The 227,447-nt window shown below is 70.8% G+C and carries 209 protein-coding genes, 1 pseudogene and 2 riboswitches (1 of these 212 cut by a window edge); of the genes and pseudogenes, 78 read left to right on the forward strand and 132 right to left on the reverse strand.

The annotated features are described in order from the left end of the window. Positions 1–14: 14 nt before the first annotated feature. Positions 15–1,079 carry an SGNH/GDSL hydrolase family protein gene (locus ACIBHX_RS10810; protein WP_397066325.1) on the forward strand — a complete coding sequence of 355 codons (1,065 nt, stop codon included), beginning with the start codon at positions 15–17 and terminating at the stop codon, positions 1,077–1,079. Here the strand turns inward: ACIBHX_RS10810 and ACIBHX_RS10815 are convergent. Next, positions 1,076–1,984 (reverse strand): chorismate mutase, encoded by a 909-nt coding sequence (locus tag ACIBHX_RS10815; RefSeq protein ID WP_397066327.1) that lies wholly within the window; start codon positions 1,982–1,984, stop codon positions 1,076–1,078. The genes ACIBHX_RS10810 and ACIBHX_RS10815 overlap by 4 nt on opposite strands. Positions 1,985–2,267: 283 nt before the next feature. On the opposite strand from ACIBHX_RS10815, the gene ACIBHX_RS10820 reads away from it, so the two are divergent. From ACIBHX_RS10820 to ACIBHX_RS10845, 6 genes are all read left to right on the forward strand, one after another. Then, positions 2,268–4,103 carry a serine/threonine-protein kinase gene (locus tag ACIBHX_RS10820; RefSeq protein WP_397066329.1) on the forward strand — a complete coding sequence of 612 codons (1,836 nt, stop codon included), beginning with the start codon at positions 2,268–2,270 and terminating at the stop codon, positions 4,101–4,103. Between the two features lie 11 nt (positions 4,104–4,114). After that, positions 4,115–5,629, forward strand: coding sequence for a serine/threonine-protein kinase (locus tag ACIBHX_RS10825; RefSeq protein WP_397066330.1), 1,515 nt, complete (start codon positions 4,115–4,117; stop codon positions 5,627–5,629). Further along, the gene (locus ACIBHX_RS10830; protein WP_397066332.1) at positions 5,626–6,468 is read left to right on the forward strand and encodes an AraC family ligand binding domain-containing protein; all 843 of its coding nucleotides are present in this window, start codon (positions 5,626–5,628) and stop codon (positions 6,466–6,468) included. The genes ACIBHX_RS10825 and ACIBHX_RS10830 overlap by 4 nt, the downstream gene beginning before the upstream one ends. Before the next feature lie 11 nt (positions 6,469–6,479). After that, positions 6,480–7,142 carry an AzlC family ABC transporter permease gene (locus tag ACIBHX_RS10835; protein ID WP_397066333.1) on the forward strand — a complete coding sequence of 221 codons (663 nt, stop codon included), beginning with the start codon at positions 6,480–6,482 and terminating at the stop codon, positions 7,140–7,142. Further along, positions 7,139–7,450, forward strand: coding sequence for an AzlD domain-containing protein (locus tag ACIBHX_RS10840; protein WP_397066334.1), 312 nt, complete (start codon positions 7,139–7,141; stop codon positions 7,448–7,450). The genes ACIBHX_RS10835 and ACIBHX_RS10840 overlap by 4 nt, the downstream gene beginning before the upstream one ends. A 61-nt stretch (positions 7,451–7,511) precedes the next feature. Further along, positions 7,512–8,699, forward strand: a complete 1,188-nt coding sequence (locus tag ACIBHX_RS10845; RefSeq protein WP_397066335.1) for a serine/threonine-protein kinase — start codon at positions 7,512–7,514, stop codon at positions 8,697–8,699. Between the two features lie 2 nt (positions 8,700–8,701). Here ACIBHX_RS10845 and ACIBHX_RS10850 read toward each other — a convergent pair whose 3' ends face one another. Genes ACIBHX_RS10850 through ACIBHX_RS10860 form a run of 3 tightly spaced genes read right to left on the reverse strand, consistent with a single transcriptional unit; the run spans position 8,702 to position 10,553 of the window. After that, positions 8,702–9,631 (reverse strand): RluA family pseudouridine synthase, encoded by a 930-nt coding sequence (locus tag ACIBHX_RS10850; RefSeq protein WP_397066337.1) that lies wholly within the window; start codon positions 9,629–9,631, stop codon positions 8,702–8,704. Then, entirely contained in the window at positions 9,628–10,200 is a 573-nt protein-coding gene (lspA, locus tag ACIBHX_RS10855) for a signal peptidase II (RefSeq protein WP_397066339.1), read from the reverse strand. Before lspA ends, ACIBHX_RS10850 begins: the two co-directional genes overlap by 4 nt. Further along, positions 10,164–10,553, reverse strand: a complete 390-nt coding sequence (locus ACIBHX_RS10860) for a TraR/DksA family transcriptional regulator (RefSeq protein WP_397066340.1) — start codon at positions 10,551–10,553, stop codon at positions 10,164–10,166. The genes lspA and ACIBHX_RS10860 overlap by 37 nt, the downstream gene beginning before the upstream one ends. Before the next feature lie 438 nt (positions 10,554–10,991). Between ACIBHX_RS10860 and ileS the strand changes: the two genes are divergently transcribed. Beyond that, a complete protein-coding gene (gene ileS, locus ACIBHX_RS10865; protein WP_397067056.1) occupies positions 10,992–14,135 on the forward strand; it encodes an isoleucine--tRNA ligase in 3,144 nt (1,047 codons plus the stop codon). An 80-nt stretch (positions 14,136–14,215) separates the two neighbouring features. Continuing rightward, complete coding sequence (locus tag ACIBHX_RS10870) at positions 14,216–15,109, forward strand: LysR family transcriptional regulator (protein WP_397066342.1); 894 nt, start codon at positions 14,216–14,218, stop codon at positions 15,107–15,109. 12 nt (positions 15,110–15,121) lie between these two features. Here the strand turns inward: ACIBHX_RS10870 and ACIBHX_RS10875 are convergent, their stop codons facing one another. The 18 genes from ACIBHX_RS10875 to mraZ form a co-directional block, all read right to left on the reverse strand. Then, the gene (locus ACIBHX_RS10875) at positions 15,122–16,996 is read right to left on the reverse strand and encodes a hypothetical protein (RefSeq protein ID WP_397066344.1); all 1,875 of its coding nucleotides are present in this window, start codon (positions 16,994–16,996) and stop codon (positions 15,122–15,124) included. A gap of 40 nt (positions 16,997–17,036) precedes the next feature. After that, positions 17,037–17,918 carry a DivIVA domain-containing protein gene (locus ACIBHX_RS10880; protein WP_397066346.1) on the reverse strand — a complete coding sequence of 294 codons (882 nt, stop codon included), beginning with the start codon at positions 17,916–17,918 and terminating at the stop codon, positions 17,037–17,039. Positions 17,919–18,028: 110 nt separating this feature from the next. Further along, entirely contained in the window at positions 18,029–18,316 is a 288-nt protein-coding gene (locus tag ACIBHX_RS10885) for a YggT family protein (RefSeq protein WP_397066348.1), read from the reverse strand. Positions 18,317–18,396: 80 nt separating this feature from the next. Then, positions 18,397–18,897 (reverse strand): cell division protein SepF, encoded by a 501-nt coding sequence (locus tag ACIBHX_RS10890; RefSeq protein WP_397066350.1) that lies wholly within the window; start codon positions 18,895–18,897, stop codon positions 18,397–18,399. 120 nt (positions 18,898–19,017) lie between these two features. Further along, a complete protein-coding gene (locus ACIBHX_RS10895; protein ID WP_397066352.1) occupies positions 19,018–19,719 on the reverse strand; it encodes a YggS family pyridoxal phosphate-dependent enzyme in 702 nt (233 codons plus the stop codon). A gap of 319 nt (positions 19,720–20,038) precedes the next feature. Continuing rightward, positions 20,039–21,520 carry a cell division protein FtsZ gene (gene ftsZ / locus ACIBHX_RS10900; RefSeq protein WP_397066354.1) on the reverse strand — a complete coding sequence of 494 codons (1,482 nt, stop codon included), beginning with the start codon at positions 21,518–21,520 and terminating at the stop codon, positions 20,039–20,041. A gap of 373 nt (positions 21,521–21,893) precedes the next feature. Beyond that, positions 21,894–22,559 carry a cell division protein FtsQ/DivIB gene (locus ACIBHX_RS10905; protein WP_397066355.1) on the reverse strand — a complete coding sequence of 222 codons (666 nt, stop codon included), beginning with the start codon at positions 22,557–22,559 and terminating at the stop codon, positions 21,894–21,896. A 220-nt stretch (positions 22,560–22,779) separates the two neighbouring features. Beyond that, positions 22,780–24,180: a UDP-N-acetylmuramate--L-alanine ligase gene (murC, locus tag ACIBHX_RS10910; protein ID WP_397066357.1), complete on the reverse strand. Its 1,401-nt coding sequence runs from the start codon at positions 24,178–24,180 to the stop codon at positions 22,780–22,782. After that, positions 24,177–25,253 carry an undecaprenyldiphospho-muramoylpentapeptide beta-N-acetylglucosaminyltransferase gene (gene murG, locus ACIBHX_RS10915; protein WP_397066359.1) on the reverse strand — a complete coding sequence of 359 codons (1,077 nt, stop codon included), beginning with the start codon at positions 25,251–25,253 and terminating at the stop codon, positions 24,177–24,179. The genes murC and murG overlap by 4 nt, the downstream gene beginning before the upstream one ends. A 12-nt stretch (positions 25,254–25,265) precedes the next feature. Beyond that, the gene (gene ftsW, locus ACIBHX_RS10920; RefSeq protein ID WP_397066360.1) at positions 25,266–26,546 is read right to left on the reverse strand and encodes a putative lipid II flippase FtsW; all 1,281 of its coding nucleotides are present in this window, start codon (positions 26,544–26,546) and stop codon (positions 25,266–25,268) included. Next, positions 26,543–27,901, reverse strand: a complete 1,359-nt coding sequence (murD, locus tag ACIBHX_RS10925) for a UDP-N-acetylmuramoyl-L-alanine--D-glutamate ligase (protein WP_397066362.1) — start codon at positions 27,899–27,901, stop codon at positions 26,543–26,545. The genes ftsW and murD overlap by 4 nt, the downstream gene beginning before the upstream one ends. Further along, the gene (gene mraY, locus ACIBHX_RS10930) at positions 27,898–28,953 is read right to left on the reverse strand and encodes a phospho-N-acetylmuramoyl-pentapeptide-transferase (protein ID WP_397066364.1); all 1,056 of its coding nucleotides are present in this window, start codon (positions 28,951–28,953) and stop codon (positions 27,898–27,900) included. The genes murD and mraY overlap by 4 nt, the downstream gene beginning before the upstream one ends. Beyond that, a complete protein-coding gene (gene murF, locus ACIBHX_RS10935) occupies positions 28,950–30,392 on the reverse strand; it encodes a UDP-N-acetylmuramoyl-tripeptide--D-alanyl-D-alanine ligase (RefSeq protein ID WP_397066366.1) in 1,443 nt (480 codons plus the stop codon). Before murF ends, mraY begins: the two co-directional genes overlap by 4 nt. After that, positions 30,389–31,906, reverse strand: coding sequence for a UDP-N-acetylmuramoyl-L-alanyl-D-glutamate--2,6-diaminopimelate ligase (locus ACIBHX_RS10940; RefSeq protein WP_397066368.1), 1,518 nt, complete (start codon positions 31,904–31,906; stop codon positions 30,389–30,391). The genes murF and ACIBHX_RS10940 overlap by 4 nt, the downstream gene beginning before the upstream one ends. A gap of 94 nt (positions 31,907–32,000) precedes the next feature. Beyond that, entirely contained in the window at positions 32,001–34,550 is a 2,550-nt protein-coding gene (locus ACIBHX_RS10945; RefSeq protein WP_397066370.1) for a penicillin-binding transpeptidase domain-containing protein, read from the reverse strand. Beyond that, entirely contained in the window at positions 34,547–35,152 is a 606-nt protein-coding gene (locus tag ACIBHX_RS10950) for a hypothetical protein (protein WP_397066371.1), read from the reverse strand. Before ACIBHX_RS10950 ends, ACIBHX_RS10945 begins: the two co-directional genes overlap by 4 nt. After that, positions 35,136–36,134, reverse strand: coding sequence for a 16S rRNA (cytosine(1402)-N(4))-methyltransferase RsmH (gene rsmH / locus ACIBHX_RS10955; RefSeq protein WP_397066373.1), 999 nt, complete (start codon positions 36,132–36,134; stop codon positions 35,136–35,138). Before rsmH ends, ACIBHX_RS10950 begins: the two co-directional genes overlap by 17 nt. Positions 36,135–36,336: 202 nt before the next feature. Next, positions 36,337–36,768 (reverse strand): division/cell wall cluster transcriptional repressor MraZ, encoded by a 432-nt coding sequence (mraZ, locus tag ACIBHX_RS10960; protein ID WP_214327645.1) that lies wholly within the window; start codon positions 36,766–36,768, stop codon positions 36,337–36,339. Between the two features lie 391 nt (positions 36,769–37,159). On the opposite strand from mraZ, the gene ACIBHX_RS10965 reads away from it, so the two are divergent. The 3 genes from ACIBHX_RS10965 to ACIBHX_RS10975 are packed head-to-tail and all read left to right on the forward strand — an operon-like array spanning position 37,160 to position 41,858. After that, the gene (locus ACIBHX_RS10965) at positions 37,160–38,212 is read left to right on the forward strand and encodes an AAA family ATPase (protein ID WP_397066375.1); all 1,053 of its coding nucleotides are present in this window, start codon (positions 37,160–37,162) and stop codon (positions 38,210–38,212) included. Continuing rightward, positions 38,209–39,456 (forward strand): DUF58 domain-containing protein, encoded by a 1,248-nt coding sequence (locus ACIBHX_RS10970; protein ID WP_397066377.1) that lies wholly within the window; start codon positions 38,209–38,211, stop codon positions 39,454–39,456. The genes ACIBHX_RS10965 and ACIBHX_RS10970 overlap by 4 nt, the downstream gene beginning before the upstream one ends. After that, positions 39,453–41,858: a transglutaminaseTgpA domain-containing protein gene (locus ACIBHX_RS10975; protein ID WP_397066379.1), complete on the forward strand. Its 2,406-nt coding sequence runs from the start codon at positions 39,453–39,455 to the stop codon at positions 41,856–41,858. The genes ACIBHX_RS10970 and ACIBHX_RS10975 overlap by 4 nt, the downstream gene beginning before the upstream one ends. Before the next feature lie 314 nt (positions 41,859–42,172). Here the strand turns inward: ACIBHX_RS10975 and ACIBHX_RS10980 are convergent, their stop codons facing one another. The 3 genes from ACIBHX_RS10980 to ACIBHX_RS10990 all read right to left on the reverse strand — a co-directional run bounded on the left by ACIBHX_RS10980 (position 42,173) and on the right by ACIBHX_RS10990 (position 45,060). Further along, complete coding sequence (locus ACIBHX_RS10980; protein WP_397066381.1) at positions 42,173–42,577, reverse strand: DUF3040 domain-containing protein; 405 nt, start codon at positions 42,575–42,577, stop codon at positions 42,173–42,175. 347 nt (positions 42,578–42,924) lie between these two features. Further along, entirely contained in the window at positions 42,925–44,169 is a 1,245-nt protein-coding gene (gene dinB, locus ACIBHX_RS10985) for a DNA polymerase IV (RefSeq protein WP_397066383.1), read from the reverse strand. 138 nt (positions 44,170–44,307) lie between these two features. After that, positions 44,308–45,060: a methyltransferase domain-containing protein gene (locus ACIBHX_RS10990; protein WP_397067058.1), complete on the reverse strand. Its 753-nt coding sequence runs from the start codon at positions 45,058–45,060 to the stop codon at positions 44,308–44,310. 221 nt (positions 45,061–45,281) lie between these two features. On the opposite strand from ACIBHX_RS10990, the gene ACIBHX_RS10995 reads away from it, so the two are divergent. Next, on the forward strand, positions 45,282–46,181 hold the full coding sequence (locus tag ACIBHX_RS10995) for a cation diffusion facilitator family transporter (RefSeq protein ID WP_397066385.1): 900 nt from the start codon (positions 45,282–45,284) through the stop codon (positions 46,179–46,181). On the opposite strand, the gene ACIBHX_RS11000 is transcribed toward ACIBHX_RS10995, so the two are convergent. Genes ACIBHX_RS11000 through ACIBHX_RS11020 form a run of 5 tightly spaced genes read right to left on the reverse strand, consistent with a single transcriptional unit; the run spans position 46,178 to position 49,302 of the window. Beyond that, the gene (locus tag ACIBHX_RS11000; protein ID WP_397066387.1) at positions 46,178–46,516 is read right to left on the reverse strand and encodes an MmcQ/YjbR family DNA-binding protein; all 339 of its coding nucleotides are present in this window, start codon (positions 46,514–46,516) and stop codon (positions 46,178–46,180) included. The two genes, ACIBHX_RS10995 and ACIBHX_RS11000, sit on opposite strands and share 4 nt — an antisense overlap. After that, positions 46,506–47,270, reverse strand: coding sequence for an alpha/beta fold hydrolase (locus ACIBHX_RS11005; RefSeq protein ID WP_397066388.1), 765 nt, complete (start codon positions 47,268–47,270; stop codon positions 46,506–46,508). The genes ACIBHX_RS11000 and ACIBHX_RS11005 overlap by 11 nt, the downstream gene beginning before the upstream one ends. Further along, positions 47,267–47,677, reverse strand: a complete 411-nt coding sequence (nusB, locus tag ACIBHX_RS11010) for a transcription antitermination factor NusB (RefSeq protein WP_397066390.1) — start codon at positions 47,675–47,677, stop codon at positions 47,267–47,269. The genes ACIBHX_RS11005 and nusB overlap by 4 nt, the downstream gene beginning before the upstream one ends. A 1-nt stretch (position 47,678) precedes the next feature. Next, a complete protein-coding gene (gene efp / locus ACIBHX_RS11015; RefSeq protein ID WP_397066392.1) occupies positions 47,679–48,239 on the reverse strand; it encodes an elongation factor P in 561 nt (186 codons plus the stop codon). Positions 48,240–48,273: 34 nt separating this feature from the next. Then, positions 48,274–49,302 (reverse strand): M24 family metallopeptidase, encoded by a 1,029-nt coding sequence (locus ACIBHX_RS11020; RefSeq protein ID WP_397066394.1) that lies wholly within the window; start codon positions 49,300–49,302, stop codon positions 48,274–48,276. A gap of 80 nt (positions 49,303–49,382) precedes the next feature. Between ACIBHX_RS11020 and ACIBHX_RS11025 the strand changes: the two genes are divergently transcribed. Next, positions 49,383–51,227, forward strand: a complete 1,845-nt coding sequence (locus ACIBHX_RS11025) for a glycoside hydrolase family 9 protein (protein ID WP_397066395.1) — start codon at positions 49,383–49,385, stop codon at positions 51,225–51,227. Positions 51,228–51,236: 9 nt separating this feature from the next. Here the strand turns inward: ACIBHX_RS11025 and ACIBHX_RS11030 are convergent, their stop codons facing one another. From ACIBHX_RS11030 to ACIBHX_RS11045, 4 genes are all read right to left on the reverse strand, one after another. Beyond that, positions 51,237–52,646 carry a serine/threonine protein kinase gene (locus tag ACIBHX_RS11030; protein WP_397066397.1) on the reverse strand — a complete coding sequence of 470 codons (1,410 nt, stop codon included), beginning with the start codon at positions 52,644–52,646 and terminating at the stop codon, positions 51,237–51,239. Positions 52,647–52,819: 173 nt separating this feature from the next. Next, entirely contained in the window at positions 52,820–54,115 is a 1,296-nt protein-coding gene (locus ACIBHX_RS11035) for a dicarboxylate/amino acid:cation symporter (RefSeq protein WP_397066399.1), read from the reverse strand. A gap of 53 nt (positions 54,116–54,168) precedes the next feature. Next, positions 54,169–54,267, reverse strand: a complete 99-nt coding sequence (locus ACIBHX_RS11040; RefSeq protein WP_397066401.1) for a putative leader peptide — start codon at positions 54,265–54,267, stop codon at positions 54,169–54,171. A 56-nt stretch (positions 54,268–54,323) separates the two neighbouring features. Then, a complete protein-coding gene (locus ACIBHX_RS11045) occupies positions 54,324–55,364 on the reverse strand; it encodes an LLM class F420-dependent oxidoreductase (protein ID WP_397066403.1) in 1,041 nt (346 codons plus the stop codon). A gap of 133 nt (positions 55,365–55,497) precedes the next feature. Between ACIBHX_RS11045 and ACIBHX_RS11050 the strand changes: the two genes are divergently transcribed. Continuing rightward, positions 55,498–56,385 carry an endonuclease/exonuclease/phosphatase family protein gene (locus ACIBHX_RS11050; protein ID WP_397066405.1) on the forward strand — a complete coding sequence of 296 codons (888 nt, stop codon included), beginning with the start codon at positions 55,498–55,500 and terminating at the stop codon, positions 56,383–56,385. A 10-nt stretch (positions 56,386–56,395) separates the two neighbouring features. On the opposite strand, the gene ACIBHX_RS11055 is transcribed toward ACIBHX_RS11050, so the two are convergent. The 12 genes from ACIBHX_RS11055 to ACIBHX_RS11110 all read right to left on the reverse strand — a co-directional run bounded on the left by ACIBHX_RS11055 (position 56,396) and on the right by ACIBHX_RS11110 (position 66,292). Then, positions 56,396–56,956, reverse strand: coding sequence for an NTP transferase domain-containing protein (locus ACIBHX_RS11055; protein WP_397066407.1), 561 nt, complete (start codon positions 56,954–56,956; stop codon positions 56,396–56,398). A gap of 9 nt (positions 56,957–56,965) precedes the next feature. Further along, positions 56,966–58,060, reverse strand: coding sequence for an XdhC family protein (locus ACIBHX_RS11060; RefSeq protein ID WP_397066409.1), 1,095 nt, complete (start codon positions 58,058–58,060; stop codon positions 56,966–56,968). Then, positions 58,053–59,141, reverse strand: a complete 1,089-nt coding sequence (locus tag ACIBHX_RS11065) for a VWA domain-containing protein (protein ID WP_397066411.1) — start codon at positions 59,139–59,141, stop codon at positions 58,053–58,055. Before ACIBHX_RS11065 ends, ACIBHX_RS11060 begins: the two co-directional genes overlap by 8 nt. Next, positions 59,134–60,024, reverse strand: a complete 891-nt coding sequence (locus ACIBHX_RS11070; RefSeq protein WP_397066413.1) for an AAA family ATPase — start codon at positions 60,022–60,024, stop codon at positions 59,134–59,136. Before ACIBHX_RS11070 ends, ACIBHX_RS11065 begins: the two co-directional genes overlap by 8 nt. Before the next feature lie 9 nt (positions 60,025–60,033). Further along, positions 60,034–60,477 (reverse strand): PH domain-containing protein, encoded by a 444-nt coding sequence (locus tag ACIBHX_RS11075; RefSeq protein ID WP_397066415.1) that lies wholly within the window; start codon positions 60,475–60,477, stop codon positions 60,034–60,036. 11 nt (positions 60,478–60,488) lie between these two features. Beyond that, positions 60,489–60,956: a 6,7-dimethyl-8-ribityllumazine synthase gene (gene ribH / locus ACIBHX_RS11080; RefSeq protein WP_397066416.1), complete on the reverse strand. Its 468-nt coding sequence runs from the start codon at positions 60,954–60,956 to the stop codon at positions 60,489–60,491. After that, entirely contained in the window at positions 60,953–62,158 is a 1,206-nt protein-coding gene (locus ACIBHX_RS11085) for a bifunctional 3,4-dihydroxy-2-butanone-4-phosphate synthase/GTP cyclohydrolase II (RefSeq protein ID WP_397066418.1), read from the reverse strand. The genes ribH and ACIBHX_RS11085 overlap by 4 nt, the downstream gene beginning before the upstream one ends. Then, entirely contained in the window at positions 62,151–62,801 is a 651-nt protein-coding gene (gene pnuC / locus ACIBHX_RS11090; RefSeq protein WP_397066420.1) for a nicotinamide riboside transporter PnuC, read from the reverse strand. The genes ACIBHX_RS11085 and pnuC overlap by 8 nt, the downstream gene beginning before the upstream one ends. Continuing rightward, positions 62,798–63,388: a riboflavin synthase gene (locus ACIBHX_RS11095; protein WP_397066422.1), complete on the reverse strand. Its 591-nt coding sequence runs from the start codon at positions 63,386–63,388 to the stop codon at positions 62,798–62,800. The genes pnuC and ACIBHX_RS11095 overlap by 4 nt, the downstream gene beginning before the upstream one ends. Beyond that, positions 63,388–64,509, reverse strand: a complete 1,122-nt coding sequence (gene ribD / locus ACIBHX_RS11100; protein ID WP_397066424.1) for a bifunctional diaminohydroxyphosphoribosylaminopyrimidine deaminase/5-amino-6-(5-phosphoribosylamino)uracil reductase RibD — start codon at positions 64,507–64,509, stop codon at positions 63,388–63,390. Before ribD ends, ACIBHX_RS11095 begins: the two co-directional genes overlap by 1 nt. A 105-nt stretch (positions 64,510–64,614) precedes the next feature. After that, positions 64,615–64,745, reverse strand: a riboswitch (FMN riboswitch). Positions 64,746–64,852: 107 nt separating this feature from the next. Next, on the reverse strand, positions 64,853–65,416 hold the full coding sequence (locus ACIBHX_RS11105) for a hypothetical protein (protein WP_397066426.1): 564 nt from the start codon (positions 65,414–65,416) through the stop codon (positions 64,853–64,855). Positions 65,417–65,497: 81 nt separating this feature from the next. Beyond that, the gene (locus ACIBHX_RS11110) at positions 65,498–66,292 is read right to left on the reverse strand and encodes an oxygenase MpaB family protein (RefSeq protein WP_397066428.1); all 795 of its coding nucleotides are present in this window, start codon (positions 66,290–66,292) and stop codon (positions 65,498–65,500) included. 256 nt (positions 66,293–66,548) lie between these two features. Here ACIBHX_RS11110 and ACIBHX_RS11115 point away from each other — a divergent pair, with 256 nt between their 5' ends. The 5 genes from ACIBHX_RS11115 to ACIBHX_RS11135 are packed head-to-tail and all read left to right on the forward strand — an operon-like array spanning position 66,549 to position 72,418. Then, positions 66,549–67,550, forward strand: coding sequence for an ABC transporter permease (locus tag ACIBHX_RS11115; protein ID WP_397066430.1), 1,002 nt, complete (start codon positions 66,549–66,551; stop codon positions 67,548–67,550). A 9-nt stretch (positions 67,551–67,559) separates the two neighbouring features. Beyond that, positions 67,560–69,347 carry an ABC transporter substrate-binding protein gene (locus ACIBHX_RS11120; RefSeq protein WP_397066432.1) on the forward strand — a complete coding sequence of 596 codons (1,788 nt, stop codon included), beginning with the start codon at positions 67,560–67,562 and terminating at the stop codon, positions 69,345–69,347. 52 nt (positions 69,348–69,399) lie between these two features. Next, positions 69,400–70,380, forward strand: coding sequence for an ABC transporter permease (locus ACIBHX_RS11125; RefSeq protein WP_397066434.1), 981 nt, complete (start codon positions 69,400–69,402; stop codon positions 70,378–70,380). Beyond that, positions 70,380–71,387 (forward strand): ABC transporter ATP-binding protein, encoded by a 1,008-nt coding sequence (locus tag ACIBHX_RS11130; RefSeq protein WP_397066436.1) that lies wholly within the window; start codon positions 70,380–70,382, stop codon positions 71,385–71,387. The genes ACIBHX_RS11125 and ACIBHX_RS11130 overlap by 1 nt, the downstream gene beginning before the upstream one ends. After that, entirely contained in the window at positions 71,384–72,418 is a 1,035-nt protein-coding gene (locus ACIBHX_RS11135; RefSeq protein WP_397066438.1) for an ABC transporter ATP-binding protein, read from the forward strand. Before ACIBHX_RS11130 ends, ACIBHX_RS11135 begins: the two co-directional genes overlap by 4 nt. Before the next feature lie 675 nt (positions 72,419–73,093). Here the strand turns inward: ACIBHX_RS11135 and rpe are convergent. From rpe to mihF, 15 genes are all read right to left on the reverse strand, one after another. Beyond that, positions 73,094–73,747: a ribulose-phosphate 3-epimerase gene (rpe, locus tag ACIBHX_RS11140; protein ID WP_397066440.1), complete on the reverse strand. Its 654-nt coding sequence runs from the start codon at positions 73,745–73,747 to the stop codon at positions 73,094–73,096. A 12-nt stretch (positions 73,748–73,759) separates the two neighbouring features. After that, positions 73,760–74,668, reverse strand: coding sequence for a phosphatase PAP2 family protein (locus ACIBHX_RS11145; RefSeq protein WP_397066441.1), 909 nt, complete (start codon positions 74,666–74,668; stop codon positions 73,760–73,762). A 56-nt stretch (positions 74,669–74,724) separates the two neighbouring features. Further along, entirely contained in the window at positions 74,725–76,155 is a 1,431-nt protein-coding gene (locus tag ACIBHX_RS11150) for an RsmB/NOP family class I SAM-dependent RNA methyltransferase (protein ID WP_397066443.1), read from the reverse strand. Then, entirely contained in the window at positions 76,152–77,078 is a 927-nt protein-coding gene (gene fmt / locus ACIBHX_RS11155; protein ID WP_397066445.1) for a methionyl-tRNA formyltransferase, read from the reverse strand. The genes ACIBHX_RS11150 and fmt overlap by 4 nt, the downstream gene beginning before the upstream one ends. A gap of 2 nt (positions 77,079–77,080) precedes the next feature. Continuing rightward, a complete protein-coding gene (def, locus tag ACIBHX_RS11160) occupies positions 77,081–77,629 on the reverse strand; it encodes a peptide deformylase (RefSeq protein WP_397066447.1) in 549 nt (182 codons plus the stop codon). A gap of 29 nt (positions 77,630–77,658) precedes the next feature. Next, on the reverse strand, positions 77,659–79,014 hold the full coding sequence (locus ACIBHX_RS11165; RefSeq protein ID WP_397066449.1) for a hypothetical protein: 1,356 nt from the start codon (positions 79,012–79,014) through the stop codon (positions 77,659–77,661). Between the two features lie 38 nt (positions 79,015–79,052). Further along, positions 79,053–80,531: a hypothetical protein gene (locus tag ACIBHX_RS11170; RefSeq protein WP_397066451.1), complete on the reverse strand. Its 1,479-nt coding sequence runs from the start codon at positions 80,529–80,531 to the stop codon at positions 79,053–79,055. A gap of 49 nt (positions 80,532–80,580) precedes the next feature. Further along, complete coding sequence (locus ACIBHX_RS11175; protein ID WP_397066453.1) at positions 80,581–83,046, reverse strand: primosomal protein N'; 2,466 nt, start codon at positions 83,044–83,046, stop codon at positions 80,581–80,583. 175 nt (positions 83,047–83,221) lie between these two features. Further along, complete coding sequence (locus ACIBHX_RS11180; protein ID WP_397066454.1) at positions 83,222–84,253, reverse strand: ATP-binding protein; 1,032 nt, start codon at positions 84,251–84,253, stop codon at positions 83,222–83,224. A 121-nt stretch (positions 84,254–84,374) separates the two neighbouring features. Continuing rightward, the gene (gene metK, locus ACIBHX_RS11185; protein WP_397066456.1) at positions 84,375–85,562 is read right to left on the reverse strand and encodes a methionine adenosyltransferase; all 1,188 of its coding nucleotides are present in this window, start codon (positions 85,560–85,562) and stop codon (positions 84,375–84,377) included. A 109-nt stretch (positions 85,563–85,671) separates the two neighbouring features. After that, positions 85,672–86,040, reverse strand: coding sequence for a hypothetical protein (locus tag ACIBHX_RS11190; RefSeq protein ID WP_397066458.1), 369 nt, complete (start codon positions 86,038–86,040; stop codon positions 85,672–85,674). A gap of 143 nt (positions 86,041–86,183) precedes the next feature. After that, positions 86,184–87,380 (reverse strand): bifunctional phosphopantothenoylcysteine decarboxylase/phosphopantothenate--cysteine ligase CoaBC, encoded by a 1,197-nt coding sequence (gene coaBC / locus ACIBHX_RS11195; RefSeq protein WP_397066460.1) that lies wholly within the window; start codon positions 87,378–87,380, stop codon positions 86,184–86,186. Positions 87,381–87,388: 8 nt separating this feature from the next. Beyond that, positions 87,389–87,658: a DNA-directed RNA polymerase subunit omega gene (gene rpoZ / locus ACIBHX_RS11200; protein ID WP_397066462.1), complete on the reverse strand. Its 270-nt coding sequence runs from the start codon at positions 87,656–87,658 to the stop codon at positions 87,389–87,391. Between the two features lie 5 nt (positions 87,659–87,663). Continuing rightward, positions 87,664–88,272 (reverse strand): guanylate kinase, encoded by a 609-nt coding sequence (gene gmk, locus ACIBHX_RS11205; protein WP_397066464.1) that lies wholly within the window; start codon positions 88,270–88,272, stop codon positions 87,664–87,666. Between the two features lie 100 nt (positions 88,273–88,372). Then, a complete protein-coding gene (gene mihF / locus ACIBHX_RS11210) occupies positions 88,373–88,696 on the reverse strand; it encodes an integration host factor, actinobacterial type (protein WP_358051980.1) in 324 nt (107 codons plus the stop codon). A 1,026-nt stretch (positions 88,697–89,722) separates the two neighbouring features. Between mihF and ACIBHX_RS11215 the strand changes: the two genes are divergently transcribed. Next, positions 89,723–90,565: an alpha/beta fold hydrolase gene (locus tag ACIBHX_RS11215; RefSeq protein ID WP_397067060.1), complete on the forward strand. Its 843-nt coding sequence runs from the start codon at positions 89,723–89,725 to the stop codon at positions 90,563–90,565. 548 nt (positions 90,566–91,113) lie between these two features. On the opposite strand, the gene pyrF is transcribed toward ACIBHX_RS11215, so the two are convergent. The 8 genes from pyrF to pyrR form a co-directional block, all read right to left on the reverse strand. Then, positions 91,114–91,809 (reverse strand): orotidine-5'-phosphate decarboxylase, encoded by a 696-nt coding sequence (pyrF, locus tag ACIBHX_RS11220; RefSeq protein WP_397066466.1) that lies wholly within the window; start codon positions 91,807–91,809, stop codon positions 91,114–91,116. Beyond that, complete coding sequence (locus ACIBHX_RS11225; RefSeq protein ID WP_397066467.1) at positions 91,806–92,774, reverse strand: dihydroorotate dehydrogenase; 969 nt, start codon at positions 92,772–92,774, stop codon at positions 91,806–91,808. The genes pyrF and ACIBHX_RS11225 overlap by 4 nt, the downstream gene beginning before the upstream one ends. A 21-nt stretch (positions 92,775–92,795) precedes the next feature. Beyond that, complete coding sequence (locus ACIBHX_RS11230) at positions 92,796–93,626, reverse strand: dihydroorotate dehydrogenase electron transfer subunit (protein ID WP_397066469.1); 831 nt, start codon at positions 93,624–93,626, stop codon at positions 92,796–92,798. 39 nt (positions 93,627–93,665) lie between these two features. Beyond that, positions 93,666–96,953, reverse strand: a complete 3,288-nt coding sequence (gene carB, locus ACIBHX_RS11235) for a carbamoyl-phosphate synthase large subunit (RefSeq protein WP_397066471.1) — start codon at positions 96,951–96,953, stop codon at positions 93,666–93,668. 63 nt (positions 96,954–97,016) lie between these two features. Beyond that, entirely contained in the window at positions 97,017–98,114 is a 1,098-nt protein-coding gene (gene carA / locus ACIBHX_RS11240) for a glutamine-hydrolyzing carbamoyl-phosphate synthase small subunit (RefSeq protein ID WP_397066473.1), read from the reverse strand. Next, on the reverse strand, positions 98,111–99,409 hold the full coding sequence (locus ACIBHX_RS11245; RefSeq protein ID WP_397066475.1) for a dihydroorotase: 1,299 nt from the start codon (positions 99,407–99,409) through the stop codon (positions 98,111–98,113). Before ACIBHX_RS11245 ends, carA begins: the two co-directional genes overlap by 4 nt. Next, entirely contained in the window at positions 99,406–100,323 is a 918-nt protein-coding gene (locus ACIBHX_RS11250) for an aspartate carbamoyltransferase catalytic subunit (RefSeq protein WP_397066477.1), read from the reverse strand. Before ACIBHX_RS11250 ends, ACIBHX_RS11245 begins: the two co-directional genes overlap by 4 nt. Further along, on the reverse strand, positions 100,320–100,853 hold the full coding sequence (pyrR, locus tag ACIBHX_RS11255; protein ID WP_397066478.1) for a bifunctional pyr operon transcriptional regulator/uracil phosphoribosyltransferase PyrR: 534 nt from the start codon (positions 100,851–100,853) through the stop codon (positions 100,320–100,322). The genes ACIBHX_RS11250 and pyrR overlap by 4 nt, the downstream gene beginning before the upstream one ends. Positions 100,854–101,000: 147 nt before the next feature. On the opposite strand from pyrR, the gene ACIBHX_RS11260 reads away from it, so the two are divergent. From ACIBHX_RS11260 to ACIBHX_RS11300, 9 genes are all read left to right on the forward strand, one after another. Then, the gene (locus ACIBHX_RS11260) at positions 101,001–101,915 is read left to right on the forward strand and encodes a F0F1 ATP synthase subunit gamma (RefSeq protein WP_397066480.1); all 915 of its coding nucleotides are present in this window, start codon (positions 101,001–101,003) and stop codon (positions 101,913–101,915) included. 64 nt (positions 101,916–101,979) lie between these two features. After that, a complete protein-coding gene (locus tag ACIBHX_RS11265) occupies positions 101,980–102,222 on the forward strand; it encodes a DUF3040 domain-containing protein (protein ID WP_397066482.1) in 243 nt (80 codons plus the stop codon). A gap of 83 nt (positions 102,223–102,305) precedes the next feature. Next, positions 102,306–103,703, forward strand: a complete 1,398-nt coding sequence (locus ACIBHX_RS11270) for an amino acid permease (protein WP_397066484.1) — start codon at positions 102,306–102,308, stop codon at positions 103,701–103,703. Positions 103,704–103,709: 6 nt separating this feature from the next. Next, positions 103,710–104,954, forward strand: a complete 1,245-nt coding sequence (locus ACIBHX_RS11275) for an arginine deiminase (protein WP_397066485.1) — start codon at positions 103,710–103,712, stop codon at positions 104,952–104,954. A 36-nt stretch (positions 104,955–104,990) separates the two neighbouring features. Further along, positions 104,991–105,995: an ornithine carbamoyltransferase gene (gene argF, locus ACIBHX_RS11280; RefSeq protein WP_397066487.1), complete on the forward strand. Its 1,005-nt coding sequence runs from the start codon at positions 104,991–104,993 to the stop codon at positions 105,993–105,995. A gap of 78 nt (positions 105,996–106,073) precedes the next feature. Then, positions 106,074–107,009, forward strand: a complete 936-nt coding sequence (gene arcC / locus ACIBHX_RS11285; protein WP_397066489.1) for a carbamate kinase — start codon at positions 106,074–106,076, stop codon at positions 107,007–107,009. A gap of 10 nt (positions 107,010–107,019) precedes the next feature. Then, positions 107,020–108,444: an amino acid permease gene (locus ACIBHX_RS11290; protein WP_397066490.1), complete on the forward strand. Its 1,425-nt coding sequence runs from the start codon at positions 107,020–107,022 to the stop codon at positions 108,442–108,444. Next, positions 108,441–109,316, forward strand: a complete 876-nt coding sequence (locus ACIBHX_RS11295) for a universal stress protein (RefSeq protein WP_397066491.1) — start codon at positions 108,441–108,443, stop codon at positions 109,314–109,316. Before ACIBHX_RS11290 ends, ACIBHX_RS11295 begins: the two co-directional genes overlap by 4 nt. A gap of 302 nt (positions 109,317–109,618) precedes the next feature. After that, positions 109,619–110,113 carry a transcriptional regulator gene (locus ACIBHX_RS11300; RefSeq protein ID WP_026214021.1) on the forward strand — a complete coding sequence of 165 codons (495 nt, stop codon included), beginning with the start codon at positions 109,619–109,621 and terminating at the stop codon, positions 110,111–110,113. Between the two features lie 2 nt (positions 110,114–110,115). Here ACIBHX_RS11300 and ACIBHX_RS11305 read toward each other — a convergent pair whose 3' ends face one another. The 5 genes from ACIBHX_RS11305 to ACIBHX_RS11325 form a co-directional block, all read right to left on the reverse strand. After that, a complete protein-coding gene (locus tag ACIBHX_RS11305) occupies positions 110,116–110,565 on the reverse strand; it encodes an SRPBCC family protein (RefSeq protein WP_397066493.1) in 450 nt (149 codons plus the stop codon). Beyond that, complete coding sequence (locus ACIBHX_RS11310; RefSeq protein ID WP_397066495.1) at positions 110,562–110,804, reverse strand: hypothetical protein; 243 nt, start codon at positions 110,802–110,804, stop codon at positions 110,562–110,564. The genes ACIBHX_RS11305 and ACIBHX_RS11310 overlap by 4 nt, the downstream gene beginning before the upstream one ends. After that, positions 110,798–111,694, reverse strand: coding sequence for a GNAT family N-acetyltransferase (locus tag ACIBHX_RS11315; protein ID WP_397066496.1), 897 nt, complete (start codon positions 111,692–111,694; stop codon positions 110,798–110,800). The genes ACIBHX_RS11310 and ACIBHX_RS11315 overlap by 7 nt, the downstream gene beginning before the upstream one ends. A 679-nt stretch (positions 111,695–112,373) precedes the next feature. Next, entirely contained in the window at positions 112,374–112,697 is a 324-nt protein-coding gene (locus ACIBHX_RS11320) for an SAV_6107 family HEPN domain-containing protein (protein ID WP_397066497.1), read from the reverse strand. Between the two features lie 1,392 nt (positions 112,698–114,089). Further along, positions 114,090–115,232 (reverse strand): ROK family protein, encoded by a 1,143-nt coding sequence (locus tag ACIBHX_RS11325; RefSeq protein ID WP_397067061.1) that lies wholly within the window; start codon positions 115,230–115,232, stop codon positions 114,090–114,092. Between the two features lie 77 nt (positions 115,233–115,309). On the opposite strand from ACIBHX_RS11325, the gene ACIBHX_RS11330 reads away from it, so the two are divergent. Continuing rightward, positions 115,310–117,361, forward strand: coding sequence for an alpha-galactosidase (locus ACIBHX_RS11330; protein WP_397066498.1), 2,052 nt, complete (start codon positions 115,310–115,312; stop codon positions 117,359–117,361). Positions 117,362–117,389: 28 nt separating this feature from the next. Here the strand turns inward: ACIBHX_RS11330 and ACIBHX_RS11335 are convergent, their stop codons facing one another. Then, positions 117,390–117,995 (reverse strand): TetR/AcrR family transcriptional regulator, encoded by a 606-nt coding sequence (locus ACIBHX_RS11335; protein ID WP_397066500.1) that lies wholly within the window; start codon positions 117,993–117,995, stop codon positions 117,390–117,392. Positions 117,996–118,093: 98 nt separating this feature from the next. Between ACIBHX_RS11335 and ACIBHX_RS11340 the strand changes: the two genes are divergently transcribed. The 3 genes from ACIBHX_RS11340 to ACIBHX_RS11350 are packed head-to-tail and all read left to right on the forward strand — an operon-like array spanning position 118,094 to position 120,038. Beyond that, a complete protein-coding gene (locus ACIBHX_RS11340) occupies positions 118,094–119,293 on the forward strand; it encodes a cytochrome P450 (RefSeq protein ID WP_397066501.1) in 1,200 nt (399 codons plus the stop codon). Positions 119,294–119,300: 7 nt separating this feature from the next. Then, positions 119,301–119,492: a ferredoxin gene (locus tag ACIBHX_RS11345; protein ID WP_397066502.1), complete on the forward strand. Its 192-nt coding sequence runs from the start codon at positions 119,301–119,303 to the stop codon at positions 119,490–119,492. A 30-nt stretch (positions 119,493–119,522) separates the two neighbouring features. Beyond that, the gene (locus tag ACIBHX_RS11350) at positions 119,523–120,038 is read left to right on the forward strand and encodes a GNAT family N-acetyltransferase (RefSeq protein ID WP_397066504.1); all 516 of its coding nucleotides are present in this window, start codon (positions 119,523–119,525) and stop codon (positions 120,036–120,038) included. 4 nt (positions 120,039–120,042) lie between these two features. Here the strand turns inward: ACIBHX_RS11350 and ACIBHX_RS11355 are convergent, their stop codons facing one another. Then, complete coding sequence (locus ACIBHX_RS11355; RefSeq protein ID WP_397066506.1) at positions 120,043–120,849, reverse strand: peptidoglycan-binding protein; 807 nt, start codon at positions 120,847–120,849, stop codon at positions 120,043–120,045. A 97-nt stretch (positions 120,850–120,946) separates the two neighbouring features. Between ACIBHX_RS11355 and ACIBHX_RS11360 the strand changes: the two genes are divergently transcribed. Together ACIBHX_RS11360 and ACIBHX_RS11365 are read left to right on the forward strand one after the other, a co-directional pair. Then, positions 120,947–121,423, forward strand: a complete 477-nt coding sequence (locus ACIBHX_RS11360; protein ID WP_397066508.1) for a YbaK/EbsC family protein — start codon at positions 120,947–120,949, stop codon at positions 121,421–121,423. A 253-nt stretch (positions 121,424–121,676) separates the two neighbouring features. Further along, a complete protein-coding gene (locus ACIBHX_RS11365; protein WP_397066510.1) occupies positions 121,677–122,036 on the forward strand; it encodes a GNAT family N-acetyltransferase in 360 nt (119 codons plus the stop codon). Positions 122,037–122,153: 117 nt separating this feature from the next. On the opposite strand, the gene ACIBHX_RS11370 is transcribed toward ACIBHX_RS11365, so the two are convergent. Continuing rightward, positions 122,154–124,751, reverse strand: coding sequence for an AAA family ATPase (locus ACIBHX_RS11370; RefSeq protein WP_397066512.1), 2,598 nt, complete (start codon positions 124,749–124,751; stop codon positions 122,154–122,156). Positions 124,752–124,829: 78 nt separating this feature from the next. Here ACIBHX_RS11370 and ACIBHX_RS11375 point away from each other — a divergent pair, with 78 nt between their 5' ends. The 3 genes from ACIBHX_RS11375 to ACIBHX_RS11385 are packed head-to-tail and all read left to right on the forward strand — an operon-like array spanning position 124,830 to position 127,884. Then, positions 124,830–126,119: an MFS transporter gene (locus tag ACIBHX_RS11375; RefSeq protein WP_397066513.1), complete on the forward strand. Its 1,290-nt coding sequence runs from the start codon at positions 124,830–124,832 to the stop codon at positions 126,117–126,119. Then, on the forward strand, positions 126,116–127,444 hold the full coding sequence (locus tag ACIBHX_RS11380) for a carotenoid oxygenase family protein (RefSeq protein WP_397066515.1): 1,329 nt from the start codon (positions 126,116–126,118) through the stop codon (positions 127,442–127,444). The genes ACIBHX_RS11375 and ACIBHX_RS11380 overlap by 4 nt, the downstream gene beginning before the upstream one ends. After that, the gene (locus tag ACIBHX_RS11385) at positions 127,441–127,884 is read left to right on the forward strand and encodes an SRPBCC family protein (RefSeq protein WP_397066517.1); all 444 of its coding nucleotides are present in this window, start codon (positions 127,441–127,443) and stop codon (positions 127,882–127,884) included. The genes ACIBHX_RS11380 and ACIBHX_RS11385 overlap by 4 nt, the downstream gene beginning before the upstream one ends. A gap of 68 nt (positions 127,885–127,952) precedes the next feature. On the opposite strand, the gene ACIBHX_RS11390 is transcribed toward ACIBHX_RS11385, so the two are convergent. Continuing rightward, entirely contained in the window at positions 127,953–128,078 is a 126-nt protein-coding gene (locus ACIBHX_RS11390; RefSeq protein ID WP_397066518.1) for a hypothetical protein, read from the reverse strand. Between the two features lie 63 nt (positions 128,079–128,141). Then, positions 128,142–129,065 carry a methylenetetrahydrofolate reductase [NAD(P)H] gene (gene metF, locus ACIBHX_RS11395; protein ID WP_397066520.1) on the reverse strand — a complete coding sequence of 308 codons (924 nt, stop codon included), beginning with the start codon at positions 129,063–129,065 and terminating at the stop codon, positions 128,142–128,144. Between the two features lie 89 nt (positions 129,066–129,154). Between metF and ACIBHX_RS11400 the strand changes: the two genes are divergently transcribed. Then, positions 129,155–130,201, forward strand: a complete 1,047-nt coding sequence (locus ACIBHX_RS11400) for a polyprenyl synthetase family protein (RefSeq protein WP_397067063.1) — start codon at positions 129,155–129,157, stop codon at positions 130,199–130,201. Here ACIBHX_RS11400 and thiE read toward each other — a convergent pair. The 3 genes from thiE to ACIBHX_RS11415 are packed head-to-tail and all read right to left on the reverse strand — an operon-like array spanning position 130,188 to position 132,372. Further along, positions 130,188–130,826 (reverse strand): thiamine phosphate synthase, encoded by a 639-nt coding sequence (thiE, locus tag ACIBHX_RS11405; RefSeq protein ID WP_397066522.1) that lies wholly within the window; start codon positions 130,824–130,826, stop codon positions 130,188–130,190. The genes ACIBHX_RS11400 and thiE overlap by 14 nt on opposite strands. Beyond that, complete coding sequence (locus ACIBHX_RS11410; RefSeq protein WP_397066524.1) at positions 130,804–131,178, reverse strand: Rv2175c family DNA-binding protein; 375 nt, start codon at positions 131,176–131,178, stop codon at positions 130,804–130,806. Before ACIBHX_RS11410 ends, thiE begins: the two co-directional genes overlap by 23 nt. 30 nt (positions 131,179–131,208) lie before the next feature. After that, positions 131,209–132,372 (reverse strand): NAD(P)/FAD-dependent oxidoreductase, encoded by a 1,164-nt coding sequence (locus tag ACIBHX_RS11415; RefSeq protein WP_397066525.1) that lies wholly within the window; start codon positions 132,370–132,372, stop codon positions 131,209–131,211. Between the two features lie 58 nt (positions 132,373–132,430). Then, positions 132,431–132,549, forward strand: a riboswitch (TPP riboswitch). Between ACIBHX_RS11415 and thiO the strand changes: the two genes are divergently transcribed. The 5 genes from thiO to ACIBHX_RS11440 all read left to right on the forward strand — a co-directional run bounded on the left by thiO (position 132,539) and on the right by ACIBHX_RS11440 (position 137,731). Further along, on the forward strand, positions 132,539–133,636 hold the full coding sequence (gene thiO, locus ACIBHX_RS11420) for a glycine oxidase ThiO (RefSeq protein WP_397066526.1): 1,098 nt from the start codon (positions 132,539–132,541) through the stop codon (positions 133,634–133,636). Its footprint overlaps the riboswitch before it by 11 nt. Continuing rightward, positions 133,633–133,833 carry a sulfur carrier protein ThiS gene (gene thiS / locus ACIBHX_RS11425; RefSeq protein ID WP_397066528.1) on the forward strand — a complete coding sequence of 67 codons (201 nt, stop codon included), beginning with the start codon at positions 133,633–133,635 and terminating at the stop codon, positions 133,831–133,833. The genes thiO and thiS overlap by 4 nt, the downstream gene beginning before the upstream one ends. Then, the gene (locus ACIBHX_RS11430; RefSeq protein ID WP_397066530.1) at positions 133,826–134,581 is read left to right on the forward strand and encodes a thiazole synthase; all 756 of its coding nucleotides are present in this window, start codon (positions 133,826–133,828) and stop codon (positions 134,579–134,581) included. Before thiS ends, ACIBHX_RS11430 begins: the two co-directional genes overlap by 8 nt. Positions 134,582–134,778: 197 nt before the next feature. After that, on the forward strand, positions 134,779–136,677 hold the full coding sequence (gene pknB, locus ACIBHX_RS11435) for a Stk1 family PASTA domain-containing Ser/Thr kinase (protein ID WP_397066532.1): 1,899 nt from the start codon (positions 134,779–134,781) through the stop codon (positions 136,675–136,677). Positions 136,678–136,711: 34 nt separating this feature from the next. Next, positions 136,712–137,731, forward strand: a complete 1,020-nt coding sequence (locus tag ACIBHX_RS11440) for a hypothetical protein (RefSeq protein WP_397066533.1) — start codon at positions 136,712–136,714, stop codon at positions 137,729–137,731. Here the strand turns inward: ACIBHX_RS11440 and alc are convergent. From alc to ACIBHX_RS11475, 7 genes are all read right to left on the reverse strand, one after another. After that, on the reverse strand, positions 137,718–138,671 hold the full coding sequence (gene alc, locus ACIBHX_RS11445) for an allantoicase (protein ID WP_397066534.1): 954 nt from the start codon (positions 138,669–138,671) through the stop codon (positions 137,718–137,720). The genes ACIBHX_RS11440 and alc overlap by 14 nt on opposite strands. After that, a complete protein-coding gene (gene allB, locus ACIBHX_RS11450; RefSeq protein ID WP_397066536.1) occupies positions 138,672–139,994 on the reverse strand; it encodes an allantoinase AllB in 1,323 nt (440 codons plus the stop codon). A gap of 8 nt (positions 139,995–140,002) precedes the next feature. Further along, positions 140,003–141,142, reverse strand: a complete 1,140-nt coding sequence (locus ACIBHX_RS11455) for a glycerate kinase (RefSeq protein ID WP_397066537.1) — start codon at positions 141,140–141,142, stop codon at positions 140,003–140,005. 80 nt (positions 141,143–141,222) lie between these two features. Beyond that, the gene (gene gcl / locus ACIBHX_RS11460; RefSeq protein ID WP_397067065.1) at positions 141,223–142,908 is read right to left on the reverse strand and encodes a glyoxylate carboligase; all 1,686 of its coding nucleotides are present in this window, start codon (positions 142,906–142,908) and stop codon (positions 141,223–141,225) included. A 2-nt stretch (positions 142,909–142,910) separates the two neighbouring features. After that, the gene (locus ACIBHX_RS11465) at positions 142,911–143,714 is read right to left on the reverse strand and encodes an NAD(P)-dependent oxidoreductase (RefSeq protein ID WP_397067066.1); all 804 of its coding nucleotides are present in this window, start codon (positions 143,712–143,714) and stop codon (positions 142,911–142,913) included. 26 nt (positions 143,715–143,740) lie between these two features. Next, positions 143,741–144,571, reverse strand: coding sequence for a hydroxypyruvate isomerase family protein (locus ACIBHX_RS11470; protein WP_397066539.1), 831 nt, complete (start codon positions 144,569–144,571; stop codon positions 143,741–143,743). Continuing rightward, positions 144,568–144,930 (reverse strand): gamma-glutamylcyclotransferase, encoded by a 363-nt coding sequence (locus ACIBHX_RS11475; protein WP_397066541.1) that lies wholly within the window; start codon positions 144,928–144,930, stop codon positions 144,568–144,570. The genes ACIBHX_RS11470 and ACIBHX_RS11475 overlap by 4 nt, the downstream gene beginning before the upstream one ends. A 157-nt stretch (positions 144,931–145,087) precedes the next feature. Between ACIBHX_RS11475 and ACIBHX_RS11480 the strand changes: the two genes are divergently transcribed. Then, the gene (locus ACIBHX_RS11480) at positions 145,088–146,233 is read left to right on the forward strand and encodes a winged helix DNA-binding domain-containing protein (protein WP_397066543.1); all 1,146 of its coding nucleotides are present in this window, start codon (positions 145,088–145,090) and stop codon (positions 146,231–146,233) included. A gap of 29 nt (positions 146,234–146,262) precedes the next feature. Here the strand turns inward: ACIBHX_RS11480 and ACIBHX_RS11485 are convergent, their stop codons facing one another. From ACIBHX_RS11485 to uraD, 11 genes are all read right to left on the reverse strand, one after another. After that, entirely contained in the window at positions 146,263–146,832 is a 570-nt protein-coding gene (locus tag ACIBHX_RS11485; protein WP_397066544.1) for a Uma2 family endonuclease, read from the reverse strand. Between the two features lie 144 nt (positions 146,833–146,976). Beyond that, positions 146,977–147,183, reverse strand: a complete 207-nt coding sequence (locus tag ACIBHX_RS11490) for a hypothetical protein (protein WP_397066546.1) — start codon at positions 147,181–147,183, stop codon at positions 146,977–146,979. 213 nt (positions 147,184–147,396) lie between these two features. Next, complete coding sequence (locus tag ACIBHX_RS11495; RefSeq protein ID WP_397066547.1) at positions 147,397–148,647, reverse strand: XdhC family protein; 1,251 nt, start codon at positions 148,645–148,647, stop codon at positions 147,397–147,399. Between the two features lie 577 nt (positions 148,648–149,224). After that, a complete protein-coding gene (locus ACIBHX_RS11500) occupies positions 149,225–150,616 on the reverse strand; it encodes an NCS2 family permease (RefSeq protein ID WP_397066548.1) in 1,392 nt (463 codons plus the stop codon). A 127-nt stretch (positions 150,617–150,743) separates the two neighbouring features. Further along, positions 150,744–153,053, reverse strand: coding sequence for a xanthine dehydrogenase family protein molybdopterin-binding subunit (locus ACIBHX_RS11505; protein WP_397066550.1), 2,310 nt, complete (start codon positions 153,051–153,053; stop codon positions 150,744–150,746). Then, a complete protein-coding gene (locus tag ACIBHX_RS11510; protein ID WP_397067068.1) occupies positions 153,050–154,417 on the reverse strand; it encodes an 8-oxoguanine deaminase in 1,368 nt (455 codons plus the stop codon). Before ACIBHX_RS11510 ends, ACIBHX_RS11505 begins: the two co-directional genes overlap by 4 nt. A 71-nt stretch (positions 154,418–154,488) precedes the next feature. Further along, entirely contained in the window at positions 154,489–154,962 is a 474-nt protein-coding gene (locus ACIBHX_RS11515; protein ID WP_397066551.1) for a (2Fe-2S)-binding protein, read from the reverse strand. Next, entirely contained in the window at positions 154,962–155,822 is an 861-nt protein-coding gene (locus ACIBHX_RS11520) for an FAD binding domain-containing protein (RefSeq protein WP_397066553.1), read from the reverse strand. The genes ACIBHX_RS11515 and ACIBHX_RS11520 overlap by 1 nt, the downstream gene beginning before the upstream one ends. Positions 155,823–155,827: 5 nt before the next feature. Continuing rightward, the gene (gene pucL, locus ACIBHX_RS11525) at positions 155,828–156,688 is read right to left on the reverse strand and encodes a factor-independent urate hydroxylase (protein WP_397066554.1); all 861 of its coding nucleotides are present in this window, start codon (positions 156,686–156,688) and stop codon (positions 155,828–155,830) included. A gap of 4 nt (positions 156,689–156,692) precedes the next feature. Continuing rightward, positions 156,693–156,983: a hydroxyisourate hydrolase gene (locus ACIBHX_RS11530; protein WP_397066556.1), complete on the reverse strand. Its 291-nt coding sequence runs from the start codon at positions 156,981–156,983 to the stop codon at positions 156,693–156,695. Positions 156,984–157,047: 64 nt separating this feature from the next. Beyond that, positions 157,048–157,527: a 2-oxo-4-hydroxy-4-carboxy-5-ureidoimidazoline decarboxylase gene (gene uraD / locus ACIBHX_RS11535; protein ID WP_397066557.1), complete on the reverse strand. Its 480-nt coding sequence runs from the start codon at positions 157,525–157,527 to the stop codon at positions 157,048–157,050. Between the two features lie 152 nt (positions 157,528–157,679). Between uraD and ACIBHX_RS11540 the strand changes: the two genes are divergently transcribed. The 7 genes and pseudogenes from ACIBHX_RS11540 (at position 157,680) to ACIBHX_RS11570 (ending at position 170,358) form a co-directional block, all read left to right on the forward strand. Then, positions 157,680–159,182: a PucR family transcriptional regulator gene (locus tag ACIBHX_RS11540; RefSeq protein WP_397066559.1), complete on the forward strand. Its 1,503-nt coding sequence runs from the start codon at positions 157,680–157,682 to the stop codon at positions 159,180–159,182. A 37-nt stretch (positions 159,183–159,219) separates the two neighbouring features. Beyond that, complete coding sequence (locus ACIBHX_RS11545) at positions 159,220–160,062, forward strand: deoxyribonuclease IV (protein ID WP_397067069.1); 843 nt, start codon at positions 159,220–159,222, stop codon at positions 160,060–160,062. Between the two features lie 67 nt (positions 160,063–160,129). Continuing rightward, a pseudogene (locus ACIBHX_RS11550) lies at positions 160,130–160,348 on the forward strand (amidohydrolase family protein); the annotation flags it as partial. 10 nt (positions 160,349–160,358) lie between these two features. After that, positions 160,359–161,063 carry an alpha/beta fold hydrolase gene (locus ACIBHX_RS11555; protein WP_397066560.1) on the forward strand — a complete coding sequence of 235 codons (705 nt, stop codon included), beginning with the start codon at positions 160,359–160,361 and terminating at the stop codon, positions 161,061–161,063. A 400-nt stretch (positions 161,064–161,463) separates the two neighbouring features. Then, entirely contained in the window at positions 161,464–169,305 is a 7,842-nt protein-coding gene (locus ACIBHX_RS11560) for an RHS repeat-associated core domain-containing protein (RefSeq protein ID WP_397066562.1), read from the forward strand. 54 nt (positions 169,306–169,359) lie between these two features. After that, on the forward strand, positions 169,360–169,647 hold the full coding sequence (locus ACIBHX_RS11565) for a hypothetical protein (RefSeq protein WP_397066563.1): 288 nt from the start codon (positions 169,360–169,362) through the stop codon (positions 169,645–169,647). Between the two features lie 585 nt (positions 169,648–170,232). Further along, entirely contained in the window at positions 170,233–170,358 is a 126-nt protein-coding gene (locus ACIBHX_RS11570) for a hypothetical protein (protein ID WP_397066565.1), read from the forward strand. A gap of 6 nt (positions 170,359–170,364) precedes the next feature. On the opposite strand, the gene ACIBHX_RS11575 is transcribed toward ACIBHX_RS11570, so the two are convergent. Continuing rightward, positions 170,365–171,381, reverse strand: a complete 1,017-nt coding sequence (locus ACIBHX_RS11575) for an ROK family transcriptional regulator (RefSeq protein ID WP_397066567.1) — start codon at positions 171,379–171,381, stop codon at positions 170,365–170,367. Positions 171,382–171,454: 73 nt separating this feature from the next. On the opposite strand from ACIBHX_RS11575, the gene ACIBHX_RS11580 reads away from it, so the two are divergent. Beyond that, positions 171,455–172,615, forward strand: coding sequence for an MFS transporter (locus tag ACIBHX_RS11580; RefSeq protein WP_397066568.1), 1,161 nt, complete (start codon positions 171,455–171,457; stop codon positions 172,613–172,615). A gap of 1,181 nt (positions 172,616–173,796) precedes the next feature. Here the strand turns inward: ACIBHX_RS11580 and ACIBHX_RS11585 are convergent. From ACIBHX_RS11585 to ACIBHX_RS11610, 6 genes are all read right to left on the reverse strand, one after another. Beyond that, positions 173,797–173,994, reverse strand: coding sequence for a hypothetical protein (locus ACIBHX_RS11585; protein WP_397066570.1), 198 nt, complete (start codon positions 173,992–173,994; stop codon positions 173,797–173,799). Then, positions 173,991–174,158: a hypothetical protein gene (locus ACIBHX_RS11590; protein ID WP_397066571.1), complete on the reverse strand. Its 168-nt coding sequence runs from the start codon at positions 174,156–174,158 to the stop codon at positions 173,991–173,993. Before ACIBHX_RS11590 ends, ACIBHX_RS11585 begins: the two co-directional genes overlap by 4 nt. Beyond that, positions 174,146–174,316 (reverse strand): hypothetical protein, encoded by a 171-nt coding sequence (locus tag ACIBHX_RS11595; RefSeq protein ID WP_397066572.1) that lies wholly within the window; start codon positions 174,314–174,316, stop codon positions 174,146–174,148. The genes ACIBHX_RS11590 and ACIBHX_RS11595 overlap by 13 nt, the downstream gene beginning before the upstream one ends. Then, positions 174,313–175,053, reverse strand: coding sequence for a LytR/AlgR family response regulator transcription factor (locus ACIBHX_RS11600; protein WP_397066573.1), 741 nt, complete (start codon positions 175,051–175,053; stop codon positions 174,313–174,315). Before ACIBHX_RS11600 ends, ACIBHX_RS11595 begins: the two co-directional genes overlap by 4 nt. 66 nt (positions 175,054–175,119) lie before the next feature. Next, the gene (locus tag ACIBHX_RS11605; protein WP_397066574.1) at positions 175,120–176,259 is read right to left on the reverse strand and encodes a histidine kinase; all 1,140 of its coding nucleotides are present in this window, start codon (positions 176,257–176,259) and stop codon (positions 175,120–175,122) included. Between the two features lie 44 nt (positions 176,260–176,303). Continuing rightward, complete coding sequence (locus ACIBHX_RS11610; protein WP_397066576.1) at positions 176,304–176,900, reverse strand: sulfite oxidase-like oxidoreductase; 597 nt, start codon at positions 176,898–176,900, stop codon at positions 176,304–176,306. A 239-nt stretch (positions 176,901–177,139) separates the two neighbouring features. Between ACIBHX_RS11610 and aroF the strand changes: the two genes are divergently transcribed. Then, a complete protein-coding gene (gene aroF, locus ACIBHX_RS11615; RefSeq protein WP_397066578.1) occupies positions 177,140–178,171 on the forward strand; it encodes a 3-deoxy-7-phosphoheptulonate synthase in 1,032 nt (343 codons plus the stop codon). Between the two features lie 118 nt (positions 178,172–178,289). Further along, entirely contained in the window at positions 178,290–178,580 is a 291-nt protein-coding gene (locus ACIBHX_RS11620) for a YiaA/YiaB family inner membrane protein (protein WP_397066580.1), read from the forward strand. Positions 178,581–178,620: 40 nt separating this feature from the next. Here ACIBHX_RS11620 and ACIBHX_RS11625 read toward each other — a convergent pair whose 3' ends face one another. From ACIBHX_RS11625 to macS, 4 genes are read right to left on the reverse strand one after another with little or no spacing between them, the layout of a single operon-like run. Further along, positions 178,621–179,679, reverse strand: a complete 1,059-nt coding sequence (locus tag ACIBHX_RS11625) for an alpha/beta hydrolase (protein ID WP_397066582.1) — start codon at positions 179,677–179,679, stop codon at positions 178,621–178,623. Positions 179,680–179,730: 51 nt separating this feature from the next. Next, positions 179,731–180,915, reverse strand: coding sequence for a tRNA uracil 4-sulfurtransferase ThiI (gene thiI, locus ACIBHX_RS11630; protein ID WP_397066583.1), 1,185 nt, complete (start codon positions 180,913–180,915; stop codon positions 179,731–179,733). Between the two features lie 41 nt (positions 180,916–180,956). After that, entirely contained in the window at positions 180,957–181,589 is a 633-nt protein-coding gene (locus tag ACIBHX_RS11635; RefSeq protein ID WP_397066585.1) for a response regulator, read from the reverse strand. A gap of 22 nt (positions 181,590–181,611) precedes the next feature. Beyond that, the gene (gene macS / locus ACIBHX_RS11640) at positions 181,612–182,718 is read right to left on the reverse strand and encodes a MacS family sensor histidine kinase (RefSeq protein ID WP_397066587.1); all 1,107 of its coding nucleotides are present in this window, start codon (positions 182,716–182,718) and stop codon (positions 181,612–181,614) included. A 117-nt stretch (positions 182,719–182,835) separates the two neighbouring features. Between macS and ACIBHX_RS11645 the strand changes: the two genes are divergently transcribed. Together ACIBHX_RS11645 and ACIBHX_RS11650 are read left to right on the forward strand one after the other, a co-directional pair. Further along, positions 182,836–183,675 (forward strand): MHYT domain-containing protein, encoded by an 840-nt coding sequence (locus ACIBHX_RS11645; RefSeq protein WP_397066589.1) that lies wholly within the window; start codon positions 182,836–182,838, stop codon positions 183,673–183,675. Positions 183,676–183,748: 73 nt separating this feature from the next. Beyond that, a complete protein-coding gene (locus ACIBHX_RS11650; protein ID WP_397066591.1) occupies positions 183,749–184,552 on the forward strand; it encodes an MHYT domain-containing protein in 804 nt (267 codons plus the stop codon). A gap of 130 nt (positions 184,553–184,682) precedes the next feature. On the opposite strand, the gene ACIBHX_RS11655 is transcribed toward ACIBHX_RS11650, so the two are convergent. Continuing rightward, positions 184,683–185,708 (reverse strand): 6-phosphofructokinase, encoded by a 1,026-nt coding sequence (locus ACIBHX_RS11655; protein ID WP_397066592.1) that lies wholly within the window; start codon positions 185,706–185,708, stop codon positions 184,683–184,685. A gap of 86 nt (positions 185,709–185,794) precedes the next feature. On the opposite strand from ACIBHX_RS11655, the gene ACIBHX_RS11660 reads away from it, so the two are divergent. Next, positions 185,795–187,267: an FGGY family carbohydrate kinase gene (locus tag ACIBHX_RS11660; RefSeq protein WP_397066594.1), complete on the forward strand. Its 1,473-nt coding sequence runs from the start codon at positions 185,795–185,797 to the stop codon at positions 187,265–187,267. A 31-nt stretch (positions 187,268–187,298) separates the two neighbouring features. Next, positions 187,299–188,030 (forward strand): Clp protease N-terminal domain-containing protein, encoded by a 732-nt coding sequence (locus tag ACIBHX_RS11665; RefSeq protein ID WP_397066596.1) that lies wholly within the window; start codon positions 187,299–187,301, stop codon positions 188,028–188,030. Here ACIBHX_RS11665 and ACIBHX_RS11670 read toward each other — a convergent pair. Both ACIBHX_RS11670 and ACIBHX_RS11675 read right to left on the reverse strand, forming a co-directional pair. Next, positions 188,027–189,376, reverse strand: coding sequence for a N,N-dimethylformamidase beta subunit family domain-containing protein (locus ACIBHX_RS11670; protein ID WP_397066598.1), 1,350 nt, complete (start codon positions 189,374–189,376; stop codon positions 188,027–188,029). The two genes, ACIBHX_RS11665 and ACIBHX_RS11670, sit on opposite strands and share 4 nt — an antisense overlap. A gap of 53 nt (positions 189,377–189,429) precedes the next feature. Continuing rightward, positions 189,430–190,332 carry a lactonase family protein gene (locus tag ACIBHX_RS11675; protein WP_397066600.1) on the reverse strand — a complete coding sequence of 301 codons (903 nt, stop codon included), beginning with the start codon at positions 190,330–190,332 and terminating at the stop codon, positions 189,430–189,432. Between the two features lie 31 nt (positions 190,333–190,363). On the opposite strand from ACIBHX_RS11675, the gene ACIBHX_RS11680 reads away from it, so the two are divergent. Next, positions 190,364–191,275, forward strand: coding sequence for a GNAT family N-acetyltransferase (locus tag ACIBHX_RS11680; RefSeq protein WP_397066601.1), 912 nt, complete (start codon positions 190,364–190,366; stop codon positions 191,273–191,275). Between the two features lie 26 nt (positions 191,276–191,301). Here the strand turns inward: ACIBHX_RS11680 and ACIBHX_RS11685 are convergent, their stop codons facing one another. Next, complete coding sequence (locus tag ACIBHX_RS11685) at positions 191,302–192,339, reverse strand: alkaline phosphatase PhoX (protein WP_397066603.1); 1,038 nt, start codon at positions 192,337–192,339, stop codon at positions 191,302–191,304. Between the two features lie 124 nt (positions 192,340–192,463). Between ACIBHX_RS11685 and ACIBHX_RS11690 the strand changes: the two genes are divergently transcribed. Further along, complete coding sequence (locus ACIBHX_RS11690) at positions 192,464–195,169, forward strand: P-loop NTPase fold protein (RefSeq protein ID WP_397066604.1); 2,706 nt, start codon at positions 192,464–192,466, stop codon at positions 195,167–195,169. Here ACIBHX_RS11690 and ACIBHX_RS11695 read toward each other — a convergent pair. From ACIBHX_RS11695 to ACIBHX_RS11710, 4 genes are all read right to left on the reverse strand, one after another. Beyond that, entirely contained in the window at positions 195,089–196,030 is a 942-nt protein-coding gene (locus tag ACIBHX_RS11695) for a hypothetical protein (RefSeq protein ID WP_397066606.1), read from the reverse strand. The genes ACIBHX_RS11690 and ACIBHX_RS11695 overlap by 81 nt on opposite strands. Positions 196,031–196,049: 19 nt before the next feature. Continuing rightward, a complete protein-coding gene (locus ACIBHX_RS11700) occupies positions 196,050–197,438 on the reverse strand; it encodes a phenylacetate--CoA ligase family protein (protein WP_397066607.1) in 1,389 nt (462 codons plus the stop codon). A gap of 247 nt (positions 197,439–197,685) precedes the next feature. Next, positions 197,686–198,087 carry a hypothetical protein gene (locus tag ACIBHX_RS11705; protein ID WP_397066609.1) on the reverse strand — a complete coding sequence of 134 codons (402 nt, stop codon included), beginning with the start codon at positions 198,085–198,087 and terminating at the stop codon, positions 197,686–197,688. A 110-nt stretch (positions 198,088–198,197) separates the two neighbouring features. Next, positions 198,198–199,190 carry a hypothetical protein gene (locus ACIBHX_RS11710; protein ID WP_397066611.1) on the reverse strand — a complete coding sequence of 331 codons (993 nt, stop codon included), beginning with the start codon at positions 199,188–199,190 and terminating at the stop codon, positions 198,198–198,200. A gap of 109 nt (positions 199,191–199,299) precedes the next feature. On the opposite strand from ACIBHX_RS11710, the gene ACIBHX_RS11715 reads away from it, so the two are divergent. Next, complete coding sequence (locus ACIBHX_RS11715; protein ID WP_397066612.1) at positions 199,300–200,403, forward strand: sensor histidine kinase; 1,104 nt, start codon at positions 199,300–199,302, stop codon at positions 200,401–200,403. Positions 200,404–200,408: 5 nt separating this feature from the next. Then, the gene (locus ACIBHX_RS11720) at positions 200,409–201,047 is read left to right on the forward strand and encodes a response regulator (RefSeq protein WP_397066614.1); all 639 of its coding nucleotides are present in this window, start codon (positions 200,409–200,411) and stop codon (positions 201,045–201,047) included. A 37-nt stretch (positions 201,048–201,084) separates the two neighbouring features. Here the strand turns inward: ACIBHX_RS11720 and ACIBHX_RS11725 are convergent, their stop codons facing one another. Then, positions 201,085–203,370, reverse strand: a complete 2,286-nt coding sequence (locus ACIBHX_RS11725; protein ID WP_397066616.1) for a VIT domain-containing protein — start codon at positions 203,368–203,370, stop codon at positions 201,085–201,087. Beyond that, on the reverse strand, positions 203,367–203,990 hold the full coding sequence (locus ACIBHX_RS11730) for a helix-turn-helix domain-containing protein (protein ID WP_397066618.1): 624 nt from the start codon (positions 203,988–203,990) through the stop codon (positions 203,367–203,369). Before ACIBHX_RS11730 ends, ACIBHX_RS11725 begins: the two co-directional genes overlap by 4 nt. A gap of 102 nt (positions 203,991–204,092) precedes the next feature. Between ACIBHX_RS11730 and ACIBHX_RS11735 the strand changes: the two genes are divergently transcribed. The 4 genes from ACIBHX_RS11735 (at position 204,093) to ACIBHX_RS11750 (ending at position 208,439) form a co-directional block, all read left to right on the forward strand. Beyond that, positions 204,093–204,560: a Dps family protein gene (locus ACIBHX_RS11735; RefSeq protein ID WP_397066620.1), complete on the forward strand. Its 468-nt coding sequence runs from the start codon at positions 204,093–204,095 to the stop codon at positions 204,558–204,560. A 116-nt stretch (positions 204,561–204,676) separates the two neighbouring features. After that, a complete protein-coding gene (locus tag ACIBHX_RS11740) occupies positions 204,677–206,902 on the forward strand; it encodes an arylsulfatase (RefSeq protein WP_397066622.1) in 2,226 nt (741 codons plus the stop codon). A gap of 75 nt (positions 206,903–206,977) precedes the next feature. After that, positions 206,978–207,844 (forward strand): homocysteine S-methyltransferase, encoded by an 867-nt coding sequence (gene mmuM / locus ACIBHX_RS11745; protein ID WP_397066624.1) that lies wholly within the window; start codon positions 206,978–206,980, stop codon positions 207,842–207,844. Positions 207,845–207,980: 136 nt separating this feature from the next. Continuing rightward, positions 207,981–208,439 (forward strand): MarR family winged helix-turn-helix transcriptional regulator, encoded by a 459-nt coding sequence (locus ACIBHX_RS11750; RefSeq protein WP_397066625.1) that lies wholly within the window; start codon positions 207,981–207,983, stop codon positions 208,437–208,439. Here the strand turns inward: ACIBHX_RS11750 and ACIBHX_RS11755 are convergent. After that, on the reverse strand, positions 208,436–209,158 hold the full coding sequence (locus tag ACIBHX_RS11755; protein ID WP_397066627.1) for a lysophospholipid acyltransferase family protein: 723 nt from the start codon (positions 209,156–209,158) through the stop codon (positions 208,436–208,438). The two genes, ACIBHX_RS11750 and ACIBHX_RS11755, sit on opposite strands and share 4 nt — an antisense overlap. A 134-nt stretch (positions 209,159–209,292) precedes the next feature. Between ACIBHX_RS11755 and ACIBHX_RS11760 the strand changes: the two genes are divergently transcribed. Both ACIBHX_RS11760 and ACIBHX_RS11765 read left to right on the forward strand, forming a co-directional pair. After that, a complete protein-coding gene (locus ACIBHX_RS11760) occupies positions 209,293–210,051 on the forward strand; it encodes an alpha/beta hydrolase (protein ID WP_397066628.1) in 759 nt (252 codons plus the stop codon). A 26-nt stretch (positions 210,052–210,077) separates the two neighbouring features. Then, positions 210,078–210,530 (forward strand): hypothetical protein, encoded by a 453-nt coding sequence (locus ACIBHX_RS11765; protein ID WP_397066630.1) that lies wholly within the window; start codon positions 210,078–210,080, stop codon positions 210,528–210,530. A 12-nt stretch (positions 210,531–210,542) separates the two neighbouring features. On the opposite strand, the gene ACIBHX_RS11770 is transcribed toward ACIBHX_RS11765, so the two are convergent. The 7 genes from ACIBHX_RS11770 to ACIBHX_RS11800 are packed head-to-tail and all read right to left on the reverse strand — an operon-like array spanning position 210,543 to position 216,111. Further along, complete coding sequence (locus ACIBHX_RS11770) at positions 210,543–211,652, reverse strand: hypothetical protein (RefSeq protein WP_397066632.1); 1,110 nt, start codon at positions 211,650–211,652, stop codon at positions 210,543–210,545. A 37-nt stretch (positions 211,653–211,689) separates the two neighbouring features. Further along, complete coding sequence (locus ACIBHX_RS11775) at positions 211,690–212,388, reverse strand: endonuclease/exonuclease/phosphatase family protein (protein ID WP_397066634.1); 699 nt, start codon at positions 212,386–212,388, stop codon at positions 211,690–211,692. A gap of 18 nt (positions 212,389–212,406) precedes the next feature. Then, positions 212,407–213,339 (reverse strand): ROK family glucokinase, encoded by a 933-nt coding sequence (locus ACIBHX_RS11780; protein ID WP_397066636.1) that lies wholly within the window; start codon positions 213,337–213,339, stop codon positions 212,407–212,409. A 15-nt stretch (positions 213,340–213,354) separates the two neighbouring features. Then, a complete protein-coding gene (locus ACIBHX_RS11785; protein ID WP_397066637.1) occupies positions 213,355–213,753 on the reverse strand; it encodes a DUF5304 family protein in 399 nt (132 codons plus the stop codon). Next, positions 213,746–214,897, reverse strand: coding sequence for an ArsA family ATPase (locus tag ACIBHX_RS11790; protein WP_397066639.1), 1,152 nt, complete (start codon positions 214,895–214,897; stop codon positions 213,746–213,748). Before ACIBHX_RS11790 ends, ACIBHX_RS11785 begins: the two co-directional genes overlap by 8 nt. After that, complete coding sequence (locus ACIBHX_RS11795; RefSeq protein ID WP_397066641.1) at positions 214,894–215,322, reverse strand: SRPBCC family protein; 429 nt, start codon at positions 215,320–215,322, stop codon at positions 214,894–214,896. The genes ACIBHX_RS11790 and ACIBHX_RS11795 overlap by 4 nt, the downstream gene beginning before the upstream one ends. 21 nt (positions 215,323–215,343) lie before the next feature. After that, a complete protein-coding gene (locus ACIBHX_RS11800; protein WP_397066643.1) occupies positions 215,344–216,111 on the reverse strand; it encodes a metallophosphoesterase in 768 nt (255 codons plus the stop codon). Between the two features lie 73 nt (positions 216,112–216,184). Between ACIBHX_RS11800 and ACIBHX_RS11805 the strand changes: the two genes are divergently transcribed. The 4 genes from ACIBHX_RS11805 (at position 216,185) to ACIBHX_RS11820 (ending at position 221,165) form a co-directional block, all read left to right on the forward strand. Further along, the gene (locus ACIBHX_RS11805) at positions 216,185–217,945 is read left to right on the forward strand and encodes an AMP-dependent synthetase/ligase (RefSeq protein WP_397066645.1); all 1,761 of its coding nucleotides are present in this window, start codon (positions 216,185–216,187) and stop codon (positions 217,943–217,945) included. Between the two features lie 179 nt (positions 217,946–218,124). Next, a complete protein-coding gene (locus tag ACIBHX_RS11810; RefSeq protein ID WP_397066647.1) occupies positions 218,125–219,420 on the forward strand; it encodes an ABC transporter substrate-binding protein in 1,296 nt (431 codons plus the stop codon). 3 nt (positions 219,421–219,423) lie between these two features. After that, entirely contained in the window at positions 219,424–220,359 is a 936-nt protein-coding gene (locus ACIBHX_RS11815) for a carbohydrate ABC transporter permease (RefSeq protein WP_397066649.1), read from the forward strand. After that, positions 220,356–221,165 carry a carbohydrate ABC transporter permease gene (locus ACIBHX_RS11820; protein WP_397066651.1) on the forward strand — a complete coding sequence of 270 codons (810 nt, stop codon included), beginning with the start codon at positions 220,356–220,358 and terminating at the stop codon, positions 221,163–221,165. Before ACIBHX_RS11815 ends, ACIBHX_RS11820 begins: the two co-directional genes overlap by 4 nt. Here the strand turns inward: ACIBHX_RS11820 and ACIBHX_RS11825 are convergent. Beyond that, on the reverse strand, positions 221,162–221,929 hold the full coding sequence (locus tag ACIBHX_RS11825) for a DeoR/GlpR family DNA-binding transcription regulator (RefSeq protein WP_397066653.1): 768 nt from the start codon (positions 221,927–221,929) through the stop codon (positions 221,162–221,164). The genes ACIBHX_RS11820 and ACIBHX_RS11825 overlap by 4 nt on opposite strands. A gap of 278 nt (positions 221,930–222,207) precedes the next feature. Between ACIBHX_RS11825 and ACIBHX_RS11830 the strand changes: the two genes are divergently transcribed. The 3 genes from ACIBHX_RS11830 to ACIBHX_RS11840 are packed head-to-tail and all read left to right on the forward strand — an operon-like array spanning position 222,208 to position 225,271. Beyond that, positions 222,208–223,491, forward strand: a complete 1,284-nt coding sequence (locus ACIBHX_RS11830; RefSeq protein ID WP_397066655.1) for an ABC transporter substrate-binding protein — start codon at positions 222,208–222,210, stop codon at positions 223,489–223,491. Continuing rightward, positions 223,491–224,357 carry a carbohydrate ABC transporter permease gene (locus ACIBHX_RS11835; protein ID WP_397066656.1) on the forward strand — a complete coding sequence of 289 codons (867 nt, stop codon included), beginning with the start codon at positions 223,491–223,493 and terminating at the stop codon, positions 224,355–224,357. The genes ACIBHX_RS11830 and ACIBHX_RS11835 overlap by 1 nt, the downstream gene beginning before the upstream one ends. Then, positions 224,354–225,271 (forward strand): carbohydrate ABC transporter permease, encoded by a 918-nt coding sequence (locus ACIBHX_RS11840; RefSeq protein ID WP_397066658.1) that lies wholly within the window; start codon positions 224,354–224,356, stop codon positions 225,269–225,271. The genes ACIBHX_RS11835 and ACIBHX_RS11840 overlap by 4 nt, the downstream gene beginning before the upstream one ends. 57 nt (positions 225,272–225,328) lie before the next feature. On the opposite strand, the gene ACIBHX_RS11845 is transcribed toward ACIBHX_RS11840, so the two are convergent. Next, positions 225,329–226,189: an SDR family oxidoreductase gene (locus ACIBHX_RS11845; protein ID WP_397066660.1), complete on the reverse strand. Its 861-nt coding sequence runs from the start codon at positions 226,187–226,189 to the stop codon at positions 225,329–225,331. Next, entirely contained in the window at positions 226,153–227,007 is an 855-nt protein-coding gene (locus tag ACIBHX_RS11850) for an NmrA/HSCARG family protein (protein WP_397066662.1), read from the reverse strand. The genes ACIBHX_RS11845 and ACIBHX_RS11850 overlap by 37 nt, the downstream gene beginning before the upstream one ends. Before the next feature lie 96 nt (positions 227,008–227,103). Here ACIBHX_RS11850 and ACIBHX_RS11855 point away from each other — a divergent pair, with 96 nt between their 5' ends. Then, positions 227,104–227,447, forward strand: the 5' portion of a protein-coding gene (locus tag ACIBHX_RS11855; protein WP_397066663.1) for a MarR family winged helix-turn-helix transcriptional regulator. It continues 100 nt past the right edge of the window; 344 of the gene's 444 nt are visible here — the first part of the coding sequence; the start codon lies at positions 227,104–227,106; its stop codon lies off the right edge, out of view.

Consider the following 227,447-nt stretch of genomic DNA (forward strand, 5'->3'; position numbering starts at 1 on the left):
GGCCGGGGGAGGGCGTGCTGGACGGGGCAATCGGAGCCGCGCTGGTCCGGCACCGGCGGCACATCGTGCGGACGGCGGTCGCGGCGACGCTCGGTGTGCTGCTCGCCGTGGGCGTGGTCGCGCTGGACGTCCCGCGCCTCGTCGCGTGCGCGGCGTTACGCGCGGGCTGCCCGGCCGACGGGCCGCCACGCGGCCGGCTGCCCTCGCTGACCCGGCTGACGCCCACCCAGGTGGCGCTGAGCGGGACCTATGTGGCTCTCGGCGACTCCTACTCCTCCGGGGAGGGCGTCTACCAGGCGGGCGAGCGCCCGCTCAACGGCGGCGCCGACCGCTGCCACCGCGCCCAGGGCTCCTACGCGCCGCAGATCGCCGGAGCTTTCAGCTTCGGCAGCGGGATCTCCTTCTGGGCCTGCAGCGGCGCCACCACCACGCAACTGCTGCACGGCCAGTACGGCATGCAGCCCCAGATCGACCGGGTCACGAGCACGGCGAGCCTGGTGACGCTCAGCATCGGCGGCAACGACGCCGGCTTCACCAGCGTGCTGCGGGCGTGCATCGTCAAGGTGCCGTGGTCGAGCGCCTGCACCGACCAGGACGCAGAGGTGGGCCGGCGGATCGACCAGCTGCGCTCCAGCGTGCGCACGGTGCTGCGGGAGGTCAGGGTCCGCGCGCCGTACGCCAGGATCGTCGTCGTCGGCTACCCGCGGCCGTTCCCCGCCGAGCCCACGGCCGGGGTCAACAACCTGAGCGCCGACGACCAGCGCTGGCTCAACGGCGTCAGCAGGAAACTGGACGACGTGCTCGGCACGGCGGCCAAGGAGTTCGACCGGGCGATCGCGGCCTTCGGCGGCCCAGGCAGCGTGGAGTTCATCGACGCCTACGACGCCTTCGCCGGGCACGAGGTGGGCACGCCGGACCCCTACCTCAACGGGCTGGACGTGAATTTGGACGACCTGACGGTGGAGAGCCGCAGCTTCCACCCCGCGGCGGGCGGCTACAAGCGCTACGCCGAACTGGTCGACGAGCAGATCGCCACCGGGCCCGGCCGCCCGCTGAACAACTTCGGGCCGCTCACCTAGCCCTCCTCGGCGAGGTGGAGGCCGGCCTCGATCACCGCGTTCATGATCGCAGCGAGGCGCTCCTCTCCCAGCCTGGGCGCCCGCCGGGCCATCCTGGCGACCAGTGCCTGCTCCCGCTCGGGGTCGCGGCCCGCGAACCCGCCGACGGGCTTGAGCGTCTGCACGATCCCGGCGATCTCGACGCGCCGCTCGAGCAGCGTGGCCAGCGCGGCGTCGACCCGGTCGATGGCCTGGCGGCACTCGCCGAGCGTGGCCGGCGTCTCCGCCCTGACCAGCGTGCCGATGAGCGCCGCCGCTTCCAGCGCCGCGGAGGCCTCGACGGGCGACCCGTCGTGCGCCCCGTCGCCGGCCCCGACATCCGATCCGTCCTGCGCGGCGCTCTCCGCGCCGACGATCAGGCCGTCGGCCCCGGCAGCGACCGCGGCCCCGGCGAGTGCCACATTCTCCGACAAATCCACGATCACCGGCCGGCCCGAAGCCGCCCTGGCCCGCTGGAGCAGCGCCAGGTCCAACCCGGTCTCGCACAGGATGACCCGGTCGTTGCCCTGCGCCGCGCAATAGTCGGCCACGCCGAGCCACTCCTCGAGCGACGCCCCCGGCCTGCGCTCCACCACGATCGGCAACCCGGTGGCCGCGGCCTCGCGCACCAGCGGGAAGTCGCGCGTCCATGAGGCGCCCACGATCACGCCCGCGGCACGGGCGGCGATGGCGGGCAGGTCGGCCGCGGACGCGGGCTCGACCAGAGCCCCCTCCGCGAAACGGTGGCCCGCCTCGCCCTCGCCGAGGCGGCGCTGCGGCACACCGGAAGAGCGCAGGCTCACCCGGTTACGGATCACGACGGCTGGTCCATCACCCACGCGCAGCCCGCCCAGGGTGACCACGCGGCGTTCCAAGGTCGACGACATCTTCGGCTCCCGACTCGGGCCGGCTCTCCCGGAGCCGGCTGACAATCAAAAAGGCAGAGACGGGGTCTCTGCCTTCGTGCCGACTCCAGGTGGTCGCTACCTTACGACCGGCCCTCCCGGAGCCGGCTCGGTAAACGTGTAGCGACAAGTCATGTCAAGAACACTACACCCCCCGTCCACCTGCCGAAGCACCCTTCCCACATGCCGGACTGACCTTCAGGCGAGTCGCCGTAGATCCCTGCCTATGGGAGTATTTCTTGGCCTAGAGGAGGGTTTGAGGCCGTTGACGTCGGATCGTAAGCGGGGCGAGCGCCGCATCGCCGGTCGGTACCAACTGCAGGAACCCATCGGCAAGGGCGGCATGGGGATCGTGTGGCGGGCCCACGACGAGCTCCTTGACCGCACGGTCGCCGTCAAGGAGGTCAGGTACGCCGCGGCCTTGGGCGACGAGGTCCAGCTGCTGAACCGGCGGACCATGCGCGAGGCGCGGGCGGCGGCCAGGTTCGAGCACCCGAACGCCATCATCGTGCACGACGTGATCGAGGAGGACGGCCGCCCCTGGATCGTCATGCAGCTGGTGCCCTCCCGCTCCCTGGGAGCGGTCATCAAGCAGGACGGCCCTCTGCCGCCCAAGCGGGTGGCCGAGATCGGCCTGGCCGTGCTCGACGCGCTGCACAGGGCGCACGAGGCAGGCGTGATGCACCGCGACGTCAAACCCGAGAACGTGCTGCTGGCCGACGACGGCCGGGTGGTGCTGACCGACTTCGGCATCGCCACGCTGGAGACCGAGACCCAGCTCACGGTCACAGGCCTGGCGGGCACGCCGGCGTTCATCGCGCCCGAGCGGCTCAAGGGGCTGCCCGCGCGGCGCGAGTCGGACCTGTGGTCGCTGGGCGCCACGCTCTACACCGCGCTGGAAGGCCGCTCTCCGCACGAACGCGGGATGGCGCTGGCGACGATGCACGCCGTACTCACCGACCCGCCGGACCCGGCCGAGCAGGAAGGGCCGCTGGGAGAGGTCATCCAGGGACTGCTGGTCAAGGAGCCTGTGCAGCGCCTGACCTATGAGGAGACGGCGCGGCTGCTGCGGCGGGCCATCGCGCGGGCCAGGATGGCGCGGACCCGGGTCGAGCCCGAGTCCGACGAGGACGACATGCCCACCGACCCCACGCTGCGCGCGATCCGGTTGCCGGAGACGGGCACCCGCCTCGCCCCCGCCGTGGAGCCGGACGAGCCCGACGCCACCCGCCGGGCGCCCCGCGACCGGTCCCTCGGCTCGCCCGGCGAGGGGGCGCTGGGTTCGCTCAGGGAGGCGCCGCGCGATCTGGCCCGCGAGGACGCCTGGCGCAGCGCCCGCCAGCCCGAGCAGCGCGAGGCGTTCCACGCCCATGACGCCGAGTCCATCGACCTGCCCCCGGCCGAGCCGACGGTCCGCTCGCGCGGTGGCGACGGCCGCAGGTTCGGCCCGATCGCGGCCGCCGGCGCGGCCGTCGTGCTGGTCGCCGGCGTGGGCGGCTACCTGGGCCTGCACTCCGTCTCCTCGACGCCCCCGTCGCCCAAGAAGGAGCACGCCTCCCTGGCGCCGTCCACGCCCCCCACCAAGCGGGGCTCGCCGAGCACGTCCCCCACCACGTCCCCGCAGACGCCCTCGCCGACGGCCTCCGCGGACGCGCTGCCGGACGGCTGGAAGATGTACAAGGACAAGCAGATGGGCTTCTCGGTGGCCCTGCCGAAGGGCTGGGACGAGTACAACCGCAACGGCAACCAGGTCTTCTTCCGCGGCCCTGGCGCGGCCTCCAACGCCTTCCTCATGATCGAGGAGGCGGACAAGCCCGGCGACGACCCGTACAAGGACTGGAAGCAGCAGGAGAAGGGCGCGGACAGCAGGTTCGGCGGCTACCAGCTGATCGGCATCAAGCGGGTGGACTACATGAAGTCCGCCGCCGATTGGGACTTCACCTGGAACACCAACACGGGCAAGACCCATGTCCGCAACCGCGGCTTCCTGACCGGCAACGGCCGCGGCTACGCGCTGTACTGGCACAACCTGGCCAGCAGGTGGAAGAAGGATCTGCACTTCTTCGAGACCTTCGCCGCCACCTTCAAACCGGCCAAGTAGGCTTTCCATCCGTGGAAAGGCAGGTCAGCAACCGTTACCGCCTCATCGAGCCCCTCGGCGAGGGCGGGATGGGGATCGTCTGGCGCGCCTACGACGAGCTCCTTGACCGCACCGTCGCCATCAAGGAGGTCCGCTACAGCGGGATCGGCGACGCCAAGCGCTCCGAGCTCAACTCCCGCACGATCAGGGAGGCCAGGGCCGCGGGCCGGCTGGACCATCCGTCGGTGGTGATCATCCACGACGTGATCGAGGAGGACGGCCGGCCCTGGATCGTCATGCAGCTGGTGCGCTCGCGCTCGCTGGCCGAGGTCATCCGCGAGCAGGGGCCGCTGCCGGTCGGGCAGGCGGCGCTGATCGGCTCGCGGGTGCTCGACGCGCTGCGCGCCGCGCACGCGACCGGGGTGCTGCACCGCGACGTCAAGCCGGAGAACGTGCTGCTGGCCGACGACGGCCGGGTGGTGCTGACCGACTTCGGCATCGCCGCGCTCGAGGCCGAGGCGGGGCTGACGGCCACCGGCGGGCTGGTCGGCACGCCCGCGTACATGCCGCCCGAGCGGCTCAACGGCGAGCCCGCGCGGCCCGAGTCCGACCTGTGGTCGCTGGGCGCGACGCTGTACACCGCGGTCGAGGGCGAGCCGCCGTTCCGCCGCGACAGCTGGGCGGCGACGGTGGCCGCGGTGCTGCGCGACGAGCCCAGGCCGCCGGCGCGGGCCGGCGCGCTCACCCCGCTGATCATGGGTCTGCTGCGCCGCGACCCGGCCGCCAGGATCTCCGCCGAGCAGGCCGCCGAGATGCTGCGGGCCGCGGCGGCCGAGCCGTACCGCACGATGCCGCTCCAGGCGCCGCGGCGCGCCAGGAGGCGTTCGGTCAGGTGGCCGGCGATCGGCGGCGGCCTGGCCCTGGTGGCCGCGCTCGGCGCGGGCGGGGTCGTCCTGGTCAACCAGCAGCAGCACACCACGCCGCCGCCCACTCCGGCTCCCACTCAGACGCCCCCTCAGACTCCCACTCGGACTCAGACGACCTCCCCGACCGCGACACCCACGAAGTCGCCCAAGCCGACGGTCAACCCGCTGCCCGCGGGCTGGCGGCTGCTCACCAACGCCGAGGGCCGCTTTTCGATCGGCATCCCGCAGGGCTGGCAGGCCAAGAAGAACCCCAAACGCGCCAGCATCTCCGCGAGCGGCCCCGACTCGTCAGGGACGCTGATCGTGGAGTGGACTGCTCCTGAGAACGGGTGGACCAGCGCCGTCGCCCACTGGCGCGACGTCGAGCAGCAGATCAAGGACCAGGGCGCGGTCGACTACACCCGGCTCGGGATCATGCCTGTCCGATACCTGGGAATGCAGGCCGCCGACTGGGAGTTCACCAGGAAGAACGGCCAGGGCACGTTGATCCACGTGCTCAACCGGGGCTTCCGCACCGCCGACGGCCGCACGTACGCGGTGTACTGGGAGACCCCCGACGCCGACTGGGACACCAACCGGCACTACTTCGACACCTTCACGGAGACGTTCAGACCGCGATGAAAGAGCAGGCCCACTTCTGGCGGCGCCCGGCGGTGCCGGAGGTCGACCTGCTCAAGGCCCGCTACGTGACCCACCGCTTCGCCCGGCACGTGCACGACTCCTACGCGATCGGGGTCATCCTGACCGGCGTGGAGGAGTTCCACCACCGCGGCAGCCTGCTGCGGGCGGGCGAGGGCGAGATCGTGCTGGTCAACCCCGACACCCCGCACACCGGCCAGGCGGGCGTGCCCGGCGGCTGGGCCTACCGCATGCTCTACCCGTCCACGGACTCGATCGCCGCGCTGGCGGAGGAGCTGGGCCTGCCGTACGGCACGCCGTACTTCCCCGAGCAGGTGGTCCGCGACCCGGCGGTGGCGGCGCTGCTCGGCCAGGCGCACCTGGCGGCCGAGCTCGGCGACGACCTGGCCGCCTCCACGCTGGTGCGCACGTCGTTCGCCCGGCTGCTGTCGGCGCACGGCGCGCCCAGGCCGACGGCTCCGCAGGCCGCGGCGGGCGCGCAGGCGGTGCGTGAGGCGCTGGACGTGCTGCGCGGGCGCCTGGTCGACCCGCCGACGCTGGAGGACCTGGCGGCGGAGGTGCGGGCCAGGCCGTTCCCGCTGCTGCGCGCGTTCAAGGCCGCCACGGGCCTGCCGCCGCACGCCTACCTCACCCAGCTGCGGGTACGCCAGGCCCGCCGCCTGCTCGATTCGGGCGTACGGCCGGCCGAGGTGGCCGCCGAGGTGGGCTTCACCGACCAGGCCCACCTGAACCGGCACTTCAAGCGCATCGTGGGCGTCCCTCCCGCGGCCTACCAGCGGGCCGCAGGAACGTACAAGACTGGACAATCCCCCACCGCCTAGCCTCGGGCGTCATGGAACAGACGACATACCGTTCCTCGGCCATCCGGGACGGTTTGGGAGTTGGCCTGGCGGTCGGACTCTCGGGGATGGCCTTCGGAGCGGCCGCGATAACCTCGGGGCTGAGCGTGGCGCAGGCGTGCGCGATGAGCCTGCTGGCCTTCACCGGCGCTTCGCAGTTCGCCTTCGCCGGCGCCGTGGGCGCGGGCGGCGACCTGGTGGCGGCCGCCGCGAGCGCGCTGCTGCTCGGCGGCAGGAACACGCTGTACGGCCTGCGGATGGCCGACACCCTGGGCTTCCGCGGCCCGCGCAGGCTGCTGGCGGCGCACGGCGTGATCGACGAGACGACCGCGGTGAGCCTGGCCCAGCCGACCCCGGAGGCGTCCAGGGTGGGCTTCGTGACCACGTTCGCCTCGCTGTACGTGGTGTGGAACCTGACCACGCTGGCCGGCGCGCTGGGCACCTCGGCCCTGGGCGATCCGGGCGTGCTCGGGCTGGACGCGGTGGGTCCCGCGACGTTCCTGGCGATCCTGTGGCCGCGCCTGGCCGGCGACAGGCGGCTGCGGGTGCTGGCCGCGACCGGAGCGGCGATCGCGCTGTGCGCGACCCCGTTCTTCCCGCCCGGCGTGCCCGTGCTGCTGTCGGCCGTGGCCGTGCTGGTGGTGCTGTTCCGATGAGCCTGTGGTGGGCCCTGATGGCCGTGTGCCTGGGCTGTTACGCGCTGAAGCTGGCGGGGCTCGCCGCGCCGCGCCGGGTGCTCGACCACCCGGTGGTGCGCCGCTTCGCCGAACTGGTGCCGGTGGCGCTGCTGTCGGCGCTGATCGCGGTGCAGATGTTCGCCCAGCAGGGCAGCCTGCACGTGGACGCCGCCAGGACCGCCGGGCTGGGCGCCGCGGTGGTCGCGCTGCTGCTGCGCGCCCCCTTCCTGGTGGTGCTGGCCGCCGCGGCGGTGGTCACCGCGCTCGTCCGGATGGCTTTCGGCTAGCCCCTGCGCGCGCGGGCCGGCCGGCGGGATTGTCCCCACGACCCGGGGGTAGCTGCCGGGCATGATTGTCGGCGGACGGTACCGCCTGCTGCGCACCATCGGCCATGGCGGCATGGGCACGGTCTGGCAGGCACACGACGAAGTGCTCGGGCGCGACGTAGCGGTCAAGGAGATCCTGCCGCCGCCGGACCTGACGGGACCCGAGCGGGAGGTGTTCTCGGTCCGCACGTTACGCGAGGCCAGGGCCGCCGGGCGGGTGGCGCACCCCGGCGTGGCCACGGTCTACGACGTGCTGGAGGAGGGCGGGCACCCGTGGATCGTGATGCAGCTGGTCCGCTCGACGACGCTGGGCGAGCGGGTGCGCGACCACGGGCCGCTGCCGGTGGTGCAGGTGGCCGCGATCGGGCTGCAGGTGCTTGAGGCGCTGCGCGCCGCGCACGCCGCGGGGGTCATGCACCGTGACGTCAAGCCCGACAACGTGCTGCTCGCCGAGGACGGCCGGGCGGTGCTGACCGACTTCGGCATCGCGACCGCCGAGGGCGAGGTGCAGGTCACCCGGACGGGCGAGGTCGTCGGCACTCCCGCCTACATGGCCCCCGAGCGGGCGGTCGGCGGCAAGGCGTATCCCGCCTCCGACCTGTGGTCGCTGGGCGCCACGCTCTACCTGGCCGTGGAGGGCCAGTCGCCCTTCCGCCGCGAGACGGCGCTGACCACGCTGGGCGCGGTCATGCACGCCGACTTGCCACCGATGGTCCGCGCGGGCGCGCTCGGCCCCGTGCTCGAGGGGCTGCTGTGCAAGGACCCGGCCGAGCGGATGCCGCTGGATGAGGCCGAGCGGCGGCTGCACACGATCGTCGCGGGCACCGGTCCCGAGCCGACCGCGCCGGTCACCGTACCGCCGTGGCGGCGCAGGGGCCCGCTGGCGGCGCTCGCCGTGGGCACGCTCGTGGTCGCCCTGGGCGCGGGCGGCGCCGCGTGGCTGTCGCGGCGCGCCGATCCCGCCCGCCTGCCGCCGTCCGAGCCGGCGGTGGTCACCGACTCCTTCACCTCACAGCAGCCCGTACGGCAGGGCCCCGCGCAAGCCACGCCCACATACGCGCCGAGCCGTACGACCCAGCCGACCCAGCCCACACCGACCCGGGCACGCACGCCCACCTCGACGCCGACCAGGACCCACACCAAGACAGGCAAGCCGACAGCGAAGGCGAGCAGGACCGCCGACCGGGTCGAGCCGTCGGACGGCGGGTGAACTCAGGACTCGGCGGTGACGATGTCGAGCGCCTTGCGCAGGTCGTCCGGGTAGTCGGAGGTGAAGGTCACCCACTCGCCCGTCGTGGGGTGCTCGAAGCCCAGCGACACCGCGTGCAGCCACTGCCGGGTCAGGCCCAGGCGGGCGGACAGCGTGGGGTCGGCGCCGTACAGCATGTCGCCCACGCAGGGGTGACGCAGCGCGGCCATGTGCACCCTGATCTGGTGGGTGCGGCCGGTCTCCAGCTTGATGTCCAGCAGGGAGGCCGCGCGGAACGCCTCGATCGTGTCGTAGTGGGTGACAGACGGCTTGCCGCCCGCGACCACGGCGAACCGGCCGTCGCCGGACGGGTGGCGGTCGATGGGCGCGTCCACCGTGCCCCTGAACGGGTCGGGGTGGCCCTGGACCAGCGCGTGGTAGCGCTTGTCGACCGTGCGCTCCTTGAAGGCCCGCTTGAGGACGGAGTAGGCGTGCTCGCTCTTGGCCACCACCATCGCGCCGGTGGTGTTGGCGTCCAGGCGGTGCACGATGCCCTGCCGCTCGGCGGCTCCGCTGGTGGCGATCGTGTGGCCGGCGCCGAGCAGGCCGCCGATCACCGTCGGGCCCGTCCAGCCGACCGTGGGGTGCGCGGCCACCCCGATGGGCTTGTTGACGACCACGATGTCGTCGTCCTCGTAGACGACGCTCATCCCGGGAACCGGCTCGGCCACCGGCATCGGCGTGGCGACCGGCGGCGGGATGACGACCTCGAGCCAGGCGCCGGCGTGCACCCGGTCGGACTTGGCGGGAGCCCTGCCGTCGACCGTGACGTCGCCCTCGGCGATCAGCTCGGCGGCCCTGGTACGGGAGAATCCGAACAGCCGCGACAGGGCAGCGTCCAGGCGCTCGCCCTCGAGCCCGTCGGGCACCGGGAGGCTGCGTTGCTCGCTCATTTCGTGTCCCTGGAGCCGTCGATCTGGTAGCCCCGCCAGGCCAGGAACACCGCCAGGATGCCCCCGCACACGATCGCCGAGTCGGCGACGTTGAACACCGGGAAGTAGTCGATCACCGGGAAGTGGCCAGGCAGCACTTCGATGAAGTCGACCACGTGTCCCTGGAACTGCGTGGACCTGCCGAATCCGGACGGGTAGCGCAGCAACCTGTCGGTGAGGTTGCCCAGCGCCCCGCCGAGCAGCAGGCCCAGCGTGATCGCCCAGGGCAGGCTACGCAGCTTGCGCGCCGTCCGCACGATCGCGACCACGACGCCGACGGCGATGAAGGTGAAGACGATCGTCATCCCGGTGCCGATGCTGAACGCCGCGCCGGAGTTGAAGATCACCCGGAACTGCAGCACGTCCTGGATGACGACCAGGGGCGCCTTGCCTTCCAGCGTCTTCAGCACCGCCGTCTTGGTGATCAGGTCGGCCGCGTAGACGACGATCGCCAGAGCGATGAGGACGGCGAGAACCCGCCCGCGCCTCCTGCCTACCGGCGCTCCTCCTTCTGCTTGCAGGCCACGCACAGCGTCGCCCTCGGGAACGCCTGAAGACGTTCCTTGCCGATCGGCTTGTGGCACGATTCGCACACTCCATAGGTCCCTGCGTCGATCCTGGCGATCGCACGTTCGTTCTGCGCGACCAGGTCGCGCGCATTCAGGGTAAGGGCGATCTCGCGTTCCCGCTCGTAGGTCTTCGCGCCCGCGTCCGCCTGGTCGTCACCCGCGCCCTGGGTGACGTCGCCCGAGGCGATCTCCGACTCGTGGCGCAGGATGTCCACGGTGAGTTCGTCGATCTCCTTCTGCAGGGCACCGCGTACCTCGGCCAGCTCCTCTTCCGACCACGTCGACTCTGTAGCGGTCTGCGTGACTGCCGCCATGGCTGCCTCCATGCTGATCAAGGCCGTAAATGGTGCGGGCAGCTTAGGTGCCCGATAACGGATCGGCAAACGACCCGCCGATGGGTTTACCCCTCCCGTACTATCCCGCCCCGCTGATTGAACCCCTCCCCCGGGGCGTCCATTCCCACAGCTTTGTAGGGATGTGCGGCGTACCCGACCACGCGGCGGGGAAACCTGGAAGCCTTTCGCTCCACTCTGCGTTATCGTTTGAACCTGCAAGGCGTTGATGGGGCCCGACTGTGAGGGATATCACCCCGGAGCCGCCGGAAGAACGGCCCCACGGGGCTCACTAGAACCGGCAGCAACACAAACGAAGTGGGCCTCCACGAGGAGGCCAAGAAGGGTGGTACCGCGGAGCCGTACGGCTTCGTCCCTTCACGCCAGTTGCCGGCAACCGTCGTGGAGGTCCCGCCCGAGATGTCTTCCCCATATTTCCGCTCTCTTCCCGCGCAGGTGGACCTGCCCGCGCTCGAGCGCGAGGTCCTTGACCGCTGGCGGGACGGGAAGATCTTCGAGCGCTCGATCGAGCAGAACGCGGGCAACCCCTCCTGGGTGTTCTACGAGGGCCCGCCCACGGCCAACGGGCTGCCAGGCGTCCACCATGTCGAGGCGCGCGTCTTCAAGGACCTGTTCCCCCGCTACAAGACCATGCAGGGCTTCACCGTCCCGCGCAAGGCCGGCTGGGACTGCCACGGTCTGCCGGTCGAGGTCGGCATCGAGAAGGAACTCGGCCTGACCGGTAAGAAGGACATCGAGGAATACGGCATCGCCGAATTCAACGCCAAGTGCCGCGAATCGGTCCTGCGCCACGTCGACGCCTTCGAAGAGCTCACCGAGCGGATGGGCTACTGGATAAACCTGTCCGACGCCTACCGCACGATGGACCCCGACTACGTGCAGTCGGTGTGGTGGTCGCTGAAGGTCATCTTCGACAAGGGGCTGCTCTTCCGCGACTTCCGGATCACGCCGTACTGCCCGCGCTGCGGCACCGGCCTGTCCGACCACGAGCTGGGCCAGCCCGGCGGGTACGAGACCGTGTCCTCGCCGTCGGTCTACGTGCGCATGCCCGCCGCCTCAGGCCCGCTGGCCGAGCTCGGCGCCAACCTGCTCATCTGGACCACGACCCCGTGGACCCTGGTGTCCAACACCGCGGTGGCCGTGCACCCCGACGTCACCTATGTCGCGGCCCGTACGGCCGGCGGCGAGGTCCTCGTGGTCGCCGAGCCGCTGGTGACCCAGGTCCTCGGCGAGGACGTGACCGAGGTGGCCCGCTTCACCGGGCGGGACCTGGAGCACACCGCCTACACCCGCCCCTTCGAGCTGGTCGACATCCCCGGCGCGCACTACGTAGTGCTCGGCGACTACGTCACCGTCGAGGACGGCACGGGTCTGGTCCACCAGGCGCCCGCGTTCGGCGCCGACGACCTGAGCGTGATCCGCCAGTACGACATGCCGGTCGTCAACCCGATCGGCCCCGACGGGCGCTTCCTCGACGACGTGCCGATGGTGGGCGGCAAGTTCTTCAAGGACGCTGACGAGCCGCTGACGGAGGACCTGCGGGCGCGCGGGCTGCTGTTCCGCGGCGGTCACTTCGAGCACAGCTACCCGCACTGCTGGCGCTGCCACACGCCGCTGCTGTACTACGCGCTGCCGTCCTGGTACATCAGGACCACCGCGGTCAAGGACCAGCTGCTGGCGGAGAACGCCAAGACCGACTGGTTCCCCGAGACGATCAAGTGGGGCCGCTACGGCGAGTGGCTGCGCAACAACGTCGACTGGTCGCTGTCGCGCTCGCGCTACTGGGGCACGCCGCTGCCGCTGTGGGTCTGCTCCGAGGACGACGCGCACGTGACCTGCGTGGGGTCGCTGGAGGAGCTCGGCACCCTGGCGGGCACCGACCTGTCGGCGCTCGACCCGCACCGCCCCTACGTGGACGACATCGCCTTCCCCTGCCCCGAGTGCTCCGCCGAGGCGCGGCGCGTACCCGACGTCATCGACGCCTGGTACGACTCCGGGTCGATGCCGTTCGCCCAGTGGGGCGCCCGCGGCAAGCCCGAGGGCGTCTACCCGGCCGACTTCATCTGCGAGGCCACCGACCAGACGCGCGGCTGGTTCTACTCGCTGATGGCCATCGGCACGCTGGTGTTCGGCCAGTCGTCCTACGAGAACGTGCTGTGCCTGGGGCTCATCCTGGCCGAGGACGGCCGCAAGATGAGCAAGCACCTGGGCAACGTGCTCGAGCCCATCCCGCTGATGGAACAGCACGGCGCCGACGCGCTGCGCTGGTTCATGGCCTGCTCCGGCTCACCGTGGGCGGCCAGGCGCGTGGGACACGGCGCGCTGGAGGAGATCGTCAGGAAGGTCCTGCTGACCTACTGGAACACGGCCTCGTTCTTCACGCTGTACGCCAACGCCGAGTCGTGGACCCCCGGGTCCGCCGCCTCGCCGGCCTCCGAGCGGCCGCTGCTCGACCGTTGGGCGCTGGCCGAGCTGAACCGCACGGTGGCCGACGTCACCGCGGCGCTGGACGCCTACGACACCCAGCGAGCCGGGCGGCTGCTGGCCGACTTCCTCGACGACCTGTCCAACTGGTACGTCCGGCGGTCGCGGCGGCGGTTCTGGCAGGGCTCCACCGACGCCTTCGCCACGCTGTACGAGTGCCTGGAGACCGTCACGCGGCTCATGGCGCCCATCACGCCGTTCGTCACCGACCACCTGTGGGACGTGCTGCGCGGGGCCGACGCGCCCGCCTCGGTCCACCTGGCCTCCTGGCCGGCCGTACGGGAGGACCTGCTCGACCCGGCGCTGTCGGCGCAGATGGCGCTGGTGCGGCGGCTGGTGGAGCTCGGACGGTCGGCGCGGGCCTCCTCGGGGGTCAAGACGCGGCAGCCGCTCGGACGGGCGCTCGTAGGTGCGCATGACTGGCCGTCGGTGCCGCAGGAGCTGCGTGACCTCATCGCCGACGAGCTCAACGTGCAGGCGCTGGAGGACATGTCCGGATTCAGCGCGGACCTGGTCTCGTACACGGTCAAGCCGAACTTCCGGGCCCTGGGCAAGCGGTTCGGGTCGCAGACCAAGCTCGTGGCCGAGGCCGTGGGCGCGGCCGAGGCCACCTCGCTGGCGCGCACGCTGCGCTCGGGCGGCACGGTGACGGTCTCGGCGGGTTCGCTCGGCGAGGTGTCGCTCGGGCCCGACGAGGTGATCGTCACCGAGCAGCCCCGGTCGGGCTGGGCCGTCGAGACGGGCGCGGTCGACACGGGCACGGGCGAGACGGTCGCGCTCGACCTCACGCTCACCGACTCGCTGCGCCAGGCCGGGCTGCTGCGTGAGGTCATCCGGCTCGTGCAGGAGGCCCGCAAGTCGACAGGCCTGTCGATCACGGACAGGATCTCCCTGTGGTGGTCGGCCACCTCGCCCGACCTCGCCACGGCCCTTCGCACGTCGGGCCAGGTCGTCGCGGACGAGGTCCTGGCCACCACCCTCACGGAGGGCACGGCCGACGACGTCCCCGCCCACACGGACGACGACCTCGGCCTCACCTTCCAGCTGCGCCGCGCCTGACCCTCACGGCGGGCCGCCCTCCCGGGTGGCCCGCCCCGCTGTGAGAGGATTGTGAACCATGGCTTAACGGTGGGGTGGGCATGCTGGAGCGGTACGAGGTGGAGGCGTTCCTGACCCTGGCCGAGGAGCTGCACTTCGGCCGCACCGCCGAGCGGCTGCACGTCTCCACCGCCCGCATCAGCCAGACCATCGCCAAGCTGGAGCGCCGCGTCGGCGTCCCGCTGTTCAACCGCACCAGCCGCCGCGTCGAGCTGTCTCCCGTGGGCCGGCGGCTCTACGACGAGCTCGCCCCCGCCTGGGCCGAGATCAACGCCGCCTTCACCCGGGCGGTCGAGGCGGGCCAGGGCGTCACCGGCACGCTCCGGGTGGCGTTCACCGATGTGGCGGCGGGGCAGCTGCTGGTGGGCATCACGCAGCTGTTCCGCACCCGGCAGCCGGACTGCGAGGTCCAGATCCGCGAGGCCCAGATCGCCAACGTCGTCCCCTGGCTGCGCGACGGCGAGGTCGACCTGGCGCTCACCGACCTGCCGATGCGCGGCCCCGGGCTCGTCACCGGGCAGGTCGTGGTGCGGGAGGCCCGGATGCTCGCCGTACCGTCGGCGCATCCCTTCGCCCGCCGTACCTCCATCACCCAGGAGGACCTGGCGCGCGTCAAGCTGGTGCGGCTGCCCGGCTCGCTCCCTGCGTCCTACCGCGACGACCGCACGCCCGCGCGCACGCCGTCGGGGCGCCCCATCGAGCCGGGGCCCGCGGCGGAGACGTTCAACGAGATCCTCACGCTGGTGAGCGCCGGCCAGGGCACCTTCCCCGTCGGTGCGCACGCGCGCCGCTACCACGCGCGGCCGGACCTGGCCTTCGTTCCCATCCAGGACGCGCCCGCCGTGGAATGGGGGCTCCTGTGGCGCGCCGACAACGCCACGGCCCGCACGCGGGCCTTCAACCAGGCCGCCCACGACCTCCTCGAGCACCCCTGACGGGGGCGGGTCTCAGCTGACGGTCTCGCGGTCGTGCTGGCAGACCGAGCAGCTGGTCAGGCCCGCGGCCTCGGCCTGGGCGAGCGTCATCGTCTCGACGCCGGTGTCGCCGGCGCCGCGGATCAGCGGGCAGGCGGTGCTGTGATAGCGGCGCGTGCCCACGATGACCTTCACCGTGCCCGGCTTCGCCTTGAGGGTCACGTCCGGGCTCGTCTCCTCCTCGGCGGGCTCGGCCTTCTTGGCCTCCGCCTTGGTCGACTCCGCCTTCGCGGGCTCCGCCTTCTTGGCCTCCGCCTTCTTGGGCTCTGCCTGCGTCGCGGGCCTGCCGCCGGTTTCCTGCTTCTCGGTACGGCCGGCCGCAGGCTTCTCGGGGGTACGGTCCGCCGCCGCGGCGGGCTTGTCCGTAGTGCCGGGCGGCCGCTGGCCGGGGGCCGGGGTACTCGCCGGCGTGGTGGCGCCGGTGGGCAGCGGCCCCTTGGGCTTGGCCGCGGACTCGGCGGACGAGGCGGGCCGCTCGGGCGCACCGGTCTGGGCAGCCGCAGGCCGCTTCGGCGCGTCCCCCTGAGACTGTCCGGGCCGCTCGGGCGCACCGGTCTGGGCAGACGTGGGCCGCTTCGGCGCGTCTCCCTGAGGCTGCGCGGGCCGCTCTTGCGAGGACGGGCGCTGGGTGCCCTGGGAAGGCGCGCCTGGCCCCTGCGAGGACGCAGCGGGGCGCTGAGGGCCGGTTTCCCGGGTGGGTGTGCCAGGACGCTGGGGGCCGCTCTCCTGCGGCCGTACGGGCCGCTGAGGGCCACTGCCCTGTGCCGGGGCGGGGCGCTGGGGGCCGCCGCTCTCCTGGGGTGGGGCGGGGCGCTGGGAGGCCTTCGGTGACGCGGCCGGGGGCGCGCTCTCCTGGGAGGCGGCGGCCGTGGTCACGTACGGGGCGAGGCGCGGGCCCGTCGCCGGGGAATCGCCGGCCGGGTCCGGGCCGGAGGCGCCGGGCTTGGGGCCAGGAGACTTCGGCTCCGTGGAGCCGGGCTTCCGCTCGGAGGCGCCCGGCTTCTGCTCGGAGGAGCCTGGCTTCTGCTCGGAGGCGGCGGGCTTGGGTCCGGAAGCGGGGCCGGGCTTGGAGGTGCCGGGGGCCGGTTGGGAGGCACTGGGGGTCGGCTTGGGCTTCGCCGTACCGGATTTGGCGGGGTCACCGCTCCTGGCGGGGGACTTCGCGGCGTCGAACCAACCGCTGGGCCGCTCTGCCTGGGGAACCTGCTCGCCGGAAAAGATCGGGGGACGGAGGTCCTGGGTCGCCTCGGAGGGGGGCTCCTCGGCAGGGACCGTCTCGGGGGATGCGACCGCGCCTTCTGCGTTCATGGGGACGGCGGGGCCGGACTGGGGGGTGGCGGCCGGCTCGGGGTCGGCGGCAGGTGGCAGCTGCCGTCCGCCGAGCGCTGCGTCAGGCAGGCACGACGTGCAGGGCGTGAAGCCCTCCTCGCGCGCCTCCTCGTAGGTGAGCTCTTCGTGATCACGCCCGGCCAGCTGACGGCAGCCGGGGACGTGGTAGCGCTTGCGGCCGGGTATGACCAGCACGATGGAGTCCGGCGAGATTCCGCGCATCGGGGGGCGGCGCGGGGTGGGAGCCGGGGCGGCCGCGCTCTGAGTACGCGACGCTCCCACCGGACCTGGCTGGACTGCCGGAGGCACGAGACCCGCGGGCGGTGCGGGCGGCACAGCGGCCTGCTCCCCGCTGGGGAACAGCTCGTGTCGCCGCAGGAAGGCCCCGATCACCAGGAACAGCGCGGACAGCACGCTGACCACGATGGACCACATGATCAGGTACGGCGCTCCCAGCACGAAGCCTGCGATCAGCAGGACGACCGCCGTGAGCACCAAACCAGCGCTGATAAAGATCACAGGGGGCTCTCTCGAGAGACGGGTCTAACGACCCGCTACCTTACCGGCGATCGTTGTGCGGGCCGTCTCCGCCGGGGAATGCGCCCTGCGGAGCCTCGCCGCCGAACGGGCTCGGACCACCGGGCAGAGGCTGCTGGCCACCCTGCGGCACGGCGTGCGACATGGCGGGAGCGGCCGCGGGACCACCCGGCATGACCGGGAAACCACCGCTGCCTTCGGCGGACACGTTCAGCTCGGCGAGCTGGTTCTCCAGGTAGAGCTTGAGGCGGCTGCGGTACTCGCGCTCGAAGCTGCGCAGCTCCTCGACCTTGCGCTCGAGCTCGTCGCGGGTCTGGACGAGGGAACCCATGGCCTGGCGGTGGCGCTCCTGCGCGTCGCGCTCGAGCGTCTCGGCGCGGGCACGGGCGTCGCCGATGACCTGCTCGGCCTGGCGGCGGGCCTTGGTGAGGATCTCGTCGGCCTCGCGGCGGGCGCGGGTGACGGTCTCGTCGGCCTCGCGGCGCGCGTCGGCGATCGCCTGGTCGGCGGTCTGCTGCGCGAGGGCGAGCACGCGGGCCGCGGTGTCCATGTTGTCCTCGGCGGGAGGCATGCTCATCGCGACGGGTTGCGGCTGCTGCTGCATCGGCTGCTGCTGCATCGGCTCGGGCGCCCGCATGGGCTCCGGCTGCGGCGGCTGCATCATCTCGGGCTTGGGCTGCTCCTGCACGGGGGCGGAGGCCATGGGCATCTGCATGCCGCCCGGCACCTTCCCACGCAGGCACTCGGCGAGCTTGGCGCGGAGCTCCTCGTTCTCTTGGATCAGGCGGTCAAGCTCAGCCTCCACCTCGTCGAGGAAGGCGTCGACCTCTTCCTCGTCGTAGCCCGGCCGCAGCCGGGTGGTACTGAACTGCTTGTTCCGCACATCAGCGGGCGTCAGCGGCATCTTTTGGTCTCCTTGGCGCGCTTGGAGTCTGTCCGTAGGGGACGGTACCCGAATCACTTCAGCGCGGACACGAGTTGGATCTTGACCGGTATCTCACGGCCCCTCGTCCGCTAGCCCAGAGTCCCCGCGAGTTCGAGCAGGATCAGGACCACGATGAACAGGACCGTGAAGCTGAGGTCAAAGGCAACCGTACCCAACCGGAGCGGAGGAATGAAACGGCGGAGGAACTTGAGAGGTGGGTCGGTTGCGGTGTATGTGGCCTCTGCCAGCACCAGTACAACACCCGACGGCCGCCACTGACGGGCAAACGCCTGTACCACATCAAAGATCATCCTGCCGATGAGCAACACCAGATAAAGAGACAGGACTACGACCAAGATCTGACCTACGATCCCCACGGCCTGGCCGCGCCTCCACTTCCGATGAGCCCTCCCGGTCTCGGCGAGACCTGGCTGGATCCGATAGACATACAGAGACTCTAACTCTGGTTGAAGAACCCGCGTTCCGCGATTCGAGCCTTGTCCTCGGCGGTCACCTCGACATTGGCAGGGGACAACAGGAACACCTTGTTGGTAACACGTTCGATGCTGCCGTGTAGGCCAAAGACCAGACCTGCCGCGAAATCCACCAGTCGCTTGGCGTCGGAGTCGACCATCTCGGTCAGGTTCATGATGACCGGGGTGCCGTCGCGGAAGTGTTCTCCGATGGTGCGCGCCTCGTTGTACGTGCGCGGGTGCAGCGTGGTGATGCGCGCCAGATCGGTCGTACGCCGCTCCAGGACGGTCGTGGCGGGTCTCGGCGCGGGCACACCCGGGTCGGCCTCCTCCTCGCGGTCCTGGACCGCCACGGCTCGTTCCTCGCCGCCTCGGGGTGGCTCGTCGTCGTAGGTGTACTCGTCGGTGTAGGTCTCGTATCGCTCGTAGCGGTCGTCCTCCACGAGACCGAGGTAGACCGCCATCTTGCGCATCGCGCCGGCCATCGCTACGTCGTCCTCCTGCTCATGGTCTCACTTGCCCGCGGCCGCCGTACCCCCCTGGACTCACCGCTGATGATCGACCTCTACTGGATACGCGGGCCTCAAGGCCCACTTGAGGGGACATTACCTGACGAAGGGCTTGCGGCGGCCGAGCAACGCCGTACCGACCCGCACGTGTGTCGCACCGTGTGCGACGGCCTGTGTCAGATCCTCACTCATACCCGCAGAAATCATCACGGCGTCCGGGTGGCGCTCGCGCAACCCCAGCGCAACCTCGCGCAGCCGGGCGAACGCCTTGCCCGGATTCTCGCCGAGCGGTGCCACCGCCATCACGCCGCCCAGCCACAGTCCCTCGGCCGAGGCGATCTCGTCGGCCAGGTCGGGCACGCCCGCCGACACCACGCCGCCACGGCCGGGGTCGTCGTCGAGCGCCACCTGCACCAGGCAGCCGACCCGCCGGCCCGCTTTGACGGCTTCCTTGCTCAGCGCGTGCACCAGGCGGGCGCGGTCCACGGAGTGCACCAGGTCGGCGTAGGCGACCACCGAGTGCGCCTTGTTCGTCTGCAGCTGGCCGACGAAGTGCCAGGTCAGCCCCAGGTCCGCGCACTCGCGGGCCTTGGGCGCGGCCTCCTGGTCCCGGTTCTCCCCCACGTCCGTGACCCCGAGCTCGGCCAGGATCCGCACGTCGGAGGCCGGATACGTCTTGGTCACCGCGATCAGCGTGACCTCCGACCGCGCCCGGCCCGCCGCCTCACACGCCTGCACGATCCTGGTCTCCACTGCGGCCAGGTTTCCCGCGATCTCTTCCTTGCGCACGCCACTCATCGTGTCATTCACCGCATTGGGTACGGCACGCGGTGTCACACCATGTCCGTGGACGACAGACGGTCCGGTGCCGTGACGTGGCGGTTTGTGTGAAATCCCACATTTCCCACCACCGCCAACGACACCACCCATGCACCCCCAGAGGGCGTCGTAACGGCGCCCAGCCACGCATCACCGGAGGAGCGTCTCCCTGGACGGAGCCCGGCCGAAGTACGGCGCCTGGCGGTCCCCACCGCCTGCCGTACAGCAGCACGAAGACCCCCAGACACACCGATGCCCAGCCGGGAGGGACACGGCTGGGCTGCGGGGCGGGGTGTTGCTACTTCAGGAAGTCCGGAACGTCGAGCTCCTCCTCCTGCTCCTCGAACACCACCGGACGGCGCTTGGCGGGCTCCCCCATGCGCGAGGTGATGGGCGTGGGCGGGTTGGTGGGCTCGGGCGTGGGCCGCGGGATCGAGACGGGACCGGGGCCCACGTCCTCGAGGGCCTCGGCTGACTCGACCGGCCGTACCGCCTCGACACGCGGTTCCGGCGCGGGCTCGTGACGCACGGGCTCGGGACGGAACTCGGCCTGCGGCTCGAGACGGGCGGGCTCCGCACGCAGCGGTTCCGGACGTACCGGCTCGGGGCGGACCGGCTCGGGCGCCGGCTCCTCTGGCCGGGGCTCGGAGCGGAAGTCCGTACGGGCGGCCTCCGGACGGAAGGGCTCGGCACGCAGCTCGGCACGCGGCGGCTCGGCCTTGACGCTCGGCGCGGTGACCCCGGAGGGGCGCGCGGGCGCCGAGACCGGCGCGGCGGGCTGCGTCGCGGCGGGACGGCTCTGCGGCCGCGGCACGACCTTCTCCACCGGCGGCGGCACGTCGTCGAAGCCAGCGGCGATCACCGTGACGCGGACCTCGTCGCCGAGCGCGTCGTCGATGACCGTGCCGAAGATGATGTTGGCGTCGACCGCCGCGGCCATCGACACCAGCTGCGCCGCCTCGTTGATCTCGAACAGGCCCAGGTCGGACCCGCCCGCGATGGACAGCAGCACGCCGTGCGCGCCGTCGATCGAGGCCTCGAGTAGCGGGCTGGAGACCGCCATCTCGGCCGCGGCCACGGAACGGTCGTCGCCGCGCGCGTGGCCGATGCCCATCAGCGCGGAACCCGCGCCGGACATGACCGACTTGACGTCGGCGAAGTCCAGGTTGATCAGACCGGGCGTGGTGATCAGATCGGTGATGCCCTGGACACCGGACAGCAGCACCTGGTCGGCCGCCTTGAACGCGTCCAGCACGCTGACCTGCCGGTCGGAGATGGACAGCAGCCGGTCGTTCGGGATCACGATCAGGGTGTCGACCTCGTCGCGCAGGGTCTCGATCCCGGCCTCGGCCTGGGATGCCCTGCGGCGGCCTTCGAAGCTGAACGGCCTGGTCACCACTCCTATCGTGAGCGCGCCCAGCGAGCGGGCGATGTTGGCCACGACCGGCGCGCCGCCGGTGCCCGTGCCACCACCCTCGCCGGCCGTGACGAAGACCATGTCGGCCCCCTTGAGGACCTCCTCGATCTCCTCGCGATGATCCTCGGCCGCCTTGCGCCCCACGTCGGGGTTGGCGCCCGCTCCAAGACCGCGCGTGAGCTCGCGGCCCACGTCCAGTTTGACGTCGGCGTCACTCATCAGCAGCGCCTGGGCGTCGGTGTTGATGGCGATGAATTCGACGCCCTTGAGTCCCTCCTCGATCATCCGGTTGACGGCGTTTACTCCGCCGCCGCCAATGCCGACGACCTTGATGACCGCGAGGTAGTTCTGCGGTGCTGCCACGACGAGGGGCCTTTCCGCTCGTTAGACTTGCCATTTCGGTGCGGATGATCTCCGCGCTTTCACACTTCGGTTTAACTCTCAACCTCAAGTTGAGATTCAGATTTATGTCAACCTGAGATTGATACGGACAGTAGGAGTTACGCTCCGCGCGGGTCAACTAACCGCGCCGCAAGCACGTCCGGCGTGTCGCGGGCCGTCCGTTTCGCTCCGCTGTCACGCCAGGTCGGACCCCCACTGCCCGGAATACAGGTTCTCACGCCGGAACCCCGGGGTCGGCCAGGTACGGCGCCTGCGCCCGCACAGGCTTCGCAAGGACACGGTGACGTGAAGGTCATTCGCGACTGGGAGCCCACCTTCGGTAGACGCGCGAACCTCACTTGAGGGTGACCACGTCGGGCGAGCTCACGTCGTAGACGTCGGCCTTGCGCCGCAGGAGCGTGGTCAGGATGCGCGCTTTGTCGGCCGCTCTGTCCGATCCGCCCCAGACGACCGTCCGCCCGTCGTTCAGGTCGAGCGAGACGCCCTCGGCGGTGGTCGCCCGCACCTGGCGGACCTTGCCCTGCAGCACGTCGGGCAGCGACGCGATCACCTGCAGCGCGGCGCGGGTCGCGGCGTCGTCGGCGCCCGGCCTGTCGACCTTGAGCACGGGCAGCCTGGGCGGCCCGACGTCTCTGATCTCGATGACCACGCCGTCCTTGTCGATCAGTGCGACCTTTCCCGACACGGGGACGACCGCCACGGGCTCCCGCTCGGCCACCTCGATCCGCAGCGTGCCCGGCCAGATCCGGTCGACCTTGGCCGTGGCCAGCTGCCTGATCGCCAGGACCCGACTCTGCACGCCCGCCAGGTCCACGGTGGCCAGCGGGTGCAGTGGCTCGATGGCCGCCTGTTGCTGGATGCGTTCTGTGGGGACTGTGAGATTTCCCACGATCTCCACGTTTCTGACGCCTAGTACCGGCGAGAAGAACACCAACCAGGCCGCCGTGCCCACAACCCCGGCCGCCAGCAGCCCGATAAAGGCCCTCCGCCCCCTACTCACCCCGCGACCCTAGTCTTCTCTCCTCTTGAAAGGTCGCACATACACGCGCTTTTCAGATTCTGTACGGCGGGCGGTCCCACCGGCCGCCCGCCGCACTTCGGCTGAGGGCCCGCGAGCGGCGGGTCCGGCGAGTCGGGGACGGTCGCCCGCCGTCACGGCGCACGGGATCCGTCTGGCGGGCTTTGGTGGCACGCCTGCTTGTTCTGCCGGGTGACTTTTGTCAGTGGGAGAGTTCGGCGACGATCATGGGGCCCAGTTCTGTGACGTCGCCGGCGCCCATGGTCAGGACTATGTCGCCGGGGCGGGCGCGGGAGGCCACCAGGGCGGGGACGGCGTTGCGGTCGGGGGCGTAGGCGACCTGGGTGGCCTCGCGGGGGACGCGGCTGGCCACCATGGCGCCGGACACGCCGGGCTCGGGGTCCTCCCTGGCGCCGTAGACGTCCAGGACGATCGCCTCGTCGGCGAGCGCGAGCGCGGCGCCGAACTCGTCGGCGAAGAAGCGGGTGCGCGAGTACAGGTGCGGCTGGAAGATCGCGATGACCCGGCCGTCGCCCGAGTAGGAGGCCACCACGTCCCGCGCCGCCCGCAGGTCGGCCGCCAGCTCGGTCGGATGGTGGGCGTAGCTGTCGAAGACGGCCACGCCGCCCGCCTCGCCCTTGGCCTCGAAGCGCCGCTTGGCCCCGGTGAAGGTGGCCAGGCCGTCGCGCACGTCCTCGAAGGGCAGCCCAAGCTCCACCGCCGCGGCGATGGCGGACGTGGCGTTGAGCGCGTTGTGCGCCCCGGGTACGGCCAGCCGTACCTCGCCCAGCCCGTCGATGGTGAAGGTGGTGCCGAACCCGTCGGGCCGCACGTCCGCGATCCGGTAGTCACCCTCGGAAACGCCGTAGGTGACCACCCGCAGCCCGCGGGCGCGCGCCGCGGAGGCGACGTCGGCGGCCCCCGGGTCGTCGGCGCAGGCGATCAGCACGGACCCGATCCGGTCGACGAAGCGGGCGAAGCTGTCGTGCACGGCCCGCGGGTCGCCGTAGTTGTCCAGGTGGTCGGCCTCGACGTTGGTGACGACCGCGATGTCGGGCGCCAGCATGAGGAACGAGCCGTCGCTCTCATCGGCCTCGGCCACGAACACCTCGCCGGTGCCCTCGTCGGCGCCCAGGCCCGTGGTGACCAGCTGCCCGCCCACGCAGTAGGAGGGGTCGGCACCGCACTTCTGCAGCGCCACGGTCAGCATCGAGGTCGTGGTGGTCTTGCCGTGGGTGCCCGCCACCGCGACAGCCGTACGGCCGGCCATGACGGAGGCCAGGGCGGCGGCCCGCGGGATGACCCGCAGCCCCTGCCTGAGCGCCTCACCCAGCTCGGGGTTGGAGTCGCGGATCGCGGTGGAGACCACCACGGTGTCGACGTCGCGGATGTTGGAGGCGGCGTGGCCGATGTGGATCGTGGCGCCCAGCTCGCGCAGCTCGGAGACCAGGTCGGAACTGCGGGCGTCGCTGCCGGTCACGCGGACGCCGCGCTTGAGCAAAATGCGGGCGATGCCCGACATTCCGGCGCCGCCTATGCCGATGAAGTGGACCCTGCCCAGCTCCTCGGCGGCCACGGGGTCCACGAGCTTGACGAGACTCATCGGGCGATCTCCAACACTTTCCTGGCCAGTACGAGGTCGGCGTCCTTGCGACCCAGTTTGGCGGCGGCCTCCGACATGGCGGCGACCCGCTCGGGGTCGCGCAGGATGGGCAGCACGTTCTGAATGATCCAATCGGCTGACAGCTGGGAGTCGTCGACCACGAGGCCGCCGCTTCCCGCTGCGATGCGTTCTGCGTTGATCCGCTGTTCGCCGTTGCCGTGCGGCAGCGGCACGTAGGCGGCGGGCAGGCCCACGGCGGTCAGCTCGGCGCAGGTGAGCGCTCCGCTGCGGCACAGGGCCAGGTCGGCGGCGGCGTAGGCGAGGTCCATCCGGTCGACGTAGGGCAGCAGCACGTACTGCGGGTCGCCTGGTGGCGGCTCCGCCTCGACGGTGTTCTTCGGGCCGAGCACGTGCAGCACCTGCACGCCCGCGGCCCGCAGCGCCGGGGCGGCGGACAGCGCGGCCTCGTTGAGCGAGCGGGCACCCTGGGAGCCGCCGAACACGAGCAGCGTGGGCCGCTCGGTCTGCAGGCCGAACCAGGAGCGGGCCTTGTCGCCCATGGAGAAACGCTCCAACGAGACGATCTCGCGGCGCAGCGGCGTGCCGATGTAGTCGGCCTTGGCCAGCGCCGAGTCGGGATGCCCGCTGTAGACGTGGTCGGTGAGCCGGGCGCCGAGCCGGTTGGCCAGCCCGGGCCGCGGGTTGGCCTCGTGCACCACGATCGGCAGCCCGCGCCGCTTGGCCGCCAGGTACGCGGGGGTGGCCACGTAGCCGCCGAAGCCGACCACGACGTCGGCCTTGACCTTGTCGAGGATGCCGACGGCCGCGTTGATCGCCACGGCCAGCCGTCCTGGCACGGTGAGCAGCCTGGTGCTCAGCGCCCTGGGCAGCGGCACGGCGGGGACCAGCTCCAGCTCGTAGCCCCTGGCGGGCACCAGGCGGGTCTCCAGGCCACGCTCCGTGCCCATGCAGGTGATGCCGATGCTCGGATCCAGCTGGCGCAGCGCGTCCGCAAGGGCCAGTGCCGGTTCGATGTGCCCGGCCGTCCCGCCACCGGCGAGGACCACCCTCATGTCGGTCACTCCCTAACGTCTCACTCGGCCTCTGGTCGTTCCCCCCAGGCCAAGCCAGCTTAGGGCCCGGGCGGCCGGTCCGGGGCCACGAGCGGCCAGAGCCTCGCGTGCCCCGGGCTCGCGTTTGGCGAACGACAACAACATGCCAAGCGCCGCCAGTGTGGGCAACAGGGCGGAACCGCCGTAGGAGACCAGGGGCAACGGAATGCCGGTGATGGGCAGGACGCCGAGCACGGCGCCCATGTTGACCACGGCCTGCCCGACGATCCAGGCGGTGATGGCCGCGGCGGCCAGCCGTATGAAGGGATCCTTGACGCGGGCGGCGACGCGCAGACCCGCGTAGCCGAGCAGCCCGAACAGCGCGACGACCACCAGCGTGCCCATCAGGCCGAGCTCCTCGCCGAGGATGGCGAAGATGAAGTCGTTCTCGCCGTGCGGCAGCCAGCTCCACTTGGCGCGGCTGCTGCCGAGCCCCAGGCCGAACCAGCCGCCGGAGCCCATCGCGATCTGCCCCTGCACCGCCTGGTATCCCGCGCCCTGGGCGTCCGCCCACGGGTCGAGGAAGGCGCCGATGCGGGCCATCCGGTAGGGCTCGATCTTGATCATGATGATCGCGGCCAGCATGGCCAGCGCGAGGATCCCGCCGAACAGCTTGATCGGTGCCCCCACCACCCACAGCAGCGACAGGAAGATCATGAACAGGACCAGCGTGGTGCCCAGGTCGCGGCCGAGCATGACCATGACGGCCAGGATCGCGGTGCCGGGCATGAGCGGGAGCAGCATCTGGCGCCACTCGATGCGGCCCTGCCTGGCCCTGCGCGCGAGCAGGTCGGCCCCCCACAGCGCCAGGCCCAGCTTGGCGGGCTCGGACGGCTGGATGGTGAAGGGGCCCACGTAGATCCAGCGCTGCGCGCCCAGCTCTGAGGAGCCGATGAACAGCACCATGACCAGCGCGATGATCGACAGCGCCATCAGCGGGTAGCCGGCCCAGCGGAAGAACTTGTGCGGCAGCCGCGAGCACACCCACATGATCGGCACGCCCACGGCGGCCGACAGCGACTGCTTGACGAACCAGGAGAACGGGCTGCCGGTCTTGAGCAGCGCCTCGATGCTGGAGGCCGACAGCACCATCATCAGCCCGAGCGCCAGCAGCAGCGCGCTGCAGCCGATGATCAGGTAGTAGGTGGTCAGCGGCTTGCCCAGCAGCTCCTTGAGTGTCCCCAGCTGCTCGCTGAACCAGCCCGTCTCGGTCGCGCGGCGTTTGGGGGTGCGCTCCTCGGTGGCGGTGCTCACCGCTTCAGGTTCCGTACGGCGTGCGCGAAGGCCTCCCCCCGCGCCGGGTAGTTGGCGAACATGTCCAGCGAGGCGCCCGCCGGGGACAGAAGCACGGTGTCTCCCGGGGAGGCGAGCCTGGCGGCTTCGGTGACGACACGGTCCATGACCCCAGTGTCTTGGTCGGCGATGTCGACCACGGGGACATTCGGCGCGTGTCGCGCGAGGGCTTCGGCGATCCTGCCCCGGTCGACCCCGATCAGCACCGCCGCCCTGAGCCTGGGCGCAGCGTCGCGCACGAGCTCGTCCACGTCCGCGCCCTTGAGCTGGCCGCCCGCCACCCACACGATCGAGCGGTAGGCCGACAGTCCGGCGGCCGCCGCGTGCGGGTTGGTGGCCTTGGAGTCGTCGACGTAGTCCACCTCGTCCACGCGCGCCACGTGGCTCAGCCGGTGCGGGTCGGGCACGAAGTCCCGCAGCCCCTGCGCGACGGCGCCGGCGGGCACGCCGTACGCCCTGGCCAGGGCCGCGGCGGCGAGCGCGTTGGCCACGTTGTGCGGGGCGAAGGGATGCACGTCGTCGAAGGTCGCCAGCTCCTCGGCCGCCTCGACGGGGTCGTCCACGAACGCCCGGTCGACCAGCAGGTCCTCCACGATGCCGATCTGCCCTGGCTTGGGCACCCGCAGCGTGAACCCGACGCTCCTGGCGTACGGCGCGGCCAGCGCGGCCGAGGTGGGGTCGTCGGCGTTGTAGACCACGACCCCGGCCCGCTCGTAGATCCGCCCCTTGGCCTCGGCGTAGGACTCCAGCGAGCCGTGCCAGTCGAGGTGGTCGGGGGCCACGTTCAGCACGGCGGCGGCGGCCGGGGCCAGCGACGAGGACCAGTGGAGCTGGAAGGACGACAGCTCGACGGCCAGCACGTCGTAGGGCTCGGCGACCGCCTCGACCACGGGCACGCCCACGTTCCCCACCGCCAGGGCCTTGTGGCCGGCGGCCAGCAGGATCGAGGTGAGCATCCGCACGCACGTGGTCTTGCCGTTGGTGCCGGTCAGCGCCAGCCACGCGGCGGCGCCGGAGGGGCGCAGCCGCCAGGCCAGCTCCACCTCCCCCACGACCTCGACGCCCGCGGACACCGCGGCGGCGATGAGCGGGTGGTGCGGGGCCCAGCCGGTGGTGACCAGCCGGGTCGCTTCCGGGGGCAGCTCCATGGCGCCGAAGCGGACCTCGACGCCCAAGCGCTCCAGCTCGGCGGCGACGAGCCGTTTCCGCTCGTCCTCGACGGCCTCCACGACCACGACGCGCTCGCCGCGTCCGGCCAGCGCCCTGGCGGCGGCCGGACCGGAGACCCCGAGTCCCGCCACACAGGTGCAGGTCACCTGGGCATCCACTCGACGTAGAACAGGCCCAGGCCGACCGCGGCGCACAGCCCGGCGATCAGCCAGAAGCGGACCACGATCGTGGTCTCCGCCCAGCCCTTGAGCTCGAAGTGATGTTGCAGGGGCGCCATGCGGAACACCCGTTTACCTGTCATCTTGTAGAACCCGACCTGGATGATCACCGACATCGTGATGATCACGCAGAGCCCGGCCAGGATGATCAGCAGCAGCTGGGTCCTGGTGGCGATGGCCAGCCCGGCCAGCACGCCGCCCAGCGCCAGCGACCCGGTGTCGCCCATGAAGATCTTGGCCGGCGGGGCGTTCCACCACAGGAACCCGATCAGCGCCCCGAGCACCGCGGCGGCCACCACGGCCAGGTCGAGCGGGTCGCGCACCCAGTAGCAGTTGGGGCCGAGCTGGTCGATGCAGTTGTTGCGCAGCTGCCAGTTGCCGATCAGCACGTAGGCGCCGAGCACCACGCCGGTCGCGCCGCTGGCCAGGCCGTCGAGCCCGTCGGTGAGGTTCACCGCGTTGGAGAACCCGACGATCATGATGAGCACCCAGATCGTGAAGCCCACGATCCCGATCGACGGGCCGAAGTCGCGCAGGAACGACAGCCGGGTCTCGGCGGGGGTGATGCCGTAGACGTTGGCCTGGCCGGTCACCAGCACCGCGAAGATGGCGCCGACGACCAGCTGGCCGAGCGCCTTGGCACCGCTGCGCAGGCCCAGGCTGCGCTGCTTGTAGATCTTGATGAAGTCGTCGAGGAAGCCGACCGCGCCCAGCCCTGTCATCAGGAACAACACCAGCAACCCGGAGACCGTCGGCTGTTCCAGCATCGCCAGGTGGGAGCCGCCGTAGGCCAGCAGCGAGGCGAGCACGATCACGGTGCCGCCCATGGTGGGCGTGCCCCGCTTGTCGTAGTGGCCCGACGGACCCTCCTCGCGGATCTCCTGGCCGTAACCGCGCCGGGAGAAGAGCCGGATGGCCAGCGGAGTGCCCAACATCGAGAGGATCAACCCCACCGCAGCGGCGATGATGATGTTGGTCACTGCTTGGCCTCCCCGAGCAGCAGCTCGGCCGTCCGCTCCAGCCCCATCGCACGGGGCCCCTTCACCAGCACGGCGTCGCCCGGGCGCAGCCAGCCGCCCAGCTCGGCCGCCGCCGCCTCGGCGTCGGGCACGTGCACGATCCGCGTCACCCCGCTGTCGTCGTACGGCAGGCCGCCACCGGGCCCGTCCGGCCCCGAGGCGGTGCGTTGCACGGCGGCGAAGGCGCCTTCGAGCACGGGACCCGCCTCGGGGCCCGCGACGACCAGCCCGGTCAGCCCGGCGCTGCCCGCCAGGCGGCCCAGCTCCTCGTTGAGCGCGGCGCTGTCCTCGCCCAGCTCGCGCAGCGCGGCGATGACGGCGAAGCAGCGCCGGCCCGTGCCGAGCCTGCCGAGCGCCGCGAAGGCGGCCCGCATCGAGTCGGGGTTGGCGTTGTAGGCGTCGTTGACCACGATCACGCCGTCGGGCCGCTCGGTGACCTCCATCCGCCAGCGGCTGCGGGGCGTCGCCTCCGACAGCTCCTCGGCGATGGTGGCCACGGGCAGGCCGAGCTCGTATCCGGCCGCGGCGGCGGCCAGCGCGTTCTCCACCGCGTGCTCGCCGTACAGCTTGAGCTTGACGTGCGCGGCGCCCGAGGGAGTGCGCAGCGTGAAGCCGGCGCGGCCGCGCTCGTCGAGCACGACGCCCTCGGCGCGGATCGCCGCGTCGTCGGAGTGGCCGAAGTAGGTGACGCGGGCGCTCGTGCGGGAGGCCATCTCGCGCACCAGCGGGTCGTCGGCGTTGAGCACGGCGACGCCGCCGGCGGGCAGCGCCTCGACCAGCTCGCCCTTGGCCTTGGCGATGCCCTCCTTGCCGCCGAACACGCCCAGGTGGGCGGTGCCGACGTTGAGCACGACGCCGATGGAGGGTGGTGCGATGCGCGCCAGGTAGCCGATGTGGCCGACCTCGCGGGCGCTCAACTCGAGCACCATGAAGCGGGTGTCGTGGTCGGCCTTGAGCACGGTCAGCGGGTGGCCGATCTCGTTGTTGAAGGAGTTCACCGGGGCGATGGTCGGGCCGATCCGGCCGGTGATCCTGGCCAGCAGGTCCTTGGTCGTGGTCTTGCCCGCCGAGCCGGTGATGCCGATCACGGTGGCCTGGGGCAGCGAGGCCGCCGTGGCGGAGGCCAGCGCGGCCAGCGCGGCGGCCGCGTCCGGAACGATCACGGTGGGCGCCTCGAGCGGCCGGGTGGCCAGCACCGCGACGGCGCCGGCCCGGACCGCGTCGGCGGCGTAGTCGTGGCCGTCGACCCGCTCGCCCTTGAAGGCGACGAAGAGGGAGCCCGGCTCCACCTCGCGCGAGTCGATCACGACGGGCCCGCGCACCACGGCGCGGGGATCGGCCATCCCCGACAGGGCGCCCGAGGTTATCTCGGCGATCCTGGCCAGTGGCAACGGGATCATTTGACCTTCCTATCGATCGCTTCGGCGACCACCTCGCGGTCGTCGAAGGGGATCACCTCACCTGCAACGTACTGGCCCTGCTCGTGGCCCTTGCCTGCCACGACGACCACGTCTCCCGGACCGGCCCTGCCGATCGCCAGATCGATGGCGGCCGTCCGGTCAGGCTCAATGATCACATGAGCGCGGTCATGCTGCGGAACGCTGAGCGCTCCCTCCATCATCGCGGCCAGAATGCCCAGGGGGTCTTCAGAGCGCGGGTTGTCGCTGGTGAATATTGCCACATCTGCCAGCCGTGCCGCCGCTTCGCCCATGAGCGGGCGCTTTCCCGCGTCACGGTCACCACCGCAGCCGAGCACGATCGTCAGCTCGCCGGCGGTCACCTGGCGCAGCGCGCGGAGCACCGACTCGACCGCGCCCGGCTTGTGTGAATAGTCCACCACGGCCTGGAAGTCGTGCCCGGGCCCCGTGACGCGCTGCATACGTCCCGGCACGCCAGTGAGCGTGCCCACGCCGTGCACCGCCGTCTGCAGCGGCACGCCGGCCTCGACGAGCGTGACGACGGCGCCGAGCGCGTTGGCGACGTTGAACGGCCCCGGCAGCGAGATCTGCGCGTCGGCCTCGACGCCGCCGGGCCCGACCACGCGGAAGGTGCTGCCGTCGGCGCCCAGCCGGACGTCGGTGGCCCGCCATTCGGCCCCGGGGTCGCCCAGCGCCGAGAACGTGGTCATCGGCACCTTGGCCAGCGTCAGCAGCTCGCGCCCGTAGCGGTCGTCGATGTTGGTGACGCCTGCGCGGCTCAGATCCGGCTGGAACAGGCGGACCTTGGTCGCGAAGTAGTCGTCGAAGTCCTTGTGGAAGTCCAGGTGGTCCTGCGACAGGTTGGTGAACAGGGCCACGTCGTAGAAGAGCCCCTCGACCCTGCCCAGCGCCAGCGCGTGGCTGGAGACCTCCATGGCGGCCGCCGTGACGCCCTGCTCGCGCATCAGCGCGAACAGGCCGTGCAGTTCGGTGGCCTCGGGCGTGGTCAGGCGCGGCTCGAACCGCAGCCCGCCCGCGTGGATCTCCACGCCGCCGACCAGTCCTGTGGTGTGCCCCGCCGCGCGCAGCCCCGCCTCGAGCAGGAACGTGGTGGTGGACTTGCCGCTGGTGCCGGTGACGCCGAGGATCGCCAGCTCCTGGGCCGGCCTGCCGTACACCCAGGCGGCGATCTGCCCGAGCAACTGGCGCGGCTCGGGGACAACCAGCACCGGCAGGCCGGTCGCGGCGGCCTCGGCGCGCCCCTCGGGGTCGGTCAGCACGGCCACCGCTCCGCCGGCCATCGCCTGGGCGGCGAAGCTCGCGCCGTGAGTGGTCTCGCCGCGCAGCGCGACATACAGGTCGCCGCGCTGGACGGCGCGCGAGTCGATGGTGACGCCGGTCAGCGCGGCGTGCGGCGAGCGCGCGGTGCCGGAATCGGCGTCGAGCATGCTCGCCAGCCCGGTCAGCGGGCGGGGCGGATTGGTCGTGGGACGCATTGTCGCGGGCTTGGCGACTATTGGTGTTGTCGCGGACTCGGCGACAGTGGGTTTCGACGACGGGGGACGCACGGCGAGAGCGTACCTTCCCTGGTCACTGTCCGGTGCCCAACCGCACCGGCGGCGCGGTCGAGCCCGTGGGAGGAATCTTCCTGCTCTTGATCGCGAATGTCATCACGTCCTTGAAGACCGGCGCGGCCACCAGACCGCCGAAGTGCCCCTCGGTCGGGTTCTGCACGACCGACAGGACCACTACGCGCGGCGCGTCCGCGGGGGCGAATCCGACGAATGACGCAGTATACCCATCGTAGCGGCCCAGCTTCTGGTCGTAGCGGTTGGCGGTGCCCGTCTTGCCCGCCACCCGGTAGCCGGGAATCGCGGCCAGGTTGCCCGTGCCCTCGGCGCTCACGGCGGCCTCGAGCATGGTGGTGATCTCGCTGGCGGTCTCGGCGCTGACGACCTTGGTCTGCTTGCCCGGGGGCGAGGCCACGTACCTGCCCGACGCGTCGGTGGTGCCGGCCACGATCTGCGGCTGGATCCTGACGCCGCCGTTGGCGATGGTCTGGTAGACGCTGGCCATCTGCAGCGCGGTCACCGACACGCCCTGGCCGTAGGCGACCGTGCAGCTCTGGCTGCCCGACCAGGTCTTGTAGTCGGGCAGCAGGCCCGCCTCCTCGCCCGGCACGCCGCCGCCCGGCACGGAGCCGAAGCCGAAGTCCTTGAGCATCTGGTACAGCCGCGCCGAGCCCACCTTGCGGGCCGCCATGATCGTGGCCACGTTGCTCGACTTGGCGACCGCCTCGCGGTAGGTCATGTTCTCCGGCGGGTGCGGGTGCGCGTCGTGCAGCACCCGGTCGGCGCACCTGATGTTGTCCTTGACCTTGAACACCGTGTCGGGGTTGACCAGCTTGGCTTCCATGGCCGCGGCGGCGGTGATCACCTTGTTGGTGCTGCCGGGCTCGAACACGTCGGCCGCGGCCCGGTTGACGTAGTCGGCGGGCGGCGCCTTGCGCCAGTTGTTCAGGTCCAGCTCGGGCGCGTTGGCCATGGCCAGGATCTGGCCCGTGGGCACGTCCATGACGACGACCGTGCCGCTGGTCGCGCCCGACTTGCGCACCTGGTCGCCGATGGCCTGCTGGGCGGCCCACTGGATGTCGCGGTCGATGGTCAGCCGCACGTCGCGGCCCTCCACAGGGGTCTTCCTGTCGCGGCTGGTCATCGGGATGGCCAGTCCGTCGCGGCCGATCTCGACGCGCTGGGTGCCGTCGCGCCCGGCCAGCAGCGTGTTCCTGGCCTGCTCCATGCCGCCGAGCCCGGTGCCGTCGTCGCCGACGAACCCGACCAGGCTGCCGGCCAGGTCGCCGGCCGGGTAGAGCCGCTTGTAGGTCTTCTTGGCCGTCAGCGCGGGGATGCCCGCCTTGAGCAGCCTGCTGGCGACCAGCGGGTCGACGTCCCTGGCCAGCAGCTGGTACTGGGTGTCGACCCTGGCCAGTTTGGCGGCCATGTCCTGGACCGGCTTGCCCAGCTGGCTCGCCAGCGCCTGCGCGATCTTGTCGCGGGCGGCGGCGGGGACCTTGGACGGGTCGATGGCGATCTCCCGCGCCTCGGCGGTCGCGGCCAGCGAGTGGCCGTTCACGTCGGTGATCTTGCCGCGCTTGGCGGGGATGTTCTCCGTACGGACGCGATAGTGGGCGGCCGCCGCCTCGTAGACCTTGGAGTCCAGGCCCTGCATCTGGATGAGCCGGCCCGCGAAGATCGACAGGACGAACGTCATCCCGATCAGGCCGATGTTGATGCGCCTGCGCGGGTTGCCGAGCCGCAGGATGAGCGGCGGCCTGGGCGGGCGCGGCGGCCCCGGCGGCCTGCGGAAGGGCCGCGGCGGCAGGGTGTCGGCGCCGCGCGCGGGGCCCTGCCGCGGCGCTGCCTGACGCGACGGGGCCCCGCGCTGGTCCGCCGCGCGCGGGCGGGCGCCGCGCGGGTCGGTGTCCTGGCGCGCGCGCCTGACCCCCTCCCCCTCGTCCCTGGGGGTACGGCCGGCCGCGTCCCTGCCATCGGCGTCGCGCCGCGACGTGGGGCCGCCTTCGGGAGCGGCGCGGCGGCGGGCCTCGGGGACGGTGGATCTGCGGGGGTCGTCGGGATCACGGCGGGGGCCGGGAACGTCGTCTCTACGGGGGCGGGCGGGCGGCGGGCCGGCGGGATCGCGGCGCGATCGGCCGTCGGCGGGGTCGCGCCGCGGCCGGGGATCGTCGGCAGGGTCGCGCCGGGAGCGGGCGTCGCCGGCCGGGTCACGGCGCGGGGACCTGCGCGGGCCGCCCGCCGGGTCCTGGGGCGGGCGGCGCCGGGGCTCCTCGGCGGGGTCCTGGGGCGGGCGCCGGCGGGGCTCGCCGGCGGGGTCCTGGGGCGGGCGGTTGCGCGGTCCCTCGTCGTCGCGGCCGAACGGCAGGTCGAAGGGGTCCTGGTCCTTGCGCGGCTCCCGGGACGGGTCGTCCGGCCGGCCCGCCCCCTCCGAGCGCGCCGGACGTCCCGCCCGCCCCGGGCCCCCGCCGTTGCCGGGGGTACGGCGAGCGGCGCCGTGCCCTCCCTGAGAGCCGGCGCCGCCCGAGCCGCGGCCGGGACCTTGTCCCCTGCCGCCCGAATCCCTCACCGGCCCTGGCTCACCTTGGTCGCGTCCTGGCTGGCGCCGCGCAGCTGGTTGACGTTGTTCCAGTCGCGGTGCATGCCCAGCTGCTGCTGAGCCTGGCGGGCCAGCTCTTCTGGCTGGGTGTCCTGCTCGATCTGGTGCTGGGCCGCCTCGTTCTGCTGGCGGGCCGTGGCGATCTGGTCGCGCAGCTGGCCCGCCTTGATCGAGTCCTGCGCCAGCACGGTGTTGAGCAGCAGCAGGCTCACCAGGCCGCCACAGAGCAGGCCCACGATCAGCAGCACGAACGGCGCGCGCTGGCGCCGCCCCGAGGGCTCGCGCCGCACCCTGGCGGCCCCCGCCGGCCGTACACCGGAACGAACCGCGCGGACGCGGCCACCCGCGGGACGCGTGCCGGTACGGCCCGCGTCGGCCGGGCGGGCGCCCTGAGTGCCCGGAGCCTGGCGCAGGCCCGCGGCCGAGGTCTCGGGCGCCGTGCGCGCCGCGTCGTCCGCGGGGCGCGGGCGCGGGATGGGCTTGGACTGGTGCGGCACGCCCGGCCTGCGCTGCCCGGTCTTGGGCGCCACTGGCGCGCCCCGCCTGGTCTCCTGCTCAGTCCTGGTGGTCAACACGTATCCTCTCTGCCGCCCTTAGCCGGGCCGAGGTCGCCCGCGGGTTGCGGGCCACCTCCTCTTCGCTGGGGAGCTCTGCTCCCCTCGTCAGCAGGCGGAACCGCGGCTGGTGTGCCTCGAGCGGGACCGGCAGCCCGGGCGGGCTGGTGTCCCTGGTTCGCGCCGTGAGGGCCTGCTTGGCGAGCCGGTCCTCCAGGGAGTGGTAGGCGAGCACGACGACTCGCCCGCCCAGCGCCAGTGCGTCGAGCGCCGCGGGCAGCGCCACCTCGAAGGCGGCGAGCTCCGCGTTTACTTCGATGCGAAGCGCCTGAAAAGTCCTCTTGGCGGGGTTTCCGCCAGTACGCCGGGTCGCAGCTGGAATCGCCTGGCGAACGATGTCCGCAAGCCGCTTAGTCGACGTTATGGCGTCCTTGGCCCTTTCCTTGATGATTAGGGCCGCGACACGCGGTGCGAACCGTTCCTCTCCGTAATCGCGGAGGATGCGAGTTAGCTCCGCAGCCGAGTAGGTATTGACCACCTTCTCCGCTGTGAGCTCCTGCTCGGTGTCCATGCGCATGTCGAGTGGAGCGTCCTGGGAATAGGCGAAACCGCGCTCGGTCTCGTCCAGCTGGGGCGAGGAGACCCCCAGGTCGAACAGCACCCCGTCGACCGTATCGCGACCCGCTTCCGCGAGCACGGAAGAGAGCTGGTCGGAGGTGGCGTGGACAAGGGTGATCCGCTCGACGTACGGCGCGAGCCTGCGCGCCGAGAAGTCGATCGCGAAAGGGTCGCGGTCGATGCCGATCACGTGCAGTGACGGGTGGGCCGCGAGCAGGGCCTCCGTATGGCCTCCGAGACCGAGGTTGGCGTCGACGACGACCGGATCCGGTCCTGACAGTGCTGGAGCGAGCAGCTCCAGAACGCGGTCGAGCATTACCGGAACGTGACCGCCCATGCCAGCGTTGTCGTGCATCTCCAACCCCCCTCTCGCGCGTCTCATACTCGCGGATGACGCGTCCGGCCGATCGCCGGCCTTGTTTCTGGGTCCCCACCCGGTGCCGTCCGGCCAGGTCCCCATCCGCACCCTCTTCGTGGAAGCCTGCCATCTGACACCGGGGAAGGTGCATCAGCTGGCATGCAGTGGTTGCGGGTGGAGACCTCGCCGAACGACCACACCGAAAGGCCTTGTCGACCGCGGCTCTCTACAGAATCCCTGGCAGCACCTCCTCCGACAGATCGGCGAAAGCCTGCTCCTGTGCGTTGAGATAGGTATCCCAGGCCTGCGCGTCCCAGATCTCCAGGCGGGTGTTGGCCCCGATGACCACGCAGTCACGCTCCAGGCCGGCGTAGGCACGCAGGCTCTGCGGGATCGTGATGCGCCCCTGTTTGTCGGGAGTCTCGTCGGACGCGCTGGCGAAGAACACACGGCTGTAGTCACGCACCGCCTTGGCGGTGACCGGGGCGGTGCTGAGAGCCTCGGTAATGCGCTGGAACTCCTCCACGGGAAAGACGTAGAGGCATCGCTCCTGGCCTTTGGTGATCACAAGACCCTCCGCCAGCTCCTCACGGTACTTAGCCGGCAGGAACAGCCGTCCCTTGTCGTCCAGACGCGGTTGATGGGTGCCGAGGAACAACGGCCCCACCTCCCGTGCCTCGTGAACAGCTCAGTGCTTGGTGTGCACCGGGCTCTCCACTGCGCACCACCATACTCCACTTCTCCCCACCGTCAACTGATTCCAACCCTCTTCATCTGCCGTTTCCCTCGCATTGCCGCAGGTCAGAGCGATGGTGCAGGGTGGAGCGCCGCGGCGGCGCGGCCAACCCTCATGGGCGTGTCGAGGGTTCTAAAGACCCGTGAATTCCGAGGGTCCGGCGCTTCGGGAAGGTGGGGGTGGTGGAAAGTGGAGGACCACTGTCACGGGATTCGCACCCCTATGCGACAAGAACGGGAACACTGGCGCGCTTCCCTGGAATATCCACAAAAGTCGCCCGAGAACCCGCAGCGTCGTAGGGTCGGTACACACAATGGAAAAGGAATGGCATGGCTCCCGCTTTGGCATCCTGTCGCGGGACAGCCGTCGCACTTCTCATGGAGGCCTGGTGGCAGTAACCCATGACGTCCCTCCCCAGCTAGATGAGCTGGTCTCCACCGCGCACCGCATCAGGGAAGCGATCGAGTCGGTGATCGAGGGCAAGAGCGACGCCGTGCGCCTCACTCTGACAGTCCTGCTCGCGGAGGGCCACCTTCTGATCGAGGACGTGCCAGGGGTGGGCAAGACGATGCTGGCCAAGGCGCTGGCGCGGTCCATCGACTGTCCTGTGAGGCGCGTCCAGTTCACCCCTGACCTGTTGCCCAGCGACATCACCGGGGTGAGCGCCTACAACCAGCAGACCAGGGAGTTCGAGTTCAAGCCTGGGCCGGTCTTCGCCAACATCGTGGTGGGCGACGAGATCAACCGGGCCTCCCCGAAGACCCAGTCGGCGTTGCTGGAGTGCATGGAGGAACACCAGGTCACCGTTGATGGCAAGACCTATCAGCTCGACGCCCCGTTCATGGTGATCGCCACCCAGAACCCGATCGAGATGGAGGGCACCTATCCCCTTCCCGAGGCGCAGCGCGACCGTTTCACCGCGCGCGTGGCGATGGGCTACCCCGAGCCGGCGGCCGAACTTGAGATGCTGGACGTGCACGGCGGCACGCCGCCGCTGGACAAGTTGCAGCCGGTGGCCACCACGGCGGAGGTGCGCGCGCTGATCGAGGCCGTCCGCGGCGTGTACGTCTCGCAGGCGGTCAGGAAGTACGCCATCGACCTGGTCGTGGCCACCCGCCACTCCCCCGATTTGCGCCTGGGCGCCTCCCCGCGATCCACGCTGCAGCTGGTGCGGGCCGCCCGCGCGCACGCGGCGCTGACGGGGCGCGACTACGTCATCCCCGACGACCTGCAGGAGCTGGCCGTGCCCGTGCTGGCGCACCGGCTGCTGCCGAGCGTGGAGGCGCAGGGGCAGCGGCGCCTGCCCGAGCAGGTGGTGACCGACCTGGTCAGGCGCGTCCCCGTGCCGGAGACGCGAGCGTCGTGAGAGCGGGACTCCGGGCGCTGACCTCCCGCGGCAGATCGTTCCTCGCCTCGGGGCTGGCGGCGCTGCTGATGGCCCTGCTGCTGGGCGAGAACGACCTGTTCAGGATCGGCGTACTGGTGACCGCGCTGCCGCTGCTGGCCGCGATGGTGGTGGCCAGGACCCGCTACCGGCTGAGCTGTGCCAGGCGGCTCGACCCTTCCAGGGCCGAGGCGGGCGGCGAGTCGACGGTGACGCTTCGCCTGGAGAACGTCACCCGGCTGCCGACGGGCCTGCTGCTCATCGAGGACACGGTTCCATACGCGCTGGGCGTGCGGCCCAGGTTCGTGCTGGACCGGGTCGAGTCGCGCGGCATCAGGGAGATCGACTACCGGGTCCGCTCCGACCTGCGCGGCCGCTACACCATCGGCCCGCTGTCGGTGCGCATCGCCGACCCGTTCGGCTTGGTGGAGCTGACCCGCGGGTTCACGATCAGCGACACGCTGGTGGTGACGCCCCAGGTGGTGGCGCTGCCGCACGTACGGCTGTCCGGTGAGTGGACGGGGGGCGGCGACAGCCGTACCCGGTCGGTGGCGGCGGCGGGAGACGACGACGTCGCGCCGCGCGAGTACCGGCAGGGCGACGACCTGCGGCGCGTGCACTGGCGCTCGACCGCGCGCCACGGCGAGCTGATGGTGCGGCGCGAGGAGCAGCAGTGGCAGAGCCGCGGCGCGCTGCTGCTCGACACGCGCAGGCACGCGCATCGCGGCGAGGGGCCGCGCTCGTCGTTCGAGGTGGCGGTCTCCGCGGCGGCCTCGATCGGGGTGCACCTGGCGCACGAGGGGCTGGGCCTGCGCCTGGTCACCGATCAGGGCGCCGAGCACCTCACCGACATGGGGCTGAGCTGGTCGCTGCTCGACACCCTGGCCGTGGTACGGCACAGCCCCGCGCGTTCCCTGGAGATGGGGATCACGGCGTTGCGCCAGGGCGGCGGCGACGGTCTGATCGTGGCCGTGCTCGGCGCGCTCGATCCCGACGAGGCCAGGGACCTGGCCAGGCTCAGGCACAGCGGCATCACGGGCGTGGCGGTCCTGCTCGACGTGGACAGCTGGGAGGGCGCGGCCCCCGGCACGTCGGCCTCCCAGCTGGCGGTGGAGGCGGTGCTGGCCGGGTACGGCTGGCGGATCGTGCGGCTGCCGGTGGGCACCTCGATCGCCTCGGTGTGGCAGCACGCGGCCAACCGCGGCAGGTACGGGGGCGCCGCATGAGACTCTCGCTGGCCTCCGCGGTGGCCACGTTCTCCGCCGCGATCCTGCTCTACCCGCTGTTCAGGGGCGGCGCCTGGTTCTGGGCCTCGCTGGGCGCGGTGCTGGCCGTCATGGTGGCGAGCCTGCTGAGCGGGCGGCTGGCGCTGCCCGCGTGGGCGGCACCGATCGTAGGGGTGGCGGCGCTGTGGCTCTACCTGACGGCGGCGTTCACCGCGAGCAAGGCGTGGGTGCTGGTCATCCCGACCAAGGGCTCGGTGGTGGCGCTGGCCAAGCTGCTGGTCAGCGGGTGGACCGACATCCAGCGATTCGCCGCGCCCGTGCCGGCCAACTCCGGCATCGCGCTGCTCACGGCGGGCGGCGTCGGGCTGATCGCGATCCTGGTCGACCTGTTCGCCACCAGGCTGCGCAGGGCGGCGCTGGCCGGGCTGCCGATGCTGGCGCTGGCCACGGTCCCGGCGACGATCCTGCCCGACCCGATCAGCTGGCCGGCGTTCATCCTGGCCGCGCTCGGGTTCACCAGCCTGCTGATCGCCGACGGGCGCGAGCGGGTCACTCACTGGGGCAGGGCGGTGCTGGTGCGCCGCACGCGGGCGGCGACGAACCCGAACCCGCACGAGACGGCCGACACCCGCGGGCTGCGCCTGTCGGGCAAGCGCATCGGGTTCGCCGCGATCGTGCTGGCGGTGCTGCTCGGCGCGATGATGCCGGCGATGGAGCCGGTGTCGTTCTTCACCTTCGGCGTGGGCGGCAAGGGCAAGGGCCAGGGCAACTCCATCAGCATCTCCAACCCGATCGCCAGCCTCAGGGGCCAGCTGGAGCTACCCGACCGCCGTGAGGTGCTGTCGTACACCAACAGCGACGACAGGCCTCGGTACCTGCGCATCTACGCGCTCGACACCTTCGACGGCGAGCAGTTCGGCATGTCGGAGCCCAAGGGGACGCCGGAGAACAAGACCGAGAACGGCCCGCTGCCGGCCCCGCCGGGACTGTCGCCGTCGGTCAAGACGCAGAACGTGATCACCAGGATCAAGATCAGCGACGAAGTGTCGAAGCTGTCGTTCCTGCCGCTGCCCTACCCGGCGCACCAGATCAGGGTGGACGGCGACTGGCGGGCCGACGTGGGCACGCTCATGGTCTTCTCCACCAGGGACGAGGCGGCCGGCCTCGACTACGACGTCAGCACCGCCGAGCCGCAGGTCACCCCCGACCTGCTGGAGTCGCTCGCGCAGCCGTCGCCCGGCGCCGACCAGCGCTACCTGAAGCTGCCCGACTCCTTCCCCATGGAGATCAGGGTCCTGGCGCAGAAGGTCACCGAGGGCACCCACAACAACTACGAGGCCGCGGTCAAGCTGCAGGAGTTCTTCTCCAAGACCGGCAACTTCACCTACAGCCTGCGCACCCAGGGGAGCGGCAACTCGGCGCTGAAGGACTTCCTGCTGCACAGCAGGGCCGGCTACTGCGAGCAGTTCGCCGCGTCGATGGCGGTGCTGGCCAGGGCCGTCGGCATCCCCGCCAGGGTCGCCATCGGCTACACCGGCGGCACGAAGGCGGGCGACCGGTGGACGGTCGGCACCAACGACTCTCACTCCTGGCCCGAGCTGTACTTCGAGGGCGTGGGCTGGCTGCCGTTCGAGCCGACGCCCACGGGCTCGCTCGGGCAGGGCAGCGCGCGGGTGCCCGCCTACACCCAGCCGCCGCCGCGCTCGACCGGCCGCTCCACCACGCCGACGCCGGGCGCGACGACCTCCGGCGACGACACCCCGCTGAACCCGGCCAACCGCCGCAACCCGCGCGAGCTCGACCGCGAGGACGGCTTGTTCCTGGGCGGCGGGCTGCCGAAGGACACCTCGATGCCGCTGATCAGCAAGGCCGGCATCGGGGCGGGAATCCTGCTGCTGCTCCTGCTCGTCCCCGCGGTGGTACGCCTGGGGACGCGCAGCCGCCGCATCAGGGCGCTGGGGTGGAAGGTGTCGCAGCCGGCCGACGCGCTCACCGCCAAGGTGGTCGACCACGAACCGTCTGTGGCGGCCGCCTGGGCGGAGCTGGACGACGTGCTGTTCGACTACGGGATGGCGCGCCAGGCCAGCGAGACGCCGCGGGCGCTGGCGCGGCGGCTGACCGAGCAGTACGAGTTCGACTCCGCCTCGGCGGCGGCGATCGCGGCCATCGCCTCGGCGGTCGAGCGGGTGCTGTTCGCCCGCGATCCCGGGACGATCGACCCGCTGCGCAAGGACCTGCGCAAGGTACGGCGGGCCCTGGCGGCCACGGTTCCGCGGGGGCGGCGGATCCGGGCGGTGCTCTTCCCGCCCTCTACGCTGCGCCGGATGCGGCGCGTGGGCGAGGGGCTGCTCGACGGCTTCGACCGCCTGGAGAACATCCGCCTCCGCCGCCGCTCCGCCTGACCCCGCTTCTCCGCCCCGGCCGATCCCCTTCGGCCGGGCGCCCGGTTCCCTTGCTGGGTTCGGGGGCGGAAACGGGGAAGTGCGGTCGTCCGGGTTGGACGGCCGCACTTCGGTGTTCATGGTGGCGAGACCCCGCGTGGGGTCCCGGTTGTCCTGGTCGGGCCGCGCGGGTCACCACGCCACCCGCGCGGCCGACGAAGACGTCGTAACGGCGCTCGGCCACGTGCGGGTCAGCGGGCGTCCGCCTGGAGGCCCTCAGCCCCGGTCGGCGGGTCGCCACTCCCCGGCCTGCCGTACAGCAGCAAGCAGAACTGCTACCGGTCGTCGTGACGACGGCGCCAGCGTTCTTCCATGCGCTCCATGAAGCTGCCGCGGTTGGCCTTGCGGCCCTGCTTGCCGCTCACCGATGAGCCGGAAGAGGGCGCGGAGTCCCCGAATCCGTTCATGCGTTTCCAGCTGGACAAGCCCCACAGACACGCGGCGAGCATGACCACGAAACCGCCGACGCCGAGCGGGATCAGGGCGGCGCCACTCATCACCACGCCGACCATCATGATGACGACGCCCAGGGCAAAGCCTATGGAGGCTTTGATCAGGCGACGCTTGTAATGGCTGCGCGGGTCACTGATCCTTACGGTGTTGGCCCACTTCGGGTCCTCGGCGTAGAGGGCCTGCTCGATCTGGTCGAGCAAGCGCTGCTCGTGGTCAGAGAGCGGCACGGCGCCTCCCAAGGACGGCCCCAGGACGGGGAAGACGGCAACGGACGACACGGGGTGTCCGAACCTCGCGGTCGGTTATCCCCAGAATACGAGGCTGTAGACGTAGGCGAAAGCAAACGTCCAACGCAGACCAAACCGGAGGTGACGTCATAGCTCCATAATGGGGCATTCTTACCGTCCTTGGTCCTAGTCGCGACATGGACGCCATGTTGTCTTTCCTGCCCGAGTGCGCCTCACTTGTGCATCACCTCACCGGTCCAGTTCGGCTACCTCTCGCCTCTGCTGGTCGAGCCCGGCGCACCGTCCGCCACGATCTTCGCACTGGGACCTCCAGATGTCCGGTTCGGCTACTTCTCATCCATTTCATCAAGTCGTCCGCGCACCAGCGACGCCGGGACCACCGCATCGGGGCCGAAACGCCGGATCGCCCGGTCCATCGCCTGCTCGGCCTCACGCCAGCCGGTCTCCCGCTCGCCCAGGCTGAGCTGCCTGGCCGAGTCCTCGGCCGGGCGCAGGTTCTCCATCCGGACGCCGACCAGGCGCAGGCGCACCCGTTCGAGACCGGCGGCGGCGAACAGCTCGCAGGCGGTGGCGTAGATCTCCTGGGCGATGTCGGTGGCCTCCCTCAGCGTCCGTGACCTGGTGATCGTGGTGAAGTCCGCCCGGCGCAGCTTCACGCTCACGGTCCTGCCCACGTAGCCGGCCTTCCGCATCCGCGCGGCCACCTTCTCCGACAGCCGCAGCAGCTCCCGCCGGATCGTCTCCGGGTCGTCGACGTCCGTGGCGAACGTCTCCTCGTTCCCTATGCTCTTGTCGGGCACGTGGGCGCTCACGGGCCGCTCGTCGCGCCCCCAGGCCAGCGCCGCCAGGTGGCCGCCCGCGGCGGCCCCCAGCTCGCGCTGGAGGGTGTTGACGGGCACCCTGGCCAGATCGCCTACCGTTCTGATGCCCAGCCGTACCAGGGACTGCTCGGTGCGCTCCCCCACCCCCCACAGCGCCGACACGGGCAGCGGGTGCAGGAACGCCACCACCTCATCGGCAGGCACCACCAGCAGGCCGTTGGGTTTGCACTGCTTTGACGCCAGCTTTGCCACGAACTTGCTGCCGGCCACGCCCACCGAGCAGGTGATGCCGTACCTTTCCAGAACCTGGGACCTGATCATGGCGGCGATCTCCGCAGGCGATCCCAGCCTGCGCCGCGCGCCGCCCACGTCGAGGAAGGCCTCGTCGGAGGCGATCGGCTCGACCAGCGGCGTGACCGCGTGGAAGATCTCCATGACGCCCTTGGAGACCTCGGAGTACTTCCCGTGGCTTGGCGGGATGATCGCCGCCTGCGGGCACAGCCTGCGCGCCCTGGTCATCGGCATCGCCGAGTGCACCCCGAAGGCACGCGCCTCGTACGTCGCGCTCAGCACGACCCCGCGGCCTGCCGGGGAGCCCACGATCATCGGCTTGCCCCGCAACTCGGGATGTTCGATCAGCTCCACGCTGGCGAAGAAGGCGTCCATGTCGACGTGCAGGATCGGGCAGGCGCTGTCGTCGGCGCCCGTCCGCGGTACGGGGCCGATGCCGGTGATCTGCTTGCGGGCCACGGTATCAATTCTATCCGAACACGCGTTCTATCGCTGGAATGGATCTCTCGGTACGGCGAGCCACCACGGCATCGGCCAATCCGTACGCCTCGCCCGGAGGCGGGCGGGCCGGTTGCGGTCGGAGGGCGGGGGCACGGGCTACCCCTTGTGGCCGATGAGGTGGAGCTGGGTGGCGATGGCGCGGAGCGCGGGGTGGGTGGCGGCGGCCTGCTCGAGGGCGACGAGAGCTTCGGCGGCGCCGGGCTCGCCGTCGACCAGGCGGTTGGGCACGAGGTCGGCGAAGACGCGCACCCCGTGCACGGCGCCCACCATGAAGCCCGTCGCGGCCAGCAGCTCGGACAGCGCCTCGGCGGTGTAGCGGTGCGGCGTCGGGTCGCGGTCGCCCCATCGGCCCTCCGGGTCGTCGAGGACCGCCCTGGCCTCGTCGAAGTGGCCCGCGAGCGCCCGGTGGATGGCGCTGGCCACGGGGTTGGCCGCCAGCACGCTCACCGCGCCGCCCCTGCGCAGCAGCCCGGACACGGCGGTCAGCGCGCTGATCGGGTCGTCGACGTACTCCAGGACGCTGTGGCACAGCACCAGGTCGGCGCTGTCGCGGTCGAGCAGCTCGCCCAGGTCGGCGGCGTCGCCCTGCAGGGCGCGCACGCCCACGCCCTTCTCCTTGGCCCGCCGCTCCAGCGCGGCCAGCGAGTCGGGGCTCGGGTCGACCACGGTGACCGTGTGTCCCAGCACTGCCAGGGGTACGGCGAAGCCGCCCGTACCGCCGCCGGCGTCGACGATGTCGAGCGTCTGCCGCCGGGTGGACGCCGCCCGCTCGGCCAGGACCTCGCGCAGCGCGTCCCAGACGACGGCCGTCCTGGCCGCCGGGGTCCTCGTGGCGCCTTCAGCACGCAACGTCGGCTCGCCTCCCCTGTCGTTCGCCTTCACGAAGTCCCCCTCCGCGAATGCGGCCCAGCCTACGCCGAACCCCCGACAACCCGCTCTCCCATCCCCGGTCACGAGCCCATCCGTATCGGGTCTCCCGGGATCGGGGGCGCCGGGTGGTCACGGGCGGGGCGGCGGCGTGCCGTACCGCAGGAGTGTCGTCACGGAGAGTCGCGGGAATACCCGATCTCGTGGCAGGGGGACGCGGGCAGAGCGCGGCGGCGCGGTACAGGGGCCGCCTGGTCGTGGTCGCCTGCATCACCGCCGTCGTCCTTGTGTCGCAGATAGCCGGCGGGATCATGGCCAACAGCCTGGCCCTCGTCTCCGACGCGCTGCACTCTGCCACCGACGTCACCGGCGTGCTGATGGCGCTGATCGCCGCGCACCTGGCGGTCAGGCCCGCGACCGACCGGCGTACGTTCGGCTACTACCGGCTGGAGATCCTGGCCGCGATGGTCAACGCGGTCCTGATGTTCGGCGTCGCGATCTGGATCTTCACGCAGGCGTGGGAACGCTTCTTCCGGCCGCCCGCGGTGGCGGGCGGGCTGGTGCTGGTGGTGGCGCTGATCGGGCTGGCGGTGAACGCGGTCTCGATGGTGCTGCTGCACCGCGGGCAGCGGGAGTCGGCGGCCGTGCGCGGCGCCTACCTGGAGGTCCTGGGCGATCTGCTGGGCTCGCTGGCCGTGGTGGCGGCGGCGGCCGGGATCAGGCTGACCGGCTGGTACGTCATCGACCCGATCGCCTCGGTCATCGTGGCCGTGATGATCCTGCCGCGGGCGTGGCGGCTGCTGCGGGAGGCCATCGACGTGCTGCTCGAGGCGACGCCGAAGGGGATGGACCTGAGCACGGTGCGCGAGCACCTGCTGGCCCGCCCCGGGGTGGCCGGCGTGCACGACCTGCACGCCTGGACGCTGACCAGCGGCCTGCCCGTGCTGACCGCGCACGTGGTGCTGGAGGACGGGCAGGCCGATGGCGCGCGGCTGCTGGAGGAGTTGCACGAGTGCCTGCGCGGCCACTTCGACGTCGAGCACTCCACGATCCAGCTGGAGCCCCCGGGGCACGCCGCCCACGAGGGCGCCGGGCACGCCTAGCCGTCGAACGCGGCCAGCACGCGCTTGGGCGCCCGCAGCCGCCACGAGTCCGTCAGCAGCTCGCTCAGTTCCTCGACGCCGATCGCCTGGAAGCGCACCAGCACGGTCGGGTGGCCGTCGTAGTGCGGCTCGGTGAAGAACGTGGCGGGCTGGGCGGCGATGAGGGCGTGCTTGTCCTCCTCGGTGGGGCAGAAGACGACGAGCACGTCGCCCTCGTCCCGGATCCTGGCGAACCAGCGGGCTTTGACGTAGAAGCCCGGTGTGCCGTACATGGACTTCTCGCCCGTCTCCGGCAGGGACAGCGCGACCCTGCGGACGTCGTCTTCAGTGACCATGCTCCATGAAGGCACACACGGCGGCCCGAAATCCACCCGGATCCTCGGTCCACGGCAGATGCCCCGCCCCCTCCAGCGTCACCCTCTGGACCCGCGGCAGCGCCTCCTCCAGGGAGTCGACGGACCAGCGCGGCCTGATGTCAAGCGCCCCATCGACGATCAGCACAGGTACGTCCAGCCCCCGGCACCGCTCGCGCAGGTCGGGCAGCGGCTCGGCGTTGATCTGGGCGTTGCACTCCCAGTTGACGTCCAGCCACGGGGTGGCAATGCGCTCGGCGTGGGCGAGGCCGTCGTGCACGAAGTCGGCCGACCACTGCAGGATCGCGCTTTCGCGACCCCTCGGAAGGTCTCCCACGTCAGGGCAGTTGCGCCGGTACTCCTCACGCCAGGGTTTGTCCGGGTCGATGCCCGTGCCCGACACGTAGATCAGCCCGGCGACCCGGTCCGGGTGGTCGAGCGCGTAGCGGAGCGCCAGCGTGGCGCCCCAGGAGAGGCCGAGCAGGACCATCCGGTCCAGGCCGAAGAAGCTGCGGACGTCGTCGAGGTCGGCGACGCACTGCTCGGTGGAGTACGGGCCGACCCGATCGGAGCGGCCGCAGCCGCGCTGGTCCCACAGGCACGCCTCGACGCACCCGAGCAGGCCGACGACGTCGTCGAAGGTGGACCACAGGCCGGGACCGCCGTGGCAGAACACCACCGGCGCGCCCTGGCCCGAACGGACGGACCAGAGACGGGTGCCGTCGCTGGTGATCACAGGGTCAGGCTGGGCTTGAGTTGCTTGAAGCGGGCCAGCAGGCCGTTGATGAACTGGGGTGACTCGTCCGTGGACAGCTCGCCCGCCAGGTGCACCCACTCGCTGATGACCACGCCCTCGGGGACGTCCGGCATCCAGAGCAGCTCGTAGGTGCCGCCGCGCAGCAGGTTGCGGTCGACTGCGGGCATGCGGTCGAGCGTCCAGCCCTCGGCGTAGGTGGTGATGAGCTCGTCGATACGGATGTGGTGGCGTGCCACGCCCTCGACGATGGTCGCGGTGTACTCGTTGACCGGGGGCTCCTGGCGCTCCTGGCGCTCGGAGAGGATCTTCAGCGGGCTCTCGTCGCGGAGCTCGGCCTCGAAGAGGATGTCGAGGGCGCGCCTGCGTGCTTTGCCGCGTGCTGACACCTCAGGCCCGGCCGAGGTAGTCGCCGCTGCGGGTGTCGACCTTGACCTTCTCACCGGGGGTGATGAACAGCGGGACCTTGATCTCGGCGCCGGTCTCCAGGGTGGCGGGCTTGGTGCCGCCGGTGGAGCGGTCGCCCTGCAGGCCGGGCTCGGTCTCGGCGATGAGCAGCTCGACGGCCGCGGGCAGGTCGACGTAGAGCGCGGAGCCCTCGTTGAAGGCCACGGTCGCCAGGGTGTTCTCCAGCATGTAGTTGGCGGCGTCGCCGACCGTCGAGCTGGGCACGTTGACCATGTCGTAGGTCTCGGTGTCCATGAAGACGAAGTCGTCGCCGTCCTTGTAGGAGTACTGCATCTCGCGCTTGTCGACGTTGGCCACGTCGACCTTCACGCCGGCGTTGAAGGTCTTGTCGACGACCTTGCCGGAAAGGACGTTCTTGAGCTTGGTGCGTACGAACGCACCGCCCTTGCCCGGCTTGACGTGCTGGAACTCCACAACGGCCCAGAGCTCCCCACCGTCGAGCTTCAGCACCATGCCGTTCTTGAGGTCGTTGGTCGTCGCCACTCGTTTAATCTCCCGCGTGCGGCCGCCCGTTTTGTCAGAGAACGAGCAGCTCCTTGGTCGTCTTCGTGAGGAGTTCCGGCCCGCCCTCACGTGTCACGAGGGTGTCCTCGATGCGGACCCCGCCCCGGCCGGGGAGGTAGACCCCGGGCTCGACGGTGATCGGAACTCGATCCTCTAGTCTACCGGTCCTGGAGGGGCCCAGGAACGGCTCCTCGTGGATCTCCAGGCCGACTCCGTGTCCGAGGCCGTGCCTGAAGTTCTCGCCCTGTCCCGCCTCGCCGATGACCGTGCGCGCCGCCGCGTCGACCTCGCAGGCCTGCGCTCCCGGTCGCAGTGCCGTACGGCCGGCCGCCTGGGCCGTGGCCACCAGCTCGTACAGGTCGCGCTGCCAGGCGGCGGGCTCGCCCAGGCAGACCGTGCGCGTCATGTCGGCGTGGTAGCCGCGGTAGAGCGCGCCGAAGTCCATCGTGACCAGGTCCCCGGCGCGCAGCTCGCGGTCCGTGGGCGAGTGGTGCGGGATGGAGCCGTTCTCCCCCGCGGCCACGATGGTCTCGAACGCGGGCCGGTCGGCGCCGAGCTCCACCATGCGGGCCTCCAGCAGGTGAGCGACGGCCCGCTCCGTCATCCCCGGCGTGATCTTGCCGGTGACGTCGGCGAAGGCGGCGTCCGTGATGGCGCAGGCCGTGCGGAGCAGTTCGAGCTCGTCCTCGTCCTTGACCGTCCTGAGGCGCTCGACCAGCGGCTCGAGCGGCACGAGGTCGTCGCCGAGACCGTTGTACACGGCGACCGTCATGTGCGCCGCCTCGATGCCGGCGCCGGGTTCTGCGAGCTCGGCGGCCACGTTGCCCGCCTCGACCGTCTCGATGCCCAGGTCGCGCGTCATCTCGATGTAGCGGGAGTCGGTCGCCAGCTTCGCGGTCCCGTCGGCGCGGACCAGGACGGCGGCGTTGGAGCTGTCGAGGCCGGTCAGGTATCGGACGTTGACGGGCGAGGTGACCAGGATCGCCGGTACTTCGAGGAGTTCGGCGAGCCGTGCCCGGCGCTGCTGGTAAATGACGGTCATTTCGTCAATGTACGCGTCTTGACCTTCGTGCCCCGCATCCAGGATGGTAAGGAATCCTTCCTAACTCCGCGGAGCGTTCGATGAGAGCAGTCCTCGCGGTCGCGCTGGCCGTCCTGACGATGGGGAGCCCCGCCGTGGCAGAGCCGTCCGGGTACATCCGTGTCGACCAGGTCGGCTTCGCGCCGGGCGAGTCCAAGCAGGCCTTCCTCATGTCGCGCGGCGGCTCGGCCGGCGCGCGCTTCAGCGTCGTGGCCCGCGACGGCAGCGAGGTGCTGCACGGTACGGCGGGCCGCGACCTGGGCCGGTGGAACGAGGCCTTCCCGCACGTGTACGCGCTGGACCTGACGGGCCTGCGCGAGCCCGGCACGTACCGGGTCAAGTCCGGATCCCTGCTGTCACCGCCCTTCCAGGTGGATCCCGCCTCTCCCGCTCCCGAGATCGTGCGGTTCTTCCACGGGCAGCGCGACGGCGGGCGGCGGCACGGCAACGACCGGGCGGCCACGGTCTACGACTGGCCGGAGTTCACCGGGCCCGACACGGACGAGATCAAGGGCGGATTGCGGCGGATCGGCGGGCCGGTGGACGTCGAGGGCGGCTGGTTCGACGCGGGCGACTACCTCAAGTTCACCCACATCCTGGCCTACGTGGACACGCTGCTGTGGGCGTCGCTGCGGGACGCGGGTCACTCCGCCTCGCTGGCCCGCGAGGCATCCCATGGACTGAAATATCTGGACAAGATGTGGGACGGGAAGACCCTCTACATCCAGGTGGGCATCGGGGCGGGCGACAAGGCGGGCACCTTCGCCGGCGATCACGACGTCTGGCGGCTGCCGGAGGCCGACGACGCCTCGTCGCACCACTACCTGCGCCACCGTCCGGTCTTCCGCGCCGCGCCGCCCGGCCGGCCGATCAGCCCCAACCTGGCGGGCCGTACGGCTGCCGCCTTCGCGGTGGCCGCCCAGGTGGAGCCCAACCCTGAGCGTGCCGCGCAGCTGCTGGAGAAGGCGGCCGCCGTCTACGCCCTGGCCAAGACGTCCCAGGTGGGGCAGCTGGTGACGAGCCTGCCGTACTCCTTCTATCCGGAGAAGGCCTGGCGGGACGACATGGAGCTCGGCGGGGCGGAGCTGGCGCTGGCGGCGCAGCGCCTCGGGGACGAGCGCGCCGGCCAGTGGCTGGAGCAGGCGGCGCACTGGGCAGGCGAGTACCTGCGGCACGAGGCGGGCTCCGACACTTTCAACCTCTACGACGTCAGCGCGCTGGCACACGCGGACCTGATCAAGGCCGTCCGGGCCGCCTCCGGTGCCCAGCCCGCCGCCGTCGCCCCCCTGCCCGGAGGGTCACCGGGTGTGTCGGGCCTGCGGGTGAGCCTTCCCCCGCTGGCCGTCTCCGAGGAGCAGCTCATCGCCGACCTGCGGGCGCAGCTGGAGATCGGGGCCGCGCGGGCGGCCAAGGACCCGTTCCTGGCCGGCGCGGCCTACGACGAGTTCGACGCGGTGCCGCACGCCTTCGGCCTGGTCGCGACGGCCCGCCTCTACCGGGAGGTGAGCGGCGACAGGACCTACGACGCCTTCGCGACGCGCCAGCGCGGCTGGGTGTTCGGCGCGAACGCGTGGGGCGTGTCGTTCGTCGCGGGCGTGGGCCGTGACTCGATCCGCTGCCCGCACTACCAGATCTCGAACCTGACCGGCAGGCCCGCGACCGGCGCGGTGGTCAACGGCCCCAACAAGGCCTCGCTCTTCGACGAGGGCATGGGCGACCACCTCGACGGCATGACGCCCTGCCCTGCGGACGGCGTGGACCGCTACGCCCCCTTCACCGGCCGTGGCAGCCGCTTCGTCGACGACGTCCGGTCGTGGCAGGCCTCGGAACCCGCCGACGACTTCGCCGCCATCGCCCTGTACGCCCTGCGCCCCGCTGACACCTGATGCCATCCGTTAGTTGCCCTCGACGGAGCTGGTGAGCGGCCAGTCGTTGAGGAAGCTGACCAGGGGGCCCGAGGTGGGGATGTCGTGGTTGGACATCGCCTTGGCGATGTCCCGGCCGAGGCTCTCCAGCTGCTTGCGGCCCTGCTCCTCTTGGCCGCGGCGGAACTTCTCGCCGGCCTTCTGGATCTTCTTGTGAACCTCGCGGGCGACCGCGGGGTTGATGTTCTCTCCCTCGGAAGCGACGGCGCTGTCGAGCTGCGACAGGAAGTGCTGCCACCCGCCGGGCGGGGTGTCCTTCAGCGAGCCCTTGGGCGGGCCGCCGGTCTCGACGATGCTGGGCTGCTCGGTGTCGACGCCGAGCGTGGCCGACGGGGTCGGTGTCCGGGTGGGTGTGGGCGTGGGGGACGGCGTGCTGCTGGAGGCGACGGTGGGCGTGGGCAGGGCGACCGGCGGGGTGCTCCCGGAGTTCGCCCAGACGATCATGGCGACGGTGACGACGGCGATCACCGCCACGGCCGCGCCCAGCTGGATGAAGAGCTTCTTGTTCGACGACGGTGGCACGGGCTGGTCGTAGACGGCGGTGTCGCCCGGACGCGGGAAAGGCTCCCCCGGCATGATCTGCGTGTGCCGCATCCCGCCCGTGGCGGTCTGCGCGCCGCCGTCCAGATGCGTGGCCGACCCGGCGGCAGGGGCGGCCATGGAGTCGCCCGTTGACGGGACCGCCGCGGGATGACCCGTGGACGCGGGCTTGGGGCGGGCGATGGCGGCGAGGGCCCGCCGTACCGTCTCGCCGTTGGGATAGTCGGCGGTCTGGCCCGCGATGAGCGCGAGGACCAGGCGGTCCAGCTGCTCGGGGATCTCGGGGCGCAGCTCGCGCAGGGAGGCGGGGGCGTCAGCCGGGGGCCGGGCGGTGAGGGCCTGGTAGGCCACGCGGCCCAGGGCGCGGAGGTCGTCCGCCGCCTCCAGCCCGGGGTCCTCCAGGGCGAAGCCGACGACCTTGAGGACGCCGCTGCCCGCGCGGCGGAAGGTCTCCAGGTCCACCCGGCCGTGCACCACGCCCTCGCGGTGGGCCGCGTCGAGCCCGGCGGCCGCCTGGCCGATGAGGTCGCAGGCCTCCACGATCGGCAACGGGCCGCCCGAGGCGAGTTCCTCCCCCAGGCTCTCACCTGTCAGGAACTCCACCACCAGGAACGGCTTGCCCTCCGCGTCGCCCACGTCCAGCACCATCGCCACGTTGGGATGCACCACCTTGGCCACGGCTCTGACGCGCTCGGCGAGCCCATCGCCGGCGCGCGCCAGCATCGTCACGGCCACTGTCCAGTCGGCGCGCAGGTCGTACCCGCGCCACACCTGACCATCCGCGTCCCCGCCGATCCGCTCGTCCAGCCGATAGCGACCAGCGACCAAGGAGTCCGACATATCCCCGCCATATCTACAGAAACGGCAATTTCCGACCAACCATAGGGCCATCCGTGCCCCACGTGCCCCACAACCACTCCACGCACCCTCGCGTCTGCCGGCTGTTCGTTTCTAAGGGGCCGGACAGCACGAAGGGCGGGGAGACGAAGCTCCCCGCCCTGGTGCGCCGAAGGTCAGGCGGCCGCCGGCTCCGGGGTGGCGACGGCCGGCCGGGCCGGGGCGTCGTCGAGGGACTGCGGCGGGGCGTTGAAGACCGTCTCGTCGAGGCGGCCCTCACCACGTGCCACCAGCACCGGGACGACCAGCTGACCGGCCACGTTGGTGGCGGTGCGGATCATGTCCAGGATCGGGTCGATCGCGATGAGCAGGCCCACGCCCTCCAGCGGCAGGCCAAGCGTGCTCAGCGTGAGGGTGAGCATGACGATCGCGCCGGTCAGCCCCGCCGTGGCGGCCGAGCCGATGACGGAGACGAACGCGATCAGCAGGTACTCGCCGATGCCGAGGTGGATGCCGTACACCTGGGCCACGAAGATCGCGGCCAGCGCCGGGTAGATCGAGGCGCAGCCGTCCATCTTGGTGGTGGCGCCGAACGGCACGGCGAAGGAGGCGTAGTCGCGGTCGACGCCGTTGCGCTCGACGGTGACTCGCTGCGTCAGCGGCAGCGTGCCGACGGACGAGCGGGAGACGAACGCCAGCTCGATCGCGGGCCAGGCGTTGCGGAAGAACTGGATCGGGTTGACCTTGCCGAACACCGCCAGCAGCGTCGGGTAGACGGCCAGCAGCACGACGAAGCAGCCGACGTAGACGCCGAGGCTGAACTTGGCCAGCGGGGCCAGCAGCTCCCAGCCGTAGGTGGACACGGCCTTGCCGATGAGGCCGGCCGTACCGATCGGGGCCAGGCGGATGACCCACCAGAGGGCCTTCTGGACGAGCTCGAGCACCGAGCGGCTCAGCGACAGGAAAGGCTCGGCCTTGGAGCCGAGCGCGAGCGCGGCGGCGCCGAGCACGATGCCGAGGAAGACGATCTGGAGGACGTTCACCTCGGTGAACGCGGTGACGATGTTCGTCGGGATGATGCCGGTGAGGAAGTCGAGCCAGGTGCCCGCGCCCTCGGTGTCGACCTTCTTGGCCCCGCTCAGGTCGAGCGCGACGCCCTGACCGGGGTTGATGATCAGGCCGAGCACGATGCCGATCGCCACGGCGATCGCGGCGGTGGCCAGGAACCAGCCGAGCGTCTTGCTCGCCAGGCGGGCGGCGCCGTTGACGTTGCGCAGGTTGGCGACGCTGACCAGCACGGCGGTGAACACCAGCGGCGGGACGGCGAGCTTGAGCAGGTTGACGAAGATCTTGCCGACCTGGGTGAGGGTGTCGGCCAGCCAGGCGACGTCCCAGATCTTGGCGACGAACCCGAGCGCGATGCCGACGGCGAGGCCCAGCAGCAACTGCAGGGAGAAGTTGAATCTCTTCACGGTGAGGAAGACTCCGAATGAATTTGGGAAGGGGTGACGAGGGGATTCGGAGTTCAGAGACAGCTGGTGCCGGTCACCCGGCAAAGGTCGATGTGCAGCCGCTCGACGAGCAGCACGAACACGACAGAAAACCTCACGAGTCGGTTCAACACCCTGCAAAAAGGTATGTATTCCTCCGTAATTGGTGATCTACCTCACAAGGTCGATCTCAGGAGGCCAGTTCCTTGACCTTCTCCATCAGCTTGACCCGCTCCTCGTGGGTGTGGGCGAGCGGCGCGACGTTGAGCGTGGTGACGCCCGACTCCTTCAGCGCCTGGATCCGATCGCGCACGAAGCCCTCGGACCCGATCAGCGACGTCTTCTCCAGCAGCTCCTGCGGCACCAGCGCGGCGGCCTCGTCCTTCTTGCCCGACAGGTAGAGCTCCTGGATCTGCTCGGCCTCCTTCTCGTAGCCGTAGCGCCTGGCCAGCTCGTTGTAGAAGTTGCGGCCCTTGGCCCCCATGCCGCCGATGTACAGCGCGGCCATCGCCCGGCCGAGCTCGCGCAGCCCGGCCACGTCCTCGCCGATCGCCAGCGCGGCCTGCGCGATGACGTCCAGCTCACCCAACTCCTCGCTACGGCGGGCCTTGCCGGCGGCCAGCGACGATCCCCACACCTCGGCGGCCTTCTCCGGCATGTAGAAGATCGGCTCCCAGCCCTCGGCCAGCTCGGCGGTGAGCTCGACGTTCTTCGGCCCGATCGCGGCGACCACGATGGGGATGCGCGGCCGTACCGGGTGGTTGATGATCTTCAGGGCCTTGCCCAGGCCGGTGCCGCGCTCGGGCGGGAGCGGCAGGGTGTAGTGCTTGCCCTCGTAGGTGAGGCGCTCGCGCTGCCACACCTTGCGGCAGATCTCGATGATCTCCCTGGTACGGCCGAGCGGCGCGTTGTAGGGGACGCCATGGAAGCCCTCGATGACCTGCGGTCCTGAGGCGCCGAGCCCGAGCGTGAAGCGGCCGTCGGAGACGTAGTCCATGCCCGCCGCGGTCATCGCCAGCAGCGTGGGCGTGCGCGAGTACAGCGGCAGGATGCCCGAGGCGATCTCCAGCCGCTCGGTCTTGGCCGCGATGTAGCCCATCTGGCTGACCGCGTCGAAGCTGTAGGCCTCGGGGATGAACACGATGTCGAGCCCCGCCCGCTCGTAGTCGGCCAGCTCGGAGACCGTCTCCTTGAAGCCGCCCGCGTAGTTGAGACCCATACCGATGCGCATCCCGGGCTCCCGTCAAAACCGAATGATGTTCCGTTTGTGCTACAGGTTACCGTGACCGGGATGACCTCGCCACGCAGGATCGCGCCGTCGTAGTGCGCCGCGCGGCGCGGGAAAGCTCGCTAGCCTGGTTCGAGTGCTGAAACGGGTCGTGATCGTCGTGTCCTGCCTGGTGGCCGTCGTGCTCGCCGGTCACCAGCTGATCCCGGCGCTCGGCGGGGTCACGCCGGTCGTGGAGAGCCTGCTGCCATGGATCGGCTGGAGCGTTCCGCTGCTGCTGGCCGGGGCCGTGGCCGCGCGCTCGAAGGCCGCCACCGTGGCGGCGCTGGTGCCCGGCGTGGTGTGGGCGGCCATGTTCGGCTCGACCCTGATCATGTCGCCGCCCGGCGGACCCAGCGATCTCAAGGTCGGCACGGTCAACGTGGGCGTGCGCAACAGTGCCTCGGGCGAGGCGGTCCACGCGATCGCCGACAACCTCGACCTGCTGGCCGCCGAGGAGCTCACACCCGGCGGCCCGGCGGCCAAGCAGCTCAACAAGATGTTCAAGTACCACTACCCGGTCAGCACGGTCGGCCTGTGGAGCCGCTACCCGATCAGCGACACCCAGCCGCTCGACGTCGGCCTCGGCTGGCCCCGCGCCCTGCGCGCCGTGATCACCACGCCCAAGGGCAAGGTCACCGTGTACGTCATGCATCTGGCCTCGGCCAGGCCCGGCATGACCGCCTCCCGCGACGCGTCCCTCGCGCACGCCCGCAAGCTCGTCGACGCGGACCCCAGCAAGCGGCTGCTGCTGCTCGGCGACCTCAACACGGCCACCACCGACCGCGGCATGAACGGCCTGACTCCCCCGCTCACGGACGCCCAGCGCGCCGCCGGCGACGGGTTCGGCTTCACCTGGCCGTCCAGCTTCCCGATCACCCGCCCCGACCACATCCTCTACCGCGGCATGACCGCCACCCGCGCCGGCGTCGCCCCCGCCACCGGCAGCGACCACCGCGCCGCCGTCGCCTCGCTGCGCCTGTGACCGGAGCGCGTCAGCCCAGGAGAGTGAGGTCCTCCGGGGTGTCGATGTCGGTCGGGTCGCCGAGGCCGTCGCAGGGGACGTCCGTGACGAGCTCCCGGTAGGCCTTCAGGAACGGGCGGGCGCCCACGTCGCCGACCGCCATCTCCGCCACCTGGTCGAAGTGCGGGCGGGTGATGAGCACCGGGTTGCGGCGACGCCCGTCGTACGTGGCGACCGCGACCTCCGCCTTCGACTCGATGAGCGCGCGCACCGCGTCGGGCCGGACGAAGGGCTGGTCCACCAGCGCGATCACCACCGCCTCCGCCTCCGGCGGGAGCGCCGACAGGCCGACGCGCAGCGAGGAGCCCATGCCCGTGCGCCAGTCGGGATTGCGTACCGCCACCGCGCGGCGCACTTGCATGGTCGCCGCGCCCAGGACGACGACCACCGGATGGCAGCCGCCCTCCTCGAGCAGCCGGACCCCCCGGTCCACGAGCCGCTCGCCCTCGTACTCCAGCAGCGCCTTGGGCGTGCCGAGCCTGCTCCCGCGCCCGGCGGCCAGCAGCAGCCCGGCCACCCTTGATCCCTTCATCTCCACCTCTTACCCCATGCCTTCGCTGTGGATGCGCCCCGCCGTCTCGGTGAGCGGCCGCCCCGAGCCGCCCCAGCGCAGCTGGATGAGTTCTGCCGCGATCGACACGGCCGTCTCCTCGGGTGTGCGGGCGCCGAGGTCGAGCCCGATGGGCGAGCGCAGCCGTGCCAGCTCCTCCTCCGTCAGCCCGGCCTCCCGCAGCCGGGCCAGGCGGTCGTCGTGGGTGCGGCGCGAGCCCATCGCCCCCACGTACCCGGCCTGGGTGCGCAGCGCCACCTCGAGCAGCGGCACGTCGAACTTGGGATCGTGGGTCAGCACGCAGATCACGGTCCGCTCGTCCACCCGCACCGAGGACAGGTAGTCGTGCGGCCACTTGACGACCACCTCGTCGGCGTCGGGGAAGCGCCTGGCGGTGGCGAAGACGGGCCGGGCGTCGCACACGATCACGTGGTAGCCGAGAAACTTGCCGACCCTGGCCACCGCCGCGGCGAAGTCGATCGCGCCGAAGACCAGCATCCGCGGCGGCGGCGCGAACGACTGGACGAAGACGGACAGGTCGTCCAGGCGGCGCTCGCCCTGCGCGCCGTAGTGCCTGATGCCGGTCAGCCCCTGGGCCAGCATGCCGCGGGCGTCGTCGTCGACGGCCTCGTCCAGGCGTTCCAGCCCGAGGGACCCCGAGGTCCTGGCGGGCCAGATGACGCGCCTGGCCCCGATCTGCCCGGGTCCCGCCACGATCGTGGCGACCGCGACAGGTTCGTGCTCCTTGACGGACTCGGCGATCTCCCCCAGCTCGGGGAACGACTCGCTCGAGATGGGCTCGACGAGGATGTCGATGATGCCGCCGCAGGTCAGACCCACCGCGAAGGCGTCGTCGTCGCTCACGCCGTACCGCTGGAGCAGTGGCGCGCCGGCTTCGGCGGCCAGCTCGAACACCGCCCCCTCCACGCACCCGCCCGACACGCTGCCGACCACCTCGTCGCCGCGCACGGCCATGGCCGCGCCGGGCTGCCGCGGCGCGCTGCTCCACGTGGCCACCACGGTCGCCAGCCCGAACGTCTGTCCCGACCGCCACCAGCGCATGATCTCCGGCAACACGTCACGCATCGGCGAGCCTCTCGCTGAGTTCCTCATAGGCGGCCAGGCTGTGCCCGGCGACCAGGTCGTCGAGGTACGGCAGCGCGGCCCGCATGCCGCCGGTCAGCGGCTGGTAGTCCTCGTACCCCTTGTGCGGGTTCACCCAGATCACCCGGTGGGCCTGCCTGGCCAGCCGGGCCATCTGCTCGCCCAGCAGCGCCGGGTCCCCGCGCTCCCACCCGTCGGAGGCGATCACCACGATGGCGCCGCGGGCGGCGTTGCGCGTCAGGTACTCGCGCAGCTCCTCCCCCAGCCGGGTGCCGCCGCTCCAGTCGGGGATCGCCCTGGACACCTCGTTGAGCGCGGTGCCCGGATCGCGGTGGCGCAGCTCGGCGGTGATGGCGGTGAGCCGGGTGCCGACCGAGTAGACGCGGGTGGCCCGCGGCTCGCTCCTGACCAGGGCGTGGGCGAAGCGCAGCAGCGTCTCGGCGTAGGCCGCCATCGACCCGCTGACGTCCACGAGCAGCTCGACCCTGCGCGGCCTGGTGGTGTGCGCCTTGCGCCGCAGCCGCGCCACCTCGCCCCTGCGCAGCGCCTCGCGGATGGTGCGCCGCTGGTCCAGCACGCCCCGGTGGGCGCTCTGGTAACGCCGCGAGCGCCGCTGTGCCCGCCCGGCCTCCAGCATCGACAGCATCCGGTACACCTCGGCCCGCTCGGCCTCGGTCAGCCGTGCCACGTCCCGGTGCCTGAGCACCTCGCGCCCGCTGGCCACGGCCTGGATCGGCTCGCCGTCGCCCTGCTCGCCGTCGCCCTCGGCGTCGAGGGTCGCGGTGTGGCGGACGACGGTCGTCATGGCGGTGCGGCTCTCGCGGCCGCGGACCCCGCCGAAGTAGGCGGCGAAACAGCGGTCGTAGCGCGGCAGGTCGTCGGGCGTGGCGCAGAGCGTGAGCCGCCCGGCCCAGTAGACCTCGCCGCGGTCGGTGACGTCGAGGTGGTCCAGCGCCCGCAGCAGGTTCTGGGTGCGCTCGTGGTCGGCACCGACTCCCGCGGCCCGCAGCGTCCTGGCGAACCCGGTCATGGTCCCGGTGACGGCCTCCGGCAGCTCATCCATGCGGCAGCAGCCCGTTGCCCAGGACGTTCTGGACGTCCTCGCGGTACTTCAGCGCGGCGCCGAGCGTGGCGGCCGCCTTGCCCGGCTCGAGCTCGGTGGCGCCCAGCGTGAGCAGCGCCTCGGTCCAGTCCAGCGTCTCGGCCACGCCCGGCGGCTTGACCAGGTCGGCCTGGCGCAGCCGTTCGGCGGCCGCGGCGACCTGCCTGGCCAGCGTCTCGGTGCAGGCGGGCAGGCGGCGCAGCAGGATCGCCACCTCGCGGTCGAAGTCGGGGTGCTCGAGCCAGTGGTAGAGGCAGCGGCGCTTGAGCGCGTCGTGCACCTCGCGGGTCCGGTTGGAGGTGACCACGACCACGGGCGGCTCGGCGGCCCGCACGGTGCCGAGCTCGGGGATGGAGATGGTGAAGTCGGACAGCACCTCGAGCAGGAACGCCTCGAACTCGTCGTCGGCCCGGTCGATCTCGTCCACCAGCAGCACGCTGGGCTGGGTCTCGACCGCCTTCAGCAGCGGGCGGGCGATGAGGAAGCGCCGGTCGTAGATCTCGCCCTCCAGCCTGCTCACGTCGGTGATGCCGGCGGCCTCGGCGGCCTTGAGGTGGAGCAGCTGGCGGGCGAAGTCCCAGTCGTAGAGCGCCTGGGCGGCGTCGAGCCCCTCGTAACACTGCAACCGGATCAGCGGCGCGTCGAGCAGCTCGGCCAGCGTCTTGGCCAGCTCGGTCTTGCCGACTCCCGCCTCGCCCTCCAGGAACAGCGGCCTGCCCATGCGCATCGCCAGGAACGCGGCCGTGGCCAGCCCCGGATCGGCAAGGTAGGCGTGCCGGTCGAGCAGCTCGATCAGCTTCTCCGGGGACTCGATGTCCGTTGCCTTGAATGTCCGCGGCAGCACGCCTTCAGGCTACGCGTGAAATTCACCCCGGGCATGGATCAAAGCCGCCAGTTCGGCCGTGGCCTTCCTGGCACGTTCCTTCTCCGAGCCCTGGATGCCCATGGCGCCGATCGTCCTGCCGTCCGAGAAGTCGATCTTCGGCCACGGCTCGCCCTCGATGAGCGTCACGTCGAGGACCTCGGGCCAGGTGTAGCGGTGGGTCCGCAGGGCGTTGACCACCGTGATGCCCTCCGCGTCGGCCTCGACCCGCACCCGCCCGAGCAGGTGCAGGACGAAGGCCACCAGCAGCCCGAACACCACCAGCGCCACCCGGTCGGGCAGGTGGAACGGTTCGTCGATCAACACCGCCATGGCGACGGCTCCGATCACGACGACGGCCGCGAAGCCGTACGGGACGATCCTTCCCCGGCGCGGTCGCCAGGTGACGGGCAGGTCAGGAGGGCTCACGGACACGATCAATCAACCTATCGCAGGCTCCTGAGCAGCAGCGCCGTCTCCATCGCCGCCACGGCCGACTCGTAGCCCTTGTCCTCCTTGCTGCCCGGCAGTCCCGAGCGGTCGAGCGCCTGATCCAGCGTGTCGCAGGTGAGCACGCCGTTGCCGATCGGAGTCTCCTCATCGAGCGAGATCCTGGTCAGCCCGGCCGTCACCGAGTCGCAGACGTAGTCGAAGTGGGCGGTCTCGCCGCGGATGACCGCACCGAGTGCCACGACCGCGTCGCACCGGCGAGCCAGCGCCTGCGCCACCACCGGGATCTCCAGCGACCCCGCGACCCTGACGACGGTCGCCACGGCGCCGCTGTCGTCGCAGGCCTGTACGGCTCGCGCCGTCAGCTGGTCGGTGATCTTGGCGTGCCAGCCGGCCGCCACGATGCCGACCGTGAGACCCGCAGCTTCCAGCGGCACGGCGGCGGGCCGGCCCTCTCCACTCATGACGCCTCCGAGATGTGGTGACCGAGCCGGTCGCGCTTGGCCTTCAGATATCGCTCGTTGTGCGGGTTCACGGCTACCGGCATGGGCTCGCGGCCGAGCACCTTGATGCCGTAGCCGTCCATGCCGCGCAGCTTGGCCGGGTTGTTGGTGAGCACCCGCACCGACCTCACCCCCAGGTCGGCCAGCATCTGCGCGGCGTTGGAGAACTCTCGGGCGTCCACCGGCAGGCCGAGCTCCAGGTTGGCGTCGACGGTGTCGTGGCCGTTGTCCTGCAGGCTGTAGGCCTTGAGCTTGGCCAGCAGCCCGATGCCCCTGCCCTCGTGGCCGCGCAGGTAGACCACCACGCCGCGGCCCTCCGCGGCGATGGCGGCCATCGCGTTGTCCAGCTGGACGCCGCAGTCGCAGCGCAGCGAGCCGAACACGTCGCCGGTCAGGCACTCGGAGTGGGCACGCACCAGGACGCCCTCGCCGTCGCCGAGGTCGCCGAGCACCAGCGCGATGTGCTCGCCGCCGTCCAGGGCGCTGGCGTACCCGTAGACGCGCCACTGGCCGTGGGCGTTGGGCACGCGGGTCTCGGCCACGCGGGTGACCATGGACTCCGTCCTGCGCCGGTGCTCGACCAGCTGCTCGATCGAGATCAGCGCCAGGCCGTGCTCGTCGGCGAAGGCGCGCAGCTGCGGCAGGCGGGCCATCGTGCCGTCCTCGTTGACCACCTCGGCCAGCACGCCCGCCGGGGTGAGCCCGGCCAGGCGCGCCAGGTCCACCGCCGCTTCCGTGTGGCCGCGCCGTACCAGGACACCGCCCTCGTGGTAGCGCAGCGGGAAGATGTGGCCCGGCCGTACCAGCTCGTTGGGCTCGGTGGCGGAGTCGGCCAGCGCGCGGATGGTCTTGGCCCGGTCGGCGGCCGAGATGCCCGTGGTGACGCCGTCGCGGGCGTCGACGCTGATCGTGTAGGCGGTGCGCATGCGCTCGCGGTTCTGGGTGACCATGAGCGGCAGGCCGAGGCGGTCGAGCTCCTTGCCCTCCATGGGCACGCAGATCACGCCGCTGGTGTGCCTGATCGTGAACGTGAGCAGCTCGGGAGTGGCCTTGGAGGCGGCGAAGATGATGTCGCCCTCGTTCTCCCTGTTCTCGTCGTCGACGACCACGACGGCCTTGCCGTCCTTGATGTCGCGTACGGCCCGCTCGATGGGGTCAAACATGGACCACCTCCGGACGTCGGGACTGCTTGAGCCAGTTGGCGAAGCCGACCAGCGCCAGGACGAAGAAGACGACGTAGACCGAGCCGTTGAAGTAGATGCCGCCGCGGAACGCGACCGGCACGCCGACCAGGTCCACGAGGATCCAGATGATCCAGAACTCCACCAGCGCCTTGCTCATCGCCCAGGTCGCCACCGCGCCGCCGACGAAGATGTAGGCGTCGGCCGCGATCAGGAAGTACTTCTCCGGAGGCTGCGAGTACTCGCCCCACGACCAGCCCGTCACGTAGAAGAGGACCCAGAAGACAGCGGTGCCCGCGACGATGGCCGCCAGCATGCCGAGCCGCTCGCGTGGGGTCCCCCGGCGGACGACCAGCCCGCCCTCGTCGCGGATGCCGCGCTTCCACTTCCAGAAGCCGTAGACCGCCAGGAGCGCCATCATCGCGTTCTTCAGCACGCTGCCCGTGGCCGGGATCGTGGCATACGCCAACATCAGCAGCACGGCGGCGATGAACTGGATCGGCCAGTTCCAGATCGACTTGCGCATGGCCAGCACCACTGGGACCAGGGCAGCGATGCTCCCGACCAAGTCGGTCCAGAGCACATGCACGCCGAAGACGTTGAATCCACCCTCTGCCCAGTTCATGCCTTTACCACCAGTCTCTCGACATACTTCGCGATCACGTCGACCTCGATGTTCACCCGGTCGCCGACCCGGCGTTCGGCCATCGTGGTCAGCTTCAGCGTGGTGGGGATGAGGCTCACGCCGAAACTTTCATCGTCAACCGTCGTCACCGTGAGACTGATTCCGTCGATCGCGATCGATCCCTTCTCCGCCACGTACCTGCTCAGCTCGGGGCTCAGGGAGAAGCGGAGGTCGTCCCATTTCTCGCCCGGGTCCCTGGACAGCAGTACGGCGGTGCCGTCCACGTGGCCCTGGACGATGTGACCGCTCAGGCGCTGGTCCACCCTGACCGAGCGCTCCAGGTTGACCCGCGAGCCCTCCTCGAGGTCGCCCAGGGAGCTGCGGTCGAGGCTCTCCTTGATGACGTCGACGGTGAACACGTCGCCGTCCACCTCGACCACGGTGAGACAGACACCGTTGACCGCGATCGAGTCGCCGTGCTTGGCGTCCTCGGTGACGATCGGGCCCCTTAGTCTCAGGAGCGCCGCGCCGCCTCTGGACTCGATGGAGACCACCTCGCCGCGTTCCTCGATGATTCCCGTGAACATCACTGCTCCCTGCTGGGGGTTGGGGGTGCCGCGGGCCTGGCGGTCAGCCGCAGGTCCGGGCCGATCTGTGAGATGTCGTCAAAGGTCAGGCGGTGCGCCTGCGCGATCGTGCGCACGCCCGCGTCGCCGAGCGCCGCGGCGCCGCCGCCGAGCAGCGCCGGAGCCAGGTAGGCCACGACCCGGTCGACCAGGCCCGCGGCCAGGAACGCTCCCGCCAGCGTGGGGCCGCCCTCCAGGAACACGCTCACCACGTCGCGCCTGGCCAGCTCCTTGAGTACGGCGTGCGGGTCGTGCCGCGGCAGCCGTACGATGTCGGCCTCCAGGCCGGTGACGGCGTCGTCGGCGACGATCACCAGCGTCGGGGCCGCGTCGTCGAGCACCTTCGCTCCCTGCGGCGTCCGCCCCTCGGAGTCCACGACCACCCGCAACGGCGCCTTCCTGCCCTGCGGCGCTCCTGTCGGGGGCGTGGTGGCCGGGACGCGGGCGGTGAGCTGGGGGTCGTCGGCGAGGACGGTGCCGATGCCGGCCACGATCGCGTCGGCCCCGGCCCGCAGGCGGTGGACGTCCGCTCTGGCCTCCGGGGAGGTGATCCACTTGCTGGTGCCGTCCTCGGCGGCGGACCTGCCGTCCAGCGTGGCCGCGAACTTCCAGGTCACATGGGGTCTTCCGAGACGGACGAAGGTCAGCCACTCGGCGTTGACCCGTTCGGCCTCCTCGGCCAGCAGCCCCGTCTCGACGGTCACGCCGTGCGCGCGCAACCGGGCGGCTCCCCCGGCGGCCGCCGGGTTGGGATCGGCCACGGCCACCACCACCCGGGCGACGCCGGCCTCCAGGAGCGCGCGGCTGCACGGCCCCGTCCTGCCGGTGTGGTCGCAGGGCTCCAGCGTCACGTACGCGGTGCCGCCACGGGCTCGCTCTCCCGCCTGGGCCAGCGCCACGACCTCGGCGTGCGGGCCGCCGGCGTAGGCGTGGAAGCCCTCGCCCGCCAGGGCGCCGTCCGTGCCGGTGATCACGCAGCCCACGACGGGGTTCGGGCTGGTGGTGCCCCATCCATGGGCGGCCAACCGCACGGCACGGCGCATGTGCGCGACGTCGTCGCCGGGCTGGGTCGGGTGCTCCACCCCGGACCTCCTACTCGCCAGTAGCTCTTAGCCACGGCGGGCCCCGGGGGGATGTTCGCGATGCGTCATGCACCACAATGGCGCCCGGCTTTGGACACCGGACGCCCGCGCGCTGCCTCCCATCCGGACTTTAACCGTCGGTCCCGGAATTTCACCGAGTCAACCGGCCGATGGCATCGGCCGGGTCGCGGACTGTCACCGCCGGTTCGGACTTTCACCGACCCCGGAGCACGCTAGCTCTTTTCTCCCTACAGTCTGCCATGCCCGTTTCGCAAGGCGCGACCGCCCCTCACCATAACAACCAAGCGCTCGCTCAACAACCCTCTTTCCGCAGGCCAGTGGGTCAGGACGCGCACAGGGCGTAGGCGCGGACCTGGATGGGGCTCTTGGCGGGGTTTTCGGCGAAGACGATCCAGCCCTGGAAGGGGCCGCCGTTGCGGTCGGAGTTGTCCAGGCCGGGGAAGGAGGCGCGGACCGAGCCGTTGACGGCGGCGCTGAAGCCGCCCCCGGTGGCCGTTTCGCCGGATTCGCACTTGACCTTGATGGTGGTGGCGTCGTTCGGCTGGAGGCTCGCGTCGACCGTGCGCATCGCGATCTTGCCACCACCCCCCGAGCCCGCGGGACCGGCCGGACCCTGCGCGCCACGGGGACCGCGCTCACCCTGGGATCCGCGCGAGCCCTCGGCGCCCTGGGGCCCCTGAGGGCCTTCACGGTTCCAGTCGAGCCGGCGCTCGCCCTTCTTGCACTTGGTGGAGGCGGAGACCACGCGCACGCTCCCGCCGGACGACACGCACGCGGTGATCACGCTCGAGGAGGACCCGGCCGCGTACGCGGCCGCCCCGGTGGCCGACAGGACGACGACGGCGCCGCTCACAGCGAGCAGGCGCTTGGTGACGATCATTCTCATGCCGCCGATGCTCGACCACGATGATCGCCACCACATGAGTATGGGCCTACTCAACTTCCCGCAGCGCCGCGACGGGCGCCGTCAGGCGGCGCGGCGGCGGATGTTGAGGACCTTGGGGGCGTAGCGGACGGGGGCGAGGCCGGTGTGGAGGGCGCGGAGGGTGGCGGTGGCCCAGAGGTCGCCGACCGGGGTGGCCGGCAGGCCGTAGAGGCGGCGCGCCCAGCGCGGCAGGGACGCGAAGGCGAGCAGCGCGATGGCCGGAACGACCGGTTTGAGGGGCATGAGGTAGAGCGGCAGGGGCACGTTGAGCGACTGCCGCAGCGGGTGCGCCGCCTCGGGGACGAAGCGGAGGCCGGGGCGTTGCGCCTCGATGTAGTCGTGCAGTTCCGCCACGGTGCCGGGGACGTCCGCGGCCTGCAGCCCGACGATCTCGGCCGCGCGCCGCCATTCCAGGACGAACTGGTCGGCCTCCTCATCGGAAAGCCGCAATCCGGCCCGGCGAGCGACCGAAAGGTAGGAGTCCACCTCCCCCACGTGCACCCAGCGCAGCGCGTCGGGATCGTCGAGGCGGAAGGTCTCGCCGGTGTCGGGGTCGTAGCCGGTCAGCATCGAGTGGATCTTGCGGACCCGGCGCCCGGCGCGCTCGACCTCCGCGCGCGTGCCGTAGGTGCGGATCCGGACGAACTCCGTGGTGCGCATGAAGCGGGCCCAGGCCTCGTCGGGGTCCATGAGCGCGGAGTTCTGCAGCACGCCGCGCATCGCGCGCGGGTGCAGCCCCTGCATGAGCAGTGCCCGAAATCCCCCGATGAGGAGGATCGGCTCGCCCATCACCCGCCACGTCACCGATTCGGGGCCGAAGAGGCCATCGTCCCTCATAAGTAATCGGTTACCCCACTTACCGGGAGTTCATGTCACGAGCCCGTCTCGTTTATGCCCCGATTCCGTGATTAACCCGGTCACACCCGACAGCATCGTGACACCGCCCGGTAGATCGGGTCAACGCATGTGAAGGCACAGGCGGATCGATATTCCACAACGAAATAGTGAAAGCGCCCCAGGCCATTGCTTCAGGCGGGAGCAGACTGCGAATGTGCCATCAGGATTTGCGCTCGCTGCTTGGGGGCCCCGTTAGATGACGACACCGACGTCCACAGCACCCGCGATCGACGCGACGTCCGTGACCGAAACCCCGGAAGCGGTCGGCCGCTCTCCGGGGCAGCTCATGTGGCTGCGGTTCCGGCGCGACCGCACCGGCGTCATCTCGGCCATCGTGGTGATCTTCTTCTTCCTGGTCGCGATCTTCGCGCCCGTTATTTCCGCTATTTACGGAAAGAACCCATATACCCTTTACGGACAGGACAATCCCGGTCTGTTGAACGATGCCGGGAACCCGATCCTCCCGAACGGCGGTATCAGCTCGGAGTTCTGGTTCGGCATAGAACCCGGCCTGGGCCGTGATGTGTTCACGCAGCTCGTCTACGGTATCCGGACCTCGCTGACGATCTCCGTGGCGGCCACGATCACCACCACCGCCATCGGCATCGTGGTCGGCATCGTGGCCGGGTACGCCGGCGGCAGGACCGACTACCTGGTCGGCCGCATCATCGACCTCACGCTGTCATTTCCCCAGGTGATCTTCATCATCGCGTTCACCCCGGTCGTGACCAGCTTGTTCGTCAGTCCGGACGAGAACGCCCCGGTGCTGTTCCAGGCGGTGACGCTCACCATCATGCTGACCGTCTTCGGCTGGGCCGGGCTGGCCAGGCTCCTGCGCGGACAGGTGCTGTCCATGCGAGAACGCGAGTTCGTCGAGGCCGCCAGGGTCACCGGCGCCTCCCCTGCACGGATCGTGTTCAAGGAGCTGCTGCCCAACCTGTGGACGCCGATCATCATCCAGTCGAGCCTGCTGCTGCCCGCACTGGTGACGACCGAGACCGCGCTGTCGTTCCTGGGCGTGGGGATGGGCGAGGAGGTCCCGGACTGGGGACGCATGTTCCTCCGGGCGACCGAGATCTACCGGGACGACATCACCTACCTGATCTTCCCGGGCGTCGCCCTACTGGTGTTCGTGATCGCCTTCAACCTGCTCGGCGACTCGATCCGCGACGCCTTCGACCCCAAGATCAAGCGCTAGAGGAGAGAAATGAGACACCGCAAACGGTCGGCATTCGCGGTCCTGGCCGCGGCCTCGCTGGCGTTGGTGGGCGCCTGCGCGCCGGGCAACCAGGGTGCCCAACCGACTGGCCAGGCCAGCACGGGTGCCTCGGCCAAGCCGTCGTCCCAGGCATACACCCCGCCGAAGATCACGCTTGGCACGGCCGACGACTCCAAGGGCCCCGCCATCCCGCCCGAGGGCGTGCAGAAGGGCGGCACGGTCACGATGATCGATCGTGACGACCTCGCGCATCTGGACCCGGCCCAGATCTACGTCAACACCGAGTCCAACTTCGGCTTGCTGATCAACCGCGGCCTGACCGGCTACAAGCGGGTCGCCAAGGGCGACTACAAGCTGGTCGGCGACCTGGCCACGGACGCGGGCACCGTGAGCGACGCAGGCAAGACCTGGAAGTTCACCCTGAAGGACGGGGTGAAGTGGCAGGACGGCTCCCCGATCACCTCCGCCGACGTCAAGTGGACGATGGAGCGGATGTTCGCCCCGTTCATCACCTTCGGCCCCAGCTACGTACAGCAGTGGCTCACTAACGAGAACTACCGCAAGGCGTACCCCGGCCCGTACGGCGGCAAGGAACTCAGCAACATCGAGACCCCGGACGACAAGACCATCGTCTTCAAGTTCAACAGCGCGCACGCCGACGCCAACTACGCCTTCGCCATGGCGGGCTACAGCATCGTGCCCAAGGCCAAGGACACGAAGGAGAAGTACGACAAGGAGCCGGTGGCGTCCGGGCCGTACATCATCAAGTCGCACGTCGTGGACAAGTCGATCGAGCTGGCGCGCAACCCGCAGTGGGACCCCGCGACCGACCCGATCCGCGGCGCCTACCCCGACACGTGGAAGCTGGAGTTCGGCCAGGAGGCCCTCCAGATCACCGACCGGCTCATCGCCGACGCGGGCCCCGACCAGACGGCCTTCTCCTTCTACGCCAGGACGCCTCCCGAGCGCCTGCAGCAGGTGCTCAACGACGACAGCCTGGCCGACCGCAGGATGCAGAGCCCGTCGCCGTACGGTGACTACTACTACTTCAACCTCGACAGGTTGAAGGACCAGAAGGTTCGCCAGGCGATCAACTACGCGTGGCCGTCGAAGCAGATCCAGCAGACCCTGGGCGGCCCGCAGGCCGTCTCGCTCCCGACGACGATCCTCAACGAGAACACCACCGTCGGCTACCAGTCCTACGACCTGTTCGAGAAGGCGTCCAAGCCCGAGGGTGACATCGACAAGGCCAAGCAGCTGCTGGCAGAGTCGGGCAACCCGACGCCGACCATCGTCTACGCCTACAACCAGACGCCGACCCAGGAGAAGGTCACCCTGGTGATCAAGAACGCCCTGGAGAAGACCGGCATCAAGGTCGTAACGAAGCCGCTGGACAGGAAGACGTACTACGACTCGATCAGCCAGACGAAGAACCAGTTCGACCTGTACTGGGGCGGCTGGGGCGCCGACTGGCCGTCGGGCTCGACGGTCATGCCGGTCATCTTCGGCCCGATCTCCGACGGTGGGCAGAACATGTCCCACCTCAATGACCCGGGCATCAAGTCCGAGATGACGAAGATCACCGAGATGCCGGACATCGACGCGGCCAACGCGGCCTGGATGGCCCTGGACAAGAAGATCCAGGAGACCATCACCCCGCTGGTCGTCGCCGAGAACGACATCATGACCCTCCTGCACGGCTCCAAGGTGGGCGGCGCGGAGATCGACCCGCAGCAGTGGATCGTCTCCCCCAACACCATCTTCGTCAAGCAGTAGCACTCCCGCTCCGGGCGCCTGACCGGCGCCCGGAGCATCCCATGGAGACCTTGTGCTTCGATTTCTCATCCGCCGCGTCCTCGGCGCGCTGGTCACCCTGGTGGTCGTCGCCGCGGTGACCTTCTTCCTGTTCTTCGCCATCCCCGCCGACCCCGCCCGGCTGGCCTGCGGCAAGGTCTGCCCACCGGAGACGCTGGAGCTGGCCCGTCACAACCTGGGCATCGACCAGCCGCTGGTGACGCAGTTCGTCTCGTGGCTGGCCGGCATCGTCGTCGGCCGCGACTATCCGGGCCTCGGACACTGTCCGGCCCCCTGCCTCGGGTACTCCTTCGTCAACCGGGCACCGGTGTTCGACACGCTCCTGGACCGGATGCCCGCCACGATCTCGCTGACCGTCGGCGCGGCGGTGATCTTCCTGATCTTCGGCGTGGGAACCGGCATCATCGCCGCCCTGCGGCAGGGCAGGCCGCTGGACAAGATCGCCAGCGTGGCCTCACTGGTCGGCGCCTCGGTGCAGATCTTCTTCGTGGGCACCCTGGCCATGTATTTCTTCGTGTACCAGTACCACGTCTTCGCCCAGCCGAAGTACGTGCCGATCACCGACGATCCCGTCGGCTGGTTCGGCGGGTTGCTGCTGCCCTGGATCGTGCTGGCGATCATCTTCACCGCCAACTACACCAGGATGACCCGCTCCACCATGGTCGAGAACCTCAGCGAGGACTACGTCCGCACCGCCAGAGCCAAGGGCATGTCGGGCCGCACCGTCGTCCTGCGCTTCGCGTTGCGCGGCACCCTCACGCCGATCGTCACCATCTTCGGCGTGGACCTGGGGACGCTCATCGGCGGCGCGATCATCACCGAGACGACGTTCGGCATCCAGGGCATCGGGCGCCTGTCTATTCGCGCGGTCACCTACTCCGACCTGCCGATGCTGATGGCCACCGTGGTCCTGGCGGCTGCCGCGATCGTGCTGATGAACGTCGTCGTCGACGCCCTGTACGCCGTCATCGACCCACGCGTGAGGCTGAGCTGATGTTCCTCGAGGTCAACGATCTCACCGTCGACTTCCACACCGAGGACGGCGTCGTCCACGCGGTGGACGGCCTGTCGTTCGAGGTCGAACGTGGCAGCACGCTCGGCATCGTGGGCGAGTCGGGCTCGGGCAAGTCGGTGACGAACCTGGCCATCCTCGGCCTGCACAACAGGGAGACCGCGCAGATCTCCGGCAGCATCGTGCACGACGGGCAGGAGCTGCTCGGCGCGCCGCGCACCACGATGGAACGGCTGCGCGGCAACCAGATCGCGATGATCTTCCAGGATCCGCTGACGTCGCTGTCGCCGTTCCACACCGTGGGCGCGCAGATCGCCGAGGTCTACCGCAAGCACAAGGGCGTGTCGAAGTCGACCGCCCGCGACCGGGCCATCGAGATGCTGGACCGGGTCGGCATCCCGCAGCCGAAGATCCGCGTGGACGACTACCCGCACCAGTTCTCCGGCGGCATGCGGCAGCGCGCGATGATCGCGATGGCGCTGGTGTGCGACCCGGGCCTGCTGATCGCCGACGAGCCCACCACGGCCCTGGACGTCACCGTACAGGCGCAGATCCTCGACCTGCTGCGCGACCTGCAGGAGCAGACGGGCACGGCGATCATCCTGATCACGCACGACCTGGGCGTGGTGGCCAACACCGCGCACAACGTGCTGGTCATGTACGCCGGGCGGGCGGTGGAGCGCGGCACGATGCGCGAGGTGCTGCGCGAGCCCCGCCACCCCTACACCTGGGGGCTGCTGGCCTCGATGCCGAGCCTGCGCCGCCCGGTCGACCTGCCGCTGGAGCCGGTGCGCGGGACACCGCCCAGCCTGATCAACGTCCCGTCCGGGTGCCCGTTCCACCCGCGCTGCGACTACACGCGCCTGGCGGGACCCGAGCTGTGCACGGGTGAGCGGCCAGAGCTCTCCCCGCACCGCGGTCACGGCGACGCCTGCTACCTGTCGCTGAAGCAGAAGGCGGACAACCGCCCAGGAAAGGAAGGCACGTGACGGAGAAGCTGCTCGAGCTGTCCGGCCTGGTGAAGCACTTCCCGGTCAGAGGTGGCTTCCTGTTCAAGCACGAGGTGGGCGCGGTCCACGCGGTGGACGGCATCGACCTGACCGTGCACCAGGGCGAGACGCTCGGCCTGGTGGGCGAGTCGGGCTGTGGCAAGTCCACCACGGGCCGGGTGGCGGCCCGCCTGCTCGAACCCACCGGCGGCAAGGTCATCTACCAGGGCCAGGACATCAGCCACGCGAGCCGCCGCGGTCTCAAGCCGATCAGGCCCGAGATCCAGATGGTCTTCCAGGACCCGTACTCCTCGCTCAACCCTCGCCAGACGGTCGGCTCGATCATCCGCGGCCCGATGGACATCAACGACATCAACCCGTCCGGCGGCCGCGAGGCCCGCGCCAGGCAGCTGCTGGAGATCGTCGGGCTCAACCCGGAGCACTACAACCGCTTCCCGCACGAGTTCTCCGGCGGCCAGCGCCAGCGCATCGGCGTCGCCCGCGCCCTGGCACTCGAACCCAAGCTGATCATCGCCGACGAGCCTGTCTCGGCGCTCGACGTCTCCATCCAGGCGCAGGTCATCAACCTACTGCAGCGCTTGCAGCGGGAGATGGGCATCGCGTTCCTGTTCATCGCGCACGACCTGGCGGTGGTGCGCCACTTCTCCCAGCGCGTCGCCGTCATGTACCTCGGCAAGATCGTCGAGATCGGCGACAGGGATTCGCTGTACGAGCGCCCGCGCCACCCCTACACGCACGCGCTGCTGTCGGCGGTGCCGGACGCCGACATCGACGCCCCGGCTCGCGAGCGCATCCGCCTGGCGGGCGACGTGCCCTCGCCCATCAACCCGCCCTCGGGCTGCCGCTTCCGCACCCGCTGCTGGAAGGCTCAGGACAAGTGCGCCACGGAGGAGCCGCCGCTCGTCCAGCTCACCGGCAACCACGACGGCCACCTCACGGCCTGCCACTTCCCCGAGGACCCCACCACCCAGGGCACCGACGTCGTCCTGGACCCGGCCCTCCAGGCATGACGTGCCCTTTTGTACGGGCTTTTGCACAGCGAGCCACCGCCGCCCGCCGCACTACGGCTGGACGTGCTCTTTACGGCGAGCCGCCGCCACCGGCCGCCCACCGCACTTCGGCTGACGGCCCGCAGGCGGCGCTTCTGGCGAGTCGGTGAGTGTTAGTCGCCGCCACGACTATGCCCTAGCCCGGCCACCACGGCCCCACCGCCCCACCGTCACGACGCTACGTTCTCGTGGCACCCCGGTCGTGGCTTCCCACCGCACGGGGCGCCGACTTTCGCCGACCAACACCCCACCGACCCGGCGCCTGGAAACCCCACCACCCGACCCGGCTGCGCTGCGCCCCGCATGCCCCGGCGGCATGCGGGTCCGCCCTACCGCGCCGGGGTCGGCGGGAAGCAGGTCGGCGGTCGTCCGGCGCCCAGTACGGCGAACCAGGGGGACCATGGTGCCCGGAGGACGAAGCGCCGTGGCGGTGAGAAAGCGCACCGACTCGCCGGAAGCGCCGGATGCGGGCCCTCGACCGGAGTACGGCGGGCGGCCGGTGGCGGCGGCTCGCCGTACAAGACCTCGCCTTACAACAGCCGTACAAGACGGCCCTGCAAGACACTGGCCGCACAAGACAGCGCGACAGGACAGCCCTGCAAGACCGCTCGCCCTACAGGGACGAAGGAGAGGAGGTTATCGGGTGGCTTTGGTGCGGAGGGTGTTGATGGCGGCGATGGGGTCGGGAGAGTCGTAGACGGCGCTGCCGGCGACGAAGACGTCGGCGCCCGCGTCCGCGCAGCGTTCGATGGTGTCGGCGGTGACGCCGCCGTCGACCTGGAGCCAGATGTCGCCGCCATGCCGGTCGATGAGCTGCCTTGCGCGGCGAAGCTTGGGCAGGACGAGGTCGAGGAACTTCTGCCCGCCGAACCCCGGCTCGACCGTCATCAGCAGCAGCATGTCCACCTCGCCCAGCAGCCCCTCGTAGGGCTCGATGGCCGTGCCGGGGTTGAGGGCGAGCCCGGCCCGGGCGCCGAGCGAGCGGAGCTCGCGCAGCGTCCTGATCGGGGCCTTGGCGGCTTCGGCGTGGATCGTCACGCTGCCCGCACCGGCCTCGGCGTAGGCGGGCGCCCACCGGTCGGGGTCCTCGATCATGAGGTGGCAGTCGAGCGGTATCGACGTCGCCTTGAGCAAGGAGTCGACGACGGGCAACCCGAGCGTGAGATTGGGGACGAAGTGGTTGTCCATGACATCCACGTGCAGCCAGTCGGCGTTCGGCACGGCGGCGGCCTCGTCGGCGAGCCGGGCGAAGTCGGCGGACAGGATGCTGGGCGAGATCTGTACGGCCATGATGCAGCGAGTCTAGTGAACGGCCCGGCGCGCCATGAGACCGAGCCTGATGAACGTCACCGGCGCACCGGCCTGCACCCACAGCGCGATCACGGCGTACCTGGCGAACTGCGTCACCTCGCTGGTGACGTGCCGCGTGACGTACCACAGCAGCCCCGCCACCACCGATCCCACGAACCAGCGCGCCACGCGCAGCCGCAACGGCCCGCCCGCGTCGAACCAGCCGAGCCGGTTCATCACCGACGCCCCGGCCAGCGTGCCGAGCAGCCCGCCCGCCATCGCCACCACGGTGCCCAGACTCTCCTGCGCCGGGTGGCCGATCAGGCCGAGCCCGATCAGCACCGCCGCCGGCACGGCCGACGCCGCGAGCTGCGCCCACAGCGGCCGCCGCAGCCACCACGCCGTCGCGGGTTCCTCCAGCTTGACGGCCAGCAGCAGTACGGCGAGGCCGAGCGCGAACCCGGCGACCACGTCCGAGGCGAAGTGCACGCCCAGGTACACCCGCGACAGCCCGATCAGGAAGGTCAGCACGCCCGCCGCCCACCACGCCCACGGCCGGCCCGCCAGGCGCGCGACCTGGCCCCACGAGGCGGCGGCCACCTGGGCGTGGCCCGATGGCAGGCCGAAGGTGTTCTCCACCGCCAGCGGCCGGATCCCCGGGTCGATCCAGTACGGGCGGGGCTGGTGGAAGGCCAGCTTGAGCAGCGCGTTCGTGCCGGCGGCGGCCAGCACGGTCAGCCCCAGCCTGAGCCCGAGCCTGGGGCTGACGCACCAGTACAGGACGGGCAGCACCAGCAGGAAGAACGTGTCGGTGCCGAACGCGGAAAAGGCCTGCATCACGGGCAGTAATGCGCCGGGCAGCCCCTGGAGCCACCTGATGGGTCCGAGCTCGGCCAGGTGCAGGCCGTCCAGTAAGTCCACCCGGCCATCGTGCCCTATCCGAGCCCGCCTACCAAGCTAGCGCTTGCGTGGGGTGATCAGCGTTTGCGGAGCAGGGCCAGGAACATGGCGTCCGTGCCGTGCCTGTGCGGCCAGAACTGGGCGTGCGGGCCCTCGCCGAGGCCGTCGACCTCCGGCAGGTACTCCCGGGCGTCCAGCTGCTCCACGTCCCCCCGGTGGCGCAGCGCGTCGCCGACCACGACCTGGGTCTCCGCCAGGTGCGGCGAGCAGGTGACGTAGGCCGCCACTCCCCCGGGGCGCAGCGCGTCGAGCGCGGTGCCCAGCAGGCGGCGTTGCAGCGCGCCCAGCTCGGCGACGTTCGCGGGATCCCGCCGCCAGCGCGCCTCGGGTCTGCGCCGCAGCGCCCCCAGCCCGGTGCAGGGCGCGTCGAGCATGACCCGCTCGAACGTGCCTGGCCGCCAGGCCGGCTCGATGCCGTCGGCGGTGATCACCACGGCCTCGCGGGTCGTCTCCCAGACCAGGCGCGCCCGGTGATACTGCAGGTCGGCGGCCAGCAGGTGGTCTCCGCCCGGGAAGCCCTGGTCGGGGTCGCCGTAGGCGGCGATGGCGTCGAGCAGGCCCGCCTTGCCGCCGGGGCCCGCGCACATGTCGAGCCAGGGCGCGCCCGAACCCTTGATCGGCACCCTGGCCAGCGCGAGCGCGACGAGCTGGCTGGCCTCGTCCTGCACCGCGGCCCGGTAGTCGGCCACGGCCCTGATCTGGCCGGGATCGCCCTCGGGCAGGTAGGCGGCGTAGGGCGAGTACCGTCCCGGCTCGGCGCCCGCGTCCGCCAGCTCCTCGACGGTGCTGCGGCCCGGCCGGGCGACCAGCGTCACCAGCGGGCGGGCGTTGTCGGCGTCGAGCAGCTCGGCGGTCTCCCCCTCGTCGCCGCCCAGCGCGTCGCGGAACGCCTCCACGATCCAGCGCGGATGGCTGTAGGTGATCGACAGGCGACCTGTGGGGTCCTCGGGAGCCACGATCGGGATCCACTCGTCGAGCGTGCGGGCGGCGATCTTGCGCAGCACGGCGTTGGCGAACTTGGCCGCCCCGTGCCCGACGCGCAGCCGTACCAGGTCGACCGTGGTGCCGACGGCGGCGTGCGGCGGGACGCGCATCCGCAGCAGCTGGTGCGCGCCCAGCCGCAGCGCGTCGCGCACGTCGGGGTCGGGCGCGCGGTCGGTGCAGACCTCGATGATCGCGTCGTAGGTGCCGAGCCCGCGCAGCGTCCCGTACGCCAGCTCGGTGGCCAGCGCCGCGTCGCGCCCGCGCAGCCGCCGATCGCGCAGCAGCCGCGGCATCAGCAGGTTCGCGTAGGCGTCCCGCTCGTCGACGGCCCGGATGACGTCGAAGGCCGCGTTCCGCGCCTCATCCCGCCTCGGGCCGCGCCCTCGCGCCGCCCCCTGACCGCTACGGTCGTCACGCTCACGGTTTCCGCTACGGCCGGCGCCCGCCGAATGATGGTCGTTCACGCGAATCGGTCTTCGTCGGTGGGCCGCACGCCGCGGGCCCACTCCACGGCACTCATCTGGCGCTTGCCCTGAGGCTGTACGTCACCCAGCTCGACGGGCCCGGTGGCGGTGCCGACGAGAACGGCGGACTTGGTGGCCGCGATCTGCCCGGGATGGAGCGAAGCGTCGGAGGCCGGCCGTACGGGACCGAGCTTGAGCCGCTGACCGCGGAACTCGGTCCACGCGCCGGGGTTGGGGGTGCAGGCCCGGATGAGCCGGTCGACGCGCATCGCGGGCGCGCTCCAGTCGACCCGGGCGGCCTCCACGGTGATCTTGGGGGCGAGGGTGACGCCGTCGCCGGGCTGCGGGCGGGCCTCGAGCGTGCCGTCCTCGATGCCGTCGAGCGTGGCGGCCAGCAGGTCGGCGCCCGACACCGACAGGCGTTCGAGCAGCGTGCCGCTGGTGTCGTCGGGCTTGACCTCCTCGGTGACGACCCCGTAGACGGGACCGGCGTCGAGCTCCTTGACGATCTGGAACGTGGACGCGCCGGTGATCTCGTCGCCGTGCAGGATCGCGTGCTGGACGGGCGCGGCGCCCCGCCAGGCGGGCAGGATCGAGAAGTGCAGGTTGACCCAGCCCACGCGCGGCACGTCGAGCGCCGACTGCGGCAGCAGCGCGCCGTAGGCCACCACCGGGCAGGCGTCGGGCTCCAGCTCCCGCAGCCGGTCGAGGAAGGCGGGGTCGCCCGCCTTGGCCGGGCGCAGGACCTCGATGCCCGCCTCCTCGGCCAGCTCGGCGACCGGCGACGGGTGGACCTTGCGGCCGCGGCCCGACTGCGCGTCGGGGCGGGTGACGACGGCGACCACGTCGTGGCGCGGCGAGTCGATGAGCGCGCGCAGCGACGGCAGCGCGGTGTCGGGCGTGCCCGCGAAGACCAGGCGCATGGCTAGAGGGCCTTCCCGCCGGTGGCGTGCGGAGAGAACTTGACGGTGGGGGCGGCCAGGCCGCTCCACTCCGCCTCGCGGATCGCCTTCATGGCCAGCTTGCGCTGCTTGGGATCCATCCGGTCGATGAACAGGATGCCCTCGAGGTGGTCGGTCTCGTGCTGGAAACAGCGGGCCATCAGGTCGGTGCCCTCGAGCACGACCGGCTCGCCGTACATGTTGAAGCCCTTGGCCACGGCCCTGATCGCGCGCGGCGTGGGGAACGACAGGCCGGGGAAGGACAGGCAGCCCTCCTCGCCCTCCTCGTCCAGGTCGCTGGACAGGTCGAGGTCGGGGTTGATCAGGTGACCGAGCTGGTCGTCCACGTAGTAGGTGAACACGCGCAGGCCAACGCCGATCTGCGGTGCCGCCAGGCCCGCGCCCGGCGCGTCCATCATCGTCTCGGTCAGGTCTTTGACCAGCTTGCGGAGCTCCTTGTCGAAGTCCACGACGGGGGCCGCCGGGGTGCGTAGCACCGGGTCTCCGAACAGCCGGATCGGCTGGATGGCCAAGGGTCACTCCGTTCGTACGCGCATGGGGATCAGCCCAGTTTAGTGGAGCCCCGGGCCTCGTCAGGGCCTGGCGTGAGGTGGACCAGCGAGCGGGCCTTCATCGCGGCCTTGCGCGCCGCCCTGACCACGGCCTCGTCGTCGTGGGCGGTGGCCAGCATGTCGAGCACGGCGATCGTGTCGGGATGGCCGAGGCCCGGCATCTCGGCGACCAGCTTGATCAGGTCCTCGCCGGGCTCGGGCGCGTCGATCCTGGCCGCGCCCTGGCCGGACATGTGCAGCAGCGCCGCCAGCGAGTCGACCGCGATCCAGGTGTGGTCGTCGGAGCTGAGCGCGGGCGCCTCCAGGTCGCGGATGTGCAGCCAGGAGGCGGCGTAGCGGCGCATCAGCGGCAGGTCGAGCGCCTGGCGCAGGGGCGACTCCGCCTCGGGTCCCAGCTCCTCGAGGACGGCGCCCACGGCGCCGCGCTGGCCCGCCGTACCGGAAGCGGCGATCCTGATGAGGTCGGCGGCGGCCTGCTCGGGCGGGCGGCGCTCCAGCCAGCCCGCGACGGCGCTCTGCGTGACCTTGCCCCTGACCAGCTCCTCCACCAGCTGCTCTGCCGTCAGGTCGGCGAACACCTCCACCTCGGCCGCGGTCGGCGCGTCGTGGCCCTCGCGCAGCAGGTCGCGGCGGACGGCCCAGACGCCGAGCGGGGTGAGCGCGGTACGGCCGGCGGCGGTCTGCTCGACCAGGCCGCAGTACGTCAGCAGGGACAGCGCCTCGAGCAGCTCCGACGGGAGCGTGGCCGCCAGGCGGCGCATCGTGGCCTGGCCCGGGTCGCAGGCCACCTCGTGCGACTGGAGCAGGCCACGCGCCAGGTTGGCGATGGCCACCCCGGAACGCACCGAGTAGATCGTGGCCAGCATCTCAGCCAGGTGGCCGTCGACCACGGTGGAACCGGTCAGGCCCGTGTCGGCGCGGTCGAGCACGTCCATGACGACGCCGTCCCAGAACTCGAGCGTGGCCTCGACGGCGAGCTGGAGGGACAGTGGGCCGCGCGAGGCGGTGCCGCGCTGGATGCGCAGCAGCCCGGTGTTGACGGCGACGATCCAGCCCAGGCGCAGCCGGGACGGGATCAGGCCGAGCTCCTTGGCCGCCGCGGCGGCGTCGGGCTCGAGCAGGAATCCCTCGCTCGTCACGGCGCGGGATCCGGTCCACGTGGCGAGCCGGATCGCGTCGGCCACCAGGGGCACCGCGGGCACCTGGCGGGCCAGCTCGGCGTCGGGGGCGAGGAGCACGGGGGGGAACGTCAGCGCCTCCCGGTCCACGGGGACCCTGACAGGCACGTCGGCCTGCTCATCGATCAGCTTGCGCAGCTCGGCGAGGTCGAAGACGTTGTTGGCCACCCACGAAAACTTACTGCACAGCAGTCACAGGAATGTACTCATCCGATGGCACGGGAGCGTGCTTTGAACGCCGCCTTGCGGGCCGCCTTGGCCACCGTACCGTCGGGGAAGGACCGCCCGAGCAGCTCCAGCACCTCGACCACGTCGGGGTGGTCGACCCGCCACATCTCCTCGATCAGGTGGGCGGGCGGGCCGGAGGCGGATATGTTCTCGGCGAACACCTCCGGGGCCTCCGCGGCCGCGGGCATGGCCAGCGCGAGCATGTCCACGCTGACCCACAGCAGCTCCTCCTGGGTCAGCTGCGGAGCGGGCAGGCCCCTGGTGGTCAGCCAGTGGATGGCGTGCGGGCGCAGCTCCTGCTCCTCCAGGCAGGCCCGGACCTGGTCCTCGGCCTCGGAGCCGAGCCGGTCGACGATGGTGACGGCGATGCCGCGCGCCACGGCCGGCGCGCCCGAGGCGGCCGCCAGCAGCTCGGCCGCCGCCTCTCCTGGGTCGCGCCCGGCCAGCCAGCGGGCGATGTCGTCCTCGGCCACCTCGGCGGGCACGCCCTCGAGCAGCCCCTCGATGAGCCCGGTGGCGTCCGCCTCGGCCAGGTCGCCCGCCTCGGGCGCCTCCAACCCGAGCGTCAGATAGTGCTCGCGCATGCCCCAGAGGCCCAGCGGGGTCAGGCCGACCGAGTCCTCGTCGAGGTCGACCAGGCCGCACCAGACCAGCCTGAGCGCCACGGCGGCGCCGTCCACCTCGTCCTCGGCCAGCTGGTCCAGGTAGTCGGCGACGACCGACACGGGGACGCGCACCTGGAGCCGGTAGAGCATGTCGAGCACGTCGTAGAGCTCGTCGTCCAGCTCGGGCGAGCCGGTGATCGCGCCGTCGGTGTCGTGCTCGACCAGGAAGCTCACCGTCCGGGCCCACCTTTCGAGCGGGTCACCGCCCTCGGGCAGGCCGTTCAGCGCTTCGGGTTCCGCCAGGAGCGGAACGGTCCCCAGTGCCGCCACCAACTCTTCTCGCGACGCCAGCCGTACGGCGGGCAGAGGCGTGCAGCCGGGGCAGTCACAGGGCACCTCGCCCAGGTCGGGCACCTCGCCCGAGGGGATGGCGATCGACTGCTCGAGCGATTCGGGGCCGATGGAGCTGAACAGGCTCTTGGCCATGCCGAAATTCGCCTCGTCGGCCAGCGCGGCGGGCAGCCGCGGCTCGATGTCGGCCAGCCGCTCGCGCATCGCCGCCGCGGTCTCCTCGTCCACGCAGGCGGTCTCCTGCAGGAAGTCGACCAGCGTGCGAGCCGCCGCGATGGTCTCGGGCGCGCTCTCCGGCGGCGCGATCACCTTGCGCGGGTAGATGGACAGCAGCAGCTCGTCGAAGGTCTCCGGGGTGAAGTCGCCCAGCTCGTTGACGTTGAGGTAGTCGCTGGCGTAGTCGCAGAGCAGGCGGACCTCGTCCGCGTCGACCTCGACGTCCCGCGCTCTCCCCCAAGCGCGCAGGTCGTCGATGGCCCGGTTCACCCATTCGATCGACACAGGGAGACGCTAACGGCTGACCACCAGATGAGCGAATCGGGGATAACGTCTAAATCAGGTCGAGAGGGTCCACACTGACCTTCACGACATCTGGCGTCTTTCTGGCCGCACGTACCCCAGAAGCCCCCTTGAGCGCGGATGACAGCACCGCCCCGCCGCCGCGCGCGACGCGGATCATGGCACGTTCCTGGCCGGACTCGTCGACGGGCACGGGGCCGAGCACCTGCGCGGCCGGGGGCAGGCGGAGCTCGTCCAGCATCTGCCTGACCGCGCTCGCGGCGCCGGTCAGCGTCGCCATCCTCACCGCAGGCGGGAACCCCAGCTCCGCTCGGTCGGCCAGCTCACGTTCCGCGTGGGTGATCGGATCCCAGCGCAGCAGCGCCTGCACCGCGGGCAGCGTCGCGTCGGCCAGCACCACCAGCTCGGCGGCCGGCCTGAGCAGCGCCGCCGCGTTCATCCAGCGCCGCACGGTCTCCTCGGCCGCGCGCAGGTCGGCCCTGCCGAGCAGCGCCCACCCGTCCAGCAGTACGGCTGCCGCGTAGCCTCCCTCGGCCACCGGCTCGGCCCCCGGCGTGGCCACCACGAGCGCCTTGGCGTCGCTCACGGTGGCCAGCACGCCGTCGCGGCCCGAGGTGCGGACGTTCACCGACGGGAACGCCCTGCCCAGTTCCTCGGCCGTACGGCGGGCCCCCACGACCATCGCACGCAGCCTCGGGCTGCCGCAGTTCTCGCAGCGCCAGTACGCCGCGATCCGGCCGCACCACCGGCAATACGGCACGGCGTGCCCGCTCCGCAGCGCCAGCGGCCCGTGACACAGCCCGTCCTCGGTCTGCAACTGGTCGGGCGGCAACGCCGTACGGGTGGGGGGCTGGATGCAGCGGGTCGGGGCGCGGCAGTGCTGGCAGGCCAGCGCGGGCAGGTAGCCGCGCCGCGGCACCTGGACGAGCACAGGCCCGCTCTCCAGCCCGAGCCGCAACGCCCGCCAGGCCACGCTGGGCAGCCGGGCGGCGCGGGCGGCCTGGTCCTTGGCCAGCTCGGCGTCCTCGCCCGCGGGCTTGACGCGTGGCGCGGCGGCCCTGATCGCCTGCCTGGCGGCCACCAGCGGCCTGGCCCAGCCGGTGGCGATGAGCTGCGTGGCCTCCGCGGTACGGGCGTAGCCGCCGACCAGCATGCCCGCGCCCGCCAGGTGGGCCCGCAGCGCCAGCACCTCGCGGGCGTGCGGGTAGGGAGCCAGCCGTTCGGCGTGCAGGTCGTCGCCGTCATCCCAGATGGCCACCAGCCCCAGGTCCGCGACCGGGGCGAACGCGGCCGCCCGGGTGCCGACCACGGCCCTGGCCTGGCCCCTGAGCACCCGCAGCCACCGCCGGTACCGCTCCGCGGGCCCTAGGTCGGCGGTGAGCGCCACGTGCCTGCCCGGTCCGAGCGCGCGGGCGAACTCGGCGTCGGCCAGCGCCACGTCCTTCCCGTCGGGCACCACGACCACGGCCCCGCGCCCGCCGGCCAGCGTGGCCCTGACGGCCTCCGCCACCGGTGCCGCCCATCCCCGGGCGCCCGGCAGCGCCGACCACACGGCCCGCGGCTGCCGCCCCTGCTCCAGCGCCTCCAGGAACGACCCACCATTCGGATACTCCCCCCACGCCCGCCCCACACCCCCGAGGCCCTCGCCGCCCTCCCTGGCGGACTCACCCCTGGAGGGCTCGGCAGGGCTCTCGGCGGGGGCGACAGTGCCCTTGGCGGGCTCCTCAGCTGTCATGGCAAGGACGGCCACAACGACGGCGCCCGCGGATTGCTCGCCCTCGGTGCGCCCTTCAGAGCTCCCGATGGGCCCCTCATGCGGGACGGCCGACTCCGCGCCGTCCCCAGCCTGCTCGCCGCTGCCCCCTGTGGGTTCGGCGACGCCCTCAGACCGGCCTTCAGAGCTCCCGACGCCCTCACCAGAGCTCCCGATAGGCCCCTCCGACCCCACGGCCAGGTCAGCCGCCACCGCCCCGCCCCCAGCCTGCTCAGCGCTGCCCCCCATGGGCTCGGCGAGATCTGTGGTGAGGCTGGGTGTGTCGGTGGTGGGGGGTGGGGGGGTGGGTTCGGCTTCGGTTTTGGCGTGGCGGGGTGGGATGGCCAGGCGTAGGACGTCGGCGAGTGTGCCGGCGTAGCGATCGGCCACCGCGCGGGCGAGCGTGGCGATCTCCGGCGTCAGGACTCGCTCGGGCGAGACCACCCGCTCGAGCGCGGCCAGCCGCCCCGCGTGCTCGCTCTCCTCGACGCGCTCCAGCAGGAACCCGTCGACGAGCTTCCCCGCGAAGCGAACCCTGACCCGCACCCCCGGCTGCGCCGCCGCGTCCATCGAGGCGGGCACCAGGTAGTCGAAGGCCCGATCGAGGTGAGGCAGCGGATTTTCGACCGCGACCCTGGCCACGGGCCGCTCCTCCGCGGGCACCGGAGCCCCCTTCCCCACCGGCTCCCCAGAGGCGGGACGCACGGCGGACAACGGAAGAAGGGCATCGTCGGACTCGGGCACGCCATAGGTCTACCAGACCCGGCCGCCCCAAAAGCCCCCGCTCCGCCGCACCCCCACCCGCCCGAGACGCCCCAGGCGAGCCCTCCAACGCACGCCGTACACCCATCAACCCGAGATACCGCAGGCGAGCTCTCCGACGTCCCTCTAACGACCCGGGGCGCCGCAGGTGAACCGTCTAGAGGTGGTCGCGGGCGAAGGCGGGCTGGGAGGGGGCGAACTCGCGGACGCTGCGCGGCATCCGGAAGACGGTACGGCCGGCATCGTGCTCCCGCGCGACGATGAAGCGCCGGACCAGCCCGGCGAGCACCGCCCCGACACGTGACGCGGGCAGATCGTGGCCGGAGCAGGCCCGCTCGGCGTCGGCCGGCTCGAAAGGCCCGGGCAGGACCGCCAGCCGTCCCCAGAGGAGCCGCTCCTCAGGCGAGCACATCTCGTGGCTCCAGGCGATCGCGTCCCGCATCGTGGACCGGCTGGTCTGCCCCGCGAAACCCTCCAGACGACCGCCCAGACCATGCCCCTCCATGCGACGGCCCACCTGAGCGCTCAGGTGATGCCGGGCCATGCCGCGCAGCAGGTGCTCGACGGGGTGGTCAGGAACGCGGGCGGCGGCCAGTTCGAGGGCCAGGGGGATGCCTTCCAGGCGGCGGCAGAGCTCGGCGATCCCGGGCGCGTTGGCGTCGGTGAGGGTGAAGTCCGCGGCTGCCCGGTCGAGCAGGAGGGTGACCGATTCGACGGTGGCCATCTCCGTGGGGGCGCAGCCGGTGTGCGGGACCGCGAGCGGTCTGATGACGACCGTGTGCTCGCCGGGGACGCGCAGGGCCTGCCTGCCGGTCACCAGCACGTGCAGGCCGGGCGCGGCGGGCAGCAGCCGCCGCAGCAGCCGGGAGCAGGACTCGGCGACGTAGTCGCTGTCGTCGAGGACGAGCAGGACGCGCCGGTCGGCCAGGAATCCGGTCAGGTCGCCGGGGCAGCCGAGCGCCAGGGCGACGGCCTGCTCGAGCGACGCCGAGTCCGTCACGCCGGACAGGTCCACGACGTGGACGCCGTCGCTGAAGGCGCGCCGCATGAGCTGGGCGGAGCGTACGGCGACCCGCGTCTTGCCGCAGCCCGCCAGGCCGGTGACGGTGACCAGGCGACTGCGCTGGAGCATCCGGCGGACGTCACCGACCTCCTGGCGGCGACCCACGAAGCTGGTCAGCCACGGCATGTTTCCCGCTTTCTCCGACGTTCCCGGAAAACACGCTATAGGGATCTTGCTCCGAAATACACGGATGCCGCACTCCACGAGTGGAATGCGGCATCCGAACGTCCTCGAAGGACGATGGCGACTAGAGGCCCGCGGCGGTGCGGAGGGACTCGGCGCGGTCGGTCGACTCCCAGGAGAAGCCCTCGCGGCCGAAGTGACCGTAGGCGGCCGTCTCGGAGTAGATCGGGCGCAGCAGGTCGAGGTCGCGGATGATGGCGGCCGGGCGCAGGTCGAACACCTGGAGCACGGCCTGCTGGATCTTCTCGACCGCGACCTTCTCGGTGCCGAAGCACTCGACGAACAGGCCGACCGGCTGGGCCTTGCCGATGGCGTAGGCGACCTGGACCTCGCAGCGGTCGGCCAGGCCGGCGGCCACGACGTTCTTGGCCACCCAGCGCATGGCGTAGGCCGCCGAACGGTCCACCTTGGACGGGTCCTTGCCGGAGAAGGCGCCGCCACCGTGGCGGGCCATGCCGCCGTAGGTGTCGATGATGATCTTGCGGCCGGTCAGGCCGGCGTCGCCCATCGGGCCGCCGATCTCGAAGCGGCCGGTCGGGTTGACCAGCAGCCGGTAGCCCTCGGTCTGGATGTCGAGGCCCGCGAGCACGGGGTCGACCACGTGCTCCTTGACGTCGGGCGTCAGCATCTCCTTCAGGTCGATCTCCGCGGCGTGCTGGGTGGAGACGACCACGGTGTCGAGGCGGACGGGCTGGTCGCCGTCGTACTCGATGGTGACCTGGGTCTTGCCGTCGGGGCGCAGGTAGGGCACGGTGCCGTTCTTGCGGACCTCGGACAGGCGCTGGGCCAGGCGGTGGGCCAGCGTGATCGGCAGCGGCATGAGCTCGGGCGTCTCGCGGCAGGCGTAGCCGAACATCAGGCCCTGGTCACCGGCGCCCTGGCGGTCGAGCTCGTCGCCGACGCCTTCCTCGCGGTGCTCGTAGGCGTCGTCGACGCCCTGGGCGATGTCGGGCGACTGCGCGCCGATGGACACCGACACGCCACAGGAGGCGCCGTCGAAGCCCTTGTGGGAGGCGTCGTAGCCGATCTCGAGGATCTTCTCGCGGATGACGCCGGGGATGTCGACGTAGGTCTCGGTCGTCACTTCGCCCGCGACGTGGACCTGGCCGGTGGTGATCAGCGTCTCGACGGCGACCCGGCTCTTGGGGTCGTCCTTGAGCATGGTGTCGAGAATCGCGTCACTGATCTGGTCGGCGATCTTGTCCGGGTGGCCTTCGGTGACCGACTCGGAGGTGAACAGGCGACGTGACAACTCAGTGGCTCCTCATGCAGCGGCTGCTGACGGATGTGCGACCTTGAGATCCCAAGGTCTCGCCGAAGTCTAGCCCTACCAGCCCCCAAGTCGCGAAACCACACGTCGATTACAGCTCAGGTAGTGGATCTGTCGGGAGAGTCTCGGGTGCGAAGACCTCCGCGTCGGCGGCCGAGACGACGGCCGCGTACTCCTCGGCGAATTCGAAGGTCATCGGGCCCAGCTCGATGACGGGCCCGGGGGCCTGCCTGATCGGTCCGAGCCGGGTCTCGCGCGGATACGTGGCGTAGACCGAGATCGGGCGATCGCTCCTCAGCATCCGGGTGGCCAGCACCGAGATGGCCGTGTCGGTGACCACGATGAGGAAGTTGGCCATTCCCGGCGGCCCGGCGGACAGCGCGGGAAAGACGTAACGGATGTCTCCCTGGTGACCGACGAACGTTCTGCAACGTTCCCTGACAGCGGAACTCACCGGCATTCCGTCCCCCTTTGCCGCTAAGTATCCGCAGGTGACGGGAATGCCGCAAGAAGTGATCGCGATTCGCCGCGCGCCGCCAAAGCTTCCGGGGGTGGGAGTACGGCGCGCCGTGCACTCGAGGAGGATCGGTGGGCGGTTCGGCATCACCCGAGGCGGGCGGCCACCAGATCCCACACCGTGTCGGCCAGGTCCTCCTTCGGACCCCGCGGCACCTCGACCGGCTCTCCCCCGGCGACCAGCACGGTCGCGGCGTTGTCCGGCTTGCCGAAGGCCAGGTCGGCACCGACCTGGTTGACGACCAGCAGATCGCATCCCTTGCGGGCGAGCTTGGCCTGGCCGTTGGCCAGCACGTCGTCGGTCTCGGCGGCGAACCCCACGATCACGCGCGGGTTCGTCGCGCCCGCGGTCCGGCGGCGCTCCCCCAGCTCCGCCAGGATGTCCGGATTTTTCACCAGATGAATGGGGTCGGGCTCCGCGTCGGTCTTCTTGATCTTGCGGTCGTGGGTCTCTGCGGGACGGAAGTCCGCCACGGCGGCGGCCATGACGACCGCGTCGGCGTCGGCGGAGGCCGCCAGCACCGCGTCACGCAGCTCCCTGGCGGTCCCCACTCGCACGATCTTCACCCCGGCGGGATCGGGCAGCGAGACGTTCGCGGCGACCAGGACGACCTCGGCTCCCCTGGCGGCAGCCGTACGGGCCAGGGCGTATCCCTGCAGGCCCGAGGAGCGGTTGCCGAGGTAGCGGACCGGGTCGAGGGGCTCGCGGGTGCCGCCGGCGGAGACGACCACCGTGCGGCCGGCCAGGTCGCGAGGGGCGCCGCGCAGCACGCGCAGGCAGATCTGGAAGATCTCCTCAGGCTCGGGCAGCCGGCCGGGACCCGTGTCGGTGCCGGTGAGGCGGCCGACGGCGGGCTCGATGACGAGGGCGCCGCGCTCGCGCAGCGTGGCGACGTTGGCGCGGGTGGCAGGGTGCTCCCACATCTCGGTGTGCATGGCCGGCGCGAACACGACCGGGCACCTGGCGGTGAGCAGGGTGTTGGTCAGCAGGTCTCCGGCCAGCCCGTGGGCGGCCTTGGCCAGCACGTCGGCGGTGGCGGGCGCGACCACGACGAGGTCGGCCTGCTGGCCGATGCGGACGTGCGGGACCTCGTGAACGTTCTCGAAGACCTCGGTGGTGACCGGGTTGTGCGAAAGTGCGGCCCAGGTGGGCTCGCCGACGAAACGCAGGGCGTCGCGGGTGGGAATGACCCGCACCTCGTGACCTGACTCGGTGAGGAGGCGCAGGAGCTCGCAGGCCTTGTAGGCCGCGATTCCCCCGCTGACGCCCAGAACGACGTTCATCTAGCGGGTCAGACCGCGCCTTCGATGGGCTCGGCGTTGAGCAGGCCCTCGGAGACCTCGCGCAGCGCGATGGACAGCGGCTTCTCCTGGGCGTGGGTCTCGACCAGGGGACCGACGTACTCCAGCAGGCCCTCGCCGAGCTGCGAGTAGTAGGCGTTGATCTGGCGGGCCCGCTTGGCGCCCATGATCACCAGGGAGTACTTGCTGTCGACGATGTCGAGCAGCGCGTCGATCGACGGGTTGGTGATGCCCTCGGCGGCCGGGGAAATTCCTGCCACGATTGTCAGACCTCTCGGTTGGTGGTACTGGTGACCCCCTGAGGGTCAGTCATCAAGGCTATCAGCCGGTGACACACTTCTTTGACACTCGTGTTCACGAGCGTGATGTCGAATTCCTTCTCGGCCGCCAGCTCGACCCTGCCGGCCTCCAGCCGGCGGGCGATCACGTCCTCCGGCTCGGTGCCGCGGCCGCGCAGGCGCTTCTCCAGCTCCGCCCAACTGGGCGGGGCGAGGAAGACCAGCAACGCCTCCGGCATGCTGCGCCGTACCTGGCGAGCGCCCTCGAGGTCGATCTCCAGGACGGTGGGGACTCCCGTGGCCAGCTTCTCCAGCACGGGCTCGCGCGGCGTGCCGTACTTGTTGCCGGCGAACTCCGCCCACTCGAGCAGCTCACCTGACTCGGCGAGCCGGTCGAACTCGTCGACGCCGACGAAGTAGTAGTGGACCCCGTCGACCTCTCCGGGACGGGGTCGCCTGGTGGTCACCGAGACCGACAGCCACACCTCTGGGTGCGCCCGCCGGAGCTCGGTGACGACCGTGGACTTGCCGACGCCCGACGGTCCCGACAGGACCGTCAGCCGCCTCTCGCTCGAAGGCAGGAAGCCGACCCTCACTCCCGATCCGACCGGCTCGTGGGCCCTTTCATCGCCGGACCAGGACCTCTGCGTCAACTTCCTACCCCCGTTGAACCTGCGCTCGTGTGTGCAACCGAGATTAGCTCTCGGCGCCACCGAATTCGCGCTCGAGGGAGGCCCTCTGGTTCGCGCCGAGACCCCGCACGCGGCGGGACTCGGCGATGGCGAGCCGCTCCATGAGCTGCTTGGCGCGGACCTTGCCCACGCCGGGGAGCGATTCCAAAAGGGCCGACACCTTCATCTTGCCGATGACGTCATCGGTCTGCCCATCCTTGAGCACCTCAGCCAGAGAAACCGCGCCATGCTTGAGCCGGTTCTTGACCTCGGCACGCTCTTTACGGGCCTTGGCAGCCTTCTCCAGGGCTGCGGCGCGCTGCTCAGGGGTCAGGGGAGGAAGAGCCACGCCGGGTCACCTCGAATTTCTGTCGATGTACTCGGACGAGAGGGGAAACTAGCTGGTCATCGCCACCTAAGCAACGTCAAGAGCAGTTTCTCTCGCCACAAAATCCACTTCATCACTCTGCGTATCGGTAAAACTACATTCTGCTGATCAAATCGCTCCCACTTCGCGCTTCCCCGGCCTACGCGAGACTTCCTCACGATCACTCCCCGCAAGACCCGAAACCCCCACCTTCACGGACCAAAACCCGTACTGTGGCGTACCTCCCGGTGCGCCAGCCCCCCTCCTCAATGTGTCCGCCCACCCCGTCCCAGCGCGTCCGCGCGCCCCCGTCCCGGCGTCTCCACGCGCCCTCGTCCCGGCATGTCTGCGCGCCCCTCCTCGATGTGCCTGCGCCCCCTTGCCTTGGCGTGTCTGCGCGCCACTCTCGGCGTACTTGCGCGCCCCTCCTTCTCGTACGGCAAGCCGCCCCACCGGCCGCCCACCGCACGACGCTGAGGACGCGCCCCGGCGTGTCCCTCACAGGTAGCCGCTCCCCGCCGCCACGGCGCCCAGGACCCGTCGAGGCAGGCACCCCACCCCGCCCCCTGACCGCACCGCCTCCCCCACCGTGGTCCCTCGTCCGCACCTGCCCGCGCCACACGGCCGCTCCGCCCAGCAACCCGACCCCGCTGGCCTCCCACACCACCTCCACCGCGCTTACCCGCACCTGCACCCGGGCGCGCCGCCGCCACTCCCCAGCAGCCCGGCCGCGCTGGGTCTCCCCTGCCTGGTTCCTCCCCTGCCGCGACCTCACCGTGTCGGCGCGCGGACGCTCTCAGCTCTGCACATTCCGACGGACCCGACCTCCGCGTTCTGTCCCGGGCGCCCCGGTCCCACCTCTTGGCGCCTCCTACGGTGCGGCCTGTGGGGTTGCTGCTTCTGGGGTGAAGGTCGGTGGCCAGGGCCCGTGGCGGGCCGTACGGATGCGCCAGGGGCGAACACGGGCGTGCAGGAGCTGAGGTGTCTTCTAGGTTGGCTGGCGTGAGCATGGTTCGGGTGAACGGGGTGTGGCTGGCCTACGACGAGGCGGGGAGCGGGCCGGCGGTGGTGCTGGTGCACGCGGGGATCGCCGATCGGCGGATGTGGGACGCGCAGGTCGAAGCCCTGTCGGAAAGTCACCGGGTGATCCGCTACGACTGGCGGGGCTACGGCGAGTCGGAGGCCGCCGAGGGCGAGTTCGCGCACCACGAGGACCTCCTCGGGTTGCTCGGCGCGCTGGAGGTCGAGCGGGCGGCGCTGGTCGGGTGCTCGATGGGCGGGTCGTGGGCGGTCGAGGCGGCGCTGACGGACCCGGCGCGGGTGTCGGGGCTCGTCCTGATCTGCTCGGGGCTGTCGGGACACACCTGGCCGGAGGCGATGCTGGCCCAGGCACGCGAGCGGGTCCACGCCTCGATCCCCGCCGACCGGCTGCGCGCCTACCGGGCTGGGGTGACGACGGTGGATCCCGCCGACCTCGAGGCCTTCGCCACGGCCCACACGCTCTGGCAGGTCGCCGGGCCAGACCGCGTACGCGACGACCTCGATCCCGCCGTGTGGGAGCGGGCCATGGCGATGATGCGCCAGGTCTTCCTGCGCTCCTGGACGGGCCCGCGCGCCACGGAGCGGCCTCTGGACGCCAAGAGCCGCCTCGGAGAGATCCAGGCGCCCACCCTGGTCATCAACGGCCTCAGCGACGTCCCATGGATCCAGGAGGTGTCCAACATCCTCACCCAGGGCATCCAGAACGCCTCCAGAATCGATCTCCCGGACACAGGCCACCTCCCACCCCTGGAACACCCCGAAGAGGTCACCAAGGCCCTCCAGACGTTCCTACAGCCCCTCTCGACGTAGCCCCACGCCCGTACCCACCCGAGAAGCCCACCGAGGACCGACCAGCCCACCCCCTGGCACACGAGGACAGCCACCCACCGCACAAGGTCGCCGACCGTCGCCGCACACCACCTCGCCAACCCGGCGCCCGAGTAGGGCCGCGGGACGTGCGCTCGGCGCCTGCGGGGCTCGTGACGTGCCGCAGGGCGTGCGTAGCCACGTGCGCTGGACGCCTGCGAATCCCGCCGAGGGTGCGGCGTCACGTACTCGGGCGTGCGGGGACGGTCGGTCGCCGTACACGGGCGCCGACTTTCGCCGCACACCGCCTCGCCGACCCGGCGCCCGGCTAAGGCCGCGGGCATTCGGTCGGCGCCTGCGAGGTCCGCTGAGGGGGCGGCGCCACGCACTCGGGCGCGCGAGGAAGGTTCTCGCCGTACGGGGCGCCGAGCTTCGCCGCACCCCGCCTCCCGACCCGGCGCCTGAGTAGGGCCGCGGGGCGTGTGTTTGGGGGCTGGGCGGGGTGGTGTGCGGGAGCGAGGAGGGCTCGCCTTGCGAGGAGGGCGGGGAGGTCAGGTGGTGCGGCGGAGGGCGGAGGCTATGGCGGCGGCTGCGGCACCGGGGTCGGGGGAAGCCGTGATGGGGCGGCCGATGACCAGGAGGTCGGCGCCGTCCGCGAGGGCGCGCTCCGGGGTGGCCACGCGGGCCTGGTCCTGCGTGTCGGCGCCGGCCGGGCGGACGCCGGGGGTGATGAGGGTGATGGCGGGGCCCACTTCGGCGCGTACCGCGGCCACCTCGTGGGGCGAGCAGACCAGGGCCGTGGCGCCCGCTTCGACGGCCATCGAGGACAGGCGGCGCACCGCGTCGTCGGCGGGGCCGATGAGGCCGATGCGGTCGAGGTCCGACTCCGACAGCGACGTGAGCACCGTGACCGCGGCGATCTTGGTGTGCGGCGCCGAGTCGACCGCCGCCTTGATCATCGCGGGCCCGCCCGCCGCGTGCACGGTGAGGATGGCCGGGCGGAGCCGGGCGACGGCGCGGGCGGCGCCGGCCACGGTGTTGGGGATGTCGTGCAGCTTGAGGTCCAGGAAGACCTGGACGCCGCTGGCGCCCCGGACGGAGGCGATGACGTCGGGGCCGTAGCGCAGGTAGAGCTCCAGGCCGACCTTGACCGTGCTGACGTGCGGGGTGACCAGACCGGCCCAGCGGGCGGCCGTCTCCAGGTCGGGCGCGTCGAGCGCGACGGCGATCGGTGCGGGCGTGCTCAAAGGGAACTCTCCTCGTGCAGGTGCCGGGTCGTGCTGCCCGGTGGTCGGTGTGCCAGGCCGACGGCGTCGGCCAGGCGCTGGAAGCCGCGCGCCTGCAGCAGTTCCTCGAGTTCGCGCTCGATGCGCAGGCACGCGTAGGGGTCGTGGAACAGCGCGGTGCCCACGCCGACCGCGCAAGCCCCGGCCAGCACCAGCTGGAAGGCGTCGCGGCCGCTGAGCACGCCGCCGACGCCGACGATGGGCGTGCCGGGCAGCGCTGCGTGGACCTGCCAGACGCACCGTACGGCGAGCGGCAGGATGGCCGGTCCCGACAACCCCCCGGTGACGGCGGCGAGCGCCGGGCGCAGCGCCTCGGTGTCGATCGCCATGCCCAGCGGATTGTTGATCATGGACAGCGCGTCGGCCCCCGACTCCACGCAGGCCCGCGCGACGGCGACGATGTCGGCCACGTCGGGCGCGAGCTTGGCGATCACCGGCACGTCGTAGCGCATGATGGACCGGACCGAGGCGATGACCTCGGCCGCGGCGTTCCCGTCGCGGGCGAAGACGCGGCCGCGGTCTTCGATGTTGGGGCAGGACAGGTTCACCTCGAGCGCGCTCACGCCGGGCGCGTCGGCGAGCCTGCGGGCCAGGGCGGAGTACTCGGCGACGGTGCCGCCGCCGATGGACACGACGGTCTTGATGCCGCGCTGGGCCAGCCAGGGCAGCTCGCGTTCGAGGAAGGCGTCGATGCCGGGCCCCTGCAGCCCGACGGCGTTGAGCAGCCCTGAGGGCGTCTCGGTCATGCGTGGCGTGGGCCTGCCGGCCCGCGGCGCCATCGTGATCGAGGGGGTGACGAGCGCGCCGAGGCGGTGCAGGTCGAAGAACTGGGCCAGCTCCCGCCCCGACCCCGCGCAGCCGGCGGCGGTCATCACCGGATTGGCCAGCTCCACATGCGCCAGAAATGTCCGCATATCTACGGACATGCGAGACACCTCCTAGCCGAGCTAGCCATGCCGGGCACCGCCCCCTGGCGCGCCGAGCGCGTCGAATGGGATCGTTCCGACGTCTTCGAAGCGGACCCGCTCGCCGCGGAAGACGGGACCCTCCGCGCAGGCCCTGACCATCCTGGTGACGCCGTCGTCGCCGATCACGGGCAGCACGCAGGTCATGCAGATGCCGATCCCGCAGGCCATCGACTCCTCGACGGCCACCTGCACCGGGATGTCGAACTCGACCGCCACCGCGGTGACGGCGCGCAGCGTCTCCATCGGCCCGGCGGCGTAGACGGCGTCGGCGCGGGTGTCGGCGATCACGGACGGCAGCGCGTCGGTGACCTTGCCGCGCAGCCCGAGCGAGCCGTCCTCGGTGGTCAGCGTGGTCGTGGCGGCCATCCTGCGGGCCCTCATGGCGCCGAACACCCGGTCGGCCGAGGCCCCGCCGAGCACGAAGTCGATCCGGCAGCCGCGTTCCATCAGCGCGTCGGCCACCGGGAAGAGCACCGCCGAGCCGTACTCGGAGCCGACCAGCACGCAGTGGGCGGGATCGCGCGGCAGCGGGAACGGCCTGCCCAGCGGCCCGACCAGGTCGAGCGTGTCGCGGGCACGCCGTTCGGCCAGCCATTGCGTGCCGGGGCCGCGCACGGTGAAGACCAGCTCCACCGTGCCGCCGTAATCAGGTTTGACGTCGTGCACCGACAGGGCGCGACGGGTCACCATCGAGGTGGGGGCTCCGCCGACCGCGACGGACACGAAGTGGCCGGGCCGGTGGCGCTCGGCGATGCCGGGCGCCACGACGGTCAGCGCATGATAGGCGTCGACACGGCGCGTCGTCAGCACCGTGCCGGTCACCTGCACCGGAGTCCCGGCCGTTTTACCTCACCGTCCTAGCGCGCGTGCATGCTCCTGGAGGGACCGTACGCCGACATCGCCCCGCCTGATGGCCTGGATGCCCGCCGCGGCGGCGGCGAGTCCCGCGACCGTGGTGATGCACGGGATGCCGCGCAGCACCGCGGCGGTGCGGATGTCGTAGCCGTCCAGGCGCGGCCCCGACTGACCAGGGCTGCCGAACGGTGTGTTGACGATGAGGTCGACCTCGCCGTCCAAGATGCGCTGGACGATCGTCGGCTCACCTCCCGGCCCCACGCCCTCACTCTGCTTTCGCACGATCTTGGCATGGACACCGTTGCGGCGCAGCACCTCGGCGGTGCCCTCGGTGGCGAGAATCTCGAATCCGAGGTCCGCGAGCGCCTTCACCGGGAAGATCATCGCCCGCTTGTCGCGGTTGGCCACCGACACGAACGCCCGCCCCTTGACCGGCAGCTCGCCGTAGGCGCCCGCCTGCGACTTGGCGTAGGCGATGCCGAAGAACTCATCGATGCCCATGACCTCGCCGGTCGAGCGCATCTCGGGCCCCAGCACGATGTCGACGCCGCGGAACCGGTTGAAGGGCAGCACGGCCTCCTTGACGGCGATCGACGCCTCGAGCGGCAGCGTGCCCCCGTCGCCGGAAGCAGGGAGCATGCCTTCCTCCCGCAGGCCCCGGACGGTCGCGCCGAGCATGACCCGGGCCGCCGCCTTGGCCAGCGGCACCGCCGTCGCCTTCGACACGAAGGGCACGGTACGGCTGGCGCGCGGGTTGGCCTCGAGCACGTACAGCACGCCCGCCGACATGGCGTACTGGACGTTGAGCAGCCCGCGCACCCCGACGCCGCGGGCGATGCCCTCGGTGGCGGCGCGGATCCGCTTGATGTCGTGGCTGCCGAGCGTGATGGGCGGCAGCGCGCAGGCCGAGTCGCCGGAGTGGATCCCGGCCTCCTCGATGTGCTCCATCACGCCGCCGAGGTAGAGCTCCTCGCCGTCGAAGAGCGCGTCCACGTCGATCTCGATGGCCTCGTCGAGGAACTTGTCCACCAGGACCGGATGTCCACCCTCTTGAGCCGACATATAGGTCGAAAGCGTCTCATCGTCGTAGACGATGGCCATCCCCGCTCCGCCCAGCACGTAGGACGGCCGGACCAGGACCGGGTAGCCGATCTCCTCGGCCACCGCCAGCGCCTCGGCCACGGTGGTGGCGGTGCCGTGCTTGGGCGCGGGCAATCCGGCCTCGGCCAGCACCCGCCCGAAGGCGCCCCGCTCCTCGGCCAGATGGATGGACTCGGGCGAGGTGCCGACCACGGGCACGCCCGCGTCCTTCAGCGCCTGCGCGAGCCCCAGCGGCGTCTGCCCGCCGAGCTGCACGATCACGCCGGCCACCGGGCCGGTCTGCTGCTCGGCGTGGACGACCTCGAGCACGTCCTCCAGCGTGAGCGGCTCGAAGTAGAGCCGGTCGGAGGTGTCGTAGTCGGTCGAGACCGTCTCCGGGTTGCAGTTGACCATGACGGTCTCGAAGCCCGCCCTGGACAGCTCGAAGGAGGCGTGCACGCAGGCGTAGTCGAACTCGATGCCCTGCCCGATCCTGTTCGGCCCGCTGCCCAGGATGATCACCTTCTGGCGGGAGCCGTACGGGACCTCGCTCTCCTCGTCGTAGGTCGAGTAGAGGTAGGGCGTCCTGGCGGCGAACTCGGCCGCGCAGGTGTCGACGGTGTTGTAGACCGGCCGCAGGCCCAGGGCGTGGCGCAGGTCGCGCACGCGGGACTCGTCCTGCCCGCGGATCTCGGCGATCTGCGCGTCGGAGAAGCCGAGCTCCTTGGCCTCCTGCAGCACGTCCGCGGTCAGCTCACGCGCCTCGCCGAGCGCCCGCGCCGCCTCGTCCAGCAGGAAGAGCTGGTCGATGAACCACGGATCGACGCTGGTGGCCTCGAACAGCTCCTCGGCCGTCGCGCCCGCCCTGATGGCCTGCTGCATGGTGCGCAGCCGCCCGTCATGGGGCGTACGGCACGCCTCAAGCAAGTCGGCCTTAGGCGAAACGTCGCCCGCCCAGCTGAAGGACGACTCCTTCTTCTCCAGGGACCGCAGGGCCTTCTGCAGGGCCTCGGGGAAGGAGCGGCCGATGGCCATGGCCTCGCCCACGGACTTCATGTGCGTGGTGAGCGTCTGGTCGGCCCCGCGGAACTTCTCGAAGGCGAAGCGCGGCACCTTGACCACGATGTAGTCGAGCGTCGGCTCGAAGGAGGCCGGAGTCTCCTTGGTGATGTCGTTGGGGATCTCGTCGAGCGTGTAGCCGATCGCCAGCTTGGCCGCGATCTTCGCGATCGGGAAGCCGGTGGCCTTGGACGCCAGCGCGGACGAGCGCGACACGCGCGGGTTCATCTCGATGACGATCATGCGGCCGGTGTGCGGGTCGACCGCGAACTGGATGTTGCAGCCGCCGGTGTCGACGCCGACCTCGCGGATGACCGCGATGGCCACGTCGCGCATGTTCTGGTACTCGCGGTCGGTCAGGGTCAGCGCGGGCGCGACGGTGACGCTGTCGCCGGTGTGCACGCCCATCGGGTCGATGTTCTCGATGGAGCACACGATCACGACGTTGTCGTGCTTGTCGCGCATGACCTCGAGCTCGTACTCCTTCCACCCGAGGATGGACTCCTCCAGGAGCACCTCGGTGGTCGGCGAGGCGTCGAGCCCGGCACCTGCGATGCGCCGCAGGTCGTCCGCGGTGTAGGCGAAGCCGGAGCCCAGGCCGCCCATGGTGAAGCTGGGCCGCACGACCACCGGGTAGCCGAGCTCGTCGGCGGCCCGCAGGACCTCGTCCATGGTGTGGCAGATCGCGCTGCGGGCGGAGTCGGCGTTGAGGCCGTGCTCGCGCGCGACCTTGGCCACGATCTCCTTGAACCGCTCCCGGTTCTCCCCCGCCTGGATCGCGTCGAAGTCGGCGCCGATCAGCTCGACGCCGTAGCGCTCGAGCGCGCCCGACTCGTGCAGCGCGACCGCGGTGTTGAGCGCTGTCTGGCCGCCCAGCGTGGGCAGCAGCGCGTCGGGCCGCTCCTTGGCGATGATCTTCTCGACGAAGTCGGGCGTGATCGGCTCGACGTAGGTGGCGTCGGCGAACTCCGGGTCCGTCATGATCGTCGCCGGGTTGCTGTTGACCAGGATCACCCGGAAACCCTCGGCCCTGAGCACGCGGCAGGCCTGGGTGCCGGAGTAGTCGAACTCGCACGCCTGCCCGATCACGATCGGGCCCGAGCCGATCACCAGGACCGACTTGATGTCCTCACGCTTGGGCACGGGTCATGACCTCACAGAACTCGTCGAAGACTCGGTTGAATGAGCACAGCGCGGCTTCGATCTTCACGACGTCGCCCCCATCACTGAGCAGAACTCGTCGAAAAGGTAAGCGGCGTCGTGCGGCCCGGCGGCCGCTTCTGGGTGGTACTGGACGCTGAAGGCGGGCCGGTCGACGAGCCTGAGCCCCTCGACGCAGCCGTCGTTGAGGTTGACGTGACTGACCTCGCCAGGCCCGTACGGCGTGTCGAAGGTCGGCGGCGCCTCGACCGCGAACCCGTGGTTGTGCGCCGAGATCTCCACCTTCCCGGTCCGCACGTCCTTGACCGGCTGGTTCACGCCCCGGTGACCGTAACGGAGTTTGTAGGTCGAAAGGCCCAGCGCCCGCCCGAACAGCTGGTTGCCGAAGCAGATCCCGAAGAACGGGATGCCCGCCTCCAGCACCTTCCGCAGCGCCGTGACGTCAGCGGTGGCGGGGTCGCCTGGCCCGTTGGAGTAGAACACCCCGTCGGGCCGGACGGCCATGATGTCCTCGAAGGTGGCACCGGCGGGCAGCACGTGCACCTCGCAGCCGCGCTCGGCCATCCGGTGCGGCGTCATGCCCTTGATGCCCAGGTCCACGGCCGCCACCGTGAACTTCTTCGCGCCGATCGCCTCGACGACGTACGGCTCGGCGGTGGCGACCTCCTTGGCCAGGTCGGCCCCGGCCATCTGGGGCGCCTGCCGTACCCGCTCGACGAGCTCCTCCACCGGCGCCGAGGGGGCCGTGAAGATGCCCGCGCGCATGGCGCCGCGCTCGCGCAGGTGGCGGGTCAGCGCGCGGGTGCCCTTCAGCGCGATGCCGACGACGCCCTGCTGCTTGAGGTAGTCGTCGAGCGAGGCGGTCGCCCGCCAGTTGGACACGACGCGGGACGGCTCGCGGACGACGTAGCCGGCGACCCAGACCCTGGACGACTCCGGGTCCTCGTCGTTGACACCGGTGTTGCCGATGTGCGGGGCGGTCATCGCGACGATCTGGCGATGGTAGGACGGGTCGGTGAGGGTCTCCTGGTAGCCGGTCATGCCGGTGTTGAAGACCATCTCACCGAACGTCTCGCCCTCGGCACCGTAGGGGGTTCCGTGGAAGACCCGTCCGTCCTCCAGGACCAGCACCGCATGCGTCAAGAGAGCTTCCCTTCCAGTACGGTCGGCTTGCCGCGCAGGAACGTGGCCACTACCCGGCCGGGCAGCGTCATTCCCTCGTACGGCGTGTTCCTGCTCTTGGAGGCGAACGCGGCCGGGTCCACCTCGGTGCGCACGGCCGGGTCGTAGAGCACGATGTTGGCCGGGGCGCCCACCTCGAGCGGCTGCCCGTGGCCGGTCAGCCGGCCGATCTGGGCGGGGACGACCGACATGCGCTGCGCGACGCCGGCCCAGTCGAGCAGGCCGGTGTCGACCATGGCCTCCTGCACCACGCTCAGCGCGGTCTCCAGGCCGACCATGCCCATGGCCGCGGCCGACCACTCGGTCTCCTTGTCCTCGACCGGGTGCGGCGCGTGGTCGGTGGCCACCACGTCGATCGTGCCGTCGGCCAGCGCCTGGCGCAGCGCCTCGACGTCGGCGCGGGTGCGCAGCGGCGGGTTGACCTTGTAGATCGGGTTGTAGGCGCCGACCGGCGAGTCCTCGACGAGGTCGTCGGTGAGCAGCAGGTGGTGCGGGGTCACCTCGGCGGTGACGTTCCAGCCCTTGGACTTGGCCCAGCGGATGATCTCCACCGAGCCGGCCGTGGACAGGTGGCAGACGTGCAGGCGGGAGCCGACGTGCGCGGCCAGCAGGCAGTCGCGGGCGATGACCGCCTCCTCGGCGACGGCCGGCCAGCCGGTCAGGCCGAGCCTGCCGGAGATGACGCCCTCGTTCATCTGCGCGCCCTCGGTGAGGCGGGGCTCCTGGGCGTGCTGGGCCACGACACCGTCGAAGGCCTTGACGTACTCCAGCGCCCGCCGCATCAGCACCGCGTCGTCGACGCACTTGCCGTCGTCGGAGAAGACGCGGACGCGGGCGGCGGAGTCGGCCATCGCGCCGAGCTCGGCCAACTGCTTGCCCTCCAGGCCCACGGTCACGGCGCCGACGGGCTGCACGTCGCAGTAGCCGCCCGCCTGGCCGAGCCGGAAGACCTGCTCGACCACGCCGGCGGTGTCGGCGACGGGCGAGGTGTTGGCCATGGCGTGCACGGCGGTGTACCCGCCGCGGGCGGCCGACTGCGTGCCGGTCAGCACGGTCTCGGCGTCTTCCCGCCCCGGCTCGCGCAGGTGCGTGTGCAGGTCGACCAGGCCGGGCAGCGCGATCGCGCCCTTGCCGTCGACGACCGGTACGGCTCCCGCCTCCGTGGATCCCGCGGGGGTGATCGCGCCGATGACGCCGTCTTCGATGTGGATGTCGACGGGCTCGCCGCCCAGGATGCGTACGTTGTTGATTCTCACGCGGTCTCTCCCCCGAGGAGCAGGTACAGGACGGCCATGCGGATGGTCACGCCGTTGGTGACCTGCTCGACGATGGTCGAGCGCGGGGAGTCGGCCACCTCGGCGGCGATCTCCATGCCCCGGTTCATCGGGCCGGGGTGCATCACGATGGCGTCGTCCGGCATCTTGGCGAAGCGGTCGCGGTCCAGGCCGTATCGGCGGGAGTACTCGCGCTCGCTGGGGAAGTAGGCGGCGTTCATGCGCTCCTTCTGCACCCGGAGCATCATGACCACGTCGGACTTGGGCAGCACCGCGTCCAGGTCGTAGGAGACCTGGCAGGGCCAGGTGTCGACCGAGACCGGCACCAGGGTCGGCGGGGCGACCAGCGTGACGTCGGCGCCCAGCGTGTGCAGCAGCAGCACGTTGGAGCGGGCGACGCGGCTGTGCAGCACGTCGCCGACGATGGTGATCTTGCGGCCCTCGAGCGAGCCCAGGCGGCGGCGCATGGAGAAGGCGTCAAGCAGCGCCTGCGTGGGGTGCTCGTGGGTACCGTCGCCGGCGTTGACGACACTGCCGCGCACCCAGTTGGCCAGGCGGTGCGGCGCGCCGGAGGCGCCGTGGCGGATGACGACCGCGTCGGCGCCCATGGCCTCCAGGGTCAGCGCGGTGTCCTTGAGCGACTCGCCCTTGGAGACGCTGGAGCCCTTGGCGGAGAAGTTGATGACGTCGGCCGACAGGCGCTTGGCCGCGGCCTCGAAGCTGATGCGGGTGCGGGTGGAGTCCTCGAAGAAGAGGTTGACCACCGTGCGGCCGCGCAGCGTCGGCAGCTTCTTGATGGATCGTTCCGAGACGGCCGCCAGCTCTTCGGCGGTGTCGAGGATGAGCAGGGCGTCGTCCTTGCTGAGGTCGCCCGCCGAGATGAGATGCCTGTTCACTTGATCAGCTCCACAGCGTCGCGCCCGTCGGTCTCCTGCAGGAAGACCTTGACCTTCTCGCTCTTGGCGGTCGGCAGGTTCTTGCCGACGTAGTCGGCGCGGATGGGCAGCTCGCGGTGCCCCCTGTCGACCAGCGTGGCCAGTTGCACGGCGGTCGGGCGGCCCAGGTCGTTGAGTGCGTCCAGCGCGGCGCGCACGGTGCGGCCGGAGTAGAGGACGTCGTCGACCAGGACCACGGTCTTGCCGTCGATGCCGTCGGGCGGCAGCTCGGTGTGGCCGAGCGGGCGGGCGGGCTTGAGGCGCAGGTCGTCCCGGTACATCGTGATGTCGATCGAGCCGACGGGGATCTGCACGCCTTCGAACTGCTCGATCCGGTCACCCAGGCGGCGGGCCAGTGTGGCGCCGCGGGTCGGGATGCCGAGGAGGACGACGCCGTCGGCGCCCTTGGTGCGCTCGAGGATCTCGTGCGCGATGCGCGTCAGTGCGCGATGGATGTCCGGGCCTTCGAGGACGGCCCTGGAATCGGACATGAGGTGTCTCACCACCTTTCCCGCCTCACGGGACGGGTCTTAAAGGGCTGTGGTCGGGACACACAGTACCAGGCGCTACCAGCCAGAACGCGGAGGGGGCAGCGCGAGGGTTACGGTGGGAGCACACGTTGTAGTCGGGGGGTTACCGTGGGCGGTCAGCTTCGTCAGATCCGTCAGAGGATCAGATCCGTCAAGTCCACCGCGAAGATCACGCGCGCCCAGGAGCTCATCGCGTCCTCGCGGGTGGGCAAGGCCAGGGACAGGGCCGCGGAGGCCGAGCCGTACAGCAGGGTGATCTCCAGGACGGTCACGCTGCTGCTCAGCCACCGCATGCGGATGAACCACGCGCTGCTGAACGTGCGACCCGACACCTCACGGGTGGCGGTGCTGCTGATCACCAGCGACCGGGGCTTCTGCGGGGGCTACAACCACAACGTGATCCGGCAGGGCCAGGCGCTGGGGGCGCTGATGCGCAGCCAGAACAAGGAGCCGACGCTCTACGTGGTCGGCAGCAAGGGCGTGGACTGGTGCCGCTACCGGGGCCGGACCCTGATGGGCGAGTGGACGGGTGTCAGCGGGTATCCCGAGTACGCCACGGCGGCCGAGATCGGGCAGCTGCTCATCGAGGCCTTCGACACGCCGACCCGCGAGGGCGGCGTGGGCGAGGTGCACGTGATCTACACCGAGTTCGTGACGATGCTCACGCAGCGCACGACCGTGCACAGGATCCTGCCGATGGAGGTCGAGGAGGTCGAGGAGGCCGCCGAGGAGGACGGCGGTGGGGGCGCGGTGCCGAAGGCGCCCTACGAGTTCGACCCGACGCCCGATGCCGTGCTGGACGCGATGCTGCGCAAGTACGTGCGATCACGCATCTGGTACATGCTGCTCTCCTCCGCCGCCTCGGAATGGGCGGCCCGCCGTACGGCCATGATGGCGGCCACCGAGAACGCCCATGAGTTGATCGAGACCCTGACCAGGGAGGCCAACGAGGCGCGGCAGGCGGAGATCACCACCGAGATCACCGAGATCGTGGGCGGCGCGGAGGCGCTCGAGCACGGCTGAGGCTTTGAAAAAACGCGACAAAAAGGTATAAAACCTCCATCAAGAGTTTCGGAGGAGGTTCATCATGGCGTTGTCCGCACGCGAGAGATCCGTCCTGAATGCGATCGCACGCCAGATCATCTCCGAGGATCCCCGGCTGGCGCGCGACCTGTCCGAGCACGGGCGCGGCGCGGTGACCGCCGAGCGCATCCCCTCCGGCAGGGGCTCCTGGCCGATCCTGCTCATCGCCGTGTGCCTGGCCGTGTTCGCCGTCACCCTGCTCGTGTCCGGCGGTTCCGGCAGTTCCACGCACCCCGCGATTAGGTAATTTCCGGACAAGGTTCGTGTCGACCCCTTGTGTGACGGGCACCACATCGACTGTCGTCTTTAGTCGGTGCCGGGGGGGACCGCATGGGGGAGCCACGCCCGCCTGAGGGCGGTGTGACGACGGCGGCGCCGACCGAGACCACGCCCGCGAGCGGCGGTCTGGGCCTCGGCGCGGCCATCGCGCTGGTCATCGGGAACGTCGTGGGCACCGGGATCTTCCTGCTGCCCGCCTCGCTGGCGGCGTTCGGCTGGGTGAGCCTGTTCGCCATGGGCCTCGTCACCGTCGGGGCGATCGCGATGGCGGTCGTCTTCGGCCGGCTCGGGGCGCGCGTGCCCGCGGCCGGCGGCCCCTATGCCTACGCTCGCGACGCCTTCGGCGAGTTCGCCGGCTTCTGGAACGCCTGGTCGTTCTGGCTTACCGCGTGGATCGGCAACGCCGCCATCGCCGTGGCCTGGGTGGGCTACGTGCAGTACTTCGCCAGGCAGGTCTTCGGGTGGGACTGGGGCGGGACCGGTACGGCCATCATCATCGGCCTGATCGGGCTCTGGATCCCGGCCGTGGTCAACCTTCTGGGCGCCAAGAACATGGCGGCGTTCCAGATCGTCACCACGATCCTGAAGTTCGTGCCGCTGCTGTTCGTGGGCATCGTGGGGCTGTTCTTCATCGAATGGGCCAACTTCGGCGCCTTCAACACCACCGGCAAGAACGTGCTCGGAGCCATCTCCCTGGCCGGAGCCGTGGCGCTGTTCATCTACTCGGGCGTCGAGAGCGTCGCGATCGCCGCCGAGAAGATCAAGGACCCGGCCCGGAACATCGGCAAGGCCAGCGTCGTCGGCGTGCTCGCCTGCGCCGCGCTGTACCTGCTGAGCACTGTCGCGGTGATGGGCACGGTGCCGCAAGACCAGCTGATGAAGTCGAACGCGCCCTTCGCCGACGCGCTCAACCACATGTTCGGCGGCACCATCTGGGGCGTCATCATGGCCGCCTGCGCCATCGCCTCCGGCATCGGCGCGCTCAACGGCTGGACCATGCTCGTGGCCGAGATGCCGATGGCCGCGGCCAAGGACGGCATGTTCCCCACGGCCTTCGGCCGGATCTCGAGCCGCGGGGTGCCCGCCGCGGGCATCCTGGTCGGCACGGTCCTGACCTCGCTGATGCTGCTCATGGGGTACGCCTCGGAGAACGCGTTCAACACGATCGTGCTGCTCGCCTCGTTCACCACCGTCATCCCGTACTTCTTCTCCGCGGCGGCGCAGATCTTCTGGCTGGTCACCGAGGGGCGCAAGGTCCAGGTGAAACGCCTGGCCCGCGACATGACCATCGCCACGATCGCGCTGCTGTTCGCGTTCTGGATGGCCTACGGCTCGGGGGCCGAGGCCGTGCTCGGCGGCACGCTCATGCTGCTCGTCGGAGTACCTGTCTACATCTGGGTGAAATCACGGCGCAGCGAGTTCGGGCCGCGAGAGCTTAAGAGGGGATAATGAGCAATGACCTTTCACGTCGATTCCGAGGTGGGCAAGCTCCAGCAGGTGATGCTGCACAAGCCCGAGCTGGCGCTCAAGCGGCTCACCCCCACCAACAAGGACGAATTCCTCTTCGACGACGTCCTGTGGGTCCAGCGGGCCGTGGAGGAGCACGAGGAGTGGCAGCAGGTGCTGCGCGATCGCGGCATCAAGGTCTACATGCTGGCCGACCTGCTCCGCGAGACCCTCGACATCCCCGATGCGCGCAAGCACGTGCTGGAGCACGTGATCGACGAGCGCTTCATGGGCCCGCTGGCCACTGACGCCATCCGCAACGCGCTGGACGCCATGCCCTCGGCCGACCTGCAGCAGTTCCTGACCGGTGGCATCACCAAGGCCGAGATGATGGAGCGCGGTGTCGATCCCAAGAGCGTGTCCTACCATGCGCACGACCCGGAGGACTTCATCCTTCCGCCGCTGCCCAACCACCTGTTCACCCGCGACACCTCGTGCTGGATCTACAACGGCGTCTCGATCAACGCGATGCGCAAGAAGGCACGGCAGGCCGAGACGGTGAACCTGGAGGCGGTCTACCGCTACCATCCGACGTTCGCCTCCGGGTACGACAAGCCGGAAGCGGGCGGGTTCAACGTCTGGATGCCCGGCACCGCGGTCGCGCCGGCCACGATGGAGGGCGGCGACGTGCTGGTCATCGGCCGCGGCGCCGTACTGATCGGCATGAGCGAGCGCACCCAGCCGCAGGCCGTCGAGATGCTGGCACACAACCTGTTCAGGTCCGGCGGCGCCAAGAAGATCGTGGCGCTCAACATGCCCAAGGCCCGCGCGTTCATGCACCTGGACACGGTCATGACCAACGTGGACGTGGGCGTGTTCACCAAGTACGCGGGGCTGGGCATGCTGCCGTCGTACACGATCGAGCCCGGTGACACCGAGAAGGAGCTCAAGGTCACCGACCACCCGGCCGAGGACATGCACAAGGCCATCGCCAGGGCGCTCGACATGGACGACATCAAGGTCCTCACCGCCACGCAGGACGTCTTCGCGGCCGAGCGCGAGCAGTGGGACGACGGGTGCAACGTGCTGGCCATCGAGCCGGGCGTGGTCGTCGCCTACGAGCGCAACACCACGACCAACAACTTCCTGCGCGACAACGGCATCGAGGTCATCACGATCAGGGGCAGCGAGCTGGGCAGGGGCCGTGGCGGGCCGCGCTGTATGAGCTGCCCGCTCGAGCGCGCCGGCATCTAGCGCCTGCCATCGCGGGGTCTTTTAGGGGGAATTGTCATGGGGTTCAACCTGCGCAACCGCAGCTTCCTCAAGGAGCTCGACTTCACGCCGGCGGAGTTCGGCTACCTGCTGCGGCTGTCGGCCGACCTGAAGGCGGCCAAGTACGCCGGCGTCGAGCAGCAGCGGCTCAAGGACAAGAACATCGCGCTCATCTTCGAGAAGTCCTCGACGCGCACCCGCTGCGCGTTCGAGGTCGCCGCGCACGACCAGGGCGCGCACGTGACCTACCTGGACCCGTCCGGGTCGCAGATGGGGCACAAGGAGTCGGTCAAGGACACCGCGCGGGTGCTCGGGCGGATGTTCGACGGGATCGAGTACCGCGGCAGCAAGCAGATCTACGTCGAGGAGCTGGCGCAGTACTCGGGGGTGCCCGTGTGGAACGGGCTGACCGACGAGTGGCACCCGACGCAGATGCTGGCCGACATGCTCACCATGCAGGAGCACAGCGACAAACCGCTGAACCAGGTCAGCTTCGCCTACCTCGGTGACGCGCGCAACAACATGGGCCACTCACTGCTGGTCACCGGCGCCATGTTCGGCATGGACGTGCGCCTGGTCGCGCCCAAGAAGCTGCAGCCCGACGTGAACATGGTGGTCAAGCCCGCCAAGGACCTGGCCAAGGAGACCGGCGCCACGGTCACCATCACCGACGACGTGGCCAAGGGCGTCAAGGGCGTCGACTTCCTCTACACCGACGTGTGGGTGTCGATGGGCGAGCCCGCGTCGGTGTGGGACGAGCGGATCAAGCTGCTCATGCCGTACCAGGTCAACGACAAAGTGATCAAGGCCACCGGCAACCCCAGGGTGAAGTTCATGCACTGCCTGCCCGCCTTCCACAACAGGGAGACCAAGGTGGGCGCGGAGATCTACGAGAAGACAGGCCTGGACGCGCTCGAGGTGACCGAGTCGGTCTTCGAGTCGCCCCGCTCGATCGTCTTCGACGAGGCGGAGAACCGGCTGCACACGATCAAGGCCATCATGGTGGCCACTCTGGGGGATTGATATGCGTTCAATCGGTGCCCTTCGGGCAGACACGATCAAGGCACGAGCATACTCGGCCGCCCTCGGGGGTTGAGCCCGATGCGCGTGATCGTCGCCCTGGGGGGCAACGCGCTGCTGCAGCGCGGGCAGAAGCCGGACGCCGAGAGCCAGATCGCCAACGTCTCCGTCGCGGTCAAGACGCTGGCCAAGCTGGCCGAGAAGCACGAGCTGATCATCACCCACGGGAACGGCCCGCAGGTCGGCGTGCTGGCGCTGGAGAGCACCAGCGACCAGAACCTGACCAAGCCGTACCCGCTGGACACCATCGGCGCCGAGACGCAGGGCATGATCGGCTACTGGATGCTGCAGGCGCTGCAGAACGCCCTGCCGGGCCGCCAGGTGCTGGCCATGGTCACCCAGACGCTGGTCTCGGCCGTCGACCCCGCCTTCGGCAACCCGACCAAGTTCGTCGGGCAGGTCTACGACCAGGACGAGGCCGAGAAGCTGGCCGAGGAGTACGGCTGGACGGTCAAGCCCGACGGCCAGTACTGGCGCCGCGTGGTGCCCTCCCCCACGCCGCAGCGGGTGGTGGAGACCCGGCTGATCCGCAAGATGGTCCGCGAGGGCGTCGTCGTGGTGTCCGCGGGCGGCGGGGGCGTGCCCGTCATGCGCGACGCGCAGGGCCGCCTGGCCGGCGTGGAGGCCGTCATCGACAAGGACCTGACCGCGTCGATGCTGGCCGAGGCGCTGGAGTGTGACGCGTTCCTGATCCTGACCGACGTGCCGCGGGTCTTGAGGGACTTCGGCACGCCGCAGCAGACCGAGATCGCCCACACCACACCGCACGAACTGCGCGCCATCGAGTTCCCCGCCGGATCGATGGGGCCGAAGGTGGAAGCGGTGTGCCGGTTCGTGGAGACGACCGGCGACATGGCCGCCATCGGCAAGCTCGACCAGGCCGAACAGATCCTGGAGGGCGCGGCGGGCACGATCATCACGCCGAACGCCAGGTGGCCCCTCACCAGCACGCTTTAGGAGGCCACCCATGGCACTGACCCAGAGACTTCTCCGCACCAAACCCACCGAGCAGATCGTGGCCGAGGGGGGCCACGGCGAGGGGGGCGATCTGCGCCGCACGATGACGCTGTGGCAGCTCACGCTGTTCAGCGTGGGCGCCACGCTCGGCACCGGCATCTTCGTCATCCTGGGTCAGGCCGTGCCGAAGGCGGGACCGGCGGTGGTGCTGTCGTTCGTGCTGGCCGCCATCACGGCGCTGTTCTCGGCCCTGTCCTACGCCGAGCTGGCCGGGACGATCCCGGTGTCCGGCTCGTCCTACTCCTACGCCTACGCCACGCTCGGCGAGCTCGTGGCGTGGGTGTGCGGGTGGTGCCTGATGCTGGAGTACGCCGTCTCGGTCGCCGCCGTGGCGGTCGGCTGGGGCGAGTACCTCAACTCGTTCCTGCACGACCTGTTCGGCTGGACACTGCCGGCCGCGATCACGCACTCCCCCGGCGACAAGGGCGGTGTGATCAATCTCACGGCCATCCTCATCGTGGTGCTGTGCTCCTGGCTGCTGCTGCGGGGGGCGTCGGAGTCGGCCACCGCCAACACGATCTTCGTCATGATCAAGGTGGTCGTGCTGGTCTTCTTCTGCGTCGTGGCCTTCACCGCCTTCGAGTCGGGGAACTTCACGCCGTTCGCGCCCCTGGGGGTGGCGGGCATCACGGCGGCCGCCTCGCAGGTGTTCTTCTCCTACATCGGCTTCGACGCGGCCTCGACCGCGGGCGAGGAGGCCAAGAACCCCAAGCGGGACCTGCCGCTGGCGATCCTCTTCTCCCTGCTCATCGTGACGGTCATCTACGTGTTCGTCGCCGTGGCCGCCATCGGCGCGATGCCCTGGACGGAGTTCAACCCGGAGAGCACCGAGGCCAGCCTGTCGGTGATCGTGAACCAGGCCACCGGCGCCACCTGGCCCGGCATCATCGTCTCGTTCGGCGCGGTCATCGCCATCGCCAGCGTGGTGCTGACGGTCATGTACGGCCAGACCCGCATCCTGTTCGCGATGTCTCGCGACGGGCTCATCCCGCGCATCTTCCAGAAGGTCAACCCGCGCCACCAGGTGCCCGTCGCCAACACGCTCATCGTGACCGGCTTCATCGTGGTGCTGGCCGGGTTCATCCCGCTCGGGCAGCTGGCCGAGGCCACCAGCATCGGCACGCTGTTCGCCTTCTTCATCGTCAACATCGGCGTGATCGTGCTGCGCTACCGCAGCCCCGAGCTGCCGCGCACCTTCCACGTCCCGCTCTTCCCGTTCTTCCCGATCCTGGGTGCGATCCTCTGCCTGCTGGTCATGGCAGGGCTGGCCGGCGTCACCTGGATCGCGTTCGGCCTGTGGATGCTGTTCGGCCTGATCTGCTACTTCCTGTACGGCTATCGCCACTCGCGGCTGAATACCGAGGTGACCCCATGAAGCTCGCCAAGGTGCTAGCCGGGTTCATTACCGAGCCGCGGGGTCGGGACGGGCTGGCGCTCGCCGAACTGCTCGCCAAGCAGGCCGAGGCGGAGCTGACGGTGGCGACCGTCCAGCCGCCGCCGTGGACCACGCCGGGGCCGGGCAGGACCGATGAGTCCGCCTGGCTGGCCTTCCTGCGCGAGGAGGCCGAGGCGACGCTGGACCAGGCGCGCGCCGTGGTCGGCTCGGACGCCTCGTTCGTCGCCCACTTCCAGAAGGGCAGCGGCCGCGGGCTGGGCGAGCTGGCCCGCAAGCAGGAGGCCGACGTGGTGGTGATCGGCTCGGCGCCACGCGGCGCGCGCGGGCGCATCTCGCTCGGCAGCACCGCCGACCAGCTGCTGCACTCCTCGCCCGTGCCGGTCGCGCTGGCGCCCAAGGGGTACGGCGAGGCACCCCCGACGGCCATCGAACGGCTGACCTTCGCCTACCGGCGCGGGACCAGCTGTGACACCGGGCTCACCGCGGCGGCCCAGCTGGCGGCGGCGCTCGACGTACCGCTGCGGCTGGTGACGCTGGTGGTCAGCGGCGGGCGGAGGGCCAAGATCCACGAGGAGATGCTGCTGCGGCTGCGCGAACAGGCGGCGGCCGACCTCAAGATGGCCGCGCGCGGGCAGCGGCGCGTCCAGGTCGACGTGGAGGTGCTCGACGGGCGGAACGTGGTGGGCGCGATGGCCGCCACCTCGTGGCTACCGGGCGAGCTGATCGTGTGCGCCTCCAGCGACGCCGGGCCGCTGCGGCGGGTCTTCCTGGGCGACATCTCGATCAAGATCGTCCGGGCCGCCCCGGTGCCCGTGATGATCCTGACCCGTGAACCCGTAACCAAGCGGTGACATCAACCGCGCCTCTCGGCAAACTCTGACGAAGTAGTGTTACTGGTGGGACAAGGGGGGCGTTTGCGGCTTTCTATCTCGGACCGGATTCGGCATCTTTTTTCCAATCAGCTTGACCTTAGGCTTCCACCCCTTTACCGTCACTGTGCGTAACCACACCGCGCGACGTTCTGGGGTAAACCCAGGGCCATGGCTACCGATGGTGCCGAGCTCGGCACCACACCCCCCGGTGGCTTGGGCAATCGTCGCAAGGGAGCACAATCTACTGAGAGCGATACATACGAGAGCCGGGGGGCCACAGGATGCCGTCTGAGTACGCAAAGTCGCTTGGTGCACGACTCCGCGCCATCCGCACCCAGCAGGGGCTGTCCCTGCATGGGGTCGAAGAGAAGTCGCGTGGTCGCTGGAAAGCCGTGGTCGTGGGCTCCTACGAGCGTGGCGACCGGGCTGTAACGGTGCAGAAACTGGCCGAGCTCGCCGATTTCTACGGGGTTCCGGTTTCCGAGCTGCTGCCCGGGGGTGCGGCGCCCTCGCCGCTCGGCCCGACGCCGAAGCTTGTCATCGACCTGGAGCGCCTGGCGACTCTGCCCAAGGAGAAGGCGGGCGCGCTGGCTCGCTACGCGGCCACGATCCAGTCGCAGCGGGGTGACTACAACGGCAAGGTCCTCTCCATCCGGCAGGAGGACCTGCGCTCGCTCGCCGTCATTTATGACAAGTCGCCCAGCGAGCTGACCGAAGAGCTCATCAGCTGGGGCGTGCTGGACGCCGAGGCGCGCCGGGCCGTGGAGTCGTTCTAGGCCTACGCAGCGGAAGGGGGCGCCGACGGTGAGGGCGTCCCCTTCTTGATGGCCTGCTCCCAGGAGCTGAGGTAGTCCGCGTAGCCCGCCGCGAAGCGGTCAAGCGCGTGCTCGCCGTGCTCGGACAGGGCCGTCAGGTCGTAGGTGACCTCTACCTTGCCTTCCGGCTTGAGCAGGACCGATACGGTGCCCGCACGGGATCCGGGGGTGAGGCGGGCGTAGGAGATGCGGCGACCCGGCTCGCGTTCCAGCACCACCCAGGTGGTCACCTCACCGTGGGCGTCGGTCTCGAAGACCGTGCCCGGCTCGGAGTCGTCCGGGGTCTCGTGCGGGAAGCGCGGCTTCCATCCGGCCGCCCACGCCCCCTCCCCGCGCGGCGTGAACAGCGCGAACGCCTCCTCCGGAGGCAGTGGCACGACGATCTCGCCGGTCAGTCGATGGCGGGTGCTCATTTCTCCACCAGCTTGTGCGCGTCGTCGGCCGTGAGCGTGAGGCCGTAGACGGCCTTGAGCTGCTCGATCTTCTCCATCGTGGCCGCCGAGAAGGGCGCCTTGCCCTCGAAGGCGTGCAGCGCGATGCCCTCGACCAGGTCGCCTAGCGAGATGTCGAGGTACTCGGCCAGGCCCTTGAGCGTCTTGAGCAGGTTCCGCTCGATGCGGAGGCCGGTCTGGGCTCTCTCGATTGTTACCATGTTACCAAGGTAACATCCTTTTCGAACCAGTGGTGTGCGTACGGTTCGTCGTTGAACGCCTCGACCTCGCGGAATCCGGCCGCCCTGTACAGGCTGATGGCCTCGGTCAGCGTGCGGTTGGTCTCCAGGCGGAGCTTGGTGGCGGCATGCCGTACGGCTTGCGCTTCCAGCTCGGCCAGCAGCCGGCGTCCCAGGCCCAGGCCGCGCACGGACGGGGCGACCCACATCCGCTTGACCTCGGCGATGCCGTCGTCGTGCAGCTTGAGCGCGCCGCATCCGACGGGCTCGGCGTGCAGCGTGGCCACCAGCAGCAGCCCCCTGGGCGGCGTCAGCTCCTCGTCATCGGCGGAGATGCTCTGCCTCGGGTCGAAGCCGGCCTCGAACCTGCCGCCCAGCTCGGCGAAGTACTCGCGGACGCAGTGCCGGGCGTCGGGGTGACGCGGATCGGTCACGGCCACCCGCACCATGGACGCGATCAGCAGCCGCTCCACCTCCCCCATCGCGGTCACCAGCCGCTCGCGCTGGTCCTCGCTGAGCGGGCCGAGCATCCCGGCGGCCAGGTCGTCGGACCGTTTGTCCAGCTCTTCCCGCTCGGCCAAGCCGGACTCGGTCAGCCGCGCCACCCGCACCCGGCCGTCGTCGCCTCCCGCCTCGACCCTGACCAGCCCCTGCGCCTCCAGCGCGCGCAGCAACCTGCTCAGGTATCCCGAGTCGAGCTCCAGGCGAGCCCGCAGCGCCCGCACCTCGCTGCCTTCGGGACCGACCTCCCAGAGCAGCCGCGCCTGCCCCATGGGCCGCCCCCGCGCCAGAAACGCCTCATCCAGCGCACCCACCCGCTGAGCAACCACCCGATTGAACCGCCGCACCCGCCCCACCAAGCCATCATCCATTTCTCTGACTCTAGTCAGAGACCTCCTCCCCGCCCACCCCCGATCGACATACGGCAGCAAGCGTGGAAAGAGGCGGGCATGACGGACGCACCGCCGACGACACCGTGTCCGAGCACGCTAAGCCACCCAGACAACCCCGGCACGCGACCGCACGTGTAGTCGCGGGCGCCCCGCCGACGAGATGAGCGCCAACAACCCAACGCACTGCTGGCGGAGCCGTAAGTGGACAAGCGCGGACGCGAAGAGACCTGCCGGGATGGCCCGCATGCGACCAAGCGGGCCGCCGCCGCGGCTACGCGGTCCGGATGGGAAAAGCACGGCCCGGGTGGGGTTACACGCGACCGAGGCGGGGCTATACGCGGCCGGAGTCAGCTTGGGCGGCCGGACTGGACGAGCCCGTCCGGGAAGGAGCGGCCCGGGGCGGGGATGGTAGCCGGATGGGCGGCCGTGACCGGAGCGGGGTGATCACGCGGCCGGAGTCGGTGAGGGCGGCCCGCAATGAACGAGTGCGGTGGTGGTTACGCAGCCCAATGAGGGCAGCCGGAGTGGACGAGCTCGGCCGGGGGCGGACGGGCCGGGCGGCGGCGGGCGTGGCCGGAGATGGGTTATTACGCGGTCGGGGTGGGCGAGGGCGGTCTCGGGTGGGGTTTGGTCGTGTGGTGGGGGCGAGGTGCTGGGGTTAGCCGGCTAGGGGGACGTCGATGGGGAGTTGGGGTTGGGTGGGGATGCCCAGGAGGGACTCGACAGTGGTGACGAAGGTTTCGGCGTCGGCCAGGAGTTCGTCGGCGTCGGCGCGGGAGATGCCGCGGACGACGCCCGCCTCGGCGGCCGCGCGCTTGCCGGCGCTCACCGCGAAGTAGGCCGCCCACTCCGCCAGCTGCGGCTCCGCCTCGGGCAGGAGCTCCCAGGCGCTGCGCAGGCGGCGCCGGCGGCCCTCCATCGGGCGTGGCCGGGCGGCAAGGATCGCGGCCGCCGCTCGCAGGGCCGCCAGGTGTGCCGACACATATCGTGAAGCCGGGGTGCGAGCCGTCGTCGCCTCCGCCAGGCAAGAACGTGAATCCGCCAGGTGTGCCCGGACCGCGGGCGACAACCTGGGCCCTTGCGTGTCACTGAGCCGTGGGGACATCTTGCGCGCCTCCTTGAGGTTCCGGCGTTCCCGCCGGTGGAGCCAACATTCGCAGACGCCACCGACATTTCCGCCGAGCAGGCTCGGACGAGGAACCTCCCCCCTCCGAGCAGGCCGGACGAGGAGCTTCCCCTCTCCCCGTCCGGCCAGGACACGCCCACTCGTCTCCGCCGACGACGAGGACGCGCCCTTCGCCCGTGGAGCCTGATCGCGGGCCACGCTTGGGGGAAGCGAAAGCCCACGACCAGGTCCTTCGACCGCGAGCCGCGAGTCTCACGGTCACTGGGTCGAACATAATTTCGATCACCTTCGGTGTCAACCACTTCCACGAACACAGGTTCGATGTTTTGACCTTCCGAGTACGGCCCGCCTCCCATTCCCCCAGCTCAGGCGCCCCCCACAGGACACCCACCACCCACGACACGCCACCCCACCCCGCGCGCGTCGCAGCCCAGCCGCACCCCCACTCCGACACCCCCCCCACGAGCCCGGCCCCACAGACGCCCCGCGAAGCACCAGCGCACGAGCCCGGGAAACGCCTCCCGCAGGAACACGGACACGGACACGAGAGCACACACGGGTACGCAGACACCCGGAGACACCGACACAGGCGCCGCGCGATCCAGGGCGCCTCCCGACCAGGGTTTCCGCCAGGCGGCCACGGCGGCGAGCGTGTGCGCGAAGTGCCGTCTGCTGAAGTCGAGCCGCAGCACCAGCCCGTCGGAGGGATTGCGAGGTGCTCCACCCAGAAGCCGAACTCGCGCCCGCCCAGATCCGAACAGGCCGGTACGTCTCGGCGTCAGTGAACATGCACGGGGACATCGCCCCCACGAGGCAGCCCCACCGGAGCGCCCCGCATCAGCGAGGTCGTGCGCGGCCTGCGCCAGGATGGCGGCAGTCCCCCATGCTCGCCGCTGTCCGGCGTCCAGAAGGCCGCAGCGTCCATGCAGGGACCTGCCCGGCCACACGCACCACCCCTCCGGATCGCGCACCTCTACGACGTCCTCAGCGACGTTCCTGGCGCTCTATCCGTGGCCCGGGGCGGCGGTCCGCCGACGCCTTCGCCGCCGCGATCGGACGGCCGCTGCGTAAGCGCAGCTCGGCTTCCCCCGTGACGATACGTAGCTCGGCTCCCGCCGTGACAATGCGCGGCTCGGCTCTCGCCGTGAGGATGAGCGACTCGGCCTCCCCGCGAGGATGCGCAGCTCGGTCTCCCCCGCGAGGATGCGAAGTCCCCCGGCGAGGATGCGAAGCCCGCGGTCTGGGTCGCTAGCGCTCGTGGAGGGTGAAGAGGGTCTGGATGGCGACGGCGGCGGCGCCGCGTGCCCACTGCTCGAAGGGGCGGGGCCGCAGGATGAGCCGGCAGTCGGCCGCCGCGCCGAAGGCCTGGCCGGTGAAGGAGCTCCTGAGCCGCTCCTCGAAGCCGTCGTAGGCGGTGAGCCCGGGCACGTCGCCGGTCACGATGATCCGCTCGGGTCCGAACAGGTTGGCCATGGCGGCCATGGCCAGGCCTATCGCGTCGCCCGCCGCCGCCAGCACCTCGAGAGCGCCGGGATGTCCCGCGTGCGCGGCCTCGATGGCGCCGTCGATGGTGAGCCCGGGGTCACCGGTCGCCGCGCGCGCCGCGGCCACGATGGGCGCGGTGCCGGCGATGGCCTCGACGCAGCCGCGACCGCCGCAGTGGCAGGGCGGCTCGGACCCGCCGACCGGGATGTGGCCGATCTCGCCCGCCACGCCGTGGGATCCGGCCATGACCCGGTCGTCGACGACGAGCCCGCAGCCGATGCCGACGCCGACCGTGACGAGCGCGAAGGAGGAGGCCCCCACGCCCTCGCCGAACCACTGCTCGGCCACGGTCAGCGCCTTGACGTCGTTCTCGACGGTCACGACCAGACCGGTGGCCCGGGCGGCGAGCTCGCCCAGCTGGACCTGGCGCCAGCCGAGGAAGGGCGAGTAGCGCACCAGGCCGCCGGAGACGTCGCCGGAGATGGCCAGCCCCAGGTAGCGGCAGCGCCGGCGGTAGGCGGGGTCGGCGGCGAGCAGGTCGCGCACCAGCTCGGCCAGCGCGGCCACGACGCCGTCGACCTCGCGCGTGCCGAGCGGGCGGCGGGCGGAGGCCACGACCTGGGCGCGCAGGTCGGTCACCACGCCGATGAGCTCGTCGCCGGTGATCTTCACGCCGGCGAAGTACTCGCGTTCCGGCCTGATGGCCAGCGGGCTTGCGGGCCGCCCCGCGCCGGGCCCCGAACGCTCTGTCGCCTCCAGCTCCTCCAGGTAGCCGGCGTCGAGGAAGGGCCTGGCCGCCTTGGTGACGGCGGCCGAGGACAGCCCGGTCCGCCTGGCGATCTCCACTCTCGACACCGGGCCCTGCTTGAGGACCATGGCGAACACCGTGGCCGCCGCGGGAGTCATCAGCACGGCTGGAAGTCTACATTAATTAACTTTGTCAAGAATTGAATTGGCCCGGCCTAGCACCTAGGCTCCGGTGCATGCGATCGGTGACCTTCGACGCGGACAGCCGTACGTGGCTGCTGCGCACCCCTGCCACGAGTTACGCCCTGCGCCTCGACGCCGATGACGTGCCCGTGCACCTGTACTGGGGCCCGGTTCTGACGCTGGAGCAGGCGGCTTCGCTGCCCTCGGGAGCACGGCGGGTCAGCAGTTTCGACGGCGGCGGGGCGCGCGACGAGCTGGTCACCGAGGCGGGCGCACGCTTCCACACGCCGTCGCTGCAGATCGCCTTCCCGGGCGGCGTGCGCGGCGTGGACTGGCGCTTCAAGGCGTACGAGGCCGACGGCGGCCACCTGGTCCTGCGCTTCGCCGACGCGCACGAGCCACTGGAGCTCGAGCTGCACTACCGCGTGTACGACGACGGCGACGTGATCGAGCGCTGGACGCGGCTGGTCTGCCAGGTGCCGGTGACGCTGCTGCGCTGCGACTCGGCGGCGTGGAGCGTTCCGATGCGGGACGGTTACCGGCTCAGCCACGTGGCCGGCGACTGGGGGGCCGAGAACCAGCTGGTCCGTGCCGACCTGACCACGGCCGAGACGACGCTCACCAGCAGGCGCGGCATGACCAGTCACGCCGCCAACCCGTGGGTCATGCTCGACGCCGGCGACGCCACCGAGCGGCACGGCGAGGTCTGGAGCGGCGCGCTGGCCTGGAGCGGCAGCTGGCGCATCACGGTCACGCGCGACCCGGCGGGCCGGGCAGGCTGGACGGGCGGGTTCGGCCACGAGGGCCTGTCCTGGCGGCTCGAGCCGGGCCAGGAGTGGGTCACGCCGGTCTTCGCCGGGCTCTATTCGGCTCACGGGTACGGCGGCGCCAGCCGTAGGTGGCACGACTACGTGACCAAGCACGTGCTGCCCGAGCCGGACGAGCTGCGGCCGGTGATCTACAACTCCTGGGAGGCGGTCGGGTTCGACGTGGGCGAGGCTGGCCAGAAGGAGCTCGCCGCGCTGGCCGCGCAGGTGGGGACCGAGCTGTTCGTGATGGACGACGCCTGGTTCGGCGGGCGCACCAGCGACAGGGCCGGGCTCGGCGACTGGTGGCCGAACCCGGAGCGCTTCCCCGGCGGGCTGGCGCCGCTGATCGACGAGGTGCACCGGCTCGGCATGCGCTTCGGGCTGTGGGTGGAGCCGGAGATGGTCAACCCCGACAGCGACCTCTACCGCGCCCACCCCGACTGGGTGCTGCACCAGCCGGGCCGCCCGCGCACCGAGCTGCGCAACCAGCTCGTGCTCGACCTGTCGAAGCCCGAGGTGGCCGACTGGGCGCACAAGTGGCTGCACCGGCTGGTCAGCGAGCACGAGATCGACTTCCTCAAGTGGGACTGCAACCGCCCCTTCACCGAGGTGGCAGACGACCGCGCGTGGATCGGCCACGTCCGCGCCGTCTACGCCATCCTCGACCGGCTGCGCGCCGACCATCCGCACCTGCGCGTCGAGGCGTGTGCGGGCGGCGGCGGGCGCACCGACCTGGGCATCCTGGCGCGCACCGACCAGGTGTGGACCTCCGACAACACCGACGCCTTCGACCGGATCGCCATCCAGCGCGGCTTCGGCCAGGTGTATCCGGCACGCGTGATGGCCGCCTGGGTCACCGACAGCCCGAACCCGATCACCCACCGCCGCACGCCGCTGGCCTTCCGCTTCCACATCGCGATGGCCGGCGCGCTCGGCATCGGCGGTGACCTGCCGCGATGGAGCCCCGAAGAGCTCGAGCAGGCCGCCGCGCTGGTCGCCGTCTACAAGGACATCCGCCCGGTCGTGCAACTCGGGGTCCAGCACAGGCTGCCGTACGGCGTGCAGTACGCGCACGAGGACCGCGTGGTCGTCCTGGCCTGGCGGGGCCCGGTCAGGCACGGGACCCCGGAGCCGCCGCTGCGCCTGGAGGGGCTCGACCCGCTCGGCCGCTACCGGGACGAGGACACCGGCGTGCTCCACCACGGCGCGGTGCTCATGTCCGGCGGGCTCCCGCTCGAGCTGCCCAGGGACGAGGACTACGCCAGCGCTCTGGTCCGCCTGCGCAGGGAAGCCTGACACCCTGCCGGAGGGGATCGGCGCCAGGTCAGCCGAGCGAGCCGATCCCCCCCACGGCGATCTCGACCGCGCGGATCAGCGCGGCGCCCATCTGCTCCATCGAGTCGCCCCTGGTGATGCTGACCATCGCGGCGAGCTTGGTCGCGCCGACGAGCGCGCCGACCGCGGCGGCGGCCTCGATCTCGTCCAGCTCGTCCGAGTAGTTCCTGTGCAGCGCCTCGGCCACCCTGAGCTGGCTGTCGAACAGCAGGTGCAGCGCCCTGGCCTGCAGCGCGGGCTCCGACATGATGAGGCCGATCCGCTGGGGCGCCATCAGCAGGTCGAAGTCCCCGTCGTTGACGGTCCACTCGAAGCTGGACTTCACCATCCGGATCAGCAGTGCGGCCAGCGACTCGCCCGGCTCGCGGTGCGCGATCAGGTCGAGCGTGCGCTCCAGACGTGAGTCGACGTCGTAGAAGAGCACGTCGTCCTTGCCGGCGAAGTAGCTGAAGAACGTACGTGTCGACACCTCGGCCTCGGCGGCGATCTCCGCCAGCGTGGTGTCCTCGAAGCCCTTCTCCTCGAACAGCCGGAGCGCTGCTTCGACCAGCGCCCGGCGTGTGCGCTGCTTCTTGCGCTCCCGCAGTCCCACCATGCGCGAACTTTACTACACACGTATGTGTTTTTCATCGGTTGCAGTTTTGCATCTGATGTTGTTTTGTGGTGATGAAGGATCGGAAAAGGAGCGCAGACATGTCCGAACTCACTCTTCCCACCGCGAGACAGCATCCGTTCGACCCTCCCGACGAGCTCATGAAGCTACGAGAACAGGCGCCGATCCACCGCATGCGCTTCGGCGACGGCACGATGGGGTGGCTGATCACCGGCTACTCGCTGGCGCGTGCCGTACTCGCGGACCCGCGCTTCAGCAACCGGCCCGAGCTGACGCACCCGCCGATCGCCGCGCGGGCGGAGTTGAGCGCGCAGCTGAAGCAGCAGGAGTTCGCGATGCCGCCCGGCATCTTCCTGCGCATGGACGCGCCCGAGCACACGCGCTACCGCAAGCTGCTGACCGGCCAGTTCACGGTCCGGCGGATGAAGATGCTGGAGCCGCGCATCGCGCAGATCGTCGACCAGCACCTGGACGCCATGGCCGCCGGCGAGCGCCCGGTCGACCTGGTCGAGGCCTTCGCGCTGCCGATCCCGTCGCTGGTGATCTGCGAGCTGCTCGGCGTGCCGTACGAGGACAGGCAGCAGTTCCAGTACGACTCCAAGAAGCTGCTGGCGCTGGAGACCAAGGCCGAGGACGCGATGGCGGCGCTCGGGCGGGTGTTCGGCTACCTGCACGGGCTCATCAAGCGCAAGCGCGCCGAGCCGGACGAGCACCTGCTCAGCGGGCTCATCGAAGCCGGCGAGCTGAACGACGAGGAGCTCACAGGGGTCGCGTTCATCCTGCTCATCGCCGGGCACGAGACGACCGCCAACATGCTCGGGCTGGGGACCTACGCGCTGCTGAGCAACCCCGACCAGCTGGCCCTGGTGCGCGACGACCCCTCGAAGGTGGACAACGCCGTCGAGGAGCTGCTGCGTTATCTCACGATCATCCACATCGGCCCCGCCCGCACCGCGCTGGAGGACCTCGAGCTCGACGGCGTGGCCGTCAAGGAGGGCGAGGGCGTCGCGCTGGCGCTGCCGGTGATCAACAGGGATCCCTCCCGCTTCCCCGATCCCGAGCGGCTCGACCTCGGCCGCCAGGCCACCGGGCACCTCACCTTCGGGCACGGCATCCATCAGTGCCTGGGGCAGCAGCTCGCTAGGGTGGAGATGCGGATCGGCTACCCGGCCCTGTTGCGGCGCTTCCCCGGCCTCCGGCTGGCGGTGCCGCCCCAGGAGGTTCCGATGCGCACCGACATGACCATTTACGGCGTCCACCGCCTTCCCGTTACCTGGTAGGTCCACGATGGAGATCAAGGCAGACACTTCGGTTTGTATCGGCGCGGGCATGTGCGCGCTGACCGTGCCCGAGGTGTTCGACCAGAGCGAGGACGAGGGCACGGTCCTCGTCCTGCAGCCCAACCCGCCGGCGGACAAGGAGGCGGCCGTGCGCCGCGCCGTGACGCTGTGCCCGTCGGGGGCCATCTCGGTGGTCTAGGGGCCGCCGGCCGTCAGTAGGGTGGCGATCATGAACCATGTGCTGACGACTGGGCGCCTCGTGCTGCGTCCGGCGACCGTCGAGGACCAGGGCTGGCTCATGGAGCACTGGACGGCGCCGGACGTGCGGCGGTTCCTGTTCGACGGGGACGTGCTGGCCGAGGCGGAGATCGCCAGGACGATCGCCGACAGCTCGGCCGACTTCGCGGCGCACGGCTACGGGCTCTGGCTCGTGTACGAGGTCGGCGGCGACTCGCCGATCGGCACGGCGGGGCTGCGGCCGCTGGAGGAACTCGGGCTCGAGGTGTTCTACAGCCTCTCTCCGCCCGCGTGGGGCAAGGGATACGCCACCGAGGCCGCCAGAGCCGTCGTCGACCACGCACTCGGCACACTGGCGCTGCCGGAGGTGCTGGCGGAGGTCGACGAGGGCAACCGGGCGTCGGTGGCGGTGGTCTCCCGGCTCGGCATGGAGCCCTTCGAGGTGGTCCAGGGCTTGCTGGGCCCGATGACCCGTTACCGCACCGGCTCGGGGTTCCGTACGCCGTAACGCCCTACACCCTGTGGAAACTGCCCCGCACGTGGACGGGGACGCCCTTGCCGAGCATCGCGGGCAGGGCCTGGGCGACGTTCATCGGCATGCGGACGCAGCCGTGTGAGGCCGGGTAGAGCGGCACCGACAGCGCGCCGTGGAGCGCGATGCCGCCGTTGAAGAAGATCGGGTTGTAGAGCTGGCCGAGGTAGGACTTGTGCCAGCCGCTGGCCCGCCAGGTGGTCTTGTAGTCGCCCGTCGGCGTGCGGGCCGAGCCGCAGAAGCGCTGGCTCTTGCCCTGCCACGTGGCCTGCTGGCAGTAGGCGACGCCGCTGCCCGAGGAGATGTGGGTGATCAGCTTCACCTGGCCGTCGACGTAGTACACCATGACCTGCTTGGTGAGGTTGACCTCGACCCGGGTCGGGGCGCCGTCCTTGACCAGGACCGTCGGCGTCTTCGGGTGCTCGAGGGCGGTCCAGGTGCGCTTGCCCACGATGCTGCTCGGGTGGATGCCGTTGACCTTCTGGAAGGCCCAGACGGCGGTCAGCGTCGAGCCGCCGTAGCGGCCGTCGGCGCGCCCGGGGCGGTAGCCGAGCTGCGCGAGCCGCTTCTGCAGCCAGGTGACGGCCTTGCCCGTGGAGCCGAGCCTGAGCCGGCTCGTCGGCGCCTGCACCTCGGGGCTCGGGGTCACGCGCGCGCCGGCCGCCATCATCGCGACCTGTTCGGGGGCGGCCTGCGGTCGCTCAGCCTGAGCGGAGCCGCAACCCGTGAACGCGACGACGCCAGCCGTCGCCAGTGCAGCCAGTCCGAGCAGCCGTCGTGCCGACACCCGTACCACCTCTCATATGATTAACAATCGAATCAAAGGACCCTACACCACCAGTATGGCCAGGTAATCCGGCGGTCAACTTGTTTAGAGTGTCGGCATGTCCGAGAAGTTGCCTGCCAACGCCGTCCTTGTTGAAACAGCCCTGCGCGAGCTCGGGGCCCCCGGGGAGATCGTGGTGCTCCCCGAGAAGGCGCCCACCGCGGCGACCGCCGCCGCCCAGCTCGGCTGCGAGGTCGGCGCCATCGCCAACAGCCTGATCTTCGACGCCGACGGCTCGCCGCTGCTGGTCCTGACCAGCGGCGCGCACCGCGTCGACGTCGAGCTGATCGCCCGCACCGCGGGAGTTCAGACGGTACGGCGGGCCACTCCGGAGTTCGTCAGGCAGGCCACCGGCCAGCCGATCGGCGGCGTGGCCCCCGTCGGCCATCCTGCCCCGGTGCGGACGCTGGTGGACAACTGGTTGAGCAAGCACGAGGTGGTGTGGGCGGCCGGCGGCCATCCGCACACGGTTTTCCCCACCACATTCGACGAGCTCATCCGCATCACCAATGGCACTGCGGTGGACGTCGAGTAGGGTGCGACGGGTGATCGAATTTCGCGGGGCGGGACCGGCCGAGTTCGTCGGCAATCTGGACACGGTCCTGGATATCTACACGGCCGCCATGCGCCCGCCCGCGGACCAGATCAACGGCCGCAAGGCCATTATGCGCAACCATGCCACATATCCCCATTTCCAATGCTATTTCGCTGAATTAAGGGATATGTCGCCTTTTGGGGCGCTTTCTGGGGGTGTTTCGCTGGACGATGTCCCGGGGCCGCCTCGCGTCGTGGGCTTCGCCTACGGCTTCCACGGCGCTCATGGCCAGTGGTGGCACGACGTCGTCTTCCGCGCCCTGGACGCGCAGAACGGCAGGAACGTGGCCGAGGCCTGGCTGGGCGACGCCTTCGAACTCGCCGAGATCCACGTCCATCCGGACTACCAGGGCAAGGGCGTCGGCCGGGCCATGATCAGGACTCTGTGCGCCGGGCGCAGGGAGCGCTCGGGCGTGCTCTCCACCCATGACCGGCCCACGGCGGCCCGCCACCTCTACCGCACCCTGGGCTTCCAGGACCTGCTCTCGCGGTTCGTCTTCCCTGGCGGGCACGAGGACTACGCCATCGTCGGCCGCCCGCTTCCCCTTGACTGACGTTTACCCGGGCATCACTCAGGGCACAACCAAGAATACGTAGAGTAAGCCCCCCTTTACCCTCCGCCACCCGCCCGATCCCCCTGCGGGCGGGTGGCCGACCCCCTCAGCCCCTTCCTACGGGGCTTCGAGGTCGCGCAGCTGGCGGCGGGAGGTGATGCCGAGTTTGCGGAAGATGTTGCGCAGGTGGGCGTCGACCGTGCGCGGGCTGAGGAAGAGCCTGGCCGCCACCTCCCTGGAGGTCGCGCCGGTGGCCACCAGCCGGGCGATGTGCGTCTCCTGCAGCGTGAGCGCGTCGTAGGCGTGCGGCGCGCGGCTGCGGGCGCGCTCGCCGGTCGCGCGCAGCTCCCCTGCCGCGCGGGCGGCGAAGGCCTCCGATCCCATGGCGGCGAACAGGTCGTGCGCCTCGCGCAGGCGGTCGCGCGCCTCCTTGCGCCTGCCCTGGCGCCGCAGCCACTCGCCGTACAGCAGGTGTGCCCGGGCACGGGAGACGGCGGCGCGGCCGCCCTCCAGGTGGTCGAGCGCGGCGCGGTAGTCGTCCTCGTCCCCGGTGAGCAGGGCCCTGGCGTACGACTCCACCCCGAGACCCCAGGCGGCGCCGCTGGCCCGCGTGCGGCGCGACAGCTGCTCCAGCGCCTGCGCCGCGGGCACGGACTGCCCGCAGCGGACGGCGGCCTCGACGAGCTCGGGCAGTGCCAGCCCGGTGACCGCCAGGTCGTCGTGGGTGACGGCCTGCTGTGCCGCGATGAGCGCGCGCTCGTAGTCGCCCAGGCTGTTGCCCAGTACGGCTGCCGCCCACAACCCGCTGAGGCTCTGGTCGTGCCCGGCGTCGCGGGGCGCGCGCCCGCGCAGCGCCGCCAGGTGGATGGCCGGGTAGACCAGCGGGGACGCCCCGGTGACGTCGGCGATCGCCTCGCCCTCCGCGATCGCCTCCATGGCGGTGCCGAAGTCCCCCGCGTGCGCCGAGGCGGTGGCCAGCATCGCCAGCCCGATCGGCAGCGTGTGGAAGGAGCCGGAGGCGCGGCCCACGGCCACGATGTGCCGGGCGATGTCCAGCAGCGCGTCGAAGTCCCACATCTCCACCGCCAGCAGGAACGCCAGCGACGGCCGGCGGATCCAGACCTCGCCGGAGATGTCGCCGAGCAGCGGGCGCAGGATCGGCACGGCCGCCTGGTGCCCGTCGCGCACCAGGCTCACCATGGCATCGAGCACGGCGTCGGAGCCGCCGCCCGGTTCCGGAGCCGGCGGGATCTCGCCGGAAGCCGAGACGATCTCCCGTAGTTCGCCGGTGAGCAGGCCCATCTCCAGCGCGTCCAGGTACACGTCCCGTGACCGTGTGGCGTCCAGCTCGCGCAACCCGCCGGCGGCACGCAGCAGGTGAGCCGTGGCTCCCTGGCCGCCGCGGTGCCTGGCGAAGGACAGCCGTCCCCGCAGCAGGTCGGCCTCGGCCCGCTGGGCCGGGGTGAGCGTCCCCAGCAGGGCGGCGAGCAGGCCTGCCGCGCCGTCGAGGTCACCGGCGGCGAGCTTGGCCTGCGCGGCGGCCAGCACGCGGCCGCCACGCAGGTCCTGCTCGGGCGTCAGCTCCGCCGACCGCTCCAGGAAGGCCGCGGCGGCCGCGGCACCGCCGCGTGCCTGGGCGCGGGCGGCGCACGCCGCCAGCTCGGCGGCCACCGCCTCGTCAGGTCCTGACGCGGCCAGCGCGCGATGCCAGGCGGCCCGGTCGGGATCCGTCCGGGGATCGGTGGCCTCCGCCAAGGCGCGGTGTGCGCGCCTGCGCTCGTCCTGGGTGGCGGCCCGGTACACCGCCGAGCGCGCGAGCGGGTGGGAGAAACGGACCCGCGTGCCGTACTCGATCAGCGTGGAGGACTCGGCGGCGGCCGGGTTCAGGCCGAGCAGGTCGGCGGCGCGCCACTGCAGGACCGGGTCGCCGACGGGGTCGGCCGCGGCCAGCGTCAGCAGCAGCCGGGCCGGCGCGGGCAGGGGCTCCAGGCGGGTGAGGAAGCTCTGCTCGATGCGGCTGATCAGGGGCGAGCTGTCCGGCAGGAGGAGCTCGCCGCCCGCGCGGGGCAGCTCGCGCAGCGCGAGCGGGTTGCCGCGGGCCTCGGCCAGGATGCGCTCGCGCACCCGCTCGTCGAGGACCTCGCCGGACAGCAGCGCCCTGACCTCCGCTTCCGGCAGCTCGCCGACCACGAGGCCGGGCAGCGGGATGAGCTCGGCGGGCGGCTCGCGCACGGCGAACAGCACGAGCATCGGCTCGGCGCTCACCCGGCGGGCCAGGAAGGCGAGCGCGGCGGCCGAGGCCTGGTCGAGCCACTGGGCGTCGTCGATCACGCACAGCAGCGGCCGGTCGTGGGCGCTTTCCGCCAGCAGGCCGAGCGTGGCGATGCCCACGCGAAAAGGGTCCGAGGCGCCGGGCTCCAGGCCGAAGGCCGCTTCCAGGGCCCGGCGATGCGGCGCCGGCAGCGCCGCCAGGTTCCGCAGCGCGGGCGCGCACAGCTGGTGCAGGGCGGCGAAGGGCAGCTCCATCTCGAACTCGGAGCCGGCGGCCCACACGATCCTGAAGTCGGCCGCGCGGCTCGCGGCGTACTCGAGCAGCGCGCTCTTGCCGATGCCCGGCTCGCCCCGCAGGACCAGGGCGCCGCCGCGGCCCTGCCGGACCGCCTGGATCAGTTCGTCGAGCCGGCCGGTCTCGGCCTGCCGCCCAAAAAGGGACATGGAGGACATGCTAGGTGGCGCGGATGTAGGTGATTTCTACCGACGCGAGCGCTCATGGCCTGATGCGAGCGTTGCCGTGTGAACAGCCCGCAGCAGAGCGCCAGGCGCACCGACCGGAGACTGGCGCTCGCCGTCCTGGCGACCGCCCAGTTCCTCGTCGTGCTGAGCACCTCGATCGTGAACGTCGCGCTGCCGCAGCTCCGCGCCGGGCTCGGCCTGTCCGCCGCCGGGCTGTCGTGGGCGGTCAACGCCTACGTGCTGGTGTTCGGCGCGCTGCTGCTGCTCGGCGGCAGGTCAGGCGACGTGTACGGCCTGCGCCGGGTGTTCCTGCTCGGCATCGGCGTGTTCGCGCTGTCGTCGGCGGCCGCCGGGCTGGCGGGCGGGGCGGGCGCGCTGATCGCGGCCAGGGCCGCGCAGGGTGCCGGGGCGGCGCTGCTCGCGCCGGCCGCGCTGGCGCTGGTCCTCACGCTCTTCCCCGACGCGAAGGGGCGCGGCCTCGCGCTGGGCGTGTGGGGCGCGGTCTCCGGCGCGGGCGGCGCGGCCGGGGTCCTGCTGGGCGGCCTGCTCACCGGGCTGTACGGCTGGCGGTCGGTGTTCTTCGTGATGGTCCCGCTCACGCTGGCCGTCCTCGTGGCGAGCAGGGCGCTGCTCGATCCCGACCGGCCGCGCGGAGGCCGGCTCGACGTGCCGGGCGCGCTCGCGGTGACGAGCGGGCTGGTCGCGCTCACGTACGGCCTGGCCGGCCGTGCCTGGGTCGCCGCGGGCTGCGGAGTGCTGCTGCTGGCCGGATTCGCCGTGCTGCAGCGGCGCTCGGCCGCGCCGCTGGTGCCGCCCCGCGTGCTGCGGATCGGCGCCGTCGCACGGGCCAACCTGCTCATGGCACTGCTGGGGGCGGTCTGGCTCGGGCTGTTCTTCTTCCTGCCGCTCTACCAGCAGCGCGTCCTGGGCTACTCGCCCATCGAGGCCGGGCTGACCCAGCTGCCGCTCGCCCTGATGATCACCGTCTCGTCCTGGGTCGCGGGGCGGCTGCCCTGGCGCGCGGTGCTGCCCGGCGGGCTGCTGGTACTGGCCGCGGGGCTGGCCTGGCTCTCACTCGAACCGGCCTCCCTGATCGGGCCCACGCTGCTGATCGGCGCCGGGCTGGGCGCCGCCTTCGTCCGGCTCACCGCGCTGTCGTCCGCCGGTGTCCCGCCGTCCGACAGCGGGCTGGCGGGCGGGCTGATCAACGCCACCCGCCAGATCGGCGGCGCCCTCGGGCTGGCCGCCCTCTCCCTGACCAGCGGGTACGGCACGGCCTTCGCGGCCTGCGCCGTGACCGCACTGCTGACCGCATCCCTGTCACTGATCGAAAGGAAGACCAACCGATGAACGACCTGGCCAAGCCGTACCTGACCGGCCATTTCTCGCCGGTCACCGACGAGATCACGGCCCGCGAGCTGACCGTGCACGGCAGCCTGCCGCCCGAGCTGAACGGCCGCTACTTCCGCAACGGCCACAATCCCAAGCCCGGCATCACGCCCAGCCACTGGTTCCGCGGCGCGGGCATGCTGCACGGCGTACGGCTGGCGCAGGGCCGGGCCGAGTGGTACCGCAACCGGTGGGTGCGCACGCCGTACCTGGAGGGCGTGCCGTTCACCGGGACCGAGCTCGAGGTGAGCGCGGCCGGGACCAACATCATCTTCCACGGCGGGCGCTACCTGGCGCTGCAGGAGGCCAACCTGCCCTGGGAGGTCACCGCCGAGCTCGACACCGTCGGCCCCTACGACTTCGGCGGCAGGCTCACCGGCGCGATGACCGCCCACCCCAAGGAGGACCCGGTCACCGGAGAGCTGCACTTCTTCGGCTACAGCCCGTTCCCGCCCTACCTGACCTACTACGTCGCCTCCGCCGCCGGTGAGATCATCCGCGCGACCGTGGTGGAGGGGGCCGGGCCCTCGCTGATGCACGACTTCGCCATCACGCGCGAGCACGCCGTGTTCATGTGCTCCCCGGTGGTCTTCGACCACGCCGAGCACTCCGGCATCCCCTACCGCTGGCACGACGACGTGCCGTTCCGCATCGGGGTCATGCCGCGCTCGTCGTCCCAGGTGACCTGGTTCGAGGTGGAACAGGCGGCGCTGCTGCACGTCACGAACTCCTACGTCGACGGCCAGGGCCGCGTCGTACTGGAGGGGCCGCGCTACGACCGCGCCGCGTGGGAGGGCTCGTGGAAGTGGTGGGTGGGCGCGCCCGGATACGGCACCAGCCCCGACGCCGGGTCCACGTTCCACCGCTGGATCCTCGATCCGGCCACGGGCAAGGCGTCCGACGAGCCGCTGGACAACCTGGCCACCGAGTTCCCGTCCATCAACGACGCGCACACCGGCGCGGCCAACCGCTACAGCTACGCCATCGCCTTCCCCGGGGCCGGCCTGTCCGGCTACCATACGGTCAAGTTCGACACCGTCACCGGAGAGCAGCGGCTGCTGTCCCACGGCGAGGGCCGCATGCCCGGCGAGGCCGTCTTCGTCCCCGCCGAGGGCGGGACCAATGAGGACGACGGCTACCTGCTCACCATCGTCAGCGACCTCCAGGCCGACGCCTCGCAACTGCTCGTTGTGGACGCGGGCGACCTGAGCACCGTCGCCACCGTCGAACTCCCCCGCCGCGTGCCCGCCGGCATCCACGGCCACTGGATCGAGGACACCAAGTGATCACCACCATCGACACCTCCGCCCCCGTCGTCGTGCGCCTCTCCACCGTGATCTCCGCCCCGCTGGAGCGGGTCTGGTCCCTGCACACGGACATCGACGCCTGGCCCACCTGGCAGCCCGACATCACCGCGGCCGCCCTCGCCGGCCCCCTGGCCCCAGGCTCGGTCTTCGTCTGGAGTACGGCAGGCCTGGAGATCTCCTCGACCGTCTACGCCGTCGAACCCCGGCACCGCATCCTCTGGGGCGGCCCCGCGCACGGCATCACCGGCATCCACCAGTGGACGTTCGACGAGCAGGACGGCCAGGTCCACGTCCACACGGCGGAATCCTGGGCCGGCGACCCGATCCAGGTGGACCCGGACGGCATGCGCGCGGCCCTCGAAACCTCCCTGACCACCTGGCTCCACCACCTCAAATCCACCGCCGAACAACCGTCATAAGGGCAATTCACGCACCGTCCCGTCCACCCGGAGCCGGGCGGGACGCTCCGGAACGAGGACGTCCGTCGCTATAGATCATCTGGCAGCAGACGGAACGCCTTTGCCCCGGTGAGCGGGCTGATGGCGCGGAAGTCACGCCGATCCAGGGTGAGGAGGTTCTCCGTCTCGTACTGCTCGGCAAGGACCACGTTCACCGCGCCCGTGAGATCCAGCCGCAGCGCCGCGGAGGCGAGCGCCTTGCGGGCCGCCCCGTGGCTTTAGGCGGTGAGGGCGGGGGCGGGGTCGAGGCGTTGGAAGACCTCGCTGGAGGCGCTTGAGCGGTTGAAGGTGATGAAGTGGATGCCGGGCGCGCCCTCGTCCAGGAGGCGCTGGCAGAGTTCGGCGCCGTGGTCGATGCCGAGCCGGCGGACCGCGGCCGGGTCGTCGGCGACCGCTTCGAAGCGGGCCGCGACGTCCGCGGGGAAGGGGGCGCCGGACAGCTGCTCCGAGCGGGCGATGGTGCTCATCTGCGTGACCGGCATGATGCACGGGATGATGGGCGTGTCGCAGCCCTCGGCCGCGACGCGGTCGCGCAGGCGGAGGTAGTCCTCCGCGCGGAAGAACATCTGCGTGATCGCATAGTCCGCCCCCGCCCGACATTTCTGGACGAAGAAGGAAGTGTCGGACTCGATGGAGGGCGAGCGCGGATGCTTGTAGGGGAAGGCCGCAACCCCCACACAGAAGTCGCCCGCCTGGCGGATCAGGCGGACGAGCTCCTCGGCGTACAGCACGCCGTCGGGATGCTTGACCCACTCCGCCGACGGGTCGCCGGGCGGGTCGCCGCGCACCGCCAGGATGTTGCGCACCCCGGCGTCGGCGAAGCGCCCGACCAGGTGGCGCAGCTCGCGGATGGAGTGGTTGACCGCGGTGAAGTGCGCCACGGGCGTGAGCGTGGTCTCGTGGGCCACCCGCTCCACGATGTCGACGGTGCGGTCGCGGGTGGTGCCGCCCGCGCCGTACGTGACCGAGACGAACGTCGGCCGCAGCGCCTCCAGCTCGCGGATCGCCCGCCACAACTGCCGCTCACCCTCGTCCGTCTTCGGAGGGAAGAACTCGAAGGAGAACGACCGCTGGCCGGAGGCCAGCAGCTCGCGGACGGTGGGTACACGGTCCGGCAGGGTGGAAGGTCGACCAAGCGCCATGGTCACAAGGTTACCGCCCCGAGGCCTGACCCACGGGCAGGGAGATCGAAGCGTCTCCGCTCGGCCACTAGTCTCAAAGCATGACGAGCATGGACGGCCTGCGCACGCAGGTGGATCGTTCCCTCAGGGAGTTCGTGGAGCGGCAGCAGCCCGCGCTCGACGATCCTGATCTCGAACCGCTGTTCAGCGCCGCCAACGAGCTGCTGTCCGGCGGCAAGCGGCTGCGCCCCGCTTTCTGTTACTGGGGGTGGCGCGGCGCGGGCGGCTCGGACGTGCCGGAGATCTTCACCGCGGCCGCGTCGCTCGAGTTGCTGCAGGCCAGCGCGCTCGTGCACGACGACGTCATGGACAAGAGCGACCTGCGCCGCGGCATGCCGTCGGCGCACCGCCGCTTCCAGACGCTGCACGAGAAGGGCGGCTGGTACGGCTCGGCCGAACAGTTCGGCGAGGGCGCGGCGATCCTGCTCGGCAACCTGCTGCTCATCTGGTCGGGCGAGATGTGGCGCACCAGCGGCCTGCCGTACGAGGCGCTGCAGGCGGCGCAGCCGGTGCACGACCACATGCGCACCGAGCTGATGTGCGGCCAGTACCTGGACCTGCTCGAGCAGGCGCACGGCGAGAACACCTTCGAGTCGGCGCTGCGCGTGGCGCTGTACAAGAGCGGCAAGTACTCGGTCGAGCAGCCGCTCAGGCTGGGCCTGGTGCTCGCGGCCGGCGCCGCCGAGCCGTGGATCGACGACCTGTGCGTCGCCTACGGCCGGCGGGTCGGGATCGCCTTCCAGCTCAGGGACGACATCCTGGGCGTGTTCGGCGATCCCGCGCATACCGGCAAGCCCGCGGGCGACGACCTGCGCGAGGGCAAGCGCACCATGCTCATCGCCCGCACGCTGGCGGCCGCCTCGGACGACGACGCGCGGATCGTGCGCCGCCTGCTCGGCGATCCGCACCTGGACGAGCAGGGCGTGGCCACGCTGCGAGCCATCATCGACGACACCGGCGCCCTGCAGGAGTGCGAGGACCTGATCGGCGACTATCTGGGCGAGGCGCTGGCCTCGCTCGACGACGCGCCGATCACGCCTGAGTCCCGTTCGGCCCTGGCCGAGCTGGCGGTGGCCGCGACGGCTAGGAAGACCTGAGCCGCTTGGCGAACTCGGCCGCCGCCGCGCCCGGATCCTCCGCCTCGGTGATGGCCCGCACCACCACGACCCGGCTGACACCGTACGACCTGACCTCGTCGAGGTTGTCCAGGTCGATGCCGCCGATGCCGAACCACGGCCGGTCGGTGTCCAGCGACGCCGCGTGCCTGAGCAGCGACGGGCCGGGCGCCGGGCGGCCGGGCTTGGTGGGCGTGGGCCAGATCGGGCCGCAGCAGAAGTAGTCGACGCCCTCCTCCATCGCGGCGGCGGAAGCCTCCGCGATGGAATGGGTGGACCTTCCGATGACCACGTTGTCGCCGAGTATCTCTCGCGCGACGGTCACAGGAAGGTCGTCCTGCCCCAGGTGGAGCACGTCTGGACGGGCCGCGTAGGCGATGTCGGCCCGGTCGTTGACGGCCAGCAGCTTGCCGTGCCGGTCGCAGGCGTCGCGGAAGACCTCGAGCAGCTCGAGTTCCTCGCGCGCCTCCAGCCCCTTCTCGCGCAGCTGGACGATGTCCACGCCCGAGGACAGCACGGCGTCGAGGAACGCGGCCAGGTCGCCGCGTTCCCTGCGGCCGTCGGTGCAGAGGTAGAGCCGGGCGTCAGAAACCGAGGGCTTGGGCACGCCGCTTGACCTCGGTATGACGACCTTCCCTGATCGCCTCGACAGGCGACCCCGGCAGTGATTCGTCTGGGGTGAAGAGCCAGCGCAGCGCCTCGGCGTCGTCGAAGCCGGCGTCCTGCAGCACGGTCAGCGTGCCAGGCAGGCCCTTCATCACGTCCTTCCCGTCGAGGAATACAGCGGGCACCTGCGGCCCGCCTCCTCCCCGGCGTACTCCGAGCAGCTTGTGGTCCTTGAGAAGTTGCTTGGCCCGCCCGAGCGAGAGATCGAGGCGCTTGGCCACTTCGGGGAGCGTCAACCACTCGGCGACGAGCTGGTCTGTCTCCCGGTCGATCTGTGCAACAGAAAGCGTCACGAAACCACAACTACCACACGTCGTCCTTGCCTAAACAACACAATCCCGTAGAGGAACATCGGGATCTACCAGGCGATCCACGTCCATCCGGGCTCCCGAGCCGATGATTTTACGTCCCTGGACGAGGTCCCGCGGACGGTCGACGGCCAGAACCGCGACGAGGGTGTCGTCCTCGCCGAGCCAGACGGCCGACCACTTGCCCTCGGGCTCGCCGCGATACAGCAGGCGGGAGGCGGCGGGATAGTGTCCCGCGTACTGGACCATGTGGCCGAACTGCTCGGACCAGAAGTAGGGCACCGGGTCGTAGACCGTCTCCTCGCCGAGCAGGGTGGCGGCGGCGACCTCGGGGGCGTTGAGCGCGACGTCCCAGTGCTCGACGCGCAGCCGGGTCTGGAAGCGGCGCGACCACCAGTTGGCGCAGTCGCCGACGGCGACGACGCCGGGCATGGAGGTGCGCAGGTGCTCGTCGGTGACGACGCCGTTGTGCAGGTCGATGTCGGCGTCGGACAGCCATTCCACGGTGGGGCGGACGCCGATGCCGGTGACGACCACGTGCGCCTCGACGAACTCGCCGCCGACCAGTCGGACCCCGCCTTCCTCGACGGCGCCGACCATCGTGTCGAGCCGCAGGTCGATGCCCTCGTACCAGGGCTGGGTGCGGGCGCCGATCTCGCTGCCGATGGCCTGGGCGAGCGGGGTGGGGCCCGCCTCGATGACGGTGACGTGGCATCCCGCGCGGCGTGCGGCGGTGGCCACCTCGGCGCCGATCCAGCCGGCCCCGATGATCGCCACCCTGGCGCCCGCCACGAGGCGGGCGCGCAGCTCCAGCGCGTCGTCGAGGGTCCGCAGCACGTGCTGGGGCCCGTCTCCGGGCAGCGTGATCGGCTCGGCCCCGGTGGCGATCACCAGGCCGTCGTAGTCGAGGTCGCCCTCGGTGGTCTCGACCGTGCCCGCTCTGAGCGCCTTCGCGGAGACGCCGGGGCGGAAGTCGACGTTCATCGCGTCCAGGTCGGAGTCGACGAAGCTGGAGTCCGCGTCGCCCAGGAGCACGGCCTTCGACAGGGGTGGCCTGTCGTAGGGGCGGTGCCGTTCCTCACCCAGCAGGATGAGCGCACCGTCGTACCCTCGTGCGCGCAGCGCCTCGACGCTCCGCATGCCTGCCAGCCCGGCTCCTACCACTACGACGCGGTTCACGGTGTTGACCTTAGCCGGGCCGGTGCGAGGAGTGCGCGGGGAGGCCGTAGGCTGGGGTCGTAAGACGCGCGGGAGTCCGGCCGTGACCGGGCTGAGAGGAAGGCTGCCGATCGGGCCTTCGACCGCAAGACACCTGATCCGGATCATGCCGGCGAAGGGAGCGGACGTGCATGTGATCGTGGGTGGCGGGATCGTCGGTCTGACGATCGCCTGGCATCTGGCTCGCCAGGGAAAGCCCGTCACCGTCGTGGATCCCGCACCTGCCTCGGGCGCCTCACACGCCGCGGCGGGCATGCTGGCGCCCGTCAGCGAGGTCACCTACACCGAGGAGCCGCTGCTGCGGCTCGGGGCGGCCTCGCTGCGCCGCTGGCCGGACTTCGCGGCCGAGCTGGCGCAGGAGACGGGCGCGGGCCTGGACTACCGTGCCGAGGGCACCCTGGACGTGGCCTTCGGCGCCGACGACCTGGCGGCCCTGGACGAGCTGGCCGCCTTCATGGACAAGCTCGGCCTGCCGGTCGAGCGGCTGACCGGCCGCGAGTGCCGCCGCCTGGAGCCGATGCTCGCCCCCTCGGTGCGCGGCGGGCTGCTGGCGCCGGGCGACGCCTGGGTCGACCCGCGCCGCGTCACCAGGGCGCTGCTGGCCGCGCTTGAGCGCCGCCGGGTGCCGCTGGTCCTGGCGCGCGCCACCGAGCTCCTGCGCGACGCGGAAAAGGTCCACGGTGTACGGCTGGCCCCGGTCGGACCCGAGCGGCGGGAGCCGTACGACCTGGAGGCCGAGCAGGTGGTCCTGGCGGCGGGGGCGTGGAGCGGCGAGCTGTTCGACGTGCCGGTGCGCCCGGTCAAGGGGCAGATCATGCGGCTGCGCTCCCGCGAGCCGCTGCTGAGCAGGACGGTCCGCGGCAGCGTGCACGGCTCGCCCGTCTACCTGGTGCCGCGCGGCGACGGCGAGCTGGTCGTGGGCGCGACGCAGGAGGAGCTCGGCTTCGACCGGCGGGTGACCGCGGGCGGGCTGTACGAGGTGCTCAGGGACGCCCGCGAGCTGGTGCCTGGCATCACCGAGCTGGAGCTGGGCGACGTGGTGGCGGGGCTGCGGCCCGGCACACCCGACAACCTGCCGATCATCGGCCCGAGCGGCGTCGGGGGGCTCGAGCTGGCCACCGGGCACCACAGGGGCGGGGTGCTGCTTGCCCCGCTCACCGCGGCCATCCTGCAGGGCGAGGAGAGCGAGCTGGCGGCCCTGTGCGCGCCAGGGAGGTTCGCATGAAGGTGACGATCAACGGGGCCGCGCACGAGCTGGCCGAGGGGACGACGGTCGGGCAGGCCGTGCGGGCCTTGACGCCGGCCACCACGGGCGTGGCCGTGGCGGTGAACGACGAGGTGGTCACGCGCAGCTCGTGGGAGAGCACGGCGCTGGCCGACCAGGACAGGATCGAGGTACTGACGGCGGTGCAAGGTGGATGACTTGATCATCGGCGGGGAGAAGTTCTCCTCCCGGCTCATCATGGGCACCGGCGGCGCCCCTTCGCTCGAGGTGCTCGACCAGGCGCTGGCCGCCTCGGGCACGGAGCTGACGACGGTGGCGATGCGGCGGCTGGATCCGGCGGCCCGCGGCTCGGTGCTCGACGTGCTGCGTGAGCGCGGCATCAAGGTGCTGCCGAACACGGCGGGCTGCTTCACCGCCGGCGACGCGGTGCTGACGGCCCGGCTGGCCAGGGAGGCGCTGGGCACGAACTGGGTCAAGCTCGAGGTCATCGCCGACGAGCGGACGCTGCTGCCTGACCCGATCGAGACGTTCGACGCGGCAGAGCGGCTGGTGGCCGACGGTTTCGTGGTGCTGCCGTACATCGGCGACGACCCGGCGCTGGCGCGGCGGCTGGAGCAGGCCGGGTGCGCGGCGGTGATGCCGCTGGGCGCGCCGATCGGCTCCGGGCTGGGCATCCGCAACCCGCACAACATCGAGCTGATCGTGGAGGCCGCGGGCGTCCCGGTGATCCTGGACGCGGGCATCGGCACGGCCAGCGACGCCGCCCTGGCGATGGAGCTCGGCTGCGACGCCGTGCTGCTGGCCACGGCGGTCACCCGGGCTCAGCGACCCGACCTGATGGCCTCGGCGATGAAGCTGGCGGTCCAGGCGGGCAGGCAGGCCTACCAGGCGGGCAGGATCCCGCGTCGCCGCTACGCCAAGGCGTCCTCCCCGATGACCCCTTAGGCGGCCCAGGACGGAGTCGTAACGGCGGGCGAGCGTCACCGACTCGCCGGAAGCGCCGCCCGCGGGCCCTCAGCCCACGACGGCGGGCGGCGATCTCCACGGCTCGCCGTAACATATCGACCAATCCCCCTTGCCAGGGGTAACGGATAAGTACACGAACACCCGCCGGGTAGCAAAAGGGCCGTAAACTCTGGCCCGTGGACACGACGACTGCGGACCCCCTCGTCGGGCGGCTTCTCGATGGGCGTTATCGCATCGAGTCCAGGATCGCCCGGGGCGGCATGGCGACGGTCTACCTCGCGCTCGACATCCGGCTCGACCGCACCGTGGCGCTGAAGGTGATGCACCGCTCGCTGGCCGAAGACCCGGCGTTCGTGCGGCGCTTCATCGGCGAGGCCAAGTCGGTGGCGAGCCTGTCGCACCCGAACGTGGTGCACGTCTTCGACCAGGGCACCGACAACGACGTCGTCTACCTGTCGATGGAGTACGTGCCGGGCAAGACGCTGCGCGACGTGCTGCGCGAGCGGGGCCGGCTGCCGGCCCGTGAGGCGCTCGAGGTGCTGATCCCGGTGCTGGCCGCGCTGGGCGCCGCCCACCAGGCCGGCCTGGTGCACCGCGACGTCAAGCCGGAGAACGTGCTGCTGACCGACGACGGCCGGGTCAAGGTGGTGGACTTCGGGCTGGCCAGAGCGATCGAGGCGACCAACCAGACGCGCACCGGCGTGATGATCGGCACGATCGCCTACATGGCGCCCGAGCAGGTCACGACGGGCGCCGCCGATGTGCGCAGCGACGTCTACGCCGCCGGGATCATGCTGTTCGAGCTGGTGACGGGCCAGCAGCCCTACGACGGCGAGACGCCGATGTCGGTGGCCTACCGGCACGTCCACGACACCGTGCCGCCGCCGTCGTCGGTGATGCCGGGGGTGCCGCCGCTGATCGACACGCTGGTGGCGCACGCGACGGCCCGCGAGCCGCGCGACCGGCCTGCCGACGCCACGGCGATGCTGGTCGAGGCCGTCGACGCGCACCGCATGCTGCCGCGTGTGACGGGCCCGCACTCCCAGCCGAACGCGGTGCCGCGCCACGCCGCACCCAACCCGACCCTCGTCCAGTCCCGCACCGAGATGCACACCGCGCCGCCCGCCCCGCCGCCCGTGGTGGCGCCGCAGCGCAAGGGGTTCAAGCCGAACTGGTTCCTGGTGCTGCTGGCCGCGGTGATGGTGGTGGCGATCGCGCTGACCGGCTGGTTCTTCGCCCAGGCCAAGTACGTGCCGGTGCCCGACCTGATCGGCAAGAACGTGGCGCTGGCCGAGAAGAGCGCCGTCCAGCTCGGCTTCCGGGTGAAGCTGGCCGCCGGCCAGTACGACGACAAGGTCGCCGAGGGCCAGGTGCTCAGCACCGACCCGGTCGCCAAGACCGAGGTGGAGAGCGGCGCGCTCATCACGCTGGTGCCATCGCTGGGGCCCAAGCTGGTGCTGGTGCCCAAGACCGAGGGCATGGAGGAGGCCGACGCCCGCACCGCCATCGCGAAGGCGGGGCTGGAGATCGGGCAGATCCGCCGGGCGCAGAACCTGCAGGTGGCGCGCAACACGGTGGTCAACACCCAGCCCGACGCCGGGGAGAAGGTCAAGGCGGGCACCAAGGTCGACATCACCATCAGCGCCGGGCTGGTGATGCCCGACGTGAACGGGATGCCCAAGGACGAGGCCTACAACTTCCTCGGGCAGCAGGGCTTCCAGGTGCAGGTCAACGAGGTCGACGACGACGCCGAGCCGTGCACGGTCATCGCGCAGCTGCCCAAGGCCAAGTCCGAGGTGGACAAGGGCGCGCAGGCCACGATCACGGTGTCGCGCTGCCAGGACTTCTGGCAGTGGTTCCAGAACGGCAACAACAACGAGGCGACCGACCAGTCCGACAACCGGCTCGTGCCGACCGTGGTGGGCAAGAACGTCAACGACGCCAGGGCCGAGCTGGGGCAGCAGGGCTTCAAGGTGAAGGTGCGCAAGCTGCAGCACGGCGGGGTGGTGCTGTTCCAGCGGCCGCTGCCCAACAGCGAGCGGCCCGCGGGCTCGACGGTCTATCTCTGGGAGTAGGGAACCTGGTGGCGCGTCCGGCGGTATCAGAGGTGTGATCCGTCGATGCGGCCTGCTGCTCCTGCTCGTCCTGTCGTGCGCGCCCGCGCGGGAACCCGCCGCGCCGGCGCCCACACCCGCCCGGCTGGCGCCGCTCGCGCCGCTGACGGGGGTGCCGCCGTCGGGGCCGACGGGGGTGCGGCTGGTGGCGACGGGCGGCGAGCCGTTCGTGTACGACGTCGACCGCCGTGGCAGCACTCCAGTGTCGGGGCTGCCGCGCGGGGACACCTGGGGCTTCGGCGCCGGTGAGCGGGCCGTCATCACGGTGGGGACGCGCAGTCTCTACACACTGGCGCCGGGCGCCGGCCGCGCCCGGTATCTGGCGGAGGGCGACTTCGCGCTTGCGAGCGCCGACGGTGGCGGTGTCTGGGTGCGGTCCGGCGCGCGATGCCGGGAGCTGCGCTTCGACGGCGGGGCCGGGGCGCGGACGGCGGCCTGCGCGGACGGCGTGGATGCCGCCACGCCGCTGGGGCTGCTGATCCGGCCGGAGAACGGGGACATGCGGCTGGCGGATCCCGCGACCGGCAAGGTGCGGCTGCGGGCGCGGCAGATCCTCGCCGTGGCCGGCGGGCAGGCACTGGTCGCCGAGGACGGGCGCCTGGCGCTGGTGGACGTGGCGGGCGGGCGCAGGCGGGCGCTGGACTCCCCGCGCACAGAGGGGACGGCGTCCCACGGCCTGCCCAGCCCTGACGGGCGGTGGATCGCCGTGCCCTTCGGCGATCCCGCCTGGCCGGGGCCGCGGCAGTACCTGGACGTGTGGGTGCTGGAGGTCTCCTCGGGCCGGTGGAGCAGGCTGCCGGGGATGCCGGTGCCCGCCGCGCTGAAGGCACTGTCGGTGTCGTGGCTGCCCGACGGGCGGCTCGCTCTGGCCGGCGCCTTCCCCGCGACGGACGCGGTGCGTCCGGACGACGGCGACTACGCGGGCGTGCTGGCGCTGTGGCGGCCGGGCGATCCGCGCCTCGCGGTCACCCGGCTGCCGTTCGTCCCGCAGGTCGCGTCCGTCATCCTTGCGTGAGCGTGCCCAGCAGGCGGATCCTGGCCAGGCCGCCGTCGGGGTAGATGTCCACGCGCACGCTCGTCACCGGCTCCCGCCTTTCGAGGCGGAAGCGGTGCGGGGTGTCGGGCTGCAGGCGGGTCCTGGGCAGCAGCTCGAACTCCCTGTCGCCGTCCAGCCCGGTCAGCTTGACCTCGGCGGGCGCGTTGAACAGCAGGTTCGTGGTGTCGATCTCGGCCAGGCTGATCACGCCGCGGGCGGCGAGGCGGATGACCAGCCACTCGTTGCCCTCCTGGCGGCGCCGCGCGGTCTCCCAGCCCTCCGCCTGGTGGCGGGCCAGGCCGGGCGCGATGGCGTTGTTGGGCGCGGAGTAGAACTCGTTGGAGCAGGCCGTCACGAGCGCGCCGTTGGCCAGCGCGGCCAGGTCGAGGCCGAGCCCCTCGTAGACGGACAGGTCCGCGCGGACCTCGCCGTGCACGCGCAGCCGGGCGATCCCCCCGTCGGGGAACATGTTCAGCCTGACGTGGGTGTAGCGGCGCTCGCCGGACACCTCGAAGGCGTGCTCGGCGTCGCCCTTCAGCTCGCCGCGCGGCACGATCTCCACCCAGTCGGCGGCCCGCAGCTCGTCCACCGATGGGTGCCCGGGCAGCTCGGTGGCCTCGACGGAGGCGTAGGGCGGGTAGTTGCCCTTGAACCAGGCGGTGTCGATCACCACGCCGCGGATCACGCCGGGCATGCCGAGCCGCACGATCGCCCAGTCGTGGCCGGGCTCGCCGCGCCGTCTGCGGGTCTCCCAGCCGTCGTAGACCTGTCCCTTGTTGCCGAACGTCTCCGCCTGGAACGCGGGCCGCCCCGGCCTGATGAGCGCTTCCTTCTCCGCGAACGACTCGTCGCTCGCGGCCAGGACCGCTCCGCCGTGGGAGCGCAGGGCCAGGTCGGGCAGGGCGGTGAAGCTGGGCATTCAGTGCTCTCCAAACATGAGTTCTCCGTACGGCGCGCCGCTCGGGACCGCCGTGCCGCCGGTGGAGGCGGCGACGACCCGGCCGCGCAGCCAGGTGGTGCGGACGGCGCCGGTGAGGGTGAGGCCGTCGTAGGGCGTGACGGGGTTCTTGTGCTCGAGCCGGCGGGCGTCGACCGGGGTCTGCCCGCCGGGATCGAAGGCGACCAGGTCGGCGTGGTTTCCGGCGACGATCCCGCCCTTGCCGGTCAGCCCGGCCAGCGCGGCGGGGTTGGCCGACATCCACCGGGCCACGTCGCCGAGGGTGTGGCCGCGGCGCGACGCCTCGGTCCAGATCGCGGGCAGGCCGAGCTGCAGGGAGGCGATGCCGCCCCAGGCGGCGGCGAAGTCGGGCACCTTCAGGTCGGCCGTCGAGGGCGAGTGGTCGGAGACCACGCAGCTCAGCACACCCCTGGCCAGGCCGTCCCAGAGCAGGTCCCGGTTGGCCGCGAACCGGATCGGCGGGCAGCACTTGTAGGCGGTCCTGCCCTCGGGCACCTGCTCGGCGGCCAGCGTCAGGTAGTGCGGGCAGGTCTCGGCGGTGATGCGGACGCCGTCGGCCTGGGCGGCCTCCAGCACGTCGAGGCAGTCGGCGCTCGAGACGTGCAGGATGTGCACGCGGGCACCGGTCTTCCTGGCCAGGGCGACGACGCGCTCGACGGCGGAACGTTCCGACGCGCCGGGGCGGGAGTCGAGGAACTCGGCGTAGGACGGGCCCGTGGGTTCGGCCAGCAGGTCGGGATCCTCGGCGTGGACCACCATGAGCCCGCCGAATCCCGAGATCTCCGCCAGCGCCTGCCGTACCTCGTCGTAGGAGAGCTGGGGGAACTCCTCCACGCCCGAGGGCGACAGGAAGCACTTGAAGCCGCGGACGCCGCGGTCGTGCAGGGGGCGCAGGTCCTTGAGGTTGCCGGGGATGGCGCCGCCCCAGAAGCCGACGTCCACGTGGCACTGGCCCTCGGCGGCGCGCACCTTGGCCTCCAGGGCGGCCACGTCGGTCGTGGGCGGCAGCGAGTTGAGCGGCATGTCCACGATCGTGGTGACCCCGCCCGCGGCGGCCGCCCGGGTGGCGCTCGCGAACCCCTCCCAGTGGGTGCGCCCGGGCTCGTTGACGTGCACGTGCGTGTCGACCAGCCCCGGCAGCAGCGCGACGTCCCCCAGGTCCACGTCCGCGGGGGTGCCATGGCCGAGGACGGCCGCGATCCTCCCATCCCGTACGGCTACCGCCGCGGCGCGCTCCCCCTCCGGGGTGACGGTCCTGCGGGAGCGGACTACCAGGTCGTACATCGGACTCCTCACAGGCGGTCGGCGGCGATGCGGGCGGCCAGGCGTTCGAGCAGCGGGCCCGCCTCGGCCATGCAGCGGGCGGGGTCGGGCTCGAGGTCGGTCAGCGCGTAGGCGGCCTCGATCCCGGCGGTCTGGAGCTCGGCGTCGGACAGGGTACGGCGGCCGCAGACGGCGACCACGGGCACGCCGTGCTCGGCGGCGGCCTGGGCCACGCCGACCGGGGCCTTGCCGCGCAGCGACTGCTCGTCGAGCGAGCCCTCGCCGGTGATCACCAGGCGGGCGCCCTTGACGTGCTCGCCGAAGCCGAGCAGGTCGAGGAGGTACTCGATGCCGGGGCGGGTCTCGGCGCGCAGGAAGGCGAGCGCGGCGAAGCCCACTCCCCCGGCCGCTCCGGCGCCCGGCGCGCCCGCCACGCCCATCGGGCGGACGACGTCGTCGTGCTCGACGGCGCCGACCAGGCCGTGGGTGCGGGTGGCGACGGCGGCCAAGCGCGACAGAGCGGACTCCAGGAGCTCGACGTCGTCGGGGGTGGCGCCCTTCTGCGGGCCGTAGACGGCGGCGGCGCCGTGCGGGCCGAGGAGCGGGTTGTCCACGTCGCTCGCCACGACCACTTCGACACCCGAAAGATCGATAAATCCGGAAATGTCGATGCGGTCCAGGCGGGACAGCTCGGCGCCGCCGTGGCCGAGCTCCTGGCCGGAGGCGTCGAGCAGGCGGGCGCCGAGCGCCTGGGCCATGCCCGCTCCCCCGTCGGTGCTCGCGCTTCCGCCCAGTCCGAGCACGATGCGCTTGGCGCCGTGGGTGACGGCGTGCCTGACGAGCTCGCCGGTGCCGTAGCTGGTGGCGGTCAGCGGCTGGCGGCCGCCGGGAAGCCGCCTGAGGCCGGACGCCTCGGACAGCTCGACCACGGCGGTGTCGTCCCGCCTGCCGTACGAGGCCTGGACGGGCTCGCCGGTGGGGCCGGTGACCTCGAGCGTGACACGGTCGAATCCGCAGGCCACGACCGCGTCCACGGTGCCGTCGCCGCCGTCGGCCACGGGGAGCTCGACGGTGGGGACGCCCAGGCCTGCCGACACCCTGGCGGCCGCCTCGGCCGCCGTCAGCGATCCTTTGAACTTGTCCGGGGCGACAAGGACGTGCTCAACCACGACGAACTCCTGCAGGTGATGAACAATGGTCTGACGCGCCTTCCTGCCCGGTGCGAGCGGGCAGGAAGGCGTGCCCATCATCACACGGGTTCGAACTCACGAACCGCGTCGATGGCGGGGCCGTGCGGGGTGTTCGCCTCGCGCTCGATCATGACCTCGACCAGCACCGGGCGGGAGGTGGCCTGCGCCTGCTTGGTCGCCCACTCAAGCGCCGAGCGGATCTCGTTCGGGTCGAACACCCGGCGTCCCGCGCAGCCGTACGCTTCCATGATCTTGACGTTGTCGGTGCCGAACTCGTCGTAGTGGATGTCGACCTCGTAGTTCATGTCGAATCCGATCGAGGCCTGGCGGATCAGCCCGAGGTACTCGTTGTTCAGCATGATCAGCACGAACGGCACGTCGTACTGCGCGGCCACGGCCAGCTCCTCGACCAGGTACTGGAAGCCGTAGTCGCCGACCACGCCGACGACCTGCGCGTCCGGGGCCGCCTTCTTCACGCCGATCGCCGCCGGGATCTCCCAGCCGAGCGGCCCGGCCTGCCCGCACACCTGGTAGCGGCGCGGCTTGCCGGCCTTCTGGTGCTGGCCGCCCCAGATCTGGTAGAGCCCGATGGCGGTGACGAAGTAGGTCTCGTCGTCGAAGAACTCGTTGATCTCCTTGTAGACGCGCGGCGCCTTGACGGGCACGTCGTCGAAGTCCTCGCGCCTGACGAGCGTCCGCTTGAGCTCCCGCACGCGCTCGACCCACGCTCCGGGAGTACGGCCGGCGCCGCGGGTGCGAGCCGCGGCGATCAGCGCCCGGAGGAAGAGCCTGGTGTCGGAGACGATGCCCAGGTCGGGTTCGAACACCTTGCCCAGCTGGGTGGGCTCGATGTCGACGTGGATGAAGGTGCGCTCGCCCCGGTAGACGTCGAGCTTGCCGGTGTGCCGGTCGCCGAAGCGGGCGCCGAGCGCGAGCACCAGGTCGGACTCCAGGAAGGAGGCGTTGCCGTACCGCTGCGAGGTCTGCACGCCCGTCATGCCGGCGAACAGCGCGTGGTCCTCGTCGAAGGAGCCCTTGCCCATCAGCGTGACCTGGACGGGGATCTGCAGCAGCTCGGCCAGTTCCCTCAGCTCGGCGTGGGCCTCGCCGATGATGACGCCGCCGCCCGCGAGCAGCAGCGGCCGCTCGGCGGCCAGCAGCAGGTCGAGCGCCCGCTCCACACGCGGCAGGTGGGGTTCGACGGCGGCCACCGGCAGCGGCGCGTCGATGGCCGGGTCGTACTCGATGAGCTGCTGGGCGACGTCGACCGGGATGTCGATCAGGACCGGCCCCGGACGGCCCGATCGCGCGACGCGGAAGGCCTCGCGGAAGATCCACGGCGCCTGGCCCGCCTCCTTGATCTGCACGGCCCACTTGGTGACGGGCTCGGCGATCGAGACGATGTCTACCGCCTGGAACGCCTCCTGGTGCAGCTTGGTGGAGGCGGCCTGGCCGGTGATGCAGATCATCGGGATCGAGTCGGCCAGCGCGGTGTACAGGCCGGTGATCATGTTGGTGCCGGCGGGTCCCGAGGTGCCGATGGCCACGCCGACCCGGCCGTTGGTGCGGGCCCAGCCGTCGGCCATGTGGGTGGCGCCCTCCTCGTGGCGGACGATCAGGTGCTCGATGCCGCCCAGTTGCTCCATCGCCTTGTACAGCGGCAGGATCGCGGCTCCCGGGCAGCCGAAGGCGACGTCGACGCCCTCGTCCTTGAGCACGTGGACGACGGCGTTCATCGCGGGCATCTTCATTGCTTCGACAGCCTTTCGGTCACGAGGAGCAGGGCCGAGTGGTCGAGTGAGCCGTGGCCGAGGGCCCGGGCGGAGGCGATGAGCTGGGCCGTCAGCGCGCCCATCGGGATGGCCACCTCCGCGCCGCGGGCGGCGTCCAGGATGATGCCCATGTCCTTGTGGTGCAGGTCGACGCGGAAGCCGGGCTGGAAGTTCCTGGCGAGCATGGACTCGCGCTTGAGCTCCAGGACGCGGCTGCCCGCCAGGCCTCCCGCCAGCACGTCCAGGCCCTTGGTGGCGTCGACCCCTGCGGCCTCCATCAGGACGATGGCCTCGGCGATCAGGGCGTAGGTGCCGCCGACCACGAGCTGGTTGGCCGCCTTGACGTACTGTCCCGCCCCTGGGCCGCCGACTCGCTCGAAGGTCTTGCCCACCGCCTCGAAGATCGGTCTGGCGGCCTCGAAGTCCTCCTGCGAGCCGCCGACCATGATGGACAGAACGGCGTCCACGGCGCCCTTCTCGCCTCCCGAGACCGGGGCGTCGATCGTCCTGGGCCACTTGGCCGCCAGCTTCTGCGAGGTCTGGGGAGTGATGGTGGAGAAGTCGATGTAGAGGGCGTTGGCGGGCGCGTTTGCCGAAATTTCGGGAAATACTGCCTCGACCTGCGGGTCGGCAGGCAGCATCGTGATGACGACCTCGGCGTCTTTGACCGCTTCGGCCACGCTGTTCGCCCAGGTCCCGCCGAAGTCGACCTGCTTCAGGTCGTACCCAGTGACCTCATGCCCAGCCTTGACCAGGTGCCCGGCCATGGGCCTGCCCATGATCCCAAGCCCGATGAAACCAATCTTCACGCGACGAACTCCTGTCTAATGGTCGTGGCCCGCACGTGCCTCCGCTGGTTACGCAAGCTGCCGCTCTCCGGCACAGGCGACCACTCCGCGATCCAGTCGAAGTCGAAATCGGGATCCTTGTATTCGAGCCCCACCCAGCCGTCGTAGCCGTCGAGCAGCTCTTTCAAGGGCAGCGAGCCCGTGCCCGGGCGGCCGCGGCCGGGGTTGTCGGCGATCTGGACGTGCCCGGTGAGCGGATGGCGCAGCGCGGCCTCCAGGTCCTCGCCCATGCGGGCCAGGTGGTACAGGTCCGCCAGGAAGCGCACGTTCGGCTCGCCCACCGCCTCGATCACGTCGATCGCGCCCTTGACCGAGACGAGCGGGTAGGACGGCGACTCGTAGCCGTTGAGCGCCTCCACCAGCACCACGGCGCCGATGTCCGCGGCCTTGCGGGCGGCCAGCGCCAGGTTCTCCAGTGCCAGCTCGTCCTGCTGGGCGTCGATCCCGCCCACCCGGTTGCCGTACAGGGCGTTGAGCGCCGTGCAGCCCAGGCGTCCGGCGATCCCCACCGCCACGTCGAAGTTGTCGCGCAGCCGTACGAGATCGCCGGGACGGGAGAACAAGCCGCGGCCCTGCGGGATGTCGTCGACGAAGTTGAGGCCGACCAGCCGCACGCCCGCGTCCTTGATCGCGGCGACGAACGCCTCGATCTCCTTGTCCTCGGGTACGGCGCGCTCGAACGGCCACCAGAACTCCACGCCTTCGAACCCGGCCGCGGCCGCCGCGGCGGGCCGTTCGAGCACGGGCAGGTCGGTGAAGAGGATCGAGCAGTTGACGTCGAACCTCATGAGACCCACTTTCCTTGGTCGGTGATGTCGATCAGCGGCACGTGCGAGGTGAGCGGCCTGCGCAGCAGCATCGCGAACGACGAGCCGCCGTCGGCCAGCTCGATCACGCCCAGCTCCAGCTCGGGCGGCTCGGCCGGCAGCAGCCGGTCGCGCAGCACGTCCAGTTCGACGTCGTAGAGCTCGCCCGCGATGGCGGCGCCGCCGTGCGCGACGGGCACCAGCGCGGGGCACCTGCCGTCCACGGAGTAGAAGCGGTACTTCGGCGCCGTGCGGGTCTGCGACACCAGCGGCGCGCCGTCGAGCAGGTGGTGCAACGGCCCGCCGCGCATCGCGCCGCCGTTGAGGAACATCAAAGCCATTCCGGGCTCCCTCCCAGGTCCGGGGCTTCAGTACACACAGCGGGCCCGCGCCCGGACTAGCCGCAAGAGATCCGAACCTGGGCGGGGCGTGCGCGGATCATCTTGTGCGTTGGTCCAAGCGTCGGCATGGGGTGAGGAGTGTGCGATCCTCCAACGCATGCGGATTTCTGTGGAGCAGCGGCGGGCCCGGCTGGGCGTCCGGCAGGGGCTGGCGCGGCGGCTGGACGACCCACAGGCGGCGGCCGAGTCGGTCGTCGCGTTGCACGCCACGGACCCGGCGACCGTGTACCTGTCGGCGGGCGCGCGCCTCACCGACCCCGGAGTGGAGGTCGTCGAGCGTGCGCTCTACGACGAGCGGACGCTGGTGCGGATGACCGGCATGCGGCGAACGCTGTTCGTAGTGCCGTCCGACCTGGTGCCCGTCGTGCAGTGGTCCTCGGCCGCGGCCATCGCCGCCAAGGAGCGCAGGACGCTGTCCAAGGCGCTGCTGGAGTCGGGTTTCGACGCTGCCTGGGTGGCGGGGGTCGAGACCTCGGTGGTCGAGGCCCTGGGCTCAGCGGGCGAGGCGTCCGGCGCCCAGCTGGGCGGTCTCGTCGGCGGCCTGCGCGAGCAGATCGTCTACGGCCGCGGCAAGTCCTACGAGACCACGCAGAGCGTGGGCATGCGGCTGCTCTATCTGATGGCGATGGAGGGCACCCTGGTACGGCAGGGCCGCCCCACCGGCACCTGGATCAGCGGCGCCCACGGCTGGGCCCTTTCCGGCGACATCCCGGCGCTCGAGGTCCGCGAGGCGCAGGCGGAGCTGGTGCGCCGCTGGCTGGCGGCGTTCGGCCCCGGCACGGAGGCGGACATCAAGTGGTGGACCGGCTGGACCCTCGGCGACGTCCGCAAGGCCCTGGCCGCCGTCGGCGCCGTGGAGGTCGCGCTGGACGAGGGCGTGGGCTACGTCCTCGCCGACGACGTCGACCTCGTGGAACCCGAGCCGTGGGCGGCCCTGCTTCCCGCTCTCGACCCCACCCCGATGGGCTGGCAGGCCCGCGACTGGTATCTCCCGGCGGAACACCGCGCCGACCTCTTCGACCGCACGGGCAACATCGGCCCGACGGTGTGGTGGAACGGCCGGGTCGTCGGCGGCTGGGCCACCCGCGAGTCAGGCGAGATCACCTGGGAACTCCTTGAAGACGTGGGCTCGGACGCCCGCACGGCCATCGAGGCCGAAGCTGCCCGCCTGTCGTCGTGGCTCGGCACCACCAAGATCACGCCCCGCTTCCGCACACCCCTCGAACACAAGCTCTCGACCTGAGGCGCCCCACCCGGGCGCCAGGGCGAACGCTAGACCAGGCTGCTGGTGTCGAGCGTGAAGACCAGCGGTTCTGGCAGGGCCAGCGGCTTGCCGTATGGCACAGTGTGGACGTCCCCGTAGCGGTCATCCTCAGGGGCCGAGAACACGGTCACCTCTCTGCGCTGGCGGTCCACGAGGAGATACATCCCAATTCCAGCGCGGGCATAGGCATCACGCTTCCCGATCCGATCCTGATCTTCGTGACCACTTGACGTGACCTCAATCAGCGCCAGGACCGGCGAAGCATCGGCCCATTCAGGCTGCCCGGCGAACGCCCTGCGCGAGTCCACCACCACACCATCGGGAATGGAGTGCCCGTTGCGGTAGTCCTTGATCATCAGGCCACGGTTCTCGAAGGTCCACCACTGGCCGTGATGGGCGAGTATCTGTGAAGCAATCTCCGCCACATTGATGTCGTGGTCACCACCAGCCGGAGGCGTCACGTATACCTCTCCGTTGATTTGTTCAACCCGGTAGCCCTCCGGGGCACCTGCGGCGAAGCGTTGAAACTGCTCCGGCGTCATGCCGATGCCCGCTGACGCATCCATTGTCGCGGTCACGGCTTCTCCTTCTGTGCGCATTGGAACTATCGCTGCCAGGCCTGACCAGGAAATCAATTCAACCCATGGTAACCAAGCAGGCCTACGATGCGGGTCGGCCAATGGCTACCGCATTCGTCGAGGCCGGCAGAGGTGTATCGGCGGCTACGTCGCGTGGGCGAGGCGACGAGCTCGGGTGTCGGCGGCCGAGGAGGCGAGGATGACCACGGCGGCGGCCAGGGCGCACACGACGATCGCCGACTGGGCGGGCATGCGGTCGATCAGCCACGCAACCGCCAGGCCTGCCGCGCCGTACAGGGCGGAGAAGCCGTGCCGCGCCAGGCGCGCGCCGTAGACAAGGCCACCCACCACACCGGCCCCGTGAAGACCGTCAGGACCGGGCCGGACAGGCTCGCGCCGGCGCCGTAACCGGTCAGCAGCGCGGGTAGGGCGAGGCTGACCGCGCCGAAGCGGATCATGGGAAGCCCCCGCGAACCTCGAACACGCCCCGCGCGGTTGGGGGAAGGCCTCGCTGGATCTTCGTCGCGGTCGGGGCGACGTACAAGCGAGGGCCGGGGCGATGGGTCAGGCGGCGTGGTGTATGGGGCCTGACAGCGTGGTGAGGGGGAGGCCGGTGCCGCCGCGCTGGAGGGCTACGAACTCGGCGGCGATGGACAGCGCCGTCTCCTCAGGAGTGCGGGCGCCCAGGTCGAGGCCGATCGGCGAGCGCAGGCGGGCGAGTTCGCGGTCGGTGAGCCCGGCCTCGCGGAGCCGGCGGAGACGGTCGTCGTGGGTACGGCGTGAGCCCATCGCGCCCACGTAGGCCACGTCGAGCCGCAGCGCCACCTCCAGTACGGGCACGTCGAACTTGGCATCGTGGGTCAGCACCGCGATCACCGTGCGCGCGTCGACCTCGGTACGGCCGAGATACCGATGCGGCCACTCGACGACCACCTCGTCCGCCTCGGGAAAGCGCCGCCGCGTCGCGAACACGGGCCGCGCGTCGCACACCGTCACGTGATATCCCAGAAACCGCCCGACCCTCGTCAACGCCCCCGCGAAGTCGATCGCCCCGAACACGATCATCCGCGGCGGCGGCGCGTAAGCCTCGGCGAACACCTCGAACCGCACCCCATCCCTGCAGATCTCCCGCACCCCGACCCCCACCATGGCCCGCACCTCCTCCACCACCCCGACCATCACCTCATCCACCACTCCGGCCATCACCTCCTGCGCCACCTCACCCGCCGCCCCGACCATCACCCGCCGCGTCACCACCTCATCCACCGCGCCGGCCACCACCTGCTCCCCCGATCCGGCCGGTAGCGCCTGATGTTCTCGCTCGTTGCCCGGTACCGCCGGTGGCGCCCACAGCGTGCCGCGTACCCGGTCGGGTCGCACGGCCAGGGTCCTGGGTGGGCCGTCCAGGGTGCGGACGAGGATGGTCGGGGTGCCGCGCAGCAGGGAATCCAGGTGCTCGTCGAGCGCCGCCAGGTCCTCGGCCGCGGGGCTGCCCTGGCGCGCGGGGATGAACGGCCACACCAGGACCTCGATCGTCCCGCCGCAGGTCAGGCCCACTGCGAAAGCCTCGTCGTCGCTGTAGCCGAACGACTGCCGCCGCGGTCGCAGCTCCTCCAGAGACTGCAGGCACAGCTCGTACACGGCGCCCTCGACGCACCCGCCGGACACGCTCCCGACGACGGCGCCCTCCGCGGACACCGCCAGCGCCGCCCCGGCGGGCCGCGGCGCGCTCCCGCCGGTCGCCACCACGCTGGCCACCGCGAACCGCCGCCCCTCGGCGATCCACTCCCGCAGCTCGTTCGCGATCTCCCGCACGGGTCTTCTCCCTTCAGGTTCTGTTACGGCAAGCCACCCCACCGCCAGTGGCCGCACTCCGGCCGGGCCCCGTCCAGGGAGACGGCCGGCGGGCGCGCGTGCCAAGCCACCGCAACGACGCACAGGACCCGCCCCCGGGTGCGGAGACCGACCCGGCCTCCCATGGGACGCCCGGGCCACGGGGCGGAGACCGACCCAAGCTCCCATGGGACGCCCGGACCACGGGGCGGAGACCGACCCGAGCTCCCTTCGGACGCCCGGACCACGGGGCGGAAACGGACCCGGGCTCCCTTGCGGGCCACGGGGCGGGGACGCGACCCGGGCTTGCGGGGACGCCCGGGCCACGTGATGGTGCGCCGTGACGGCGGGGCGCTGGTCCGCCGTGAGGGACACGCCGGACGCGCGTCCCCGGCCCCGTGCGGCGGGCGGCGGGTCCCCACGGCCTGCCGTACAGGAAAGAAGCGAGGCAGGACCATGAGGACCCCGGCCCCCCGCGGCCCGCCGCACAAGAAAGAAGCGAGGCAGCACCGTGAGAACCCCGGATCCCCGCGGCCTGCCGTACGGGAAGAAGCTCGGGTCAGGCGAGGAGGCGTTCGATGAAGTCGATGCCGAAGTAGGCCAGGAAGACGGTGCTGATGACCCACAGGAGCCAGTGGATCTCGCGCCACCTCCCGCGCGCCGCCTTGATGACGGTGTACGTGAGGATCCCCGCGCCGACCCCGTTGGTGATGGAGTACGTGAACGGCATGAGGGTGATCGTGAGGAAGGCCGGGATCGCCAGGTCCAGGTCGTTCCAGTCGATCTTGCGGGCGGCCGTCATCATCAGCGCGCCGACCAGCACCAGCGCGGGCGCCGCCGCCTGCGAGGGCACGACGGCGGCCAGCGGCGTGAGGAACATGGCGCCGGCGAACAGCGCACCGGTCACGAGGCTGGCGAGGCCGGTGCGAGCGCCCTCCCCAACCCCCGCGGCCGACTCGACGACGACCGTGTTGGCCGACGCGCCGGTGGCGCCGCCGACGATCGCGCCCAGGCCGTCGATCGTCAGGATCTTGCTCATGCCCTTGATCTGGCCGTTGGCGTCGGCGAGCCCGGCCTCCTCGCCGACGCCGATGATGGTGCCCATCGCGTCGAAGAACCCGGACAGCACCAGCGTGAACAGCACGACGGTGGCCGTCAGTATCCCGGCCGACCCGAACCCACCGAACAGGTCAACCTGCCCAAGTAGTGAAAAATCGGGAACTGCGATGATCGTGGAGGGCATCGAGGGCGTCACGACGCCCCACTTGAGGCCAGGCACGACGGCGTTGACGACGATGGCCAGGACCGTGGCGAAGACGATGCTGATCAGGATCGCGCCCGGCACCCGCAGGGCGTAGAGGGCGATCATGGCCAGCAGCCCGGCGCAGAACACCACGATCGGCCAGCCCGTCAGGTGCCCGCCCGTGCCCAGGACGACGGGCGTGCCCTCGCCCCTGCCCACGAAGCCGGCGTCCACCAGGCCGATGAGCGCGATGAACATGCCGATCCCGACGCCGATGGCGTGCTTGAGCGGGGTGGGGATGGCGTCGATGACGAGCTGCCTGATCCCCGTCAGCGCGAAGACCACGATGACCACGCCCTCGAGCACGACCAGCCCCATGGCCTGGTCCCACTTCATGTGCGGCGCGGCCTGGAAGGCGACGACGGGTGCCACACCGAGTCCGGAGGCCAGGGCGAACGGGGCGTTGCCCACCAGGCCCATGAGGATCGTGGTCAGCGCCGCCGACAGCGCGACGGCGGTGGTGAGCTGCGGGATGGTCAGCGTGGCGCCGGTGACGTCCTTGGCTCCGCTGAGGATGATCGGGATGAGCAGGACGATGTAGGCGACGGCGAAGAACGTGGTCAGGCCGCCGCGTACCTCCCTGCCCACGGTGGTCTCCCGACCCGGCAGATCGAAGAACGTGCGTGGCCGGGTATCCAGACGGGTCATGGTCGGGCCCTCCTAGCGGGCGTAGTCGACCTGTGGCGCGGGCATGCGGGCCCCGCCACGCGGTTCGGTGCGGTTGTGGAGTCGGTCCCGCAGAGCTGGGGGGTGCGGGCTGCCCCTGTTGATCAACTCACCTGCCGGAGATGTGCTCCGGTCGAACCGGCACTCGGTTGAGTGCGAGCCCGGTGGCGTCGCGGATGGCGGCGACGATCGCAGGAGTGGAGGAGAGCGTGGGTGGCTCTCCGGCGCCGCGCAGCCCGTATGGGGCGCGCGGATCGGCGTTCTCGAGGATTTCCAGCCGCATGGGCGGCATGTCGAGGATCGTGGGGATCAGGTAGTCGGTGAACGATGGATTGCGTACTTTCCCGTCGGTGACCACGATCTCCTCCATCACCGCCAGGCCGAGTCCCTGCGCGGTGCCGCCGTGGATCTGCCCCTCGAGAGACAGCCGGTTCAGGATCTTGCCGACGTCCTGTACGGCGGCCAGCTCGACCACCTTGACCAGGCCGAGTTCGACGTCGACGTCCACCACGGCCCGGTGCACGCAGAGCGCCAGCTGGGTGTGGGTGGAGCCCTGGCCGGTCACGGGATCCATGCCGGTGGTCGGATGATGGTGGAACTCGCGGGTCTCCTCGATGACCTCGGAGCCGAGGACGTCCTCAACGGTGGCCAGCACCCCGTCCCGCTGAGAGATGATTTTTCCCCCGCCGAGCGACAAATCGTCGTAAGCGCCGTAGCGAGCCACCGTCAAGGCGAAGAGTTGCTCCCGTACGGCGGAGCAGGCCTCCTTGACCGCTCCCCCGGTCATGTACGACTGCCGCGAGGCGGAACTGGACCCCGAATCGCCCACCTGGTTGTCGGCGGGATGGATGACCACGTGCTCGATTCCCAGCTCGGTGCGAGCGATCTGGGCCTCGATGGTCACCAGCCCCTGCCCCACCTCGGCGGCGGCGGTGTGCACGAGCGCGGTGGCGGCCCCGCCGATGACCTCGAGCCGTACCCGGCAGGTCGAGTAGTCGTCGAAGCCTTCGGAGAAGCAGATGTTCTTGATGCCCACGCCGTACCCGACGCCCCGCCGTACCCCTTCGCCGTGGGTGGTCTGCGAAGCCCCGCCCGGCAGATTGCGGATGTCGGAAATATCGGCGCCCAAGGGCATCGGCAGGTCGCGGGCCTGCTGGAGCATGTCCGCCATCGGCAGCGGCGCGTGGATGACCTGTCCCGTGGCCAGGGTGGACCCCTGCGAGCAGGCGTTGACCTGCCTGACCGTGACCGGGTCGAGTTCGCAGGCCGCGGCCACCTTGTCCATCATCGACTCGTGCGCGAAGCACGCCTGCACGGCGCCGAACCCGCGCATCGCCCCGCACGGCGGGTTGTTGGTGTACACGCCGTAGGCGTCGATGCGGACGTTGGGGATCTCGTAGGGTCCCACGCCGAGCGAGGCGGCGTTGCCCACGACGTTGAGCGTGGCGCTGGTGTAGGCGCCGCCGTCGAGGATGATCTCCACCTCGGCGTAGACGATCTTCCCGTCGCACGTGGCCCCGTACTCGTAGTGCATCAGGGCGGGGTGCCGGTGCACGTGGCCGAAGAACGATTCGTGCCGGTTGTAGACCATCTTGATCGGCTTGCCGGTGTGCAGCGCCAGCATCCCGGCGTGGATCTGCATCGACAGGTCCTCGCGCCCGCCGAAGGCGCCGCCGACCCCGGACAGCGTCATATGGATCTGATCATCAGACAAGCCGAGGCACGGCCCGATCTGGCTGAGGTCGTTGTGCATCCACTGGGTGGCTACGTAGAAGTCGAGCCCGCCGTCCTCGCCCGGGACGACCAGCCCGGACTCGGGCCCGAGGAAGGCCTGGTCCTGGATGCCCACCTCGAAGTCCCCGCTGACCACGATCTCGGCCAGCGGCTTGGCGGCCTCGACGTCCCCGACGACGACCGGCTGGTGGCGGGCTGGGTTGGGCCGGTCCTGCACCTGCGGATACGCCGGGTCGAACGCGGCCCGCCGCGCGTCGGTGAGCGGCTCGAGGATCTCCCACTCGATCGCGATCTTCGCCAGCGCGCGCCGTGCCGTCTCCGGGTGGTCGGCGGCCACCAGCGCGATCGGCTCGCCCTGGTGGCGCACCTGGCCGATGGCCAGCACCGGCTGGTCCCAGGTGTGGTCCAGGCCGTAGTGCCTGCGCCCGGGCACGTCCTCATGGGTCAGTACGGCGTGCACCCCCGGATGGGCGAGGGCGGGCGCGGTGTCGATGGACACGATCCGCGCCCGGGGATGCGGGCTGCGCAGCGTGGCGCCCCACAGCATGCCGTCGATCCACAGGTCGGAGGCGTAGGCGAACTCGCCCTTCACCTTCAGCGTCCCGTCGGGCCGCAGCGTGCTCTCGCCCACTCCCCCGTTGCCGGGCGCGGCGATCCGGTGAGGTGCGCGGAGGGGGGTGGTCACCGGTGTACCTCCTTGGCGGCGGCGAATCCCTGCTGCTCGGCCAGGCGCATCAGGCGGCGGTGCGCCTCGGCGCCGGCCCGCCCCGCGGCGTCCTGGGAGACGGTCCTGAGCTCGTCGTCCTCGACCACGGTCTGGCCGCCGACCAGGAGCCTGGCCAGCGGCGGCTGCCGGGTGGCGAAGACCAGCGCGCACACCGGGTCGTCGACGGCCGCGGCGAAGGAGTCTGTCCGCCACAGCGCGATGTCGGCCAGCTTGCCCGCCTCGAGCGAGCCCAGCTCGGCTGAGCGGCCGAGGTTGCGCGCGCCGCCCAGGGTGGCCATCTCCAGCGCCTGCCGCGCGGTGAGCGCGGTCGGCCCGTGGGCGGCCCGCTGGAACAGCAGCGCCTGCCGCATCTCACCCGACAGCGTGGTCAGCTCGGAGGAGGCGTTGCCGTCGACGCCGAGCCCGACGTTGGCCCCGCGCCGGAGCATCTCCGAGACCCTGGCGATGCCCGCGCCCAGGCGACCGTTGGAGGACGGGCAGTGCGCCGACCCGGTGCCGGTCTCGGCGAATTTGTCGATGTCGGCGTCGCTGAGGTGCACGGCGTGGGCGAACCAGACGTCGGGGCCGAGCCAGCCCAGCTTCTCCATGTAGTCGACGGGCCGCATGCCCAGCTGCTCCCGGCAGTGCTCATCCTCATCCAGCGTCTCGCACAGGTGGGTGTGCAGACGCACGTTCTTCGCACGGCCCAGCGCGGCGGACTCGGTCATCAGCTCGGCGCTGACGGAGAACGGCGAGCAGGGCGCGACCGCGACCCGCAGCTTGGAGGAGAAGGACGGGTCGTGGTAGCGGTCGATGACCTCGGCGGTGGCGGCCAGGATGTCGTCCAGATCCTCCACCACGGAGTCCGGCGGCAGCCCGCCCTTGGAGACTCCCCTGTCCATGGAGCCGCGCGCCGGGTGGAAACGGATACCCAGGTCCCGCGCGGCCTCGATCTCGGCGGCGAACAGGTCGCCGCGCCCGCTGGGGAAGACGTAGTGGTGGTCGCTGGAGGTGGTGCAGCCCGACAGGGCCAGGTAGCCGAGCCCGGCGGTGGCCGCGCCCCGCACCACCTCGGCGTCCATCGCGCCCCACACCCGGTAGAGCGCCACCAGCCACTCGAACAATGTGGCGTCCTGCGCCAGGCCCTGCGAGGCCCACTGGTAGAGGTGGTGGTGGGTGTTGATCAGCCCGGGGGTGGCCAGGCAGCCGCGGCCGTCGATCCTGTCCGAGTCCCGGCTTTCGGGAACCCCGGACCCGATCTCCGCGATCCGATCCCCCTCGATCCGGATGTATCCGGACTCGATCTCGGGGCCGGCCACCGGCGCGATGTAGACGTTCTCGATGATCACAGAGCCTCCTTCGTCGGCTCTGCGATCAAAGATGCTGTGTTTATTGGTTCCCTCGCTTCGCTCGGTCACTGTGCGGCAGCCTTTCGCGTGGCGGCCAGCCGTACCGCGTCGAGGATCTTCTCGTAGCCCGTGCAGCGGCAGAGGTTGCCCGCGAGCGCCTCGCGGATCTCGGCGTCGGACGGCCGGCCGACGCGGGAGATGAGGTCGTGCGCCTGGACGATCAGGCCGGGCGTGCAGAAGCCGCACTGGACCGCGCCGCACTCGACGAAGGCCTCCTGGACCGGGTCGAGCCGGTCCCCGTCGGCCAGCCCCTCGACGGTGCGCACCTGCCTGCCCTCGGCCTGGCCGGCGGCGACCAGGCAGGAGCAGACCGGCGTGCCGTCCAGGTAGACCGTGCAGGAGCCGCACTCGCCCTGCTCGCAGGCGTTCTTCGAGCCGGGCAGCCCGACCCGCTCGCGCAGCACGTAGAGCAGGCTCTCGCCCTCCCACACGTCGTCGACGGTCTCGTCGCGACCGTTCACGGTGAAGGTCACGCGCATCAGGCGGCCCTCCTTCCCAGGTAGTCGTTCCACGCCCAGCCGAGCGTGCGGCGGGCCATCACGCCGACGGCATGCCTGCGGTAGTCGGCGGTGCCGCGCACGTCGTCGATCGGCGAGGCGGCGCCCGAGCACAGCTCGCCGAAGCGGCGCAGCACGGCCTCGTCGAGCGGCGCGTGCCAGTCGGCCTCGTCGGCCAGGAACGCCTCGGCCTCCAGCGCCCTGCGCGGGGTGGGCGCGGCCGAGCCGATCCCGGTGCCGACCCGCCGTTCCTCGGGATACAGGGCGATCGCGAACGAGCAGACCGCGATGACCATGGCGTTGCGGGTGCCGACTTTCGAGAAGTACTGCGGGCCGCGCGCCGCAGGCACGCGGATCGCCTTGATGAGCTCGTCCGGCTCCAGCGCCGACCTCTTCACGCCGAGGTAGAACTCGTGCGCGGGGATCAGCCGCACCCCCCGGTCGCGCGACTCCACCTCGACCACCGCGTCTCCCGCCAGCAGCGGCGGATGGCTGTCACCGGCCGGCGAGGCCGCGCCGAGGTTCCCGCCGACCGTGCCGCGGTTGCGGATCTGCGGGGAGCCGACGGTCCTGGACGCCTGGGCCAGCCCGGGCATCGCCTCCCCCAGCTCGTCGATGATCCGCGTGTACGACACGCCCGCGCCGATCCGGTAGCCGCCCTCGTCCACGGACCAGTCCCGCAGCGGGGCGACCTGGTTGAGGTCGAGCAGCGCGGGCGGCCTGTGCACGTCGAAGTTGATCTCCACCATGACGTCGGTGCCGCCCTGGATGGGCACCGCCTCCGGCTGGTCCGCCTTGGCGGCCAGCGCCTCCGCCCACGTGGTGGGCCGCAGGAACTCCATGTCACTCACTCCCAGGCGAAGCCGGCGTCGGGCGCGTCGTCCCGCAGCACGGTTCCCTCGATCAGGCCGTAGGGGCGGTCGGCGGCGTAGTAGACCTCGTTGTCGTTGTCCAGGCCGAACGGCGTCAGGTCCACCAGGAAGTGGTGCTTGTTCGGCATCGCGAACCTGATCTCGGCCAGGTCGTCGCGCGCGTTCAGCGCCCGCTCGCCCATCGCGTAGAGCGTCTGCTGCAGGGACAGGCTGTGGGTGCCGGCGAACGCCTCCAGCAGGGCCCGCCGTACGTCGTCGTAGGACTTGGCGAAGTCCGATCTGTCCGACAGGTGCCGCCACTGGGCGGTGACCGCGGTGGCCAGGACGCGGTCGGTGGTCGGCTGCAGGGTGGTGTACTCGTCGACGATGTAGCCGTGGAACTCCGAGCCCGTGGAGTTGAGCACGACCAGGTCCTTGAGGCCGGAGACGACCGTGGTGCGGCCGTCGCGGTCGTGGTGGACCAGGCAGGTGCGGACCTCCGTGCCGTTCCTGACGAAGGAGTGGTCGCCCGCGCGGTCCCACGCGTACTCCTCGATGGCGACCCTGGCGTGGTGGATGGTGGGCTGGGTGGACACGAAGTGCCTGGCCAGCAGGAGGGCGAAGTCCTCGATCTGGTCGGCGCCGTGCTTCCTGGCCAGGGCGTAGACGGTGTTCTTCTGGCTGTCGGTGGGCAGTACGGCCGCGTTGCTGCCGGTCAGGTGGACCTCCTCCATGTCGCCCGACAAGGAGGAGGAGACGTTGAGGTCCTTGAGGTGGTGCACGTCGCCGTCCCTGACGACGCGCACGAGCCTGGTCTCCGCCTTGCCGTAGCGGTTGGGGCCCAGGATTACTGACACGGGGCTAGCTCCCTCGGTAGGTGGAGTAGGCGAACGGGCTGATCAGCAGCGGGATGTGGTAGTGGCGGCCGGGGTCGTCGACCCGGAACGCGATCACGACCTCGGGGTAGAAGGAGCTCGGGAGGTCGCGGAAGGTGACGCGGTGGACGCCCGTGCCCGGGTTCCAGCCCTTGATCCGGCCGTCGGCGTCGGTGCGGCCCTCGTGCAGGACTTCGCCGTCCCTTTCCAGGCGTACGGCCACGCCCGCCTCGGGAAGCCCGGTGGCGGCGTTGAGGACGTGGGTGGAGAAGGTCATGAGTCCTCCTTCGTCGGCCTCATGACCACCGTGCTGTGTCTATTGATGACCTCGACAAGCTCGGTCATATGCCCACCAGCTTCGCCATCCGCAGCCGGGTGATCTTGGCGAGCTCGTCGCCGACGACCTTGCGCTCGGCCTCCTCGTCGTTGTCCAGGCGCTCGCGCAGCTTCCCGAGCATCTGCGTGCCGGTCAGGCCGGTGGCGCAGACCAGGTAGACGTGGCCGAAGCGCTCCTCGTAGGCGCGGTTGCCCTCCGCCAGCGCCGGGCGGAGGTCGTCCTCCACGCCCGACTGCTCCTGCCGTGACCACGCCTCCTGGCTGCGCTCGCCGATCCGCGGGTGGGCCGACAGCGCCTCGAGCACGTCGGGCCAGTCCAGGGCGCGCACGGCGGTGTCGGCGGCGGCGGTCAGCTGGGCCAGGTCCCGGAAGGGGCGCCGGGCGGCGACGGTCCTGGCGAAGGCGTGGGAGGCGCAGCAGGCGAGCAGGTCGCGCTCGGCCGCGTCCGGATCCCGCGCGTTGAAGTCGGCGAGCGAGTTGGGCATGTCTGCAGTACACACAGGTAACTCGGGCGCGGTCCATCCGCAAGAACTCCGAAGTGGCCCAGCCGTTGGTCAGGACTTTTCGTGTCATGCTCCAAGTTCGCCGACCGTTAACCTGTAGATAGTCTCGCGGCAAGCGAGGCAAGGGATGTGGTATGCGACTCAACGCGCTGCTGGAGATGCCGGAGCTGGGCCTGTCCACGATCGTCGGTCAGGACGAGCTCGACCGGCCGCTGCGCTGGGTCGTGACGACCGACCTGCTCGATCCCGGGCGCTATCTGACCGGCGGTGAGCTGGTGCTGACCGGGCTGATCTGGCGGCGCACGCCCGATGACAGCGAGACGTTCGTGGCCGCGCTGGCCGCCGCCGGAGTGTCCGGGCTGGGCGCCTGCGAGGCCCGCTCGGGCGACCTGCCGCAGGACCTGATCGAGGCCTGCCTGCGGCACCGGGTGCCGCTGTTCCACGTGCCGCAGGCGCTGGGGTTCGCCGAGGTCACCGAGCACATCGTGCGGCGGCTGTCGGGCGCGCGCGCCTCCGACGTCAAGGCGGTGCTCGACCGGCACAGACAGCTGGTCGCCGGCGCAGGGCTCGACCCGGTGCTCGCGATGATCGGCCGTGACCTGGGCATGCGCTGCTGGGTGCTCACCCCGTCGGGGCGGCTGGTCTCGGGCTCGCACGCGCTGCCCGAGCAGGCGGCGCGCGACCTGGCCAAGGCGTTCCTGACGGCCAAGCGGCTGCCGTGCGTGCGCGGCGGCTACACGATCTTCCCGGTGGACGAGCAGACGACCTCGCGGGTGGCCGACTGGTTCGTGGCGTTCGAGGGTTCCTTCGACGACTGGACCGAGGAGCGGCGCGCGATGGCCGGGGAACTGGCCGCGGTCGCCGCGCTCGAGCGGGTCCGCCAGGACGACCGGCACAGTCCCGAGGGACGCATCGCGCAGGAACTGGTCCGCCTGGTCATGACCGACGGCAGGCCCAGCGACATCCTGCCCCGCCTCCAGGTCACCGGCCTGTCCGGCGCCGACGGCTACGTCGCCGTGGCCGCCACCGCCGACGGCGGCCTGCGGCCCGGCGAGCTGCGCGCGGTCGTCAAGGAGATCCTGTACGGCTCGCCCGCCGCGGTCATCGGGATCGTGGAGGGCGAGGCGATCGCGCTGGTGCCCGCCTCGGAGCACGATGCCACGGCCCGCATCCGCGCCGCCGTACACGCCCTGGCTCCCGGGCTGGTCGGCTGCCATCTCACCGTCGGGGTGAGCGGGACGGCGCAGGTCACCGGGCTGCGCGGGGCCGTGGAGGAGGCCCGGTACGCGCGGCGGATGGCCGAGGGGCGGGCCGAGCCCGACGCGGTCGTCGGCCATGACGAGCTGGCCACGCACGTGCTGCTGCTCGCCTCGGTGCCCGACGACGTGCGGCACATGTTCCGGGTGCGGCTGCTCGATCCGCTGCGCTCCTACGACCAGGTGCACCGGGCCGACCTGGTGCGCACGCTCGAGGCGTTCCTGCAGTGCTCGGGGTCGTGGACGAAGTGCGCCGAGCTGCTGCACGTGCACGTCAACACGCTGCGCTACCGGATCCAGCGCATCCAGGACCTCACCGGGCGCGACCTGTCACGGCTGGAGGACCGGGTCGACTTCTTCCTGGCGCTGCGCCTGGGCTAGCGGAAGCCCGGCAGGCCATGGTTCTGGCACGCCTAGACTGGAGCGCGTGAATTCCCTGATCGGCGGGCACGTCTCCGTCGCCGGCGGCCTGGCGACGGGCGGCCTGAAGTACATGGCCGAGATCGAAGCCGAGATGATCCAGGTGTTCGTCACCAACCCGCGGGGCTGGGCGCTGACGGCGGGCAAGCCCGAGGAGGACGCGGCGCTGGCCGAGTCGGGCGTCGTCTCCTTCATCCACACGCCGTACCTGGTCAACTTCGGCTCGCCCAACCCGGAGACGCTGGCGAGCTCGATCGCCATCACCCGCTACACGCTGCGGCGGGGCGTGGAGACCGGGTCCAGGGGCGTGGTCGTGCACACCGGCTCGGCCGTCACCCAGCCGCGCGAGGACGCCTTCCGCCAGCTGCGCGAGCACCTGTTGCCGCTGCTGGACGAGATCCCCGAGGGCGGCCCCGACCTGCTGCTCGAGCCGATGGCCGGCCAGGGCGCGATGCTGTGCGCCACGGTCCAGGACCTCGAGCCCTACCTGGCCGCGCTCGACTGGCACCCGCGCGCCAACGTCTGCCTCGACACCTGCCACGCCTTCGCGGCGGGCCACGACCTGGCCGCCGAGGGCGGCGTCGCGCAGACGCTCGAGGAGCTGCACGCCATCGCTCCCGGGCGGCTGAAGCTGGTGCACGCCAACGACTCCAAGGACGTGTGCGGGTCGAAGAAGGATCGCCACGAGAACATCGGGGCGGGCAACATCGGCGCCCAGCCCTTCGCCGACCTCATGCGCCACCCGGTCGCGGCGGGCGTGCCGATCTGCATCGAGACGCCGGGCAAGGCCCCCATACACCGCGAGGACATCGTCCTGCTCAAGAAGCTGCGCGACGCCTAGCCTTCACTGACCGCCGGCGCGGAGGGCGAGCGCGACGACGGCGGCGTCGGCGGGGCGGCGCACGTCGCGTCCGGTGTCTCTGACGGTGTCGCAGGCGCTGCGCGCCTACACCGCGGGCTCGGCCCACGCCGTGCACGAGGAGCGGCTCAAGGGCACGCTGAGCCGCGGCAAGCTGGCCGACTTCGCCGTGCTGTCGGACGACCTACTGGCCGTGCCGTCGGAGCGCATCCGCGACATCACGGTCGTCACCACCGTGGTCGGCGGAGTTGTCGTACACGATCTGTAGCATCCGGCGGGTGACCGAGTTCGATCTCGACCTGAGCGACGGACGTCGCCTGCACGTCTACGACACCGGCGAGACGGACGCCGCGCTGACCGTCTACTGGCACCACGGCACGCCGAACATCGGCGCCCCGCCCGGGCCGCTCCTGTCCGCGGCCGGGATCCGGTGGGTGTCACACGACCGTCCCGGATACGGCGGCTCGGCCCCTTCCCCCGGGCGCGACGTGGCGTCGGTGGCCGCAGACGTGGCGAGCGTCGCCGACGCGCTGGGCGTCGAGCGGTTCGCCGTCATGGGGCACTCCGGCGGCGGCACGCACGCGCTGGCGTGCGCCGCCCTGCTGCCCGAGCGGGTGCTCGCGGCGGTGAGCGTGGCGGGGCTCGCGCCCTTCGACGCCGACGGGCTCGACTGGTTCGCCGGGATGTCGGAGTCCGGAGTGGCGTCCTTGCGCGCGGCCGCCGCGGGGCGCAGGGCGAAGGAGGCCCACGAGGCCTCGGCCGAATATGACCCCGAGATGTTCACCCCGCTCGATCACGCCGCGCTCTCCGGCGAGTGGTCGTGGATCGGCGAGGTCGTCGGCCCCGCCCTGGCGGGCGGCCCCGGCGCGCTGATCGACGACGACCTGGCCTACGTCTCCCCCTGGGGGTTCGATCCCCGGTGGATCACCGCGCCCGCAACGGTCCATGACATGGCCAGTGGGAAGGCTTTTTCGCGCTGCTAGCCGCTTCTGCAGGTGCTCCATGTCTGCGATGCCGATCCTGGCAGCCATGGGGACGAGGGGAGAACTGGGGATCGATGAGGTCGCAGGCGATGCCGTGCAGCAGGTTCTCACTCCAGCGATAGGAGTCGGCTCCCTCCGTTGGTGCAAGGGGCGCCTCCTAGCAGGTCAGAGCGGGTGAGGTTGCCGCGTGATCACGCAGGGCGTCCGCTTGGTGGCGATTTTGGATCTTGTGGGGCAAATAAGCCGAAGTTAAAGTCTGGGTGTTTTGTGATGCTCTGAGCCATCTGCCCAGGCAGACATGGCGGGGAGCGACGTCTGGCGTCCTCCACGGTCGCCCCTCGTTGGTTCGGAGTGTGACGACGGTATGCGCCGGATGTCGCTGTGGCTTCGTGCAGTAAGCATGATCGTGGCATTTGCGGTGATCATGCCCGGGATGCTGGTGGTTGAATCTGGCTCCGGGTTTGCGGATTCCTCCCTGACTGCTGCCGCGGTGGCGACGGAGCTGCGGTTACCTGCTCAGCAGACGGGTGGCAGCCTTCGCGCGCCGACGTTGGTGCCGACGGACGCTACGCAGGCACTGGTTGATACCCGTTCGCGGGCAGGCACGGCCAAGCCCAGGGGGGAGGGGCTGCCGCTGGATAGCCGTTCTGGCGACAGACGGCCGCTGACCCGCATCATCCCTACGGAGTCGGCCCCGAGGTCGGGGGTTGAGCGGGCCGAGGTGCTAGATCGTGCCTTGATGGGGACGCAGCCGCTCATCGAGGACAGGTATCCGTCCGATCTGTCGCTGGTTGGGACGTTGACTCCGCTGCTGAGCGTGTACGCCGTCAGGCTGGGGGGCGGCTCGTCGGCTGATTTCACCTTCTCCTTCTCCGTGTGCGAGAAGCCGAAGGAAGGCGATGGGTTTCCGGAGTTTCCGCCGCCCACGCCTGTGTGCGTGGACTCGGGTGACTTGGCAGGCGTCGACGCCTGGCAGGTCCCGGCCGGAAAGCTGTCCTGGGGCAAGGAGTATCAGTGGTGGGTCCAAATCACGGACTCTGCAGCTGGGACGGAGGTCACGACCGAGAGGTGGACCTTCCTGACCGGGGTGCGCCAGCCGCAGATCGCCTCCACGTTGGGCCAGATGGGGGCCAACGGTCAGGAGTTCTACCAGCTGACGGGTAACTACCGGACGCAGTTCACCGACGCTTCAGTCGGGAGCTCGGGTTCGGCGTTGTCCGTGGTGCGCACCTACAACAGCCTCGACCCCCGTACCGTCGGTAGCTTCGGGGCCGGTTGGTCGACGCAGTGGGACATGCGCATCGCGCCTGAAACCAACCTCAGCGGGACCGCCACTTTGCTGGTTACCTACCCCGACGGCCATCAGGAGCGGTTTGCCGCCAAGGGCGACGGGACCTTCCAGCCGCCCCCTGGTGACGATGCGACCCTGGCCGAAGTCAGCGGCGGCGGGTGGCGGCTGATGGACAAGACGTCCACCAGCTACGTGTTCGATGCCCAGGGCAGGCTGACCCGCATCACCAGCCCACGCGGGCGTGCCCACGTGCTGGACTACGGCACCGATGGCAAGCTGGCCAAGCTGACCGGCCCCGATGGACGATCGCTGTCGTTCACCTGGGCGGGATCTCACATCGCCACCGTGTCCACCGACCCGGTCGACGGCAAGGCGCTCACGTGGACGTATGAGTACCAGGGCGACAACCTTCTCAAGGTGTGCGCACCCGTGGCCGCACCTAACTGCACGACGTATGGCTACGGCACCGGCTCCCGCTACCGCAACCTCGTCCTCGATTCCGATCCGATTGGCTACTGGCGGTTCGGTGAGGCTACGAACGATCACGCCACGAATGAGGGCAGCGAGGGCGGGAACGGCAGCTACGTTGGTGTCGCCGTTGGACAGCCCGGAGCGCTGCAGGGCACCACGGACACCGCAGCAGGGTTCACCAAATCGTCAGTCCAGCTCCCGAACGACATAGTGGCTCGTCTTCGAGACCGCGTGGCGATCGAGGACTGGTTCAAGACCACCAGCAACGGAGTCATCTTCTCGGCCGCCGAGATCGGCTACCAGTACGGGGCGCTGTGGCCTGTTCTGTATGTGGGCACCGACGGCAAACTCCGCGGCCAGCTCGGCAACATCCAAAACACCGCTGGCAACTGGGTCTACACCCCGATCACCACCGCGGGCCGCGTCAATGACGGCCAATGGCATCACGTCGTCCTCAACGTGGCGGGTGACCGGCAGCAGCTCTACCTCGACGGGCAAAAGGTCGGCGAGCTGACCGGCAAGCTTGCCGAGGAGTACCGCTCCCACGCCTACGTGGGAGCAGGTGAGCGAGGCAGTTCCTGGTCGGACGTGCCCGGCGGCTCCTCCGTCTCCGGCGTGTGGCCGTTCCAGGGCAGCATGGACGAATTCGCGCTGTACGGTCGCCCGCTGGCCGAGGCCGAGATCCAGACGCACTACGCCGCACGTGTGGCGGTAGCCAACAAGCTGGCCACCATCACCCTGCCCTCCGGCCGCCTCTGGGCGAACAACACCTACGACTCGGTCACTGATCGGATCACCACTCATGTTGACCAGAACGGCGGGACCTGGAAGATCGGCGCTTCCCAGTACGACTGGCTGACGGGCGATTCGACCATCACCGTGACCGACCCACGCAACGAGACGATCCAGTACAAGCACGACCGGCTGCGCACCAGCCGGCTGCTCTCGCAAACCGACCAGCTCGGCAAGACCACCAGCTACGACTACGACACAGGCGGCTACCTGGCCAAGGTCACCGACGCCAACGGCAACGCCGTGGAGACGGTCCAGGACAAACGCGGCAACACCATCAGCACCAAGCGTTGCCGAGCCACGAATAGTTGCCAGACCACCTACGCCGACTACTACCTCAACAAGGACGACCCTCTCGACCCCCGCAACGACCGCGTGCTGAAGGCGCGCGATGCCCGCTCGGCGAGCGCGACCGACAACACGTACGCCACGAGCTGGGAGTACAACCAGTACGGCGAGCAGACCAAGCAGACCACACCGGCCACCACGGACTTCCCGAACGGCCGCTCCGCCCTCACCGTCTACACCGACGGCAGCGAAGACGCCGTCGGCGGCGGAAAGACCCCGGCCGGGCTGGTGAAGACCAAGACCGACCCGCGCGGGAGCTCGTGGAGCTACAAGTACACCGCGGCCGGGGATCTGGCGGAGCAGACTGATCCGGCGGGGCTGGTCACGAAGCTGGAGTATGACGCTGTCGGGCAGGTGATCACGCGGACGCAGGTGTCGCAGGCGGAGCCGGCCGGGGTGAAGACGACCTTTGCCTACGACGGGCTGGGACGCGTGCTCACGGAGACCGGGCCGGGGGTGAAGAACGAGGTCACCGGGGTGACCCACACCAAGCAGACGCGCTACACCTACGATGCGGACAGTAACAAGCTGACCGAGAGCGTCGCGGACCTGACTGGGGGTGATGCGGAGCGGACGACCACGACCACGTACGACACGCATGGGCATCCGGACTCGGTGACCGGACCAGAGGGCGGCGTGGTACGCCCCGCGTGGAACGTGTTGGGTACCCCGGACACGGTCACCGACGAGGTCGGGGCGATCTATGGCTTCACCTACACCAAGCGTGGCGAGGTCGAGTCGACGCGGTTGAAGAACTGGACCGGCAGCCCGGTCAATCCGCAGCCGGCCAAGGAGATCGTGCTGGAGTCGTTCGCCTACGACCCGGCCGGGCGGCTGGCGAGCCGGACCGACGCCATGGGGCGCAAGACCTCCTTCACCTACTACGCCGACAACCTGCGTTCGCAGGCGATCGGTTCGCAGGTGAAGCTGAACGGGTCCACCACGCCGAAGGATGTGGTCCTCGAATCCGACACCTACGACGCGGCGGGCAACCCCACCCAGCAGGTCACCGGCGGTGGGATCACCCGCACCGACTACGTCTATGACGCCGCCGGGCGGCGCACCTCGGCCACGACGGATCCGGCCGGGCTGAACCGCAAGACCGTCTATGACTACGACGCCAACGGCAACACCATCCGGGAGACCCGGACGGGTGCGGCCAGCGGTAGCCGTGCTGAGATCATCGAGTACGCCTACAACGCCGCCGGCGTCAAGACCAAGCAGACGGTCAAGAACGGCGCCGATGATGTGGTCACCAGCTGGACGGTCGATGACCGTGGCCTGATCACCACGCTGGTTGACCCGCGCGGCAACGCCAGCGGCGCCAACGCCGCCGACTTCACCATCACCAATCGGTACGACGCGCTGGGCCGCCTGGTCGAGGCCAAGGCGCCGCAGGTGACCGTGGAAAAGTCCGGCGAACCTGCCGCGGATGTACGGCCGACCTCCCGCTACGGCTATGACACCGTCGGGAACCAGACGCAGACCGTCAACGCCGAAGGCCGCACCACCGCCACCACCTACGACAAGGCCGACCGGCCAGTCACGATCACCAGCCCCACCTATACCCCACCCGGCGGCACCGCGATCACGCCGACAATCTCCTTCGGCTACGACGCGGCCGGCCGGAAGACCCAGACCGTCGATCCGCGCGGCTATGTACGCACCGCCGATTATGACGCGCTCGGTAATCAGGTGCGGGTCACCGACCCGGGCCCGTCCGGGCCGGGCGGCAGCTGGGTGACCGAGTACGACTTGGCCGGTGAGCAACTGGCGTCGGTGGATCCGACCGGCGCTCGGGTGGAGGCGACCTACGACGATCTCGGCCGTCAGATCACCCAGACCGAGGTCGAGCGCAAGCCGAGCAGCGCGGCCTACACCACCAGCTTCACCTACAACGACGCTGGTGTGCGGACGAAGGTGGTCGAGCCGGGCAACAAGACCACCTCGATGGTGGTCAACCCGGTCGGCGAGGTGACGTCGGTCACCAACGGGGCCAACAACACCACGACCACCAGCTACGACCTGGCCGGGCGTCCGGTGCGGGTCACCGACGCCACCGGCAACGCCACCGAGAACGTCTACGACCTGGCCGGCCGTACCAGCCAGGTCAAGTCGCTCAACAGCTCCGGCACCGTGCGGCGCACGGCCGGGTTCGACTACGACCTGGCCGGCAACCAGATCAGCCAAACCTCGGGGGAAAACCACACCACCCGCAGCGCGTACGACGCCCTGAACCGGCTCATCTCGATGACCGAACCGGTCTCGAGCAGCGAGGAGATCGTCACCCGGTTCGGCTACGACGCCGTCGGGGCGCGCACCAAGCTGACCGATGGGCGTGGCAACACGACCTGGACGGCTTACAACACGCTCGGTCTGGTCGAGCAGGTGATCGAGCCCGCCACCACCCAGCACCCCGACGCCGCGGACCGCACCTGGACCTATAGCTACGACAAGGCCGGCAATAGCACCAGCACCGCCGAGCCCGGCGGGGTGCGCATCGATCGCACCTTCGACCATCTGGGGCGGCTCACCCAGGAGGACGGCGCTGGTGGGGGTGCGGCCACCGCGCAGCACAAGTACGGCTACGACCCGGCTGGCCGTACCACGACGGTCGGGGACTTCACCCTGGAGTACAACGACCGGGGCCGGCTGACCAAGCTGTCGCAGCCGTCCGGCACCGCCACCACCATGGCGTGGGACGCCAACCGCAACCTGTCCCAGCGCGTCGACGCCTCCGGCACCGCGAACTTCACCTGGGACGGGGCGAACCGGCTGGCGACTGCGACCGACCCGGTCACCGGCCGCGCCTGGACCTACGGCTACGACAAGGCCGACCGGGTCGCCACGATGACCTCCAGCTCGCCGGTCAACACGCAGACCTTCGGCTACGACGATATGGGCCGGCCTGACTCGCAGACGTTGAAGAACAGCAGCGGCACCGAGCTGGCGAAGATCACCTACGGGTGGGACCTGGACGACAACCTCACCACCAAAACCACCACCGGGCTCGCAGGCAACGGCACCAACACCTACGGCTACGACTTCGCCGGACGGCTCACCTCATGGAAGGCACCCGACGGCACCACCACCGACTACGGGTGGGACGCCGCGGGCAACCGCATCAAGGCGGGCAGCAAGACCTACACCTACGACGAACGCAACCGGCTCACCTCCGGCGACGACACCACCTACAGCTACACCGCGCGCGGCACCCTGGCCTCCCAGACCAAGGCCGGCACCACGACGCAGATGACCTTCGACGCCTTCGACCGCCTCATCGCCGACGGCGACGCCCTCTACGCCTACGACGGCTTCGACCGGATCGCCTCCCGGATCAAGGGTCCGGCCAAGACCCTGTTCGCCTACTCCGGCACCGGCAATGACCTGGCCGCCATCACCGACTCCGGCGGCGCCGTCCAGGCCAAGTACTCCCGCGACCCGAACGGCGGTCTGCTCGGCCTGCAGGAAGGCACCAACCCCGCGGCCGGGGCATGGACCGACCTGCACGACGACCTGGTCGCCACCTACAGCGGCACCGTGCTGACCGGCACCACCGCCTACAACCCCTTCGGCGAGGTCACCGCGCAGACCGGCCCCAAGACCAACCTCGGCTACCAGGGCGAATACACCGACCCGGACAGCGGCAAGGTCAACATGGCCGCCCGCTGGTACCAGCCCGGCACCGGCACCTTCACCAGCCGCGACACCCAGACCCAGGATCCGGTTCCGTCGGTGCAGGCCAATCGCTACACCTACGCCAACGCCTCACCCCTCACCGGCACCGACCCCACCGGCCACTCCACCGTCTACACCGGCGGAACCCAGATGGACAGCTGGGGCGGCGGCTCATCCACCAGCGCGGGGTGCAACATGCCCGTCTCCAGCTGGTGCGACGGAGGCGACTTCCACTTCGACGGCATCCATGACCCATGCGAACTCGGCCCCACCTGCTACCCGCAGATGGAAAGCAACACCGTCATGGTCATGACTAAAGAACAGATGAAGATGCGAAACGCCTTCCCCAACGGTGAGGAGATTTGGGACGGCTTCTGGGGGTCCGACCCCAAGATCATCGACCAGATCATCGCCAAGGCGTACAACGACGACGTGCTCGGGATGATGGCGATCTGGGCGAAATACAAGCGGCCCCACAACGCCGGCGGCAAAGCGGCCCCTATAGACATGAAGAGCTGGAATACTTGCGTCAAGAATCATGGCGCCAAGGCGTGCCAGCAGATGCGGGAAGCAGCCCAAAAAACGGCCAAACAGATCGAGGCCATAAAGGCATTCTATGAGAGCTGCATCGATAAGCTGATGTACCCAGAGCTACAGAACCGATGTGAGCAACTTATCGTCCAAGCCGGTTTGAATTCTGACGACATCGTACACCTGGTCAATAACAGATATCTGGCAAAGGAAGACAATTGGCTCGGCAAGCTAATGAAAGATCTTGACGCGTTCTTCTTCCAGGACCTCTACGATTGTTCTCGTGGCAATTATGGTGCCTGCGTTCTGTTCGCGGTTAACTTCATTCCCATCCCCGGTGTTGGCGCTGCCGCGAAGGGCGTCAAATACGCGACAAAGTCTCTTAAATACCTTCCTGGAGTTGAAAAGGTAGCCCGCATTGTGGCGAAGGTGTGTCGTCGGAGCAGCTTCCCCTCTGGAACGCTTGTAGTTATGGCCGATGGCAGCTATAAGGCTATCGAGGATATTCGGATAGGTGATGAAGTTGTAGCAACTGATCCGTCCGACGATAACTCCGAATCCAAAGAGGTCGTCGGACTGAGGTCTAGCACTGGAGTGAAAGATCTAGTAAAGATATCTCTGGTCGTAGACGGCGAGGCGAATCGGCCCGATCGCTCTGTCGTCGCAACTTTCAGCCACCCATTTTGGGTACCATCTTTGAAGAAATGGGTACAGGCAGTCGATCTCCACCCCGGCGAATGGCTCGAAACGTCTGCCGGGGGCCGAGTTCGGATTAGCTCAGTGGCTCGATGGACAGCCACGCAGCAGGTGCATAATCTCACCATTACAGACATGCATACGTACTACGTTCTAGCTGGCGGTACGCCGATCCTGGTGCATAATGCGGGTTGCGATGAATGGGCGGAACTCTTCCAAAAGAACCATGGCGGAGAGATTAAGACATTCTACCCGCCGGATGGTGCCCCGTCGCTCGGTGACTACACGCTTGAACCGAATGAAAGCTGGAAACATCATACTGTGGTGGTAAAGGACGGCCGAGTCTATGACCAGTACACCGGCTCCCACGGGATGCCCATCAATGAGTGGAAGCGAGAGTGGCATTACCATGAAGACATCAACTTCGGGTTCTGATCGATGAAGGCGTCCTTTACGGAGAAGCTGTCTCTGTTCAAAAGGCGGCGGGGCATGTATCTGCTCACCGGGACGTATGGCGAGGTATGTGCGTTCATTGATGGAATGGACCATGCGTCTGGGCACAACCTGATGGACGAATTCAGGTCATGGTTGATAGCTCGCGGCGTTACTCGTCCAGAACTAGCCTGGTGGCTGCTGGTGCTGAATGATCTATTTCCAGGTGAATCAGGAATCGATCCGAAGAGATTCACCAAGGAAGAAAACGAAGCAGCGATCGCGGAGCTCTTCGCTCTCCTTGAAAGCTTTCTTGAACAACGATCCGAAGACAAAGATCCATGATCAGGGCGCGGTGCCGACCACTGTGGCTCGCTGACGACATTGGCCTCTACAAGCCGATACCGCGTCCTGGTTCTCGCTCCAGCGGTCGGCGTCCTCCATGCAGTCGAGCAAGGGCGGGAGCTGTCAGCCCAGCCGCCGTGTCGGCCGATGAGCACCAGGTCGTGGCCGGTCCGTCGGGCGGCGGTGGCGTGACTGCGGCACAGCGAGTGGGCGGTCCACCGGCGTGCGGGCCGCCTCGTTGCTGAACAGGCTGCGGAGAGTGGGGCGGGTAGCGCTGGCCGCCGCTCGGCAGGTCTCCCTCAACGACCGAGGCGCAGTCGCCCGACTGCTGGGCAAGTGCCGACGGGGATGAGCAACTGGAGAGGTTGATGCGCCCCTCCACTGCGAATCCCGCACTTCTACACCATGATGGCGAATCCTCTCATTTCCTCCATCCACACGTGATCATTCTCGAGATCTCGATCCCAAAGGCGCAGGAAGGTCGCCTCCACCTGATCTGGGCAGGCTGGTTCAGGCCCTGCATTCCATGTGCTCTAGCGAAGAAAATCTCCTGTCCTCCTCCTGCACGGCGAGCAGGACAGGGTCGTGCCCAGCTCGCACGGCCGGTGGCTGGCCGGCCGGTGCCCCACGGCGGAGCTGCGGCTGAGCCCCGGCGACGGGCACATCTCCGTCCTCGGCGGCGCTGCTGCCGCGCTGGAGTGGCTCGCCTGACCGGGTTCACCCGAAGACGCGGTCACGGGCCAGGTCGAGCGCGGTCAGCACGGCGCCCTGCAGGATGGCGTTGCCGCTGACCGTGGTGGCCCGCACCTCGGTGGGGGCCGGTGACAGCTCGGCGACCCGTTCGGCCACCAGGGCGGCAAGCTCCTGGCCTCCCGCCCGGCCGGTGACGCCACCGAGCACGACCAGCCCCGGGTCCAGGATCGTGACCAGCGCGAACGCGCCCTGCGCGATCCGGCCCGCCAGCTCGTCCCGCTCGACCCCCTCGGCGGCGGGGGCGTCCACCAGCTCGCAGAACGTGAGATCGCCCATCCGCAGCAGGCCCACCTCTCCCGCGCCGCCCGAGGTGCCGCGGCGCAGCCGGCCGCCGAGCACGACCGCCGCGCCGATCCCGTCGTCCAGCCACAGCAGGACGAAGTCCTCGCGTCCCTTGGCGGCCCCGATACGGAGTTCGGCGACGGCCGCCAGGTTCACCTCGTTCTCCAGCACGGCGGTCACGCCCAGGCGCCGCCGTACCTCTTCCAGCAGGCCGGGATGCCAGCCGGGGACGAAGTTCTCCGACACCAGCTCGCCCGTGCGCGGGTCCACCAGGCCGGGGGCGCCCATCGCGACCGTTTCCAGCGCGCGGCCTCCGGCGGCCAGCGCCACGGCCTCGGCGATACGGGCGCCCAGGTCCCCTTCGTGGGGCAGCGTGATGGAACCGACGGGGGTGCCGGTGATGTCCGCAACGGTGACGTGGATGGCGCCGCGGCGCACGTCCACTCCCGCCACGTGGGCGCGGCCGGCCACGATGCCGTAGACGCGGGCGTTCGGGCCACGGCGGTCCTCGCCCGACTCCCCCGTCACCTCAATGAGCCCGCCCTGCTTGAGCCGCTCGATCAGGTCGGACACGGTGGGCCTGGACAGGCCCGTCAGCTCACGCAGCTGGGGCGCGGTCAGTGGCCCGTGCTCGAGCAGCAGGTCGAGGGCGAGCCGATCGTTGATGGCGCGGGCCATGGCCGGGGTCGCTGTCTTCACGCCTCACATAATAATCAGGAAGCCTACCTGATAGCTCTTTTCATCAGGAAGCCTGCCTGATAATTTCTGCGACATGAGTCACCACCGGGCCCTCGCCGCCGTCTTCGCCGCGCACGGCGCGGTCGCCGGCAGCCTGGCCACCCGCCTGCCGTGGATCCAGGAGCACCAGCACCTGGGGCCCGCCACGCTCGGCCTCGTCCTGCTCTGCCCGTCCATCGGGGCGTTCTTCGGCATGCCGCCGGCCAGCCGCCTGGCCTACCGCCTCGGCGGGCGCGCGGCCACGCGGCTGCTGCTCGCGCTGTGGTGCTCGATGCTCGCCCTACCGGCGCTGGCGCCCGCTCCCGCCTTCCTGTTCCCGATCTTCCTGCTGTACGGCGTGCTGTCCGGGATGTGCGACGTGGTGATGAACGCCCACGCCGTGCTCCTCGAGCGCCACCTGGGCCGCCCGATCATCTCCGGCCTGCACGGCATGTGGTGCGTGGGCAGCCTGGCGGCGGGCGGGCTGGGTGCCCTGGCCGCGCAGGCGGGCATCGACGCTCGCCTGCACCTCGGCGTCACCGCGCTCGGCCTGCTCGCCCTGGGCGGGTGGCTGGGGCGGGGCCTGCTGCCCGACTCCGGCACGCGGGCCGGCCAGCCGGCGCCGCGGCGGTTCGTGCTGCCGTCGCGGGCGATCGCGGCCATCGGCGTCGTCGGGTTCTGCGGGACGTTCGCCGAGGGCGCCAGCGCGAACTGGGCCGCCGTCTACGTCACCAAGGTGACCCACGCGAGCCCCGGGGTGGCGGCCGCCACGTTCACGATCTTCATGCTCTGCATGGCCGGGACCCGGCTGGCGCGCGACCGGATACTCCGGCTGGCCGGGCCCGTCGTGACCGTCCGCACGGGCGGGATCCTGGCCGCCGCCGGAGGCGCGCTCGTGGTCGTCGGCCGCGTGCCCTGGCTGTGCGTCATCGGGTTCGCGCTGCTCGGGCTGGGCGTCGCGGTGATCGTGCCGCTGGTGTTCGCCGCCGCCGGCAACGCGGGCCCCACCCCGGGCGAGGGCGTGGCAGGCGTGGCCACGATCACCTACCTGTCCGGGCTCATCGCCCCCGCCGTCACCGGGTGGGTGGCCGGCGGGCTGTCCTACCCCGCCGCCTTCGCCATGATCACCGGGGTGGCCGTGCTGCTGGCGCTGCTGGCCCCCGTCCTGCGGCCCCGACCCGCCGCCGCCGCTCTACGAGGAGAAGCACGTGTCTGACCCCACGGTCGACGCCGCCCAGGTGCGCCCGCTGACGCTCGTACATGCCACCCAACGCACCGCACAGGGCGCCGACCACCACCGCACACCACCCCACCGACCCGGCGCCACGAAGCGAGGCCGCGGGAACCCAGGACGCGTGCGGTCCACCTAGCGCGCCGCACAGAGCGCCGACTTCCGCCGCACACCGCTCCCCCGACCCGGCACCAGGAAGCGAGGCCGTGAATGCCCAGGACGCGTGCGTGCCATCTAGCGCGCCGCACAGGGCGCCGACCTTCGCTGCACACCGTCCCGCCGACCCGGCGCCTGGGCAGGGGCCGGGAGGAACGTGAGAGCGTCACCCACGCGCCACGTTTCCAGGTGCCGGGGCGGCGAGGGGGTGGCACACCGAGGCCGGGATGCCGAGGGCATGGAGTAACGCCCTCGGCGGCCACGGCACGGACATGCGCTGGGCGCCCGTGGGCACGCGTCCAGGCGCCGGGGCGGCGAGGAGGTGTGCGGTGGAGGGCGGCGACCCTGGGCGGCGGGGAAGGGGGACCGTGGTGCCCGCGATAGCGCGCGTCGTGGATGGCGGGGCCAAGGGCCGCGGCGCCTGGGATGGCGGGCGTCGTGGATGGCAGGCCAAGGGCCGTGGTCCCGGGATGGCGGGCGGCGTGGGTGGCGGGACCACGGACCGCGGTCCCGGGATGGCGGGCGGTGTGGGTGGCGGGACCAAGGACCGTGGTGCCGGGATGCCGAGGCGCCGTGGCGGCGGGTATGGGGCACCGACTCGCCGGAAGCGCCGGATGCGGGTCCTCGGCCGGAGTGCGGTGGGCGGCCGGTGGCGGCGGCCCTGCCGTACAGGAAGAGCCCGTAAAGCACGAGACCGCATGGCAGTGGAGGGGGACGTGTTGGGGCGCCCGCTCGCGCGATCCGGCCGCCCCCGTAGGGCCGGATCGCGGTCCGGTCCGCGGCCACAGCGGGCACCCCTTCACGTACTCGGCAGGCGGGCCCCACCCCCCGGTCGAGGGCCCGATTGCCGTGGTGACCTGCCCCGGTCACCGGTGGAGTCCGACGCATCAGGCCTGTGTTGAGCCGGTTGGCTCGTCCCCCCCAATGCGACGGTGTGGCTCACCGATGGGGAAACACTACGGAGGCGATCTTGAACGTGAAACCCTCTTCACGAACAGCTCGCTGAACGGTCAGTAGTCAGCGCTATACGGAGCGTATATGCGCGACGAGCGGTCGTCCCGGTGCGACGAGCGGCCGTCCGGACGGTGCATCCGGGCCGGCATCCGCCCCGCCTCGCGCGGCACACACCCCGGCGCGACCAGCGAAATCACCACCATCGCGACGAACGAGGAGGTGACCGCGACGGGCGTGCCGTAGTCCAGGTTCACGCCCGCGAACGTGAGCACGGCCCCGACGGCCACCCCGGGACCGGCGAGCCGCCGCCACCAGATCCCGAGCGGCGCAGCGGCGCCAGCATGATGACGAACCCGGCCGCGGCCTCCACCGGGTACCACAACATCGGCCCGCCGTGCGTGGCGATCAGCCCGGCCACGCCCAGGCACCCGGCGGCCGAGGTGACCTCCGAGGCAGTACGGCCAGTATCACGCACAGCGGCTGGACCACCACCGCCCACCACGGCAGCGGCAGCGCGACCACGGCCGACACGGCGCCCACGGGCAGCAGCGCCCGCCGTAGCTGCCTGCGCGTCATGAGATCGTCCCGCGGTGCTGGCGGACGAGTTGCTCGCGCACCTGGCGGGTGTGCCGGCGGCTGACGGTCAGCGTCTCGGTGCCGACGGTCAGCAGCACCCTGCCGCCCTCGAAGCGCAGCTCGCTGACGTGCCGGGCGGAGACGAGGGTGCTGCGGTGCACCCGGATGAACCCGGCGGGCGCCCAGCGCCGCTCGAGCGCGGCCAGCGACATGCGGATCAGGTAGCTGCCGTCGACGGTGTGCAGGCGCACGTAGTCGCCTTTGGCCACGGCGAACCAGACGGCCTGCTGCGGCACGAACCGGGTGCGCCCGCCCAGCTCCACCGGGATGACGTCGTCGGGCCCCTGCTCGGCGGCGGGCGCGGCGACGGCCTCCAGCCTGCGCACCGCCTCGGCCAGCCGTTCGGCCCTGACGGGTTTGAGCAGGTAGTCGACTGCTTCCAGCTCGAAGGCCTGCACCGCGCAGTCGTCGTGCGCGGTGACGAACACCATCCTGGGCGGGCTGGGGAACCCGCCGATCAGCCGGGCCAGGTCGAGCCCGTCCAGCCCGGGCATCCTGACGTCCAGGAACACCCCGTCGAGTCTCTCGCCCGCGCCGAGCATCTGGACCAGGTCCTGCAGCGCGGAGACGGCGTCGGCGGCGGTGATGACGTGCTCCACCCTGGGGTCCTGGCGCAGCAGGTAAGCGAGCTCCTCGAGAGCAGGCACCTCATCGTCCACCGCCAGAACACGAAGCATGATGTCAACGCTGCCTCAAGAACGCCCTGCTCACAAGCGACATGCCAACTTAGGGTAAATTATTAGCTACAGAGAGGTAAGGCTGGTCTTGGGCACACGCAGCCGCACCCGGGTTCCCGCGCCCGGCGCGCTCTCCACGACCAGGCCGTATCCCTCGCCGTAGATCTGGCGCATCCGCACGTCCACGTTGGCCAGCCCGATGCCGTTGCCGGTCTGCCTGGGGTCGTCGTCGAGCACCCGCCTGGCGTGCTCGAGGTCCATGCCGGTGCCGTCGTCCTCGACCGTGATGTGGGCCTCGGGCCCGGCGTCCTTGGCCACCACGCGCACCTCGCCGCGGCCGGCCCGGCCGCCCATGCCGTGCTTGATGGCGTTCTCCACCAGCGGCTGAAGGCACAGGAACGGCACGGGTACGGCCAGCACCTCGGGCGCCACCTGGACGGTGAAGCGCAGCTTGTCGCCGAAGCGGGCCCGCTCGAGCAGCAGGTAGCGGTCGATGCACGACAGCTCGTCGGCCAGCGTGGTGAAGTCGTGGGCGCGGCGCAGCGCGTAGCGGGCGAAGTCGGCGAAGTCCAGCAGCAGCTCGCGGGCCCGTTCCGGGTCGGTGCGGACGAACGAGGCGATCGTGGTCAGCGCGTTGTAGACGAAGTGCGGGGAGATCTCCGCCCGCAGCGCGCGCATCTCCGCCTCCATGGCCCGCTGCCGCGATGAGGCCAGCTCGGCCAGCTCCAGCTGGCCCGACACCCATCCGGCGACCTCGGTCACCGTGCGCACCAGTGCGGCGCTCAGCTCGTCGTGGTAGGCGGCCAGCGTGCCGACGACCTGGCCGTCGACGGTCAGCGGCACCACCACCGCGCCCTGCGGCTCTGCGGCGAACACGTGCGTCCTGCCGGAGGCCAGCGTGGTGCGCGCGTAGGTGAGCACCTCGTCGGGGCACGGCCCGTCCCAGGCCAGCGCCGCGTCGGTGGAGGTGATCGCGAGGGCGTGGGTGCCCAGCAGCCGGCGCAGGTGGCGCACGGCCTTCCTGGCGGAGTCGCGGGTCAGCCCTGCCCGCAGCGAGGGGGCCGCCAGCGCGGCGAGGTGCAGCGCGGTGAAGGTCGTGTCGTCCTTCCAGCCACCCTCGGGGAGCGCGGGGCGCCGCCGCCGGCCCACGGCGAAACCGAGGACGAACGCGGCCAGGACGAGCACCACGCACGCGGTGGTCGGCATGCGGGCAACCGTAGCCAATGACACGGCGTGTTCGGGTGTAAACGCTATGGAGGGCCCTCGCCCGGCTCCTCCTGATAGGAGTAGCGCTGCTCGCGCCAGGGATCGGCGATGTTGTGGTAGCCGCGTTCCTCCCAGAAGCCGCGCCGGTCCTCGAGAAGGTACTCGATGCCGCGCACCCATTTGACGCTCTTCCACGCGTACAGATGCGGTACCACGATGCGCAGCGGGAAGCCGCGGTCGGGGCTGATGGGCTTGTCGTCGAACTCGGTGGCGAACAGCGTGTCCTGCGCGGTGAGGTCCGACATGCGCAGGTTGGCGCTGTAGCCGTACTCGGCCCAGATCATCACGTGCCGCACGCCGGGATCCGGCGGCGCGGCCTGCAGGATGGCCGCCGGGCGCACGCCGCCCCACTCGTTGCCCATGAGCGAGAACTTGGTGACGCAGTGGAAGTCGGCCATGACGCTGGTGCGGGGCAGCCGCTCGAAGTCCGTCCACGTGAAGCGGTGCTCCTCGCCGGAGGCGGTGGCGCCGAACACGCGGAAGTCCCAGGTTTCCGGCCGGAACGAAGGAACCCTGCCGTAGTGGATCACGGGGCGGCCGCGCGGGACGTACTGCCCCGGAGGCAGACGCGACTCCTCCACGATCACTCCCCTCGCCGGTCTCGTGGTCCGGTGCCATCCTGCCATCGGTGCCCGCTCGCCTAGCGAGCGGGTTGGGTGCGCTACTATTGCGGACTATGCACAGCGCATTCCTGTTTTGGTATGGCGACGGACCCGGTTCCGCTCGCCATGTGAGGCTGCGCTAGCACACAGGCGAACAGAAGGCCCCGGGTCCACAGGACCCGGGGCCTTCTGCTTTTTCCCGACAGAGAGAGGTCAACATGGTGATCGTGATGGGCCGGGAGGCCACACAGGACGACGTCGATGCCATCGTGGCGGTCGTCCAGGCGGCCGGCGTCGAGGCCTTCGTCAGCAGGGGCGTCCAGCGCACGATCGTCGGGCTGGTGGGCGACGTCACCCAGCTCGACGCGACCGGCCTGCGCGGCATGCCGGGTGTCAGGGACGTCATGCGCGTCTCGACCCCCTACAAGCTGGTGAGCAGGGAGAACCACCCGGACCGCTCGGTGGTGCACGTCGGCGGCGTGCCGATCGGCCCGGACACGGTGACGCTGATCGCCGGGCCGTGCGCGGTGGAGACGCCGGAGCAGACGCTGGACGCGGCCAGGATGGCCCAGGAGGCCGGCGCGACCCTGCTGCGCGGCGGCGCCTACAAGCCCCGCACCTCGCCGTACGCCTTCCAGGGCCTGGGCGAGAAGGGCCTGCGGATCCTGGCCGACGTGCGCGCGGAGACCGGCCTGCCCATCGTCACCGAGGTCGTGGACGCCCACGACGTCGACCTCGTCGCCCCCTACGCCGACATGCTCCAGGTCGGCACCCGCAACGCGCAGAACTTCGCGCTGCTGCAGGCGGTCGGCGCGGCGGGCAAGCCGGTGATGCTCAAGCGCGGCATGAACGCCACGATCGAGGAGTGGCTGATGGCGGCCGAGTACATCGCCCAGCGCGGCAACCTGGACATCGTGCTGTGCGAGCGCGGCATCAGGACCTTCGAGACGGCCACCCGCAACACGCTGGACGTCTCGGCGGTGCCGACCGCGCAACGCCTGTCGCACCTGCCGGTGATCATCGACCCGTCGCATTCGGGCGGGCGTCGTGACCTGGTGCTCCCGCTGACCCGCGCGGCGATCGCGGTGGGCGCCGACGGCGTGATCATCGACGTGCATCCGCAGCCGGAGCTCGCCCTGTGTGACGGGCCGCAGGCGCTGGTGCGCGAGGACCTCGGGGCGCTGGCGCAGGTCCTGCGCGACCTGCCGCCGCTGCTGGGCAAGACGGCTGCCGCCTCGATGTCCGTCTGACATGGGCTATCGATTTCGTACGGCGGGCGATGCCGCGCCCCTCGCCCGCCGTACTCACGAGTAACTTAAGTACTCCACCCCATGCGCCGATATTTCGCCCGACGCGACGATTGGCGGCATGAGTAAGCCCATTCACCCCACGCTGACGACCGCCTACTACGCCCAGGCGATCCTGTCGTTCGCCATCTCGCTCGGGGCGGTCGCGATCGCCCTGGTCTACCTGCCGGCGAGCGCCTGGGTCCGCGCCTTCCTCGCGCTGGGCATCCTCTACGTCGTCACCTCGGCCTTCACCCTGGCCAAGGTCGTCCGCGACAGACAGGAACTCTCCGACGTCACCAACCGCGTCGACCAGGCCCGCCTCGACAAACTCCTCACCGAGCACGACCCGTTCAAGGTGGAGGCTCCTTAATCGCTTTCCTCGTACGGCAAGACCGCCCTTACGCCAGCGATCAAGCTGCAGATAGGTGGGCGGTGAGCCAGGAGACTGCTTGGGGGAGCATGGCGTTCCAGACGCCGTAGTTGTGGCCGCCGGCGGCCAGGATGCTCGAGAAGACCTGGGTCGGGGACTTGGCGACCGAGCGCAGGCGCGAGACGTCCATGGCCGTGGCGGCGTCCTGGCGGGTGGCCATGGCCAGCAGGGAGACCCGGGGATGGCGCCGGCCGAGGACCTTGAGCATGTCGTTGGCCGCCAGCAGGCGGGGCGAGCGGGTGACCGCGGGCGCCGTGGGCGTGAGGTAGCCCGACAGGCTGACCGCGGCGGAGAAGTCGCGCGGGTGCTGCACCGCCACCTTGACCGCGCAGTAGCCGCCCTCCGAGTAGCCCATGGTCGCCCAGCCGCGCCTGTCGCGCGTGGTACGGAAGGCGGATTCGACCATGCGCCGCACGTCGGTGGCCACCCAGGTCTGCACCTGCGGTCCGCCGGGCAGGTCGGTGCAGTCGGCGTCCTGCCCGCTGCGGACCTGCGTGGTGACCGACACGAGGATCGCCGGGTTGGCCTCCTGGGCCATCAGCTTGGTGACGTTCATCATCGTGAACCAGTTGTGCGCCGGCCCGGGAAAGCCAGGCAGCAGTTCGACGACCGGGAAGCGCTTGGTGCGGTCGGCCTTGTACTGCGGCGGCACCCACACGTACACCTGCGCCCTGATCCCGCTGACGGGCCCGGAGACCGTGGCCACCCGCACGCCGTCGTTGCCGTAGGGGACGAACTTGACCGTGCTGGCCGCGGACGGCGGGTCGATCACGTGCTGCTGCTGTGGTGGCGGCGCGGCCTGGGCGCTGTTCTCGTTGAGGAACTCGCCGAACGTGGCGTAGAACTCGTACTGCCTGTTGACGCTCACGCCGACCACGGCCAGCGCCGTGACCTGGCACAGCAGGATCAGCAGCAGCCGCTGCAGCACCTGCACGACGGCCGGCCCCCGCAGCCGCTTCCACACCACCAGACTCACTACGGTCACCAGCACGGCAAGCGTGATCACCCCGATCAGCGCCGGCAGGCCCAGTAGGTCCACTGACGACCACCCCCGGGGAGCAGGCTAGTGGACCCCCTGGTTAGCGCCAGGTTAGAGCGTGTATTCCTGGATGGAGTCGGCCAGCTGGACCGCCAGTTCCTCGGCGTCGAGCCGCTTCTCGATCAGCTTGAGGTCCTCGATCTTGGCGCGGGTCTCGGCGCGCTTGGGGGCCAGCAGGGTGCAGCAGTCCTCGTCGGGCAGCTCGGAGATCTCCAGCGTGCCGATGCGGCGGGCCTCGGCCATGATCTCCGTCTTGTCCCAGCCGACCAGCGGCCGCAGGATCGGCATCTCGACGGCGTGGTCCTGCGCGGTGATGTTGGCCAGCGTCTGCGACGACACCTGGCCGAGCGCGTCGCCGGTGATCAGGGCGTGCGCCTTGATGCGGTGGGCGACCTCCTCGGCGGTCTTGAGCATGAGCCGCCGCTGCGCGATCACGGCCAGCCGGTCCTGCCCCGAGGTGCGGATCGACTGCTGCGCCTTGCCGAACGGCACCACCCACAGCCGCGACTTCCCCTGGAAGCGGTCGAGCTTGCGGACCAGCGCGTACGCCTTGTAGATGGACTCCGACGTGGTGAACGGGATGCCGGAGAAGTGCAGGAAGTCCACGTGCAGCCCGCGGCGCATCATCCGGTAGGCGGCCACCGGGGAGTCGATGCCGCCCGACATGAGCACCAGGGCCCGCCCGCTGCTGCCGACCGGGAGCCCGCCCTGGCCGGGCAGCCCGTCGGTGAACATGAACACCTCGTCGCGGTCGACCTCGATGTGCAGGGTCAGCCCCGGGTGCTTCAGGTCGACAGGGATGGCGTACTCGTCGTTGATGGCGCCGCCCACCAGGCGGTCGAGCTCGTTGGAGTGCATGGGGAAGCGCTTGTCGCGGCGGCGGGATCTGACGGCGAAGGTGGCGGGGTTACGGTCGCGGAAGAGCTCGAGCCCCGCCTTGAGCACGGTGTCGGGATCCTTGGGGACCTGCCAGGCGCTGTGGATCCACACCAGCCCCGGCACGTCGGCGACCCGCTGCGCCACGGCGTCGGCCCGCTCGGCGGCGCTGCCCTGAGGGAGGAAGATCGCGATCACGCCGTGTCGCTTGCGCACGTCGACGGTGAAGTCGAACTCCTTGAGCGCCTCACGGATGTTGCCGATCAGGCGCCGTTCGAAGAGCTCGCGGTTCTTGCCTTTCAGGACGATCTCGCCCAGCTTGAGCAGAACGCACGGCTCGCCCAGGGCGGACATCGTCATGGTGGAACCTCCGGGGGTCAATGGCTTTCGACCTACAGAGTTTAGTCCTCGTCGAGGCCCTGCTCGATCGCGTACCGGACGAGCTCGACGCGGTTGTGGAGCTGGAGTTTGCCGAGGGTGTTCTGTACGTGGTTCTGCACGGTGCGGTGCGACAGGACCAGCCGGTCGGCGATCTGGCGGTAGGACAGCCCCTTGGCGACCAGGCGCAGCACCTCGGTCTCCCGCTCGGTCAGCCGCGGCCCCTCCTCCTGCCGGGCTCCGGCCGCCAGCCTCCGGTACTCCCCCAGCACCAGACCCGCCAGCCCGGGCGTGAACACGGCGTCGCCCTCGGCGGTCCGCTGGACGGCCTCCAGGAACTCCTCCCGGCTCGCCGATTTCACCAGATATCCGGACGCGCCCGCCTTCACCGCCTCCAGGACGTCGTCGTGCTCGGCGCTGGCCGACAGCACCAGGATCCGCGGCCCCTCCGCCATCCCTCTGGCGACCTCCGCGCCGGACATGTCGGGCAGCTGCAGGTCGAGCACCACCACGTCGGGTCGTACGGCCGCCGCCACCCGGACCGCCTGCCGCCCCTCCCCCACGGCCGCCACCACCTCGTAGCCGGCCTCGGTGAGATCCCTGGCCACGGCATCGCGCCACATCGGATGATCATCCACCACCATCACCCGCACCATGCCCCCACCCTACGCACCGCCGTCACGTCCTGGCGGGGTCCGGGACCGTGATCTCCACCTCCGTGCCGTCGGGGGACGACGAGATCGAGACGTGCCCGCCCAGGGCTTCGACGCGGCCGAGGATGGACTGGGCGATGCCGAGGCGGCCCTCGGTCCGTGCCTGCTCGAGGCGGCCGGTGGGAATGCCTGGACCCTCGTCGCGGACGGTGACCGTGATCGTGCCGTCGGCCGACTCGGCGAAGACCCACGCACGGGCCGTGGGGCCGCAGTGGAGCCGGACGTTGTCCAGCGCGGCGCCGACGGCCGCCGCCGTCTCCGCTGCCGCCTCGCCGGCCAGAACCAGCGGCGTGGCAGGGGTCGAGACGGTCACGGCGGCCGTGCCGTACCTCATCAGGAGCGGCCGCAGGTCGGCGGTGCCGGAGGCGACGGGCCGCAGCGCGATGAGCTCGCGCAGCGCCGCCTCCTGCTCCCCGGCCAGCCGCCCGAGTTCGGCCGCCTCGCCGCCGATCTCCTGACCTCGCCGCTGCACCATCGCCAGCACCTGCAGGACCGAGTCGTGGATGCCGCGGGCCAGGCGTTCACGTTCGCGCTGGGCGGCCTCCAGCTCGGCGGCCTGCTGCATGCGTTCCTCGGCCCGCTTGGCATGCCGGGCGACATGGCCGACCACGATCCCGGCCATGAACAGCAGCACCGCGCCGTTGAGCAGCACGGGCGCGTCGTGGGAGCGGACGCGTAACCACAGGTCCGCGGCGGCCACGACGCCCGCGCAGACGGCTCCCGCGCGCCGCCCGCCGTACACGGCCCAGGCCAGGACCGGACCCGCCACCCAGGTCGCGGGCACCGGCATGGTCCCGACCTCGCCGTGCTGGACTCCCTGGACGTCCGGCGAGGCCAGCAGGCACCCCAGCGTCACCGCCAGGTCGAGCGCCAGCAGCGGCCACCGGCGCAGCGCCTGGATCGAGTAGGCGAACGTGGCGGCCGCGGTCCACAACGCCATGACACCGATGACCAGCCAGCCCGTGTACGGCTGAGCGTATCCAGAGTGCTGGGCCATCAGCACCCCCGCGTACACCAGCGACGCCACGCGGAACACGGCGATGGCTCGCCAGAACGGCCCCTCGATACCCATGAATCTTTCTCACATTTTCGGACAGACCTGGTTGACAGATAGTGGAGGTATCCATGCGAATTGGTCAGCACTCCTGACAGAATCCGGTAACCCCCAAATGCAAGGATTTCCGGACATATGAATCATTTCACCCACGGCCTGCTCACGCCGGTCCTCGCCTACGTGATGTCGTGCATGGGTTCGATGCTCGGTTTGCGGCTGACCGCTCAGGCTCACGCCTCGCGGGGCGCCTCCAGGATGCGCTGGCTGCTCGGCGCGGCCATCTCCATCGGCGGCACCGGGATCTGGGTCATGCACTTCATCGCCATGATGGGCTTCGAGATGCAGGGCACCCAGATCAAGTACGACGTGCCGCTCACGGCGGCCTCCGCGCTGGTGGCGATCGTCGTGGTCGGCACCGGCCTGTTCCTCGTCTCCTACGGCCGGGGCCGCGTCCTGGCCCTGCTGGGCGGCGGCCTGCTCACGGGGCTGGGCGTGGCCAGCATGCACTACCTGGGCATGTACGCGATGAACATGTCCGCCCACGTCGCCTACGACCGCATCACCGTGGCCGCCTCGGTCCTCATCGCCGTGGTCGCCGCCACCGTGGCGCTCTGGTTCACCCTGCGGGTCAAGAAGCCCATCTGGATCACCGCCGCCGCGCTGGTGATGGGCGTGGCGGTCTCCGGCATGCACTACACGGGCATGTTCGCGATGCGCGTCACCCTGGACCCCCAGCCGCAGCCGGTGGCGGGCGCCGACGCGCTGGACTTCCTGGTCCCGCTGATGACCGTGATCAGCCTCATCACGCTGACCATGCTGCTCATGGTCATCCTGTCGCCCTCGGAGGAGGAGTTGCACGAGGACGCCGAGCTGCTGGCCCGCCTCGAGCTGCGCAGACGCAGCACACAACAGCAGGTCACCTACCCCGCACCGGTCCCGCAGCCGCACCCGCAGATGGCCCGCCGCAGAAGATAGTTGCGCTTTCCAACTTCCACCGCACATACTCCCTTAGCCGCGCCCCAGCCGCGGAGACAAGGGACGTGTGCGCATGGCGCCGATCGATCACTTCTCGCACGGGCTCCTGACGCCCGTCCTCGCCTATGCGATGTCCAGCGTGGGCTCCATGCTCGGCCTGATGCTCACCTCCCGCGCCCGCGTGGTCGGCGGCCGGGAGGGCGCCTTCTGGCTGGCGGGCGCCGCCCTGGCGATCGGCGGCACCGGCATCTGGACGATGCACTTCATCGCCATGCTGGGCTTCGCGGTGCAGGGCACCGTGATCCGCTACGACGTCCCCCTGACCGCGGCCTCGGCGCTGATCGCCGTGGTCGTGGTGGGCGCCGGCCTCTTCCTGGCCAACCACGCCGGCGACAGCCCGCTCCTGCTGGCCGGCGGCGGGATCCTGACGGGGCTGGGCGTGGCGGGCATGCACTACCTGGGCATGGCCGCGGTCAACCTGTCGGGGCACGTGAGCTACGACCCGGTCATGGTGACGCTGTCGGTGCTGATCGCCATCGCCGCGGCCACGGTCGCGCTCTGGTTCACGCTGCGGGTCAGCGGCGCCCTCAGGATCGGCCTGGCGGCCCTGGTGATGGGCGTGGCGGTCTCCGGCATGCACTACAGCGGCATGTACGCGCTGTCGGCCGAGGTGCACGCCGTGTCGGGCCCGATCCCCGGCTCGCAGGCGATCGACTTCCTGCTGCCGCTCATCGTCGGCATCAGCGTCGTCACCGTCGGGCTGCTGCTCCTGGTCATCCTGTCGCCCTCGGAGAAGGAACTGCGCGCGGAGGCGCGCTACGGCCGGCACGACGAGGGCGCGCCGGAAGTCGATCTCTTCGGCACGCCCCGCGGTTGAGCTATATGAGCAGGTACGGCTCGCGCCACGTAGTGGGCCGCCGACTCGCCGCGGCGCGAGCCGTACCACCGATGCGGGTTGCCCCCGCTGCATCAGAAGGTACGGCCGGCCGCTTGCAAGTCGCTTACAGCTAGCCGAAGAAGACCTCCGCCTCGGCGTAGCGCTCGACGGGGACGGTCTTGAGCTCGGCGGTGGCCTCGGCCAGGCTGACCCTGACGATGTCCGTGCCGCGCAGCGCGACCATCTTGCCGTAGTCGCCCTCGTGGGCGGCGTCGATGGCCTGCAGGCCGAAGCGGGTGGCCAGCACCCGGTCGTAGGCCGTCGGGGTGCCGCCGCGCTGGATGTGGCCGAGCACGGTGGTGCGGGCCTCCTTGCCGGTGCGCTTCTCGATCTCCTTGGCGAGCATCTCGCCGATGCCGCCCAGCCGTACGTGACCGAACGCGTCGAGCTCGCTGGCCTGCAGCTCCATCTGGCCCTCGACCGGATGGGCACCCTCGGCGACCACCAGGATCGGCGAGTAGCGGGTGCGGAAGCGCGACTCGACGTACTCGCAGACACGGTCGATGTCGAAGGGCTTCTCCGGGATGAGGATGACGTTGGCGCCGCCGGCCATGCCCGCGTGCAGCGCGATCCAGCCCGCGTGGCGGCCCATCACCTCGCAGATCAGCGCCCGGTGGTGCGACTCGGCGGTGGTGTGCAGGCGGTCGATGGCCTCCATCGCGATGTTGACCGCGGTGTCGAAGCCGAAGGTGTAGTCCGTGCCCGACAGGTCGTTGTCGATCGTCTTGGGCACGCCCACGACGTTGACGCCGCGGTCGTAAAGCTGATTGGCCACGCCGAGGGTGTCCTCGCCGCCGATCGCGATGAGCGCGTCGACGCCGGTCGAGGCCAGGTTCTCCTTGATGCGGTCGACGCCGCCCTCGATCTTGATCGGGTTCGTCCGCGAGGATCCCAAAATGGTGCCGCCTCGTGGCAGGATGCCGCGCACGGCCTGGATGTCGAGCGGCATCGTGTCGCCCTCGAGCGGCCCGCGCCAGCCGTCGCGGTAGCCGACGAACTCGTGACCGTAGACGCTCACCCCCTTCCGCACCACGGCTCTGATGACAGCATTGAGACCGGGGCAGTCGCCGCCCCCGGTGAGCACTCCAATACGCATGGCGGGTTCCTCCCGATGGGGTTCACGACCAGAATCGCATTGTGCCCGGCGTCGCGGGCAGTGGTCTAGACCATAGGGGAGAATGCGTGGGCGTGTTGTCGATCGACGCAGGAACAACTGGAGTCACAGCCCTGATCGTTACCGAGGACGGCAGGGTCGAGTCCAGGGGATACGAGGAGTTCGCCCAGCACTTCCCCCGTCCAGGCTGGGTCGAGCACAACCCTGAGGACATCTGGCAGGCCACGCTTTCAGCATGCGGCATGGCGCTGCGCGGCGCCTCCTCGCCGCCCTCCTGCGTGGGCATCACCAACCAGCGCGAGACGGCCGTGCTGTGGGACCGGCGCACGCTCGCCGCGCCGTGCCGCGCGATCGTCTGGCAGGACCGCCGTACGGCGGGCATCTGCGAACGGCTCCTTCCGCACGAGGAGCGGGTCTCCACGCTGACCGGGCTCCGCCTCGACCCCTACTTCACGGGCACCAAGCTCACCTGGCTCGCGGAGAACGCGCCGTCGGTGTGGTCCGGGGTCGTGTCGGGGAACACCGCCGTCGGGACGGTGGACTCCTACCTGATCGCGCGGCTCACGGCGGGCGCGCGCCACGTCACCGACCCGTCCAACGCCTCCCGCACCCTGCTGTACGGCCTGGCCTCGCGTTCCTGGGATCCGTGGCTGTGCGACCTGCTCGGCGTGCCGATGGACGCGCTGCCGGAGATCGTGCCCAACTACGGCCCCATCGGGACCACCGACCCGTCGGCCTTCCTCGGGCTGTCGGTGCCGATCAGCGGGGTGGCGGGCGACCAGCAGGCCGCGCTGTTCGGTCAGACGTGCTTCGGCGTGGGCGACGTCAAGTGCACCTACGGCACGGGCTCGTTCATCCTGGTCAACACCGGCGGCGAGATCGTCCGCCCGGACGCCGGGCTGCTGACCACCGTCGCCTGGCAGACGCCCTCCGGCGAGGTCACCTACGCCCTGGAGGGCTCCGTCTTCGTCACCGGCGCGGCGGTCCAGTGGCTGCGCGACGGCCTCGGCCTCATCGGCACCGCGCCCGAGTCGGAGGCCATCGCCCGCACGGTTCCCGACAGCGGCGGCGTGGTCTTCGTCCCGGCCCTCACGGGGCTCGGCGCGCCGCACTGGGACCCGCGGGCCCGCGGTCTCATCTCGGGCATCACCCGGGGCACGACCCGGGCCCACCTCGTCCGCGCCACCCTGGAGGCCATCGCCTTCGAGGTGCGCGACGTGGTGGAGGCGACCCCGCCCATCTCGGTCCTCAAGGCGGACGGCGGCGCCAGCTCCAACGACCTGCTCATGCAACTCCAGGCGGACCAGCTCGGCGTGCCGGTCGAACGGCCGGTCATCCAGGAGACCACCGCCCTCGGCGCCGCCTTCCTGGCGGGCCTGGGAGCGGGCGTCTGGTCCACCCAGGAAGAACTCCGCAAGACCTGGCACCTGGACCGCCGCTTCACCCCCGGCCCCCGCGACGACACCGCCTACACCCACTGGCGCCACGCCGTCTCCCTCGCCACCACCCACCAGCCCAGAGAAGCGTCAACTCAAGGTTGACGACAGCTCAACGTCAACTTATGGTTGACGCATGGAAGCTACAGTTCGTCTCGACGATCTCATCAAGGCGATCAAGGGTCGCCACCCCAGCGGCGACCCGCTCGGGGAGCTGTCCGACGCCGTGGAGCTGGGGGAGCATCTGGGCGAGGTGGCCGACCACCTGATCGGGCACTTCGTCGACCGTGCGCGGCACGCCGGCGCCTCGTGGACCGACATCGGGCGGAGCATGGGGGTGACCAAGCAGGCGGCGCAGAAGCGGTTCGTGCCCAAGGAGGGCTCCGGCGACATCCCGCTGTCCGAGGCGCTGCGGGCCTACGCCCGCTACACCGACCGGGCCCGGCATGTGATCGTCGAAGCCCAGAACGAGGCCATCAACGCGGGCAGCGACCACATCGGCGTCGGCCATCTCGTGCTCGGGCTGCTGCACGAGCCGGAGGCGCTGGCCGCCAGGTCGATGCAGGCCCTCGGCGCCGATCTGTCGGTGGTCAGGGAGGCCACCGTCAACACGCTCGACCCGGCCGCCGAGAGCCCCCCGGAGAAGCCGCCGTTCGCCGCGCAGAGCAAGAAGGTGCTGGAGCTGACGCTGCGCGAGGCGCTGCGGCTGGGGCACAACTACGTCGGCACCGAGCACATCCTGCTCGGCATCCTGTCCGTGGGGGAAAGCCCGGTGACGATCGTGCTGAACGGGCTCGGCGTCGACAAGGCCGGCGCCGAGCGCGAGATCAAGCGGCTGCTCGAGGAGTTGCTCCGCAACAGGGGTTAGAGCGATCCAACCGGTCCTCTGGCGAACCTGGTCAGCAGGTTCGTGGTCGCCCTGCGGGTGAAGGCGGCCGCCGCGTCGGTGACGCCGTGGCCGCATCGCCTGCCCCGCATCGCGCACACCCAGCGCATCGTGCCGGAGGCGAACACTCCGGCGCCGCTGGGCGCGGTGTAGTACGTGGTGTCGCTGACCGTGGGCCGCCCGCCGCAGCTGAGCGGCGACTGGGCCAGCACCTCGACGTTCCCGGGCGAGGCGGACGAGAGCTTGTCGGTCTCCGGGCCCACCATCCCGGGGAAGCGGGTGCCGCGGGTGCCCTGGAAGATCCAGTGGGACGGCTTGCGCACCACGTAGGCGGCGTCGGCGGGGAAGCAGTCGTACATCTGCCCGACCAGCGCGCTCTCCGGCTTGGCGGCGCGCCACAGCGGGCACTTGACCTCCTTGTCGCACGCCACGGTCCTGCCGGTGAGCGCGATCTTCCAGTAGACCGCGTTGGCGCCGAGGAAGGCCAGGTTGACGCCGTGGTCGCGGGCCTTGGTGACGGTCTCGCGCATGGCGGGCGTCCAGTACTCGTCGTGGCCGAGCGAGACCATCGCCTTGGCGCCGTCCAGGGTGCCGGGCTTGAGGTCGTAACTGGTCAGGTAGGCCAGCGGGACCTTGCTGCGCTCGGCCTGCTCGATGGCGTCCTTTTCGAAGTCGAGGAACATCCGGGCGCCGGAGGTGTCGTAGGGCCGGTCGAAGCTCACCACGCGCGAGCGGTCGGCGAATCCGCCGGGTCCCTTGTACAGGTCGCGCCCGCCCCACGTGTTGTAGGCCTGCCAGGTGGCGACGGCGTTGACGAGCACGACCTTGCCGGCGGTGGAGGCCGACCTGACGGTGATGGGCACGTACCGCTGGGCGCCGCTGGAGGCGTCCAGCCTGATCAGGTAGGCGCCCTCCGGCCAGCCGTCGGTGGTGACGGTGAGCGTCGGCTTCCACGCGGCTGCGGTCACCGTGCCGTGCACGGTTCTCGCCTTGGCCTGCCGTACGCCCTTGACCTGGGGCGACTGCCAGACCTGGGTGACATTGGCGCCCATGCGGAAGGCGCGGGCGGTGAAGGTCGGCGCGGCCGTGGAGACGTGCAGCTGGAAGCTCTCGCCGGGCAGGACGCTGACCTTGTCGGCGTAGCCCTCGATCTCGTGCTGGGCGCCCCGCCTGGTGATGCGCCACGGCACGTGCCGATCGGTCGCGGCGGCGAACGACGGGCCGGCGGTGACGGTGGCGACGGGGCGGGCGGGAGACGGGGCGGGGGCCACGGCGGCGGGGCTGCAGCCGGTCACGAGCAGCACCAGGGCGGCCAGGATCTTACGCACGGCGCCATGTTGTCCGAGGCTTCATCCCCGCCGCCCAGCGCTTAACCGAGCGATTACCAGGGCAGGACGCAACCGGGAGCTTCCACGGGGATCTCCCGGCCGGTGGGCTCGGGGACGCCGTCCTTCAGCGTGAAGAGGACGACGGCGTTGGAGTGCTGGTTGGCCACGTAGAGGGTGTCACCGTCGATGGCGAAGTGGCGGGGCCATTCGCCGCCGGCGGGCACCTCGGCGACGGGCGACAGGTCGGCGGCGTCGAAGACGGAGATCGTGTCGGGGCCGCGGTTGGCCACGTAGACGAACCCGCCGTTCAGCTCCAGGTGCGAGGGGTGGTTCACCCCGTCCTTCCTGGACGCCAGGGTGCCGGTGGTGCTCTCGCCGTCGATCATCGTGACGATGCCGTCGAGCTCTCCCGCCACGTAGAGGCGGGACCCTGCGAAGGCGATGTGCCGCGGGCCGGTGCCGGGCGGCAGCTTGATCGACTCGAGCGCCTCTCCCTCGAGCGTGTAGCGGCGGATCTCGTCGGTGCCCAGGTCGGGGACGTGCAGGATGCCGTCGTGGAAGACCGCCTGGTGGGCGTGCGCGCATTCCTGCCGCTCGGTGACCGGGCCGCCGCCCTGGTGGCGCAGCACGATGGGCTCGCCCGCGAAGCCGCCTCCGCCGTCCAGTCGCTGCACGAAGGCGGTGCCGTCGCCGTAGTTGGCCACCGCGAGCAGCTCCCCCGAGGGGTGCACGGCCACGTGACACGGCATGGTGCCCTCGGTCGAGCGCGACTCCAGCAGGGTCAGGCCGTCCTCAGCCGAGAAGGCGGTGATCGCGGCCTCGCCGAGTTCGGTCACGGCGTACAGGATCGGCAGCGTGGGGTGGGCGGCCAGGAAGGTGGGGGTGGGCACCGGCGTCAGGCCCTCGTCGACGGTGAGGATGCCGGGGCCGTAGCCGCCGATGTACAGGTGCTTCACAGGGAGGATCCTCTCATGCTTGACTATGTCAATGAGTTCGTTGACTGAGGCAAGGGTTTCCGAGATCAGGGCGTTCAACCGGTTCTATACGAAGGTGATCGGCGTACTCCAGGCCGGGATGCTCGACTCCCCCTACTCGCTGACCGAGGTGCGGGTGCTGTTCGAGCTGGCGCAGGCCGACCGGCTGGAGAGGGGCGAGCTGCGCGCCATGCTCGACCTGGACGCCGGCTACCTGAGCCGGATCCTGACCCGCTTCGAGTCCGACGGGCTCATCGAGCGCGAGCGCTCGGCCACCGACGCGCGCAAGCAGCTGGTACGGCTCAGCGGCACCGGATCCGCGGTCTTCGCCGAGCTGGACGAGCGCTCCGCCAAGACGATCAGGGAGCTGCTCGGCGCCCTGCCGGAGGAAGGCCAGGAGCGCCTGGTCGCCGGGATGGCCACGATCCGCGGCCTGCTCGAACCGGCTTCCAGGCGCGAGCCGTACGTCATCAGGGCGCCGCGGCCGGGCGACCTGGGCTGGGTGGTGCACCGGCACGGCGCCCTGTACGCGCATGAGTGGGGCTGGGGGCTGGACTTCGAGCGCCTGGTGGCGCGCATCGTCGGCGCCTACGACCCGGCGACCGACGCCGGGTGGATCGCGGAGGTGGGCGGCGAGCGGGCCGGGTGCGTGTTCTGCGTGCGCAAGGACGACAGCACCGCCCAGCTGCGGATGCTGCTGGTCGAGCCGTCCGCCCGCGGGCTGGGCCTGGGGCGGCGCCTGGTGGAGGAGTGCCTGGCCCACGCCCGGCGCGAGGGGTACGAGCGGATCATGCTGTGGACGCGCGACTGCCTGGTCGGCGCCCGCAGCATCTACCAGGCGACCGGTTTCGAGCTGGAGTCGGAGGAGCCGGGCGAGGAGAACGGCCTGCCGGTCATCGAGCAGGTGTGGTCGCGCGCCCTCTAGGCCCTGGTTCAGCTGCCCCGCCCGGCCTACGGCGCGGTGATCGTGCTGACCCGGCCGGCGGCCGCGTGTGCGGTGCCGGTGGCGCCCGGCCGGCCGGAGTGGGCGGCGAACGGGCCGGTGACCTCGAAGGTGTGGCCGTCGCTGCCGGCCAGATCACCGGTCCTGCCGCGCTGGGAGGAGAAGTAGAGCCGGCTGCCGTCGGGCGAGAACGCGGGCCCGGTCAGCTCCGACTTGTCGTGCCCGTCCAGCCGCAGGAAAGGCTCCACCCGCCGGTCGGGCGTCACGACCCCGATCTCCATGGAGTCGAGCGTGACGTACAGCTCGCCGGTGGGCGCCGAGGTGAGCGAGCCGACCGCGTCGCGCACCCGCTCGAGCCGGGAGGTGACCGCGTCGTAGGCCCACAGCCCGCCGGTGCCGGTGGTGGTGAAGTAGCAGACCCCGCCGGCGTAGTGGCAGTCGCCGCCGCCGGAGAAGTGGCGGGCGCCGTCGACCTGGTGGCGGGTGGCCAGGGACAGCGCGGCCGGCGAGGGCACCCGCCGCCAGTCGCCGGTCCCGCACAGCACCTCGAGCGTGCCCTCGGTCAGGTCGCCCCAGTCGTCGGGCACGAACCGGTACAGGCAGCCGTCCGGCTCGTCCTCGGTCAGGTAGACGACCTCGCGGTCGGGGTCGCAGGCGGCGGCGCCGTGGCGGAAGCGGCCCATGGCCAGGCGCGGGCGCGCGGCGCGCGAGCCGTACGGGTCGCATTCGAAGATCTGCCCACGGTGCGTCTCCTCCGCCGACAGCCAGGTCTGCCACGGGGTGGCGCCGCCGGCGCGGTTGAGCTCGGTGCCGGACAGGATGCGGTAGGCCTCGATGACGGAGCCGTCGGAGGCGAAGCGGATCGCGGACGCGCCGCCAAGCAGCGGGATCTCGGAGTTGGACACGTAGATCCAGCCGTCGCCGTCGGGAAAGCAGGCGCCGCCGTCGGGCGCGGGATGCCAGGTGAGGCCGGCCACCTTCCGGCCGGAACGCGCGACGATCCGCGCGGTGAACCCGCCCGGCAGGGCGAGTGATCCTGGCGACATCTCGTAGCCTCCCTGTGCTTGCCACGCTAGTCGATCCCGTGGACATGAATAGAAGGGACTCGGGACTTCAAACTCTGCGCAAATCCCCGGCCACCGGGGGCTCCGGGTCGGCACATTCCGCCTCATGACAGCTGTGCAGCTGGCCCCCGTGATCCGAGCGCGCAGGGCGCTGGTCTTCCTTGACGGCACTCCTGCCCCGCGACGCTTCGCCCACGCGTTGCGGGTGTCGGGATTCGAAGTGCGTACCGAGGAGGCCGACCCGCCGCTGCTGCCGGACTTCCTGGCCGGCGCCGAGCCCGGCGAGCTGCTGGTGATCCGGTGGCCGTCGGGACCCGCCTGGGCGCCGAGTGAGTTCGCCGAGCTGATCGTGGAGTTCGGCCGGGTGCTCGGCGAGTCGAGCGCGGCGGCGCTGCTGCTGGTCGTGGACTTCGGCTGGGTGGTCGACGGCGGCGGCCAGGCCCGGCTGAACGTGCCCGGAGACCCGCCCGTGGCCGCCGCAGCGCTCACCGCCTCGATGTCGCGGGGCCTGCGTCCCGGGGTGGCGCCCTCGCTGACGGAGGTGCTGGCCGACGGCCTGCTGGCGGGCGAGGACGCGTTGACGGTCGGCGACCTGTACGGCATGGCCGCGCGCCGCTACGAGGACCTGGGCTGCGACCTGCGGGCGATGCTGTTCAGCCACGGCGACATCGCGGACGTCCCGGTCTCGACCGGGCGGAAGGCGGCGCAGGAGTGTGAGCTGCCGCACACCGCGCGGCGGCTGGCCGAACGGGGCGAGCGTGACGTGCCCGTGTCCGCGGCCGAGCTGGTGGCCCGGGTGCACGACCTGTACCTGAGCGAGCCGGCCAGGACGCTGCTGCGCCGCGCGGCGCTGCTGCCCGACAAGGAGACGCTGGGCGCCGACCTGGCCGCGGCGCTGCTGCCCCGGGAGGCGGGGACGGCGCTCGGTGAGCTGGAGTACTGGGGGCTGGCCGGGTCACCCCATCCCGACGTACGCGAGTACGGCCTGCGCCAGCTGGACCCGGCCGAGGCGGGCACGGTGTCCGCGATTTTGCGCCGCCGCGGCGTCGAGGGCCGCCCGGTGCCGCCCAGGACCCGGCTCAGCTCCGACCGGTGGACGGTGGACGACCGGCTCGGGCACCGCGTCTACGCCGAGGCGATCGCCGCGTTCATCCGTCACCCCGACACGCTGCCGCCGCTGACGATCGGCATCAAGGGGCCGTGGGGGGCGGGCAAGACCTCGCTGATGCGGATGGTGCAGGCGCTGCTCGACCCGGGAGGCGGGTTGCGGCTGCCCCGCCGTACGGGATCTCTGGTCACCAACGCGGACCTGCTGGGCAGGCTGCGCGGGCGGCTGGCGCCGCATGACAGTCCCGAGCCCGCGGCCGACCCGTCGTGGCGGCCGACCGTGTGGTTCAACCCGTGGATGTACCAGAGCGGCGAGCAGGTCTGGGCCGGGCTCGCGCACGAGATCATCAGCCAGGTCACCGGGCGCCTGCCGCGGGCCGAGCGCGAGCGGTTCTGGCTGGAGCTCAACCTGGCCCGCATCGACCGGGAGGAGGTGCGGCGCCGGCTCTACTGGCTGGCGCTGACCAGGCTCGCGCCGGTGGCGCTCGGGCTGCTGGTCACCGGGCTGCTCACCGGCGCCTGCGCCGCCGCCTCCGCGCTGATCCCGGCACTCAGCGGTACGGCCGACGCGGTGCTCGCGACCGGGGCGGTGGCCTCGGTGGGAGCCGGGGTGGTACGGGTGACGCGGTTCCTGTCGGAGTCGGCCGACGGGGCGTTCGGCTGGCTGGTGCGCCAGCCGGACCCGCTGGGGCGCATCAGCACCCCCCACGGCGACGGCTACCAGGACCAGGCCGGGTTCCTGCACCTGGTGCTGCGGGACATGCGGCGGGTGCTCGACCTGGTGGCGCGCGAGCAGCAGCCGCTGGTCGTCTTCGTCGACGACCTGGACCGCTGCTCCCCCGGCACGGTGGCCCGCGTCATCGAGGCGATCAACCTGTTCCTCGCCGGGGAGTTCCCCAACTGCGTGTTCGTGCTGGCGATGGAGCCGGAGGCGGTGGCGGCGCACGTGGGGATGGCCTACCGGGACCTGACGGGCTGGCGGCCGGACGACTCCGCCGAGCGGCTGGGCTGGCGCTTCCTGGAGAAGATCGTGCAGCTGCCGCTGAGCGTGCCGCTGCTAGACGAGCGTGACCGGCTGCCCGGCTACATCCAGACGCTGCTGAGCACGCCGCCTCCGCCGCGGCGTCCCGCCGAGACCGCCGTGCCGCCCGAGGACCTGGCGGCGCGGCTGGAGAACGTGATCCGCGGCTTCCACCCGACGATGGAGACGCTGGACGAGGCCGCCCGCCGCGCCCAGGTCGCCGTCGGCGCGCCCGCAGCCCAGCCGGGGCGGCTGTCGGAGGCGGCCAAGCGAGCCGCCGACCGCGTCTTCACCGAGCTCTACAGCGACGAGCACGCCCGCAGGGCCGTCGAATCGGTGCTGACCGGGATCACGCTCACCAACCCGCGCGAGGTCAAGCGGTACCTCAACGTGTTCCGCTTCTACTCCTTCATCACCTACCGCACCCGGCAGGGGACGAGCGGCGAGGCGGTGGCCAAGCTGGCCGCGCTCACGATCGGCTGGCCACACCTGCTGTCCACGCTCACCCGCGAGGCGCACCCAGGCGTCACCTTCCTGGACCGGCTGGAGCAGGCCGCGCTGGACAGCGACGGCGACGCCTGGGCCAGGGCGCTGGCCGACGCCTCACTGGCCGACGAGGACTCCCTGCGGCAACTCCTGGCCATCCGCCCGCCCGTCGCCGCCCTGGCGCGCGCCCTGCTGTGAGTCCAGGAACTCCCGCATCGTGCGCTCGCGGCCGTAGCGGCGGCGCATCCAGTGGTAGGCCAGGAACGCGGGCGGGCCGAACCAGGTCTGCGCGGGGACCACGATGTCGGCCCTGGCGTCGACGAAGTTGATGACCAGCGGCGCCAGCGCCGGCGCCACGGAACCGAACAGCAGGATCACCGCCGCCGCCACGCGGCCGCCCCGCCAGCCGTACGCCTTGTAGGAGGCGATCAGGAACAGCGAGTAGATGAGCAGGTCGCCGAGCCCGAGCGCGGCGTTGTAGGTGCCGATGCGCATGCCCATGGACGGGTCGAGCGGGAAGCCGAGGAAGTCCTCGACCAGCGCGTTGGTCAGCGGGAACACCGCGGTGAAGACGACGTCGTAGGCGGCCAGCACCAGCGCGAACCAGGCCACGTGGCGCAGCCGCATGCCGCCCTGCACGTACAGGTTGGCCACGGCGACGGCGGTGAGCAGCATGATGACGTCGCCCTCCGCCCAGAACAGCTGCCAGCCGAACACCGTGCCCAGCGCGTTCTGCCCCAGATACAGGTTGAGCCCGATCAGCGTGCCGACGCCCAGCCACAGGCGGGCCGGGGCGAGCAGCGGGCGGTAGCCGATGGACAGCGCCCCGGTGAAGGTGACCATGAGCACGCCGGTGACGGCCCAGCGGGGCAGCGCCAGGTAGACCAGCGGGAGCGTGGCCAGGATCACCACCAGGATCATGATGTCGCGCCCGTTGAACACGCCGATGGGCGGGCGCTCCAGGCGGACGCGGCGCAGGTACGTCAGCGCGCACAGGCTCGTCGCGGTCACGCCGATGAGGCTGACCGACAGCTGGAAGAACGTCGGGAACAGGGTCATGTCAGGCTCCGGCTCCAGCTCAGACTCCGGCGAACGTGGTCTCGTGCAGGTCGCTGCGCAGCAGCCGCAGCGTGGTGGCCTCCTCGTCGGGCACCACGACGATGTCGGCGTTCAGCTGTCTCTTCGCGGCCTCCACCCCGAAGCCGGCCACGGCCGACTCAGGGAGCGTGAGCCGGATTCCCTGGTCCGTCTCCTCCGCCCGGAACCGGGCCGGCCACGGTCTGGTGGGCAGCGCCTCCACCGCCTCGACCAGCTCCCTGGGCGTCACCACCTCGCCGCCCGCGCGCAGGAGCCTGTCGGCCTTGCCCAGGATCGGGCTCGTGGCGGGCAGCCCCGCCCGCTCGCAGGTGAGGTCCTGGTCGGGGAGGGTCCTGACCAGGTCGCGGGTGTCGTAGCGGAAGACCGGCATGCAGTCGCGGTAGGGGAAGAACGGGGTGACCACCAGGGTCGCCAGCGCGCCCGGTCCGGCGGGCTCGCCGGTCTCCAGGTCCAGGTACTCCACCAGGCCGGTGATGATGTCGTGGTGCAGGTGCCCCTGCGAGCAGGTGCGGGCCGTGACCGGGATCGCCTCGGTCAGGCCGTAGTTGTCGTGGATCTCGCCTACTCCGAACGTCTCCCGTACGGCTGCCGCCACGCTCGACGACAGCACCTCCCCGCCGGAGAACACGCCGCGCAGCCGGAAGTCGTCCGGGCCCATCCCGCGCCGCCGGGCGGCGACCACCATCTCGGCCAGGTAGCTCGGGCTGGCCGTCCACAGCGTCACCCGGTCCGCCAGCGCGTCAAGCGCCTCGTCCACCGGCACGACGCCGAGCACGCGGCATCCCGCGCCCGCCAGCCTGCAACCGGCCACGTCCAGCTGGACGGCCGCGGTCGCCCGGGAGCTCAGGTTGACCTGCATCACGTCGCCCGGCCGCAACTGGTCGGACAGCACCGCCGACAGCGCGCCCATGGCGGGCCACAGCTCCATCTCGTAGCGCGACAGCCAGATCTCCGCCGGCTTCCCCGTCGTGCCGGTCGTCCTGGTCGACAGGTGTGGCGTGACGCCCTCGCACAGGAACTCCGCCGGGCGGGCCACCAGGTCCGCCTTGACCGTCACCGGGATCCCGCCCAGATCCTCGGCGTCCAGCTCCCGCGTCCGGATCCCCTCCAGGCGCCTGGCGTAGAAAGGCGACAGCTCGGCCAGCCGGGTCGCCGTGCGCCTGACGCCCTGCGTGGCCATGTGGCGGCGCGCCTCCCGGTCGTTCAGCGGGCCCTCGATGAGCTGGCGCACGTCGGCGCCCGGCTCGCCGAACTCGGCCAGCGTGGCCAGCGCGTCGTCGACCAGGCGCGCGATGACGTGCGGTTTGAACCGCCGCCCCCACACCATCCCCATCGCCATCCGGAACTGCCTGACCCCGGTCTCGAACATCGCTCTTCCTCCCTTCCCCTACGCCCCGACAAACCTTCCGCGGACGGTGTGCGACCGGGGGCGGGCGTGGGGCCGGCCCCCGGTCTTCGTGCCTAGAAGGCCTCGCCGACGGTGCCGGCGAACAGCACGGCACTGAGCGAACCCATCACGTAGCGAGCGTGCTTGACGCTGGCGATGAGAGCGGACATGGCTACCTCCCCTCGGAGCACTCGTAGGTGGAACCGGTACGGCCGGCCGTACCGGTGGCCTATGCGCACGATCCGGCGGAGCAGCAGCCACAGGGCGTGACGATCACCTTGACCGTCATCTCGGGATGCACCGAGCAGGTGAGGTAGAAGGTGCCGGGCGTCGTCCACGTCCCGGTGCTGGCCACGTCGTCGGTCTCCATGAGCTTCAGCCCCGTCATCGGCACGCCCTTGGCGTCGACGACGTGCCCGTCGCGCCCGGCGCCGATGATGTGCACCCATCGAGAGCTGTTGGCCATGGTCAGGCGCCCGCCCTGGCGTACGGTGACGACCTTGCTGGAGAACTCCTCGTGCTCCATGCCGAGCACGCCGGACGGCGGCTTGGCCGGCTCGGCGCCGAGTGCGGGCATGAACAACCCCGCGGCCAGCAACGGTAAGGCGAACAAGATCCGCGGAATCGGCATCGTCGGCCTCCGGCCCTCGGCGCTGAGTGGACTGGATCTACCGTGCCAGCGCACCCGGGACCCCAGCATCCGGGAACACCGCAATCTTGCAGGGTGCGTGGGCCGTGTTGTCAGGCGCGGCGGCGGAGGTGGTAGGCGAGGGCGGCGGCGGCGAGAGCTGCACCCCAGATGGGCCAGAAGCACTCGGGGAACCAGGCGCCCCAGGAGTCCCAGGACCACCTGCCTGAGAGAGCGAGGCGGACGTAGGTGAGGCCGGCGACGGTGATGATGACGGAGACGAAGCCGGCGGGAATGATGGCGAGCAGGGGTGGGACTCGCCTGCCTCGCAGGCCGGGGATCCAGCGGGGGAAGATCTCGCCCCAGCGCTGGGTGAGCCCGAGCGTGAGCAGACCGCCCAGGGCGCCGAACGAGGCCAGGTAGGCGCCGGCCATCCAGATGCCGGGCGATTCCTTGGCCGACTGCTCCAGGAAGTCCCTGCTGACGCCGAGCGGGATGCCCAGCGCCCAGGACCAGCGGGTGGCGCAGTACAGCACGGGCGTGGCCACTGCGATCGTGACGGCCCAGCGGCCCCAGTGGGCGGCCGAGCTCGGGGTGGTCCAGCGACCGCGGGTCTGGCGGCCGCCGCGCAGGGCCGCGGCGGCGAGCAGGATTCCGCCCAGGACGCAGAGGAGCTGGTTGAGGACCGGCCACGGCCACAGGTCGGCCAGCGTGATCGCACCCCACGGCCCGTCCAGGAACGGGGCCACGAACACGAACATCGGCGTGTAGGCGGCGCCCATCATCAGCCGCGAGTCGGGCACCACCACGATCAGAAACGCGGCCAGCACCCACGCCATCCCGGTGGCCACCCGCCTGACCGGCCCCACGGGCGTGATGGAGGACGTGCGGGTGGGGAGGGCCAGGGCGATGGCGGCGGTCAGGGCACAGGTGGCGGCGATCCACCAGCCGCCGGGGTCGGGGGTCAGGCCCGCGAGGATGGACAGGGCGCCGTCGGGGTCGGGGTCGGTGCGGCCCCAGGGGAAGCCGGGCATGCCGAGTGCCCAGGCGATGCCGAGGCCGCCGTACACGATCGCCCAGGCGGCTGCCAGTCGTGCTGTGTTCATGGGTCGAGCCTCGCGTTCGGGCGCACCCGCGGAACAGGTGCCGAAGTGCAGGGATGTGCCGCGGAGGCGGAGGGTACCCGTGCCGTTCTGCACCCTTAGGGTGGCTGGCGTGAGACAGCGCATCGCCCTGATCGTCGCCGTCGCCGTCGCTGCGGCGGGGGCGGCGGTGGCACCGGGGTTCTGGGTGGCGGCCGCCGGGCTGGTGTGGTGGGCCGGAGGGTGGCCGCGGAGCCGGGCGAGCCTGCCGGTGGTGGCGGCCGTCGCGGGGGCGGTGTCGCTGGCCGTCACCGCGGCCATGCTGGGCGGGCTGCTGCCGGCCGCGGGTGAGGACGCGTGGGCGCTGGCCGAGAGCGTGGCGCTGATCGCCCTGACCGGGGTGACGGCCCGCTGGGCTCCGGTACGGCGTGCCGTACCGGCCTGCGTGGTCAGCGGGATCGCGGCGAGCACGTGGCTGCTGCGGTACTTCGCGCCCCAGTCGCCGCTGGAGGCGGTGGGCGCGTGCGCGTTCTGGTCGTTGGGCGCGGCGGCGGCGACGGGCGCGGCGGTCTACCTGCGTTCGCTGGAGACGGGACGGGCCAGGGCGGTGGCCGCGGCCCGGGCGGCGCAGCGGTTGCACCTGGCCAGGGACCTGCACGACTTCGTGGCCCACGACGTCAGCGAGATGCTGGCCCAGGCGCAGGCCGGGCAGATCGCGGGCACGAGCGATCCGGAGCAGGCGCTGCGGGCGTTGCGGCGCGTGGAGGAGGCGGGCCTGCGGGCGATGGCCACCCTCGACAGGACGGTCCTCGAGCTGCACGACGCCCCACCCGACACGACGCGCCAGAGCGGCGGTCCGCGGGGGCTCGCCGGGCTGGACGAGCTCGCGGAGAGGTTCGAGGGGTCGAGCCAGGCCAAGGTACGGCTGAGCGTCGGCGAGATCCGTCTCCCGGCGGAAGCGGACACCCTGGCGTACCGGATCGTGGTCGAGGCCCTGACCAACGTCCGCCGCCACGCCCCCGAAGCCACCCGCGTCGACGTCACGGTGCGGCCGGAGGACGGCACGGTGGTGGTCGAAGTGGACAACGACGGTGTCGAGGAGTCCACGAGCGGCAGGGGCGGGCTCGGGCTGAAAGGGCTGGCCGAGCAGGTCGAGGCGGTGGGCGGCGAGTTGACGGCGGAAGCCGTGCGACGGGGAGGGTGGTCGCTGCGGGCTCGCCTTCCTCTGCCACGATGAGCCGCATGCCCGCCCGCATCCTCATCGCCGACGACCAGGAAGGCATCCGCAGCGCCTTCCGGCTGATCCTGGACGCCCAGCCCGACATGACGGTCGTGGCCGAGGCCGCCGACGGCAGGACCGCCATCGAGATGGCGAAACGGGTGCGGCCCGACGTGGTGCTGGCCGACATCCGGATGCCGCGCGCCGACGGCATCGAGGTGGCCGAGGCGCTGTCGGGCACGGACATCCGGGTGGTGATGGTCACCACGTTCGGCCAGGAGGAGTACGTGCGGGCGGCGCTGCGGCACGGCGCGGCCGGGTTCGTGCTCAAGCGGTCGGGGCCGGCGCTGCTGGTGGAGGCGGTGCGGGCGGCGATGAGCGGCGACGTGCTGATCAGCCCGCAGCTGACGGTGGGTCTGCTGCGCCGGGCGGCGGCGCCGGAGGCCGAGGCCCCGGCGGATCCTGGGCTGACGGACCGCGAGGAGGACGTGGCCCGCCTGGTGGCGCAGGCCAGGACGAACGCCGAGATCGCCGAGGAGTTGTTCCTGTCAGCCGGCACGGTCAAGAACCACATCGCGAGCATCCAGCGCAAGCTCGGCGCCCGCAACCGCGTCGCCATCGCCGCCTGGGCCTGGAACACCGGCCGCGCACAGGCGGGCTAGCCGTGCGGGATCCAGGAGACCTGGATCCCGCCGGTGATCAGGCGCGCTTCCAGAAGGCGCGCCGTGGCTCCTGGCCTCCTCCGGCCAGCGCCGTGAGCACCTCGACGGCGCGAGCCCGCAACCCGGGCACGTCGGCGAAGGGCAGTTCGGCCGTCTGGAGCTCCCTTGCCAGCGCCTGGAGCTCGGCATGGCCGCCCAGGTAACTGGCCAGCGCCTCCAGGCGCGAACCCAGGTCGACCAGGTACACCGCGAGCCCGGCCGCCGCGACCGAGCGCAGCCGTTCGAGCTCGGCCCGCAGCTGCGGCACCACCGCGTCCAGCCCGCGCGTGACCTGGGCACGTCCGGGACGGCCGAACCCGCGGGCGGGGCGCGGAGGGACGATCCCGCCGGCCGAACCGCCGCCCCTGGAGCCCTCGCTGCCGAGGAAGTCGGGCGCGTCGATCTCGTCCGCGAAGACGGCCATCCGGGGAGCGGCGGCCGGCGGCGCCATGGCCGCGGCGAAGGCACGCGGCATCATGGGCGGTCCTGACGGCATCTCCCACCCGCTGGGCGGCTCGACCGGCTGGATCACCCGGTGCTCGGGCGCCCCGTCGGCCACCTGACGGGTGTCGATTGCCACATAGGCGGTGAAGCGGCACAGCACGCCGTACTCCAGCGAGATCCTGACGATCTCGGCCTCGAGCGTGTGCTCGCCCATCGCGTAGCGGTCCTCCAGCTCGCGCAGGCGCGCGCGGGCCCACAGCGCGGGCAGCGCCGGGTTGTCGACGACGGTGCCCGTGACGTGCTGCTCCCACGGCGTACCGGCGGCCAGGCCGTGCACGGTCACCGCCTCGCCGCCGCGGCTTCTGCCGTACACGCGCAGCGGGACGCCGGGGAAGATGGAGCCCAGATGGGTGACGTCGGTGGCGTCCAGGCCCTTGAGCGACAGGTCGGTGACCAGCGGGGCGCCGATGCGGCGGTGGATCTGCTCCATGGCGGCGTCGAGCCTGTCCTCGGACTCGACCAGCTCGCACCGGCCGGCGCCGAGCCCGGCGAGCCGGCCGAGGAAGCCGGCGTTGACGGCGCGGTCGATGCCGACGACGTGCACGCGCATGGCCGACAGCGCGCCGCCGGTCCGCTCCAGGATCTGATCCTCGTTGCCGACCTGGCCGTCGGTGACCAGCACGAGCACCCGCTCGCGGGCCGAGCCGCCGTCGCCGAGCAGGGCGATGGCCTGCAGCATCGGGTCGAGCAGTTCGGTGCCGCCGCGGGCGTCCACCCTGGCCAGGTGCTCAACGGCGCGGTAGCGGTTGCGGTCGGAGGCCTCGGCCAGCCCCTCGAAGGCCCGCTCGACCTCGGAGTCGAAGGTCAGCACCGCGAAGCGGTCCTGGGCGGTCAGCGTGTCGACGATGCGGGCGGCGGCGCGGCGGGCGGCCACCATCTTCCATCCGCTCATGCTGCCCGAGCGGTCCAGCAGGAGCACCAGGTCGCGGGGCGGGCGCGGCGTCTCGAGCGCGGGCGGCATCACGGTGAGCGCGAACGCGCCTTCCTCGGTGAGCTGCAGCGCCGTGGAGGCCTCGAAGGCCAGCCGCAGGATGAAGTCGCGGTCCAGCCGCTCGCCGGGGCGGAGGCTGACCGTGTTCCCCTCCTCCTCGACGACGTGCAGGCTGGAGGCCAGCTCGCGCAGGTCCAGCCCGGCGGCGTCGACGGTGGCCCGCAGCGACAGGGCCACCGGGTTCGGGAAACCGGGCAGCAGCACCGGGGGCGTGATCCGGGAGGCGTCGGGGACGGCGTCGGTGTCCGGCGCCACGCCGTCGCCCGCCGGTGGCCCGTCCACGGGCGTGCCGGGGATGTAGCGCGGCGCCACGACCAGCGGGAAGCGGAAGGTGGCCGCTCCGTCCTCGTACGGTAGCGGCTGGCTCAGCGTCAGCCGTACCAGCACCTTCTCGCCGGGGACCAGGTTGCCGACGCGGATCGTGAACACGTCGGGCCTGTCCTCCTCGGCGATCGCGGCCCGCCTGCCCTCGCGCAGCGCCTGGTCGTAGTCGGCCCTGGCCTGGCCGCGCTCCTTCAGCACGCCCTCGATCACCCGGTCGTCGGCCTCCATGCGGAACCCCGTCACGGCCGCCCTGTCGGGGAGCGGGAAGACGTAGGTGGCCTCCAGCGTCACATCGAACGGGTTTCTGAAGCCCTGGGTCACCTCGACCCCAGCCACAAGTCCCGAAATATCGGCCTTTACGTCGACGCTCTCGAGCGGCAGGTTGCCCCGCTCGGTGCGCAGGGCCCCGAACCCCGCGTCGGGCACCGGCACGCACCGGCTCGGTTCGAGCGAGGTGATCTTCATGCGAGCTTCCTCTCTTCGAGCACCGCGAGCAGCGGTCCCGCCGCGGCGAGCACCGCCTGGACGTCTTCCTCCGACGGCATCCGGCCCCCGCCGTCCACCATCACGGTGACCCCGTCGGCCACCTTCAACCCCCACACCAGCCCCTTCTCCGTACGTCGCGCCCGCTCCCGCCCGCCTACCCGGGTATCGGGGGCACCGGACATCGCCCAGAACCGTGCCCGGCTCCCGGCCACGGGCTCGGCATCCTCCCCTGCGGCCGCTCCTGCCGGTCCGGGAGGCGGCAGGATCTCGGTCTCTGCGGGCAGCCCCTCCTTCGGGGCGGCGATCTCCTGGAGCATCGCGTCGGTGGCACCGGCGAGGGCCGCCTGGATCTCGGCGATCGAACGGCCGGCCGCCTGGAGCCGCTTGACGGCCACGAGCTGGAGCAGGTGCCGCCTGCCGTACTGGGCGATCCTGCCGCGCCTGGTCAGCGGCGGGTCGACCAGGCCGATCGTGGTGTACCAGCGGATGAGGCGCTCGCCGGGCACGTCGCGGACCCGGCCGTTGACCGGCTGGGTGTGCGCGCGCAGCTCGTCCGCCGCCCGCTCCGCCAGCTCGCCGATGGTCCAGGTCTCGCTCATACCCTCACAATGACACTGTCACTATTACAGTGTCAATGGAAGAAGCCCCCGCGGCGCCTTGTTGTCCCTAGGGAGTGATGAAACCAACGGGGAGGTACATCCATGGCTACGATCACCGGCCCGCTCTCGGGCGCCGCCAAGGACACCGTCGCGGAAGCCCTGCAGGGTGCACTGGTAGATCTCATCGACCTGTCCCTGGTCGCCAAGCAGGCCCACTGGAACGTCGTGGGACCGCACTTCCGCCCGCTGCACCTGCAGCTCGACGAGCTCGTCGCGGTGGTGCGCGAGCACGCCGACACGATCGCGGAACGCGCCGTCGCGCTCGGCGTCAACCCGGACGGCCGGTCGGCCACCATCGCCAGGTCCACGAAGATCACGCAGCCGGACGCCACGTGGATCGAGGACGGCAAGGTGGTCGCCACGTTCACGGACGTGCTGGAGGCGGTGGCCAAGCGGATGCGCGAGCGCGTGGACGTCACGGCCGAACCCGACCCGGTCTCGCAGGACCTGCTGATCGCGGTCGCGCAGGACATCGACAAGCAGCACTGGATGTTCCAGGCACAGCGCTGAGCCCGGCGTGGCCATGGGGTTGGGTCTAGGCGGCGATCAAGCCCGTCGGAAACAATCGGCCCCATGGCCACGACTGTGCTGATCATGGGCGCCGGACTGAATCCCGGGCTGACCGGGTGAGCGCCTACGAGGGGTTCGGCGGGCGGGTCGGCAGGACGTTCGCGGGGTCGGAGTCCTGGTGGCCCGGGCGGCCCGCGCCGCGGGGGCCGAACGTCGTGATCGTGCTGGTCGACGACGTGGGTTTCGCGGACCTGGGGTGCTACGGCTCCGAGATCCCGACTCCGCACCTGGACGCGCTGGCGCGCGACGGCGTCCAGTGGACCGACTTCCACGTCACGCCGATGTGCTCGCCGACCAGGGCCGCGCTGCTGACCGGCGTCAACGCGCACCTGGCGGGCGTCGGGCACGTGGCCAACTCCGATCCCGGATTCCCTGGGTACGCGGGCGAGATCTCGGCCCGGGCGCCGACGCTGGCGGAGGTGTTCAGCGCGGCCGGGTGGCAGACGATGGCCGTGGGCAAATGGCACCTCACCAAGGACTCCGACATGTCCGACGCGGGGCCGCGACACGCCTGGCCGTTACAGCGGGGCTTCGAACGCTTCTACGGGTTCCTGGAGGCGTTCACCAACCATCACCACCCACACCGGCTCATCAGGGACAACTCCGCGGTCGAGGTGGACCGCTACCCCGACGGCTACTACCTGGCCGACGACCTCACCCGCGAGGCCGTGGACATGGTCACCCAGGCCTCCCTCGGCGACCGGCCGTTCTTCCTGTATCTGGCGCACGGCGCCGCCCACGCGCCACTCCAAGCTCCCCCGGACGAGATTTTGCGCTTTCGTGGCAAATATCGTGACGGATGGGATGTCGTACGGCAGCGCCGCTTCGACAGGCAGCGGGAACTCGGCATCCTCCCCGAGGGCACCCGCCTGGCCCCGCGCAACCACGAACCCGGCGACGACGTGCCCCCATGGGACGAGCTGACCGACGCGCAGCGGCGGGTCTTCGCCCGCTACATGGAGGTCTACGCCGCCATGATCGCGAGCATCGACCGCAGCGTCGGCACGCTCCGCCAGACGCTGGCCGACCTCGGACGGCTGGACGACACCGTGTTCGTGTTCACCTCCGACAACGGGGCGTCCAGGGAGGGCGAGGAGCACGGCACCACCCAGTACCTGCGGACCCTGTTGTCGTCCAACAGCCGCCACGACCGCGAGGATCCCGAGGCGGACCTGGCCCGCCTCGGCCTCATCGGCGGCCCGCGCACGCTGGCGCACTACCCGCGCGGGTGGGCGATGGCCTCCAACACCCCCTTCCGCCTCTACAAGCGGAACACGCACGCGGGAGGGCACGCCGTACCGCTGCTCATGTCGTGGCCGGGCGGGCCGCGCGGCGAGAAGCGGCACGACTGGGCGTACGTGACGGACGTCTTCCCCACCCTGATGCGGCTCACCGGCGTCGAGGCGCCCGAGGGCCCGCCGCGCGAGGGGACGTCGCTCGACGGGGACAGGCAGCCGCGGGGGCAGTACTCCGAGCTGCAGGGACACCGCGGGTACGTGCGCGGCGAGTGGGAGATCGTGACGCGGCACGCGCCGCTGACCCCGTTCGGCGAGCACGAGTGGGAGCTGTACCACCGCCCGACCGACCGCACCCAGCTCGACGACGTGGCCGGCCGCCACCCCGAGGTGGTCAACGAGCTGGCCGGGGCTTGGCAAGCGGCGGCCCTGGCCAACCAGGTCTATCCGCTGGACGAGGGCTCACGCCTGCGCTACCTGCTGCGCCCGCCCTGGCAGCAGGACGCGGTCCCGGTACGGCTGCCGCCGCACGCGCACACGCTGGAGCGATGGCAGGCCCTCCAGCTGATCCAGTGGCGCTCGTTCACCGTCACCGTCTGCATCGCCGCGCCCGGCGAGGGCGTGCTGGTCGCGCACGGCGGCCAGGGCGGCGGTTACCTGCTGTATGTCGAGGACGGCGAGGTGGTCTTCGTCCAGAACGGGTACGGCGTGCCGCGCGAGCTGCGCGCGGGGCCGCCGGGCGAGACCGTGACGCTGGAGGTCACCGCGCCCGGCGACTGGGAGTGGCGGGCCCGCGTCGAGGTGGACGGCCAGGCCAGGGGCGAGCTGGCCGGGCTGCCGATGCTGGCGGCGTTCTGCCCGATGGAGGGCATCGACGTCGGCGTGGACCGGCGCTCGCCGGTGTCGTGGGAGGTCTTCGAGCGCCACGGCCCGTTCCGGTTCACCGGCGAGCTGCGTGAGGTGGTCTACACTCCCGGTGCGTTCGCCCCCGATGCCGGATCCGCCTTCGTGGACCTCGTCCGACAGATCGGATTGCGCTACGAATAACTAATCTTTGTCCACTCAAGGGAATGAGATGACCGCTTGTTCGGCCTGGTGCCCCAGGGACCCTACTCTGGACGGGTGAGCACTCTCGTCCTGGACGGCGGCCTGTCCACCCATCTGGAGACGCTCGGCGCGGACCTGCGCGACGAGCTCTGGTCCGCGCGCCTGCTGCTGGAGAACCCGGAGCTGATCAGGCGGGTGCACACCGACTACTTCGTGGCCGGGGCGGACGTCGCCATCACCGCCAGCTACCAGGCCTCGATCCCCGGATTCCAGAAGCGCGGCCTGGAACTGGAGGAGGCGGCCCGGCTGATCGCGCTGTCGGTCGAGCTGGCCTCCCAGGCGCGCGACGAGGCCGGCGCCGGGCTGGTCGCGGCGTCCGTCGGGCCGTACGGGGCGTACCTGGCCAACGGGGCGGAGTACACCGGACACTACGACCTGGATGAGGACGGCCTGGTGACCTGGCACCGGCCCCGCTGGGAGATCCTCATGGGGGCGGAGCCCGACCTGATGGCCGTGGAGACCATCCCGTCGTACCCGGAGGCCCGCGCGCTGGCCAGGCTGCTGGACGAGACGCCGGACGTGAAGGCGTGGATCAGCTTCTCCTGCCGCGACGGCGAGCACATCAACGACGGCACCCCGATCCGCGAGGCGGCCGCGCTCTTCATGGGCAACCCGCAGGTGGTGGCCGTGGGCGCGAACTGCACCGCGCCCCGGCACATCCCCGGGCTGATCGAGTCGCTCCACGGCGGCCTGCCGATCGTGGTCTACCCGAACTCGGGCGAGACCTGGGATCCGGCCGGTCACCGCTGGGAGGGGCTGACGGATCCCGTCGAGTACGGCCAGGCGGCCAAGGAGTGGCAGCAGGCGGGCGCGTCCATGATCGGCGGCTGCTGCCGTACCACTCCCGAACACATCGCCCAAATCCGGGCCCACGTGTCCTAACCCACGTTCTTCCGCAACCCGGACAGTGCCACCAGCCCGGCCGGCCAGGACGACGGCGGCCGCGCCTGGCTCCGCGGCCAGGTCCGCGCCGCTTTCCCCGGAAAGTTCAAATCTGAACAACAAGTACACTGACCTCGTGACGGATACCCGGTGGCTCGACGAGGAGGAGATGGCCGCCTGGCGCGCGTTCCTCTCCGCCTCCCACCTGCTCGAGCGGCGCATCGAGGAGCAACTCAAGGCCGCTGCCGGCCTTACCCACCCCCAGTACGAGATCCTGGTACGGCTGTCCGACGCCCCCGGGCGCCAGCTGCGGATGACGGAGCTGGCCAGGGTCGTGGTCGTGTCGAAGAGCGCGCTGACCTACCAGATCACCCAGCTGGAGAAGGCCGGCCTGGTGGAACGCGCCACCTGCCCCGGCGACGACCGCGGCGTGCTCGCTGTGCTGACCGACGCGGGGATGGCCTGCCTGAAGCGCGTCGCGCCCGGCCACCTGGAAGTGGTGCGCGCCTACCTCATCGACCGCCTGACCCGCGAGGAACTGCGGACGATGGCCACCGCGATGAGCAAGGCCGAGAAGTCGCTGCGCGCCCGCTAGGGCTGCGTGTCCGCGGAGGGCTTCTTGGCGGCGCGGGCCGCGCGCTCCATCTCGACCTTGGCGCTGGCGGCGTACTTGTCGACGTACTCCTGCTCCGACAGCTCCATCAGCGCGTACATGATCTCGTCGGTGACCGCGCGCAGGACGAGCCGGTCGTCCTCCATCCCGTAGTAGCGGGAGAAGTCGAGAGGCTTGCCGAAGCGCACGCCCGGCCGGATGCCGAGCTTGGGCAGCGGCCGTCCGGGCGGCATCATCTCGTAGGTGTTGACCATGGCCCACGGGATGACCGGAGCTCTGGACATCAGCGCCAGCCGCGCCACCCCGGTCTTGCCCTTGTACAGGCGGCCGTCGGGCGAACGAGTACCCTCGGGGTAGATGCCGAGGATGTTACCCTCACGCAGCACGCGCAGCCCGGTGCGCAGCGCGGCCTCGCTCGCCTTGCCACCGGATCTGTCGATGGGCACCGTCCCGACGCCGCTGAAGAACAGCCGGGTGAAAAAGCCCTTGATACCGCGCCCGGTGAAGTAGTCGGACTTGCCGAGCGAGATCACCTTGCGCGGCAGACGGAGGGGCCCGAAGAAATGATCGGCGAACGACAGGTGGTTGCCCGCCAGGATCGCGGGACCCTGCCGGGGGACGTTCTCCGTTCCTTCGGCCCACGGCCGGAAGACCAGATGGAGGAACGGCCCCAAGATGGCCTTGACCACCCAGTAGAACACCCAGCCACCTCTTCCCTGACCATCAACCCAAGCGTAGTCATCTTCGCATCCCAGAGGCGATGCTCCTAGCCAGCCCTCGAGGGATCGTGCGACGATCGGGCAATTCGGGGATGAAATCCCACCGAGGAGCTGTTATGCCGCTCATGCCAGGCGCGGAGCCCTACCACCACGATGCCGGACAAGTCGGCGTGCTGCTGTGCCATGGCTTCACCGGCACTCCGCAGTCGTTGCGGCCGTGGGGTGAGTACCTGGCCGAGCACGGCCTGAGCGTGTCGCTGCCACGCCTGCCGGGCCACGGCACCACCTGGCAGGAGATGAACCACACCCGCTGGGAGGACTGGTACGCCGAGGTGGAGAAGGCGTTCGAGGACCTGCAGGGCCGCTGCGCGGAGGTGTTCGTGGCGGGCCTGTCGCTGGGGGGCTGCCTGGCGCTGCGCCTGGCCGAGGTGCACGGCCAGGCGATCAGGGGCGTGATCGTGGTGAACCCGTCGATCGCCAACGACGTGCCGCTGCTGCGGCTCGCCCCGGTGATCAAGTGGTTCATCCAGTCGGTCCCCGGCGTGGCCAACGACGTCAAGAAGCCCGGCGTGACCGAGCTGGCCTACTCGCGCACCCCGGTCAAGGCCGCCGCCTCCCTGCCGGGCCTCTGGGCGCTGGTCCAGAACGACCTGACGAGCCTGACGCAGCCGCTGCTCGTCTTCCACAGCACCGAGGACCACGTGGTCAAACCGACCAGCGTGGCGATCATCCGTCAGAAGATTCCCCAGGCCACGATCGAGGAGCTAGCCGATAGCTATCATGTTGCGACGCTGGACAATGACGCCGACAAGATCTTTGCTGGAAGCCTCGACTTCATCAGGACTCATGCCTCGGTACCCTTGCAGAGGGACTGAACGCACTCCAGGGGGAAGGCGCGTAGGTGACGCCTCAGAGTGACGAGGACGAGGTCTGGCGCCAGATCGTCGCGTCCTTCAACAACACCGCCGAGCGCGACTCGGCCGACCAGCCATGGCCGGACAGCGAGAACGTACCGGCCGAGCCGGTCGAGCCGTCGCGCCGGATCGTCAAGCCGCCCGAGTTCGACGACGACGAGCCCGACGACGAAGCCGCCCGCGACGAGGACGAGGAGCACTACGTCCCCCCGCCCCCGCCGCCGCTGCCCAAGCTCGACCTGCCCACCAAGCTGGCCTGGGTGGCGCTGTTCGGCGGGCCCGCCTACCTGCTGATCGCCGCGATGGCCGAGTGGCACATGGAGGGCTGGGCGCTGTTCACCGCCGTGGCCGCCTTCATCGGCGGGTTCGTGGCGCTGGTGGTGCGGATGGGCGACGGCCCGCCCAACGACTCGGGCTGGGACGACGGCGCGGTCCTCTGAGGAGCGCGGCGCTCAGAAGTCCTTCGGGACCAGGGACTTGGGACCGAAGGACTCCACCACGTCGGTGTAGCGGTCGTTCCTGTCGACCGAGTGGCCCACAGCCCAGACCGAGCCCTTGCCCGGCACATAGGCCACCGCCTGCAGCCGGATGCTGCTGCGGCCCTTGACCGGCTCGCCCCGCATGGTGGCGCAGGCGCCCTTCTCGCAGCGCAGCATGTACGCCTCGGCCGGCTGGGCCGGGTCGTAGCCGGCGATCCAGAACCGGCCCTTGCCGTCGCCCGCGACCCCGTAGAGCCGGGCGTTGCCCGCCTCCAGCTTCTGGCGCTGCCACTTCTTGCCGTTCCACATCAGCACGAGCGGGCCGACCCCGCCGTCGGCCTGGTGGACGCCGCCCACCGCGATCGCCCGCTTGACGCCGTCGGCCTGGACGTCGCGCAGGTAACCGCCGGGGATCGAGGGCACCGGCACGGACTTCCATGCGTTATCGGCATATTTCAGAATCAGCGGGGCGCTGCCGGTGTCGCCGACGGCGAACGGGCCCGAGACGGCGTAGAGCGCGCCCTTCTCCTTGGTGGTCTGCGCCGTCCACGCGCCGCGCTCGCCGGTGACGATGAGCCCGTTGCGCTCGCGGCTGCCGACCGCGACCACCCGCCCCGGCCGGGCGTCGATGCCACCCAGCCAGTCGCCGACCCGCAGCTGCTGCGGCCTGACCCGGTCGAACCCGGTCACGTCGCCGTTGGCCAGGTACGGCACGCCGTCGTGCCCGTCGCCGACCGCCCACACGTCGGAGGGCGAGGTGGCGGTCACCCCGCGCAGGTTGTCCGCGCCGGTCGCGTCGCGGATGGCGGCCTCGGCCCAGGAGGTGCCGTTCCAGTGGCGGATCGTGCCCCGGTTCTGCCAGAGGTCCCAGATGCCCTGCTGGCCCACGGCCCAAACGTCGTTCGGGGACAGCGCGACCACGTCGGAAAGCGAGCCGTCGGAGTCCAGGCGCGCGCTCGTCGAGTGCTGCCACGCCTCCACCGTGACGGGGCGTGGATCGGCTTGCGCGACATCGACCTGCGGCACGGCGAAAGCCAGTGCGAGGGTCATGGAGAGCGCACGCCGCCGAGAGCGACGAGTCATGAGCAAATGGTACGGCTTGCCTGACCTCCCACGCCCCTCAGGGGGCGACAGTGAGCTCGGCGACCACAGGCAGGTGGTCCGTGGCCGCGGCCAGATCGGCGGCCTCGGCCTCGGGCACGCCGCACGACACGACGGAGAGCCCGGCCCCGGCGAAGATCGCGTCGATGCGCTCCTTGGGCTGGCGGGCGGTGAAGGTCAGCCCGTTGCCCCTGGGCGCGGCGGGGTAGCAGTCGGACAGGCGTCCCGCCAGGCAGCGCCAGGCGGGCTCGTGGTCCTGCTCGTTGAGGTCACCGGCGATCACCGGGATGGCGCCCTGGGCCTGCGCGACTCTGTCGAGCTGGGCCATCGCCTCGTTGACGTGGTAGAGCCGGGCGGGGGCGTCGAGGTCCAGATGGATGGCGCCGACGGCCAGCCGTACTCCGTCGATCTCCAGCACGGCCAGCGCCATGCCGCGGACCTCGAGCCCGATGAAGACCTTCAGCACGCGGTTCTCGGCGTACACCACGCGGGCGCGCGGGCCCGCGTAGACGGCGACGCCGCCCAGGCGGCCGCCCGCGGCCACCGTCATGCCGCAGGCCTGGGCCAGCTCGGTGCGTTTGCCGCGCCAGTTGAAGAAGCGCGGCGCCTCCTGCACGCACAGCACGTCGGGCCGCATGGCGGTGATGACACGCACGAGCGCGGGCACGCTGTCCTGCATGCTGCGCACGTTGTAGGTACCGATCCGCAGGACCGTCACGGACGGAATGTAATCCCGTCAGCGCTGCCTGGCCAGGTCCGCGGCGCCGGCCACGCCCGCCCACGGGCCCAGCTCGGCCAGCCGGACCTCGGCGACGGGGCGGTGGCCGCGGCCGGTCAGGCGCGCGGCGAACGTCTCGCGGGCGCGGTCGATGAACAGGTCGGCGGCCCTGGAGACGCCGCCGCCGATGATGAAGCAGCCGGGGTCGAGGACGGCGGCCAGGTCGGCCATGCCCTGGCCGAGCCAGTCGGCGATGTTGGCGAAGGCCCTGAGCGAGGCCTCGTCGCCCTTGCGGGCGGCCTCGGTCACCTGCTCGCCCTCGATCTTGCCCTCGGCCACCCCCAGCAGGATCCTGGCGCGATGCGGCTGCACGTCGGCCAGGTAGCGGGCGTCGTGCACGAGCGCGTTGCCGCTGGCGTACTGCTCCCAGCAACCGTTGTTGCCGCAGCCGCAGGGCCGCCCGTCGGGCACGACCTGCATGTGGCCGAGCTCGGCGGCCATCCCCCAGCGCCCGCGGAACAGCTTGCCGTCGAAGACCAGGCCGCCGCCGATGCCGGTGCCGACGGTGATGCAGATGACGTGCGTCTGGCCGCGGCCCGCGCCGAACCTGGTCTCGCCCCAGGCCATCGCGTTGGCGTCGTTCTCCACCACGACGGGCAGGCCGACCAGACCGCTGATCTTCTTCTGCAGCGGCTCCTCGCGCCAGGCAAGGTTCGGGGCGAAGCGCACGATCGATCGGGTCTCGTCGATGAATCCGGCGGCGCCGACGCCGACGGCCTCGACGTCCCTGCCGGCCGACAGCTCGCGGACCACGTCCGCGACGGTCTCGGCGACCACGTCGGGCCGGTCGGCCGCGGTCGGCCGCAGCGTCTCCTGGAGGATCTTGCCGTCCTCGTCGACCACGCCCGCGGCGACCTTGGTGCCGCCGATGTCCACTCCGATCGTGAGCATTGCCCCGCCTACCCCTTATCCCAGGTCGATGTGTTCGACGTTGTCGCGACTCTGGTCGTCGCGCGGCCTGCGGGGGGCCGGCCTGCTCAGCGCGTCCAGCGCGCCGCGGACCGCGGCGAACAGCTCACCGCCCGCGGCGACCAGATGCCCGGCCACGTCGGAGCCGGACTCGCGCTGCGCCGCGATCGCCCGGCAGACCGGGCAGGCGCGGCAGATGTACTCCTCGTGCTCGGGCTCGGAAACCGCCTCTTCCCACACGTCGCGTTCTTTATGCCCGCCGCCGCCTCCGGTGACGGTGTTGATCACGGTCTTGCCGACGTGGCGCGTGGCCTTGCCCTGGATCGTGTCGAAGAGTTTGCGCGCCTCTTCCGCCACGGTCCCGATCGGATCCCGCTCGTTGCTGTTGTCAGTCATCAGGCCCTCCTGACACGAACCGTACCCGCAGGAAGCCGTCGCGGAGCGCCGCCCCGCTGATCTTCCTGCGGGCCAGCGCCGCGGGCAAGGCCAGGATCCTGCGGTACGGCCCGGCCGTCACGATCAGCTCGTCCCCCTTGCGCGCCAGATCAACCTCGTCGCGGTCGGCGCCCGGCAGGGCCAGGGTCAGCTCGTCGGCCGACAGCCGCAGCGGCGGCTCGACGTCGGGGTTGGCGAACGGGTCGGTGTCGCCGTACAGCTCCTGCCCCACCTTCGCCAGCGTGTTCACGCCCACCGGCTCCGCGGGCAGGTAGGGCACGACGTGGACGGGCAGCGGCGCGAAGGACTCCTCGGCCTCGGTCAGCAGCCTGGACTGGGCGGCCACCCACTGCGCGCGCCACTCGTCGGCGCCGCCGGCCGGGAAGACCCGGTTGGCCACGACCGCGTCGACGCGGTAGCCGTACAGGTTGAGCGAGGTGAGCGTGCGCCTGGCCTCGGCGAGCACCACCGACTCGGGGGTGAGCACGAGGCGGACGGAGGCGTGCTCACCGGTGAGCAGCTCGCGCACCTCCATCAGGCCGCGGTGGAAGCGCTCGCCCGCGCTCATCACCTCCTCGCCGGGGGCGCTGACGCGCGCGACCGTCTTCATCAGCGGCGAGACGATCTTCATGATCTTGCGGCCGACCGGCAGGAGGCGGGTGACGTGCCAGTCGAGCGCCTCCGGCAGGGCCAGCAGCCGCAGCGTCTCCGCGGTGGGCGCGCAGTCGACGACGATGACGTCCCAGCGGCCTTCCTGGGCGTGCTCGCGCAGCTCGAGCAGGGCGATGACCTCCTCGGCGCCGGGCAGCACCGTGATCTCCTCGGAGGTGACCTGGTCCAGGCCCAGCTCCGTCAGCAGGCCGCGGGCGTAGTCCTGCAGCTCGCCCCAGTGGCGCTCCAGCGACTTCTGCGTGTCGACCTGGTGCAGGTGCAGGCCGGGCGCGACCTCGCCGGGCTCGACGCCGAGCGCGTCGGCCAGCGAGTGCGCGGTGTCGGTGGAGACGATCAGCGTCTTCAGTCCGCGCCTGGCCGCGAGCGTGGCGGTGGCGGCCGCGACGGTGGTCTTCCCGACGCCGCCCTTGCCCGTGAAGAGCAGGACCCTCACCGGCGTTCGACCCTCTTCTTCAGCCCCTTGAGCGCGGTGTCGACGATGACCTTCTCGGCCTTGCGCTTGATCATGCCGATCATCGGTACCTTGAGGTCGACGGCGAGCTCGTAGGTCACCTCGGTGCTCCCGTTGAGGGTGTAGCTGCCGGCGAGCTCGGCGATCATCTTGCCGGGCTCGACCACCTGCCAGGTGACCTGCTGGTCGTCGTCCCAGTGGTAGCTCAGGGTGTAGGTGTCGCTGATCACCCCGGCGTCCAGGACGAACCTGACGTTGGCCGGCCGGCCCTGCTCGTCGGTGGTCAGGACCTCGGCGCTCTTCACCTGCCCGGCCCACTCGGGGTACGCGGGGAAGTCCGCGATGACCGCCATCACGCTGGCGCGGTCGGCGTCGATCGTGATGCTCGAACTGGTGCGATCAGCCATGCGACCACGTTACCGTTCGGGTCACCATTCGAGGATGTACGGGACGCCCTTTCCACGGAAATGACCAACGTTCACGCATTCGGTCCTGCCGATGCGGGTGCGCTGGTAGAGCGGCTGGTGCACGTGCCCGAACAGGGCGTAGCGCGGCTGGGTCTCCCTGATCGCCTGCAGCGTCGCCTCGCTGCCCCGCTCGAAGCGCCTGGCCACCGTGTCGTACAGCAGTTCGGGCACCGCCGGCGGGATGTGGCAGCACAGCACGTCCACCTCGCCGACCGCGGCCACCTTCGCCGCGAACTCCTCGTCACTGATCTCGTACGGCGTGCGGTACGGGGTCCTGAGCCCGCCGCCGACGAACCCGAAGCGCCATCCCCCGATCTCGGCCGTCTGGCCGTCGAGCACGTGGTGGCCGTCCTTGGTGTAGTCCGCCCACAGGCGCGGCACGTCCACGTTGCCGTAGGTGAGGTAGGCGGGCTCGGGCATCGCCTCGAACAGCGCCTGGTACTGCTTCCTGACGTTGCGCTCGATGTGGTCGCGCGGATCGCCGTCCAGGGTCGCCCACAGCGCGGCGGACATGGCCCTGGCCTCGTCGAACCGCTTGGCCGTGCGCAGCGCGATGAACTCCTCGGCCTTGGCGGCGCCGAACAGGTCGGCGAAGATGCCCTGGGCGTTGTCCTCGTAGTCGATGAACAGGATCAGATCGCCCAGACAGATCAGCGCGTCCGCGCCGTCGCCCGCACGCGCGAGCGCGTCGGCCCTCCCGTGGACATCGCTCACGACATGGACCCGCATGCGGAAATCCTACGAGCGGGCGGCCACTAGAGTGTGATTCGGGAAGGACGTCCCCCGACGAGGAGTGAGCAGCGTGCGCGAGTACAGCGTCCCCGTGCTGGTGGATGTGCCCGCCTCGGCGAGCCTGAGCGACACCGTGTTCCGCCGCGGCGAGCAGGAGCCCGGCTCCGTGATCATGCGGCGCCAGGCGGAGGGGGCGTGGTCCGCCGTCACCGCGGGCGAGTTCCGCGACCAGGTGGTGGCGCTGGCCAGGGGCCTGGTGGCGGCGGGGATCGAGCACGGCGACCGCGTCGCGCTGATGTCGCGCACCCGCTACGAGTGGACGCTGATCGACTACGCCATCTGGTCGGTCGGAGCGGTCACGGTGCCGATCTACGAGACGTCCTCGGTCGAGCAGGTCAGGTGGATCCTGTCCGACAGCGGCGCCAAGGCCGCCTTCTACGAACTCGACCCGCACCTGGCGGCGATCAGTGAGGCCGCGCCCGACCTCAAACTGGTCTGGGGCGTCGAGGACGCCCTCGACGCGCAGGACGTCTCCGCGACCGACGCCGAGGAGCGCCGCTCCAAGGTCGGCGGAGCCGACCTTGCCTCGATCGTCTACACCTCCGGCACCACGGGGCGTCCCAAGGGCTGCCGGATCACCCACGACAACCTGCTGTTCACCGCGCGCAACGCCATCCACGGCCCGGCCGAGCGGCTGTTCACCATCCCCGACCCGTCCGCGCTGCTGTTCCTGCCGCTGGCGCACATCTTCGCCCGGCTCATCCAGGTCGCGGTGATCGAGGCGGGCGCGATCCTGGCGCACACGCCCAACATGAAGAACGTCGCGCCCGACCTGGCCTCCTTCCGCCCCACGTTCATGCTGGGCGTGCCGCGGGTGTTCGAGAAGGTCTACATCGGCGCCGAGCAGAAGGCGACCGCCTCGGGCAAGGGCAAGATCTTCGCGCAGGCGGCCGCGACGGCCGTCGAGTGGAGCAAGGCCGAGTCCTCCGGCGGCGCAGGCCTCGGCCTGCGGCTGCGACACGCCCTGTTCGACCGGCTGGTGTACGGCAAGCTGCGCGCGGCCACCGGCGGCCACCTGCGCTACTGCATCAGCGGCGGCGGCGCGCTCGGTGAGCGGCTCGGCCGCTTCTTCCACGGCGTGGGCATCGAGATCCTCGAGGGTTACGGGCTGACGGAGACCACCGCCCCCTCCACGGTGAACATCCCGGGCGCCAACAAGTTCGGCACGGTCGGCAAGCCGCTGCCCGGCGTCACGGTCGCCATCGGCGAGGACGGCGAGATCCTGGTCAAGGGCCGGCACGTCTTCGACGGCTACTGGAACAACGACACGCCCGCGCGCGACGCCGAGGGCTGGTACCACACCGGCGACCTGGGCGAGCTGGACGCCGACGGCTACCTGCGCATCACGGGGCGCAAGAAGGAGATCCTGGTCACGGCGGCGGGCAAGAACGTGGCGCCCGGGCCGATGGAGGACGTCATGCGCGCCCACCCGCTGGTCTCCCAGGCGATGGTCGTCGGCGACGGCCGGCCGTTCGTGGGGGCGCTGGTCACGCTCGACCCCGAGGCGCTCGACCACTGGAAGACGGCGCACAACCGGCAGGGCGCGACCCTGGCCGAGCTGCGTACGGACCCGGAGATCCTGGCCGAGGTCCAGTCGGCCGTCGACGCGGCCAACCGCACGGTGTCGCACGCCGAGCAGGTCAAGAAGTTCACCATCCTCGACGTCGACATCACCGAGGAGTCGGGTCACCTGACGCCCACGCTGAAGATCAAGCGTGCCGTCGTCATGCGCGACTTCGCCAAGGACGTCGACGCCCTGTACGGCGCCTGACGTCCGATTCTCTCCCAACCCCGCGCGGCGGGGTTCCTTTGGCATGCCGTACGGCGTGTGCAGTGATCCTATCTTTCGCCCTTCTGGAACCCGTCTCTTGACAGCTGTGGGCCAAATCACATACTAGTGATCCTACCTCTTGATAGTAAGAGTTCTTAACGAATCGGCGGTTCAGGAGGATGACCACAGTGCACAAGATGTTCGCGGCGATGTTAGCCGCGGCGTTGGGCCTCACCGCGTGCTCGTCCGGTGGCGGCTCTCAGAGCTCGACGGCGCCGACGTCGTCGGCGCCCGGGAAACAGAAGGTCTCCTTCCTGGTCTTCCCCTCGCCCAACCTCCCGGAGTCGTATTGGAAGGCCCAGGTCGACCTGGTGACCAAGGCGAATCCGGACCTGGAGGTGGAGCTGGTCTCCGCCCCCTCGGAGTCCGACCGCAACGACTACGCCAAGCAGCTCGCGGCCTCGGGCCAGTTGCCCGACGTGCAGATCGGCATGCAGGACCTGGTGGCGCTCGAGCCGAACCTGGCGCCCTGGTCGCAGGAAGAGCTCACGGACTTCCTGTGCCCCACCTGCGGCGCCGTCAACGGCAAGGTGCTGCAGCTGCCCACCAACACCCAGACGATCCCCAACGTCTACTACAACAAGAAGCTCTTCCAGAAGGCCGGGATCTCCGCCCCGCCCAAGACCTACGCCGAGCTGCTGGCCGACGCCGAGAAGCTGAAGGGCAAGGGCGTCACGCCGTTCGTCAGCGGCGGCGTGTTCGTCACCTCGCAGCCGTGGACGGCGCTGCTGGCCAACGACCTGTACGCCAAGACGTCCGACTGGATGGCCAAGCGGCGCAGCGGTGACGCGAAGTTCGCCACGGACGCGGCGTTCAGGTCGGCCACGCAGAAGTTCGCCGACCTGGCGGCCAAGGGCTACATCGACAAGCGGCAGATCGGCCAGGACTACCCCAAGACGCAGGAGGCGTTCCTGGCGGGCAAGGGCGCGATGTACCCGATGGGCAGCTGGTTCGCCGCGGCGGCCGACAAGTCGCCGATCAAGGACGACATCGGCGTGTTCGCCTGGCCGAGCGACGACGGCAGCCTGCACATGCCGACCTTCACCGGCGGCGGCCTGTCGGTGAGCGCGAGCGCGAAGAACCCGGCCGCGGCCAAGAAGTTCGCGCTGGCCTTCCAGCTGCAGAAGGAGAACCTGGACGCCTCGGTCAAGGCCGACGCGCTGTTCCCGGCGATCAAGGGCTACACGCCGCCGTCCGACACGGGCCCGGTGTTCAAGGCCACCTACGACCTGTGGCAGCAGGCGCAGCAGTCCAACGCGACCGTCCCCGCGTTCTCGTGGGAGGCGGGCGACGCGGCGATGCTGCCCGGCATGCAGGGCAAATTCTGGTCCACGGCGCAGGACCTGGTCAGCGGCAAGAAGAACGTCGACCAGGCGCTGCAGTTCCTGGATACCGAGTGGGAGAAGTCCGGCTGAGCGATGGCGGTCGACACCGAGACACGCCGTGAGCCCAGGCACGCGCAGGCGGCCGCGCGGCCGCGCAGGGGGCCTGGGCTCTGGCACTTCCTGACCTTCGCCGCCCCCGGCACGCTGATCTACTTCTGCTTCGTGGTGCTGCCGATCGGGCTGAGCTTCGGCTACAGCCTGACCAACCAGGCGCTGCTGCGGCCGAAGACCCAGTTCGTGGGGCTGCGTAACTACAAGCTGCTGTTCCAGGACGACACCTTCCTGCAGTCGCTGAAGGTGACCACGATCCTCACGCTGATCGTGGTGATCGTGCCCAACGTCCTCGGGGTGGCCATCGCCGTCCTGCTGGACCGCAGGGGCTGGCTCTACAACGCGCTGCGCAGCGTGTTCTTCACGCCGATGGTCATCAGTTCGGTGGTCATCAGCGTGATCTGGACGCGCATCCTGGCCGACGACGGGCCGATCAACCAGGCGCTGCGCGGGCTGGGGGTGCGCCAGCCGCCGGGCTGGCTGTCGGATCCCGACCTGGCGCTGTACTCCCTGGCCTCCATCGTCTGCTGGCAGATGCTCGGCTTCTGCGTGGTGGTCTACCTGGCCGGGCTGCAGGGCGTGCCGCAGGAGCTGGCCGAGGCGGCGGCCATCGACGGGGCGGGGCCGGTGCGGCGGTTCCGCAGCATCACCTGGCCGCTGCTGGCCCCGGCGCTGACGATCAACACGGTGGTCCTGCTGATCTCCGCGTTCAAGATCTTCGACCACGTGAAGGTGATCACGAACGGCGGGCCTGGCACGGGCACCACGGCGACGGTGGCCTTCGTGATCCTCCAGGAGGGGTTCGTGGAGAACCGCACCGGTTACGCCAGCGCCGAGGCCGTGGTGATGCTCGTGATCATCGCGGCGCTGGCCGTACTGGCTCTGAGAATCCTGCAGCGGAGGGAGGTGCAGCTGTGAGGCGTTCGCTGGTGGCGCTGGTGGTGGGCGGGGTGTTCTTCATCCCGCTCTACATCGCGCTGATCAACGTGTTCAAGCCGAGCAGGGAGGTCGCGGCGGGGGCGATGTCGCTGCCGGCGCCGCCCACGCTGGACAACCTGGTGCGCGTGCTGACCAGCCCGGACAGCCTGTTCTGGGCGTCGCTGCGGACCAGCGTGATCGTGACGGGGCTGTCGATCGTGATCCTGACGCTGCTGTCGGCCATGCTCGGGCACTACCTGGCCAGGAAGGACACCTGGTGGTCCAAGACGATCATGGTGCTGCTGCTGTGCGGGCTGATGATCCCGCCGCAGGTGATCCTCATCCCGATCACGCAGGTGCTCAAGGCGTTCGGGCTGATGTCCACGCTGCAGGGGCTGGTCCTGTTCAACGTGGGCTACTACGTGCCCTTCGGCGTGTTCGTGTTCTCGGGCTTCATGAAGGGCGTGCCCAGGGAGCTGGAGGAGGCGGCGGCCATCGACGGGGCCTCGCGCTGGCAGACGTTCTGGCGGATCGTCTTCCCGCTGCTGCGGCCGGCCACGGCGAGCGTGCTGATCTTCCTGGGAGTGTGGATCTGGAACGACTTCCTCAACCCGCTGATCATCTACGGCCCGCGCGAGGGGACGACGATCATGACGGGGATCTACAAGTCGCTGGGGCAGTACGCGGCGGACTTCGGCGGGATGTTCGCGCTGATGTTCCTGGCCACGCTGCCGATCCTGATCTTCTACCTGCTGCTGCAGAAGCAGTTCGTCAAGGGGCTGACGGGAGGCGCCACCAAGGGCTAGGCGATGACCAGCTCGCCGACCTGCTCGGCGAGCGCGCTCTTGGCCGACTCCGGCAGGCCGGCGTCGCACACCAGCACGTCGGCCTCGCCGAGCGGGGCGATGGTGCTGATGCCCACCGTGCCCCACTTGGTGTGGTCGGCCAGCACGACCAGGCGGCCGGCGGCCTCGACCATGGCCCGGTCGGCCTCGGCCTCCATCATGTTGGGCGTGGTGAAGCCGGCCCGCACGGTCATGCCGTGCACGCCGAGCAGCAGCACGTCCACGTTGAGCTGGCGGATCGCGGCCACCGCGACGGGGCCCACGAGCGCGTCCGAGGGCGTGCGCGTGCCGCCGGTGAGGACGACGGTCTGGTCGGGGCGGCCGCCGCGCTGGAAGACGTCGGCGATCCTGATGGAGTTCGTCAGCACGGTCAGCCCCGGCATGGCGGCCAGGTGGTGTGCCAGCGTCCACGTGGTGGTCCCCGCCGACAAGGCGACCGCGCTGCCCGGCCGTACCAGGCGGGCGGCGGCCCTGGCGATGGCCTGCTTCTCGTCTTCCTGCTGCACGGACTTGGCGGCGAAGCCGGGCTCGTCGGTGGAGCCCGCCTCCAGCGTGGTGGCGCCGCCGTGCACCTTGGCCAGCAGGCCGCGCTCGGCCAGCACCTCCAGGTCGCGGCGGACCGTGATGTCCGAGACGCCGAACTCGCGGACCAGGTCCACGACGCGCACGCCGCCGTTGAGCCGGACCAGGTCCAGGATCGCCTGCTGTCGTTGCCGGGCGAGCATCGCACCACCGGGTTCCCACAGTTTCCGACATGCCCTGGGCGCATCATGTCACAGCTTTTCCACGAATCCAGTGGTGAGTCTTGCGCGGTTCTGGTGACTTGCCAACCCTTCCCGATAAGACGCGCCGCTGGTCATCGCGGTGGTCATGCGGCTAGGGAGCGCGCCGTAGGACTTCCGACATGAAACCGTTGTTTGACAGTCCGATTTGTTGGATTTTCGATGAATGAAGATGAGCGAACTCGGGGGAATCTGAGGGTTCCGGGCAAGGAGGAGTCACCATGGCCCAACAATCGATCTCCCGCAGGAACATGCTGCTGGGCGCCGCGGCCGCGTTCGGGGTGCCGGCGGTCCTGGCGGCGTGCGGCACAGGCACGAACACGACCACGGCCGGCAAGAGCTCCGGCGCGCTGAGCACGGTCACGCTCGGCTCCAACGCCTCCGACGAGATCCCGAAGAAGAGCCTGGAGACGCAGATCGCGGCGTTCAAGCAGGCCCAGGTCAAGATCAACACGGTTGACCACAACACGTTCCAGGAGAACATCAACCGCTACCTCAAGGGCACGCCGGACGACGTGTTCACCTGGTTCGCCGGTTACCGCATGCAGTTCTTCGCCGCGCAGGGCCTGGCCACGGACATCTCGGACGTGTGGCAGGAGATCAGCGCCGACTACACCCCCGCCTTCAAGGCCGCCTCGACCGGCCAGGACGGCAAGCAGTACTTCGTGCCGTCGACGTACTACCCGTGGGCGGTCTTCTACCGCAAGAGCCTGTGGCAGCAGAAGGGCTACCAGCCGCCCAAGACGCTGGATGAGTACATCGCGCTGGCCAAGAAGATGAAGGCCGACGGGCTCATCCCGATCGCCTTCGCCGACAAGGACGGCTGGCCGGCGATGGGCACCTTCGACATCCTGAACATGCGGATGAACGGCTACGACTTCCACATCTCGCTGATGGGCGGCAAGGAGTCGTGGACGGACCCGAAGGTCAAGCAGGTCTTCGACACCTGGCGGGGCCTGCTGGAGTACCACCAGCCGGCGGCGCTCGGCCGTACCTGGCAGGAGGCCGGGCAGTCGCTGCAGCAGAAGAAGACCGGCATGTACCTGCTGGGCATGTTCGTGGCCCAGCAGTTCCCTGAGAACGAGCGCGACGACCTCGACTTCTTCACCTTCCCCGAGATCAACCCGTCCTTCGGTACCGACTCCATCGACGCGCCCATCGACGGCTACATGATCTCGGCCAAGGCCAAGAACGTGGACGGCGCCAAGGTGTTGCTCAAGCACTTCGCCCAGGCCGCCACGCAGAACATGGCGACCAAGCTCGACCCCGGCACGCTGGCGGCCAGCTCCAAGGCCGACCCCAGCGGCTACAGCTCGCTGCAGAAGCGCGGCGCCGAGCTGGTCAACCAGGCCACGCACATCGCCCAGTTCCTCGACAGAGACACCAGGCCCGACTTCGCCTCGACGGTGATGATCCCGTCGTTGCAGACGTTCATCACCAAGCCCAACGACATCGACTCGCTGCTGGCGAGCATCGAGAAGCAGAAGGCCAACATCTTCCAGTGATGAAGACCCGACGCTATTCCACCCGGGACAAGATGCTCCTGGCGGGCGGACTCGGGGTGGCCATCGTGGTCAACGTGGGCCTCATCTGGGGGCCCACGCTGGCCTCGGTCGCGCTGTCCGGCACGGACTGGAACGGGATCGGGCCGATCAGGGGGGTGGGCGGGGAGAACTACGGCCAGCTGGCCACGGACTACCCGCCCTTCTGGTCGGCCGTCAGGAACAACCTGCTGTGGCTGGGGTTCCTGGGGCTGATCGCCACGCCGTTCGGGCTGTTCTGCGCGGTGCTGCTCGATCGGAAGCTGCGCTTCTCACGGGTGTACCAGAGCGCTCTGTACATGCCGGTGGTGTTGTCGCTGGCCGTCGTGGGCTTCATCGCCCAGCTCGTCTACTCCTCCGACTACGGCGTCCTTAACTCGATATTTCATCTCAAGGTGGACTGGCTGGGCGATCGGGCCATCAACATCTGGGTCGTGATGATCGCCGCCGGGTGGCGCCATGTCGGCTACGTCATGATCATCTACCTGGCCGGGCTCAAGGCCGTGGACCCGGCGCTGAAGGAGGCCGCCGCGATCGACGGGGCCAACGAGGCGCAGGCCTTCTTCCGCGTCGTGTTCCCGACCCTGCGCCCTGTCAACGTGATCGTGCTGGTCATCACGGTGATCGAGGCGCTGCGCGCCTTCGACATCGTCTACGCCATCAACAAGGGCCGCAACGGGCTGGAGCTGCTGTCGGTGCTGGTCACGGAGAACATCGTGGGCGAGGCCAGCCGGATCGGGTTCGGCTCGGCCATCGCGGTGATCCTGCTGGTGATCTCGCTCGGCTTCATCGTCACCTACCTGTCGCAGTTGTTCAGGGAGGAACGATGACGCTCACCGCACCCACCGCGTCGAAGACCGCCGACCGGCCGCGGACTGCCCCCCGCAAGCCGGTCAGGCCGCTGCGGATCCTGCTCTACGCCTTCCTGTCGGTGGTGGCGCTGGGCTGGATCCTGCCGCTGGTGCTGGCCGTCTACGCCTCGCTGCGCCCCTACGACGAGACGTCGCGGCTGGGCTACTTCTCGCTGCCCGAGCACCTGACGCTCGGCTACTACGGGCAGGCGTGGAGCGAGGCGAACCTGCCCAAGTACTATCTGAACACGCTGATCATCGTGATCCCCGGCGTGCTGATCACGCTCGCGCTGGCCTCGTTCACCGCGTTCGCGATCTCCCGGCTGCGCATCCCCGGCCGCAAGGCGCTGCTGATCGTCTTCACCGCGGGGAACCTGCTGCCGCCGCAGGTGCTCATCACGCCGCTGTACACGCTCTACACGCTGATCCCGCTGCCGTCGTGGATCTCGGACTCGCAGTCGCTCTACGACTCCTATCTCGGGCTGATCCTCGTCCACGTGGCCTTCCAGTTCGGGTTCTGCGTGTTCGTGATGTCCAACTTCATGCGGACGATCCCCGAGGAGATCTCCGAGGCCGCGCTGGTGGACGGTGCCTCGGTGTGGCGGCGCTACTGGCAGCTCACGCTGCCGCTGTGCCGGCCGGTGCTGGCGGCGCTCAGCACGCTGCAGTTCACCTGGATGTACAACGACTTCCTGTGGGCGCTGGTGCTGATGTCGTCGGGCGACAAGCTGCCGGTCACCTCGGCGCTGAACAACCTGCGCGGGCAGTTCTTCACCGACTACAACCTGCTGGCCGCCGGCTCGGTGCTGGTGGCGCTGCCCACCCTGATCGTCTTCCAGATGCTGCACAAGCAGTTCGTCGCCGGCCTGACTCTGGGATCCACGAAAGGATGATCTTGCTGTTGTACGGCGGGCCGCCCCACCGGCCGCCCGCCGTACTCCGGCGGGCGCTCACCTGAAGGCGTCGAGGTTCTCGGACGCCCAGTCGCGGAAGGTGCGCGGTGCCAGGCCCGTCAGGTCGTGGACGGTGGGCAGCGGGGTGCCGAACGGGCCGTCCTGACGCAACGAGCGCACGCTCTCCTCGGCCTCCTCCTCCGAGGTGCCGAAGGCCGTCATGGCGCGCACCGCGGCCTCCGCGGGCACCTCCTCAAAGGTCAGCGGCCGTTCCAGCAGCTCGCCGAGCAGGCGGGTCTGGCCGGATGGAGTCGTGCGTTCAGGGCCGGTCAGCGAGTACGCGCGGCCTTCGTGGCCGCTCGACAGCAGCGCCGTCACGGCGACCGCCGCGATGTCGTCCGGGTGGATCGGCGCCACCGGCGTATCGCCCGTCATCGATCGGACGACGCCCTCGGCGCGGATCGACGCCGCCCATTGCAGAGCGTTGGAGGTGAACACGCCGGGGCGCAGGAACGTCCACGGGATGCCCGACCGTCGCACCGTGTCCTCCGCCTCGCGGTGCCAACGAGCGACGACACCTCCCCGTGCCGGCTCAACGCTCAGCGAGGACATCAGCACGATGCGCCGGAGCCCTTCCGCGGTGCGCACGACGTTGGCGACCTGCTCGGTCACCCGCGGGCCCAGGCCCATCACATACGCCGTGTCCACGCCCGTCAGGAGGTCGCGCAGCGTGCCTGGCTCATCGAGATCGCCGACGACGACCTCCGCACCGTCGAACACCGTGTCAGGGTTCCGGGTGAGCGCCCTGACCTTGTGACCCGCCGCGGTCAAGCGCCCTACGATGCCGCGCCCGACGTTGCCGGTGGCCCCGGTGACCAGGATCATGCCGCCACCTGCCCGCTGGTCCGGGCGAGCCACGCCCTGAGCGTGAGCAGACCGGGATGCCGATTCCGCAGAGCGGGGATGTCAGCGTCGTATCCGGACTCCCCGAACCAGAACAGCATGCGTGCCTCCTTGCCCATGGTCCGCAGCAGCACCCGGGGGATGCGCGCGTAGCGTCCCTGCCTGCCCATGGCTTTGAGCGTGGCGGCGATCTCAGGCACGGTGAGCTGGTCTCCGGCCAGCTCCAGCGCCTGGCCGGTGTACGTGTCCGGCTGCTCGAAGGCGAGCCGCGCGAAGACGCCGATGTCCTTTACGGCGATCATCTGCAGGGAGGTGCTCTGTCCGAGCACGGCGGCCATCATGCCGAGCCCGACGGAGACCCCGCGCATGGTGAACACGTCCATGAACGTGGTCGGGCGCAGCACGGTGGCAGGCAACCCGGTGGCCCGCAGGTGCTGCTCGATCTCCCACTTGGTGTCGAAGTGCGGGATGCCGCGCACCCGTTCGGCCCCACCCACGGAGGCGTAGACGAAGTGCTCGACGCCTGCGGCCCTGGCCGCGTCGCTCAGCGTGATGCCCTGCTTGACCTCCCCCTTCAGCCCGGCGGTCCGGGAGTTCTGCACGCCGAAGACGCCGTAGGCGCCCTTCAGCGCCTGCTTCAGCGACTCCCTGTCCGCCATGTCTCCGGCGAAGACCTCCACGCCCCGCGCCGCCAGCGCCTTGGCGGGCGCGCCGACAGGATCTCGGGTCAGGGCACGCACCCGCCACCGGTCCGGGTGTTCGAGCAGCGCGTCCACGACGGCGCCGCCCTGGTTGCCGGTTGCCCCGGCGACGAGGATCAGCGGCTTGTCCATGACAGTCCCTCCCGTAGAATCAGATGTACTGAACTACTGGATAGTTACATAGTTCAGTATTTGCCGTGCTGACAGTGTGGGAAGGAAGACGCTCGAATGTCAAGTGGAGCGACCGAGCTGGGCGAGTTGCTGGTGGCCGCGTACCGGGCCTTCACGCAGCAGGGCAGGGCCAGGTTCGGCGAGCACGGGCTCTCGCCCGCCAAGGTGCGCCTGCTGACCACCCTCCATCACCGCCAGGACAGCCGCATGCGGGATCTGGCGGACGTGCTCGGCGTCAGCGGACGGGCGGTCACCCCGCTGGTGGACGCGCTGGAGTCCGATGGCCTGATCACCAGGAAGCCGGATCCGGGAGATCGGCGGGCCTTCCGGCTCGCGCTCACCGACGCGGGACTCGGCACGATCGACCAGATCGCCCGCCTGCAACAGCAGGTCAGCGAGGA

Origin of the sequence: Nonomuraea sp. NPDC050536, from assembly GCF_044457685.1 — a bacterium.
GTDB lineage: Bacteria > Actinomycetota > Actinomycetes > Streptosporangiales > Streptosporangiaceae > Nonomuraea.

Coding starts and splice junctions, on each gene's coding strand:
- ACIBHX_RS10815 (WP_397066327.1), bottom strand. CDS start 1,984: ATGTCGTCGACCTTGGAACGCCGCGTGGTCACCCTGGGCGGGCTGCGC.
- ACIBHX_RS10830 (WP_397066332.1), top strand. CDS start 5,626: ATGAAAGAGCAGGCCCACTTCTGGCGGCGCCCGGCGGTGCCGGAGGTC.
- ACIBHX_RS10835 (WP_397066333.1), top strand. CDS start 6,480: ATGGAACAGACGACATACCGTTCCTCGGCCATCCGGGACGGTTTGGGA.
- ACIBHX_RS10840 (WP_397066334.1), top strand. CDS start 7,139: ATGAGCCTGTGGTGGGCCCTGATGGCCGTGTGCCTGGGCTGTTACGCG.
- ACIBHX_RS10845 (WP_397066335.1), top strand. CDS start 7,512: ATGATTGTCGGCGGACGGTACCGCCTGCTGCGCACCATCGGCCATGGC.
- ACIBHX_RS10850 (WP_397066337.1), bottom strand. CDS start 9,631: ATGAGCGAGCAACGCAGCCTCCCGGTGCCCGACGGGCTCGAGGGCGAG.
- ACIBHX_RS10860 (WP_397066340.1), bottom strand. CDS start 10,553: ATGGCGGCAGTCACGCAGACCGCTACAGAGTCGACGTGGTCGGAAGAG.
- ileS (WP_397067056.1), top strand. CDS start 10,992: ATGTCTTCCCCATATTTCCGCTCTCTTCCCGCGCAGGTGGACCTGCCC.
- ACIBHX_RS10870 (WP_397066342.1), top strand. CDS start 14,216: ATGCTGGAGCGGTACGAGGTGGAGGCGTTCCTGACCCTGGCCGAGGAG.
- ACIBHX_RS10880 (WP_397066346.1), bottom strand. CDS start 17,918: ATGCCGCTGACGCCCGCTGATGTGCGGAACAAGCAGTTCAGTACCACC.
- ACIBHX_RS10890 (WP_397066350.1), bottom strand. CDS start 18,897: ATGGCCGGCGCGATGCGCAAGATGGCGGTCTACCTCGGTCTCGTGGAG.
- ACIBHX_RS10895 (WP_397066352.1), bottom strand. CDS start 19,719: ATGAGTGGCGTGCGCAAGGAAGAGATCGCGGGAAACCTGGCCGCAGTG.
- murC (WP_397066357.1), bottom strand. CDS start 24,180: ATGAGTCTCGTCAAGCTCGTGGACCCCGTGGCCGCCGAGGAGCTGGGC.
- murG (WP_397066359.1), bottom strand. CDS start 25,253: ATGAGGGTGGTCCTCGCCGGTGGCGGGACGGCCGGGCACATCGAACCG.
- murF (WP_397066366.1), bottom strand. CDS start 30,392: ATGATCCCGTTGCCACTGGCCAGGATCGCCGAGATAACCTCGGGCGCC.
- ACIBHX_RS10940 (WP_397066368.1), bottom strand. CDS start 31,906: ATGCGTCCCACGACCAATCCGCCCCGCCCGCTGACCGGGCTGGCGAGC.
- rsmH (WP_397066373.1), bottom strand. CDS start 36,134: ATGAGACGCGCGAGAGGGGGGTTGGAGATGCACGACAACGCTGGCATG.
- ACIBHX_RS10965 (WP_397066375.1), top strand. CDS start 37,160: ATGGAAAAGGAATGGCATGGCTCCCGCTTTGGCATCCTGTCGCGGGAC.
- ACIBHX_RS10975 (WP_397066379.1), top strand. CDS start 39,453: ATGAGACTCTCGCTGGCCTCCGCGGTGGCCACGTTCTCCGCCGCGATC.
- ACIBHX_RS11000 (WP_397066387.1), bottom strand. CDS start 46,516: ATGGTCACTGAAGACGACGTCCGCAGGGTCGCGCTGTCCCTGCCGGAG.
- ACIBHX_RS11020 (WP_397066394.1), bottom strand. CDS start 49,302: ATGACCGTCATTTACCAGCAGCGCCGGGCACGGCTCGCCGAACTCCTC.
- ACIBHX_RS11025 (WP_397066395.1), top strand. CDS start 49,383: ATGAGAGCAGTCCTCGCGGTCGCGCTGGCCGTCCTGACGATGGGGAGC.
- ACIBHX_RS11030 (WP_397066397.1), bottom strand. CDS start 52,646: ATGTCGGACTCCTTGGTCGCTGGTCGCTATCGGCTGGACGAGCGGATC.
- ACIBHX_RS11045 (WP_397066403.1), bottom strand. CDS start 55,364: ATGCGCATCGGTATGGGTCTCAACTACGCGGGCGGCTTCAAGGAGACG.
- ACIBHX_RS11055 (WP_397066407.1), bottom strand. CDS start 56,956: ATGAAGGGATCAAGGGTGGCCGGGCTGCTGCTGGCCGCCGGGCGCGGG.
- ACIBHX_RS11060 (WP_397066409.1), bottom strand. CDS start 58,060: ATGCGTGACGTGTTGCCGGAGATCATGCGCTGGTGGCGGTCGGGACAG.
- ACIBHX_RS11065 (WP_397066411.1), bottom strand. CDS start 59,141: ATGGATGAGCTGCCGGAGGCCGTCACCGGGACCATGACCGGGTTCGCC.
- ribH (WP_397066416.1), bottom strand. CDS start 60,956: ATGAGTGGAGAGGGCCGGCCCGCCGCCGTGCCGCTGGAAGCTGCGGGT.
- ACIBHX_RS11085 (WP_397066418.1), bottom strand. CDS start 62,158: ATGTTTGACCCCATCGAGCGGGCCGTACGCGACATCAAGGACGGCAAG.
- pnuC (WP_397066420.1), bottom strand. CDS start 62,801: ATGAACTGGGCAGAGGGTGGATTCAACGTCTTCGGCGTGCATGTGCTC.
- ACIBHX_RS11095 (WP_397066422.1), bottom strand. CDS start 63,388: ATGTTCACGGGAATCATCGAGGAACGCGGCGAGGTGGTCTCCATCGAG.
- ACIBHX_RS11105 (WP_397066426.1), bottom strand. CDS start 65,416: ATGAGAATGATCGTCACCAAGCGCCTGCTCGCTGTGAGCGGCGCCGTC.
- ACIBHX_RS11110 (WP_397066428.1), bottom strand. CDS start 66,292: ATGAGGGACGATGGCCTCTTCGGCCCCGAATCGGTGACGTGGCGGGTG.
- ACIBHX_RS11115 (WP_397066430.1), top strand. CDS start 66,549: ATGACGACACCGACGTCCACAGCACCCGCGATCGACGCGACGTCCGTG.
- ACIBHX_RS11120 (WP_397066432.1), top strand. CDS start 67,560: ATGAGACACCGCAAACGGTCGGCATTCGCGGTCCTGGCCGCGGCCTCG.
- ACIBHX_RS11130 (WP_397066436.1), top strand. CDS start 70,380: ATGTTCCTCGAGGTCAACGATCTCACCGTCGACTTCCACACCGAGGAC.
- rpe (WP_397066440.1), bottom strand. CDS start 73,747: ATGGCCGTACAGATCTCGCCCAGCATCCTGTCCGCCGACTTCGCCCGG.
- fmt (WP_397066445.1), bottom strand. CDS start 77,078: ATGCGCCTGGTCTTCGCGGGCACGCCCGACACCGCGCTGCCGTCGCTG.
- ACIBHX_RS11180 (WP_397066454.1), bottom strand. CDS start 84,253: ATGCCGTGGCTGACCAGCTTCGTGGGTCGCCGCCAGGAGGTCGGTGAC.
- ACIBHX_RS11190 (WP_397066458.1), bottom strand. CDS start 86,040: ATGCCGGTGAGTTCCGCTGTCAGGGAACGTTGCAGAACGTTCGTCGGT.
- coaBC (WP_397066460.1), bottom strand. CDS start 87,380: ATGAACGTCGTTCTGGGCGTCAGCGGGGGAATCGCGGCCTACAAGGCC.
- ACIBHX_RS11215 (WP_397067060.1), top strand. CDS start 89,723: ATGGTTCGGGTGAACGGGGTGTGGCTGGCCTACGACGAGGCGGGGAGC.
- ACIBHX_RS11225 (WP_397066467.1), bottom strand. CDS start 92,774: ATGTCCGTAGATATGCGGACATTTCTGGCGCATGTGGAGCTGGCCAAT.
- pyrR (WP_397066478.1), bottom strand. CDS start 100,853: ATGTCCGATTCCAGGGCCGTCCTCGAAGGCCCGGACATCCATCGCGCA.
- ACIBHX_RS11265 (WP_397066482.1), top strand. CDS start 101,980: ATGGCGTTGTCCGCACGCGAGAGATCCGTCCTGAATGCGATCGCACGC.
- ACIBHX_RS11270 (WP_397066484.1), top strand. CDS start 102,306: ATGGGGGAGCCACGCCCGCCTGAGGGCGGTGTGACGACGGCGGCGCCG.
- ACIBHX_RS11275 (WP_397066485.1), top strand. CDS start 103,710: ATGACCTTTCACGTCGATTCCGAGGTGGGCAAGCTCCAGCAGGTGATG.
- argF (WP_397066487.1), top strand. CDS start 104,991: ATGGGGTTCAACCTGCGCAACCGCAGCTTCCTCAAGGAGCTCGACTTC.
- arcC (WP_397066489.1), top strand. CDS start 106,074: ATGCGCGTGATCGTCGCCCTGGGGGGCAACGCGCTGCTGCAGCGCGGG.
- ACIBHX_RS11290 (WP_397066490.1), top strand. CDS start 107,020: ATGGCACTGACCCAGAGACTTCTCCGCACCAAACCCACCGAGCAGATC.
- ACIBHX_RS11295 (WP_397066491.1), top strand. CDS start 108,441: ATGAAGCTCGCCAAGGTGCTAGCCGGGTTCATTACCGAGCCGCGGGGT.
- ACIBHX_RS11300 (WP_026214021.1), top strand. CDS start 109,619: ATGCCGTCTGAGTACGCAAAGTCGCTTGGTGCACGACTCCGCGCCATC.
- ACIBHX_RS11305 (WP_397066493.1), bottom strand. CDS start 110,565: ATGAGCACCCGCCATCGACTGACCGGCGAGATCGTCGTGCCACTGCCT.
- ACIBHX_RS11310 (WP_397066495.1), bottom strand. CDS start 110,804: ATGGTAACAATCGAGAGAGCCCAGACCGGCCTCCGCATCGAGCGGAAC.
- ACIBHX_RS11315 (WP_397066496.1), bottom strand. CDS start 111,694: ATGGATGATGGCTTGGTGGGGCGGGTGCGGCGGTTCAATCGGGTGGTT.
- ACIBHX_RS11325 (WP_397067061.1), bottom strand. CDS start 115,232: ATGACTCCCGCGGCGGCCACGGTGTTCGCCATGGTCCTCAAGCAGGGC.
- ACIBHX_RS11330 (WP_397066498.1), top strand. CDS start 115,310: ATGCGATCGGTGACCTTCGACGCGGACAGCCGTACGTGGCTGCTGCGC.
- ACIBHX_RS11335 (WP_397066500.1), bottom strand. CDS start 117,995: ATGGTGGGACTGCGGGAGCGCAAGAAGCAGCGCACACGCCGGGCGCTG.
- ACIBHX_RS11340 (WP_397066501.1), top strand. CDS start 118,094: ATGTCCGAACTCACTCTTCCCACCGCGAGACAGCATCCGTTCGACCCT.
- ACIBHX_RS11345 (WP_397066502.1), top strand. CDS start 119,301: ATGGAGATCAAGGCAGACACTTCGGTTTGTATCGGCGCGGGCATGTGC.
- ACIBHX_RS11350 (WP_397066504.1), top strand. CDS start 119,523: ATGAACCATGTGCTGACGACTGGGCGCCTCGTGCTGCGTCCGGCGACC.
- ACIBHX_RS11360 (WP_397066508.1), top strand. CDS start 120,947: ATGTCCGAGAAGTTGCCTGCCAACGCCGTCCTTGTTGAAACAGCCCTG.
- ACIBHX_RS11370 (WP_397066512.1), bottom strand. CDS start 124,751: ATGTCCCTTTTTGGGCGGCAGGCCGAGACCGGCCGGCTCGACGAACTG.
- ACIBHX_RS11380 (WP_397066515.1), top strand. CDS start 126,116: ATGAACGACCTGGCCAAGCCGTACCTGACCGGCCATTTCTCGCCGGTC.
- metF (WP_397066520.1), bottom strand. CDS start 129,065: ATGGCGCTTGGTCGACCTTCCACCCTGCCGGACCGTGTACCCACCGTC.
- ACIBHX_RS11400 (WP_397067063.1), top strand. CDS start 129,155: ATGGACGGCCTGCGCACGCAGGTGGATCGTTCCCTCAGGGAGTTCGTG.
- thiS (WP_397066528.1), top strand. CDS start 133,633: ATGAAGGTGACGATCAACGGGGCCGCGCACGAGCTGGCCGAGGGGACG.
- alc (WP_397066534.1), bottom strand. CDS start 138,671: ATGCCCAGCTTCACCGCCCTGCCCGACCTGGCCCTGCGCTCCCACGGC.
- allB (WP_397066536.1), bottom strand. CDS start 139,994: ATGTACGACCTGGTAGTCCGCTCCCGCAGGACCGTCACCCCGGAGGGG.
- gcl (WP_397067065.1), bottom strand. CDS start 142,908: ATGCCCGCGATGAACGCCGTCGTCCACGTGCTCAAGGACGAGGGCGTC.
- ACIBHX_RS11465 (WP_397067066.1), bottom strand. CDS start 143,714: ATGGGCAGGCCCATGGCCGGGCACCTGGTCAAGGCTGGGCATGAGGTC.
- ACIBHX_RS11470 (WP_397066539.1), bottom strand. CDS start 144,571: ATGAGGTTCGACGTCAACTGCTCGATCCTCTTCACCGACCTGCCCGTG.
- ACIBHX_RS11475 (WP_397066541.1), bottom strand. CDS start 144,930: ATGGCTTTGATGTTCCTCAACGGCGGCGCGATGCGCGGCGGGCCGTTG.
- ACIBHX_RS11480 (WP_397066543.1), top strand. CDS start 145,088: ATGCGGATTTCTGTGGAGCAGCGGCGGGCCCGGCTGGGCGTCCGGCAG.
- ACIBHX_RS11500 (WP_397066548.1), bottom strand. CDS start 150,616: ATGACCCGTCTGGATACCCGGCCACGCACGTTCTTCGATCTGCCGGGT.
- ACIBHX_RS11515 (WP_397066551.1), bottom strand. CDS start 154,962: ATGCGCGTGACCTTCACCGTGAACGGTCGCGACGAGACCGTCGACGAC.
- ACIBHX_RS11520 (WP_397066553.1), bottom strand. CDS start 155,822: ATGGAGTTCCTGCGGCCCACCACGTGGGCGGAGGCGCTGGCCGCCAAG.
- ACIBHX_RS11530 (WP_397066556.1), bottom strand. CDS start 156,983: ATGACCTTCTCCACCCACGTCCTCAACGCCGCCACCGGGCTTCCCGAG.
- uraD (WP_397066557.1), bottom strand. CDS start 157,527: ATGCCCAACTCGCTCGCCGACTTCAACGCGCGGGATCCGGACGCGGCC.
- ACIBHX_RS11540 (WP_397066559.1), top strand. CDS start 157,680: ATGCGACTCAACGCGCTGCTGGAGATGCCGGAGCTGGGCCTGTCCACG.
- ACIBHX_RS11560 (WP_397066562.1), top strand. CDS start 161,464: ATGATCGTGGCATTTGCGGTGATCATGCCCGGGATGCTGGTGGTTGAA.
- ACIBHX_RS11565 (WP_397066563.1), top strand. CDS start 169,360: ATGTATCTGCTCACCGGGACGTATGGCGAGGTATGTGCGTTCATTGAT.
- ACIBHX_RS11580 (WP_397066568.1), top strand. CDS start 171,455: ATGAGTCACCACCGGGCCCTCGCCGCCGTCTTCGCCGCGCACGGCGCG.
- ACIBHX_RS11595 (WP_397066572.1), bottom strand. CDS start 174,316: ATGACGCGCAGGCAGCTACGGCGGGCGCTGCTGCCCGTGGGCGCCGTG.
- ACIBHX_RS11600 (WP_397066573.1), bottom strand. CDS start 175,053: ATGCTTCGTGTTCTGGCGGTGGACGATGAGGTGCCTGCTCTCGAGGAG.
- ACIBHX_RS11605 (WP_397066574.1), bottom strand. CDS start 176,259: ATGCCGACCACCGCGTGCGTGGTGCTCGTCCTGGCCGCGTTCGTCCTC.
- aroF (WP_397066578.1), top strand. CDS start 177,140: ATGGTGATCGTGATGGGCCGGGAGGCCACACAGGACGACGTCGATGCC.
- ACIBHX_RS11620 (WP_397066580.1), top strand. CDS start 178,290: ATGAGTAAGCCCATTCACCCCACGCTGACGACCGCCTACTACGCCCAG.
- thiI (WP_397066583.1), bottom strand. CDS start 180,915: ATGACGATGTCCGCCCTGGGCGAGCCGTGCGTTCTGCTCAAGCTGGGC.
- ACIBHX_RS11635 (WP_397066585.1), bottom strand. CDS start 181,589: ATGGTGCGGGTGATGGTGGTGGATGATCATCCGATGTGGCGCGATGCC.
- macS (WP_397066587.1), bottom strand. CDS start 182,718: ATGGGTATCGAGGGGCCGTTCTGGCGAGCCATCGCCGTGTTCCGCGTG.
- ACIBHX_RS11645 (WP_397066589.1), top strand. CDS start 182,836: ATGAATCATTTCACCCACGGCCTGCTCACGCCGGTCCTCGCCTACGTG.
- ACIBHX_RS11650 (WP_397066591.1), top strand. CDS start 183,749: ATGGCGCCGATCGATCACTTCTCGCACGGGCTCCTGACGCCCGTCCTC.
- ACIBHX_RS11655 (WP_397066592.1), bottom strand. CDS start 185,708: ATGCGTATTGGAGTGCTCACCGGGGGCGGCGACTGCCCCGGTCTCAAT.
- ACIBHX_RS11665 (WP_397066596.1), top strand. CDS start 187,299: ATGGAAGCTACAGTTCGTCTCGACGATCTCATCAAGGCGATCAAGGGT.
- ACIBHX_RS11680 (WP_397066601.1), top strand. CDS start 190,364: ATGAGTTCGTTGACTGAGGCAAGGGTTTCCGAGATCAGGGCGTTCAAC.
- ACIBHX_RS11685 (WP_397066603.1), bottom strand. CDS start 192,339: ATGTCGCCAGGATCACTCGCCCTGCCGGGCGGGTTCACCGCGCGGATC.
- ACIBHX_RS11690 (WP_397066604.1), top strand. CDS start 192,464: ATGACAGCTGTGCAGCTGGCCCCCGTGATCCGAGCGCGCAGGGCGCTG.
- ACIBHX_RS11695 (WP_397066606.1), bottom strand. CDS start 196,030: ATGACCCTGTTCCCGACGTTCTTCCAGCTGTCGGTCAGCCTCATCGGC.
- ACIBHX_RS11700 (WP_397066607.1), bottom strand. CDS start 197,438: ATGTTCGAGACCGGGGTCAGGCAGTTCCGGATGGCGATGGGGATGGTG.
- ACIBHX_RS11705 (WP_397066609.1), bottom strand. CDS start 198,087: ATGCCGATTCCGCGGATCTTGTTCGCCTTACCGTTGCTGGCCGCGGGG.
- ACIBHX_RS11710 (WP_397066611.1), bottom strand. CDS start 199,190: ATGAACACAGCACGACTGGCAGCCGCCTGGGCGATCGTGTACGGCGGC.
- ACIBHX_RS11720 (WP_397066614.1), top strand. CDS start 200,409: ATGCCCGCCCGCATCCTCATCGCCGACGACCAGGAAGGCATCCGCAGC.
- ACIBHX_RS11725 (WP_397066616.1), bottom strand. CDS start 203,370: ATGAAGATCACCTCGCTCGAACCGAGCCGGTGCGTGCCGGTGCCCGAC.
- ACIBHX_RS11730 (WP_397066618.1), bottom strand. CDS start 203,990: ATGAGCGAGACCTGGACCATCGGCGAGCTGGCGGAGCGGGCGGCGGAC.
- ACIBHX_RS11735 (WP_397066620.1), top strand. CDS start 204,093: ATGGCTACGATCACCGGCCCGCTCTCGGGCGCCGCCAAGGACACCGTC.
- ACIBHX_RS11760 (WP_397066628.1), top strand. CDS start 209,293: ATGCCGCTCATGCCAGGCGCGGAGCCCTACCACCACGATGCCGGACAA.
- ACIBHX_RS11770 (WP_397066632.1), bottom strand. CDS start 211,652: ATGACTCGTCGCTCTCGGCGGCGTGCGCTCTCCATGACCCTCGCACTG.
- ACIBHX_RS11780 (WP_397066636.1), bottom strand. CDS start 213,339: ATGCTCACGATCGGAGTGGACATCGGCGGCACCAAGGTCGCCGCGGGC.
- ACIBHX_RS11785 (WP_397066637.1), bottom strand. CDS start 213,753: ATGACTGACAACAGCAACGAGCGGGATCCGATCGGGACCGTGGCGGAA.
- ACIBHX_RS11795 (WP_397066641.1), bottom strand. CDS start 215,322: ATGGCTGATCGCACCAGTTCGAGCATCACGATCGACGCCGACCGCGCC.
- ACIBHX_RS11800 (WP_397066643.1), bottom strand. CDS start 216,111: ATGCGGGTCCATGTCGTGAGCGATGTCCACGGGAGGGCCGACGCGCTC.
- ACIBHX_RS11810 (WP_397066647.1), top strand. CDS start 218,125: ATGACCACAGTGCACAAGATGTTCGCGGCGATGTTAGCCGCGGCGTTG.
- ACIBHX_RS11815 (WP_397066649.1), top strand. CDS start 219,424: ATGGCGGTCGACACCGAGACACGCCGTGAGCCCAGGCACGCGCAGGCG.
- ACIBHX_RS11825 (WP_397066653.1), bottom strand. CDS start 221,929: ATGCTCGCCCGGCAACGACAGCAGGCGATCCTGGACCTGGTCCGGCTC.
- ACIBHX_RS11830 (WP_397066655.1), top strand. CDS start 222,208: ATGGCCCAACAATCGATCTCCCGCAGGAACATGCTGCTGGGCGCCGCG.
- ACIBHX_RS11835 (WP_397066656.1), top strand. CDS start 223,491: ATGAAGACCCGACGCTATTCCACCCGGGACAAGATGCTCCTGGCGGGC.
- ACIBHX_RS11840 (WP_397066658.1), top strand. CDS start 224,354: ATGACGCTCACCGCACCCACCGCGTCGAAGACCGCCGACCGGCCGCGG.
- ACIBHX_RS11850 (WP_397066662.1), bottom strand. CDS start 227,007: ATGGACAAGCCGCTGATCCTCGTCGCCGGGGCAACCGGCAACCAGGGC.